We start from the raw sequence: 230,686 nt of genomic DNA, 5'->3' as shown, positions 1-230,686 counted from the left end.
TTGCGCGGCTACAACCTGCTCCTGGCGACCACCGACTACAGCAGCGAGCGCGAAAGCGTGGTAGTCGAGGAGTTGTTGCGCCAGCGAGTCGATGGCCTGGTGCTCACGGTCACCGACGCCGAGAGCAACCGCGTACTGCAAAGCCTGGACAGCGAGGACACGCCTTTTGTGCTGGCCTATCACCAGCCAGGCAATCCGGAATACAGCGCCGTGTCGGTGGACAACCGCGCCGGCATGGCCCTCGCCACCCGTTATCTGCTGGAAGCCGGGCATTGGCGCATTGGCATGGTTGCCGGCCCTGCCCTGCAGTCCGACCGTGCTCGCCAGCGCTACGCCGGTTATTGCGACGCCATGCGTGAGGCCGGTCTCGACAGCCTGCCGGTGATTGAAATGCCGGCCCATACCCAAGCCGACTTCGCCGCCATCGAGCCGCTGCTGCAAGGCCCACAGGGGCTCAGTGCGCTGGTTTGCTCCAACGATTTGCTCGCCATCAGCCTGATTGCCGAGTTGCGCCGCAACGGCTGGCACGTGCCTCAGCAACTCTCAGTCATCGGCTTCGACGGTATCGCCCTCGGCACCCAGATGCACCCGACGCTGTGCAGCGTCGTTCAGCCCATCGAGGCGCTGGCCTGCACCGTGATCGATCAACTGCTGGCGCAGATCGCCGGCGCCACCCCGGTTTCCCATTGCCTGCCCTGCCATATCCGGCCGGGCGAAAGTACTCAACCTTACGAGGAGACACTTGATGATCCGCTTGCGTAAAACCCTGGCGACGTTGCTGCTGTGCGGCGTTGCCAGCCTGGCCCAGGCCGCCGAAACGGCGATTTGCTACAACTGCCCGCCGGAATGGGCCGACTGGGGCACCCAGCTCAAGGCGATTGCCGACACCACCGGCGTGCAAGTCCCGCTGGATAACAAGAACTCCGGGCAGGCATTGGCGCAACTGGTGGCCGAACAGGCCGCTCCAGTGGCGGATGTGGTGTATTACGGCGTGACGTTCGGTTTGCAGGCGCAAAAAGCCGGGGTGGTTGGCACTTATAAACCCAAGGGCTGGGAGCAGATTCCGGCCGGCTTGAAGGACCCGCAAGGACACTGGTTTGCCATTCACTCCGGCACCCTGGGCTTGATGGTCAACGTCGATGCGCTGGGCGGCCTGCCCGTGCCGCAGAGCTGGAGCGACCTGCTCAAGCCAGAATACAAAGGCATGGTCGGCTACCTGGATCCGTCCAGCGCGTTCGTCGGCTACGTCTCTGCGGTTGCGATCAACCAGGCCATGGGCGGTAGCCTGGACAACTTCGCCCCGGCTATCGACTACTTCCAGAAACTGGCGAAGAACTCGCCCATCGTGCCCAAGCAAACGGCCTATGCACGGGTGCTGTCCGGCGAGTTGCCGATCCTGGTGGATTATGACTTCAACGCCTATCGCGCCCGTTACAAGGACAAGGCCAACGTAGCTTTTGTGATTCCCAAGGAAGGCAGCATCAGCGTGCCTTACGTGATGAGCATCGTTGACAACGCACCGCATCGGGCCAACGCCGAGAAGGTCCTGGATTTCGTTCTGTCCGAGCAAGGCCAGGCGCTTTGGGCCAAGGCCTACCTGCGCCCGGTACGGGCGATGAAGATGCCTGCCGAGATCGCTGCGCAGTTCCTGCCCGACAGCGATTACGCCCGGGCCGGGGTGGTCAACTACGAGCAAATGGCGGCGGCACAGGAAGCCTTTTCCGCACGTTATCTGCGTGAGGTCAAGTAAGTGACCGCCTCGGTAATAAAAGCCCGGACAGTCCGCTCGGGCCGGGCCACGCAGCCGCGTTTACGGCTGACCGCGGCCTGGGCCCTGGCGCCTGCCGCGGCAGTATTGTTCGCGTTCTGGCTGTTGCCCCTGGCGCACCTGATCGTGCTGGGTGGGCAAAGTCGCGAAAGTAGCGAAAGCGGTTACTGGCAAGTACTCAGCAGCGCGCAATACCTCGGCAGCCTGGCCCAGACCTGCCTGTTGGCCTTGGCAACGACCCTCGCGGCGCTGTTGGTGGGTGGCATCAGTGGGGTTTTCCTCAGTCGCCAACGCTTCTTCGGTCGTTCGCTGCTGGTGGCCTTGTTGACCTTCCCGCTGGCATTCCCCGGCGTGGTCGTCGGCTTCCTGGTGATTCTGCTGGCCGGCCGCCAGGGCTTGTTCGCCAGTCTCGGTCTTGAGCTGGCCAGTGAGCGCTGGATTTTTGCCTATTCGCTGATGGGGCTGTGCCTCGGTTACCTGTACTTCTCGATCCCGCGAGTGATCCTCACGGTGATGGCCGCTTGCGAGAGCCTGGATCGCAGCCTGGAAGAAGCCGCTCAATCATTGGGCGCCGGTCATTGGCGGGTGGTCTGTGATGTCATCGTCCCCGGCCTGGCACCGGCGCTGGTCTCCTGCGGGGCGATCTGCTTTGCGACGTCCATGGGCGCTTTCGGTACGGCGTTCACCTTGGGTACCCGGCTCAATGTGACCCCGGTGGCGATCTACAACGTGTTCACCAACTACGCCAATTTCGCCGTGGCCGCCGCGCTGTCGGTGGTGTTGGGGGCACTGACCTGGGCGGTGCTGCTCATAGCCAGGCGCCTGGCGCACAATTCGAGGACCGTCCTGTGAAACGCTCAACGCTGTTTGTCGGGCAACTGCTGTTCACCTTGCTGGTCTGCGCCTTCATGTTGGTGCCCGTGCTGATGTCGCTGCTGGCCGGGCTGACCCGCAATTACTTCCAGGGTGTCTCCAGCGGCCTGACGTTCGATTGGCTGGTGCAGGTCTGGCAGGCTTATTCACCGACGGTCTGGCTATCCCTGCAGTTGGCGCTGGCCTGTGCTTTGTGCGTTTGCGTGGTCGGGGTACCGGCGGCCTACGCGCTGGTAAGGATGAACAACCGCTTCAGCCGCGCGTTCGAGGAGTTGATGGTACTGCCGGTGGCAATGCCTGGCCTGGCCAGCGCCTTGGCGTTGCTGCTCACCTATGGCCAGTTCGGCGGATTTCGCGGCAGCTGGCTGTTCATTCTCGTCGGCCACGTGCTGTTTACCCTGCCGTTTCTGGTGCGTCCGGTGATGGCAGTGATGCAACGCCAGCACCTGCCGGTCCTGGAAGAAGCCGCCGCCAGCCTGGGTGCCGGGCCGCTGCGGCGGTTCTTCAGTGTGGTGGTGCCCAACTGCCGGGCGGGGATCCTCGCCGGGGTCTTGATGGTCGTCACGCTGTCGCTGGGCGAATTCAACCTGACCTGGATGCTGCACACCCCGATGACCAAGACATTGCCGGTGGGCCTGGCTGACAGCTATGCCTCGGCGAGGCTGGAAGTCGCCAGCGCCTACACCCTCATATTCCTGTTGATGATCGTGCCGCTGCTGATTGCGTTGCAGGCCATCAGCGCACGCCTTTCCCGTGGAGAAAAACGATGAGCGGAACCACCATTCGCCTGGCGGGTTGCCGCAAGGCGTTCGCGGACGGCACCGTGGCCGTGCATGACCTGGACCTGACCATCGACGCCGGAGAAACCCTGGCGATCCTCGGCCCGTCCGGTTGCGGTAAAACCACCACCTTGCGCTTGATTGCCGGGCTTGAACGTCCGGATGTGGGCCAGGTATTTTTTGGCGACACCGACGTCACCCGCCTGCCCATCGAACGTCGTGACGTGGGCATGGTGTTCCAGAACTATGCGCTGTTTCCCAACCTGGATGTGGCCGGCAACATCGTCTATGGCTTGAAGATTCGCGGCATGGCGCCCGCCGAACGCAACAAGCGTTGCGCGGAGTTGCTGGAACTGGTCGGTCTGCGGGATCACGGCAAGCGCGGCATTCATGAGTTGTCCGGCGGTCAACGCCAGAGGGTCGCCCTCGCCCGTGCCCTGGCGCCCAAGCCCCGGGTCCTGCTGCTCGATGAACCGTTGGCGGCACTGGACGCGCAGTTGCGTGAGCGCCTGCGTAGCGAGTTGGATCAGTTGCTCCGCCATCTGGGCATTACCGCGGTGTTCGTCACCCACGATCAGGGCGAAGCCATGGCCCTGGGCAATCGGATCCTGGTCATGGAACACGGCCGCGTCGCGCAGTTGGCCAGTCCACGGGACATCTACCAACAACCGGCCAACACTTTCGTCGCCAGTTTTGTCGGCAACCTCAACGCTTTCCCGGTACTTGAGCACATGCCCCTGGGCTTGAAAGTCAGTGGCGGAGAGTTGCCGTGGCGCGGTGGTGGGCTGCCTGCCACCGTCTACTGCCGGCCCGAGCATTTGCGGGTGATGGACAGCGAGGGGCATCTGTGCGGGCGCTTGGTGGGCCAGTTTTTCCAGGGCGCCCAAAGCCGCTTGCTGGTGGACGTCGGCGCCGCCCAACCATTGCTGGTGGACAGCACCGACGGCGTCATCCACAACCCCGGTGCCCTGATCGCCTTGGCCGTCGAGCCGCAGGCGCTGTTCACCCTGGCATCGTGATATTCGTGTTTTCAGAGGCCTTATTTTGAATCATCCGTTTCTTATTGCGCAGATCAGCGACCTGCATCTCAAGGCCGGGGAAAAACTGACCTATGGCGTCGTCGATACCCTCTCCGCGTTGCGTCGTGCCGTCGATCATTTGAATTACCAGGTGCCGCGTCCCGACATTGTGGTAGTCAGCGGCGATCTGGTGGACTTCGGTCGCCCTGACGAATATGCCGTGCTGCACCCCGAACTGGCGCGCCTGCACATGCCTTGCTACCTGGTGCCCGGTAACCATGACAACCGCGAACACTTGCGGGCGGCATTTGCTGATCACCACTACCTGCCAAGCTTGCCCGGCGCCCCCCTGGATTGGGTGGTCGAGGAGTATCCGCTGCGCCTGATCGGCCTGGACAGCACCATTCCAGGTGGCCATGGCGGTCAGTTGCTGGACAACCAATTGCGCTGGCTCGATGAACAGCTGGCCTGTCGTCCCGAGGCGTCAACGCTACTGATCCTGCACCATCCGCCGTTTATCAGCGGCATTGGCCACATGGACCGCGAGCCGTTCATCAACGCACTGGCACTGGAGCAGGTCATCGCCCGCCATCCGCAGGTGGAACGCTTGCTCTGCGGACATTTGCATCGGCCGATGCAGCGGCGCTTCGGCGGTAGCCTGAGCTGCGTGTGTCCCGGCACCTCACATCAAATCGTCCTGGACCTACAGCCAAGCGCTCCCGCGCATTTCAACCTGGAACCGCCGGGGTACCTGCTGCATCACTGGTATGGCCAGGCACTGGTGACCCATAACGGTGTGTTTGGCGAGTATCCCGGACCGTATCCGTTTTATGACGCTCATGGATTGATCGACTGATAACCCAGGGACTTTCACTCATGACATTCTTTGGAGATTCATCCTCTATCCCACTCTATGCATTGAAGTTTTTCTAACGAGTTACCTAACGCATCGGCCTTTCATGTGATTGGCCGAGAGCTTCCTGCTGCCTTTTCAACATGCCCGGAACAGCGATTCCGCGGTGGAGTGCGTCCTGATGAAAGCCCTATTGCAAGTAGTGAGTGTTTTAACCGGTGGAGTGAGTCTTGCCCTGAGTCCATTGGCGTCGGCTGATTTTATCAACGACAGCAAAGCCAACTTGAACTTGCGCAACTTCTACTTCAACAACGATAACCGTGACGGAGCCGCCGCGCCTTCGAAGACCGAAGAGTGGGGCCAGGCCTTCATGCTCAATTATCAATCCGGTTTCACCGACGGCACCGTCGGGTTCGGCCTGGACGCCATGGGCCTGCTGGGTTTGAAGCTCGACAGTGGCGCGGGCCGGCATGTCGGCGGCTCGATGTTCCCCAACGACGGTGACAAGGCGGCGGACCAATGGGCCCGCCTCGGTGCGACGGCGAAGATGCGCGTCTCCAAGACCGAACTGCGCTACGGCACCTTGCAACCGAAACTGCCGATCCTGGTTTCCAACGATGGCCGCCTGCTGCCGCAAACCTTCGAGGGTGGCCAGGTCACCAGCAATGAAATCGACAACCTGACCTTCACCGCCGGCCAACTGGAACACGCCACTGGCCGGGCTTCCAGCGACAGCGCCGGTCTGGCCGTGGCGGGCGGCAGCCAGGAAAGCAACAAATTCACCTTCGCCGGTGGCGATTACAAATTGACCAAGGATCTGACCGCCCAGTATTACTACGCCAATCTCGAAGACTATTACCAGCAGCACTTCGCCGGTTTGCTGCATGTCTTGCCACTGGGTGAATATGGCTCGTTGAAAACCGACTTGCGTTACTTCAAGACCACTTCCGACGGCAAGAACAGCAGCGCAGCCGGTCGCGCCAGTGGTTACAAACTTGGCGGCTATACCAAGGACGGTAGCGGTGAAATCGACAACGATACCTGGAGTGCGGCGTTCATCTACTCATTGGGCGGCCACGCCATTACTGCCGGTTATCAACGCGTGTCCGAAGACAGCAACTTTACGCAACTGAACCAAGGCGGCCTGGTGGGCAAAGGCGAAGGCGGCGCCAGTCTGTATCTCTACACCGACCGCACTATCCAGACATTCATCCAGGCCGGCGAACGCACGGCATTCGCCCAATATGCCTATGACTTCGCGGCGCTTGGCGTTCCGGGCTTGAAGGCCTCGGTGATGTACCTCAAGGGCGACAATATCCAGACCACCAGCGGCAATGATGCCAGTGAATGGGAACGTGACATCTCCCTGGATTATGTGATTCAGAGCGGCGCGTTGAAGAACGTCGGTTTCGGCTGGCGCAACGGCATGTCGCGAAGCGATATTGCCCGCGACCAGGATCAGAATCGGCTGATTGTGAGCTATAGCATTCCGTTGATGTAACCGTGCAGAAGGAAGGAGCCGGCAGTACGCCCACAGCGGCTCCTTTCCTTCTGCCCTTGCCGCGTTGAAATAACCGCGCGCACCTTCATGGGGCGTGGCGATCCGCATGATCAGGCAATAATCAGCCCGGATCGTGCAATCGCTCCCCAACATTGCTTTCTATAGTTAACCAGAGCCAAACCATCTGGAGCTGGTACCCCTATGAGCGCCCTCAATATCAACGGCCGTGAATACACGGTTGACGTAGACCCAAGCACCCCGATTCTTTGGACCCTGCGCGACACGCTGGGCATGACCGGCACCAAGTTCGGCTGCGGCGCGGCGCTGTGTGGTGCCTGCACCGTTCATCTGGATGGCCAGGCCATTCGCTCCTGCGTAACGCCCATCGCCGCCGCTCAAGGCAAGAAAATCACCACCATCGAAGCGGCAACCAATGGCAGCGACCCGGTCGGCACTGCCGTGCACGAGGCCTGGGTCAAGCACGACGTGGCGCAGTGCGGTTACTGCCAAAGCGGGCAGATCATGAGCGCGACGGCGTTCCTCAAGGCCCAGCCCAAGGGCAAGCAACCCACGGTCGCCGAGATCGACTCGGCCATGGCCGGCAACATCTGCCGCTGTGGCACCTACGCCCGTATCCGCGCCGCGGTGGCGGATGCCGCCAAAGCCCTTGCCTGACCGGAGCTCACCATGCTGAACGAAATTTTCCCCAATGAGCTGCCTCGCGCCCTGCAGCACAGCCTGGAGCGCGATCAGGCCGATGGCCCCGTCACCCTTCCCCGTCGCAGCTTCCTCAAGATTGTCGGCATCGGCGGCCTGGCCCTTGGCGCTTTTCCTCACCTGGCCCTGGCCCAGGAGGCCAACGGCGCAGCCGCAACGCCGCTGAAACCGACTCAGCAGCCCTCCGCATTCGTGCAGATCGCCCCTGACGGCGTGGTGACGGTGACCCTCAACCGCCTGGAGTTCGGCCAGGGCGTGCAGACTGCCCTGCCGATGATCCTCGCCGAAGAGCTCGATGCCGACTGGAGCCTGGTGCGCAGTCGCAACGGCAACAGCGACGCCGCCTACCTGGATCCGAATCTAGGCATTCACCTCACCGGCGGTTCCAGTTCGATCAAGAACAGCTATACCCAATACCGCGAACTGGGCGCCCGTGCTCGCGCCATGCTGCTGGCAGCGGCAGCCGCGCGTTGGAACGTGGACGTGGCAAGCCTGAGCACCCAAGCCGGCACGGTGTTCGGCCCGGGGGGCCGTAAAGCGAGCTACGGTGAACTGGCCGAAGCCGCGATGGCAATGCCGGTGCCGGAAAAGGTCACGCTCAAGGATCCCAAGGACTTCCGAATCATCGGCCAGGCCACCACGCGCATCGATGCCAAGGCCAAGAGCAGCGGCCAGCAGGATTTCGGCATCGACATGCATCTGCCGGGGCAACTCACCGCAGTGGTGGCGCGTCCGCCAGTGTTCGGCGCCAGGATTGCCTCTTTGGATGACAGCGCGGCGCGGGCAACCAAAGGGGTAAAAGCCGTGTTTCGGGTGCCGCTGGACCGAGGCGCCGAAGGCGTTGCGGTGGTGGCGGACGGTTATTGGCAAGCGAAGCTGGCGCGCGATGCACTGAAGCTGGAGTGGGACCTGGCCAACGTCGAGAAAGTGGACAGTGAAAAACAACTGACCCAATACCGCGAGCTGGCCGCTCAACCCGGGCCACGACAGTTCGACGCTGACATGACACCGCTTGCCAGCGCGCCGCATCAGTTGCAGGCCGAGTTTGTGTTCCCTTACCTCGCCCACGCGCCCATGGAGCCGTTGAACTGCACCGTGCAACTTGCCCAGGACCGCGCCCAGTTGTGGGTCGGCACGCAGTTTCCCGGCGGCGATGGCGCGGCGGCGGCACGGGTCCTGAATCTGCAACCCGAACAAGTCCAGGTCAATGTACAGACGGCGGGCGGCGGTTTCGGCCGGCGTGGCGTGCCCACCAACGATTTCGTCGTGCTGGCTTGCGAGGTGGCCAAGGCCGCGCACGCCGCCGGGCTTGATGTACCGATCCGCACGCTCTGGAGCCGTGAGGACGATATCAAGGGCGGCTACTATCGCCCCATGCACCTGCACCGCGCGCACATCGGTTTTGATGACAGCGGCAAGGTGCTGGCCTGGGACCATGCCCTGGTCGGGCAATCCATCGTCAGTGGCACTCCGTTCGAAGGAATGATCAAGAACGGCATCGATGCGACCGCAACAGAGGGCATGCGTAATCCTTATCCGCTGCCGATGCGCCTGACAGTCCATCACCCCAAACTCAATGTCCCCGTATTGTGGTGGCGCAGCGTGGGCTCCACTCATACGGCTTTTGTGATGGAAACGCTGATCGACGAGATCGCCCGCACCACCAAGCAGGATCCGGTGGCTTATCGGATGAAGCTGTTTGGCGACGAAAACCCGCGCCATCGTGCTGCGCTGCAACTGGCCGTGGACAAGAGCGAATACGGTAAACGTCAGCTAGCGGCGGGCCGCGCCTGGGGCGTGGCGGTCCACGAGTCGTTCAGTTCGGTGGTGGCCTACGTCGTCGAGGCCTCGGTACAGGACGGGCGTCCGGTGCTGCACAACGTGACTGCCGGCGTGCACTGCAATCTGGTCGTCAACCCACGCAGCATCGAGGCCCAGGTACAAGGCGCGGCGCTGATGGGCTTGTCGATGTGCCTGCCCGGTGGCGCCGTCACCTTGAAAGACGGTGTTGTGCAGCAGAGCAATTTCGCTGATTTCAGCGTGCCGCGCATCACCGACATGCCGGAGTTTGCCGTTCACATCGTGCCCAGCGCCGAACCACCCACGGGGATGGGTGAACCCGGCCTGCCGGCGCTGGCCCCGGCGTTTGCCAACGCCGTGGCGAGCCTGACCGGTAAGCCGCTGCGTGAATTGCCGTTCAAGTTGACGTAAGCGGTGCATGAGGCTGCCCGCCGCACTGCCCTTCCTGGCGATGCGGCGAGCAGTTGGCCCGGGTGTTACTTCGCCGTCGCAGCGGTTTCAATCAGCCTGGCAACCGGCTCAGGATTGGAAACCATCACCACATGGGAAGCGCCCTTGACCACTTTCACAGCCTTGGCCTCAGCACGCTTGGCCATGAAGGCCATGGCCTGGGGCGGAATGTTCTTGTCCTTGTCACCGTAGATGTACCAGGACGGAATGTGCTTCCAGGCCGGAGTCCCGGCCTGTTCGTTCAGCGCCGCCTCAGTGATCGGACGTTGTGTCGCCGCCATCAATGCCGCCTGCCCAGTGGGAACGTCAGCGGCGAACTGGTCGTGGAACTTGTCCTGTTGGATGTACAGATCCTTGCCGCCATCCGCCAGTGCGACCGGTGGAGCAAGGGTTGGCCCCAGGGTGCTGCCGGGGAATTTGCCGGCGAGCCCGGCGACGGTTTCGCCCGCCTCGGGGGCGAACGCGCTGACGTAGACCAGTGCCTTGACGTTGGCGTGGCCGTTGGCCGCTTCGCTGATGACGTTGCCGCCGTAGGAATGGCCGACCAGCACAACAGGAGACTTGATGCTGCCCAGCAAGGCGGAAACGGCAGTGCCATCGCTTTTCACGCTGCGCAACGGGTTGGCTGCGGCCACAACGGTATAGCCATCTTTTTCGAGAATCTTCGCCACGCCATTCCAGCTTGAAGCATCGGCAAAGGCGCCGTGCACCAAGACAACGGTGGGTTTTTCAGTTTGTGCGAGCGCGTTGGCTGCGATGAACAGGCTGGCGCTGCACGCCAGCGCAGTCATGACCTTTTTCATTGGGAACTCCTTGGGTAACAGGGCTATTGGGCGAATCGGGTGAAGACAAAGTCGTGGTTTTGCACGCGCGCCTGATGACAGGCGAAGCACGTCTGGTGCTGTGCCTCATCGGCGGGTTTGCCGTTGATGAAGCGACCAAAGCCCCAGCCGCCGGTGGCGGCATATTTGCTCGAATCCTTGACCATGACCTGCACGGTGGTCGCCGCGCCGGGGATCGAAGCCGACTCGAACTCCGGCGACTGGACGTGTTTCCAGGCCAGCTTGACCAGCACCGTGCCGTCCGGAAATGGCAATGTTGAATCCTGGTAAGCCTTGATCGCCAGGTCATTGCCAAGCACCGCTCTCAGCTCGTTCAGGGGTTCCGCCTCCTGGGCCGGGGCTATCAGCGCCCATTGGCGATACCCATCGGGAAGCTTTACGCCGTAGATCGGTGACGCCTCGCCGCTGCCGGCGTCGCCCAGGGCGATGCCGGTCGCGGTCAGTGCAGCCACCGCAATGGCAACGCAGACCGACTGTTGCTTGAGTTTCATCGTTGCTCTCCCGGCGGGCGTCATTGGAGGTGATCGGCGTCGATCACAGCCTGGGCGAAAGCCTGCGGGGCTTCTTGCGGCAGGTTGTGACCGATGCCGCCATCGATCAGACGATGCTCATATTTGCCGGTAAAGCGCTTGGCATAGGCCTCGGCCGGTGGGTGCGGCGCGCCGTTGGCGTCGCCCTCGAGGGTGATGGTCGGCACACTGATGGACGGAAAGGTCGCGAGTTTCTTCTCCAGCTTGTCGTACCTGGCCTCGCCCTTGACCAGGCCCAGGCGCCAGCGATAGTTGAAGATCGAGACGGCGACGTGATCGGGGTTCTGTAAAGCCGCGGCGCTGCGGTCATAAGTCTCGTCATCGAAATTCCACTTCGGCGACGCCAGTTTCCAGATCAGCTTGGCGAAGTCGTGGGTGTTTTTTTCGTAGCCCAGACGGCCACGCTCTGTCGCGAAGTAGAACTGGTACCACCACTGCAACTCGGCGGCCGGCGGCAGCGGCGCCTTGCCGGCTTCCTGGCTGCCGATCAGGTAACCACTGACCGCCACCAGGGCCTTGACCCGCTCCGGCCACAGGGCCGCGACGATGTCGGCGGTACGGGCGCCCCAGTCATAGCCGCCGAGCACGGCCTGCTTGATGTTCAGTGCGTCCATGAAGTCGATGAGATCGCTCGCCAGCGCAGAAGGTTGGCCGTTGCGCACGGTTTTGGCCGACAGGAAGCGTGTGTCGCCGTAGCCGCGGGCATAGGGGATCAGCACGCGATAGCCCTTCTCGGCCAAAGCCGGAGCGACATCGGCGTAGCTGTGAATGTCATAGGGCCAACCGTGCAGCAGGATGACCACCGGCCCATCGGCAGGACCGACCTCGGCATAGGAAACGTCCAGCAGGCCAGCCTTGACGTGTTTCAACGGGCCGAAAGATGTGTGGCTGCCCGGCGTGATGGTGCCGATGGTGCTGGCCGGTATGTCGGCAGCGCTGGCCTGTGACGAGGCAAGTCCCAAGGTACCCAATTGCATCATGGCGAGTACCAGGATGGAGGGCGCGAGCAGGCGGCGGCGTGGTGCAAAAGTGTGGTGCGTCAGAGTCGTGTCCATGGCGGATTTCCTTGCGAACGGCGGGTGAGCCCGTGAGACCGCTTGTGCTGTCTCGATGGGTTCATTTGACGCCGGCGAGGTATCCCGGATGTGTCACGGGCGGGCCTGAAAGAAACAGTCCGTATCGACGACGGGACTGGATACAAAGAGATACATTTGTGCGGGAAAGGCTCGGTCTGCCGGGCAGACCGAGTGGTGAGATGCGATCATGGTTCACATCAGTGTTGCCTCATCCACCGCTATCGCGAGCAGGCTCGCCCCCACAGGGCTTGGTGGTGACCGCTGGATTTTCGACTCGAGAACCAGGGTGAAATTCGAGTTCGGCTCAGGCCGCCCCGCCCTTCCTATGAAACGCCTGCCCCAACAGTGCCAACCGCTGCGCCATTGGTGTCAGGCTTTGGCTGCTTCGGGTCAGGACGCCAATGTTGTCGGCGTTGCGCTCAGCCACGGCCTGCACGCTTTGCAAGCGCTGATTGATGTCTATCGACGCCTTGGATTGTTCCTGGGTCGTACTGGCGATCAGGTCGTTGAAGTGGTTGATGACGGCAATGTCTTCTACAACGGCATGCAATAGCTGCGAGGCCAGTTGGCTGGCAGATACGCAGCGCTCTACCCCGTCGCGGCTGTCTTGCATCGCCACGGCGGCCTGGCGACTACCTTGTTGCAGCTTGGCAATGATCTGCTGGATTTCCGTTGTGGACGTCGAGGTCTTTTGGGACAGGGTGCGGACTTCGTCGGCCACCACGGCAAAACCGCGCCCTTGCTCGCCGGCCCGAGCGGCTTCGATGGCTGCGTTGAGGGCCAGCAGGTTGGTTTGTTCGGCGATGCCATTGATCACGTCCAGCACCTGGCCGATCTGTTGCGCCTGCTCGGCCAGGACTTGCACGGTTTCGTTGGTCAGGTTGATGCGCCCGGCCAGTTCGACGATCTCTTCCCGGGTCTGGTCAACCGTGCTGCGCCCGCGGTTGACCTGCTCGTTGGCCTGGCCGGCGCGTTGCAGCGTCTGGTCGACATGGCCGGCAATGTTCTCCATGGCCTGGACCAGATGGCTGATCGCGCCGCTCATCTGGGCGACTTCGTCCAACTGGTGGCGGGCGCCGTTTTCCAGGGTCTGGCCGACCTGGGACAAGTCCTGGCCGAGGTCCGAAAGGTTCCGGGTATCGCGCACCACGCCGTCCACCAGGTTGGTGACCTGTTCCAGGAAGTGATCGAAACGCTCCCCCGAGGAGACTTTGCCACCCTGGCTGCGCTGGGCATCGGCGTTGCTGCTCAACTTCGTCGCGGCAGCCAGCACCTTGTCGAGCACGTCCTGGTTGTCCGTCGCATCGGCCAGGCTCTGGTTCGCCAGGTAAATCAGGATCACGCTTTCCACCACCACGTAGAACGCGTGGAGGAAAATCATCGTCCAGCCGCCATGGGCATCCATGACGAACACGGGATAGCCCTGGTGCTGAAGCCAGTGGAAACCGAGGTGGTGGACGGCGATGGTGGCGGCGGCCACGACAATCGGCAGCCAGTCGCGGTAGAACGTCAGCACCGCCAGCAGCACGAAAATCCCGAAGTGGAACTCGATCACGCCATGAGTCTGGTTGATGTGCAATGCCGCCATGACCATCAGCGCCACGGCGATGATGCAACGCATGGCACGGCTGCCGCCCAGGCTCCGATAGAGCGCGGTGGTCAACACGCAAGTGGTCGCCCCCACCAACAGCGCTTGGGTGAACGTCGAATGCATGAACGCCAGGCACAGGGAATACGCCAGCGTGAGCCAGAGCAACCCCAGCATGATGCGATCGGCTTTGCGGTAATGATCGTTGAAGCGCACGGGCGAGTTCATGGGGGGCTGTCCTTTTCGGATACTTAGAGGGTCCATTACCAATGGCTGTTTCAGGCCTTATCGGCGTCTCGCAATGGAACTGTAACTGATTACCATCAATTAGTAGCACTACGCCAGTAGCCTTTTATCATCAGCCTTTGCTTTATGATGTCCGCCATCTCAACTCGCGAACTGATGGAACCCCCATGACTTTCGATTTCGACACGGTATTGGAGCGCCACGGCACCGGTAGCACCAAATGGAGCCGCTACCCGGCCGATGTGTTGCCGATGTGGGTGGCCGATATGGACTTCCCCGCCCCGCCCGTCATCATAGAAGCGCTGCACAAGCGCCTTGTTCACCCGATGCTGGGCTACAGCGTGGCCCAGGACAATCTGCGTGCGGCCATCGTGGCGGACCTGTGGAACAAGTACGCGTGGCGCGTCGAGCCCCAGCAAATTGTGTTCCTGCCGGGTGTCGAGCCGGGTTTCAACATGGCGCTGCATGCGCTGGTGGAACCGCAGCAGAATGTCGTGGTGCAGGTGCCCAATTATCCGCCATTGCGCAACGCCCCAGGTCACTGGCAACTGAACAAGGTGGAATTGCCGTTCAACCCGGTCAACGGCCAGTTTCACACGCCACTGGCCGCTCTGCGCGAGGCGTTGCAGGGCGGTGGCGCACTGTTGTTGAGCAACCCTCACAACCCGCTGGGCAAGGTGTTTGACCGCGAAGAGCTCAAGGCCGTGGCGGACATTTGTCTGGAGCAGGACGCCTGGATCATCTCCGACGAAATCCATGCCGAATTGTGCTTCGACGGTCGCGTGCACATACCCACCGCCTCCCTCAGCCCGCAGATTGCCGAGCGCACCATCACCCTGATGTCCGCCAGCAAGGCCTTCAACATCGCCGGGTTGAAGACCTCGTTCGCCATTATCCAGGACGCCAAGGTGCGCGAACGGGTCAACAGTGCCCGGGCCGGCATGGTCGACAGCGTCAATGCCCTGGGCCTCGAAGCGACCCGTGCGGCCTATAGCGAAGCCGGCCCATGGCTCGAAGCCTTGAAAACGTATCTGCAAGCCAACCGCGATTACCTGGTCGAGGCGGTGCACACTCGCCTGCCGGGCATCACCATGACCGTGCCCCAGGGCACTTACCTGGCCTGGCTGGATTGCTCCGGGTTGGGGCTGGATGACCCGCATGGATTCTTCCTCAAAGAAGCCAAGGTCGGGCTGAGCGCCGGGCTGGATTTTGGCGATGATGCCGGTCAGTTCGTGCGCTTGAACTTCGGCTGTCCGCGGGCGTTGCTGGAAGAAGGCATCGCGCGGATGGAGCGCAGCCTGAAAGCCAGGGGCTGATCCGCCCTGTGGCGAGGGGATTTATCCCCGCTGGGGTGCGAAGCGGCCCTAAAAACAGATCACTCGTTGTATCAGATTAACTTCGTGTGCTGTTTATTGGGGCTGCTTCGCAGCCCAACGGGGATAAATCCCCTCGCCACAATAGTCATCTGCCACGCTTTATTCATGCATATCCGGCGCATGGACAAAGCACAGCTTGTTCCCTTCCGGATCACGGCAATACGCCCCGAAATAGCCTTCGCAATACTGCGGCCTCGGGCCGGGTGGGCCTTCGTCGAAGCCGCCCATGGCAAGCGCCTGCTCCCACGCGGCGCGAACGGTTTGTGGGGAGTCGGCGGCGAAGCTCACTTGCATGCCATTGCCCCAGGTGGCAGGCAGCCCATTGAAAGGTAGCTGGACGAAAACCTGCGGCCAATGCTTGCCGGGCCGCCGCCAACCCTCCCCCGGCGGGCCCGAGTCGTTTTCGCCCTCGATGCGCTCCAGCCCAAGGCAGCCGAGGACCGCGTCGTAAAAAGCGACCATTTTCGGCAGGTCGCGCGCACCGATCTGGATGTGGCTGAACATTGTCCTGCTCCTTAGAAATCCGTACTGAGATTGGAGAATACAGATTCGTCCGATGTTCGCCGGTGTTCGCTGCTCACCGACGAAACGCCCGTCATCACGCTCATCGACTGGCAAGAAAATCCGACCGAACTCTGCCCGAAACCCCATAGTCCACCCTCCATTGCAACCAGCCTGGAGAATGACAATGGTCGACTACCCTTTCCCGCCTTTCCCGAAACAAAGCCAGCCGGTGCCCGGCACCCAGCGGAAAATGGAACCCTACCCGGACTGCGGCGAACAGAGCTACACCGGCTCCGGAAGACTGGCGAACAAAATCGCCCTGATCACTGGCGCCGACAGCGGCATCGGTCGCGCCGTGGCCATTGCCTTCGCCCGTGAAGGCGCGGACGTGGCGATTGCCTACCTGGACGAGCATGAAGACGCCAAGGAAACCGCGCGCTGGGTCGAGCAGGCCGGGCGTCAATGCCTATTGCTGTCGGGTGACCTGGCAAACAAAGACCAGTGCCGCAAAATCGTCGATGAAACCGTCGCCCGCTTCGGGCGTATCGACGTCCTGGTCAACAATGCCGCCTTTCAAATGACCCATGAAAGCCTCGAGGAAATATCCGACGAAGAATGGGTGCGCACCTTCGATATCAACATCACGGCGATGTTCAGGATCTGCCAGGCCGCTTTGCCACACATGAAGCCCGGCAGCTCGATCATCAACACCAGCTCGGTCAATTCCGACATGCCCAAGCCGACGCTGCTGGCCTATGCCACCACCAAGGGCGCCATTGCCAACTTCACCGGCGGCCTGGCGCAAATGCTCGGTCCCAAAGGCATTCGCGTGAACAGCGTGGCGCCAGGGCCGATCTGGACGCCATTGATCGTGGCGACCATGCCTGAGGAGGAAGTTCAGAATTTCGGTTCTCAAACGCCGCTTGGCCGCCCGGGCCAACCGGTTGAAGTGGCGCCGATCTATGTGCTGCTGGCCTCGGACGAAGCCAGCTACATTTCCGGAGCCCGCTATGGGATTACCGGGGGCAAGCCGATCCTTTGATCGAGGAAACCGAGGCAGATTTTGTGGCGAGGGGATAAATCCCCTCGCCGCAGTCAACTTCGCCTGCGGTCGGGGCTATTCCTTGGCAATCACCGAAATCTTCCCATTGCGCTCGATGATCGCAAACTTGATCTGCTCCAGCGTCTCGATGCCCTGGCTCGAACGTGCGGCTTCCATGATGTCCTCTTCCACTAATCGGTATGGCGCATGCGGCCCTGGAGGATCCGACCGTTCTCGACAATGATGGTCGGACCGCCGTCGATCAATCGTGAAACCCGTTTGGAACGCTGCTTGAGCAACGATAACCCGACGTCGATGGCAATCAAGGTGACGATCACCATCAGCGCGTTGGTCAACGAGAAATCGTCTCCCAGCAGCGCCTGTTGGGTGGCCTCGCCGATGATCATCAACAATACGAAGTCGAAAGTGGTGAGATCCGCCAGAGAGCGACGCCCGGCGATCTTGAACAAGACCAGCAACGCCATATATATCGCGGCGGCCCGCAGTACCGAGTCCATAGGTCACCTAAGGGAAAATGAATTGATCGAAACCGAGCGAGGCGCCACCGGGCATGGACAGGCGGCCGTGATAGAGCCCCAGACCCTGACCGAGCAATGAGAGATACAGGCTGGCCTGCCCTTGGGCATCCGCCTGGACCCAAAGCCGCATGCCTTGACCGGCACTTGCAGAGCGCATAGGCAGGGGTTGCAACGTTTGCACCTCAAAACCTTGCAGCCATGCGCCGCCCAATTCAACTTCCAGCACTGCGTTGGGTTGGCCCTTCATATGAATGATCATCGGATTGCTGGAACCGTTGCGGTGAAACATCTCGTACTCGACACCGAGACTGCCATCGCCGCTTCGTAGATCGCGCGAACTCAAGGGGCCGCGGGAGAACAAACCCAGTAGCGTCATGATCACCAGCGCCACCAGGACATACCAGCCCACTCGTTCGAAACGCCAAACCTTGAGCTGGTAATCCATATCCTCTCGCACTGGAAACACGCGGCTGTGAAAGTCCTCTGGTTCAATGTGCCGGGGCATGGTGACTCCTTACTTATCTGCGTTCACCGGCCAAAGCCCGTTGGTGGAAGTGCCGCAGTTGAAGAAGCGCGTGTTCAGCGGCCCATAACTGCACCTGGCCACGACTGCCAAAGAAGCGTTCCTGGCGACTGAACAGTGCGCGTTGGCCGTTCACATCGAACGCCCAGGCAAAGCACACCGTACCGGCGGGGATACCATCCATGTCGTCCGGCCCGAGAATGCCGGTGGTGGCCACTGCCGCGTTGGCGTTAGCGTCGTGCAAGGCGCCGAGGACCATCTCCTCGGCCACTTCGCGGCTGGTGAGATTGAACATCTCGATAGTCCGCGGGCTGACCCCAAGCAGCCGTTGCTTGGCCTCCGGGGAGTACACCACGTAGCCGCTCTCGATCAGCGAACCGCAGCCCGGCACCTCGGCCAGTAACGTGACGATCTGGCCAGCGGTGCAGGATTCGGCTGTGGTCAGCCGCAGTTCATGTTCACGCAGATACTCACAAATGAAGTGGGCAACGGTCATGGCAAGCAGTCCTTTCATGGTGCTGATGGGTTGACCCTTGTCGCTGTGATTCATTCCCTTTATCGCGCCGTGGACCGCATACGGCAAATAAATGAAACCGTGCCCAGATCCTGAACCTCAAATCCATAGGCGCCTCATGCAGAGGCTGTCTTGATCAGGAGGTCGTCATGTCTGCACCTTTCGTCAAACTGTTCACCCATCCAGAGTTCGCCTGGGCGGACATCCGCGAACAAGAGCAGGCTCATCCGCGCCACTATCTGGGCCATCTGCTGTTGCTGGCCTTGATTCCTGCGGTGTGCCTGTTCATCGGTACCACCTGGACTGGCTGGAGCCTGGCCGAGAACGAAACAGTACGGCTCAGCAACGCCAGCGCACTGCAATTGTGCGTGCTGCTGTACCTGACCATCGTCGCTGGCGTGGCCCTCATGGGGTTGTTCATTCGCTGGATGTCACGCACTTTCGACGCGCGTCCAACGATCAACCAGTGCATTGGTTTCGCGGCCTATACCGCCACGCCTTACTTTCTGGCCGGTATCTTCGGGCTCTATCCCAGCCGGTGGCTGGCGGTCGCCGCATTGGCGCTGGCCTCGGCGTATTCGACGTTCTTGCTGTTTGTCGGGCTGCCCAAGTTCATGAGCCTCAAGAAGGAACAAGGCCTGCTGTACTCAGCCAGCGTCTGGGGCGTCGGATTGTTGGTGCTGGTGACCATCCTGGTGGAAATGATCCTGTTGTGGTTCAACGTGTTGCAGCCGGAATACCTGCGTTTTCCGGCGAGTTGAGCGCCGACTTTTGGCGGGGTTCACTTGTTACTGGGCCTACTTCTCGGGCTTTTTCATGCCAAGCCGCCGGCGCATGTCGGCGGTGATGCTTTGGCGGGTTTTCTTGAGGTCGGCCCAAGGCTCATGACCAACCTCCGCCAGACGCTCATGCACGTTGTGCACATTCCACAGATTCGCCCCCTTGAGCTCGGCCACCTCCTCGCGAAAGATCGGCACAGACACCGGTAACCCTTCCCGGGTCCGCGCGGCGTAGGCGCAGATGGTGGTGGCGCCCAAACCATTACGCAGGTAATCGATGAAGATCCGCCCTACCCGGTTTTTCGGTCCGGACACCGCCGAAAACCGGTCCGGCAGCAACTTGGCCATGTGGCTGACAATCGCATGGCTGAAGTCCTTGACCTCGTCCCAGCCCAATTTACGCGTCAATGGCACCACCACATGGATGCCCTTGCCACCGCTGGTCTTGAGGAACGCCTTGAGCCCCAGCTCATCGAGCACCGATAGCGTGAGCTGCGTCGCTTCGACCATGCTTTTCCAAGGCAGCGCCGGGTCCGGGTCAAGGTCGAGGACGAAGCGATCGGGCTTGTCCAGGTCAACGGAAGTGGCATTCCAGGTGTGCAGTTCGACCGTGCTCATCTGCACCGCGCCGATCAGCGCCTCGGCGTTGTTGATGATCATCACCGGCTGCCCGGTCAGCGCCTTGTCCAGGCTGGTGATGCCGGGAATCGCCAGGCGCTCGGCGTTTTTCTGGAAGAACAGCTCACCGGCGATACCCTCTGGCGCCCTGACCAAGGCCACCGGGCGATCCGCCAGTTCCGGCAGGATGAACTCGGCAACGCTGGCGTAGTATTCGGCCAGTTGCAACTTGGTGGTGCCACTGCTGGCATCAATGATTCGTTCCGGATGAGTGATGCGGACCTTGCCGTCCATGGCCGGTGCCTTGGCTTTTGCCTTGGACCCGCCCGTGCTTTTGCTCGGTGCCACGTCAGGCTCATCCTTGGCACGGGTTTTCTTCGCTGCGGCGGTTTTTTTCACGGGTTTGGCAAGCTCCTGGGTGATGTCCTTGGCCGGCTTGTCGTTGCGCAAGCCATGGAAGACCGCATGGCGCACCGAGCCTTCCTTGGTCATTTCGGCAAAGGCCACCTCGGCCAATAGCCTCGGTTCGAGCCAGTGCACGCCCTTGGCTTCGTAACCGGTGGGCGGGTTCACCACGGCGGCCTTTTTCGTCTCCAGCGGCAGCAATTGCTGGTAGATGCTGTTAAGGGTGGTTTCGTTGAACCCGGTGCCGACCTTGCCGGCGTAGCGCAACTGGCCGCTGTCGGCGTCATGCAGCCCCAGCAACAAGGCACCGAACGCGCTGCGCGCGCCCTTGGGGTCGCTGAAGCCCACTACCACGAATTCCTGGCGATTCTTGCACTTGAGCTTGATCCAGTCGTTGCTGCGCCTGGACACATAGGCGCTGCCGACGCGCTTGCCGATCAGCCCTTCCATTTGCATCTGGCAAGCGCTGCTGAGCAGCGCCTCAGGGGTTTCTTCAAAGACGTCGGAAAATCGCAACAAGGGGCTTTTGCTGGACTCCAGCACGGCGGCCAATGCGGCCCGGCGTTCTTGCACCGGTACTTTGCGCAAATCCATACCGTTGAGGTAAGGCACGTCGAACAGGTAATAGGCGATCTTGCCGCTGCTGCCGACCTCGAAGGCGTTTTGCAAGGCCTGGAAGTCCGGAACGCCCTGGTCGTTGGCGACCACCATTTCACCGTCGAGCCAGGCCGATTCCAACCCCAACGCGGCCAAGGCCTCGGCCTGTTTTGGCAGTTTGTGAGTCCAATCATGGCCATTGCGGGTGAGCAGCCTGACGTCGCCGCTTTCGATCCGCGCCATGACCCGGTAACCGTCGAACTTGATTTCGTAGAGCCATTCGCCGTCGGGCGCACTTTCCACCAGCGTCGCCAGTTCCGGCTTGAGGGTTTCCGGCAGCGGCCCGGCGACCGCGCCACTGAGGGTGGTTTTCGAGGAGCGTTTCGGTGATTTCGGCTGAGCGGCCTTTTGCGGTTGTTTCACTGCTTTGGTTGCAGCAGCCTTGCCGCGGCGCTTGGGCACGAGGGTGCGATCGCTGAGCACACTGTCCGGCTCGGCCTGCACCACGTCATATTCGCTTTCAGGGCGAGCCGCATGGTCCTGATGCTTGATCAGGAACCACTGTTCCTGTTTACCGGGCATGTGCGTGCGCACCAGGTTCCACAGGCCGCTGAGTTTTTCGCCTTGCAACTCGAACTTGAGCCGGCCTTTTTCATAGGCCTCGTGAGGGTCGCCCTGGGGAATCCAGACGCCCCGGTCCCAGACGATGACGTCACCGGCGCCGTAGTGGCCTTCGGGGATGCTGCCCTCAAACGTCGCGTAATCCAGCGGATGGTCTTCGACATGCACCGCCAGGCGCTTGGCTTTCGGGTCCAGGGAAGGTCCCTTGGGCACCGCCCAACTCTTGAGCGCGCCGTCCAGCTCCAGGCGGAAGTCATAATGCAAGCGCGAGGCATCGTGCTTTTGAATGCAGAACTGCAACGCATGGGCGGTCTTCGCCGATTTTCGTGAGCGCTTCGCCGCCGGCTCCGGGGTGGCGGCGAAGTCACGCATGCGGTTGTAGTCATCCAGGGTCTTGCTGCTCATGGACCACCTGCCACCTGTTGCAACGCTGGAGAGGCGGCCGGCATGCCGGCGGTTTCCGCGAGCAGTTGATCAACCACGCGGTTCAAGGCCTGTTCGACAGAATCGCCCAGCAGCAGCCCCTGTTCGAAGACGACGATTTGCCGGTCGGCGCTGGTACCTTCCTGCACCATGCGCCGTGCCTGCTTGAACACCTCCTGGACGCCCAGCTCGGCCGCGGTCTCCCCGAAGGTCTGCTCCGCCAGGGTCAGCCATTCACCGATCAGCATTGGCTGTTCCTGCCCCTCGACGATAAATTCCGCGAGAATCCCGTGACGCTTGGCCCGCCAACGGTTTTGCTTGAGGATCCACTGGGACATCTGGCTGTAGCGAGCGCCGGGCCGGGGTTGTGCCACGGCGTGGGCCACCATCAGGCGAAACAACGAGACGAGGCAAAGGACGTCTTCGACCCGCGGGCAAGCATCGCAAATACGCATTTCCAGCGTGGGGTAACGTGAGGACGGTCGTATCACCCACCAGCAATCGCTGGGCTGGCGAATGGAACCGGTGCGCATGAGCATGTCGACGTAGCCGGCGAATGCCGACTCGTCTTCGAAGTATTCCGGCACGCCCATGCGTGGCCATTCATCGCAGGCCACTTGCCGGTAGCTGCTAAAACCACTGTAGCCACCGTTCCAGAACGGCGATGACGCGCTCAGGGCCAGGAACATCGGCAACCAGGGCAGGATCTCATTCATGACCCGCACCCGATCCTGCGTGGCCGGGACTTCCACATGGACATGCAAGCCCGACAGCACGCTGCGCCGCGCTACCCGCTGGTAATCATCGAACAGTTGCTGGAAATGCAGCTCGTCGGTGGGTTGCAGCACCTGGGCCGCCCTCGGGTGTGAACCGGCGCTGAGCAGGCCCAGGCCATACGGTGCCAGTCGCTGGTTCAGGCCCGTACGTACCTGGCTCAGGTAGTCGGCGGCCTCGGCCAGGCTGCGAAAGATGGGCGAGGCCATCTCGACCTGGCACTGGAACATTTCATGAGCGAAATGCTTGCCCAATTCGGCCTGGCACGCCGCAACCGCTTGCGCGGGTGGCTCGCCTGGCATGCAACGGGTTTGCAGATCGGTAATGAAATACTCCTCTTCAATGCCGAATTTCATGCGCCTGTTCATCGATAGTCCCTCCGATAACCCCGCCTATACCTGCTCCGATGCGGGTTACAACCAACGCCACCACGGCGATCCTTTCCACGTCCTGATAACCCGGCGTAAGCAATTCCTCACCGAACACGTCCGGGTCCAATTCCTTGTAGGTCCAGCCGAAGTCCGCCGAGTCACGCCATTGGCCCAACGCCTCCAGGAACGGGTCGCGTCCATCTATCATCGCCACACCGGTGTAGAGCACCAGCGAGCCACCAGGCGTGAGCCGGGGCAAGGCCTGCTCGACGATGCGCAACGACAGCCCGGCACCCAGTACGCCGCCGCCATGGCGATAGGCGCGCTCGGATGGATCGGCCATGTACGGCGGGTTGGCGACGATCAGGTCGAAGTTGCCTGGCACGTCCCGCAACACGTCGCTGCGGGCGACTTCGACATTGGCCACCTCGGCCAGCGCCGCATTCACGGCGCTCAGGCGCAGGGCTTGCGGATTGATGTCCACCGCCAGCACCTGAGCTTCACGCCGGGCGCGAGCGATCACGATCGCGCCAACGCCGGCGCCACAACCGATATCCACGGCACGATGCACCGCCGTGAAATTCTGTTGCAGATGAGTATGGATCAGTTGGGCGAAGCGGTAGCTGTCAGGGCCGAAAAACACCGCGTCGGTGGCCTGTGTCGGGAACTGCGAATGAGCGAACAGCAAGCCGTCCAGGCTCGACCAGCGCACCCGGCTACGCAGCAAGCCGTCACACTCTTCCAGCACCTGGGCGTCTTGCAGTTGCCGCTGTTCATCGGCGCTGATCAGCCCCGGCGCAAACGGTCGTGACCAACCGAACACGTCCCGCAAAGTCTTGGAACGCTCGTTGCCGGGACGCTGGTTGACCCGTTCGTGGGTCAACGGGGTCGGGGTGATAAAGCGGTAGCCGTCGGCTTGCAGGCGTCGGCCCAATTGCAGCAGCGCAAGGTCCTGTTCGGACAAGCGTTCTTCTTCATTCATGCAGGGCTCCCTAGCGAAGAGCGGATTTGAGTTCAATGAACCGGCGAGTCGCCAACAGCCCGGCCGGATGGCTATGACACCGGGCGCAGAGCCAGGGCATCAGAACCTGCATCTGCTCATCGGGAGCCCGGCCCTGCAGGGCTTGTTGCAGGCTTTGCACATCGGGATCATCGATCGACGTCGCCGGTTCGCAAGCCGCAACCGGACCGCGCCGGGCGCCTGACCTGGTGCTCTCGTCCAGCCAGTCACCGGCAATCCAGTCATGCAGCAGCTGTTTTTCGTAGGGGCTGAACACCCCGAACATGGCCGCCCCTGCCCCGTCGATCAGCGTCCAGAAGCGGCTGTTTTGCGGGTCTTCATGGCGCTTGATCCAGCCTTTGTTCTGCATGGCCGCCAGGAACCCTTCCAACTGGCCCGGCGCCGAGAGCCACTGGTTGACGGTCTTGCCTTCGAACTTGCAGTAATCGGAATGCATGTGCTGGCCGAACGGGCGTTTGCGTTCGAGCATGTCCAGCATTTCGCGGTCCAGGTCGAACGAACCGATGATGTCCCGGCTGCCCTGCCCCAGGTCATTGAGGCGATAACCCAAAGTGACCCGGTGCCAGAAAGCGTCGCGGTCGGCCTCCAATGGCAGCAGTTGCAGCAGCGCTTGCACGGCTTTATGGGCGTGGCCGGTGCTGGCGTTGTCGATGGTGACGTGAAGGGTGAAATAGTACGGATCGATGTCCAGCTCGCTCAGCTCATAGGCGCTGATCAACAGGTGCAGGGGCAATTGTTCGTAGCCCAGGTTGTAGCCGATGACCTCTGGCAGGTATTCATCGCCGGCATAACCCAGGGCCAGTTGCACGGCTCCTTGCAGATAAAGGTCGTCGTCGATGTCCGGAGCGTCCGACAGGTCGTATTCGGCAAGCAACTTGCGATAGATCACCACATGGTTTTGCGAGGGATGACCGTCCCCCAACTCTTCCAGGTAGGTGCACAGCAACCCTTCGAACCGATGGTCGTGCCAGTGCTTGAGCACGCCGTACAGCCAGGCGCCGTCGACCCGTTTAGTCGGTGCCACAGCCTGGAGGAAGTACAGGGCGTGGGCCTTGCCGCTGAAGAACTCCCGTGGGCCACCGCTTTTGCGTCGTTCCAGGTAGTCAGCGTATTGCCGGGCCACGCCGGCGCTGTGCCGCTCGACCCAGGCCTGCAGCGCCATGGGATCATCGGGCATTTCCTGGGGGAGCGCCGCAGCCTTTGCGATGCACTCCTTCAGGAATGCCTGGGCGACGGCTTGCTTGTCAGCGTCGTCGGGCCCTTGGAGCAGTTGTTCATAGCACTGGCGCACGTGCCCGTCAGGGGTGACAGGGTGCTCGGTTGCCGGCTGGGATTGAAGGGGTGTCAGCGCAGTCATAAGGGCCTCTTGGGTTCTCGGCGGACGCTGAGTCAGAACGTCTCTTCTCTTGCAGAGCGCCAGGAGCGGCGAAAAATTCCGTCGGATTGAAACGCAGGCAGATAAACGGGGCTGCGCAACTTTTGGCGGGAACCCTCGCTTCGCTCCGAGCCTCGAATGAGTGACAAGTGCGCCAATACCAGCAAGTGAACACTTTGTGGCAAGGGGATTTAGCGAAACGTCGCACCGCCCCGCCGGGTCGCGAAGCGGCCCCATGCAACTGGCACCTCGGTGTTGCAGATTGATCGAGGGCTGCCACGCAGGCCAACGGGGATAAATCCCCTCGCCACAAGGTTTGATGTGGGTCGCAATCCCTGCGTTGTGGCTGGCCTATCCGATACCCAAGGAGCAACGATGACGTTCACAGTATGGGTAGCGGTGCTTGGCGCCGTTTTGCTGACCCTGGCCCTGACCTCCTCTTACCTTCGCTGGATGCCGGTCACCACCTCGGCGATGTGCCTGGTGTTGGGCGTCGCCATCGGGCCGATGGGTTTGGATGTGCTGAAGCTGGACATCAGCGACTCGTCGGTCTGGATGGAGCACCTCACGGAAGTCGCGGTGGTGTTTTCGCTGTTCGTCAGCGGCCTCAAGTTGCGCTTGCCCCTCAAGGATCGAACCTGGCGCGTGGCCTATGGGCTGGCCGGGCCGGTGATGATCCTGTGCATCGCCGGCCTGTGCCTGGCATTGCATTATCTGTTCGGTCTCGGTTGGGGCGTATCGATGCTGATCGGCGCTATGCTGGCGCCCACCGATCCCGTATTGGCGGCGCTGGTGCAGGTCAATGATGCGCGGGACAACGACCGGGTACGCTTCGGACTGTCGGGCGAAGCGGGTCTGAACGACGGCACGGCGTTTCCTTTTGTGATCCTCGGCCTGTTGATGCTGCACGAGGACGGCAGCGGTTTTCTCGGTGAGTGGTTGTTGCGTAACGTCCTCTGGGCCGTGCCGGCCGGGCTGCTGGTCGGTTACTGGATGGGCCGCGGCATTGGCAAGCTGACCTTGTCGATGCGCATCAGGAATGCCGACAGTACGTTGTCACCCAATGATTACCTGGCCCTGGCGCTGATCGCCCTCGCTTACGTCGTGGCCGAGTGGATCCAAGGCTACGGCTTTCTCTCCGTGTTCGCCGCCGGCCTGGGGCTGCGTCAGGCCGAGGTCAAATCCACCGATGAAGCGGCACCGCCGGCAGAACACCTGGTGCAACCGGTGGTGGGCCACGAGACCGTCGATCCCCAACAGGCCGTCCTCGGCGATACCGAGTCGCTGGACGATAGCCAATTGGCCGCGGGGGTCATGATGAGCGACATGCTGGCGTTTGGCAGCTTGGTGGAGCGCTCGATGGAAGTGTTCCTGGTGACCTTGCTGGGGGTTGTCATGGCAACCCATTGGGATAGCCGTGCGCTGCTCATCAGCGCCCTGCTGTTCATCGTGATTCGCCCGTTGAGTGTGCTGATCGTGCCCTGGCGGCGATTGCTGGACACGCCGCAACGATTGCTGATCGGCTGGTTTGGCATTCGTGGGATCGGCAGCCTGTTTTATCTGTTCTTCGCCTTGAACCATGAGCTGCAACCAGAAGTGGCGCAACTGTGCATCAACCTCACCCTGTCGGTGGTGGCCTTGAGCATTCTGGTCCACGGCGTCACGACCCAGCCCACCCTGGCCTGGTACGAGCGTCATAAAAAATCGAGCTGAAGCGAGTGTGTCTCAACCTCCTGGATCGGTCAGTTGAATAAAGACCGAATACACCCCCAGCAGCACCCAGAACGTGGCGAAGATCCACGGTGTGCGCACCGAGAACAGCAACGACTTACGGTAGCCTTTGTGCGTCGATTCCCGCTCGTTGAACAGCGGCGATTCGTCGTAGGCCATGCCCATCAAGGGTTCGGCGCGCAATAACTCGCTCTGTTTGAAATGCCAGTGATCGATGATCTCGTAGGCCGCTCGAATACCCGGCCAGGCATTGAGTGAACTCAAGAACCCCAGCAGGGCCAACAATGGCGGCACGATCAACGTGAACAACTTGCCCCATTCCGGGTTCAGGTTGGCCATGCACGAGGCAAAGGCGATCACCAGGAAGGATTGGGCGGCCAGGTAGGCGTCGGTCCGATTGGCCAAGATGCTGGTTTCGTACTGGATCTCCCGGCGATAGAAATCCAGTCGCTCCTTGGGCGAGCCGAACAGTTTGGCGTTGTGTTCCGTCAGTTCTTCATCCGGAGTCTGGCTGGTGAGGATTCTGGGCATCGGATGGCTGTGTCTCAGTGTCGATTCGGACTCATTAGAAGAACCCGGTGCGCGGCAAGTTCAAGCCAATGGACCGCAGGTGTATCGAAGTCCGAGGAAACGCTCTCCCACCGTCAAGGTCTCTAGGGTGTCAGGACAAGAGGAGGGTTATGTGGATTATCTTGGATGGGTGCAATGGCCGGCGATGGTCGTCACGGTGCTGGCCGCCTGGTTGATCGGCTCACGCCAACCCCGACGCAGGGTGGCGGGATTCAGTTGTTTTATTGCGAGCAACATTCTGTGGGTGGTCTGGGGGCTGCATACGGATGCGTATGCATTGATCGTGTTGCAGTTTTGCCTGTGTGCGATGAATTTGCGTGGGTTCAGGAAGAACACCGAATAGGCATGATCCCTTTGTGGGCAGGCATACACCCCCTGTGGCGAGGGGATTTATCCCCGCTGGGGCGCGAAGCGGCCCCCATCGTACCGACGCCTCGGTGTATGAGGCGATCCAGGGGGCTGCTGCGCAGCCCAGCGGGGATAAATCCCCTCGCCAAAGGGGAGCCGCATTCAACCTGGGATCCGTATCTATTTCATCGTCTGCGCAATGATCTGCACCAGGTTAATTTGCTTGAATGGCTTGATCAACCGAGGCAAATGCGCGGCGAAACCTTCCAGGCGTTCGGCATAACCGGTGGCCAGGATGATGGGTAGGCTCGGTTGGCGATCGCGTAGCAGTTTCGCCAACTGCGCACCGTCCATCTGCGGCATGGCCATGTCGGTGATCACCAGGTCGATATCCGGATTGCGCTCATGCAGTTCCAGTGCCTGGGCGCCCGATGACGCGCAAAGGACCCGATGCCCGAGGTCTTCGATCAGCAAGCGTGTGCTGGTGAGCACCAGGCTGTCATCGTCGACCACCAGCACCCTCAATTCGTCGACGGGTTGCGGCGTTTCCTGGACCGATACTTTGTCCGGTGCCGGGTTGTCAGCCACTGGCAGCCACAACTGCGCGGTAGTGCCGACACCTTTCTGGCTCCTGAGAATCAGGCGGCCTCCCAACTGTTCCGCCAGGCCATGCACCATGGATAAGCCCAGGCCGGTTCCCTTGCCGACCCCTTTGGTGGTGAAGAACGGGTCCACGGCCGAGGCCAGCGTGGCCTCATCCATGCCCTCGCCCTCATCGGTCATCGTCAGGCAAATGTAGCGCCCCGGCGCCATTGGTTTGTCCGGGGCCGCATCAGAGCCTTGCCGCTCTTCGGCTGTAATCGTGATCTGGCCGCCATGGGGCATGGCGTCCCGGGCATTGGTCGCCAGGTTGAGAATCGCCAGCTCCAGTTGGTTGACATCGGCCAGCACCGGCGACAGCGCCTCGGCAAAACAGGTCTGGAGGTGTATCGACGGGCCCAGGGAGCTTTGCAGCAGGCCGCTGATGCCCTGCACCAGGGCGGACAACTCGACCGACTCGTAGGTCAATTTCTGCCGGCGGGCGAATGCCAGCATCCGCTGGGTCAGCGAAACACCGCGCAGCGCGCCCTGGGTCGCGTTGTCCAGCAATTGAGCGAGTTTCGGATCGCCAGGCATGCGCTTGCGCACGATTTCCAGGTTGCCGAGGATGACCGTCAACAGGTTATTGAAATCATGGGCGATGCCGCCACTGAGCTGCCCGATGGCTTGCAGTTTCTGCGATTGGAACAGCGCCTCGCGGGCCTGCTCGAGGGCTTTCTGGGCCTTGGTGACGTCGGTGATGTCGCGGGTGATCTTGGCGAATCCCAACAGCGCGCCGGTGTCGCTGCGAATCGCATCGATGACCACGTGGGCCATGAAGCGTGTGCCATCCTTGCGCACCCGCCAGCCCTTTTTCTCGAAACGCCCTTCGCTGGCGGCGATGCTCAGCGCGCGTTGTGGTTCACCGGCTTCACGATCCTCCGGGGTATAGAACATCGAGAAATGCTGGCCGATGGCTTCGATCGGCAGATACCCCTTGATCCGCTGCGCCCCCTGGTTCCAGTTGGTGACCTGGCCCTGCGGGTCGAGCATGTAGATGGCGTAATCGGTGACGCTTTGCACCAGCAGGCGGAACTGCTGCTCGCTTTGCTTGAGGGTTTCCTCGGCCATCTTGCGATCGGTCAGGTCGCGGGTGATCTTGGCGAAGCCGAGCAAGGTGCCGCTCTGGCTGTCGATGATCGGATCGATCACCACATGGGACCAGAACAACGTGCCGTCCTTGCGCACCCGCCAGCCCTCGCCTTCGAAGCGCCCCTCATGCACGGCCGTGTCCAGCGCCCGTTGCGGCAGGCCGGCGGCGCGGTCCTGGTCGGTGTAGAAACGGGAGAAGTGCTGGCCCAGGATTTCGGATTCCTCGTAACCCTTGAATCGCCTGGCGCCGGAGTTCCAGCTGGTGATGATACCCGAGGGGTCGGTCATGTAGATGGCGTAGTCGACCACAGCGTCGATGAGCAGGCGAAAGCGCTGCTCTTCGTTCATGAGTGAGGTCTTGGAGTCTTTCTCAAGCATCTGGCCGAGGCGTCCATGTGGATTTTTTGCGGAGTATGGAGCAAGTCGGGCGCCAGGAAAAATCGTCAAACCTGGTTCCCACCGGGAGATTTGTGCACCTCTTGAGTAACTGACCACCAACGCGGCAACAAGTGCTGCACCCTCGCCTCGCCAAACCGATCATCTATCAGCAGCACCACCCCGCTATCCTGCTGGGTACGGATGACGCGGCCAGCCGCCTGTACGACTTTTTGCAGGCCGGGGTACAGATAGGTGTAGTCGTAGCCGTCGCCGAAGATCGCCGCCATGCGTTGTTTCATCTGCTCATTGACCGGGTTGAACTGCGCCAGCCCCAAGGTGGCGATGAAGGCGCCGATCAGGCGTGAGCCCGGCAAATCGATGCCCTCGCCGAACGCGCCGCCCAACACGGCAAAGCCGATACCTTGGCTGTGCTCCATGAAACGCTCGATAAACGCCTGCCGAGGGGCTTCGCCCATGCCCCGCGATTGCATCCAGAGTTCAATCTGTGGGTACCGTTCGGCAAACAGCCCGGCCACTTGCTGCAAGTAATCGAAACTGCTGAAAAAGGCCAGGTAGTTGCCTGGCCGCTCGCTGAACTGGCGAGCCATCAACTCGACAATCGGCTCCAGGGACGCCTGGCGGTGAGCAAAACGGGTGGAGATGCGGCTGACAACCTGCACGTCCAGCTGTTCGGCCTTGAATGGTGATTCGACATCGATCCATACCGTGTCGCCCGGCGTCCCCAACAAGTCCGCATAGTAGTGTCGAGGGCTCAGGGTCGCGGAAAACAGCACCGTGCTACGGGCGGCCGTCAGCCTGGGGGCCAGGAATGCAGCCGGCACCACATTGCGCAGGCACAGAGTGGACAGGCTGCGCTGGCGACCGAGTTCGCGCTTGTGGATGTCGAACACAAAGTGCTCGTCGAAGGACTCCGCCACCCGGCCAAACTGCAAGGCATCGAAGTAAAACGCCTGCAAACCGCTGTCCAGGCCCTGGGGATGATCGTTGAGGTAATCGCCGATGGCCGTGGTACAGCTAGCCAGGGCCTGGAGCAGTTTTTCCGGCAGCTTTTCATAGGCCTGATAGGCCGCCACCTGGGGCGCATGCAAGGCGTTCCACTGGCGATTGACCCGTTCCAGGGATTTCTTCAGTGGTTCAGGGGCGTTTTTGCGCACGCTGGTCAGCGCGGCCTGGTCAAGGGTCGCGCTGTACATCTGTCGTCCGCGCTCCACCAGATTGTGGGCTTCATCCACCAGGGTCGCGACGGTCCAGCCGTTGGCCTGGGCCAGGCCGAAGAGCAAGGCGCTGAAATCGAAGTAATAGTTGTAGTCGGCTACCACCACGTCGGCCCAACGGGCCATTTCCTGGCTTAGGTAATACGGGCAGACCTCATGGGCCAGTGCAATTTCGCGCAACGCCGCCTGGTCGAGCAATGTGACCTGGCTCGCCGCCGCCCGGGCACCCGGCAAGCGGTCGTAGAAACCGCGGGCCAGTGGGCAGGATTCGCCATGGCAGGCCTTGTCCGGGTGTTCACAGGCCTTGTCCCGGGCGATCATTTCCAGCACCCGCAACGGCATCGACGGTGCGCTGTGGGTAAGCACGCGTGCCGCATCCAGGGCCAGCTTGCGCCCTGGGGTCTTCGCCGTGAGGAAGTACACCTTGTCCAGTTGCTGCGGCGCCAGGGCCTTGAGCAACGGAAACAAGGTGCCGACGGTCTTGCCAATGCCGGTGGGTGCCTGGGCCATCAGGCAGCGACCGGTGCTGACCGCCTTGAACACCGACTCGGCCAAGTGCCGTTGCCCGGGCCTGAAACCGGCATGCGGAAACACCAGCGACTGCGCGCCCAGGTTGCGCGCCTGTCGATGGGCCATTTCCTGTTCGGCCCAGGCCAAGAACAACGCGCATTGCGCTTCGAAGAAGGCTTGCAGCTCTATTGCCTCGAAGGGTTGCGTGATGCAGGTTTCCTTTTCGCTGACGATGTCGAAGTACACCAGGGCCACGTCGATGTGCGACAACTGCAGCTTCTGGCACATCAGCCAGCCATAGATTTTCGCCTGGGCCCAATGCAGCTGGCGATGATTGGCGGGCTGCTTGGCCAGGTCGCCCCGGTAGGTCTTCACTTCTTCAAGGCACTGGCGATCCGGGTCGTAGCCGTCGGCCCGGCCTTTGACTTTCAGTGTCTGGTAGTGACCTTCGAGAGCCACCTCAGGCTGATAGCCTTCGCTACGCCGCGAGGCTACGGTGCGATGGCCGGCGATACCTTCCAAGGCCGTGGGCGATGGTGTGAAGCGCAAGTCGAGGTCACCCACCTTGGCGGTGAACTCACAGAGGGCCCGCACGGCGATGCTGTAGCCTGGCAGCAGATTCATGTGTACCCATCGCGAGCAAGCTCGCTCCCACAGGGGACCGACTGCCCCAGATCACCTGTGGGAGCAAGCTCGCTCGCGATGGCTGACTCCGCCCACTGCACATAACAAACGGCGACGGGCATCTGGTGCTCGTGACAGAACTCCAGCCAGCGCAGTTGGTTGTCTTGCAGGCGATCGCCGGGGCCTTTGACTTCGATCATGCGGTAGGTCTTGTCCTGCGGCCAGAACTGGATCAGGTCCGGCATGCCGGCGCGGTTGGCCTTGATGTCCAGCAGCAGACGGTGGAACCAGTGCTTGAGATGCTCCGCTGGCAGGCAATCGAGGGCCTGTTCCAGCAAGGGCTCGGACAGCGCGCCCCAGAACACGAAAGGCGACTGCACACCCCACTTTTGCGCGTAGCGCCGGACGATGGTCTGCCGATAGCGGCCATCGTCCAACTCTGCCAGGCAAGCTGCGAACAGCTCGGCGCGACGGGCGTGGAAATCTTCGTTGAGCAGGTCGACCGGCCCGCGCTGGAACGGGTGGAAGAACGCTCCCGGCAGCGGCGCGAAGATCGCCGGCCAGCACAACAGGCCGAACAGCGAATTGATCAGGCTGTTCTCGACGTAATGCACCGGCGCGGCTTCGTCGTGCAGATGGGCCTGGACGTGGTACTCCACCGACAAGGCCGGATCGACGCGAGGCAGGTGCAGCTCCAGGCGCTCGACTTCCCGGGCCATGCCCCGTGGCACCGGTGGCCCACCCAACTTGCGCCGCAGACGTGGCAGGATCCGCAGCAAGGCCTGGGTTTCGGCGGCACTTTGCGGAGCCTGCGCCGCCGCTTCGCCCAGTTCAAGGGCCAGGGTGTACTCACCCACGCGCTCCAGCACCCGGACCATCCGCAGCCGCGCGCCGGGGTAGGTGCAATGGCGATAGATGCCCAAGGCCAAGGCGAAATCACCGATGCGTTCGCCGTGCTGGCCGATCTGGAACAACAACTTGCCCCGGCGTCGCTCCAGCCACGGATTGTCCAGGGACAGTTGGTTGACCTGCTCGACAATCTCCTCCAGGGGGTCGCCGGCTTCAAAGCGCTGCTGGCAGTCGTGCAGGAACACGCAGGCATCGACGTCTTCGCGACTGCGCAAGCCCCGTGACTCGGCGCTGAACTCGACGGTTTCGTAGGTGAAGATGCCCAGGTCCGCCAGGACGAATTCCGACCAATCCTGGTAAAGGTTGCCGAAAAACATCAACCGCAGCCGGTCGCACAGATGCATGATCGTCAGGCTGTACAGCCGGTCGTCGAGCTGCGGGCACCAGGCCCGGAACGGCTGGAGTTGGCTGAGGTGTTCGTCCAGGGCCTGGAGCCATTCGGTCTTTTTCGCCTTGGGGTGCTCGATCAGGTGGCCCAGGCACAGGAGGATTTCCGGCTTGAGCAGTACCTCGAACAGCTCGACGAGCCCGATGGGAGCCTGTTCCTCGACCCAACCTAGCGCCAGCAACGGCGCGACGGCTGCACCTATGTCGCCGATTTCCGGATAACTGAGCTTGCTATGGCGAAACCGCAGCCCCTTGCGCATCACCATCCGCACCAGCAAGCCCTGGGAGCCACGCGGCAGCGCTCCGAAGTGGTCGATGAAGCGTTGCTCTTGGGGACTGAGCACATCGGCATACCGCTGGGTCAACCACGCGAGCACTTGCTGGAAGTTGTTCAGGTAGTAAAACGGATCGTCGAGAGCGCGGGCTGCCACGGAAAAGAAACGCCAAGAGTTTTGGGGTACTGGTTATGCATACAGATAACAGCTGCAACCCACTCAGGCAACCGCAAAAGATGAACGGTCTCCTATATTTAAGGTGAAATCCTTCAGCCAGCGATGAACTTTCCTACGGCAAGCGAGACCAATGGCGGTTGACTAACGTGATGGCGCGGTCGAATCAGCTGATCCGTGTCCTTTTGATTGAGAGGTTATGGTTATGAACATCAGGTTTCTGGGCCTGCCCCTGGCCGTCGTGGCATTTCTGGCTCTGTCTGGCTGCGCCTCGCCAACCGTGGTGACTTTGCAGAACGGTACTCAGTATTTGACCAAGGACACTCCCAATACCCGCACCGCCGATGGTTTCTACGAGTTCGAGGATATTTCCGGCAAGAAAGTCCGGGTCCGCGCCGATGATGTGGCTACCATTCGCAAGGAAGACTGAGTTCGACAGCTACACCGTCATCGCGAGCAGGCTCGCTCCCACATTTGTGCTCGGTGTTCACAGAATCCTGTATTCACCATCATCCCTGTGGGAGCGGGCTTGCTCGCGAAAGCGGTGGGTCAGCTTGCACTGATGTTGAATGTCCAGGCCCCTTCGCGAGCAAGCCCGCTCCCACAGGGTGTGGTGGTGAACACCAATACTGCATCCACCCGAGATCCCCTGTGGGAGCGAGCCTGCTCGCGATAGCACTATCAGGCGAACACGATCCCGTCGCCGCCAACCTGACCGATACCAACGCCCACCAGGGTCACGGAACTGTCGCCGACCTTGAGCAGGGTGTCACTGCACACTTGTGACAGATACTGGCTGTAGTCATGCCCCGCCCCGGCGCCTGGTACGCCGAGGAACACCAGCTTGTCCCCGGCCTCATAACCGCTGATACGGTCCTGGCCGAATGCGCCGTTGAAAAAGAAGGTGTCGCTGCCGCCTCCCGCGTGCATCTGGTCATTGCCCGCACCGCCGACGAAGGTGTCGTTACCCACGCCACCCACCAGCACATCGTTGCCGTCGTGGCCGAACAGCCAGTCTCCCTTCGCCCCCGCCACCAGGGTGTCATTGGCCGCGCTGCCCTTGACCGAAGACGCATAGGCGGTCAGGTTGGCGCCAGCCACCAGCCCATTGGCGGTAACGCTGTGGCTCACCTCATCCTTGAGCAGCCCCCAGAACAAACCCGACTCCTTACTGACCAACGTGCCAATATCGCGAGTGATGCTGATCGCGCCATGGGCATCGCGCACATACAGCGTTCCGGCCCCGTCATGGGCGAAACTGAAGTCCTTTACCGATTGCTGCAGTTGCAGGGTATTGCTGCCCTGCCCGCCCAGTACCACGTTGTAGCCACCGCCATCGCGAAAGGTGTCGTTGCCGGCGCGGCCTTCCAGGTAGTCGTTGCCCTGGCCGCCCTGGATCAGGTCATCGCGCTCGCTGCCGATGATGAACGTGCTCCCGGTGTGGGTTTCCGCGTTGCGGTTGAGGTCCTGCACCCAGGTATCGGCCCGCGCGGGGTCCGACAGGTTGGCGACGATAATGGTGGAGTCTTTCTCGGTGAGGTCGTAGAACGCCGAAGTCATGATCCGCCCCATGCCATCGCCGTAGCCGGTGGGCAGGTGGGAAATCCAGGTGGGGATGTTGAGGATGGAAAACGGCAGTACATTCCAGGCCGCCGAAGCGTAGTGGTCGTTGAAGCTGACGATATTATTGGTGGCCGACTCCTGCTGGCCGTCGTGCACGCCCACCGACGCGAGGTTGAAGGTCGAACCGTCCAGGGCGCGAAACACCGGGTCGTTCTCGTAACCGATGTTCAAGACCTTGTCGGTACTGCTCTGGGTCGGCGAGGCGTAAGCAATGTAGTTGGCACCGGAATAGAACCCTGACCATTTGCTGGTGCTCAAGTCCGCCAGGCTGTTGACCGCCAGCCCACCCAGGCTATGGCCGCTGACCAGCACGTCCTCGCCTGTCAGGCCGTGGGCCTGGGCAAACTTCGCGACGTCCCCGAGCAGGTTGCCGAAGGCTTCGCCAACATAGTTTTTCGCATAGTCCTTGGGCCCCAGCGCGGCCATCAGGTCGTTGATCACGTCGCCAATGGAATCGCCAATCAGGTTCTCCCTAGGGCCGCTGGTGCCGCGAAACGACACGCCGATTTCCTGCAGGTGCCCCTCGGCGTCGTACTTGCCAAGGATCTCTACCTGCGCGGTGGTATAGCCGGCCTTTTCACCGAAAAACGTCCCGCGACCATCGACCTTGCCGGCATAACCCAGTTGCGTGGCGCTGATGGGCGTCCAGCCGGCCTTCTGTACCGCCTCCAGGGCGAGTTTTTCCGAGTCGGGGTTCCACGGCACGCCGGGAATCACCCCTTGGGAATCGGTACCCCCCAGCAACGCGGTGACCAGGGTCGCCGGCAGGCCGGCGCCGAAGCCGTTGTGCTGGTAACCGGCGGCAAAGCCGTTGTCGAGGTTGTGGTAGGAATACAGCATGATCGCCATTGCGTCGCTGACCAGTGCCTTGGATTCGGTGGTGCCGAGGTTCTTGTAGTCGTAGATACCCATGGTTGTTGCTCGCTTTTGTTGTTGGAATGCTGGAACCGGGTGGTGTGGTCAGAACTGCCAATCCAGCGTCAGGCCCACGCCATGGGTTTTATCCCGGGAGCCGAGCACGCCGTTGTAATCCAGGTTGACCCGCACATCCTTGGCGACCGCGAGTCCCGCGCGGGCGCCGATCACGGCGGCGTTGCGGTCCATGGACACGCTTTGCACCGCAAAGGTGTTGCTGCTGCCGGCAAATGCCAGGTCCTGTTCGGAATGGGTACTGCTGAGGTTGTGCTGCCAGCCGAGGGAGCCGGACAGTTGCAGTTGCTGTTGATCCGACAGCGCCAAGGTGTGGCTGGCCCGCACGCCCAGGGTCGAAAGCAGCGCATCGCGACGGTCGTCTCCACCGTGCAGGGCGGCGTTGTCGCCTTTCTCATGGAAGCTGTCGCTGTCCAGGTGTACATAGGCCAGGTTGGCGAACGGTTCCAGGGCCAGCGGTTGCAAGTCCAGGCGATACGCCGCTTCGGTGAAGAGCTGGGTGGTCCGGGCATCACGCTTGGTTTTCTCCCGGCCACTGACGTCTCCCCATTGCAGATCACGCTTGACGTCAATGCGATGCCAGCTGTGGGCACCGCCGACGGTCAGGCGCAGCGCATCGATTTCATGCCCCAGGTAGGCCCCCAGGTGATAGCTGTCGGCCTTGGCCGAGGAATGGGTGCCGTCGCCCATGCTCAGCGAACTGTCGCTGTAGCCGGTGACGAAACCCAGACGCGTCTGGTCGCTGACCAGGCCATCGACACCGGCCAGCAGCCCGCCGATGGAGCTGGTCGTACTGGCTTGGTCATGTCCACCATCGCTCTTGCCCCAAGCGCCCAGCACCTTGAACCAGACGTTGCTATTGGCATCGGTCGGCGTACCGGCATCGTACAGTGCGTCCTGGCGCAGGCGATCACCCACGGCGTCGCGCAATTGACGACTGTCGTTGATCAGCAGCGTGCCGATGGCCGGATGGATTTCCCCAGACAGTTGCTGGAATGCCTGTTGCGCCACGGCGGCGCTGGGTGACAGCAACAAGGACTCATACAGCCCGTCGCCGGCGCCCAATTGCTCGGCGGCACTGGCCACGGCACGTTGGTTAGGCGTCAGGCCGAGGCTGGCAAATGAAGCGTCGTTACGCTCGACCGCCAGTTGAATGCCACTGGCGCTGTACGCCAGGTAGCCCCCCAGAAACGCGTAGTTGGGCAACACTTCAGCGAAGCGCCCATCAATGCCCCCGGCGGCCTGCAGGATATTGAACTGCCTGCCGAGCAGGCTTTTCACTTCGCCGGCCGTGAGCAGCGTCGGGCTGTTTTCCAGGGATAACGACACTGTCGCCCCGTCAATGGACGCCTTGCCGTCGGCCACGATCAGGTCACTGGAGGTGGGCGAGACTTCCACCGCGTAGTTCGAACCGGGCTGGAAAGTCACATCGCCGGCCACTTGCAACGTGCCGATGGAATTACCTGGCGCCACACTGCCGCCGCGATTGGCGGTCAGGCTGGCGATGCGCCCGTTGCCGCCGAGGATGCCGCCATCGTTGACCGTAACGGCCGACGCCAGCGAGCCATTGATTGCCAATCGTCCTTGATTGACCAGGGTCGGCCCGCTGTAAGTGTTTTCGCCGGTGAGTACCAGGGTGCCGATGCCTTCCTTGGTCAGCCCGCCGTGACCGGCGATGTCGTTGCGCCAAACGTCCAGGCCACATTGGATGCCGCTGCACACTCGCTCCGTGGGTTTGCCGGCATCGATGATCGCGCCGATGCCCGGCAGGTCTGCCACGAACTGACCGGAGCCGTAGGCGCCATTGATGCGAAACTCCTCGGGAATGTCCTGCGCGGTCACCAGCATCGCTGGGCCGTCGATGGCCTTGCCCAGGTTGATCATGCCCCAGCCGTACAACGAATCGACGCCCGGCGCGCCCATGTCGGTGGCGGTGGTGCGCAGCACGCTGGCGACCTGGGCGCCGGTCATGTACGGAAAACGCTCCATCAACACCGCCACGCTGCCGGCGACATGGGGCGCGGCCATGGAGGTGCCACTCTTGTTGGCGTAGCCCACGGTCAGGTCGTCGGCACTGGTGCCGCCGATCACCGCGCTGTAGACCCGAGTGCCCGGTGCCGACACGCAGAAACTGGCGGTGTAGCCGCAGCGCGACGAGAAGGTACTGATGGTGTACGGATCGGGGCTGGCGGTGTTCGGGTTGACCTGCAGCGCCGCCACGGTGAGCCAGTTCGGCGCGATGTCCGGGACGAAATACGCCAGGCCCGCGATAGCATCGGGGTTATTGAGGTTGTAGTCGTTGCCGGCGGCGAAAATCGTGACGATACCGCTGCGGGCCGCGGCGATGGCGCCCTCGTAGGCCCCGCCAGGCTTGGTGCCCAGCAACGGCTTGATCTGGTCGAATTGCAGTTGCGCGTCCTGCACGGTGAAATGCGGGAACGCCGGGTCGCGACCGCCCTGGTCGAAGCGGTCAGTGATGCCGATGCCCCAGCTGTTGTTGATGATGCGTGCGCCGCTGGCGATCAACGCGTCCCAGCCCGCCTTGTACACCGCGCCATCGTTGCCCCGGATGATGCCATCCTCGGGGCCTGGGTCGCCGTTGTCGGCGCTGATGATCTGCGCACCGAACGCCACGCCGTGCATCGGGCTGCCGTCGCGGCTGCCGGCGGCGATCCCGCCGACATGGGTGCCATGGGAACCCAGCTTACCGTCCGAGCCGACGGTGGGTGAACCGTCGTAGCGGAACGGATCGCCGGCCTTCACCGGGATGTAGGGGGCGGTGTATTCACGAATGCCGCTGGTGACCAAGGTCACCACTTTGTCCGTGCCGGAGAACTCCGGATGCGCAGCATAGACCGGCTGGTCGAAGATCCCCAGCTTGACGCCCTTGCCGGTGTACCCGGCGGCGTAGGCCTGCTGGGCGTTGATTGCCCCAAGCCCCCATTCGGCGTTGAATTCGCTGCTGCGCCAACTGTCCGGGTCACCCGCCCTGCCGCTTTCGACATAAGGCGCCGCCTGGGCCGTGCCCAAGGTCGCCAGTGCGCAGAGCATGGCGTGGTTGAGGGTCTTGAGCGGAAACAGGCGACCTGTCGACCTGGGCTGTTTTTTGTTATCGATTTTCATCACGAACCATCCTTAGTAACGTTTTATGAATTGCTGCAAACACCTACCTGTGGCGAGGGGATTTATCCCCGCTGGGCTGCGAAGCAGCCCCAACCCAAACACTGTGCTCGTCCAGATTCACCTCGGGCAGTCAGGCGACTGCTTCGCAGTCGAACGGGGATAAATCCCCTCGCCACAAAGGAACCCTCGCTGTCCTTGAATATCCGCCCGGGACACAAAAGCCTCATCCACCTTCGCCAGGTCCTGCGGGCCGAGGGTGCCGGCGTAGTAATGCAGCTTGGTCCAGGCCATCAGGTAGTCGTAGCGGGCCTGGGCCAGGTCGCGGCGGGTGGTGTAGAGCTGTTGCTCGGCATTGAGCGCATCGAGGTTGACTCGCTCGCCGCCGAGAATGCTTTGCCGGGTGGATATCACCAGCGCTTCGGCGGAGCTGAGGGCCTTCTGGTAGGCGCGCAGCTTGTTCACCCCCGACACGCAGGCGCTGAATTGACGGCGCAGTTCGATCAGCGTCTCACGGGTCTTGGCATCCAGCTCGTACTCGGCCTGTTCCATGTTGCGGCTGGCCTGGCGGGTCGACGCCGAGACCCCGCCGCCGGCGTACAGCGGCACGCTGACTTCCAGGCCGATTGTGTTGGTGTCATAGCGCTGGTTGTAGGTGTTGCCACTTTCCGATTCGTTCTGGCGCATCGTCGCGTAGGCACTGACTTTGGGCAGGTGGCCGGCGCGGTTGCGCTCGACCTCGAAACGCGCCACGTCCACCGCTTGGCGCTGGGACGCCAGGTTGGGGTTATTGCTCACCGCCAATTCATGCCAGGTATCGAAGCTGGCCGGCTGCAAGGCAAAGGTCTGGAACGTGTCGTGCAAAGGGGCCAGGTCGCCGATATCCAGGGCCGGGACGCCAATCAGCGAGCCCAGCTCGCGCAAGGCGGCGTCTTGCTCATCGCGCGCCTCGATCTCTTCTGCGATTGCCAGTTCGTAGCGCGCCTGCGCCTCAAGGATGTCGGTACGCGTGCCTTCGCCCTGGCGAAACAAATGCTCGTTCTGATGGAATTGCTGCTCGAAGGCTTTTTTCTTGGCCTGGGCAATGTCGATCTGGTCCTGGGCGAACAGTGCCTGGGTGTAATGGCTCAGCACCCGCACCAGCAGTTCCTGGCTCTTGCCCCGAAAACTTTCGTCGGCGAACAACGCTTGGGCCACGCCCTTTCGGTAGGCGGCGTACGCCTCGTAGTCCAGCAGGGGTTGTTGCAGTGTCAGGCTGGAGCCGTAGCTGCTGTAGTTGCGATCGTCATGCTGGCTGGCGCCACGGTCGTTGAGATAAGTGACCTTGGATTGGTTACGGCCCTTGTTGTAGCTGTAGCCCAAGTGCGGCAACAGCCCGGCGCGGCCAATGGCGCGGTTCTCCAGGCCCGCATCGCGCTCCTTGATCGCGCCCAGGTAGACCGGGTCATTGCGCAGCGCCTGCTCATAGAACTCGAAGGGCCCCATGGCCCAGGCGGTGTTGCACGCACAAACGGCCAGCACGGCCACCCAATAGAAACGCTTCATACCGCCGGACATCCTTATTCTTCGGTCAACGCAGAGCCGGCTCGGTCGAGCAGCGGTTTGAACAGGTAGTTGAGCAACGAGCGCTCGCCCGTGCGCACGAACATCTCGGCCGGCATGCCGGGCTTGATCACCAGGCCGTTGAGCTTGTCCATCGCCACGTCGCTGACGCTGCTGCGCAGCACGTAATACGGCGCGCCGGTCTTCTCATCGAGCATCTGGTCGGCGGACACCAGGCTGACTTCCCCTGGCACCCTTGGCGTACGGTTCTGGTTGAAGGCGGTAAACAGAATGTCCACCGGCAAATGCGGGCCGACCTTGTCGATCAGGTGAACCGGCAGGTGCCCTTCCACCTCCAGCCGCGTGCCCTGGGGCACGATTTCCAGCAGGGTGTCGCCCTGGCGCACCACCGCGCCTTCGGTGTGCACCCCCAGGTTCACGGCAATGCCGTCGGCAGTGGCGAGGATTTCGCTGTGTTGCAACTCGAACCCGGCGGATTTGAGTTGCTGTTGCAGGGTTTCGCTCTTGAGCTGGGCGTCGGCCAACTGGCTGCGCACCTCTTTCTGGTATTCCTCGTTATGTTGCTGCAACTTCAGGCGCGACTCGACGATCCCCTGCTCCACACGCCCGCTTTCGCCGCTGTTCTGCGCCAGTTCCTGCTGTACTTGCGACAGTTGGCGTTGATAGTCCAGCAGCCGGTTGCGCGGGATGTAGCCGTTGTCCGCCAAGGGCTGCAGGTTGCCCAGTTGCAGGCGCAGGGATTCAGCCTGGGCGGTCAAGTCGCTGCGGGCCCGGCGCATGCCCGCCAACTGCGCCGTAGCCCCTTCGATGCTGGCGCGCAACGCTGCCTGCTCCCGAGCGAAGGCTTCGCGGCGGCTGCTGAACAGTTGTCGCTGGCCTTCGAGCACCAGGGCCAGGCCTGGATCGGGATCGCGGCTCAACTCAGCCGGGAAACTCACCTGCAGCAGGTTGTCCCGCTCGCTTTGCCAGCGTGCCAGGCTGGCCCAGGTCATCCGGTACTGCGCCTGCAGCGATTGCACATCGGCGGCAGCCTGGGTCTGGTCCAGGCGAAACAGCGGCTGGCCCTGCTTCACCGCCTCGCCTTCACGCACCAGGATCCGGCTGACCACGCCGCTGCTCATCGATTGCACTGCCTTGCGCTTGCCTGAAACCACTACGGTGCCTTGCACGGGGATGCCCTGGTCCAGCGGTGCCAGGCTGGCCCATGTGAAAAAACTACCCGCGCCAATCAGCGCCAAGGCCCAACCCAGGCGGGTAAAAAAACCGGCGTCGCGCTCCGGGCGCACGAAGTCGTGAGACTGTTCCAGATTCATGTCGCGATCCTTGCTCATACGCCACCGGGTTTACTGGCGGCCTGGTACTGACGGCTCATGCTCAGTCCGTTGGGGGCTGCCTGGGGTTTGTCCCGTTGGGATTCCGACTGCCCGGACAAAGCCCGCAATACTTCCTGGCTTGGCCCGAAGGCCTGGAGCCGGCCTTCGTTGAGCACCAGCAGCTTGTCAGCCTGGGCCAGTGCCGAGGAGCGATGGGTGACCAGCACGACGCTGGTGCCCTGGGCTTTCATCTGGGCGATGCCGCTGGCCAGCGCCGCTTCGCCGACCGTATCGAGGTTGGAGTTGGGCTCGTCGAGTACCACCAGGCTCGGCCGGTCATACATCGCCCGGGCCAGCGCAACCCGTTGTTTCTGCCCGCCCGACAAACCACCGCCGTCCTCCCCCAGCACCGTGTCGTAGCCCTGGGGCAGGCGCAGGATCAGTTCATGGACACCGGCCTGTTGCGCGGCGGCGACGATTTTTTGCGGGTCGGCTTGGCGAAACCGGGCGATGTTCTCGGCGATGCTGCCGCTGAACAGCTCGATGTCCTGGGGCAGATAGCCGATGTGCGGGCCGAGTTGGTCACGATTCCAGCGATGAATGTCGGCCCCGTCGAGGCGTACCGTACCCGCCAGGGTCGGCCACACACCCACCAGTACCCGGGCCAGGGTGGACTTGCCGGAACCGGACGCCCCCAGCACACCCAGCACTTCCCCCGCGGCCAGGCTGAAGCTGACCTGTTGCAGTGTCGCGTTGCGTTGTCCTGGCGGCCCGGCACTGACGTGTTCGAAACTCACCTGGCCCTTGGGCGATGGCAGCGTCATGCCATCGTCCTGGGGCGCAAACGCCTGCAACAGCGCGTCGAGACGACGGTAAGCCAGCTTGGCGCCGCTCCACTGCTTCCACACGGCGATCAACTGGTCGATGGGGCTCAGTACCCGCCCCATCAGGATCGATCCGGCAATCATCATTCCGGCGGTCATGTCACCCTTGATCACCAACAATGCGCCCAAGCCCAGTACCAGTGATTGCAGGCACAGGCGCAGGGTCTTGCTCAAGGAACTGATCACTGCGCCAGTGTCGCTGGCCTGGTTCTGCAGGCCGAGAAACCGTGAATGCACGGCGAACCAGCGACCGCGCAGCGCCCCGAGCATGCCCATGGCCTGGATCGTCTCGGCGTTATGCAAGTGGCTGGTCGCCAGTTGGCTGGACTGTTGCGAGTAGACACTGGCTTGCCCCAAGGCTTTTTTGGTCATGGCTTCGTTCAAGCAGGCCAGGCCGATCAGCAGCAGCGTGCCGACGGAGGCGAACACGCCGAGCCAGACGTTGAACAGATAGATCACCAGCAGATAGATGGGAAACCACGGCGCGTCGAAGAAAGCGAACAGCGCCGGCCCAGTGAGGAATTGACGAATATGCGTGAGGTCGCCCAGGGATTGCCCGGCGTTGCCTTCACCTTGGCGCAGATTGCGCTCGAACGCGGCCTTGTACACCTGGAGATTGAGGCGTCTCTCCAACTGACTGCCAATGCGGATGACCACGAAGCTGCGGACCATTTCCAGCAGCCCGATGAACACGAAGAAGCCCACTACCATCAATGACAACATGGCCAGCGTGGTCTCGTTCTGCGATGACAACCCGCGATCATACACTTGGAGCATATAAATCGAAGGCGCAAGCATCAGGACGTTAATCAGCGCGGTAAAACAACCGACACTGATCAGAATGTTTTTATAATCACCCAGCGCTTTAAACAGCGGCACCGCGGCAGCGCTCCTTGCCCTATTCATGATCTTCCTTGCTGTTGGCTTCGCCAGCGAACCGGCCATTAGTTCAACTTACCAATCTTCAATTATTGTTCTGGCCCACAGCCAAACGCGTATCGAGACACGCGTGCATTTAAACAAACGTGCTTCGATCACGGATCAACTGTACTCACTCGTTAATGAGCGCTCTGGGACTTATTCCGTTCAAGCCTGAGTATCAAACCGGACTTCAACGTCATTTGATAATGATCGCCCTGGCGCAGCCCCAGGTGAGTCCTGGAGTCTTGCCTGCCAATCAGGGAAAGACCGTCGGGTTCGGTGAACCAACGCACCGGTTCATCCCCCAACCAGTGGCCCAGGCAATCGGTTTGCCCACCCAAGGTCTGGTCCAACTTGAGTTCGACGAGGCAACTGTTGGACGGTTTGTCCTGCATCGCCTGGGTTTGCGCATTGTCCTGCGGGCTCGACAAAACGGCCTGCCACTGACCGGCCAACTGCGAGGGTTCAACTAACAACAGGCTGCGCGCCATGGCGTTTTCTCCACAAAACATCATCAGCGTAGCGAATAACCCGGCGATTGCCTGGACGCTACTGGGCATGAATTTTCTACGCATAGCTTTCATCCTGGCCGGGATCCCGCAGGAGCATCCGCCCCCACGGGACATGGACATCAGGCCACGATATCCGAGACCGCTGCCTGGCCCACGGTGCTGACCAGGAAATCCGCCACGCCTTGCCCGGAGAAATCCACCGACAGCAGGCTGTTGCCGCCCGATGTCGACAACACCGCATCGCCCGCCGCACCGGTGAACGCGCTCACAAAGTGCAGGCCTGCGCCCTTGGTGATACCGGTCAGGTCGATCTTGTCCAGGCCGCTGACGAAATCGAGGATCTGGTCCGTCGCCCCCGGCCGCGAATCGGAACTGGCGGCGAACACGAAGGTGTCCGAACCCGAACCGCCCCAGAGTTTGTCTGCACCACCGGCGCCCCAGAGGATATCGTTGCCAGCACCGCCCTTGAGCTCGTTGGCCACCGCGTTGCCGATCAGCAGATCGCTGCCCGAGCCGCCGATGGCGTTTTCGATGACTGCACCCTTGGCGATGGACACGTTGCCCACCATGCCGCCAACGTCGGAGAACGAGGCGTCATTGAGATTGATTTTCTGGTTCTGGGTGAAGCCGGAGAAATCCAGGGTGTCGCGGCCGCCGGCGTCCCATACCGAAAACACCACTTTGTCCGACGACGAAGACGCGCTGAGAAAATCGCGCCCGGTGTTGGAGTTGAAACCGTAGGTCGAATCGCCGGTACGGGTCGTGGTGTTGGCACCGTAGAGTTTCTGGATGGCCGCGATGTCATCCATCAGCGGACCGGAGGCATAGGCTTCGACGCCGCCCTTGCTGAAGTTCTGGCTGGTATTGCTTTCGCTCCAGTAGCTCATGACGCTGTAGCCACGGGTGTCCTGGCCATACGTGGCGTCATCGTAGGTCGGGCTGCCTTCGCCAGCGTTGTAGTCGCCTGGGTGGGCCAGGCCGAGGGTATGACCGATTTCGTGGGTCAGGGTCTGGCGGCCGTAGTTGTTCAAGTCCGGGGTTTTGTTCTGGGTGTAGCTGCTGTTGATCAGGTACCAGGAGGTCCCGTCATAGCCGGCACCAGTGCCCGGCAGATAAGCGAACGCCGCCGCGCCATCCTGGCCGCCGCTGTAGTTGCCGAAGGTCATGTGAGCGTCGCCACCGCTGGCTTTTTCGGTGAAGGTGACATTGGCCACGTCCGCCCAGGATTGCATGGCCAGGGCGGCCTGGCCTTTCTGCTGCGCGCTGAACTGGCTGAAGCCGCTGATCCCATGCTTGTTCATGGTGCTGGAAGAGGCGGAAGTCAGGAAGGTGTAGGTCAGCTCGATCTTGCCGCTGCCGTCCCGGTCCTGGTAAGCCGCGCCGTCTCGCAGCAATTGAGTGGCCGCCTCGTCGACGGAGTATGACGGTTTGCCGTTGACGGTCAGGTTACCACCGCGGTCGTATTGGTGGCTGAAACTATTGATCTGGTTGAAAGCATTACTGGGTGCCGCCAATGATTGCGGCGCCCAGAGGAGTTGTTCGGCAGAATCAATAGCACTGCTTTTGACTTTCGACATAAACACACTTCCTTGTTTGCTAATGGAACAGTTTTAGTCAGACAGACGATCTCTGGCGAGATCGTCCTATCACTCGCCCAATGAGGACGTAAGAAACCTGACACAATTGGAAATCAAACGTCTAGTCATTTTTTTCGTTCAATTTCACGCCCTGCCCCTTAACGCCAATAAACAATAGGTTTCTCCCTGCTTAGTGCGCATGCTCAACTGTCCGAGTTGCGGATTGTCAGACAAAATTCTATTTAAATATTAAATAACGATAACTAGCCAATTGCGGACGGCGTCGCACTTTCGCCAACTAAGTGCCAGCGAAATGCTATTAATTAATATCTACTAAACCTTAACGGTTTTACGCGCGCATACTTCCCGCAGGCAGCCCCGAAGCCAGCGATGCACAGGATCGGCGTCCATCCGCGGATGCCAGAGCATGGCGATCGTGAATTCAGGCACCGGAAACGGCAGCACAAAACTGTGCAGGCCGACCCGCAGGCTCGCGGTGTAGCGTTCAGGCACGCTGGCAATCAGCTCGCTTGAGCGGGCCAACCCCAGCGCCGAGGAAAAACCTGGCACGGTGGTGACGATTTCCCGAGACAGGTTCAACACCGCCAAGGCCTGGTCGATGAGGCCATGATCCAGGCCGCGCATGGAGACGCCCACATGCCCGCCCGCCGCATAACCCGCAGCGCTCACCGCCGCCTGGCTCAACGGGTGCCCCGCACGCACAACACCAATCAAGCGGTCGCTGAACAACGCCTGGGTCCGCAGTTCCGGGCTGGTGTCCTTGGTCACGACGGCGGTCTCCAAGTCCACGGTGCCTTCACGAAGCGCCGTGCTGTCCCGATCGGTCTTTTCCACGAAACGCAGCCGCACGCCGGGCGCTTGCTCGTGGATCCGGGTGATCAGGTCGATGGCAAAGTTTTCCACGAATCCTTCACGGGTTCGCAACGTGAAGGTACGGCTCAAGCGTCCAAGATCCGGGGTCGTCACTGGCCGCAACACGGCCTGGGCCTGTTGCACCAGGTCGCTGACCTGTTCGCGCAATTCCAACGCGCGGGGTGTCGGTACCAGCCCTCGCCCGGCCCGTACCAGCAGCGGGTCGCCGGTGGTTTCACGCAGCCGCGCCAGCGCCCGGCTCATGGCCGACGGGCTGAGGCGCAAGCGCCGGGCGGCACGGGCCACGCTGCCTTCCGAGAGCAATACATCGAGGGTGACGAGCAGATTGAGGTCGGGCGAGGACATAGCGGGATCTCGCAGATGGCGTTTGGTGCAGCTATAACATGCAAATGCTGCGTCTTCCGCCATGTTATGTCCAGGCGTAACGTTCTGACAGCTCCGTTTCGAGCGCCACCGATGCAGGTAACCCCATGAGACCTATCAATACGCAACAAAACCGGTCGGCACCCGCGCCCGCACACCGGCTCGTTTCGCCCCGCTGGGCCCTGGCCAGCCTCGCACTTTCGACGTTGCTCGCGTCCCTTGGCGCCAGTGTGGCCGCAGTGGCCCTGCCCACGCTGGCCCAGGCGCTCGATGCCTCTTTCCAGCAAGTGCAATGGGTAGTGCTGGCTTATCTGCTGGCAATCACCACGCTGATTGTCAGTGTCGGCCGCTTGGGAGACCTGATGGGCCGGCGCAAGCTGCTATTGGCCGGTATCATCCTGTTCACCCTGGCCTCGGCGGTGTGCGGCCTGGCGCCCTCGCTTTGGTGGCTGATCGCAGGTCGGGCGCTGCAGGGCCTTGGGGCGGCCATCATGATGACGCTGACCCTGGCCCTGGTCGGTGAAACGGTCGCCCAGGAAAAAACCGGTAGCGCCATGGGACTGCTGGCAACGCTGTCAGCGGTGGGTACAGCCCTTGGACCGTCCTTTGGCGGCATGTTGATCGGCGGGTTCGGCTGGCAGGCCTTGTTCCTGGTCAATCTCCCCCTCGGCCTGCTAACGCTGGGGGTGACGTGGTACTCGCTGCCGGTGCGACAAGGGCCACCGAAGACCGAAGGAAAACGCTTCGACGTAACCGGGACATTGCTGTTGGCGATAACGCTTGCCGCCTATGCCCTGGCCATGACCTCCGGGCGCGGGAGTTTTGGCGGGTTGAATGTCGCCCTGCTGCTGATCGCGCTCCTGGGCGGCGGATTGTTCATTCGGGCCCAGTCCCGGGCGGTGTCGCCGCTGGTTCCCTTGGCCGTCTTTCGCGACCGGCTGCTGGTCTCGGGCCTGGCGACCAGCGCCCTGGTCGCGACGGTCATGATGGCGACGCTGCTGGTCGGGCCATTTTACTTGTCCATCGCCCTCGAGCTGCCTGCGGCCCTTGTCGGGCTGGTGCTGGCGGCCGGGCCATCCGTCGCGGCGCTGGCGGGAGTCCCTGCCGGTCGCCTGGCGGATCGCTTCGGCGTAATGCCCATGCGACTCGCCGGCCTGGCGACCATGGTTGTCGGCTGCCTGATGCTGTCACTGGTTCCCCCTGCCCTTGGCATCGTTGGCTACGTCGCCGCCATTGTGGTGACGACCCTGGGCTACGTGTTCTTCCAGACGGCCAACAACACGGCAGTCATGGCCGATGTAGCGGCCCAGAGCCGAGGCGTCATCGCCGGGCTGCTGAACCTGTCGCGCAACCTGGGGTTCTTCACTGGAGCTTGCGTGCTTGGCGCCGTGTTTGCGACGGCGACGGCGACGAATGACATCTCCCGTGCCGGCGCCGAGGCAGTGACGAACGGTCTACACGCCACCTTCGCCGTCGCCCTGGCGATGGTAGCCCTGGCCCTGGGCATCGCCTGGAAATGCCGCGTACCAGAGCCATTACCCGAGCCCCGGGACAACCCCGGCCAAGCGTGATGGCATTCTGAACATTGCCGCTTAAGTCGTGATCCAGATCAAAAAAAATGAACCAATCGCAAAACGGACTGAAAAAATCCACATGGGGTTCATTTTCAGGTGCTATTTTTAGTTCTCACTGGTAGAGCCATGATGGCTCTTCCTTCCTGACCTGAGCAAAAGGAAGCGCTCGATTGAAGAAGGCGGGCAACACATGAATAAAGGTTCTTTCAGCAAGGTTACGTTCCCCAACGCTTGCCAGTTGATGCGCTGGCACTTCCATCCCATGGGCTTCGAGGCGAGCATGGATGCGCCTGGCAGTATGGTTGCCCGGCTGTTTGACCGTGCCAGCGGCGAGACCATGATCGCCATTGCGGGTATTCCCTGCGCGACCGTGATGAATGCGCCGGATGTGGAACGAATAATCGAGGCGGTGGAGGCCGAGCTGGAAGCCTTTGTACCACCGGTGGGGTTGCGGCGGTTTGCTTCCTGACAGGGAGTGGTGCTGATCATTCAAAAGCTAAAAGCGGCGTCTTCCTCTTTAGGGGAATACGTCGCTTTTTTTAGGTTCTGGATTGATCGGTGTGTATATCCATACCCGAGCACAGCCCCTTATCCTTTACGACGATGGTCAGCAAAAAAGGCCTTGTCCGCAGCAACACGATCCGAAGCCTTGGGCCCATTGGCCGCCTGGCCATCCTGCCCATCGACATACCAGTAGCAATGCTGCACCGCACGAGTGATCCCCACATACGCCAGACGCAGGATCTCGTCCTTTTGCGCCGTGTCGTAGGGTTCGGCATCTCCATCCTGGCCTAACCCAGCCATTCGGTAGATCTGGTTCTTGTAGGGTGAACTGCTCAGGTGCTGGCAGTCACCCAACAGGAACACCGCGTCGGCCTGCAGCCCCTTGGCACTGTGGTAAGTCATTTGCCTGAGTCGTCGTGCATCGTACGGCAAGCTAGAATCCACATTAACTATTGGCTGAATATGCTTTTCTATCAATAATTTATCGCTGCTTTTTCGATACAGCATCAAGATCGAATCGCCCTTGCGATAGTGCTCTTCCAGCCGCAGCGCCAGCCCTTCGTCGTCTCGATCCAGCACATTGACCGGACTCAGCGAGCGAGCCCTGCCGCTGGCCTTGGCTTTTTTGCCAGGAATAGCCGCGGCGGCGCGCACGATGTGTTCAGCCGCATCGATGATGTGCTGGTGGCTGCGATAGTTGTCGGTGAGCATGACCCGGGTCGTCGTCGGCGACGGGAATTGCTTGTTGAACGCCATGAAATAGCTCGGTGAACTGCCGCGCCAGCCATAGATCGATTGCCAATCGTCCCCGACACACAACAAGGAAGAACGCTGGGCGCCACGCCCCACGTGCATCGCTGGACCACGACGGCGGATTTCCCGAAGACTGGCTCGAAGCCAGGAGACGATCTGTGGTGACACGTCCTGGAACTCGTCGATCATCAGGTGCGAAAGCGGCCTGAGCAACGCATCCCCCAGCAACTTGAAATTTTCCGGCGAGTGCTCGCTGAACAGCGCGAACATACGGTTATAGGTCATGACCGGCGGGGATTGATCGAGCAGATGATCTTCGAACGCCCGCCAGTAGCGACTCAACGCCTCGAAGAAATACCGGTCGGGGTCGTCCTGGGCGAAGGACATCCGGCCCACCGCATCCGGGACGTCAAGGCCAAGGTTCTCGATAAAACCTGCCGCCGCGACAAAACAGTCCAGCAATGGCGCTGAACCCAGCTCACCCTTGACCTTGTAGTCGAACCCCGGCCCTGCGCTGGCATCGCCGGCCATCGAGGCTATTACACGCCTTGACGCCTCATAACTTTCAAGACATATCAATGGCTTACGACAGAAAGCTTGAAACAGGGTGCGCTTTACCGCCCATTCCGCACGGATGCTCAACTTGGCGCCTGGACGACTGAGTCGCGCGTCTTCCCGCGGATCGAACCCCAGTATCACCCAGGCATCCAGTGAGGGTGCGTAGCCATGGCAGTGGAACGTCGAACCATTGATCTCGAACGTCTGTCGCTTCGGCTCGATACCCTTGATCGGCCAGGCACCGGCGCGAAACCACAGGTCTTCGATGGCATCGCACAATTCTTCGTCGCGCTGGGCTGCCAGCTCGGTCACCGCGACCCGTTTCTGCACATCCGGGTGATCGCGCTCCAGCTCCTTGAGTTGCAGGGCGTGGCGGGACAACGGCTGGATCAGCTCACGAAAACGCGCGTCCCGTTGATAAAGGTTGTAGTAACAGGCGTTGAGCTGCTGGCGCTGGGCGTCGTTGATGCGTAAATCGAACGGATTGCCCTGGGCATCATCGTCACCCGCTTCGGCACGATGACTCAGGGTCTCGAAGGCCTGGAGCCGTTCGAACCCGGGCAGGCTGCGGACCATAGGCAAGATACGCGAATGGAACGTGCGCACCAGATCACGGGCTTCCTTGAGACTGATGGTTCGTCCCCACAGGCCAAACACTTCGATCAATTTCTGGATGAAATCCTTGCGCGATTCCCGGGTAAACGTCACCACGGTCATCGAGTCCAGTTCAAAACCCAGGTAATGGGACAACAGCACAATGCGCAGCACCAGGGTCGTGGACTTGCCCGCACCGGCCCCGGCGACCACCGAGGTCGACGGCGTGTCGCTGAAAATCATCTTCCATTGCGCGGCACTCGGTTGCGCGTGCGCCGGCAGCAATCGGGCGACATCCGACTTGATGCGCTTCTTCAGCTCGGCGGTCAGCGGCAGGCGCCAGTCGTCGAACAGTAAATCATCGACCTGCGGTGCCGGATGTTCTGTGCTGCGTGAATCACGGATCAACAGGACCTGACGACCCTCCTCAAGCCCTTCGGCCCGGCCCTCCTTGTAACCATAGTCAAAACCGGCGGTATGACCGCTGCGAAAGCCGTCGGCCTGGCCATGCAACCAGGACGCTCGATGCTGGGCGCGCAAGCGCGTCAGCCCATGACCAAAGAACCGGGCGGCCAGGCGCTTGAGCAGCGGCATCTGAGCCAGGGATAAAAGCTCGGGAGGAAGATCGGGAGTGTGTTGCGCCACGCTGGGGACTCCGGTGTTCATGAACCATGGCGGCTATGGTGTCTGTATTTGCCGCCAGGTGCCACCCAAAAGCTTTTAAGTCATGGGTTTAGGTGATGAAGTGAAAGTGAGCTCGCGATTTTACATCTAAATAAACGATGGTTTTGACGCGCTTTTTAAGCTTTTTATCGATGATTTCCTTGGCGAAAATAGCGCCATCAACCATCGTTTTCGCACTCAGCGGAAAAGGACACGAACATGCTCGAACTCAGGCCCTTCGCCACCTTGGGCGCCGCCAATCACGGCTGGCTGGATGCCCACCACCATTTTTCGTTCGCCGAGTACTACGACCCACAGCGCATGCATTGGGGCAACTTGCGGGTCTGGAACGATGATGTCATCGCCCCCGGCAGCGGTTTTCCTCGACACCCGCATCGGGACATGGAAATCATCACCTATGTGCGTGAAGGCGCGATCACCCACCAGGACAATCTGGGCAATCAGGGCCGTACAGAGGCAGGTGATGTGCAGGTCATGAGCGCGGGCACCGGGATTGCCCACAGCGAGTACAACCTGGAATCGACGGCTACGCGTATTTTCCAGATATGGATCATTCCTAATGAGGAAGGCCTGGCACCGTCCTGGGGCGCCAAGCCATTTCCCAAGGACTCGCGCGAAGGCTTCGTGACCTTGGCCAGTGGCAAGGCCGGCGATGACCAGAGCTTGCGCATTCGCGCCGACGCGCGATTGGTAGCGGCCAATCTCAAGGCGGGTGAAAGTGCCGAATATCGACTGGACGCCGCACGTCGCGCTTATCTTGTTCCGGCTACAGGATCGATAGAAATCAATGGGTTACGTGTACAAGCTCGAGACGGCGTTGCGATTGAAGACGAACAGATATTGCGGGTGACCGCCATCGAAGACAGCGAAATCGTTCTCGTAGACCTCGCCTGACTTGATCTTGTGGCAAGGGGATTAAATCCCCTCGCCACAAGTCGAGACAAGGCTTGCCTGCAAGGTCACTTGCTGGTGATAGCCCCATCCACCAACGTTTGTGCCTCATCCACCAATTGCTTGAGGTGCGCGTCGCCAATGAAGCTTTCGGCGTAGATCTTGTAGATATCCTCGGTCCCGGATGGACGTGCAGCGAACCAGCCGTTTTCGGTCATGACCTTCAAACCGCCAATAGCCTGGTCATTGCCCGGCGCATGACTGAGGATATTCTGGATCTTCTCCCCGGCCAGTTCGGTGGAGGCCACCTGATCGGGCGACAGTTTGCTCAACAGCGCCTTCTGCTGCGGGCTGGCCTTGGCATCGACGCGTACCGAGAACGGTTCGCCCAGCTCATCGGTCAGGGCACGGTAGGCCTGGCTCGGGTCGCGACCGGTGCGCGCGGTCATTTCAGCGGCCAGCAACGCCGGGATCAAGCCATCCTTGTCGGTACTCCAGACACCGCCATCCTTGCGCAAGAACGAAGCCCCGGCGCTTTCTTCACCACCGAAGCCCAGGGAGCCATCGAACAGACCGTCGGCAAACCACTTGAAGCCCACCGGCACTTCATAGAGGCGGCGACCCAGGCGCTTGGCCACACGATCGATCAGGCCACTGCTGACCACCGTCTTGCCCACGGCGGCATCGGCGCGCCATTGCGGGCGATTCTGGAATAGATAATCGATGGACACCGCCAGGTAATTGTTCGGCGCCAACAGGCCGCCGGACGGCGTCACGATGCCATGGCGATCATGGTCCGGGTCGCAGGCAAAGGCCACGTCGAAGCGCTCCTTCAGGCCAATCAACCCTTGCATCGCATGGCTGGAGGACGGGTCCATGCGGATCTGCCCGTCCCAGTCGACGGTCATGAAGCGGAAAGTGGAATCCACGTGGGTGTTCACCACTTCCAGGTCCAGGCGGTAGTGCTCGGCAATGGCCGGCCAATAGCGCACGCCTGCGCCACCCAACGGATCGACGCCCAGGTGCAGCCCGGCGGAGCGAATGGCATCGAAATCAATGACATTGATCAGGTCCGCCACGTAGGTGTTGACGTAGTCGTGACGGTGGGTGGTATCGGCCTTCAGGGCTTGCTCGTAGCTGACGCGCTTGACGCCGGCGAGCTGGTTGGCCAGCAGTTCGTTGGCCTTGGCTTCGATCCATTTGGTGATATGGGTGTCGGCCGGGCCGCCGTTGGTAGGGTTGTACTTGTAGCCGCCACTTTGCGGCGGGTTGTGGGACGGCGTGATGACGATACCGTCCGCCAGGCCCGAGGTGCGGCCACGGTTGTAGCAGAGAATGGCGTGGGAAACCGCCGGTGTCGGGGTGTATTCATCACCTTCGGCAATCATGACGGTCACACCGTTGGCCGCGAACACTTCCAGCGCGCTGGCACCGGCCGGGGTCGACAGCGCATGGGTGTCAATACCGACGAACAATGGCCCGTTGATGCCCTGGGCTTCGCGGTACAGGCAGATCGCTTGGCTGATTGCCAACACATGCCACTCGTTGAAGCCCAGGTCAAAGGAACTGCCACGGTGACCGGAGGTGCCAAAAGCCACACGCTGGGTTGCAACCGAAGCATCGGGTCGGCCGGTGTAATAGGCCGTCACCAGTCGCGGGATATCGATCAGCAACTCTGCCGGTGCCGGCTTGCCCGCAAATGGACTGACTGTCATGCAAAACCTCTGAGTGGAGTGGCTCGGGAAATGGGGTGCAGTTTACTGACAGTTCGACCATGGCGCGATGGGTTCGATCCATCGCCGCCGATTACGATTGTTCGAGCCTCAAGGCATCGGCCAGCGCGCAGAGCGCGGTGTCCATGTCCTGCGGCCCATTCAGGGCATGGGTCAGGCGCATATGTTGCCCATACAGACCCTGAAGGCTGAACAGCTCCCCCGGCGCGATGACGATGCGCTGGGCAAGCAGTCGATGGAAAACCCTGCGCAAGTCAACCCGTCGCGTCGACTGCATCCAGATTGTCGCGCCACCTTGGGGCTCTGCCCATTGCAGGCTGTCCCCCAGCCGCTCGCGCAGCAATTGCGTGGTCGAAGCCGCACTTTCGCGCAGCAGGCGCCGCAAGACCAGCAAGTGCTGGTCGATCCTACCGTTGCTGTACAGCCGGGCGATGGCTTTCTGGCGAATCGGCGACAAACGAAACGCACGCAGCAGGAAATGTCGCTGCAGGTGCAGGGTCAACTGGCGCGACAACACGTAGCCATACGGCGCCTCCGGACCGATGGTTTTCTCGAACGTCGAATAGACGATCAACCGATCCGGGTCGAGCAAGTCTCGAAAAGGTGTAACCCTTGGCTCGAACACCAGGTCTGTATGGCTATCGTTCTCCAGCACCCAAGTGCCATGCCGCTCCAACAAATGAGCGATAGTGCGGCGGTTTTCCTCAGGCACGAGCGTGCCCCTGGGCATGTTCAAGACTGACGACAGCACCACCAGACGTACCGTTTCGCTCATCAGCAGGTGTTCCAACTGCTCGACATTGATTTCCCCGCCGGCCAGTAGGGGCAACTCGACGACGTGGACCTCCGCCGCCTGCAGCAGGCGCAACACTGTCCAATCGCAGGGTGATTCGATCAGCACCACGGCGCCCCTGAGGGCCAGCACCGCGATCAGGATCTCCAGGACGCCCCGCAGGTCGGCGCCAATATAGACATCATCGGCATTCCAACAGCGGGCCGGCGAAGAGGTGTAGCGGGCAGCCAGCGCGTTGCGAAGCTCCAGCTCACCCCAGGGTTGCGAAGGCGCCTGCGGAGAGCGTGGGTACTGGCGCAGCAATTCGCGCTCGAGCAACAACAGCGGGCTATCCAATGGCTGCATCGACGCCGGTTCATCCGCACTGAGCACCTGCATGCCTGGCCGTCGGGCGTTGACGTACAGGGTCTCGAGTAAATCGTCACCGCCGTCCAGGGTGGTCATGCTGGGCGCGGGCAGCGCGTAGTAGCCGGACTTGGCGATCGAATAGACCCGCCCTTCCTTTTCCAGCAGCGAATACGCGTACTGGATGGTCGATATCGACACGTTCAGACGCTCGGACAGTTGCCGCAGCGACGGCAGACGAACCCGTGCATCCACCTCCAGCTCGTTGATCAGCGTGGTCAGGTATCGATAAACCGCCTGATAGGCGAAGTCTGTCTCTCGGCAGCCTTTCATCGGCTCAGGCCAGGAGCGCGGGTCGCGGCCAGCCCAGTCGCAACGCCGGGGGCAACGACTTGGAACGAGGTAGATGAGTCAGTCAAACCTCGTTCCTCAATGCCTTGCCGAGCGTTCGTGCCGCTCACCGACGGCCGGTTCGGCTTCTTCGACTTCGACGCTGTCAATGGCTTGCTGCAGATCGTCGACCGGGGCAATTTCCGGTTGCTCCGGCAGGGAGATACTTGCCCGGTACAGCTTGCCAAGGATGTCGATGGGCAGGCCGCTGACATCGACCATCCACTGCGCGATCTGATCGGCGACGGTCGCACCCTGCATGGCCTTGTGCAGGTCCGGCATCGCTACCAGCATGCCGGGGTGGCAGCAACGCAGAAAGTGTTCAAGGCCCGTGCCCTGCCCCACGAAAGGAGCGAACAGCATGCACACCAATTGCGTTTCGCTGAGCCCCAGGATCTTTTGTGCTTCGAGGGCAGCGTAGGCACGACGCTCGGGAATCGACGACGGAGAGCCGAACAGCGCTCGAGCCTGTTCACAGGCGTGCTCCGGCAGTTGCTTGCGATGCATGATCATGATCGCCCGTTGCACGTAGTCCCCGTAGCCCGTTTCATAGCTGCGGCCTTGCAGGTAGCAGGCCTGCAGACCATGCAAATGAGCCGACAGCAGCGGGCTGAGATACTCGTTTTCGGGCGCTGATGGGACAAGACCTTCGGTCTGTACCCGCAGGAACTCGTTGAAGAGCGGCCAGTTGGTTCCCTCCGAACGGTCGACGATCAGGTCGTCGATGCCGACGTGGCCCACTCGTCGGCAGGCCTCGAAATGGCCTTCGGGTCGCCATGCATCGAGGCGATCCGGGCCATAGAAATGCCGGTAGACATCACCGCCCAGGGAGTCGAGATGAGCAAAGAGGTTGTCGAAACCGCAGGGGTGGTCGGTCATCAGGCCGATCTTGCGGGTGGCGCGGCGCAGGCCCGATATGAATTGTTTTTGCTGGCGCGGCGTATCGCTGCTGACCAACGAATCCACGCCAGACTCCCAGCGAGCCATGTGCCGGTAGAACTCGGCCATCGCCAGGTAGCCGTCATCGCCAATCTCCAGGGGGCTGTCGGCCGCACGAAGGTGTCCCAGGACCAGCAGGTCCATGCGATTGGCTTCGTGCCCCGCCACCGACAAGGGCTGCCGGTGATTGAACGGCAACACCTCGCGGTTATCCGCCATCAGCAATTCGACCCGGGGGTCATCGTAGACAAACAGCGCGCTGTAGCAGCGGTGGATGTTTTCCAGCGTCGCCTGGGTGGTCTCGCTCAGGCGTGGCGTGGCAACGCGCAAGGCGAAGGTCACCGGATGGCGCCCGGCGATGCTCAACTGTGCGGCGCGCAAGGCGGTCAGCACATAAAAACTCTCCCGGCTCCCGTTCTGGACCGTCAACACCCGATAATCGCCAATCCGGTCTATGCCTCCGGCGGCGACAATTAAACGCTGGATCAAAAGCTGCAACGCGGTACGTTCTGCCCGGGAATAAAAACCCGACAGCCGTTGCAATATCTGTTGATACACGTGAGTCATTGCCTGCTCATGAATTGCACTCATAGCCATTTACCTGGAAATTCAACTATCGGCGTCGCACCCGCACCAACGTGACTGCGCGACGTGTTGGTCTAGATGGGTAGTTCTAGTACTCAAAGAGTATTAGCAATACGCTCAAGCATTGCTTGTCGTAATTATTTGATACATATGCTGAGGGTCGGCCTTCGCCCCTTCGAGCGATCGCCGAGGGCCTTTAAAACCGGGACCATCGCCGGCCGACCGGAGCGTCCTAGGAGAATTCCGACAACGTCCCACAGATAATGAGCACGAGAAATAAAGAACTTGCCGAACTTTAAATGATGCTCTACCCCACCCTGTTTTCCCCAGGATCGATAGATAGCCCCGCACCAATTAATGCTCGTTGCCTTTTGAACGGGCCTTGAAGGACGAAGACCTTCGAAAAAGTTATACCGCACCACGACTTCTTCCTTGATATGGAAATCAGTGTTCAATTATCAAGACTTAAACACTGATTAGAAGATACAGATTGAGGGCAAAAACCAGTTCAGATGTTGGCCGACAAACCGTCTCAGTCTTTGAGCGAGCCGGGGCAGGCAATTCGGGGTGCGAAATGGCGAGCTACGAACGTAGCCCAGCCAGGCAGGCAGGAACTGCCGTGAGAGAGGATGGGGATCAGGACGGCAGCGCAAGAGCCGAGGTGATGACTCTTGCGCAAGACAGGATTCAGGCCGGGTCGACGACCTGAAGGGCAACGCGTTCACGGCAAGGGCACTCGCCCATGTAGCGGTGAGCCTCGACAAACTCGGAGAACGGGAAGACCCGAGTCTTGAGTGGCAACAGCACGCGATCGGCGGTCAATTGATTGATATCCCGCAGTGCTCGTTGCAAGGCCACATGGTCCTGGAGGATGCCCAGTTCCGGCTTGCCGGTGAAATTGCCGATGCAGTGCACAAAGAACTGAATGTTCTTCTGGAACGCCGCGCAGGCTGGGAACGGCGTCTGGTTGCCGCCCTGCAAGCCATACAGCACCAGGCTGCCACGGGGCGCCAGTACGTCGCCGAGCAGCGACATCTGCGGCCCGCCGAGGCCGTCGAAGACCACATCGACGCCGCGGTTGTCAGTGAGCTTGTTGATTTGCATCAGCAAGTCCTGTTCTTCGGTGACGATGACCTTCTCGGCCCCCAGCGACAACAGGTACTCCCGCTCGTCAGCCGTCTTGGTGGCCGCGATCACCCGCACACCCAGGGCCTTGCCCAGTTGTACGAAGGAAGGACCGGCGCAATGACTGGCATCGGTCACCAGGGCGAATTGCCCGGGCTTGACCCGCGCCAGGTCCATATAGGCGAAGTACGCAATCAGCAGCGGCGTGTAATGCACGGCGGCTTCGATCGGGCTGAGCACGTCGGGATAACGGGTCAGGGCGGTGCGTGGCAGCACGATGACTTCACCGTACACCGGATAATCGTTCGGACTCTCGGCAGGGAAGCTGGCGACCTTGTCGCCCACGGCCAAATCATCGACACCATCGCCGACAGCCGTGACTACCCCGGCCATCTCGTGGCCCAGGCCCGAAGGCAGGCGCGCCTGGGAAGACGCCAGGTTCTGGCGCCACAAGGTGTCGTACCAACTGATGCCGATCGCTTCGACGCGGACCTGCACTTCTCCTGGCGCAGGAAGAGCCGCCGCATGCTCTTCGCATTTGAGCACCTCGGCACCACCAAACTTGTGAAAACGGATCGTGCGGGACATCGCAAACCTCGTCAAAGTAACCTCTAATGCCATGAACTCTATCCGGGCTTTGTACCCAAGACCATCAGTGGCTATTAATAGTCGACATGCCTGTCATTGATTCCGCAGCAAGAAAAACCAACCAATCCTGTAGGACTTAACCTAAGAAAACGCAATTAGCCGGTGCAGAGTACCAGCCTTTCCCCGTAAGATTCATGCCGGCCATTGTTCCCATATGGCCGCTCACGTCAAGCTTGCCGAATCTGCCAGGACCCCAGATGAATCGTAATGACCTGCGGCGTGTCGATCTGAACCTGTTGATCGTGTTCGAAACATTGATGCATGAACGCAGCGTGACCCGCGCCGCCGAGAAGCTGTTCTTGGGCCAACCGGCCATCAGCGCCGCGCTGTCGCGCCTGCGCAGCCTGTTCGATGACCCGTTGTTCGTGCGCACCGGCCGCAGCATGGAGCCTTCAGCCCGGGCAGTCGAGATCTTCGCCCTGCTCTCCCCAGCCCTGGATTCGATTTCCACGGCAGTCAGCCGCGCGGCGGAATTCGACCCGGCCACCAGCACCTCGGTGTTTCGCATCGGCCTGTCGGACGATGCCGAATTCGCCCTGCTGCCCATGCTGCTCAAGCGCCTGCGAGCCGAAGCGCCCGGCATTGTGCTGGTGGTGCGCCGGGTCAACTACATTCTGATGCCGAGCTTGCTGGCCTCCGGCGAAATTTCCATCGGCGTCAGCTACACCGATGACCTGCCGGCCAACGCCAAGCGCAAGGTCTTGCGCCGCAGCTTGCCCAAAGTATTGCGGGCCGACACCGCGCCGGGCCGACTGACCCTGGACGAGTTCTGCGCTCGCCCCCACGCCCTGGTCTCCTTCGCAGGGGACTTGAGCGGCTTCATCGATGAAGAACTGGCGAAACTCGACCGCAAGCGCCATGTGGTGTTGGCCGTACCGCAGTTCAACGGCCTGAGCACCCTGCTGTCGGGCACCGACATCGTCGCCACCGTGCCCGACTACACCGCCGACGCGCTGACCGCCGCCGGCGGCGTCCGCGCCGAAGACCCGCCCATACCGGTGCGCAGCTTCGAACTGCACATGGCTTGGCGCGGGTCCCAGGACAACGACCCGGGGGAACGCTGGTTGCGCTCGCGGATTCAGATGTTTTTTGGCGACCCTGAGAGTCTTTAAGGCTTTCGCGAATGCTTGTTAGCTGATCATTTCAGCCTTTTCCTAGCCTTGAAGAGCCATTTACTTCCAGCTAATTGCTACATTTGGGGCAAATTTGAGGGCATACTTTAACTGGTTTGAAAAGGATGCCCCCAACCGTCATCGTTGTCTTGTAGAGGCGGCTCGCAAACAGCCAAGCATCTGGGCAATATCCTGACCAGCACACCATCGCGATGACAGTCTGCATTCATCGCCGCAACGGAGAAAAGCAAGGCGCGCTAGCCTGCAAATTCGCCAACACCTTCTCATACTCCAAATCTCCCTCAGCCTCTCGTGCAGGGATCACCTCGCCATGTAACTGAGCACGTAGATCATCCCAACGCTCCAATAAAACCTGCCAGTTATGTTCATCGTAGGTCCCTCGGAAGATCACCGGATGCACATCAATGCGTGGTAGCTCCGCCGCTGGAATATCCCGCTCCAACGCTTCGTCCAGTTGGCGACTCCAGTGACTGCCCACCCGATCGACCCGGCCGATCTGCTGCTCGACCACACCGGGGTTCCATTCCGGGTGCATGAGGATCACGGTGCGGCAGGCTAGGTGCAGGTTGAGACCTTCGCGGCCGACGGCGGACTGGGCCACCAGCACCCGGGGAAAACTGTCGGGGCGATTGAAGGCCATCTGCAACAGGCGGCGGGTGGACTGCTCGGTGCCGCCATACATCAAACGGGCAAAACCACCCTCCTGATGGGCATATTCATCCTGCAGGCGGGCCAGGAGCGGCTTCCATTGCAAGGCCACTTCGTCCTGGGCGATGTCGCTGTCGTCCGCATACCGGTCGCTGGCAGCCTCCAGCAACTGGCGGAAGGCCGCGCAGACTTGCTCGGGGGTCGGTGATCCGGCCAGATCGCCGGTCAGGTCGAGGATCGCCCGGGTGAACAGCGCCACGGGATGTTTCTCGGCTGCATCAGCCAGGTCCTTGTTGAGCTCGGCGTCCCTGAGGCATCTGAACATGGCCCGGGGCACTTGCTCGTGTTCGCCCAGCCCCGCATCCAGCCACTCCAGCAGGCGTCGGCGCAATTGCTCGCGGCGCGCGCCCTGGCTGTTGTACTGGCGGGCCAGCAGGTCGGGGATCGCAGCAAGGTCCAGAGGGGACTGCAACTGGCAATGGGCAACCTGTACTGCGGCCCACTCGCAATGATCATCCGTGGCATCGGCGCGGATAACGCTCTGCGGCCAGTACACACCGGCGTCCAGTCTGCGCAGCATTTCCCGGGCGTTGAGCAGGCGCACCATGGCACGCATGGGCGCGGTGAAGCGACCGAACACCAGGACCTTCTCCTTGCGCTCATGCACTGCTTCGATAGCGCTGATCGTGGCCAGGATCGCCGGATGCTCGAACAGATGATGAGGTCGCTGGAACGCCTGTGCAGCGCTCTTCAACCACCATTGCACGCGCTGCTGGCGCTTTTCATCGAGCGGATTGAGTGGTTCGTCCGGCGTCGATGCGGACGGTTCCACGGGTTCGTTGATCTGCCCAAGCAGGTCGGCGATCCCGTGACCGTTGGCCAGGGTCAGGCGCAGGCGCTTGGCCGTGGCGTTTTCCTCCAGCCGCGACGCAACCGAGAGCGCCTCGGTCGCGCACACGGCCTGACGCCAGGGTAGCGCCAGGCGCTGAACATCCACGCTGACCGGCTCGCGGGTATTGCGATGGGTCTCCCCGCGGGTGCGCTCGGTGAAGCGCAGGACGTCGGCGTCTTCGCGCTTGTCCCGGCGCAGTAGATAGGGGCAGAGCATGGTCTGGAAGGCGCTGGCCGCCGCCTCATAACGATGCCGCGCGGTGTCGCTTGAGCGCCAGTGGATGCGCAGGTGACGGATGGCCTGGTCAAAGTCGTCGATCACCGGCTGAAGCCGGTCGCACACGCTTTCGTCCAGCCCCAGCCGCTGGAAGGTCTGCCGCCACTGCTGGACGTTCAATTCCACGGGGGTCGCAGTCAGGCACAGGCGTCGGCATTGCTCCGCGCTGGAGAGCATGCCGAGCAAGCGGCTGAGGCCGCCGTCGCTGCCGCGACCTTTATGGGCTTCGTCGATCACTACCAGGTCGAACGCACCCAGGCCAATCCCGACGGTCTGCTCTAGCCAGCTTCGATAGAGGCTGCCGTTGCCGTAGTCGGTATAGACGTCCGGGTGAGGCCAAGGGTGATGTGCAGTGACGTCGCTCAACCAGGTGCTGGCGGGTTGCCGCGGATTTTCCCGGAGTACATTGACGATGCTGACTGCGGCACTGGTGACCCACTCATCGTATTCGCCAGAGTGCAGATAACCGTTCGGATACCGGGCTGCGGTTGCCTTGCGCCACTGCGCAAAAACCTCGGGCACCAGCTCCCTGCGCCAGCGCCGGGTACCCTCCCCCAGGCGCCAATTGGCGAAGGCATGGGACAGCAGCACCGTCGGCACCTCGAACCACGGGGTCTGCTCACTGACCTCGGCGCCCCCCCAGGCTTCGAAATAACCCAGCAGCCCGCGAAGCATAACAGGCACGGCGACACCGCCGCGGTTCAACTCGTCCTGCCACTGATAGCCCAGCCCCGGCGGCGCGATGATCGCGGCGCGGCCTCCGGCCTCGTTGACCGCGCAAATCAGCTCGACGGCGATACGGGTCTTGCCCATGCCCACTTCGTCGGCCAGCACGACGCCGTGTTCGCCGATGCGCTCGGCCAGCGCCAGCACGCTGGCGCGCTGGCCCTTGTTCAAGTGCGCAGCCGCCTCACCCTTTTCGCCCGCCAGTTGCTCCTGCTCCGCCACCCGCCTGCGCAGGGCCGCCGAAACCTTCACCCAGCTGAAGTCCGTCCGTGTCATATCGCAACTCCCAAGGGAAATGCACTGCCGAGCTTCCAATGAGCTTCGATAGTGCTTAGTGCCGTCTCGTAGCGCTGGCCTTCCGGGCCATCCGCCGTTTCCGCGAAACCTGGCCTGAATGCCGGTTGGCGCAACGCGTGGAGAGGATTGAGCTCAAGGGCCAGGAACTGCTGCAACAGCTCGCAGCCGGCAGCCTGGCTGAGGGACTGCTCCAGGCGCGCACACCACAGCGGCCAGTCCCGAGGCTCTAGGGCGGTCTGTTTTTCGGCGATGCTTTCGATCAGTTCCATCATCTGCCGGATCGGGTAGCGCGCTGCCTCCCCCGCAGATGCTCGGCTGCCCTTCCGCTCAGGCGGGTCCTGGGAGGGATCAAACGCATTGGGCAACTCGTCTTCGCTGGGGGCGTATGGGAATCCGTCGAGCTGCAGCCAGGCGTCCTCCAGGCTGATGTCCGGCAAGCCAGTGGCGGCCAAACGGCCGAATCCGTCAAGCACCGGTACCACGGCGGTACGGGTCGCCCCGGCGTCCTGCCATGCCACCCGCACCTGCCGCGGTCGTGGCCCGGACCAGACGAAACCCTGCCCCTCGACCCAGGCGCACACCTGTTCCGACGTGTCCAGCAGCGAGCAGGCCGGCTGCGCAAGCGCGTCGGCGCTCAACCAGCCGTGCTCCGGCGTCTCTGCATCCCGCCAGACCAGATAGGCCACAGGTGCCGCGGCGAACAACTCGTCGCCCACCTCGAGTTCCTGGCCTTGGCGCAGGTTTTCAGGGGCACACTCCTGATCCCACTGGACCGGCAGTCGATAGCCGATCGCTTGCGGGTCGGCGACACCCGGCTTTGCCGGATACCAGTTCATCGGTTCAGGGACGAAGACCACCCCGGCCTCCAAGTTGCCTTTCGAGCGCCCCGGTCCCATCTGCAGGGTGAAACCCTGTCGCGTCAGGTTGCCCGAGCCCAGGTAAAGCCAGGGGCTGGCGGTTTTTCCCGAGTCACCGACCTCGCTGGCGCTGAAGATGAACTTGGCGTGCATGGTGCGCTGGGGCTGCTCAGCAAACCAGGCCGGCTGGACCGCAGGTTTTACGCTGATGCCTGCCGCCGTCAATAGTGGGACGGAATCAGCGATGCCCTGGCAGCTCGCCTCGTTGACGAACAGGTCCACGCAGCTGCTCGCCGTCAACAGACGGGGCTCGCCCTCTTCACCGCGCAGGCGCCGGACGATGCTCAGCGGGACCGATGACTGATCGTCGGCCAAGGACGATTCATAAAAACCCGAGCCCATGGCCAGGTAGTTCCGCGCGCTGCCACGGCCCGAGGCATGCAGCACCTTGGCTGGCAACTGGTCGAGCAGGGACTTCTTGCGGTTATGGAAGAAGCGCGGGGTCAATTCGGATGACCAGGGCTTGACCTGCTTGAGCAGATACTCGTCCAGTTGCGCCACGGCAGCGGTCGTCAGCGGATTGGCCTGCAGCGTACGCCGGTCGTAATGGGTGCGAAGCCAGTCCACCAGCCCCCAGGCGCTGCTGATGTCCGCGCACACCTGCCGGGTGGCGTCAGATGGCGACGACAGATCATCGCTGCGCAAGTCCAGGCACCAGACCAAATCGAGGCTCTGTTCCAGGGTCTGCCGCGTCCAGTTGCCGGTGGGCACCAGCAGGCGCAGGCACCAGGCGCCGCTGGTGTCCGTGCTGCGGAACGCCAGCAGCGCCACCTTGGCGTGCATCAGGTTGAATGGCAACTCGCCGTTGGCCCACGGCAGGTGCAGTAGGCCAGGCACCCCGATGGGGTCGATCTGGACCGCACGCGGATCCAGCATCAGCGCCAGAAGCGTCTGTCCGGCGTAGGCACGCTGATTGGCCTGCTGGTAGGTGAAGCGTTCAAGGGCCTCGTTGAGGAAGCCCTCGTCTGCGGAAAAGCCGCACAGCCAGCCGAACTGACCGGTGAAACCCTCCGGCGCCTCGAAGTGCCGAACGAGAGAAGCAGGCACCTGGCTCATGAATTCACCTCTTCGATGGCTGTGCTCGGGGTCGCTGAAGTACTGGCCTGCGCCAGGCCCTGGAGATCCTGGTCCAGACGCCGCAGGCGCTCAACACGGTGGGAGATCCAGGCGGGCAGCGCTGCATGGGCTGGCGCCTCGGTAACCTCGTCGGTCACCGGATCGCTGTCGATTGGTGCGCCCTGATGCATGAACGCAGCGCCGGGCACAACCTCCCGGCCGCGAAGACGCAACACCCGGTCGTCACGGCGGACCAGGTGGGTCAGCAGGCTCGCATCGTCGGGGTCCGCGCATTCGCGGCAGAAGGCCTCGGCCACACTGTTCGTCCGTTGCGCCAGCGGATTGTCAAGGAACAGGCGTGCCAGTTGACGCAGGTGATCGAGGCGCGTGGCGATACGCTCGGGCAGGATACTGCCCAACCTAAAGCGCAGGGTGCTCAGTACCGCCAGATGCTGCTCCAGTGCGTTGAGCACATCGTAGGCCGCATCCTGGACCTGGAAGAACAACGCGCCGTAGTGCAGGTCGTTCCAATGCTCGGGGTCAATGGCATCAGGTCGCAGGCGCCAGTCTAAGGCTCCCGCCGGCTCTGCGTGACGGGCGGCCAGCCAGCGACGGATGGCGACGCGGCGCTCCCCTCCGCCTTCGCCGCTGTAAATATGCCGTGACAGCAACGCACGAGCGATTGCGGGCAACCCGTGCAGCGGTGAAAGCAACTGCCGGACGCCGGGTTTCAGCTCGCCCACGGCACGGCCTTTCAGCGCCCACTGCACCAGGGCCTCCAGCAGCGCGCCGTCATCTTCGCAGCAGGCATTGATGAACTCCCGGCCAAAGTCCGTACAGACGAAGGCATTGAAGCGCTCGCCTTGGGCACGCACCAGCCCAAGGGCCAGCAAGGCCTGGCCGGAGCCCATGCGCATCGGCTGGCTGACATAGAAGCCGGGCTTGCACAGGGTCTTGAAGTCAAAGCCGGCCTTGCCGCGCAATTTCTCCGAACCGCGCACCCGACTATCACCCTGGCCGTTGTGGTGGGTGAGTGCGAAATAGCAGCCCAAGGCTTCGACGGCATTGGCCACGGCGATATTCGAATGCGTCATTCCGTGCCGGCGCAAGGCCTGGGCCAAGGCAACACCCAGGGTCGCCAGCAGCAATTGCTTGGCGTACCAGACAGCGCCCATGCCGGGTACGGCCCGCTCGTTGTACTCGCGCACCGCCGCGCCGATATCGAGTGTGCGGGTGCGTCGCTCGCTACCCACGTGATCCGGGCCACACAACCCCCAGGTCATGGTCATGACGCTATCCTCTTCATCCTTGGAAAGATCGGCATTAGAGCTGGCATAAGGCCACCAACGATAGCAAAATGCTGCATTCGCAACCAGGTCGGATCGTGTCCCGGGAAGTGGTGTAACTGAAACAGCCGATACGCTCGGATTGGACATGCCTGAATGCAGGCTAGACGCCACCTCGGCGACCCATATTAAGGATGAGATGACATGGACACGAAAGAGACCCTGGAACAGGGTGTTCTCTATGCGCAGGCTGGCTTCAACGAACTGCAGAACCAGTTGTTGACCGGTGCGTTGGATCAATACTCGGTGATGCTCAAGCAATCGATCACGAGAAAAGATGGTGAGTATGCAAACTGGGCCCTGGATAAACAGCAGGGTCGAATCGCAGAGGCTCACCACGCGGGCTCTTACAACATCGAAGCAGCTGGCAAGGGCGCCAACAACCACCGCGCCACGCTGGATGTAGGACGACACAACGATCCAGTCACCGACGTTCGCATCAACACCCCTGATGGCTCCAAGGACTACCAACTCAAGTTCTACAAAACTGCCGAGGACAGCACCAAAGCCATCAACCATGGTGACTATCAGGACGTAGGCAAGATCGTCCCGGAAGAGCAGCTCGCTGGCGCCCGAACCGTTGCCAAAAATGAAGCAACCAAAAACGCCCAGAAGCGTCCCGAGGTCAGCAAGAACTACAAGAAAACTGCTGAGACCCTGGATGACTCGATCCACTCGGACGATCGCCCTGACATCAAGAGCAAGCCACTCAAGCGTCGCGGCAAAGGCAGCTCGGAGGAGCTCGTCAAAGAAACAACCAAGGAAGATAAAGGCCCCGAGTATGCAGAAAAAGACCGCGTACGCGCTGAGTTCAATCGCATGCAATACGCGAATGCAGCCAAGGCAGGGGCAATCGGTGGTGCAACGCTAAGCGCCGCTTCCGAGCTACTTGGCATCATGCGCAGCGATGAGCCCCTCACGATGGAGCAGTGCTATGAGGCAGCCGAGCGCATTGTTCTGAGCTCGATAAAGGGGGCCGGCAATGCCGTTCTGGTCACTGGCATTCAGCACCTTGGCCAGAACCTGATCGACAGCGCCTCACACACCGTACTCAAAAACGCTGGCGGCCACCTGATCAAAGGCAACGTCGCTTCGGCAGTCGCAAACATCGCGGTAAGCCTTGGCCAGAACATCTACAAGTTCTCACGAGGCGAAATCGACAGTCTGGAGTTTGGCGGATCAATGATCAGCACCACGGTATCGGTCGTGGGTGGATCCTTGGCGTACAGCGCAGGCACCGCAACGGCGACCTTCCTGGGCCAGTGGGTGGCCTCCGAGATCGCCTCCACAGCACTGTTTGGCACCACGCTTGGCGCCCTTGGCCCCATTGCACTGGGCGCCGTGTTCTCGATTGGGTTCTCATTCGCTGTCTCGGCTTATGTCGGCCACTTCGCAGGCCAAGGTAGAAAGCTGGCGATGGAGGATATGCAGGCTGCGATGTCCCAGCTCACCAATGGCTCGATCAACCTTTCGCAGTACGCTGGGCTGGTCGGAACCATGTCCGAATTCAATTTCGAGTGGAAGGACATGCTGCCGTTTTCCGGCAGTATCTCGGTATTCTCGGAATACCGTGCTCGCAAAGGTCAGCTCATGGCCGTCCAGAAGCAGATCGAGAAGCAGATCGCCAGCCTGCCCTCCCAAGAGGCAGGGGCCCTCTATCAGCTTAAGGCCAGCTACCAGCAGAAGATTCTCCAGATCGAAGAAGATTACGAGCGTCAACGGCAAGAGATCACGCGACAGGCCGGTGAGCGCTATCAGATGTTGCGCAAAGACCTGAACGCTCACTTGGAGCTTCAGTTCCTCATGTTCACCCCTATCAAGAATACCCTTCTCGGCGACCGCAAAGCGCTCCAGGCTGCCAGTAACGAACAACAACTCGAACAGGCGCGCATGGACTCCTATCGCAAGGAGCTCAAAACATTGCAGCAGTCCCTTGAAGCGACTGCATTCGAGGGTGGTGACACCAACAAAATCGCCCGGACGATGCTGGCCACGATCGATGTTCGTCTCACAGACGTACTGCCTGAGCGGACGTCCTGGGATCAGGCATACGAATTTTTTGTGCGCCCGTAGTGCAAGGAGGCCTAAATGCTAAAGAAACTTGTCCATTACTTCACCAGTCGCAGCCTGGATAAACACCTGCAGAAAACGCAGTGCATGATCGATGAGTATGAACGCGAGGCCGCGGCTAGCCAGGCACGGGTTCAAGCTCAAGCCGACGCTTACAAGCTGCAAATCCAGCAGCTCGCCAAGCTGCGCGAAGACCAGCTCAAGCAGTATGTTGAGTTCCTCAACGATCACATCGAGAAGACCACAGACTACATCGACCATCTCAAAGATCTCCCGCAGGCCATGTTCCTGTGTGTCGAGGCTTGGCTACGTAGGAACATCAGCGAGCTGCGCTGGAATCTTGAGCGAGATAAAACCCAGGTCATCCGATCGACGATTTCGTATCTGGATGAACTCAATCAAGAGATGATCCGGCTTTCGCGCGCCCAGGAACGCCGCACCTGGCAAGCGCAAATTGCGAACCGTCCGCCTCGCGTCACAACCCCAGAGATCACCAAGCTCGTCAAACAATTTGCACGAGATGCCAAGTCCGATGCCAAGGACTATGAACGCGATCTGAGCCGCATCAAAAGCTATCAGAGCAAGCTGAGAAAGCAGCTAAGTGACCTCAGGATTTCCACCTCCGGACTCAAGGCCGAGAAGGAGCGAAACAGTGAGCAACATCAGCTCGTGAGGCAGCGTGTGAAGGCCCTTTACGAGCAGTGCGGTACCAAATTCAGAGCACTGCAGGACATCTTCGAGAACTACTACCAGTTCTCGGACAGCGATTCGCCCCTGGCAAACCTGTGGATTTCACAAATGCCCAATGGCGGTACGCTCAGGGAAATCAATCAGGTGCTCATCGATACGAGGCCCGATTGGGAAGACGCCAAGCGCAGAACATCAGACCTCAAACATCGTAGAACGATTATCCAAACGCGCATCAAATGGGCTCACGACTTTAAAGAGTTCTCCACACTCGACGCGGACAAGGAAGCGCGCTCAGAGATTGTCCATTCGCTGGCAGACGCCCGCGAACACCAGGACAACTTCTTCAAAGCCCGTCAGGTGTTCACATCTCGTCGCGATGAAATCAAGAAACTCATGGGCTGGATCAACGACCTGCACCCCTCAAAAACCATCGAGCAGGTATTCACCCTGCTCTCGCGCGACGACACAGACATCTACTGGCCAGCGATCGGCCTGGCAACCAAGTCAGTGCGTCACCCAGCAAGGAGGCAACAATGAGCACATCAAGCACAACACGCGTGAAGCTCAGCTTCCAATGGGCTGCCTGGCAATTCAGGGAGTGCTTCATCGCCATTTCTGAGGCCGTGCGACACGGCTACACCACCAACGATGAGTTAATCAACGTGCTGCCCCAATTTACGGTCAACCGTCTTGTCCTAGGCTTGGACAAATTGCTCGCAGCGGAAATGGCACACCTCAACATGGATACGCTCTCCATCGATGATGACATGCGCATCGTCGAGGCACTCGCGGCTGGCCAAGTGCTTGAACTGCCGCTGGGCATCGAGCAACTGGAGCGAAACGACCCACTGATGGGCAAGATTCTGATGGGCATTGGCGTACGAAACCCAGCGGGTGCACTGTCGCTCTTGAAACCAAAAGTTGAGGGGATCTGAGATGACATCTAAAGAGCACTTCAACCAGGGCGACCTGAGCACAACTCATTCCGCTGTCACGCCGAACCCAGACTTCATCGATCACATCGACGACTGGCTGGAGTACCTGGTAAAGCTTGTCGAGATCACAGCCGATCCGATCACCCGCGCAAAGTATGAAAGACAGATCAGGTATGTCCTGCGATTCCGCAGTGGTGCCAACTGCAACGTTGCTCACAACAACACCTTGGCCAAATATTACACCGAGGCGGCTGGATCCGTAGACGATGCATCGGACAGCAAACCGGGAGAGAACCCCCGCGCTACCGATCGCAAAACGAAGGTTGGTGCTGAACTTGCCAAACTGGGGTTGCACGACTCGATGGCCATCCACTCCACCGCACCGATACAGGAGTGCTATCTGGCTGATACCTATGCCTACTCCCAAATCCAGAAAGCCTTGGCTTGCGAAGACATATTCTTCCTCCAAGGGCCTCCCGGTACCGGTAAAACCACTGCAATCGTGGAGATCATCCTCCAGACCCTACGCAGTAAACCCGAAGCGCGAATCCTCATCAGCTCCGAAACACACGTCGCAGTCGACAACGCCCTTGATCGCCTGACCACGCACCTTTCAGCTTCCGACATGTCCATGGTGATGCGCTACCCACGCTTCATGGTCGCCACCTTGGAAAGCCCTGCCGCCATTGAAGTACAAGCATTCGATCGGGCTGATGCCGTATGGAGAGAGGCCTGGGAGAAAGCGCCGGAGCTCACAGAGCGTTTGTGGCAAAAGCTGGATCGCGGACGCACGAACAGCGACGGGAGCGTCGACCTTCCCCGGTGGCTAGTGCGCAACCTCGCCGACCGGCATCAGATCATCGGCGTGACGTGCAACCAGGTGGATCACTTCATCGACAAGGACAGCGACATGTTCGACCTGGCCATTGTCGATGAGTGCTCCAAAGCTACCCTGCCTGAGTGGCTCATGGCACTCACAGTGGCCCGCAAGTGCGTCCTGGTAGGCGACCACAAGCAGTTGCCACCGACCTTCTGCAAAGAAGAGTCTTCAGCACTCTCGGCACTCGACAACGCCCAGGAGAAGCTCATCAGAGGCGGCGTCATCGAGCGCATCTTTGAAAACTTTCCCAAGCACATGAAAGGCACGCTGCTGAAGCAGTACCGGATGCTGCCTGAGATTGGAAAATTCATCTCCAAGCACTTCTACAACAACAGCCTCGCCCACAGCCGCACGGGAGGTAATGGCCTGTTCGAGCATTTCGCCTGGCTGACCTACGATTCCAAGGGGTACTTCGTCCCCCCTGAACGCGGAGAAGAGGAAAAGACACTGATCAACCAGCGCGAGATTCAGATCATCGTCGATCGCCTGAAGACGATGTGTGAGCAAATCAGCGAAGCAAAGTCTGCCGTGATTGCTGAAGCCTCAGCCCGCGGTGATACCGTGGGCTCTGGTGATGTGATGATGGGTGCCAGCACCACCGTTCTTCAAAGCGAAGGGGCCAAGCCCTACTTCAGCGACGGCAAGCGGCTGAGCGTAGCCGTGATCACGCCGTACCGAGCACAGTGCAGGCAGCTCAAACTCGCTCTGGGTAAACTCGATTTACGCGAGCACCTGACGATCGAGGTGGATACCGTCGATGCGTTCCAAGGGCGTCAGGCTGACGTCGTCTTCTTCTCATTCGTACGCACCGTCGGGCCCGCCACGTTTTATGCAGATGACCGACGCATGAATGTCGCCATCTCCCGGGCCAGAGACTGTGTCTACCTGGTGGGAAGCATCGAATACATCCGCAGCAAGAGGCTGCCGGCACTGACAGCGCTCGTGGGAAGACCGGTGTTTACCCGGGTTGGATGATGCAGGCCGCGGAGAAAACGCTCTCAGCGGGAACCTACCCTGGTCAAGCGGCTTCAGGTGGATCGATAGATGTTCAGAGCGTGGATGGATAAGCTTCGAGCCCCAGATCTACTAGGCAGGGATAAGAGGCAACTGGAAATATCTAGTCAATATCTCGCCATACGTGTGGGGTATACACGGACTTTGGGGTCATCAGACAGACGAGTTTTTCGAGAGCATCAGCTCGTCTGGTTCTTCACAGTTAGCTTCCTGCATTGGTGCCTCGGTCGTCGACGAATGCATCCTCAGGGGCGTTGCTCCAGAGGAGATGGTCAAAGCCATGAATGGCCATACTCAAGGTCGAGTCGACCTGAGCATGGATAGTATTCCAAAGGTATCCGTTGTACATTCGATGTCACTCTGACATCGCCAGCTCAAGGATGACGCATGCAAATCCAACATTTGGAAGTTGCGAATTTCCGTAAGCTTCTCTCCGTTCGAATCGACCTTTCCGCCGAAACCACGCTGCTCGTAGGTGCGAACAACAGCGGTAAGTCATCAGCAATGCTCGCTCTTCGCAAGTTTTTCAGTGGTAAGGCTTCCGGCTTCAAGCTCCAAGATTTGACCTTGGCTCACTTCACCAAGATCGAAGAAATTGGTCAAGAATGGGAAGTCGACGGGAGCGATGACGCTCTGCCGAACGTCAATGATTGGGACGACTGGCTACCGCATCTGGATATTTGGATATCAGCTGAATCAGGTGAGCTTCACTTCATTCGAGACTTGATACCCAACTTCGAATGGCGCGGGGGATTGGTGGGCATGCGGTTCCGATTGGAACCAGATGACATGGCAGAACTCTATGCCGACTACAGAAAGCAGCGTGAACGTGTTGGGTTGCTCGAAGCCGCATTAGCTGCCGATCCGAAGGTGGCCAAGGCAATGCTCGACGCTGCTGATGAATCCGCCGACCAGGAAGACGATGTCGAAGAAGTGCCGGCGAAATTGTCACTTTGGCCTCAGGGGCTGACCGACTACTTGAGCCGCAGGATGGGACGCCTCTTCAAAATCCGAGCGTACCGCCTCGACCCCGCCAAGCTGCAAACCACTTGTACAAATACCCGCCGAGCCCTGCCCCAGCGACTCAACCCGACAGCTTTGCCCCTGGAGAAAAACCCGCTAGAGGGTCTAATCAAAATTCACGAAATCAATGCTCAGAGGGGGTTCGGTGACCACGGCGATGAAGGGTATGAAGAAACCGTAAAAGGTGGAAAAAAGCTTTCCGACCAACTCAGGGCTTACTATCAGAAGCATCTCGACCCGGGCGATACACCTCTGGTAGCTGACCTCAAGGCCTTGCGAGCAATTGAGGTAGCTCAATCTGCGTTCAACACCCGTTTAAGCGACAGCTTTGGGCCTGCGCTGAAGCAAGTGCAGATGCTCGGTTACCCGGGACGCAGCGATCCAATGATCACACTTCAGGCGAAGCTAGCCGCTACAGATGGATTGAATCACGAAGCAGCGGTGCTTTTCGAAGTTGACTCATTTGCACGCCAGGCAGGCACCCCTGTGCTAAAGCTGCCCGAAACCTCGAACGGTTTGGGTTATCAGAACTTGATCTGGATGATTTTCCGCCTGATGAGTTTCAGGGATGATTGGTTGAAACGGTCTCGGAACCCCGACGTCCAAACGGCTACAGGGATCGAGCCCATCCATCTCGTCTTGGTCGAGGAGCCAGAAGCGCACTTGCACGTCCAGGTGCAGCAGGTCTTCGTAAAGCATGCTTACGAAGTGTTGTGCCGGGATGAGTTGACCAAGCAGTACCCCAACCTCAATACACAGCTGGTTGTCAGTACTCATTCGAGTCACGTTGCTCATGAGGTCGAATACCAGCATTTACGCTACTTCAGGCGCCTGCCAGCCGGCATGGATGACATCCCGGTGCCCGTCTCCACCGTGTCCAACCTGTCCAATGTCTTCGGCGATAAAACCTACACTCAGGAATTCGTCACGCGTTACCTGCGAGCGCAACACGCAGACCTCTTTTTTGCAGACGCCGTGATCTTGGTGGAGGGTGCGGCAGAAAGGATGCTACTGCCGCATTTCTTGCGATCAAATTATGAGTTCCTTGATCAGTGTTACATCACCATTCTTGATATTGGTGGTAGTCATGCGCACCGCTTAAGGCCTTTGATTGATGCGTTGGGGATCCTGACACTCGTCATCACGGATCTTGATGCCGGCAAAAAGCGGAGCGCCCAGCCTGCCAAGCTAGGTGCCAGTCTCACCACAAACAATCCAACCTTGCGCCATTGGATCAGAATGAAGGGGGAGTCTGCCCAGGTTGATGACCTGATGCTCATGCCGCCTGAGGCTAAGTGGCAGGTGATTGATGATCTCTTTGCCATACGCATCGCTTACCAGACGCCGATAGCCGTCAGTCTGCCCGAGATCGGTGATGTGGAGGTGCTTGCGAACACCTTTGAAGACAGTTTGGTGTTGAGCAATACCGAGTACTTCACCAATCGCGCTGGCCGAGGCCTGCTAGGTACCTTCCATAAAGCACTTCGTTCAGCCAAAACGACTGATGCCCTGAGCAATGAACTATTTGAAGCCCTGCGCACCGGTGACAAAGCCCAATTTGCCTTGCAGGTGCTTGGGGATTCAGCGTTCAAGAGCTTGAAGCTTCCTGAATACATCAGTGAGGGGTTGGCTTGGCTTGAGTTGAACCTCATGAAGAAGCGATCTGAACTGCTGCTTGTGACGACTGCTGATGAGGAGGTGGCATCATGACAACGACCGCCCCCCTCAATCGTGGTGCTGATGAGGTGATTCAGGAGTGCCTCGACTTGGACAACCCCAAAAGCTTTTTCTTGTATGCCGGTGCAGGGTCAGGAAAAACCTACTCTTTGGTTGAAGCCGTCAGAAGTTGCAAGAGCAGATTCAACGAGAAACTATTCGTCGAGGGCAGGAAAATTGCCATCATCACCTACACCAATGCTGCAGCCGAGGAGGTTATCCGACGTCTTGAATATGACCCTTTGGTTGAGGTGTCTACGATCCATGCGTTTTCCTGGTTGATGATAAAAGGATTTAACGACGAAATCAGAGCCTGGCTACGGGTAAAGCTGGCCCAGGACATCCGCAGGCTGGAAGCCGATATTGCTAAAGCTCGCGGAGAGAACAAGACGTTAAGGCGCAACCGCGCAGAACTGCAGAGCAAGACGCGCCGACTTGAAAACATCGAGCTCGTTCCGGCTTTCACCTATAGCCCGACTGGAGACAATCGCGGCTACCAGGCCCTGAACCATTCCGAGGTCATCGGCATGGCAGCTGCATTTCTACAACGCCCTCCTCTGCTGGATGTCTTGGTCGACAAGTATCCCGTCCTGCTGATTGATGAAAGTCAGGACACGATGGAGGTACTTCTCGATGCATTCCTCGTGGCAGAAGCGCAGGCCTCAGATCGATTCTGCCTGGGGCTAATCGGTGACACCATGCAGAGCATCTACGGACATGGCAAACAGCGATTGGAGAGTGCCATTCCCGAACGCTGGGCCAAGCCAGCAAAGATCATCAATCGGAGGTGCCCAAAACGCGTCGTGACGTTGATCAACGACATTCGCGCTCAAGTAGACACTCATCGCCAGGATCCTATAGAAGGCGCGCCTGAGGGAGCAGTACGCATGTACTGCGTTTCTCATGATCAAGCAAAAGACTTTCAAGTCGAGAATGAGATCGCCACTCTCATGGCGGACTTAACGGGTGATGATGAATGGGCAAAGGGCCCTTCAAATCGAAAAACCTTGATCTTGGAACACAAGATGGCCAGCAGGAGAATGGGGTTCGAAGGCGTTTTTTCCCCTCTCTACGCCGTGGAGCACATCAGAACAGGTCTGTTGGACGGCACATTGTCGGTACTGAAGCTATTTGTTGAAGGGGTAATTCCTATTCTTAATGCTGCCGCTATCGACTCATTCAGGCTTATGGAGGCCGTAAGACTTCGCTCTCCGCTGCTTGATCGGGCGTATCTTGAATCGCTTACAGACCAGTGCGCAGCTGTCGAGCGTGTCGGCAGTGCTACTCAGGCGTTACTCGCTATTTTCAATGATGCAGATCCGCTGATTTGCGACGTAGTTGATGTATTGCTGGCTACCAATCTTCTGCCTGTTCCCGAGCGTCTTGAGGCAGCTTTCCGCCTGGGCATTACCTCTGAACCTACCCCCGAATCTGTTGATCGAGGCGTTCTAGAAACTCATGCGTACCGTCAGATGTTGGAAAGCCGCTTTTCTGAATTAAGGGCCTATGCGGACTACTGCAGCGAACTCTCTCCTTATGGAACCCATCAAGGCGTCAAAGGGCTTGAGTTCCCACGCGTGATGGTAATTCTCAGTGACAAGGAAGCCGCCGGGTTTCTCTGGAGCTATGACAAGGCCTTGGGCGTAACGCCTCCATCGGCAAGTGATCTGCAAAAGCAAGCTGATGGAGATGATAATCCACTGACTCGGACACGCAGGCTGTTGTATGTGACATGCAGTCGCGCACAGAAAAGCCTGGTAATCGTTTATTATTCAGCCGATCCTGAAGCAGCAAGAAAAAGCATTTTGAAGACAAATTGGTTGCAAGCGGGTGAAGTGAAAACTTTCGGCATATCCGATTCTCTACCAGCACCGGACGACCTATAGGTTCTGATTTTTTAACTTCTTATTGAATAAGGTGCATCATGGGTCGTGGAGTTAGCCGAAAAGCGTTCATTGAGTCGCATGGTGCAACCTGTCGAAGTTGGACGTGGAGCTGGTCATTTGTCAATCACGATGATCAATATGATTATATTGAGTGCGATCCATAAACCTCACCTACCACAAGATGGTGCCTCGGTTTACCGTGGCATTTCCGGCGAACAGTTCCACGGCAGCAGTGCTTCATAGGCTGCCACTGATGATGCTGATGAAGAATTCGTTGCGCCGACCAAGCGTCGCAGCAAGCGTAAACCTTTGTCGGCAGATCTGCCTCGTATTGAAGTCATCCATGATTTGCCCGAGCACGAACTGACCTGCGCCTGCGGTTGCCGCATGCACGTCATTGGCGAGGGAAACCAGCAAGCAACTCGACATCGTGCCGATGCAGATCCGCGTGCTCAAACACGTGCGCAAGGTATACGGCTGCCATGGCTGCGAAACCGCACCGTTCAACGCTGACAAACCGGCGCAGTTGATCGAAAATAGCCTTGCCAGCCCTAGTGTGCTGGCCAGGCTGCTGACCACCAAGTACGTCGGTGGTTTGCCACTGCACCGTTTCGAAACGGTGCTAAACCGGCACGGGATCGAAATCTCTCGGCAAACCCTGGCGCGTTGGGTGATCCAGTGCAGCGAACACTTTCAGCCGTTGCTGAACCTGATGCACGACCACCTGCTGGAAAGCCCAGTGATTCACTGCGATGAAACAAGGGTGCAGGTGCTCAAAGAACCGGATCGCGACCCAACCAGCCAGTCTTGGATGTGGGTTCAGGCCAGTGGACCACCTGATCGACAAGTTGTTCTGTTCAACTACATCACCAGCCGTGCGCAGGAAGTACCGTTGCGCTTGCTGGAAGGGTATCGCAGTTACGTGATGACCGATGATTACGCCGGTTACAGCGCGTTGGCGTTACAGCCCGGTGTCGAGCGGCTGGCGTGCATGGTTCACGTGCGACGCAAGTTTGTCGAGGCGCAGAAGGTGCAGCCCAAAGGTAAGACGGGGCGCGACGACATCGTGCTGGCGATGATCAACAAGTGGTATGGCATCGAGCGTGAACTCAAGGATGTCAGCGATGAACAGCGCTTCATTGGTCGCCATGAAAGAAGCCTGCCGATACTTGGTCAGTTGAAAAGCTGGCTGGATAAAACGCAGTCCCAAGTGCAGCCGCAATGCATATTGGGAGAGGCCGTGTACTACCTGGCCAACAACCGGAGCCGGCTGGAGCGCTTTGTTGAGGCCGGCCACTTGCCGATCGACAACAACTTGGCAGAGCGCGCGATCAAGCCGTTTGTCATCGGTCGCAAGGCGTGGCTGTTCAGTGACACGCCCAACGGCGCCACGGCCAGCGCGCAGATATGCAGAGAGGCGACCGCATGAGCGATATCGCCTGATGCTCGACGGCGTGCTCAGGGTGCTCTGCTCGGGCGCTGCGTGGGGAGATATGCTGGAGTGTTTCGGCCCTGGGTCAACGGTGTGTCAACAGTTTCGGCGTCGGAGAAACCAGTGCGTTTGCTGCCCTCCACGACCGCCAGCTTCGGACCCAGGCTTTGTCAAAACCGCGCTGCTTTTCGATGATCCCTCTTGAGTGTGAACTCTGAAAAGAGCCGGCCCTGACAACCAATTATTCCAATAACCTCCGAGCAAGCCGGGACTCACGTACACTAAAAGCCGCCGACGACCATCCTGATCCGTGTCAGAAATCGCCAATCACGATCGCGCACGTACCGGTTGGGCTGGGGGCAAAATTGGGGGCAAAGCTTAAAATTTCCATCCTGAAACTACCACCCTAGAGCCATGTCAAAATGTTCTTTGGCGACCCTGAGAGTCTTTAGGCGTCGTCGGGTGGGCTGTTCGGCTGATCATTTCTGCCTTTCCAGAAACCATGGAGCTCCATTCACTTCCAGTGGATTGCGCCATTGGGGGCACATCTGAGGGCATGCTTTAGATGGTTTGAAAAGGATGCCCCCAACCTAAGGTGTAACATTCCCCCGTGTCGAAAAAATCACAAGCCGCTGTTCCCAAACCGCCGTCAAGCGCTCTCCGATCCACTTCGATCAATGGCTGAATGTCCAACAAAGTCAAAACCCGGCGGATCAATTCGAAATACTCCTTTGCGATTTCCAGAATGTTCCGAAGCCCGAGAACCCCGGTCGATTTTTTCAATGGAATATGTATTGGCCGGACGGCTACATCTCTGCGACTGAAACTGCTTGAACGAAAATATCAATCGGCCCTATTTCTGAAAGGCGTACGCAGGGTTCGTGGACGTTCAACTCGAACCTACCAAGCTATCGAAGCTGCGAGTGTAGGTTCAGGTCTGACGTATATACCGGAAGAGCTAGCACGGCCTTACATCGAGAACGGTAACCTGCAAGTCGTGCTCAATGACTGGGCGCCGAGCGTTCCTGGGCTTCATATCTTCTACGCAAACCACCGCCAATCTTCGCCCGCACTGTCGCTGATCGTTGGGGCACTGCGCTTGCGGCGTTGAACAAACGTGCCGGTGCCTCGCGTTCCTGAGCGTAAAACTGATGTGCTCAGCGTCACTCTCTTACAGACCACACACTCATGAAGAATCGGTCATCGACCCCGCGAGTGCTGAGTTGAACTGGTTCGGTTTCGACTGAGACTCTGGACAGAATCGTCGACTGGATTGTCTTCATGTACTTCTGAAAATGTGCAGACGCCATACGGCTTCGATATGCCGCCTCATCTGCATAGATCTCGAAGAAGTGCAGCCAATTTGGGTGTTCTTTTTCCGCCACCGAGTAATAGCCCGCAGGTCCGGTTCCTGTCCACGCGGGGCCTTGGCCTGGATTACTGAGCGCTGCTCACGGATTCATTCTGAAAACGCCAGTTATCAGCTGCAACCTAGTGCCATAGGCTCCCACACTGAACACCGGCTTCAGCAACACCTACTGCGAATGGAGACGTTGATGAACACTAAAACCCCCACCGCAACGGGAGCTGGGATAGAACTCTCCCGACGACAAGTGCTGATAGGTACCGCAGGTACTGCGGTCACGGCCGTATTAGCGAAGGTCGATGATGCCCAAGCGACTGCCAACACGAAATCAGCAGCGCAGAGCCCACCAGGCAGTCATGTGACGTTTACCCTCAACGAGCGGCGAGTTGCCTTGGATGTCGACAACCGCAGCACGCTCCTGGACGTCCTTCGAGAAAGGCTGCATTTAACCGGCACCAAGAAGGGTTGTGACCACGGCCAGTGCGGTGCCTGTACGGTGATCGTAGAAGGTCGACGAATAAACGCGTGCCTCACGCTTGCGGTCATGCATGAAGGTGACAGCATCACCACCATTGAAGGGCTCGGTACGCCGGACAACCTGCACCCTCTGCAAGCGGCATTCATCAAGCACGACGGCTACCAATGCGGTTACTGCACGCCTGGGCAGATTTGCTCGGCAGTCGCGATGCTTGAAGAGATAAAGGCCGGCATACCCAGCCACGTCACCAGCGATTTGATCGCCAGTAGCACCGTCACAGCCACTGAAATTCGCGAGCGCATGAGTGGAAATATCTGCCGTTGCGGGGCGTACTCCAACATCGTCGATGCCATTCAAGAGATAGCCGGAGATGAGGCATGAAATCCTTTACTTACGAACGAGCCACCTCTTTGCAGCAAGCAGTTAATGCCGTTGCCAATAACCCGGGCGCCCGATTCATCGCCGGCGGTACTAATTTGCTCGACTTGATGAAACTGGAAATAGAAATCCCCCAGCACCTGATAGATGTAAACGGACTGGCGCTCGATGAAATCACCCCGACTGAGGACGGCGGGCTAAGGATCGGCGCCATGGTGCGTAACACTGACTTGGCTGCTGCGCCTCAGGTGCGTCGAGACTATGCCGTACTATCCAAGGCGCTGCTCGCGGGAGCGTCAGGGCAATTGCGCAACAAAGCCACAACGGCAGGCAATCTATTGCAACGCACCCGGTGCGCCTACTTTTACGATACCAATCAGCCTTGCAATAAGCGGCGTCCGGGTGCCGGCTGCTCTGCAATCGGTGGCGCCAGTCGGCAACAAGCGATCGTCGGGGTCAGCGATGCCTGCATTGCAAGCCATCCCAGTGACATGGCTGTGGCGATGCGAGCATTGGGCGCAAGGGTAGAAACACTCAACTCGGACGGCCAAGTTAGAACGATTGATCTCGCCGACCTTTACAGCGCACCGGGGACCACCCCACATATCGAGAACATCCTGAACAACGGCGAACTGATTACTGCCGTGACGCTGCCTAAACCTTTAGGGGGCGAGCATATCTACTACAAGGTTCGTGACCGCACCTCCTACGCGTTTGCGCTGGTTTCTGTCGCGGCGATCATACTGCCAGACCGGACGGGGCAACTCGCCCTGGGAGGCGTGGCGTACAAGCCTTGGCGAAGTGAAGAGGCCGAAGCTTATCTGCCTGATGGCGCGAAGGCCGTAGCCACACATTTGCTGGCTGCCGCTAATCCTACCGCGCAGAACGCCTTCAAGATCAAACTGGCGGAACGGACAATTGGCCTTGCGCTTTCCACCGCATCTTCCTAAGCGACATCACCGACATTGCACGGCTGCGGTCGATTGACCAGGAGTAAGCCTCATGAAGTTTGATACGCCTGCGAGCACCAATCCCATTGATCAAATGAAGGTGATTGGTCAACCCAAAGATCGAGTTGAAGGCAAACTGAAAACAACCGGCACGGCGACCTATGCTTACGAACAACAGGCCGCTGTCAGTCCCCCCGCCTACGGCTATGTCGTGGGTTCAGCAATCGGCAAAGGTCGAATTTCCTCAATTGATTCGAGCGAAGCACGCCAAGCCAGTGGCGTGATTACAATCGTCACCTATGAGAATGCGGGTCGACTGGACAAGGGCGAATTTTACGTTGACCGCGCACTTGCCGGCCCAAAGATCGATCACTATCACCAGGCCGTAGCCATTGTCGTCGCACAGACGTTTGAACAAGCCAGGGCTGCTTCGACTCTGCTTCGGGTCTACTACGTAAGAGAGCCTGGGGCCTACGACCTCGCCGCACAGAGAGCGTCAGCCAAGACACCCGCGCCGGGTGCGTTCGGCCCTCCTCCCCACACCGCGATCGGGGATTTCGAAGGCGCGTTCAAGCAGGCAGCCGTCACCCTCGACGGCCATTACACTACCCCGGATCATGCCCACGCGATGATGGAGCCTCATGCCACCATCGCTCAGTGGCAGGGAGACAAACTGACGCTATGGACATCCATTCAGCAGATGAACTGGGGTGTCAGAGACCTCGCTAAAACGCTAGGCATCTCCAAAGACAACATTCACCTGATCTCACCCTACATCGGCGGCGGCTTTGGTGGAAAAGGCACCATCCTGTGCGACGCCGTATTGGCGTCTCTTGCCGCTAGAGCGGCCGGGCGCCCGGTGAAAGTAGCACTCCCCCGCCCGCTCATGTTTAACAACCTGACCCATAGACCCGCGACGATTCAAAGAATCCGGCTCGGTGCAAATCCGGACGGCACACTCACTGCCGTCGGCCACGAGAGCTGGTCTGGCAATCTGCGCGGTGGTCGCACTGAAGCGGCCACCGCATCGACCCGAACGTTGTATGCGGGCGCAAACCGCATGACACGCTTGTATCTCGCCGAACTCGACCTTGCCGAAGGTAGCGCCATGCGCGCGCCCGGTGAAGCTCCAGGCATGATGGCACTGGAAATTGCCATGGACGAAATGGCTGAGAAACTGGGGATGGATCCTGTGAAGTTTCGCGTCATCAACGACACTCAGGTAGACCCGGAGCAGCCTGATCGCCGGTTCTCTCAGCGCCAGTTAGTCGAATGCCTGCATACGGGAGCCGATCATTTTGGCTGGGCTCGGCGTAGTACCCAACCGGCTAAAGAACTGCATGACGGTTGGTGGGTCGGGCTGGGGATGGCGTCGGCGATTCGAGGCGCACCCACGACAAAATCCGCTGCTCGCGTGCGACTTGATCGCAAAGGTATGGTCACCGTTGAAACCGACATGACTGATATTGGCACCGGCTCTTACACAATCATTGCTCAAACGGCTGCGGAAATGATGGGCGTGGACATGGGCAAGGTAAACGTCTACCTGGGCGACTCAAGATTTCCGGAATCATCGGGTTCAGGCGGCCAATGGGGCGCAGCCTCATCCACGGCGGGCGTCTATGCTGCTTGTGTGAAACTTAGAGAAGCCGTCGCAACCAAGTTGGGCCTCGATCCGACAAAAACCGAATTTATCGATGGCCACGTCCGTGAAGGGTCGAAAAACCTGCCATTGGCACAAGCGACAAAAGACGGCGACTTGCAGGCCGAAGACGTCATGGAGTTTGGCGACTTGGCTAAGCAGTATGCCCAACAAACCTTTGGCGCTCACTTCGTAGAGGTTGGTGTAAACGCGGCCACCGGAGAAATTCGCATTCGCCGCCAGCTGGCAGTGTGCGCAGCAGGCAGAATACTCAACCCCAAAACGGCACGCAGTCAGATCATCGGGGGAATGACTATGGGCGCAGGTGCAGCGCTGATGGAAGAAATGATTGTAGACCATCGTTTGGGCTATTTTGTTAATCACGATCTGGCTGGCTACGAAGTGCCGGTGCATGCCGACATCCCCCATCAGGAGGTTATTTTCCTGGATGAAGTTGACGCCTATGCGACTCCGCTGAAGGCTAAGGGTGTCGGCGAACTCGGTATTTCAGGAGCGGCAGCGGCGATTGCCAACGCTGTTTATAACGCCACCGGCATTAGGGTTCGTGATTACCCCATTACGCTCGACAAGTTGATTGACCACTTGCCCGCTGTGGGCTGACCTTACCGCTTTTTGCTTCGGAGTCATCAATGCAACTGAGCCGCACGAACCTGGCAGATATTGTTTATTTCCTCGCCATCGCTCGGCATCAAAGCTTCAGAAAGGCGGGTCTGGACGTGGGCATCAGCGCGTCTGCACTGAGCCATGCCATGAAAGGGCTGGAGACACGGCTTGGTGTTCGACTGCTCAATCGCACCACCCGAAGCGTGACACTCACAGCAGCTGGTGAGGAGCTGCAAAGCCTCATCAGCACCCCGGTCAATGATATCGGACAGGCGCTGGAGACCCTGAACCGGCTACGCGATGAGCCAGCCGGGCGTATCCGCCTGAACGTGTTGAGCGATGGCGCAAAACTGCTGCTCGGCCCCGTTCTTCCGGTTTTCATTGATCGCTATCCGGACATCGAGGTTGACCTCACCGTGACTAACCGAATGGTCGATATTATCGGCGACGGCCACGATGCAGGGATTCGTTTCGGCGGGACGGTGCCCGAAGACATGATCGCTCAACGACTCTCTCCCGATGTGGCATGGGCCGTCGTTGGCGCGCCTGATTACCTTGAGCGATTCGGCACCCCGCTACATCCGGAAGAGCTGTACCAACATCGTTGTTTACGCGTGCGTCTGGGGAATGCACGCATTTACCACTGGCAATTCTCGAAGGAGGATCAACAGATGGAGATAGACGCGCCGGGCGCCATCACTATCGATGAGACCCGCGTTGGTGTGGCGATGGCAATGCGCGGCGCCGGCTTGATGTATGTTCCTGCGAAGGTCGTCGAACGACAGATCACGGAAGGCTCCCTGCGGCGAGTCCTTGAGGACTGGGCTCACCATGACCCAGGCTTTCACATCTACTACTCAAGCTTCAGACAAGTTCCCGTAGGCATTCGCCTACTGATTGACCTCATCCGCGAACTCGAACCCATGGGGCCACTCCCCTAGCGACTCAGCTCGCCTGGCGCTTGGTGAACACATCGCTAAATACCGGCACGGCTGAGAAGGCGTTAGGCCATCCAGCATAGAACGCCAGATGTGAAAGCAATTCGCAAGCCTCGGTCTGCGTCAGGCCATTGTCCATCGCACGATTAAGGTGGTAACCGATCTGCGCAACCTGACCGTTTGCAACTAACGTCGTAACAGTAATCAGGCTACGGTCTCTGGGCGCAAGACCCGGACGCAGCCAGAGATCGTTGAATAACGCACTGGTGGTGAATTTCACTAACCCTGGCGAAACCGGGCCAACAGATTTGTCGACAGCTGCAACGCGTGCGTCTTCGGCAGCCTGATCGATAGGCAATAGCACGGGCGACACCGGCGCCAGTTGGTCAGAGGCTATGCCATGCTTGCTAAACACCTCTTTGGCAATCGGCGCTGCTCCAGCGGCGTTACCCCAACCCGAATAAAATGCGAGATGGTTGATAGTTTCGGACAACTCCAAAGGCGTCACCCCGTTCTTCAACGCCAGATCCAGGTATGCCGCCAGCTCAGTTGTCTGACCTCGCGCAATCAGCACGGCGACCGTTGCCAGGCTCCGGTCACGGGGAGACAACTCTGGGCGCTTCCAGACCTCACCGAGCAATAATGTGCCAGCGTTGTGAGCCATTACCGGTGATGCGGCGTGTATATCGGCTGAATTTGACATGTGCGAAATTTCCTTAGTCCGCGCCCCCTCGGGGGTGGCGCATGCAGACAAGCACAGCGCTAAGCCTGCTGCTGCAAATGTTCGAATAATCATAATGAAGCGCCGTACTGGGCTTCGGTAACTGGCTCAAGCCACTCGACATTTTTCCCGTCAAGCGTCTCTTGAATGGCCATGTGAGTCACGCCGGTCGTGCTCGTTGCGCCATGCCAATGCTTGACGCCAGGCGGCGTCCATATCACGTCTCCAGGCTTGATGACCTGTTTATCAGCGCCCTCTTGTTGAACCCATCCGGTACCCATTGTGACCACCAACATTTGTCCCAACGGGTGGGTATGCCACATCGATCGCGCACCCGGTTGAAAGGTCACATACCCTGCCGAGACTTTCGACGGTGCCCGTGGGGCGAAGAGAGGGTCAATTCGTGCATGCCCCACAAAATTAGCTGGCGGCCCGATTAGGGATGCCTGCTCACCATTTCTCACGATCGTCATGGATTGCTCGGAGGGGGCATCAGCAGCGCAGGCGTTAAATGCGATGGTGGCCAGCAGGGCGACTGCAGGCATGGCTGCTCTTGGGCGCATCGGTAGCTCCTTGCTCAATGAATAGAGTTGCGAACAACCTAATTGATGTCTCTACGTTCAACTACCGGCTGTTTGGTTTATGCACCGATGAGCAGCCCTCAACAATAGGCCGGTGTGCGCTCAGCGCTGGGGCTTGCGCAAACGTCGGCTGGCGCGAGTGATGGTCCGAGACCTCGCGGGATCGCCCGGGGACCGCTTCCATACTCCCACCATTGTCGTGAAGGCGGTGGCCGAGGCACTCAAGCGTTCCCGGCCCGCGTATTTTGCAGCCCGGTTGTTCGCTTCAAAGACGCAGCAGACGTTCGGCATTACCGTGAGCGATGAGTGCTTTCTCCGCATCGCTAATTGGGAGTGCGTCGATGAAGGCTCGCGCGCCATCCAGGCTTTGGTAGGGATAGTCGATGGAGTGCAGGATGCGCTCAGACCCCATCAACGAATGAACAAACTGAAAGTGCGGCAGCGTCAGCATGCCACTGGGGGTGACGTACACATGCTCACGATAAGTCTGCACGATGGGTCGTTTCAGGCCAGAGGCCTCCTGCGGAATGGAGTCTTCCAAACGCTGCAGGTAGAACGGCACCATTTCCCCCCAGTGTCCGCTGATGACCTGCAGATTTGGATAACGGTCAAACACACCTGCAAGCAATAAACGCACGACGTGAATACCGGCTTCGTTGTGCCAACCCCAAGCGAACATCGACAGGCGAGCGGTTAGTTCGCGATCAAATCCACCGTAGTAAGGGGCCTGCACCGCCGGCAGCGGCAGGCCGGGATGGACGAACAGCGGCACCTGCATTTCATCGAGCGCTGCCAGGATCGGTGCATGGCGCGGATCGTCCAGAAACGTTTCGCCAGGACGGCCGTTGATAAGTGCTCCTTTGAGGCCCAGCTCCTTTACTGCCCGCTCCAATTCCCGTGCAGCTGCTTCCGGCGCCTGCCACGGCAGGGTTGCAAAGCCGGCGAAACGTTCTGGATGGGCTTGGGCAGCCTCGGCCAGCCTGTCGTTGGCAGCTCGATTCAGTTCGACGGCTTCTTGCGCAGGCAACAACTGGGGGAACCCACCATAGGAAAGCACCTGCATGCCAATTCCCGCCGCGTCCATGTCCGCCAAACGTGCGGCGCCCATCTCCAGTGCCTTTCTTGCCGACTCGCTGGCCGCAACCACATGCGGACGACTGTCATCCGTGACATTGCAACCGTCGGTTACGCGACTACCCCAATCCGGAAGATAAGGAGCCTGCGCCAGTGCGCGCATTTGCGTAGCTTTACCAATGGCAGAATCGAGTACATGTTCTTCGACACAGATCAGTTTCATGATGACTTCCTGGGTTCCGAAAAGTGATCGCCCTTCACGAGCGCTCTCTGTCGCCTTCAAAGCGTGCCCGTTGCCAACGTCGGCAAATGGTTGTGAACGGCCAATCAAACCGATAAAGTTCTAGCCGTCGAAAGAGTGCTGGCCGGATGGTAGCCCGGTCGCTGTTCCACGGAACGGCAACTCCTCCCCATGGGGTATCCGCGACACCTAGCCCGGCTTGCCGGTTGCGAAGGTGTGCCCGCGGATACCTCATTAATCGTCGGCACACCTTCTCTATCAACACGGAAGGAAAGACGATGAAACTTACAGACAACACCATTCTCATTACTGGCGGCGCAACAGGCATCGGCTTGGCGCTGGCAAAACGCTTTTCCAGCGAAGGCAATAAGGTCATCATCTGCGGCCGTAGCGAGACCGCCTTGCGGCAGGCCAAGGACGCGGTGCCGGCCTTGGTTACGCACGTCTGCGACGTGGCCGACGCGGTCAGTCGCCGTGCATTGGTTCAGTGGTTGAAGACCCACCATCCGACCCTGAACGTCCTTATCAACAATGCCGGCATTCAGGCACATCGCGACTTCACCACCGATCCCGCAACGGACAGCTTGGATCAAGAAGTGGCGATCAATTTCACTGCGCCCATCCACTTGATTGCTGACTTGTTGCCTACGCTCAGGCTGCAAGCCCAAGCCTATGTGATTAACGTCAGTTCGGGCTTGGCCTTCTCGCCCATGGCTGACGTGCCGGTCTACTGCGCGACCAAGGCCGCGATTCACTCCTTCACGCTCAGTCTGCGGCATCAACTCAAGACGACCGGCATCCGAGTGATCGAGATCGCCCCGCCGATCGTCGATACCGGACTGGGTGGCGGCGCCCGCAGCGAAGGCACCGTCAATCACATGATGGTCACCCCCGACGACTTCGCCAAGGAGACGCTTGAGCAACTTGCCGAAGGCAAGGATGAAGTGTTGATCGGTGTTTCGGCCAAGACACGCGAGCTTGGAGAAGCCATGTTCGAAAGAATGAACAGCCTCGGCTGATTCGAACCCAAGCGGGCCCTGAATGATCGTGGCTGCATGCTGCCTCCATATCGGAGCCAGAATCGTGCCAGCCCCGATGACAAAATCGGCAGACGAACCACTTCCGTCCCTCCGTCAGGTCGTCGCCTTCAACTGGGCGACGACCGCTTTGCCCACGCCACGCGCTGAGGCTGGGTTTTGGCCGGTCACCAGGTGCCCATCGGTTACCACTTGCTCTGACCAGTTAGGGGCTGGCTGATGCAGTGCGCCGCGCGCCTTTAACGTGCTCGCCAGCAAATACGGCACAACCGTGGTGTACTGGACCTCGGCCTCTTCCTCATCCGTGAAGGATGCGAGCTTCTTGCCGGCGACGAGATAGCTGCCGTCCGACAATGTCGCATTCACCAGCGCGGCCGGGCCGTGGCAAACGGCCGAGACGATGCCGCCGGCCTCCCATATCTCGCGAATGACCTTCTGCACAGCCGCGCTGTCCGCAAAGTCCCACATCGTGCCATGGCCGCCGACGAAGAAGACCGCCGAGTAGCGCGAGGGGTCGAGATCGCTGAGCACCAGGGAATGAGCCAGTGCGTCTCGGAAGCCCTTGTCCTTCCAGTAGTGGTCGTTGGTTGAATCGGACAAGTCAAAGAAGTCGATCGGCGGATGACCTCCTCGGATGGAAGCGATCTCCACCGCAATCCCAGCTGCCTCGAAGACTTCCAGCGGATGGGTCAGCTCAACCATGGCGAAACCGGTGGGTTCGCCACTGTCGCCGCGGATCGGATGGCTGGTGACCACGCACAGGATGGGTTTGATCGTGCTTGTCATGTTTTTACTTCCTCAGGACTTTATCGTGGCCATATCGATGACGAAGCGGTACTTCACATCGCTTTTCAACATGCGCTCGTAGGCTTCGTTAATCTTCTGGATGGGAATGATCTCGACGTCCGAGACAATGCCGTGCTCTCCACAGAAATCCAGCATCTCCTGTCCGAATCCGGCCGCTCCACTTGCGCAGCGCGGTCGATCCCATCGGTGCCTCCTGTTGTTGGTCTCAGGCGTTGCCAGCAGCGAACAGCGCTTCCCAGTTGGTGAAGGGACCAAGCGGGATAACCTCCCAATCAATGAGGCCTGCCTTGGCGAGCGGGAACTCGGCCAATGCTGCCTTGGCGACTTCGACAGATTCGGCTTCGGCGATGATCGCGACACCGGGACGATCCTGCCGGAAATAGATATCCCGGATAATGTCGCCCTTGTACATCTGCCAGGTGTGGCGGACTTCGTCCGTCATATGTGGTGCATATTTTTCCATCGTGGCGCCGGGCTGCGGGACGTCGAGGCAAAGCAATTTCATGGTCTTGCTCCTGGATTGGATTTGAGGCGAAATGGCTTATACAGAATTGAATCGACGGGCAGTCTGGGCGACCCGTTTGCCTAGATAAGAGGCGGTATCGAGATCACTGCGAATCGGCGTGAGATCGGCGCCTTGGTCGTTGTTCGACTGCGTCATGGCGCCGAGCCAACTTCCATGACGATTGAGATCGTTTTCGCTACCGGTGCTACTGCTGTTACCCGGCATCATGTCCAGACCAAGCCAGATCATGCCGTGCTGAGCGGCGAACAGCGCCATGGAGACCAGCGAATTCAGCTTGTCGCCGTGCTGCGCGCCAGAATTGGTGAAACCGGCAGCGAGCTTGTCGCGCCACTTGAGTTCGATCCACGCGGCCTTCGTGGAGTCCTCAAAGAACTGCTTGAAGCGAGCGCTGATCATGCCGTTATAAGTCGGTGAGCCGAAGATAATCGCGTCGCTCTTCTCTAGCCGCTCCCAGTCGATCGGACCATCCGCCACGGCGATCAGCCGGACGTCGGCACCGTCGACCGATCTGGCGCCTTCAGCAACTGCCTCGGCCACACGTGCGGTATGACCATAACCACTGTCATACACAATTGAGATCAACTTCATATAACTCCCCCCTGTTCTTTGGCCATACGTGAGATCCATAGGCAGGTAGTTCTTTTGGTGTGAACCACAACGTTGCAAAAGCACAGAGAGACACCGTGTGCTGCTGTGCCACTTTAAAGTAGAATATTAATCAGCATTGGAGGTAATAGTTCTCGTCAGTGCGTCCTTTAATTCTACAATCCAAGGGAGCTAGCCGTGCGGGATAGATTCGATGGTGTGCAGCTGTTCGTGGAAGTCGTCGACGCCGGTGGTTTTGCGAAAGCCGGTGAACGGGTTTCCTTGACGCGCTCGGCGGTCGGCAAGGCGATTGCACGTCTAGAGGAGCGACTTGGCGTTCAGCTGTTTCAGCGGACCACGAGAACTCAGTGTCTGACCGAGGACGGCCAGCAGTACTATGAGCGCTGCCTACGTGCGATCGATGAGTTGCGCGCGGGTGAGACCATGCTGGAGAACGGCCGGCGGGAGGTCGTCGGCAAGTTGCGAGTCACGCTTCCTGTTTTGTTCGGGCGCTATCGTGTCGCGCCCATTTTGCGGTCATATGCGCGCCAACATCCCAACCTAGAGCTGGAGCTCAATTTCAGCGACCGCCAGGTTGACTTGATCGCCGAGGGTTTTGACCTCGCAGTGCGCAACGGTCGGCTAGGCAATGGCTCGACCCTGCGTGCGCGCCAGTTAGTCAGTCAACGAAAGGTGCTGTGCGCCTCGCAGGCTTATCTTGAACGACGGGGCGAGCCACACACGTTAGCCGATCTGACTGACCATGACCTACTTCCATACTGGCGCAACGATCACGGTTTGGCGTGGAAGCTTCCCGACGCAAAAGGTGCGCTGGTTGACGTTAATGTCACTTCACGCCTGCGCTTCGACGACTTGGAGGTGATTGCGGATGCCGCCGCCGAGGGCATGGGCCTGGCTTGGCTTCCTTACTGGCTGATCCGGGATCGGATGCAGCAGGGCTCGCTCGTAGAGATATGGGGAGATCGGCCTAGAGCAGCCATGGAGTGCTATGTGGTCTGGCCTGCTGCCCAATATCAGCCGCTTCGATCTCGACTTGCTATCGACGTGCTTGTATGCGAGTTGGAGAAATACCCGCAAGACTGAAAGCACCCTCGATGATTGAAAGGTAAGTCATGCGCCGCTGCATCAGACCCCATTGACCCAAGGAGATATCACATGACAAAAAACAGAAACCGACTCCTGTCGGCGCTATTTTGCGCTGGTGTGGCATTTAGCCTCGGAGCAGGTACGGTGCAGGCACAAGAGACACCCGCGACCGTCGTACGCATTGCCGAATTGGTGATCGATCCGGCACAGCTTGAAGCCTACAAGGTGGCCGTCAGGGAAGAAATGGAAGAATCCATCCGCGTTGAACCTGGCGTGCTCGCCATCTATTCAGTCGCGGAAAAGGGAAAGCCCAACAGTCTTCGTTTTTTCGAGATATACGCTAGCGAGGAAGCCTATCGAGCACACATCGAATCCCCGCACTTCAAGAAATATGTAGCGATCACACAGCCCATGATCTTGTCGCGCAAGCTGATTGAAACACAACCCGTCCAACTCAGCGCCAAAGCGCCACAGCCTGACTGACGACCAACGCCACCTCAATCTTGCGAAGGAGCATGACCAATGAAGCTGAATAACACCGCATTTTATATGGCCGTCGCGACTGTAATCTTGACCCTTGGCGCGCCCATTGCCCAAGCTCAGACACCGCCTCCCCAGGCACAGCAGGCTAAAGGAAGCGCCCCTGCCTACTACATTGCCGAATTCGAACTGACCGACCCGGAGGGAATCAAGCCATACCGGGATCAGGTGGATGCCACGTTTGAGCGCTACAGCGGACGATACATAGTGCGTGCCCCCGGAGTCAGCCCGCTCGAAGGCAGTCCACCGAGTCATCGGTTGATCATCATCGAGTTCGATAGCCTTGAGCAGGCTCGTGCCTGGTACAACTCACCTGAGTACGCCAAAGTCCGGCCCTTCCGGCAGCGATCAGGCCATACCAATGCCTATATCGTCGAAGGCGAGCCGAAGTAGAAAGGGTTAACCATGAGCGTGTGGATCAGAGGGGCTTGGAAGACCTGCCATGATCATGTTGATAGCGATCCGTTGGAGCAAATAAACCATGGCCATCGAAAATGATGTTCCAATCCTGCGAATCTTCGAGTTCGTGCTCGATCCACACGACATACCACCGTTTCTCGAAGCAGGCAGGATAAATATTGAGACGTCGTTACGGAGCGAGCCGGGTGTTTTCTCAATGTATTGCGCCGTTGATACAGACGACCCGACCAGGCTCTATGTGGTGGAGGTTTATCGGGATCAGGCGGCTTATCAGGCACACGTGGAATCTGCACATTTCAAGACGTTCCTTCGAGCAAGCGAGGGCAAGGTCATTTCGCGACAGATCATACAAACCTCTCCAGCGGTTCTAGGGGCCAAGAGCTTCGATTGGTGTGTCCAGTAAAATAGATCAGGTATCGAGCCCAATAATGGCTCAAGACCTTACAGATATCTATCACCATCAGTGGGCCGCCCTCTGCCATGGAAGCTCCACGTTTCCATAGGGGGCCGCGTCAACGACCTTCGCGGTCAAGCCCCCTCCTACACAGGCGCTTTCCGATGACACATCACCGCATCGGTCAGTTGGATCAGTTGCTGCATCAAATACACCGAGCCGCATTCGATGATATCGGGCGGGCTGGGCAGTGCCAGGTCCTGCAACGCCAAGTGAAAGCTGATACGCGCCGGGCGGGGTTGCGGCTGCAGAATCCACGGCCAGTCACGTACCGGTTCCGCCAGCGATCGCGCCGGCCTGCTCGACCCCGACTCCCCCCGTGCTTGCGTAAATGAGCGTGATACACCGGTAACTTGCTGCGCTGGTGATGTCGGGTTAATTGGCGCTTGGCTTTCGAGGATCTTGGGAAGCTCAAAGTGCGAGCACGTCGTTTGCCAGCCTTGGCAAAACCATCGGCTTCAACTACCTCAACGAACAATTGCACACCATCGAAATCGGCGACAGCTCAGCACAGGCGAACTAAGTAGAAAGCTGATCGAATGGTGACAAAAACTGACCGCCTTGCTCTGTAGATTCCACTCGGTGACTACCCCAGTCGTATGCCGGAGTTTGGAGACGAATCATGAAACGCATTCAGTACAGCAGATATGGCGGGCCAGAGGTTATGCAGGTTCAAGACTTTGAGCTTCCTACCCCAGGCGAAGGTGAGGTCGGTGTCAGTGTCAAGTTTTCAGCGATCAATCCAATTGACTGGAAGCTGCGGACTGGGCAAATGAAGATCGTTACCGGTCGGAAATTCCCTCGCACGATGGGAATGGATTTCTCTGGCAGGGTTATATCGATCGGCGCCGGCGTCACGCGATTCAAGGTCGGGGACCCGGTGTTTGGACTTGCTCGATTTAAAGAAAGCGGAGCGTTTGGCCATGCTGTTATCACAAAAGAGGCGTTTTTAGCCCATAAGCCGGATGATGTGTCATTCGAGCACGCCGCCTGCCTGGGCACCCCAGGTATAACTGCCTGGAACGGGCTTATAGACAAGGCCAAGCTGCGAGCCGGCCAGCATGTCTTCGTCAATGGATGTGCCGGAGCCGTAGGCGAAGCCGCTGTACAAATAGCTCTGATTCATGGGGCCGTCGTCTCGGGCAGTTGCAGTGACAGGGACATGCAGCGAGCAAAGTCGCTGGGTGTGCAGACTGTTTATGATTATCGGAACATGCAGCTATCGAGTATTGCCACTCGATTCGACGTGGTTTACGACACCGCGGCAACGCTGCCGATATCTAAAGGCGTTGCGACGCTAAAATCGGGAGGCGTGTTTCTTGATCTAAACCCCGGCCTAGGTAAGTTTGTCCGCGCTTTTTTTGATCGCAGACTCAAAATGATCATAGGCTCACCGCGCGCCGAGATATTGGATAAGCTTGCCAAGGCTGCCAGTGAGAGGCGCTACAACGTCCGAGTTGCGGAAACCGTTTCGATGTCCGAGTCGATTCGGCTTATCACTGAGCTTGAGAAAGGCCGTAAGCTCGGCGGTAAAGGTGTCATCGCGATGGAGTAGACATGGCCAGGAGTCACCGTTTGTTTGAGCTAATGCAAGTGCTGCGCCGACATCGTAGAACGGTGTCGGGCCAGACACTTGCGCGGGAGTTGGGCGTTTCATTACGCACCATACGTCGCGATGTGGTGACCTTGCAGGGGATGGGCGCCGACATCGAGGGCGAGCCTGGCTTAGGTTATATTTTGAAACCTGGTTTTCTGTTACCCCCGCTTGCATTTACAGAAGAAGAAATACAGGCGCTTGTAGTCGGTGCCCAGTGGGTCAGTCGTCAGACAGACGATAAATTTGCCCTCGCAGTAAAGAATGCGTTGGCCAAAATCAATGCCGTGTTGCCTCTGGATATGCGTCACACCTTTGACGACGAAACGTTCTACGTGGGCGCCCACTCCAACCTTTCCACTTCAATCGACCTGAGTGAAGTCCGATTCGCATTGCGTGATCAGCGCAAACTGCTTATCACCTTGTCGATATCCCACGCACCTGCAGATAAACAAATTATCTGGCCGATCATGCTGGGCTTCATAGACGCAAAGCGCTTCCTGTCGGCGTGGTGTGAAGCGGACAATCGGTTCCGCGTGATTGCTATGGATGACATTGCAAAACTGGAAGTGCTTGCCGAGCGCTACAGTCGTAACCGGCGCCAGCTTATTAAGGAATGGCGGGCTCATGAGGTCTTGCCTTGTAACGGCTCTGGCGAGGTGTGCTGATCGGAGGAATAAAAAACGTCGGATGTTGCCAGGCATTTTTGCGCTGGGTTAGGTTCGGATAGGGCACCGATACGCCACAAAGGTCGCACAGAGCGCAGTTTCCGGATGAGTCAGTAAGCGGCCAGTAAGATGAAGCAGCGGAGGATAGCGGAGTTTGCAGCTTGGCGATTCGTAAGTCTCCATTCACTGTAGCCAACTGCCCATTTGATCATTGTTTCGCATTGAGTAACGTTAAGATGTCTAGCCTGTGCGCTCTATTGAAAAGCCTGCCCGTTCCGGACCGTTCTGCGAAAATCAATTCGCGGGTCGGCTATATGTGCCTGTTCCTATGAGTCGTATTCTTTTGGTCGAAGACCACGAGCGCTTGGCACATCTTATTTGCAAAGGCTTAACGACCTCTGGAATTGCCGTTGATGTCATTAGCCGCGTCGATAATGCGTGGGCGGCCCTCCAGCAGGTTCCTTATCAGGCGCTGGTACTTGATCGAGGTTTGCCGGACGGGGATGGGCTGATTTTGCTGCGGCGCTTGCGTGACGCGGGAATGGGGCTTCCCTGCCTTGTCCTGACGGCAAGAGATGCGCTGCACGACCGGGTTGAGGGGCTGGACGCTGGCGCCGATGATTATCTACCCAAGCCATTCGCGATGGACGAAATGGTGGCTCGAGTGCGGGCACTTCTGCGTCGACCTGCCGAACACCGCCCCTTAGCGCCTTCCCATGGCGAACTCAGTGTGCAACCTGATACCGGCATGATGTGCAATGCCGATGCAAGCATCGCCCTGGCGCCTGCGGAAATGCAGATCATGTTGCTGTTACTTCGCAAGCCGGGAGAGCTCGTCCGTCGTAATGCAATTGAGGCTGCCGCATGGGGGCTAGGTGACGCAGTGACACCGAATGCTCTGGATGTGGCGCTCCATCGAATTCGCCGCAAACTAATATCCATCGGCTGCCCTCAACGAATTGTTAATTTGCGAGGTTTTGGATATGCGTTACGCCAATGCGATGTGGCGCCATAGTATTAGCTTTAAAATGCTGCTTGCCTACGTCGCTGGGGTGCTGCTGAGTATCCTCCTGATCGCGTCAGCGGCACTCGCTCTAATCGTTTCAGAAAGCGATGTTTTTCTGACCGCGGATGTGGCCGAGCGTAGCCATGAGTTGGCGAACAAACTTCAGTTTGATAGTGCTGGCACGCCTATCGGATTCGATAGCAGCCAGGATAATCGAATCTGGAGCTATAAAAGCCTGGGCCAGGAAATCGGCTATCGAGTGCTGGATTCCGCTGCGAATGTCAGATTGACGTCCACTGAGGATAAATTCTGGCCTTCTAACATAGCAATTACCCGATCAGAGAGCGGAGCATTCAACTTCGAGCGTGAAGGCCTGTTGATGTACGCTGCAACGTCCTCTGTCGAGCATGACGGCAGAACCTGGTACTTGCAGTTTGCGGCCAGTAAGAGGTTGATGGAGCTGCTCCATGTCGGGTTCGCCTGGCCGTTCATGGGGGCTGGCATTGTCCTCTTCAGCCTGGTATTGCTTTTTGTATTCGGCGGCTGCGCATACGTTACGCTGGGCTACACGCTTAAACCTTTACGTGAGGTATCGGAGTCTGCGGCCGCAATTTCCCCTCGGTCTCTGCATTCCAGATTAGCGGTAAAAACTGTGCCATCCGAAATTGCACCGCTGGTGGCCAGCTTTAACCATACGCTTGAGCGCTTAGAGCATGGGTACCGTGTACAACAGGATTTTCTGGCAACAGCTGCACACGAACTGAAAACGCCGCTGGCACTGATACGCGCACAAATCGAATTGATGGAGCAGAGCGAAGGTCGCAGTTCACTACTCAGCGATGTCGCCCACATGACGCGGCAGGTTCAACAACTGTTGCTTTTGGCCGAAGCCAGTGAGGTACAAAATTACAGCCTTGCAGCCGTTAATACCCTGGACGTTGCAAACGAAGCCATCTTTTATCTGCGACGAATGGCCGACGCAGCGGGCGTCCGCCTCATTCTGGTAAACAGTACTGCTGCGCTGTGCTTATGGCAGGCCGACCGCAGCGCCCTTTTTACGCTACTGAAAAACCTGCTTGAGAATGCCATCCAGCATGCCCCGCGGGGCACTGAAGTCCATGTAACGCTTGATGAAAACTCCCTGACTGTACGTGATTGGGGCGCTGGTGTGGGGCCAGAGCAGCTATCGCAGGTATTTGCTCGTTTCTGGCGCGGCTCTCATCGACGCGACCATGGCGCCGGATTAGGCCTGACTATTTGCCAAGAGATCGCGCGGGCGCACCGATGGACACTTTCTGCCCGAAGAGCGGAGCCTGGCCTGATCTTTTGCTTGTGTCGATCGGAAAGCTGATCAGCTAGATCGAAGGAGGCCGGATCAGCTTTCCGGGAACCTCAGCGATTCAGTTGCCTCTGCGTGATACTGTAGATCGTAGTACTTTCCAGAATAACTTAGAGTCTTTTGCGGTTTTCCATACTCACTGCGTAATGCGAGAACAGTCTCAATTCCCGAAATATCTAATTTAGCACGTGGATCAAGTCCGTCTTGCTGGACCAACAGCATTTCATAAGTTTGGCCGACCATGGTTCCTGATAAGTTCGGCATATTTTTACTTAGGATCGCTATTGCTTCAGCCTTGTTTGTTGGGTTACGGAGCCACTCGATAGCCTGCATATACGCACGAATGTAGCCGACTAACTCAACGTGATTGTGTTTCGCCCAATCGCGGCGCGCGGCACCGACCGATGCTTGATAGTGACCCAGTACATCTTCCACATTGGCAAGAACATTGAAGCCCTTTTGTTGAGCGGCCGCATGTAATGGCGAGATAAGAAGCGTGCCAGCATATTTATTCTCAACTAACGTTTGGTAACGCTGACGCAACCCACCCACGCTGACAAACTCGACATCCGCCGCCCCTAGACCGCCCTCCTTCAGTAACTCACGGAGCACGAATGAGTAGCCTGTGGTTTGAGCATCCACTGAGAGTTGTTTACCTTTGAGGTCGGCGTATTTTTTTATCTCCGGCGAGGTCACTAGCCGGAGGAAGCCTTTGTTGCTGGCGCCCATGAAGGCGAATAAATCCGGGTTCCGCTGCGTACGGGCTTCACCTTGCCCTTCTGTATAGGCAATAACATTGTCGATGCCAGTCATCGCGATGTCGAAATCTCCTTCAATGAGTCCGGCAAGCTGAAATTTCGAATCCGGGGTTGGGGTCAGTGAAACGGTTATTCCGCTGCGGCTAAAATAGCCGAGTTCTTGGGCTACCCAAATAGGCCAATCATGAGGAGATGGAAACGACACAACGGATATTGGGGTCATTTTTCGATCTCCTGCAGGTAGCGCATTTTTGGTTAAATCAGAGACCTGAGGGCATCTCTTTGCCCGTTGCTCCTCAACCAGCAGAGCTACCCTTTTATCAGCCTCATTCTCTACACTTGCTGCGTTGAAGTAACGCACGCCAATAGCGATGGGAATGATGACCTTCCAAGAACCGCGCTTCGCTTGAACTGCATTCTCACGTGTAGCGCGTGCCTGATCTAATTGATTGACGATTGCAGGACAATCCAGCGAAGAAAACACAGACTCCGACATTTCGCTTCTTGGGATGTTCGCGCAACCCGTTACAACTAGCGCAAGTGAAAACAACAAGAGTAGTTTGGACATTAGCCTTCCTTTTTAAGCCGAAGCGTGTCACTTCCGACCGGAGAGGTGAGGAGTGAGCTGAATTTCATCAACTTGACGAGGTACTCGCGGTGACCTCGGTTGGGATGAGATGCAACTTTAGGACGAGGCGCCTTACCAGATACTTACGGAGCATGTGCTCTAGACAACTCTCATTGAGAGTTCTTTATCAAAAGCCAAAAGTGTCGAGCGTTCCAGCTACAGGCTTCGATACAATCATCAGCCTGCGCGGGAATTTAAAGAGCGCCCTCAGCGCGACTCGGAGGGGCGTATATGAATGTGGTTCGACTCAGCCTAGCCGATTTGTCGCGGGATCATTGTCGGACGTGCATTTCGAGATAAAGGTTCTTCGCAGGCTGGATGTGAGCTTTGGACAAGCTAACGAGCGAATCCCGATCTTGTCTTTCCAATGCGTCGATCATTGCTTCGTGCTGGGGTAGTCACCCTACCCTGACTTCCGATAAGCCTCAGCTTAGACAGCGAAGCTGAATGCGTCGCTTAAGAACATGCCTCACACACCGTTCACTTTACGGCAAAGGTATCCAGTCGCGGTGGCTGGATCACTGCCGGGGGGCAGGCACGTAATTGCTCGGGCATCGCATATGGCTGGGGGCAAATGTGGGGGCATCGCGAGATTTTTTCGAGCTGACAACACCACTCTAGAGCCAAGTCAAAATGTTTTTTGGGGATCCTGAGAGTCTGTGATGGTGGCCGCCCTTCGGACGGCCATCGCCTTAAAACACAAAGCTATGCCCCAACTCCCCTTCCATCCAACCCAAGAATCGCCTGACCCTGGGGAAGCTGGAATGAGCCTTCGGGAACACCAAGTGGTGGGCGGCGACCGGAGAACTCAAGGCCTCGGGGGCGACCTCAACCAGCGAACCACTGGCTAGGTATTTTTGTGCCAGGAGTGTGCTTTCCAGGGCGAATCCCAAGCCGTGGCTCGCCGCTTCCAGGCTCATGTAGGATCGGTCAAAACTCAAGGCGTAGGGTTTCGCGCTCAGGCGTGCCCAGCGAGCTTCACGTCTACCCGGGTGTCCCGCATATAGCACTGGGCCTGTCCGACGTGCTCCGAGGATCGGTCTCTGAGCAGTTTGTCCAAAAAACGGGGCTGTTAGAGCTTGTGGCTGCCCAATACCAGGTACCGCTGTGGCGATGCCTTGCGCAGCCGCGCCGCCAGGAACACACCCGCCAGCAGGGCCGCGGGAATGATCGCGCAGAGTCCGTATGACAGGGCCTTGCTCGCACCCGTCAGCACATCGAAATGCACCACCGCGATAACCAGGACCGCCAATAACGCAACGCAAGAGAACCCAGGGAAAATCCGCCCACGCCAGATCCCCAGCTTGAGCTCGGGGTTGCGCTGGGCGAAGACCCATACCGCCGCGGACGTGAGCGCCATCAGCAAGATCACGCAAAGCGTCGCCAGGTTGGACAGCCAGGCGAACAATTGCAGGATCGGATCGGCGTCCATCGCCGCGAAAATCAGCACGACCACGGCGGAGATCAAGCTCTGCAACGCCGAGCCCATGTGCGGGCTCTGGTGCACACGATGGGTGGTTCCCAGCCGGCTGTGCAGCAGACCGTCACGGCCGATGGCATAGAAGTAACGGGCCGCGGCGTTGTGAAAGGCCAGCAGCCCGGCGTAGATGCTGACCATGAACAGCACGCGGATGACCTGGGTCAGCTGCGGGCCGACAAAGTGGTCGGACATGCCATAGATAAAGGTCGTCGGATCCTGCAACGCCTGGAGCGTGGCGACGATTTTGTCCGCCCCTACGCCGATCACCATCGACCAGACCGACAGCGCGTAGAAACCACCGATCAACAGCACCGAACAGTAGGTCGCAATCGGGATCGTACGTTGCGGGTTCTTGGCTTCTTCGCCGTAGATGGTAGTGGCCTCGAAGCCGATGAACGCGGCGAAGCAGAACAACAAGCCGATTGACGGGGTGCCGCTGAGTACGTGGCTGCGGTCAAATGCGTCGAGATTGATGCCACTGTCACCGCCCGTCCTGAGAATGGCGAAGTCCAGGAGCAGGATCGCCAGGTATTCGGCGATCACGATGACCGACAACACCCGGGCCGACAGGTCGATCTTGCGATAGCCAAGGATCGCAATGCTGGCCATCGCCATCAGCGAATACGTCCACCAGGGCAACACCAGGCCGAACACACTCTCCATCGTGCCGCTGACCACGCCACCGAACATGCCATACAGGCCCACCTGAAGGATGTTGTAGGCGAACATCGCCAACACCCCTGCCGCCCCGCCAGCCAAACCACCCAGGCCGCGAGCAGTGAATGCATAGAAACCACCGGCGTTGGTGACATGCCGGGACATGGTGGTGTAGCCCACCGAGAAGGCCAGCAACACCAGCAGGGCCAGGATCAGCAATGCCGGTGTACCGGCGCCGTTGCCCAGCATGATGCCGATGGGGAAGCCGCCAGCGATGACACTCAAGGGACTCGCCGCCGAAACCACGAAGAAGATGATGAAGCCGACACCCAGGGCCCCACGCTTGAGCTCCGTGGAGTTGTTGACCGGGAGAGATACACTCATGTTTTCTTGACCTTCTTGTATGAGGCAGTCGCTGTGGGATCGATGCAGTCAACCGCTCACCGCCACCGAATAGCGTTGTTGTTCTTGTTGCACGCTGGATTCGATCCTATGCCTCTCCCTGAACGCTCCACTATCCCAAATCGGTAACCAGAGTTCGCTCGTCAAAAAAACCGAAGGGGCTGTCATCCGTCCCCCGCTATCACCTCATTGCAAAGCGATGCGCGCCGTCAGTTCCGCCGCTGCGCCGGTCACCAGGTCGCACAGGTAGCCCGGTTGAAACGCACGGAACCGCTCACTGCGTCCAACCAGGGTCATGCTGCCAAGGACGCGCTGCTTTTCGTCGAAGATCGGCGCCGCGACGCCACTGCGTCCCGGGTGCAGCTCGCTTTCGCTGATACAGTAACCCTGCTTGCGAATGGCGAGCAGGCTCTTGCTGAACGGTTTCCACGCCAAGCCCTGCTGCTGCGGTTCGGTTGGGTGCGCGTGAACGTCATAGATGCGGCGGATCTGGCGTGGCAGCAGATACGCCAATACGACCCGCGAAGTCGCGCTGTGGAGCAGATCGATCGGTCGTCCCCGGTCGCCACCGACCGGGCCGGCATCGGAACCCCGCTGGATCAGCACGTTGACCACTGAATCACCGTGCCATTCGCTGACCAGCGCATCCAGGCCGGTATCGTCGACCAATTTATCGACCAGGTCCCGACTGCACGCCAGCAACGGATCGTAGTTCGTCATCTGATGCTCCAGCGTGACGATTCGCGGGCCGAGTGCGTAGCCGCGCGGTAATCGCTTCAGGAAGCCCGCATCGCCGAGCTCGCGCAGATAACGATAGGCGGTCGCGGGCGTGAAGCCGAGCTCCTGGCAAATGGTCTCCACGTCAATGACCGGCTGATCAGGGCGAAACAAGTCGAAGACCATGAGCAGGCGGCGGAGGCTATTCATCTTTGCTACATCCTTGTGCAGTCGACACCATGCCCGGTAGATGCTCAGGCGCGCGCGCAATCGGCGATGGCCGCGCGAGTGGTATGGGAGGGCAATTCTGCGAACAGTTCCTGGTACTCCGCCGCAAAATGGCTGAGGTGATAGAAGCCCCATTGGGCCGCGACATCACCGATCGAGAGGTGCGCCGCCTGGGTGGACATCAAGGTCCGACGTACACCGTTGAGCCGCACGGAGCGCAAGTAATTGATGGGGGTCGTCTCGGCAACCGAGCGGAAGCTGTTCTGCACGGTACGTCGACTCACCTGGAGTCGCTGGCACAACTCGTCCACGCTGGGCACGTTGTTCAATTCAGCGGTTGCCAGGCGATGGCACTTCTCGACAATGAAGCTGCGTGTGGAACTTGGAAGACGCTGCTGCTTGTCGCAGGCCGGGTCGGTCATCAGTTGCAGCAACTCGCCGAGCATGGCCTGTTCCAGTTCCAGCTCCCGATCTTGCGTATTGCCAAGATCTTCGTTCGAGAGCGCCTGGGAGAATACGGCCAGCATTCGACGTCGAGCGTCTGCATAGCGCTGCGTGGAGACCCGGATCACCGGCTGACGCAGCAACTGGCTGATTTCCTTGGCCGACGCCGTTTGCGCCAATGCCTGCTCGAACAGTTCGCGTTCGAAGGTAATGGCCAGCAGTTCCATGCCCATCGGCATGTGAAACATGAACTCCTCGCCACCGTGAAGAAAGAACAGGCTGCTGTCGTCCACTTCCCGTCCCTGCATCCGAATCGAACCCGGGACGGTGATGGGCACGGCAAAGCACATCTTGCCCCGGGGCGCCACGCCATGCTGCACCACGCGTTGGTTGATCTGCTCACGGAATATGTGGCAACGCGCCGTCGTCAACTGTATGAGCGAACTCTCGATCGAGCCAGCGGTTAACTGGCTGTAGTCCTGATTCCACTCCTGGACGGTAGCGGCGTGGACATGGATGTCACGAAAGTGGCTGATGTTCTGAATTTTCATGATGACGAAAGCCTCGGCCAATATTCTTCTTTTTAGGTTGCCTTCTTGTGCGATATTCTCACATTAAGAGAATTATGCAAATTTCTTTACGCAAGGAGCCGCTCATCGAAATCAGCGTTCGAGGCGCCCCTCCCAATGTGCCGATTCGGGCTACCGGCCAGGCGGAAGCGACGGGGATGATCGAGACACTGAAACCGACATCCTGAGAGACCGTCATGAGTGAAACCAAGCTTGAATCCCTCCATTTCGCGGATGCCCCGCGGATCATTTCCACCATTCCCGGTCCCAAGACCACCGAGGCCCTGGCGTTGTCGGCGCGTACCGAGTCGATGGCCCGCGGCGGCGGACGCATGCCCGTGGCCATGGACCGGGCGTTCGGCGCAACCTTCAAGGACGCTGATGGCAACACCTATATCGATTTGTCCGCAGGCGTGGGCGTCAGCAGCGTCGGTCGCTGCCACCCGAAAGTGGTGCAGGCCATCCGCGAACAGTCCGAAGTGCTGATGCACGCCCTGGAAGTCAACAGCACCCGGCGCACCGAACTGGCCGCCAAACTCTCCGAGATCGCACCCGACGGCTTGCGCGGCGATTGCATTACATTCTTCACGCAAAGCGGTAGCGATGCGCTGGAAGCCGCGATCAAGTTCGCCAAACGCGTCACCGGACGGCACCAGATCATCGCCTTCCATGGCGGCTACCACGGCGTGTGGAACGCCTCCGGTGCGCTGACCACCGGTACGGCCTACCGCAAGGGCTACGGTGCCCAGATGGGCGGCGTCATTCACGCCCCCTACCCTTATGCCTACCGCTTCCCCTTCGACACCACGCACAAAAGCGCCGAACAGATCGCCGGCGACTACGTGGATTACCTGCTGAATACCCCTTACACCGCCGCCGATGACGTGGCCGCCGTGATCGTGGAGCCGGTACAGGGTGAAGGCGGCTACGTGCCTCCCTCGCCAGAGTTCCTGCAGCTGTTGCGCAAGGCCTGCGACCTCAGCGGCGCGCTGTTGATCGTCGATGAAGTGCAATCCGGCGCGGGGCGTACCGGCAAGATGTGGGCGGTCGAGCATTCCGGCGTGAAACCCGACATGCTCACCTTCGGCAAGGGCATTGGCAGCGACCTGCCGATGGCGGGCCTGATCATGCGTTCGGACCTGGCAGCCGCGATCCCCGACGGATCGATGCCCAATACCTTCGCCGCCAACTCGCTGTCCGCGGCAGTGGCGTTGACCAACATCAGCATCCTCCAGGACCCGGAGCTCGATCTGCTCAACCGCGCGCACACGCTGGGCCTGGAGGCACAGGAACGTATCCGTGGCTTCAAGAGCCCCTTCGTCGGCGAGGTTCGCGGTCGTGGCCTGATGATTGGTATCGAGCTGGTCGAAGACCCGGTCACCAAGGCACCGCTGGAGGGCGCCAAGATCGGTCAACTCATGGGTTACCTGCTGAACCACGGTGTGCTGATGATTCCCTGCGGTCGCTACAGCAACGTGATGCGCGTCATGCCTTCGCTGACGATCACACGTTCGCTGTTTTTCAAGGCGCTGGACATCTTTGGCGACGCCCTGGCCTCCCTCGAAGCATGAGGCGCGCGCCCCCGAACACTCACATTACGCAGGACCCCTAACATGACTCAGCACCTGAATCACTTCATCCAAGGAGCGTCCTTCGAAGCCTCCGACGGTGGACGCATGCCCCTCATCAACCCCGTGACAGAGCAGGTGTACGGTAGCTCCGCACGCGGCACGAGCGCGGATGTGGACCGCGCCGTGGAGGCAGCGCGCAGCCAACTCGAGGGTGGCGCCTGGAGCCAGCTCGACGGCGCCCAGCGCGGTCGGCTGCTGTCGAAGCTGGCTGACCTGGTGGAACGCGACACCGACTTGCTGGCCGATCTGGATGCCAACGCCATCGGTCGCTCCCCGGTCGAGCCGCGCCGGATGGACCTGCCCAACGCGGTCGCCAACCTGCGCGCCGCCGCCGGCTGGGCCAACCAGCTGGAGGGGCGCACCATCCCCACCGGCGGCTATTTCGGCAGCAAGACCCTCTCGTACACGGTGCGCGAGCCGGTGGGCGTGGTCGGTGCCATCGTGCCCTGGAATTCGCCGCTGATGATCACGGTCTGGAAGCTCGCCGCTTTGCTGGCGGCAGGCTGTACCGTGGTCATCAAGCCTTCGGAAGAGACGCCGCAATCGGCCCTGCACCTGGCCGCGCTGGCTCAGGAAGCAGGCTTCCCTGACGGTGTGATCAACGTGGTTACCGGCTACGGTGCACAGGTAGGTCGCGCCTTGTGCGAACACCCGCACGTGGCCAAGATCAGTTTCACCGGCAGCCCCGAGGCCGGACGCGAGATCCAGCGCACCGCCGGCGTGCTGTTCAAGCGTGTGGCACTGGAGCTGGGCGGCAAAAGCCCACAGATTGTCTTTGATGACGCGTCCTTCGACGACGCGTTGCGCGGCTGCGCGCTCGGCTTGTTCGTCAACCAGGGCCAGGTCTGTGCCGCCGGCTCGCGTATCCTCGTACAGCGCAGCATCGCCGATCGCTTCGCCGCAGCGCTTGCCGATGCTGCTCGAGCAGTCAAGGTGGGCGATCCTCGACAGCCCGACGTGCAGATGGGGCCAGTGGCCAAGAAAGCACAGTTCGAACGAGTCAACCGTTACATCCAGCTGGGCATCGAACAAGGCGCCTCCCTGCTGGCCGGCGGCGTATCGAACCCTGAGCAGGGCTGGTTTGTGCAGCCGACCATCTTCGCCAACGCCCGCAATGACATGGCGATCGCCCGAGACGAGATCTTCGGCCCCGTTGGCACGGTGATCACGTTCGACAGCGAAGATGAGGCGATCGCAATGGCCAACGATTCCACCTACGGCCTGGCGGCCACGATCTGGACCAGCGACCTGGTGCGAGCGCACCGCGTCGCCGCGGCGGTAAAGGCCGGTGCCGTGGGCATCAACTGCTGGAGCCCGCTGGACGCCAACCTGCCCTGGGGCGGCGTCAAGTCCAGTGGCATTGGCCGTGAAGGCGGGTTCAGCGGCGCGTTGGCCTATACCGAAGAAAAGGTCATCACCGTGCTGCTGCCTAACTGAGAACAAAAAAACCGCACTGACCGGACCACCCTCCAAGCCCTGTGTCGTAGAGGGTGGCCGTTCAAATGTGCATTCCGATGCCTTGATGATCGATGGAGAGACTGCGATGAATCCGGTAAATCAAACAACAATTGATCGGTATCCGACGTCCCTGCGTATGTTGCACTGGGTGCGCGCCGTGCTCATCGCCGGCCTCCTCTGGGCTGGCTGGCACATGACCGGGATGAATGATGAAGTGGCAAGCAAATACGAGCTCTATTACCCGTGGCACAAATCCTTTGGGGTGTTGATGCTGTTGGTGGTCCTGGTCCAGATCACCCTGCGCTGGCGCACCCCCAAGCTTCCACAACCGCTGGAAACACTGGCTGGACATGAGCGGTTTTTGTCACAGCTGGTGCAGCGTGCCATGTACGTGCTTATCGTGATCGTGCCGTTGATGGGTTACTCGATGTCGAGCACCTACACGATGAGTGACGGGGTATTCTTTTTTGGGGTGAACCTGCCGGAGCTGCTACCGAAAAATGACGACTGGTTCGTCGTCTTCCAATGGCTGCACAAAGTACTCGCCTATACCCTGCTCGGCCTGATCGTGCTGCATGTCGCTGGCGCCCTCAAGCACCGCTTCTTCGACCCGGACCCTCGCAACGACGTCCTGCGCCGCATGCTGTGACCGTCCCGTCTTAATCACCTTTCCCGCCGGAAAGCGCCACCGCTGGTGGCGCCTGCGCATCAAACTCCCTGCAACAGATGCCGCCAGCGGCGACTCAGATCAGAACGTCACCCACACAATGAACTGCAAGTAAGTGTTGGTTGATGCGCTCCCGCTCTGCAAACCACCGTCCTCGAGCCACTTCTTTGGTTTGTAGAAACCCACCAGCGGCGACAACGTGATGTTGTCCGTCACCATCCAGTCCAGGTACAGGTCGACCTCACGGGCACTGAAGTCTTGAGCATCCCGGTCGGAGAGTTGGTGATAGTGGAAGTACATCGCGTTGAGTGTCAGTTTGTCGGTCGGCTGCACCGAGAACAGCACATCGTTGATTTGCATGTTCGAGGTCACTGAACCGGCATAGTTCGCGGCGACTTCACCCTGGTACCGCTTGCGGAAACCGCCCTGGAACAGGAAGTCCCAGCCTTCGGAATAACGCGAATAGCGGTAACTCACCGCCGGTTGCCATTTGACGTCGGCAAAGGTGTAGCCCGCGTCGAAGAACATCGCCCGCTGCGACCCCGAACGTTTTTCCTCGCGCGCCACCTCGAATGCAAAATCAGCGTTCTCGATGCCGGCATTGCCCTGGCCGCGGATGCTGTAGATATCCATGCCCTTGCGCTCACTTCGATCGGCGAAGGTGTATCGCTCGTTGACGTCCAGTCCGTGCACATAGGTCGAGCCGATCGAGCCGATGGGCGTCGTGTAGTCGATGGTGGCGGCCGCCACTTCGGTCTCCGACTGTCCTGGATTGTCCGACTTCAACCACATCAGGCTGCCGTGAAGCCCTTCCGTACCGCCCAGTTTCAAGACCGCCGTATTGCCGAAGGCCAACCGCGGCCCCAGGTAAAAGGCGCCGCCGCGATTGAACCGACCGTCCGCCACACCAGGGATGGGGCTGAAGGCCTTGCCGGGCGCGAACCCGTCGTCGGTGATCAGGAAACCGTCCACCGTCACGAGCTGCCGGCCAAAGGAGAAATCAACGCCGTCCGTACCCAGGGCGGGAATCAGGTCGCCTGACTTCCAGCCCAGATAGGCGTCTTCTACCGCCGTTCTTCTTTCATTCCCGGCGGTGATCGCTCCTGCGTCCCCATCGCCCCATGAACCCGTGCTGATCAGGCTGAACCCGCCGTAGATCGAGCCGGGACCGATCTTGTCCGTCGTGCCGTTTAGACCGTACTTGGCGAAGCCTTCCTGCCATCGCATCCTGCCGGGCTCCTCCTGCGGGTTGGCGAGGTAATTCTTTTCACTGCCGAACCAACCAAACCCCGCCCAGAGGTCGGCATTCAGGACGGTAGCACCATCGTCTTCGTTGTAGAGCTCGTAGGCCTGTGCCTGCGGCCCCAATGTACAGAGTGCAACCAGAGAAATTAATGGAGCGTAGTGGGGGGTGCGCATGACGTCTCTCCTGTTTTTATATTTATGAGGCGAGTCATGAGTGTTCCGATTCGGGCTGCCCATGTGGTAGCCCAAATCAGCATGTACACAGGGCGGCGCCCCTATTCCCTTGGTCCCATCGCTGCCCACTGGAAAAACTGTCCGGGATTTGAATGGTTGCCGTTTTGGGCTACGGCCTGCGCAGGTGTCCCCCCTATGCTGGGGCCATAAGAACGCATAAGAACGAGGCATCCGTCATGACCCCATCCCCGCTGTTTCGTCAGGGGCTTTGCCTGCTGACCATCGTCGCTTGCAGTGCCCTACCGTCCCTGGCCACCGCTCACCACTCATTCGCGCTTTTCGACCAGACCAAGATGGTCACGGTCCAGGGCGTGGTCGAGCGCTTTGCCTGGACCAATCCGCACATCACGATTTACCTCGATACGCCCGGCCCGCCCCCCCAGCGCTTCAAGATCGAGACGGGCAGCGTCAACGCCTTGCAACGCGCGGGCTGGAACGCTGATTCGATCAAGGCCGGCGAAAGCGCCGAGGTGTCCTTCAGGCCGCTGAAGAACGGTGACCCGGGAGGACTGCTCGTGGAGATCAAGATCGGTGACGTCGTGCTCACGGGCGGCGGTTAGGCGAAGTCCTCCCCCGCTTCATGATCACCGAACTCAACCGAACCAGACAGGCCAGCAGCGTGGAGACGTTTCAATGAAACCGACACGAACCTTGAGCGCAGCAACGATCTTCCTCGGCGTCGTCCTCGTGACCGTCGCCGGGATGTGCAACGCGGCAGCGTCGAAGACCCAGCACGACAAGCGCCCGGACATCAGCGGCACCTGGGAAAGGACTCCGGACGATTGGTTCGGTGAAAACCCGGACGAGCCGGTGCACCCGGGCGGACCAATGGACCTGAAGGAACCCTATGCCAGCCAATACGCGGAGCTGAAGAAAAAACAGGCCGCCGCGAACGAAGCCGGGACGCCGCTGGCCACGACGAGTTCCAAGTGCCTGCCCGAGGGCATGCCGACGTTGATGGCGGCACTCTTCCCGATCCAGATCATTCACGACGACAAGCAAGTGGTCGTCCTTGGCGAATATCTCCAGCAGGTACGCCGGATTCTCTTGAACGAGGCAATGCCGCCCAAAGAGAAGCTCGACCCCAAGTACCAGGGCCATTCGCGCGGCCACTGGGAAGGCGACACGCTCGTCGTGGAGACACAACGTGTGCGAACGGACGTGACCTTCTATGACGTTCCCCATGGTGCGGACATGAAGATCACCGAACGCATCAGGCTGCGGGGACCGGACCACTTGGAGGACCAAGTCTTGATTGAAGATCCACAGGTGCTCAACACCCCGTATCGCTTCACTTTCGACTACAAGCGCTCCGACTACGCCATTCAAGAATATGTCTGCGAGAACAACCAGATCGTGATCGACAGCGAGGGCAAGGCGTCCCTCAGCCGTGAGTGAAGCCCTATCAATGACCCCTTGGAGGTGAGCGGATGGAACGATCGATGACCATCAGCATCCTGCGACCAACGCTGCACGGCGTCCTGCTGTCGCTGATGCTGACCTCGAACACCTTCGCCGAAGTGCCCCGCATGCCCACAGTCGTTGCCGTGCCGCCCTCCAGTGTGCCACCGCTGTCGTCGGCGAAACGTCCGGGTACCGAACACAGCGACCTCGACATGTACGACTACGTCGAAGAGGAGTTTTACCTGCAAGGCGTCGCCCCGGCCATCACCGCCGCGGGCAAAACCCTCCTTGAGGCGCCCTATACCACGCGCATTCTGGTGCGCAAGCCGGCAGACCCTGCGCACTTCAACGGCACGGTGGTGATCGAGCCGTTCAGCTGGTTTGGCGAGCGCGCCGCAGGGTGGATCCTGACCCGTGATTACTTGCTACGGCGTGGCTACGCGTACGTCGGCTACACGCTGAACATGAACAAGCCGGCCGTCGACCCCAAGTTCATCTCGGACACCCCGGCCGCCGAGGCCGAGCAGGTCGCCCAATACGGACGGATCGTGAATTTCGAGTTCATGCGCCGCTTCGACTACGCACGCTATGCGCCGTTGGGCACCTATTACGATCCGGAGCGTTTCACTCGCGGTGCAGGTCCCGATCCGTTCGTTCCACAGTCCCAGGGCATTGCCGCACAACTGGCGCTGCTGCTCAAGACCAATGCGGCGCAAGGCCCGTTGGCAGGTCTCAATGTGCAACGCGTCTATGTCAATAGCTGGGCCGTGACCGCGCAAGTCTGGATGGACTACCTCGATCAGGGCCGGCACCAGCAATGGCGTATGCCTGACGCAAGGCCACTGATCGATGCCTACATGACAGGCCGCATGGCCTATGGCGAGGTGGGCGGCGACGTCATTCGACTACCACGGCAGATGCCCGAAGGCGTGCCATTCGTGACCGTCTACAGCCAGTCCGAACTGATGCACGACGTGATCGAAGGCATCGACCTGCCGCCGGATACCGACAGCCCGCAGCTTCGCTACTACGAAGTGACCGGCATACCGCATCTGCGGCTGGCCGACCTCGGTACGGAGCATACCGAACTGTTAGCTGCCGACGTCGGCAAGGGCGACGACCCACGGTGCCGGACGCTGTACGACGAACCGGCAGAGCTGGTCGTCTCGGCGCTGCTCGATGGCATGGACCAATGGGTGCGTGAGGGCAAAGCCATGCCGAAGGCGCCGCGAGTCCTGCGCGAAGGCAAGACCGTCGCACGCGACCCCGCCACCGGCAACCTGCAAGGGGGCGTGCGCCCGCCGTGGATCCAGGTGCCCAGCGCGACCTACCTCACGGACCAGGAGACCGGTTGCGGCCTGATCTACGACACCAAGGTGCCCTATTCCAAGGAAGCGCTTGGCCAACGTTACGGCGGTTTCAGCCACTACGAACAGGCATTCGAAGAGGCCAAAAAGCTCTCGATCAAGCAGGGCTATCTCCTCCCGGAGGATGCAAAGGGCCTGCGTCCGATCGCAAAACCCCAAGACTTCTAACCCCACGCGGAAGCAAAGCAAATGTCACCAGAACTCATCATCGCCTGGATCTACGCGACACCGTTGAGCACCGCCATCAGGGACCTGTCCTGGGTCGTGCCCACCATCCAGAGCGTTCATATCATTGCCATCGCGGTGATCTTCGGCGCCGCCGTGATCTCTGACCTGCGGCTGGCCGGCGTGCTCGCCACGGACGAACCCTTGCGCGGCGTCATTCGCCGTTACTACCCGTGGATGCGCGCCGCACTCATCGTTCTGCTCCTCACCGGGTTGGTGATGATCATCGGCGAGCCTGACCGCGTACTGGTCAACACGACGTTCTGGCTGAAGATGTTCATGGTCGTTGCCGTGTTCACCCTGGCCTGGTCAATCCGACGTCCATTGTTGCGTCCCGCCGCTCAAGTGCCAGGCGTTGACGAGAAGCCTCCCATCAAGGCGCTGGCCTGGCTGTCGATCGCCCTGTGGTGCGGCGTGATCTTCTGCGGTCGCTGGATCGCCTACTGATCCCAGCGTTTTCAACGAACGTTTTCTCAGGTATTCGCCATGGACATTCAATCGATACTGCAAGCCCTCGAGGGCACCCCGATCGCAGCCTATATCAGAGAGTCGGGTTCCATTTTTCCAAACCTGGAGTCGGTGCATGTGATTGGCATCGCCCTCGTGTTCGGGACCATCGCCGTCGTCGACTTGCGCCTGCTCGGCGTCGCCTCCCATCGCCGAAGCGCGCTACGACTGATCCGGGAACTGCTGCCATTTACCTGGGTTGCCTTCGCAGCCTGCGTGATCACCGGCCTGCTCATGTTCGCCTCCAATGCCACCACCTATGCGCAAAACAGCATTTTCTGGTGGAAGATGGGGCTGTTGGCGCTGGCCGGCCTCAACATGGGGATATTCCACTTGGGCGCCTATCGCCGGATCGACGAGTGGGACACCATCCTGCCGCCTCCCAGCCAGGCCCGTATCGCCGGTTTCAGCTCGCTGGCGCTGTGGATGGGCGTGATCTGCCTTGGCCGCTGGATCGGGTTTGTCTGATGACCAACCTGTCGCGAACCAGCCCCGGCGATGACGTAAACGGCGCGGTCCATGTCGTGCGCCCGGCGTCCAGCCGCTGGGAATCGCTGGCCCTGCTGTTTGCAGCCCTGGCAATCATCGCCAGCGTGACAGGTTATGTGCTGCTGCGCCCACAGCACGCCGGCCCACCGACACCCTTGAGCTGGCAGGTGCGCTCCTTCGATGGCCTAGGTGCAGTCGACCAGGCCATCCACAGCGCCCTGCTGCCCGCCGGTGAAGAAATCATCTGGAACAATAACGACACCGGCGGTTGGATCACCCTGGAGCAAGCCCAGAAGATCTTGTTGCCGCCGTTCTACCGAGACGCCTTCTGGAAGACCAATGGCGAGGTGCACTGGCAGTTGATTTTGCCGGGCACCCACCTGCCTCATGCCGGTTCCGTCGATGATCACGACGACGCCGACGCCCCGACGCCCCCGCCCCCCAGCGACGTCTCGAAAGCCACCCTGGGCCAGGGCGCCACGGTCTACTACGGCTCCGCCGGTCGCGCGCCCGGCCAGAGCGCCTACCTGCTCGTCATTGGGCACGCCCATGCCGGGGTCATGTGGGCCAACCAGGCGACGATCTGGATCCACCGCGACCCGAACGCACCTTACCCAGGCATCGTCAAGCCCGAATCGCTGGTCGGCCAAGGTTGGCGCCAGGTCATTCCATATGACGGTGCCAGCGAAGTCGAACGTGTAAAAGGAAACCAGCCATGACCGTTTCTACCAGACACCGCGCACTGTGGCGCAGTTGCCTTGCGCTGCTGGTGCTGATACCTGCCCTTGCATTCGCCGACCCGACTGCCCCTTTGGGCAAGAAGCTCAAGATCGGCGTCACCCTGCACCCCTACTACAGCTTCGTGGCGAACATCGTCGGCGATCGGGCCGAGGTCATTGCGCTCATTCCGGCGCAAGCGAACCCGCATAACTATCAGCCGCAGCCCGACGACATCACCCGCGCGATGACCCTCGATGTCCTGGTCGTCAACGGCATCGGCCACGATGAATGGGCCTTCCAGATCGTCAAGGCCGCCGGTCGCGGGGCAACGCTGCCGATCATCCAGGCCAATGCCTCGGTGGCCCTCATTCCCATCGGCGGCGACCAGGACGGTGCCAAGGTGGTCAATCCGCATACCTTCGTTTCCACCACGGCAGCGATACAGCAGGTCTTCGAGATCACTCGCAGGCTGGGGGAGCTGGACCCGCCCAACGCGGCTGTGTATCGACAGAACGCCCTGGCCTATGCCGCACGCATTCGCGCGCTACGGGCCGGTTTCATGACCCGCTTCGCCGCGTTGGATCTGTCCTCCTTCCGCTGCGCGACCACGCATGCCGGCTACGACTACATGATGCAGGAGTTCGGCCTGTTCGTGAGCGCCGTGATCGAGCCCCGTCACGGCGTCGCGCCGACCGCGCGGCAACTGGCCAACACCATCGACGCAATCAAGAAGGCCAATGTGAAGGTGTTGTTCGCCGAGAAAAACTTCTCCCTCGATCTCGCCAAGCCTATCGAGGCCGCCACCGGCGTGAAGGTCTTCTCGCTGTCTCACATCACCGGCGATACCTACAGCGCGGACGAATTCGAGGTGGCGATGCGCGAAAACCTCGAGACCTTGGCCGAAGCCGTCGAGTTCATGCAGCGATGAAGGAGAAACAAGCGATGCGCGGTCCCGCCATAGTGTTCGACAACGTCTCCCTGCGACTGGGGGGCACGCAAGTGCTTGAAGACGTCAGCTTTCGGGTGGAAGCCGGGGCGCTGCACTGCCTGGTCGGCCCGAACGGTGGCGGCAAGACTTCACTGGTGCGTGCGCTGCTGGGCCAGATGCCGCATTCGGGAGCGGTACGCTTCGAGGGCGAGATCACGGCCCCCGTGGGCTATGTCCCGCAATTGCCGGACTTCGACCGCAACGTGCCGATGACGGTCAACGATCTCATGGCCCTTCTCGGTCAACGCCGGCCGGCCTTCCTGGGTGCCAACCGATCCGTCAAGTCGGCCAATGCCGAGGCACTGTCTCGTACCGGCATGGCCGCAATGGGCACCAAACCCTTTGGCAGCCTGTCCGGTGGCCAGCGCCAGCGAGTATTGCTGGCCCAGGCGATCAGCCCGGCGCCCTGGTTGCTGATCCTCGACGAACCGACTGCCGGCATCGACGAATCGGGGGTGCGGCTGGTGGAGGCGCTGGTGGCCGAGCTGCACGACCGTGGCGTCACCATCCTGTGGATCAACCATGACCTCGAACAAGTCAGGCGCATCGCCCAATCGGTGACGGTTATCAACCGCAGGGTGCTGTTCCACGGCGCCCCCGACCAAGTCGCTTACTCGCTGGAGGGGGCCCAATGAGCGCCCTGTACGACTTCATTCGCAACTACCTGCAGGCGCTCGCCGCCAGTGGCATCCTGCCGCAGCCGTTCGAGTATGAGTTCGTGATCAATGCCCTGCTCTGCTCAGTGCTCATCGGCCCCCTGCTGGGCGTGCTGGGTACGATGGTAATGATCAAGCGCATGGCTTTTTTCAGTCAGTCCGTCGGCAATGCGGCGATGACCGGCGTCGCGATCGGCGTGCTGATCGGCGAATCCTATACGTCTCCCTACTTCTCGATGTTCGGCTTCTGCTTGCTGTTCGCGCTTACGCTCAAGTACACGCAGCATCGCACCACGTTGGCCAATGACACGCTGATCGGTGTGTTCCTGTCCATCTCGCTGGCGGTCGGTGCCTCGCTGTTGCTGTTCGTGTCGGCAAAGATCAACACCCACGTGATGGAAAGCGTGCTGTTCGGCTCCATCCTGGCGGTGGACCACACCGACATGAACGTGCTGCTCGGCGTAACGGCGCTGTGTGCCTTGCTCGGACTGCCGCTGTACAACGGCATGTTGTTGGCCAGCCTCAATCCGAGCCTGGCCCATGCTCGCGGTGTGCGGGTGCGAAGCGTCGAGTACCTGTTTGTGGTGCTGGTCACCCTGGTGACGGTCGCTTGCCTGAAGATCATTGGCGCGGTGCTCGTCGAAGCCCTCCTGCTCATACCGGCGGCGGCAGCACGCAATATCAGCCGTTCGCTGCCGGGGCTGGTCGTGCGCGCCATCCTGATTGCGACTTTTTCCTGCGTAGTGGGAATCCTGGCGCCGATGCAATTCCACATCCCCGTACCAACGGGTGGGGCAATCGTGATAGTCGCCGCCCTGGTGTTCGTCGTCACCACCGTCATGCGCGCTACCGCATCCCGGTTCAGGGGGGCCAGCGTATGAATAGGAAAGGGTTCTACAGATCCTGGCTGACGATGCTGGCACTGTTGCTGGGCCTGCCGTTTTCGGCCTTTGCCGATAGCGCAAGGCAGCAGGTGCTTGTCGCCCTGCCTGCCGTTTATGTACTCACCTCGGCACTCAGCGACGGCACGGCCCTTGAGGTCGTCCGTCTTCCAGCAGAAGCTGCGGTGCCCATGGAAAGCCAGGCCAACGCGCTGTCACGCCTGGATGCCAAGGTGTTCCAGCAAGCCGAAGCCGTGGTCACCCTCAGCAGTCTATGGCGCGCCGACCCGCTGTATGCGGCGGCGCGCCACCACAATCTGCGGATCATCGAGATCGATGCCTCGCACTCATGGGACACGGTCAAACCCAGCGTGGCGGTGACCCGCGTACCGTCGAGCGACGTTCCCTGGGCTGCGGCGAGCGATGTCGATGAGGGCCCGTCGCCGTACGTCTGGCTCAGTCCCGTCAACGCCATGCGCATGTCGGCACTGATCGCCGCCGACCTGGAACGCCTGGCCCCCGCCGATGCACCGCGAATAAAGCGCAACCTCGCCGCACTTGAAGACCGCTTGCGCCGGCTCAAGGCCGACTACGGTGCCCGGCTGACGGCGGTACCGGATCTGCGCGTACTGTCGCTGGCCAATGAGTTCACCTACCTGTTCGGCGAATTCGGCGTCTTTGTCGACGGCTGGTTCGTCCGGCAGGACATCGACTGGAGCGACGCTGACTACGCCGCGCTGACCCACTACCTGCGCGAGCGCGACATTCGCGTGGTGGTCCACAAGTGGGCACCGGACGCCAAGATCGTCAAAGCCATCGAGGACGGGGGCGCGCGGTTGTTGGTACTCGATACGGGCAACCCGGGAATACTCGCCGACACGGCCAACGGATACGAAGCACTCCTGGGCTCGAACCTGGAAGCCTTGCTGGCGGCCTTCGCCGCGACTGGCAACGACAACACGAAAGGCGACGGCCAGTCGCCACCCCAATGACCGACCTTGACGGCGAGACGTTATGAAACTCATAGGTTCAGTAGCACGGATAGCGATGGCAGGCACCCTGGTGTTCTGCCAGGCGACCTTCGCCCATGGCCCCGTCTTCGATTGCTACATCGAGGGCGATAACCAGGTGAAGTGCGAGGCGGGCTTCACCGATGGCAGCTCGGCCACTGGCAGAAAAATCCATGTCCAGGACCCAAGCAACAAGGTGTTGCTCGAGGGCGAAGTCGGCAAGGACAACACCTACACATTCCAGCCCCCCACCGGAAACTACTCCGTGGTGTTCCTCGGTGGCACCGGCCATGAGCTCACGATTCAGTCTTCCGACATTTCAAGGTGAAAGCGACCATGACGTTCAAACGAAAACTGCTCCAAGCCCTTGCCGCTACGACATTCACTGGCTTGGCCGGCGCTGCGCACGCCCATTTCCAGATGCTCTACGTGGAAGAAACGGCGCTGCAGCGTGCGGAAAACCTCGAGTTCGCGCTGGTGTTCACCCACCCCTTTTCCGGCGGCCCCACCATGGCCATGGGTACACCTCGCACCTTCAACCACAGCAGTTCTCACGGCGAAGAGAAAATCGACCTGCGCAAGTACTTGCGCCCCGTCGAGTGGCAGAGTCGCGACAACCGGACGACGGCCTATCGTGCCTCGATTCCACGGGAATTGGTGCGTTCACTGGGTGACCATATCTTCGTACTCGAACCCGAGCCATATCTGGAAACCGAGGAAGATGTCTACATCCAACAGTTCACCAAGTTGATCGTGAACGTGGGTGGAGTTCCCGGAAACTGGTCAGAGCCACAAGGGTTGCCGGTGGAGATCCAGCCACTGAACAAGCCTTATGCAAACTGGACCGGCGGCGTGTTCCGCGCCGTGGTGCTGGCCGACGGCAAGCCTGTTCCGTTCGCCGAAATCGAAATCGAATACGTCAACCATTCCATCGATCTCGAAAAAAACGCCTTCGGCCAGCAAGACTATGTGACGGCACCTCAAGCTTCATTCAAAGCCCTGAGCACCTACGCAGACGCCCAAGGCATCGTGACCATTGGCCTGCCCCGGGCCGGCTGGTGGGGCATTGCGGCGCTCGACATCGGTGCGACGAAAACCCACAAGGGCAAACCGCTTTCGCAAGACGCCGTGCTGTGGGTGCAGGCCAGGGACATGAAGTAACCAGCCACGGCGGATCCCATGCGATTAAGCCCCAGGCGCCCAACGGCGCAGCAGCACACTGGCATTGACCCCGCCGAATCCGAAGCCATTGGAGAGCGCGTGGGTGATCGGCATCTTCCTGGCCTGTAGACCGACCAGATCAAGCCCGGCGGCGGCCTCGTCGGGATGATTCAGGTTCAGGGTGGGCGGAACGATCTGGTCACGAAGCGCCAGCACCGTAAAAATGGCTTCAATACCGCCAGCCGCTCCCAGAAGATGCCCGGTGGCCGACTTGGTGGAGGTGATCGCCACACCGCAATCGCGCCCGAACACCGAGCGGATCGCCGCCAGTTCGCCATTGTCGCCAACCTGGGTGGACGTCGCATGGGCGTTGATATGTTGCACGTCCAAGGGGCTGACAGAGGCCTGGCGCAACGCCTGCTCCATCGCGCGCCGGGCACCATTGCCGTCTTCCGGGCCTGCCGTCAGGTGATAGGCGTCGGCACTGGTGCCATAACCCACCAGCTCCGCCAGGGGCTTGGCGCCACGTGCGAGGGCGTGTTCCAGTGACTCGATCACCAGCAAGCCGGCCCCCTCGGCCATGACAAAACCGTCGCGATCACGATCGAAGGGCCGCGAGGCCTCCTGCGGACGCTCGGCAAAACCTGTGGACAGCGCGCGGGCGGCGGCAAAACACCCCAAGGTCACGCGGTCTATCGCCGCTTCCGTCCCGCCGCATATGGCGATATCCGCTTCACCGCTCCTGATCAGCCTGGCCGCGTCGCCAATGGCCTGCACCCCCGCCGCACAGGCTGTTACCGGTGCTCCCAGAGGGCCTTTGAAACCATGCCGGATGGAAACGTGCCCGGCCGCCATGTTGGCGAGGAAGGCAGGTGCGGTGAACGGGGACAATTTGCGCGGGCCGCGGGCATCGGTGGTGCGTACGGCACCGGCAATCGCGCCAAAGCCGCCCACGCCCGAGGCGATGATGGTTGCCGTCCGCTCCTGGTCGGCGGCATCGGTCGGTTGCCAGCCAGCCTGCTGCAACGCTTCTTCGGCAGCCACCAGCGCGAACTCGATGAAGCGATCCATCTTCTTGCGGTCCTTGGCCGGGATGATGCGCTCCGGGTCGTAACCGGCGACGGCGTCCTCTTCCAGCGACGGCACCTGGCCGCCTACGGCCACGCCCGTTCCCTCGGTGATCTCGCCAGACAGGGTGCGAATGCCCGAGCGCCCCGCCTGCAACCGCTGCCAGACTTCTTCTACGCCACAGCCCAGCGGGCCGACAATGCCCACGCCGGTGACGACGATGCGTTTTTGTCCTTGGGAAGTCATCATTGGAACCTCTTCATATCTCAGTCAATGCCCACAAAAGAACCAACACACGGGTTTAAACCCGCGGTGCTGTTTGCATGTGTGCTGAATGGTCAGGACGGATCTTGAACCAGATGGAATACATCGCCGGCAAAAACACCAGCGTCATGATGGTGCCGACGAACGTGCCGCCGATCAGCGTATAGGCCAGCGTGCCCCAGAACACCGAATGCGTCAGGGGGATGAAAGCCAGGATGGCTGCCAGGGCCGTCAGCAAGACCGGCCGGGCCCGTTGCACCGTGGCCTCGATGACCGCGTGGAACGGGTCCAGCCCTTCTTGCGCGTTATGATGGATCTGCCCGATCAGGATCAGCGTGTTGCGCATCAGGATGCCCGAGAGTGCGATCAGGCCGACCAGGGCGTTGATCCCGAACGGCTGCTGGAAGATCAGCAGGGTCGGCACTACGCCAATCAGGCCCAACGGGGCGGTGAGGAATACCATGATCATGGCCGAGATCGAACGCACCTGCACGATGATGATCAACAGCGTCAGGGCCACCATGATCGGCACCAGGGGCACGATCGCCTTGCCGGCCTTGCCCGACTCCTCGATGGCGCCGGCCTGCTCGATCCGGTAGCCGCTCGGCAGGGTGTCGATGACCGGCTGCAGCGCCTTCAGGATTGCATTCGAGACGTCCGGTGGTTGCAAACCTTCGGCAATGTCGCCGCGTACGGTGATGGTCGGGGTGCGATCACGACGCCGAAGAATCGGATCCTCCATGCGCACATCGACCTCTCCCACCTGGGACAGCGGAATGCGCTGGCCCGCCGCGCCCACCAGGGTAAACCCTTCTATCCTGGCCGGATCGAGGCGGATATCACCGGCGGCACGGCCGACCACCTGTACCGAACGGATGTCCTCGCGGACCGCCGTGATCGGTACCCCTGCGAGCAGGAACTGCAATTGCTGGGCGACAGCATTAGACGTCAGCCCTACTGCCTGCAAACGATCCTGGTCCAGGGTGAAATGCAACGTCGGCGTCAGCGGCCCCCAGTCGGTATTGACGGTCCGCATCAGCGGGCTCGCCTGCATGACATCCCGGACCTGGCCGGCGATCTCACGCAATTTCGCCGGATCGGGGCCCATCACCCGGTAGGCCACCGGAAATGGCGAATACGGACCGAACACCAGTTGCGTCACCCGGATACGCGCCTCTGGGGCAAGCCCCTCGGCAGCCGCCTCGCGCAGACGAAACTTGAGGGCCTCGCGCGCCTCCTGGCTTTCGGTCAACACCACGATCTTGGCGAACGAAGGATCGGGTAGCTCCGGTGCCATCGCCAGGTAGAAGCGTGGCGCGCCCTGGCCGATGTAGGCCGTGACGATTTTTGCCTCATCCTGTTTCTGCAACCAGGCTTCGACCTTGGCGGTGGTGGCACTGGTCTGCTCGATGGAGGTCCCATAGGGCATTTGCACTTCGATCAGCACCTCCGGGCGGTCGGAGGTCGGGAAGAACTGTTTCTTGACCAGGCTCATACCGAGAATCGCCACGACGAACGTCACGATCACGCTGCCGGCCACCCACCATTTGCGGGCGATGATGCGGGTCAGGACCCGGCGAAAACGATTGTAGTGACGGGTGTTGTAGATGGCCGCGTGGCCGCCTTCGACCTGTTTGATATCCGGCAACAGCTTCACCCCCAGGTAAGGGGTGAACGCCACGGCCACCACCCAGGAAGCGATCAGGGCAATGCCGACGATCCAGAACATGTTGCTGGTGTACTCACCGGCGGTCGACTGGGCGAAGCCGTTAGGCATGAATCCGATAGCCGTCACCAGCGTACCGGACAGCATCGGTGCGGCTGTATGGCTCCAGGCATACGCGGAGGCCTTGATCCGGTCGTAGCCCTCCTCCATTTTTACCACCATCATTTCAATCGCGATGATAGCGTCGTCCACCAACAACCCGAGCGCCAGGATCAGCGACCCGAGGGTGATGCGGTCAAAGTTCTTCCCAGTGGCCGCCATGACCACGAACACCACGGCCAGCGTCAGCGGCACGGCCGCCGCGACCACGACTCCGACACGCCAACCCATGCTGAGAAAGCAGACGATCATCACCACCAGCAGCGCGACGAAGAACTTGACCATGAATTCGCCGACGGCCGAGTCGATGTTCACGGACTGGTCGGTGACCTTGGTGAGCGTCATGCCCAAGGGCATGGCGTCATTGATCCTGGCCGTCTCCGCGTCCAGGGCCTTGCCCAGGTCCAGGCCGTTCCAGCCTTCGCGCATCACGACGCCCAACAACAGCGCTTCTTCGCCGTTATTGCGCACCAGGAAGGTGGCCGGATCTTCATATCCGCGCTCGACGGTCGCGACGTCCGAGAGCTTGAGCGTGCGGCCTTGAATCGCCAGGGGGGTGTCACGGATTTTCGCCAGTTTATCGAAGGCGCCGTCTACCCGGAGGAACACCTGTGGCCCATTGGTTTCGATGGAGCCAGCAGGCGTGAGCACGTTCTGGCTGTTCAGCGCGGCGAAGATGTCCTGGGGCGAGACGCCCAAGGTAGCCAGCCGGTCATGGGAGAAGGAAATAAAGATGCGCTCGGCCTGCTCGCCGATGATGTTGACCTTTTTCACTCCCGCCACATGCAACAGGCGCTGGCGCAGCGCTTCGGCATCGCGCACCAACAGCCGCTGTGGCTCGCCTTTGGCTTTCAGGGCGAACAGCGCGAACGTCACATCGGAAAACTCATCATTGACCATTGGCCCGATAACGCCCGCCGGCAACTTGAGCGCTTCGTCCTGGAGCTTTTTGCGCGCCTGATAGAACTCCTCCTGCACTTGCGAAGGTGGCGTGCGATCGACCAGTGACACCATGGTGAAAGCCAGGCCGGGACGGGTGTAGGTTTCCGTGCGGTCGTACCACTTCAGCTCTTGCAGGCGCTTTTCAAGCGGCTCGGCGACCTGGTCCTGCATCTCCTGGGCGGTCGCGCCCGGCCATGCAGTGATGACGGTCAACTGCTTGACCGTGAACGGCGGGTCCTCGGCACGCCCCAACTGAAAGAACGCCAAGGTTCCCGCGACGGCAATCAGGAAGATCAGGAACACGGTAATAGAGCGCTCGCGAACGGCGAGTGCGGACAGGTTGAGGCTCATGGACGGCCCCCGGCAACCTTCAGGTCACCCGGTTGAGCCAGGCGCACTTCCTCACCTTCATGCAGCAGATGGGCACCGAGCCCGACAATCCGCTCGCCAACGTTGAGCTGGCCGGCGACGCGCGCGGCGTCATCGCTCAAACCCAGGACTTGCACAGGTCGCCAGGTGACTTTTGCCGGTTCGCCGCTTATGACCCACACGCCAGTGCCTTTGCCCGAGTCGAAAACCGCAGCGATCGGCACTTGCAGCGCCTGCCGTTGCGCACTGTCATCGGAGATGCGCAGCGTGACCGTCGACCCAAGCGGCGCATTGGCCAGCGGCCCTTCCAACACATACCGCGCCTCGAAAGTGCGCGTCACGCGGTCAGCCGAATCGGAGAGCAGTCTCAGCCTCGCGGTGACCGCTCCCGTGGTGACGCCATAAAGGGTCGCCTGAGCCGTGGCGCCTACGGCAGGTCGCAAGGTCTCGGGCAATTGCACAACGGCTTCGCGCTGCCCTGCCCGCGCCAGTCGGACCACGGTTTGTCCGGGGCTGACGACTTGCCCGGGCTCGGCAAGCGTTTCCATCACAACGCCATCGGCATCCGCGAGCAGCACGGCATAACCAGAGGCGTTATGGGCGACATCCGCCTGGGCTTGCGCGGCGCTCAGTTGTGCCTTGGCGGTATCGGCAGCGGCCTTTATCTGGTCGTAGCCCGATGCGGAAATAGCGCCTGCGGCGACCAGATCGCGGTAGCGCGCCTCGTCGTCGGCGGTCTGCTTGGCCCGGGCTCGTGCGGCAGCGACCGCCTCTTGCTGGGCGCGTGCCTGCAACCCGAGATCGATGGGGTCCAGGCGCATCAACGGCTGTCCCCGCTTGACGGCTTGCCCGCTATCGACCATGCGCTCAAGCACCTTGCCCGAGACCCGAAAGCCCAGGTCACTCTGGACCCTGGCCGCAACGATACCGGTAAAAGATCGCGAGAGATCGGACGAACCCTGGACTTCAGAGACCCGCACCAAGGGGGCAAGCGTGCGTGGATCTTTAGCGGTGGATGAGTCGCCACACGCCGTCAGGACGAGAGGCAACAAGCAGACGGCAAAGGTGACAGGTCGAAGCCGGAGCATAGGTTCCCTTACTTGAGCAATGAGGACAGGAGCCACATTCTCAATCTCGTGACCAATACTGTCAATGGTCACATATCGCTGACTGCTTAGCCGCTAAAAACCCTCCCTGGCGTTCTTTCCCAGCCAAGAACTATGTGGCTGAGCCGCAATTGACAGGAAGTGACCATAATATAATATGGTCACAAATCACCCTTCTCCAGGTATCCCATGTCGCCTCTCCTCCCCCTTACCCTTTTGGTGAGCGCCAGCTTGATGGCAGGCTGCGCGGTCGGTCCGGACTACCATCGTCCGGACGCTGCGCTTTCGCACCGTTTCCTGGGTCAGTCGTCTGTCGAACAGAGACCCAGCGCAACGCGAACCAACCTTGTAGCCTGGTGGGAAGGCTTTGGTGATCCGGTATTGACCGAGTTCATCGCCAAGGCACTTGAACAGAACCTGGACCTGGCTCAGGCGGCGGCGCGAGTCGCGCAAGCACGGGCGGGCCTGGGGGCAGCCAATGCCGCGTTGTTGCCCTCGGCAACCGTCAACGGTCAAGCGGCGCGCGCCTATCAGTCAGTGCAAACCCCACTCGGCCAGGTGTTGAACTCGACGCCTGGGTATGATCGGTATGGAAGTTCCTACGAGGTCAACCTCAACGCCAACTGGGAGGTGGACCTCTTTGGCGGTCTGCGCCGCGGGCGCGAGGCGGCACTGGCCGAGTACCAGGCTAGCGAGGCAGGCGCCGCCGCCACACGACTGGCTGTCGCCGCACAGACCGCTGATATCTACATCACTCTTCGCGGGCTGCAGACCCGGCTGGACATCGCCAACCGACAAGTCAAAACCCAACAAGACCTGTTGGAAAAAGTCCGATTGCTTTACAGCAAGGGCCTCGCCGCCAGCTATCAGGTGCACCAGACCGAGGGCGCGCTGGCGCAAGTCCAGGCAACAGTGCCAGTGCTGCAAACCGGTCTGGATGCCGCGATGAACGCATTGGATGTCATGCTCGGCACACCGCCAGGCACCCATCGCCAGCAACTGGCAACTGTCGGGAACATCCCTGCGGCACCACAGATAACCGCCATGGGCACGCCGGCCGATCTGCTACGCCGCCGGCCAGACCTCATCGTGGCAGAGCGCCGCCTCGCAGCCTCCAACGCGCGCATCGGCGAAGCCATCGCCGAGTACTACCCAAAATTCTCTCTCAGCGCCTTGCTTGGCAGCGCCACGGCGGTTTCCGCCGGCAACCTGTTCAGCGGCGACGCCAGTCAGGCAGCCGGCGTATTGGGATTGCGTTGGAGGCTGTTCGACTTTGGCCGCATCAACGCTCAGATCGATCAAACCAAGGGGCAGGAAGCCGAAGCACTCGCCGCTTACCGCCAGTCCGCGCTGCGCGCCACCGAGGACGTCGAGAACGCGTTTTCCGCGCTGGTCAATCGAGAAGCCCAGGCCACCACCCTCACCCAGGGCGAAGCTTCGTTGACCCAAGCTCGGCAATCGTCGTTCATTGCCTATCAGAAAGGTACGGCCAGCCTGATCGATGTCTTGAATGCCGACGAGACACTGCTGCAAGCGTCCGATTCCCGAGCGCAAGCACGGACCGAATCAGCACGGGCAGCGGTCGCGGCGTTCCGGGCGCTCGGTGGTGGCTGGCAGCCACCTGACGCCCAGCCGGTGGCTGCCAGATGACTGACACCCCTTTTCTTTCAACTCAACAACCCGAGATCAGCGAGATGAAACCGAACGATAACGCCTGGGTGCTCATCACAGGTGCTTCAAGCGGATTTGGCGAGGAGTTTGCCCGGCAATACGCCACCCAAGGGAAATCTCTCGTCCTGGTAGCACGCAGGCTGGAAAAGCTCGAATCGCTATCGGCGCAATTGCGCGAACGTTTCGGCGTTGATGTCATTGTCGAGCAAGTAGACCTTTCCTCGATCCCGGCAGTCATCGAACTGCACCAGCGGCTGCGCGAGCGCGATATCGTGATCGATGTGCTCATTAACAATGCGGGGCATGGCTTGCAGGGGCCTTTCCTGGATCAGCCCCTGGACCAGGCCCTGGCCATGATTGATTTGGATATCGCCAGTCTGACAGCCCTTACACGACTCTTCGCGATAGACATGCGGGCCCGCAAACGTGGACACATCCTGATGGTCGCGAGCCTGCTGTCCTTTCAGGGTGTGAAGAGTTTCGCTGTTTACTCGGCAGCGAAGGCCTATGTACTTCGTTTCTCGGATGCGCTTCATCGTGAACTCAAAAACGACGGCGTCGTCGTGACCGCGCTTTGCCCTGGGATGTCGGACACCGGTTTTGCAGAAAGCGCCAGGCAAACGCTCACGCCAGCCTTGAAAATGGTCATGATGCAGCCTCAGCCCGTTGTGGCAGCAGGAATCCGCGCACTGCAAGCCGGACGCATGAGCGTCGTACCAGGCTTTGGCAACAAGGCTATTACCGTCCTGACCTGGGCCACGCCTCGTTGGCTCCACCAGGGGCTTATGGCACGCATCATGGGTGTCTGATAGCAGGTCACGCAGCGGCCCTTGCAACACGCTACGCAATCACCATCATCAATATCTTCGTCGCAGTCGACTCGCCCACACCAAACGCCGGGTAGCATGCGCTCCCGGCTTTTAGAGCAGCACTCAATCAGAAGCGATAGCTGACTGAAGTGCCAAACCCGCTCGCACTGTTTTTGTACTTGGAGCTGTAGGCGCCGCGAGTCGCCGACGCATCGTTGACCGATACGCTCTCCTCCCAGAGATAGGAATAAGCGACGTCGATCGTGACATCTTCCACTGGCGTCCAGCCGGCTCCAAAGCTGAGCACCTTCCGGTCGCCGGTAGGAATACGTGGTCCGCGGTTGGTATTGTTGGCAGGCGATTGGTCAACCGAAAAGCCTGCACGCAGCACCCACTGACTATTCAACCGATACGCCGTACCGACAGCGTGGGCCCACGTGTCATGCCAATTCTGCTCTTCACTGATGATGCTCAACTGGCCGCTCAATAACGGCGGCAACCCTGAGTTTTCGATGGTCAGCTCCTTGAAGCGACTCCAACGCGTCCAGGTGCTGCCCAGGTAAAGTGTCCAGTCCGTGTTGAGCTGGTGAGTCACCGAGAAGTCCACCGCCTCCGGGGTATCCACATCCAGCGAAGCGTCATAACTGCGCCCACTAACCCCTACCAGGCTGAAGATGCCGTCGCTGACTTTGGTCTTGGCATCCAAGTGATAGCTGACCTTGGAATGGTACGTCAGCCCCAAGCGGGTTCGATCTGTAGCCTGCACCAGGACGCCAGCGTTGAAACCCAGGGCTGTGTCGTCGCCGGTGCTTTTAAGCTTTCCGTCATTGCGGCCAGGGCTGAGTGGATTGGGCACCATGCCTGATATCTCACCACTGATACGGTTGATCGTAGGGCCGAACCCAATCGACACGGTGTCGTTGAAGGCATAGCTGATCGTGGGCTGGAGCGTGAGTGTCTTGACCTCACTTTTATTTGCGTAGTAACGCCCGGCAAAATCACTGCCGTAATCGGTAATCAAACCGAACGGCACATAAAAACCAACACCGAACGCCCAGTGCTCATCAACGGGCTTGACGTAGTAACCCATCGGCACCGTGGTCGTTGGCACCATGTCATCGCCGTCCTGACCGCCGAAGGTGCTGCGGGTCTGGCTTATGTCGGACTTCGCAAACAGCGTCGCCGCTCCCAGGCTGAACTGCTCCTTCTTCAAGCGAGACATCCCCGCCGGATTACCGAAGACCGTGCTCGCATCTTCGGCGGAAGAAGAACGACCGGCAAATCCCGAGCCCATCCCACTGATACTTTGCTCATTGAGCGCGAAGCCGCTGGCGAATACATCGGAAGTTGCGAACACAAAGCAGAGACCCACCGGGGCCTTGAGCGATATTTTTTTCATTATCAGGACTCTGGAAACGTAGCGCGGGTAATGGGGAGCAATGGTTTTGTATTACGTGAAGATCGCCACGGTCTGGCGTGCCCAAAGCACACGCCGGCCGCTTTCGTCCCAGATTTCCATGTCCTGGAGCGAATAACCTTCCAGCGCTTGCTGGCTAAAGGAATTGATCAGGAACCACTCACTGGCGACGGCCGGCTGCGGCAGGTCAATCATCCAGGACGCAGAACTGATGGCAGCGGGCTCGGTGAAGCAGGTCATGGCCGCTGGCGGCAAGCTGTCAGCCAATGCAATCAAGGCGACCGCCGGATCTACGCCCCGAGCATCCAGATGGCGTACCCACATCAGTAATTCCGGATTATCAGCGCCGGATACCGGCAGAGAACCGCCCGCAGGGCGCATCTCAAAGTTATAGGCGCAGGCCGGTGCGATCTTTCTGTCCAGCTTCAATGGCGCGTACCGGGACGGCCCCTCTACAAGCGGACGGCCCCAGGCATCATGGGCAATACCGCTCGCCCGCGGCTGTGCGAACAGTAGGGTCGTGCGCAACGCCAGGTCGTCGCCCGACAAGCAGTCGACCGATACGGAGGTGACGGATCGCCCTTGACGCAACACGCTGACATCGAATGTCTGAGCCTGCGTGACCGGACCTATGAACGACACCTGGGCGGACTTGAATGGAGGAAAACCCGTCGGACGCTCAAGCAAAACCGCTTGCAGAGACAGCGCAGCGGACAGCCCGCCAAAGATCGTACGGCCCTGCCGCCAGTTAGGTGGAGACACAAATGGCGCATCCGGATCGAATTGCTGCAGCAATTGGGCGAAGCTCGTCATGTCAACGTTCTCAGGACTAAGAGCAATACGCCACATCTTATTCTTGTGACCATTTGTGTCAATAGTCACAATCAAGATAAACAATTACCTTTATCAGCCAATCATGACGGAGCATTGAAATCGATTGGAATGCGTTGCTTGGAATCGTCAGCCCAAGGTCACGGCATGAGGCTACGCAAGATGAGGTTGGCGGTGAGCGTGGGAGCCTCTTCGATGACGTCGAGGCTGTACTGCAGCAGCAAAGGGTTGACGAAAGGCCGCAGCGCCAAGTGGATCGCGTCTACTGTCTCGTCCAGTGGCGTCTTGCGTTCAAACTCACCGAGTTCTCGCCCCTCGCGTACGACTTGCAATACGAAGCCTTTGATCCGGGCATCGTAACCCCGTGAACTGGGCCAGTGCTCCGAGGCGGAGAACGCAGCAATGTCGTAGAGCTTGCGATCATTGAAGAACAGGTTCACGCCCGTGGTAACCAGGGTTTTGACCAGGCGTCGAAAACGCTCCGTCGACGAGAGTCCTTCTTCGTTGATGGCCTGCTCCACAGCGGCAACGATTTCGGCCAGGCAGCGGGTACAAATAGCCTCGCCAATCGCCTGCTTGGAGTCGAAAAACTTATAGATGTACGCCTTGGAAAACCCGATGGCCTTGGCCAAGTCAGAGACTGTGGTCTTGCCGTAGCCGTATTGACTGAAATGCTCATTGGCCGCCGCGACGATCTGGTCTCGAATGTCGTGATCGGCCGGGCCTCGGGTGCTGGGCGAAGGTGGGGATGACTGGTTCATTGGGGCAGCTTACGCATCCTGGAGTCGGTTGACAACTTGTGACCATGTAGATATTTAGTCACAATCTGCCCATTTCCCAGAAATTGCCACCCCTGCCGGCTATTTGGCAAAAAGCTGGCTCATATCCTTGAACGCCTTGAACTCCAGTGCATTACCGCAAGGATCGAACAGAAACATCGTGGCCTGCTCCCCCACCTGCCCCTTGAAACGTATGTAGGGCTCGATCACGAACTCGGTGCCAAAGGACTTCAGTCGCTCGGCCAGCGCTTCCCACTCCTGCCATCCCAAAATGATGCCGAAGTGAGGGACCGGCACGTCATGCCCATCTACCGGGTTGCTGTGGACGCTCTCTTGGGAAGCGGTCTTTGGCTGTTCATGAATCACCAACTGGTGGCCATAGAAGTTGAAGTCGACCCAATGGGCACTGGAGCGCCCCTCTTGTAGCCCAAACACTTCGCCATAAAAGGCCCGAGCGCCTGGAAGGTCGTAGACAGGGATTGCGAGGTGGAAGGGAGAAAGGCTCATCACGGCTCCTGTTGCTTTTATAAGGTCCGGGCATCGTAAGGGCGGAATCCAACCAAGAAAAACAATATATTTCTCTCAATAACACAATTAATATTTGTGAATGATAAAAGAACTCAAGACCCTTATTGCCGTAGCGCGGGAAGGTACTTTCGCTGCCGCAGGCAATAAAATCGGCCTCACCCAGGCCGCGGTCAGCGCGCAGATCCAGCGCCTGGAGGCCGAACTCGGCTTCGAGATCTTCGACCGCAAGGGCCGCTCGGCCCATCTCAACCGGATGGGCCATCAAGTACTTCTGCAAGCGCAAGAGTTGCTGCGTCTCTACGACAATCTTGGCGCAAGCCCAGCCGGGCTTGCACCTAGCGTCTTGGTGAACATTGGTGCTATCGCTTCAGTGCAGCGCTCCTACCTGCCAGACGCGCTCGCCAGGTTTCACCAGCAATGCCCGCAGTGCCGTACGCGGGTGCTTCCTGGCCTGTCGATGGAGTTGATCAACCTGGTGGATGCCGGCGAAATCGACATGGCAGCCATCATTCGCCCGCCTTTCTCGCTGCAAAGCGATCTGCGCTGGATGACTCTGGCGCTGGAGCCCTATCGACTGATCGTTCCAAGCGCGCTACCTGGAGAGGACTGGGCGCAACTGCTTGGCAGCCACCCCTTCATTCGTTACGACCGAGCATCGTTCGGTGGCCGGCAGGTAGATCGTTTCCTGCGCAAGATGCACTTCACTTTGCGTGAAGTCTGCGAGCTGGATGAGTTGGAGGCGATTATCAAGCTGGTTGGAAACGGCGTTGGCGTGGCCCTGGTGCCGCAAACCGCGACTCACCGCAAATGGCCGCAGGGTGTACGCGCCCTCGCAGAGCACACCTTCCACCGTGAGATCGGCCTCGTCCACCGGGCTCGACAAAGTCTCAACGAACCGGCAGGAAGACTGGTGCAACTGATCGCGGAGCAAGCCCAGGCCAACCCGGTATGAATCCCCCTGCATCGGCCCAGACAAAAACCAATGCGCGGGGCTCAAGGTTTTTGTCGAGCGGATGATCTATACCTTCAAGTACACGCAGTCAGGCCAAGACAACATACTCGCGTGTCCTGATTAAACGATCGTGGCGACCCGCTCCAGGTACGCTGCGTCGCATAAGACGTCGGCCTGCAAGACGCTGTTTGCGCGCCAGGCATCCTTTGAATGGCGCACTCCTTTCCAATGCCTGAAGTACCGATCATGAGCCTGAGCAAACGCGCTTTGAATGCCCCCACCAGAACACTATCCAGGCTTTGTCTATTGCTGCCGCTGTTGGTTGCGCACAACGCGCGCGGTGAACCCCTGGAGATAGAACTGCATATCCTCGACGCGCCGCCGCTGACGTTCGTCAATGACCCCAGGGGGCACGGAATCGTTGGTGATGTCGCCGTCGCGGCCATGACCAAGGCCGGGTACACCGTAAAAATCCATGTACTTCCCTGGGCCAGGGCTCAAAAACATGTCAGTGAAGAACATGATCACTTGATCACGCCCCTCTCGCGCATCCCTACTCGTGAGGATCGTTTCACCTGGATCGCCCCGATCATGCCCATGGAGCGAGCTTTTTTCAGCCTCGAGCGACGGGTGAGCAGTTTCGCCCAGGCGAAAGAAACCTACCGCAAGATTGGCGTCGGCCTGGGCAGTGCACAGGAAGATATCCTGCGCACCGAAGGGTTCAGCGACGAGCAGATCTATCCACTGGCCATCGGCGAAAACCCCGCCCAGCTGCTCTTGATGGGGCGCATCGATGCGTGGTTCAACGGCGTGCCCGAGAGTCGATACATCTGGCCGAAGGTGTCTAAACGCAAACTGCTCATGAGTCGGGTCGGCAGCAGCGCCGATCTTTACCTGGCCTGCTCGAAACAATGCGCGCCCAAAATGGTCGAGGATTTACGCGAAGCGGTCGAAGCGCTTCGGGCGGATGGGACGCTCAAGCAAATCCATGACCTCTATTTGCCGCAATAGGCCGCGACCCATCAATACATTTGATAGCAAAGAACCCAAGCCCGCCCTGAAACGGTGCAGTGCATTCAAGGTTTGCGTGAGTCATTGCGGCAAGGGAGCTTGCTCCCGATTGGGCGCCAGGTGCTCATAAACAGGGGCTGCCAGGCAGCCCGACGGGAGCAAGCGTCCTCGCCACGGTTCCTCGGCTTCCAAATAGTGGCACACATCGCCGGACTAGAGGCCTTGTCGATGGCTTATATCATTCTGAATGATAGTTACCTTTGCTTCATTCGATTCGTGCCTCTGCCTGGCTCCACGCATCATCCGCCCATTCTCAATACATTGGCGGATGCTATCCATGGAACATTCACTTTCAAAACTGCGTTTTCCTCTCGCGCTGCTGGCGGTACTGGTGATGAGCGCCTGCGGCAAGACTCCCGACACGGTAGCTTCCATGCCGCCAGCCAAAGTCAGTGTGGCCAAGGTACTGGAACAACCGGTCAACGAATGGGATGAATTCACCGGACGCCTTGAAGCGCCGGAAACCGTCGAAATCCGTCCGAGGGTATCCGGACAAATCGACGAAGTGGCCTTCACCGAAGGCGCACTGGTCAAGAAAGGCGACCTGCTGTTCCAGATCGACCCACGCCCCTTCCAGGCTGAAGTACGTCGTCTCGAAGCCCAATTGGCCCAAGCCCGTGCCACCGCCACCCGCAGCGAGAACGAAGCCCAGCGCGGCGAACGCCTGCGCCTGAGCAATGCCATTTCCGCCGAACTGGCCGACTCGCGCACCAGCGCCGCCCAGGAAGCCCGCGCCGCCGTCGCGGCGATCCAGGCGCAACTGGACCTGGCCAAGCTGAACCTGAGCTTCACCCGCGTCACCTCGCCCATCAGCGGTCGTGTCAGCCGCGCGCAGATCACCGCCGGCAACCTGGTGACCGCCGATGTCACGCCGCTGACCAGCGTCGTATCCACCGACAAGGTCTACGCCTACTTCGACGCCGACGAACGTGTCTTCCTCAAGTACACCCAACTCGCCCGCCAAGGCCAGCGCGGCCAGGCCACGCCGGTCTACATGGGCCTGTCCAACGAGGACGGCAATCCACACCTGGGCCAGATGAATTTCGTCGACAACCAGGTCAACCCGCAGACCGGCACGATCCGTGGCCGGGCCGTGTTCGACAACAAGGACGGCACCTACACCCCTGGCCTGTATGCCCGACTGAAGCTGGTGGGCAGCGGCACTTATTCCGCCGTGCTGATCAACGACGAAGCCGTGGGCACCGACCTGGGCAAGAAATTCGTGCTGGTGATGGACGCCGAAAACAAACCGGCCTACCGCGCCGTCGAGCTGGGGCCGAAGATCGAAGGCCTGCGTATCGTGCGTAACGGCCTGAGCAAGGACGACACCATCATCGTCAAGGGCCTGCAGCGGGCTCGTCCAGGTTCGCCGGTCACGCCTGAAACCGTGCCGATGGCCAGCGACGAAACCATTGCCGCCCTGGCACAACAACGTAAAGCGCTAGAAGCCAGCAACCTGCCCCAAGTCGCGCCATCCAAGGACGCGTCAGGGGCGGCAGGCAAACTGGCCGCTGCGACCCCACGCGGTTAAGGGACTGAATCCAAGATGAAATTTTCCCAGTTCTTCATTTCGCGGCCGATCTTCGCAGCGGTGCTTTCGCTGCTGATCCTGATCGCCGGCGCCATCTCGCTGTTCCAATTGCCGATCAGTGAATACCCGGAAGTCGTGCCGCCGACCGTGGTCGTGCGCGCCAACTTCCCCGGTGCCAACCCCAAGGTCATCGGCGAGACCGTGGCCGCTCCACTGGAGCAGGCCATCACTGGCGTCGAGAACATGTTGTACATGTCCTCGCAGTCCACCGCTGATGGCAAGATCACCCTGACCATCACCTTCGCCCTGGGCACCGACTTGGACAATGCCCAGGTGCAGGTGCAGAACCGCGTCACCCGGACCGAGCCCAAGCTGCCGGAAGAAGTGACCCGGATCGGCATCACGGTGGACAAGGCCTCGCCCGACCTGACCATGGTCGTGCACTTGACCTCGCCGGACAAACGCTACGACATGCTCTATCTGTCCAACTATGCCCTGCTCAACATCAAGGATGAGCTGGCGCGCCTGGGCGGCGTGGGTGATGTGCAACTGTTCGGCATGGGCGACTACTCCCTGCGCGTCTGGCTGGATCCGAACAAGACCGCATCGCGCAACCTGACCGCCACCGACGTGGTCACCGCGATCCGCGAACAGAACCGCCAGGTGGCTGCCGGTGCCCTGGGTGCGCCGCCAGCGCCCAATGCCCAGGCTTTCCAGCTGTCGATCAATACCCAAGGGCGCCTGGTGAATGAGGAGGAGTTCGAAAACATCATCATTCGTTCCGGCGCCAACGGTGAGATCACTCGCCTGAAAGACATCGCCCGGGTCGAACTGGGCTCCAGCCAATACGCCCTGCGTTCGCTGCTGGACAACCAGCCGGCGGTGGCGATCCCGATCTTCCAGCGTCCAGGCTCCAACGCCATCCAGATCTCCAACGACGTTCGCGAGAAAATGGAAGAGCTGAAGAAGGGCTTCCCGGCCGGGATGGACTACAGCATCGTCTATGACCCGACGATCTTCGTCCGTGGCTCCATCGAAGCGGTGGTGCACACCCTGTTCGAAGCGCTGATCCTCGTGGTGCTGGTGGTGATCCTGTTCCTGCAGACCTGGCGCGCCTCGATCATCCCGCTGGTGGCTGTACCGGTATCGCTGATCGGTACGTTCGCGGTGATGCACCTGTTTGGCTTCTCGCTGAACGCCCTCTCGCTATTCGGCCTGGTACTGGCGATCGGTATCGTGGTGGACGATGCCATCGTGGTGGTGGAAAACGTCGAGCGAAACATCGAACTGGGGCTCACCCCGGTGGAGGCGACCAAGCGCGCCATGGGCGAAGTGACCGGCCCGATCATCGCCACCGCCCTGGTGCTGTGCGCGGTCTTCGTTCCAGCGGCGTTCATCAGTGGCTTGACCGGGCAGTTCTATAAGCAGTTCGCCCTGACCATTGCGATCTCGACAGTGATTTCGGCGGTCAACTCCCTGACCCTGTCTCCAGCCTTGGCTGCCGTGTTGCTCAAAGGCCATGACGCGCCCAAGGACCGTTTCTCGAAGTTTTTGGACAAGGTCTTCGGCGGCTGGTTGTTCCGTCCGTTCAACCGTTTCTTCGAACGTGCCAGCCACGGCTACGTGGGCACCGTCGCTCGAGTGATTCGTAGCAGCGGCATCGCCCTGCTGCTCTATGCGGGCCTGATGGTATTGACCTTCTTTGGCTTCTCCACCACCCCGACCGGGTTCGTGCCCGGCCAGGACAAGCAATACCTGGTGGCCTTCGCCCAATTGCCGGATGCCGCGAGCCTGGACCGCACCGAAGACGTGATCAAGCGCATGTCGGACCTGGCGCTCAAGCAACCGGGGGTTGAAAGCGCCGTAGCCTTCCCGGGCCTGTCGATCAACGGTTTCACCAACAGCCCGAACGCCGGCATCGTGTTCGTGACCCTCAAGCCTTTCGAGGAGCGCAAGGACCCGAGCATGTCGGCCGGTGCCATCGCCGGGGCCTTGAACGGCCAGTACGCCGGGATCCAGGAAGCCTACATGGCGATCTTCCCACCGCCGCCGGTACAGGGCCTGGGCACGATCGGTGGTTTCCGCCTGCAAATCGAAGATCGGGGCAACCTGGGCTACGACGAGCTGTACAAAGAAACCATGAACATCATCACCAAGAGCCGCAGCGTGCCGGAACTGGCCGGGTTGTTCACCAGCTACACCGTGAACGTGCCCCAGGTCGATGCCGCCATCGACCGTGAAAAAGCCAAGACCCACGGCGTGGCCGTCAGCGACATCTTCGACACCCTGCAGATCTACCTGGGTTCGCTGTATGCCAACGACTTCAACCGCTTCGGCCGCACCTACCAGGTCAACGTCCAGGCCGAGCAGCAGTTCCGTCTCGAGTCGGACCAGATCGGCCAGCTCAAGGTGCGCAACAACCGTGGCGAGATGATCCCGCTGGCGACCTTCATCAAGGTCAGCGACACCTCGGGGCCGGACCGCGTGATGCACTACAACGGCTTCATCACCGCTGAAATCAACGGTGCCGCAGCCCCGGGCTACAGCTCCGGCCAGGCGGAAAAAGCCATCGAGAAACTGCTCAAGGACGAATTGCCCAACGGCATGACGTACGAGTGGACCGACCTCACGTACCAGCAGATTCTCTCGGGCAACACCGCACTGTTCGTGTTCCCGCTCTGCGTACTGCTGGCGTTCCTGGTGCTCGCGGCACAGTACGAAAGCTGGAGCCTGCCACTGGCAGTGATCCTGATCGTACCGATGACCCTGCTGTCGGCCATTACCGGCGTGATCCTCTCCGGTGGCGACAACAACATCTTTACCCAGATCGGCTTGATCGTACTGGTGGGGCTTGCCTGTAAGAACGCGATCCTGATCGTCGAGTTCGCCAAGGATAAACAGCTCGAAGGCATGAACCCGCTAGCGGCGGTCCTGGAAGCTTGCCGCCTGCGTCTGCGGCCGATCCTGATGACCTCCTTCGCCTTCATCATGGGTGTGGTGCCCCTGGTGTTCTCCAGCGGCGCCGGTGCGGAAATGCGCCATGCCATGGGTGTGGCGGTGTTCTCCGGGATGCTCGGCGTGACCTTCTTCGGCCTGCTGCTCACCCCCGTGTTTTATGTACTGATCCGCAACTTCGTCGAGCGCAGCGAGGCCCGCAAGGCGGCCCGGGCTTTGAAACTGGAGGCGCAACAATGAGTTTGAAAGTGTTCGTGCCGAGCCTGCTGGTGTTGGCACTGAGTGCCTGCGCCGTAGGCCCGGACTACAAGGCCCCGCAAACGGAGGCGGCGAATATCACCGCCGCCACCGACGGCGCCGCCGGGCAGAAGAATTTCGATCGCGCCCGTTTCGAAGGCATCTGGTGGCAGCAATTCGACGACCCGACGCTCAATGCGTTGGTGACTCGCTCCCTGGAAGGTAACCGCGAGTTGCGCGTAGCCTTCGCCCGTCTGCGGGCCGCCCGGGCGATTCGCGATGACGCCAGCAATGACGCCATGCCCACCATCACCAGCCGCGCCAGCAGCAACCTGGGCAAAGGCCAGGTCCCGGGGCAGACCACCGACCGGGTCAACACCGAACGTTACGACCTGGGCCTGGACATGGCCTGGGAGCTGGACCTGTTCGGGCGCATCCAGCGCAACCTGGAAGCCACCGATGCCGATCAGCAGGCGGCCGAAGCCGATCTCTATCAGTTGCAGGTGACGATGATCGCCGAGCTGGTGGACGCCTACGGTCAACTGCGCGGCGCCCAGTTGAGGGAAAAGATCGCCCTGGCGAACCTGAAGAACCAGCAGGACTCACGCAAGATCACCGAAAGCCTGCGTGATGCCGGCGTCGGCGACCAGCTCGACGTGGTCCGTGCCGATGCCCGCCTGGCCTCGGTGGAAGCCAGCGTGCCGCAGTTGCAGGCCGAACAGGTGCGCCAACGCAATCGCATCGCCACATTGCTGGGTGAGCGTCCGGATAAACTGAGCGTGGACCTGAGCCCGAAACAGTTGCCGGCCATCGCCAAGGCGCTGCCCATCGGCGACCCGGGTGAACTGCTGCAACGGCGCCCGGACATTCTCAGTGCCGAACGCCAACTGGCGGCCGCTACGGCGCGCATCGGCGTGGCCAAGGCCGACCTGTTCCCACGGGTCAGCCTGAGCGGTTTCCTGGGCTTTACCGCCGGACGCGGCTCGCAGATCGGCTCCTCGGCAGCTAACGCCTGGGCGCTGGGCCCGAGTATTACCTGGGCCGCCTTCGACCTGGGCAGTGTACGGGCTCGCTTGCGCGGTGCCAGCGCCGAGGCGGACGGTGCCCTGGCGACCTACGAACAGCAAGTATTGCTGGCCCTGGAAGAGTCGGAAAATGCCTTCAGCGACTACGGCAAGCGCCAACAGCGGCTGATTTCGCTGATCCGTCAGAGCGAATCGAGTCGCGCCGCCGCCGACCTGGCCGAGATTCGCTACCGCGAAGGCACCGTGGACTTCCTCGTACTGCTCGACGCCCAACGTGAACGCCTGGCCGCCGAAGACACCCAGGCCCAGGCGGAAGTGGACCTGTACCGTGGCATCGTCGCGATCTACAAGGCCCTGGGTGGCGGCTGGAAACCGGAGACCGTTGCCAGCAACTGACCTTTCTCAACCGAGCTCCTTTGGTTGGCCGCAACCAGCCAAATTTTTGCCCCGCGTTTCATTCGGACGCGGGGCTTTTTTTGTCTGGTTGAGGGTGTGCACCGCTTTTGCACGGGGCTTGCGATATTGCCATAGGGATCGATCTATGCACGCTTGGCAAGGTAAACGTCGAAAGAACCAACCATGCGCGGAATCCCCACCCTGTGACACGTGACGTCAAACTCTCCGGTCGCGCGCAATGCTCCGTTATCCCACTCGCATCTGATAGTCCCCTCTTCCGGCTCCCAGGTCTCGCCATAGCGCACCAGACAAATAACGCCCGGTGACGGCAAAGTTATCTTTTTATTGAACGCATCATCAAACACCTGCAATATGATGAATGGAGTAGCGGGCACGTCGTCATATAACATGAAATACATGAATATGCTTCCCTCATTAACCATCCCCCTAATATCAGCGAACGCCAAAGCAGCACGCCCCGTGGCCTTGGTCGCTCCCATTTCGGTGATTAACTTTTCCGCTGAATGTTTCATGAGTAATCTCTCGACCAACAAACATTGAATATCATGACTGTGCATGGTTAGAAGTGACTGCCCGATCAGTACATAAACTATTACTCGGCAGCAGATCATCAGTCTCAGAGATTCATTCAAACAGGCAATAGCGTGACCAAACTACTGTCAGGTCTGACAGTAATATATATTTATTCGAAATATTGAGTCGTCAATTAATAAGCGCCGAAGCACCGCGGTCAAAGCAACTCCCGTTGAGCCGCATGGCTCCCAGAAAAGTCTGTCAGGGCACTCGTGACAGTGGTGGGTCAATCAATATCAACCTTACTGATCCTACGCCATCGCGAGCAAGCTCGCTCCTACAGGGCGATCACCGCTGTTACAAGGTTTGACTCAGGCCGCCACGTGACCGAAGCTTGCGACATTTCACGCTTCTGGTAATGGATTTCCTGCATGCCCTCGCCTCGCCGCCGCTATCTGCTCCTCAGCCTCTGTATCCTGTTGGTGATCGGTCTTGTCGCAGTGTGGCTACGCAGCACCACCCCGCAAATCCCCGAAGCGATCAAGCGTGGCTACAGTGAAGCCTTGGAAAACGCCCGCAATGGGCAGCCAGGTGCGGCGCGGATGCTTTACCAGCAACTGGGGCGTCCGGATCTCTCGCCCAAGCGCCGCGTGTGGCTGCACGCCGAACTGCCCAACTACCCCAGCCCGCAAGCCCTGAAACTCGCGGATGCGGACCTGCACAGTGAATCGCCAGACGTGCGCAAGGCAGCCATCGGCAGCATCGTCGGGCTGGTGCCGACGGGCCAGCGCAGCCTGTTGCTCGGCCCGCTCCTGGATGATGACGACCAGAGCGTCCGGTTCGCCGCCGTGAACGCGCTACTGGGCCTGTCACCGGATGATCTGGGTTTGTACTTCGGTGCAATGCAGATCGCCATCGATACCTGGGAACAGGTACTCGAGGACGGCCCAAAAACCGCCGAGACCCACTACCAGCTCGCCCGGCTGCACCTGCACAACGCCGAATTGAAGAAAGCCCAACTGGCCCTTGAGCAGGCCCTGCGCCTGCAACCGGACAACCTGCCGGCGCTGGTCATGCAGATCGAAGTGCTGGACAAACAGGGCCAGGGCGAAGCCGCGCGACAATTGCTCGCCCGACAGTTGCAAACCCAGCCAGCGTCGGCTTATCTGCAACATGCGCTGGGCATGTGGCTGCTGCAACACGGCCAGAGCGAGTATGCGGTGCTCGGCCTGGCGAAAGCCGTGGAACTGGAGCCCGAGAACCGCCATTACCGCTATGACCTGGCAACCACCCTGCATGCCGAGCAGGAAGTGGAAGCCGCGCAGAAACAGCTACAGGAAATCGTCCAGCGCTACCCCGCCGACCGCAAGGCCCGGGTGTTGCTGATCAACTATTGGAAGGAAACCGGTCAATTGCAGAACGTTCAAATTCTGTTGGCGCAACTTGAACAGCTGAACCCCGATGACCCGGCGTTGCAACAGGGTCTGTAGGCCCTGGTTGCACGCTGAAAGTTGTGCAGTACACCGCGTTTTGTAGATGTAAGCGGAACCGCCATCACCGCCAAAGGTCAAGTGTTCAGGCAGTTAATTTCAGGCGCTACCCCGCCTACTGCCCACTTCCCTAGTCATGAGAGGGCTATTTTTGTCTACATCTAACGAGTTGATCAGTGCAAAAGCCGCCACCGGCATCGAAGGACTGGACGATGTCCTTTCCGGTGGTTTGTCCCGCGGCCACGTGTTCCTGCTTGAGGGAGAACCGGGGACTGGTAAGACCACGGTCGCGCTGCATTTTCTGTTGGCCGGCGCCAAGGCTGGCGAGCGCTCGTTGTACATCACGCTATCGGAAACCGAGCGTGAACTGCGTCAGGGCGCAGCCTCCCACGGGTGGACGCTGGACGACAACATCCATATTTTCGAGCTGACCCCGCCCGAAAGCCTGCTCAATGCCGAACACCAGCAGAGTTTGCTGTATTCCTCGGACCTGGAGCTGGGCGAAGCGACCCGACAGATCTTCGAAGTGGTCGAACGGGTCAAGCCAACCCGGGTCGTGCTCGACAGCCTGTCGGAGATCCGCCTGCTGGCGCAAAGCTCTCTGCGTTATCGTCGCCAGATCCTGGCGATCAAGCACTACTTCGTGCGCTACGACGCCACGGTCCTGCTGCTCGACGACCTGACCACCGAGTCCCTCGACAAAACCGTGCACAGCGTCGCCCACGGCGTGATTCGCCTGGAAGAACTGACCCCCAACTATGGCGCCGAGCGTCGGCGGATCCGGGTGGTCAAGTATCGCGGGCAGAAATATCGCGGCGGCTACCATGACTTCACCATCATGGGCGATGGCGTGCACGTCTTTCCACGCCTGGTGGCCGCCGAACACCGCGGCCGGTACCTGCGCCAACAACTCTCCAGCAGCATCGGCGAAATGGATGCGCTGCTCGGCGGCGGTATCGAGACCGGCTCCAGCACCTTGATCCTGGGCCCGGCAGGGACCGGCAAGTCGCTGATTGCGCTGATTTTTGCCGCAGCCGCCGTGCATCGCGGCGAGAAAGCGGCGCTGTTCATCTTCGATGAAGAACTGGGCTTGCTGTTCGAGCGCATGAAAAACATCGGCATCGATCTGCAGGCCCTGCAAGAGACTGGCAACCTGTTGATCGAACAGGTGGACGCCGCCGAGCTGTCCCCTGGCGAGTTCTCCCACCGCGTGCGCCGTTGCGTCGACGAGGGTGACATCAAGACCGTGGTCATCGACAGCATCAACGGCTACCAGGCGGCCATGCCGGAAGAGAACGCCCTGGTGCTGCACATGCATGAATTGTTGCTCTATCTCAACCGCAAGGGTGCGGCAACCTTCATGACGGTTGCCCAGCACGGTCTTGTCGGCGACATGCAAGCGCCCGTGGACATTACTTATCTGGCCGACACGGTGATTCTGTTGCGATATTTCGAAGCACTGGGCAAGGTTCGCCGGGCGATTTCCATCATCAAGAAGCGCACCGGCAGCCACGAGTCCACCATCCGCGAATACCGCATCAGCGGCCAGGGCATGACCATCGGTGAACCACTGGAAGCATTCCAGGGGGTATTGCGTGGCGTACCGACCTACATGGGAGCGGATCAGCCGTTGCTCAAGGATGATCTCCAGTGATCTTGGCGGAGCCCCTGTCGGAGCGGGCATTGATCCTCGCGCCACTGGGACGAGACAGCCAGATCGCCTTGATGATCCTCAACGAGGCTGGTTTTGCCGGCCTCATCTGCCGTCATCTGGGGCATTTGTGCCAGGAACTGGAAGACGGTGCCGGCCTGCTGGTGATTTCCTCGGAAGCCCTGGTCGGGCCCGACCTGGAAACGCTGTCCCTGCACATCGAGCAACAGCCGGCCTGGTCCGACCTGCCCATTGTCTTGCTGACCCATCATGGCGGCCCGGAACAGAACCCGGCGGCACGTATCGGTGCGCAATTGGGCAACGTCACCTTCCTCGAGCGCCCTTTCCACCCGGTGACCCTGATCAGCCTGGTGACCACCGCCCTGCGAGGCCGCCGAAGGCAGTACGAAGCCCGCGACCGCTTGATCGACCTGAGTAACAGTGAGCTGCGGCTGCAAAACACCCTCGAAACCCTCGAGCAGCAGGTGGAAGAGCGCACCGCCCAACTGCGCCACAACGAAGAAGCCCTGCGCCAGTCGCAGAAAATGGAGGCCGTCGGCCAACTTACCGGCGGTATCGCCCACGACTTCAATAATATGCTCACCGGGATCATCGGCAGCCTCGAACTGCTGCGTCGACGCCTGGCCCGGGGCCGCACCGAGGACCTGGACAGCCTGATCGACCTGGGCGTGACCTCGGCCAACCGCGCTGCCGGCCTGACCCATCGCCTGCTGGCGTTTTCCCGACGACAATCGCTGGACTCCAAAGCCGTCCAGATGAACACGCTGGTGCTGTCCATGGGCGAGCTGCTGCAACGCAGCCTCAACGAAAGCATCCACCTGGACATGCAGTTGGACGAACAACTCTGGATCGCCGAAGCCGACCCCAACCAACTGGAAAGTGCCCTGCTCAACCTGGTCCTCAACGCCCGGGATGCCATGCCCAACGGCGGGAACCTGGTGGTGCGGACCTCTAACCGACACCTGGACGCCGACTTCACTGACGCCTACACCAACCTGGAACCCGGCGACTATGTGGTGCTGAGCGTACAGGACAGCGGCTGCGGCATGCCCGAAGCCGTCATCAGCCGCGCTTTCGACCCGTTCTTCACCACCAAGCCAATCGGCCAGGGCACCGGGCTGGGCCTGTCGATGATCTATGGCTTCAGCAAGCAATCGCGCGGCCATGTGACCATAGACAGCGAAGTCGACAAAGGCACCACCGTAAATCTTTACCTGCCGCGTTTTCGTGGCGAAGAAATACATGAGCCCCAAGTCACCACCCAGCACGCGCCGCATGCACAAGACGGTGAGACCGTGCTGATCGTCGAGGATGATCCTGCGGTACGGGTGCTGGTCAGCGCGGTGTTGAGTGAACTGGGCTATGCCTTTGTGGAAGCGGCCGACGCCAACGGCGCGGTACCGATCCTCCAGTCAGGCCAACGCATCGACCTGCTGATCAGCGACGTGGGCCTGCCCGGCATGAATGGTCGGCAACTGGCGGAAATCGGCCGGCAGATCCGCCCGGACCTGCGGGTGCTGTTCATCACCGGTTATGCCGAACATGCAGCGGTACGCGGCGGTTTCCTTGACCCGGGAATGCAGATGATCACCAAGCCGTTCACGTTTGATTTGTTGACGGCCAAGGTGCGGGAGATGATCCAGGTTTGAAGCGGGGCTAATCGCGATCAGATACAAGGCAGGTGAACCCTGTGGCGAGGGGATTTAGCGAAATGTCGCACCGCCCCGTTGGGCTGCGAAGCAGCCCCAATGGCAGGCAACTCCATGTTCCCGACATAACGAGTTGCTATTAAGGGGGGCTGCTTCGCAGCCCTGCGGGGATAAATCCCCTCGCCACACAAACCATGCCCCGGTCCAAATAAACCTACGACAACATCAACTGCATGATGCTCTGCAGCTCATCCAGGTCGAACGGCTTGTCCAGAATCGGCGCCTTGCGGGTAATGGGGCTATCGGTGTCGCGCACTTCCTGCGCGTAGCCACTGATAAAAATAACCTTCAGTTCGGGGCGCAACTTGACCGCCGGCTCGGCGATCTGCACCCCGGAGATACCGCCCGGCAGGCGGAAGTCGGTAATCATCATGTCCAGGTGGGGCTTGCTCGCCAGGATCTCGAACGCCTGGGCACCGTTTTCGGCCTGCAACACCCGATACCCTTCGCCCGACAAATAGGCCGACAACACCATCAGGATCGACGGGTCATCCTCGACGATCAATACAACGTCTTGCGCATCTTCACTCATGAGAAGCCTTTGTTCGATCAATAGCTGCTGATACGACCTTGGGGTCTCTCAGAGGTTGCGTCTGTTGGGCGGTTTTGTCCAAGACAGTTTTCTGCAAGGGCAGGCAAACCCGAAACAATGCGCCTTCATTGAGCCGACTGTTGACCGTGATTGTCCCGCCATGGGCCGTGACGATCTGCTCGGAAATGAACAGCCCCAGCCCCAAGCCTGCGGCCGCCGCCTTGGACGATACGCGCTCGAACTGCTGGAAGATACGCTTCTGGTTTTCCTCGCTGATGCCGATGCCGTGGTCCTGGACCTCGATGCAGGCATGCTCCGGCGTCTTGTACACACGCACTTCGATCGGGCTCTTGCCGCCGTAGCGCAGCGCATTGGTCAACAGGTTCGAGACCACCTGCTCGATGCGAAACTCATCCCAGAGCCCCTCCACCGACGGTTCGGCCATGCAGGTCAACGAGCACTCGGCGATGGCGATCTGCGGCTGGAAATTGCGCAACAGATTTTCCACCAGCGCCGTCAAGTTGAAGCGAGTCGGACGGATCGACAGCTTGCCGGTGCGAATCCGCGACACGTCCAGCATGTCCTCGATCAGCCGGATCAGGCTCTTGATCTGCCGCTCGTCGCGTTCGACCATCGCCCGCACCTTGTCCAGGCTAAAGGCCGCGGCGTTGTCCCGGGCCAGGTGCATCTTGCGCAACTGTGTCTCGAGAATGAGCCCGTTGAGAGGCGTGCGCACCTCGTGGGCGACGATGGACATGAAGTCGTCACGCATGCGCACCGCCTGTTCCAGTTCGCCGCGAGTAGCCTCCAGTTGCTGTAACAGGATCTCCTGCTCGCGGCGACTCTGCTCAAGGGCCACGACCTGCTCCTTCATGGCCTTTCGTTGGCGATACAGCTCGACGAACACGTTGACCTTGCTCTTGACCGCCTGGGTGTCCAGTGGCTTGTGCAGGAAGTCCACCGCACCGTTTTCATAACCGGTAAAGGCATAGTTGCGTTCACGGCCGGCGGCACTGACGAAGATGATGGGGATGCTGCGGGTCTTCTCCGTGCCGCGCATCAGCTCGGCCAGTTCGAAACCGTTCATCTCCGGCATCTGCACATCGATGATGGCCAGGGCAAAGTCGTGTTGCAGCAACAGGGACAGTGCTTCGTCCGCCGACAGGGCCTTGAAGACCTCGCGGTCGCCTCCCCTGATCAACGCTTCCAGGGCCAACAGATTCTCAGACAGATCGTCGACGATCAGCAGTTTGGCTTGAATATCTCTTGGCATGTGGTTCATTCCAGCCCGGCCAGCAATTGGCCGATGCCCTGTAAAGTAAGGATATGGTCGGGCTGGTGCAGGGCCAGCGCCGCTTCGGGCATGGTCGAGACCTGGGCTTCGCCGGGGTCCTGGACCACCGTGATCCCGCCCAGCGCCTTGACTCTCGCCAAGCCCAGGGCACCATCGTTATTGGCGCCGGTCAGCACCACGGCGAGCAGTTTCTGGCCGTAGACATCGGCGGCCGACTCGAACAGCACATCGATGGACGGCCGCGAATGGTGTACCGGCTCCTCCAGGCTCAACGACAGACTACGGTCGGCCTCGACCGACAAGTGATAGCCGGGCGTGGCGACGTACAAGGTTCCCGGCACGATGTCCTGCTTGTCCCGGGCTTCCTCCACTGGCACCGCCAGACGATGACCGAACACATGGGCCAGTTGACTGTTGCGCTCATCCGGCAAGTGCAATACCACCAGGATCGGCAGGCCAAAGCCTTTGCGCAGGTGTCCGAACACCCTGAGCAACGCTTCGACGCCACCGGCCGACGCACCGACGACAATGGCCTCGATGGACGAGTTGGATCTGTCCTTCGTCTGGTTCATAACTTGCGATAGATCCGTTCCTGTTTGACCAACGGCTCGAATCGAGGACCGTAAGCCGAGAAATCCAACGTTTCCTTACTGCCCAATACCAGGAAACCACGGTGACAAAGGGACTCATGGAACAATCCAAACGCACGATCTTGCAGTTTCTTATTGAAATATATCAATACGTTACGACAGGAAATTAACTGAGTTTCTGAAAATACACTGTCGGTCGCCAGGCTGTGGTCGGCAAAGGTCACGTTCTCGCACAGGGTTTTGTCGAACATCGCATAATCGTAGGCGGCGGTGTAGTAATCGGCAAACGAGCGCCGTCCGCCGGCATTCTGGTAGTTCTGGGTATAGGTGCGCACGTTTTCCAGGGAGAAAATCCCCTGCTTGGCTTTTTCCAGCGAACGCGGATTGATATCGGTGGCATAGATGAACGTGCGGTCCAGCAGGCCTTCTTCGCGCAGCAGGATCGCCATGGAGTAGACCTCCTCCCCCGTGCTGCAACCGGCGATCCAGATCTTGATCGAAGGATAGGTCCTGAGCAATGGCACGACTTCCTCGCGAATGGCCAGGAAATGCGAAGGGTCGCGAAACATCTCGCTGACGGGGATCGTCAGCAGTTGCAGCAACTGCATGAACGCTCCCGGATCGTGCAGCACGCGCTCCTGCAATGCCGAAATGGTCTTGCACTCGAATTGGCTGAGCGCATGGTGGACCCGGCGCTTGACCGAGGCACCGGAATAATCGCGAAAATCGTAGCTGTACTTGAGGTAGATCGCTTCGATCAACAAACGCAGTTCAATGTCAGAGTCACGTTCCACTAAATTCTTTCCATATTCGGCAACCACACGCGAATCAGCGAAAACAGACGATCCAGATCGATCGGTTTGGCCAGGTAGTCGTTGGAACCCGCCGCCAGGCAGCGTTCCTGGTCATCCTTCATGGCCTTGGCCGTCACGGCAATAATGGGCAGCTTGCGCCAGCGCGGGTCCTTGCGGATCAGCGCAGTGGCCTCGAAACCGTCCATCTCCGGCATCATTACATCCATCAGCACCAGGTCGATGTCGTCGAACTCGTTCAGCCGATCGATCGCCTCGAAGCCGTTACGGCCGATGACAACGATCGCCCCCTTCGCCTCCAGGGCGCTGGTCAGGGCAAAGATGTTGCGCACATCGTCATCCACCAGCAGCACTTTGCGGCCTTCAAACACCTTGTCGCGGCTGCGGGCAGTCTTGAGCATCCGCTGCCGTTCATGGGACAACCGGGATTCGACTTTGTGCAAAAAGAGTGTCACCTCGTCCAGCAGGCGCTCTGGCGAACGGGCGCCCTTGATGATGATCGAGCGCGAATACTTGCGCAGTTCGGCTTCTTCGTCGCGGGTCAGGTTGCGCCCGGTGTAGACGATCACCGGTGGGAAGGAACAGATGTCTTCGCTGGACATGCGCTTGAGCAGGTCATTACCGAGCATGTCCGGCAACTTGAGGTCGATGATCATGCAGTCGTAGACATTGCTGCGCAGCAGGTCCAGGGCTTGCTGGGCCAGGCCCACGGCAGTGATCTCGATATCGTCGTCGCCGATCAGGCGGGTAATACTGTCGCGTTGCAGGTCATCGTCCTCCACCAGCAGCACGCGCTTGACCTTCTGGGTCAGCTTGGCTTCCAGGCGAGCGAATACATCCTTGAGTTCTTCGCGAGTGGTCGGCTTGACGGCATAGCCGATGGCCCCCATGTGCATGGCCGCTTCGACGCGGTCTTCGACGGAAATCACGTGCACCGGGATGTGCCGGGTTTCGGCCTGCTCCTTGAGCCGCTGCAATACCGTCAGCCCGGAATGGTCCGGCAGGCGCATGTCCAGCAGGATCGCGTCGGGGGCCAGTTGCAAAGCCAGGTCAAAACCTTCATCGGCGCCGTGGGCCACCAAGCATTGATAACCGAGTTCGTGGGCCAGGTCGAACAGGATCCGGGCGAAGCCGGGCTCGTCTTCGATCACCAGGATGCAACGGGTGTCGAACGGTGCCTTGTCGCGGTCGTCGGCAAATCGGGCAATCGGCGTATCCACTTCCGCGATCAGCGGTGCCGATGCGGCTGTTGGCGCAGTCGGTGCTGGCGCGGCAGCCGTCGGGGTGAACGTCATCGGCTCTATCGGTGTGTCCCCGGGCTCGACATAACGTTCAGGCATTACCAACGTAAACACGCTGCCCTGCCCCGGTTCGCTGGAAACGGAGATCGAGCCGCCCAGCAACGTGGCCAAGTCCCTGGAAATGGACAAGCCCAGGCCGGTGCCGCCGTAACGACGGTTGGTCGTGCCATCGGCCTGGCGGAACGCTTCGAAGATGCTCTGTTGCTGATCGGCGGCGATGCCGATCCCCGAGTCACGCACCATGAACGCGATACCCGAGCCCGGCTGCCCGGCCACGGACAGGCAGACAGAGCCTTGCTCGGTGAATTTCACGGCATTGGACAGCAGGTTCTTGATCACCTGCTCCAGGCGCTGGCGGTCGGTGTAGAGCATCGTCGGCGCATCGGGCAACAACTGGACCTCGAACCTCAGGCCCTTATCCGCCGCCAGTGGCTCGAACATATCCCGCAGCCCATCCACCAGACGCTGCACGCTGGTGTTTTCCGGGCGCACTTCCAGCTTGCCGGCCTCGACCTTGGAGATGTCGAGAATATCGTTGATCAGGTTCAGCAGGTCGTTGCCAGCGGAGTAGATCGACTCGGCAAACTTGACCTGCTCCTCGCTGAGGTTCTTCTGCGGGTTTTCCGCCAGCAGCTTGGACAGGATCAGCGAGCTGTTGAGCGGCGTGCGCAGCTCGTGGGACATGTTGGCCAGGAACTCGGACTTGTACTTGCTCGAACGCTGCAGCTCTTCGGCGCGCTCCTGCAACTGGATCTGGGCCAGGTTCAGTTCGCTGTTCTTCTGGTCCATGGCGTCGCGCTGCTCGGCCAATTGCTCGTTGGTCTGCTCCAGCTCCTGCTGCTGGGTTTCCAGGTGGGCCTGGGATTCCTTGAGGATGCGCGACTGTTCTTCCAGTTCCTCGTTGGCGGTCTTGAGCTCTTCCTGCTGGACCTGCAGCTCTTCGTTCAACTGCTGGGTTTCGGCCAGCACTTCCTGCAAGCGCTGGCGATAACGGGCCGCTTCGATGGAGGTGCCGATATTGCCGGAAATCAGCTCCAGCAGCTCGACGTCGCGCTCGGTCAATGGCCGCAGGAAGCCCAGCTCGATGACACCGTTGATCCGGTCATCGTCACTGGTAGGCACCACCAGCACACTGTTGGGCAAGCCTTGCCCCAACCCGGAGCTGACTTTCAGATAGTCATTCGGTACGTCATCCAGGCGGATCAGGCGCCCCTGCTGCACGGCCTGGCCGGCGATGCCTTCACCGTCGATGATCACCTGCTGCTGTTCGTCATCCTCCCGAGACAGACCGTAGGTGGCGACGCGCTTGAGGACTCCATTTTCTTCTCGCGCATAAAGCGCAGCGACCGCGACGTCCAGGTACTTCGCGCAGAACTGCAGGATGTTGCGGCCCAACAGGTTCAGGGACAACTGCCCCAGGACCTGCTCGGCCAGCAGCGTCTGACCATTGCGCAACCAGGCCTGCTTCTCCAGGTGCAAGGCGCTGCGCTGCTGGACTTTCAGGCTGGCACTGTAGCTATTGGACAGGCTCAGCAGATCCCGGCGACCGACGTAGGCCAGCAACCCGCTGACCGCGGCGACGAACAGCAGGTACAGGACAATGCTCCAGACCGTGGTGGTGCGTACATCCTGGTTACGCGCCGCGCGCAGTTGCTGCTCGGTCTCGACGATGTCTTCGAAAGACTTGCGAATTTCATCGGTCAGGCGCTTGCCGCGCCCGGCCTTTACCGCACCCCGGTAATCGCCGCTGCTGCGTTGCAGGTCGATCATGCTCTGGGCGTAATTGGCCCACTCCGTCTGGAGGGCTTGTACCTTGTGCAGGCGGTCGGTCTGGACGGGGTTGTCGGCTGTCAATTCCAACAGAGTGTCCAGCGCGACAGCGATCCGGGGCTTGGCCACTTCGTAGGGGTCGAGGAAATGCTCGTCACCGCTCAGGAGGTAGCCACGCATGCCGGTTTCCAGGTCCACGCTCAGTTTGAGCGCTTCGTTGGCATTATTGATCACCCTGTCGGTATGCCCGACCCATTGGATCACCGACAGCAGGTACGTGATCAGGATGATGAAAAACACCGCGCTGAGGGCGCCCATGGCCAATGGCAGGCTGATATTGCGGCTCAGGAGTTTGCGAAAACTTTTCTCGTCGACCGAAGACGAAGGAGTCATGGAATGGGCCTTGGTGGACAGTTGAAAACCGTGGAGTTTGCCCGAAAAACGGCGGTTGGATCCACACTTTCTGACGAGTCAAAGGCGCAAGTCCCGCGACGATCTGCCTTAGTAGCAAGGAAGCGACTATCCTAGTCAGCTCTTGTACTATAGATCCTTTCTTGTACAACCCAGGGAACTTGTGCTGCCTTGGCACTTACTCATGAATGAGGCCGTTTTTTTGCCTCTCCTCCCGTCCCTATCTTCGAGAGTGTCAACTATGTCCACCCCTCCTCCTGCCATCCCATCCACCATCCTGGTAGTCGAAGACGACGACATTGTGCGGATGCTGATCGTCGACGTACTGGAGGAACTGGAATATCAGGTGCTGGAGGCGGACGGTTGTGAACAGGCGCTGGCGTTTTTGCGCGACGAGGAGCAGGCCATCGCCCTGATGATGACCGATGTCGGCCTGCCGGTGATGGACGGACGGGAGCTGGCCAAGCAGGCTCGGTCCGTGCGCCCGGACCTGCCGGTGCTGTTTGCCAGCGGGTATGCCGAAAGCATCGACGTGCCTGAAGGCATGTCGGTGATCGGCAAGCCCTTCTCCATCGATCAGTTGCGTGACAAGGTCAAGCGCATTCTTTCTTGAGCCGGATCGCATTCTTGGTCACTATCGGCGCCCCGCGCGCCGATGGCGCCTGATCCGCTTCGAGGAATCCCCTGCCCATGCTGCCCCCCACCGCCACCAAGGTCCTGGTTATCGGCTATGTCTGGCCCGAGCCGCGTTCATCGGCTGCCAGTGGGCACGTCATGCAGATCCTCGACACTTTTCTCGGGCAAGGCTGGGACATCACGTTCAGCAGCCCGGCAAACCCCGGCGAAAACCGCGCAGACCTGCTCGCACTGGGCATCCGCGAAGTGCCCATCGAACTCAACAGCAGCAGCTTCGACGCGTTCATCCGTGAACTGGCGCCAGACATCGTGCTGTTCGACCAGTTCATGATGGAAGAACAGTTCGGCTGGCGGGTCGAGAAGCATTGCCCGGACGCCCTGCGGCTGCTGGAGACCTCCGATCTGCAAAGCCTGCGCCATGCCCGGCATCAGCGGCTGAAGGATCGTTTGAAGCGCGACGAGGCCAGCGAGGATTTCAGCGACCTCTTCGCCCCGGCCCTGGGCGAGGAATTCCAGCTTATGGCCGACACCGATCTGGCCAAGCGGGAAATCGCCGCCCTGTACCGTTGCGACCTCAATCTGATGGTGTCCGAGGTGGAAATCGAACTGTTGGTGGAACATTTCAAGTTGCCCCGCAGCCTGCTGCACTGGTGCCCGTTGATGCTGGATCCACCCGGCCAACAGGCGGTGCCATTCGAGGAGCGAGCGCATTTCCTCAGCATCGGCAACTTCCGCCATGCGCCGAACTGGGACGCCGTGCTCTGGATGAAAAACGCCATCTGGCCACTGATCCGCCAACAATTGCCCGGCGCGCAATTGCACCTGTATGGCGCCTACACACCGCCCAAGGCTGCCGCGCTGCATAACCCGGCCCAGGGCTTTCATATCATGAACTGGGCCGAGGACGCCTTGCAGGTCATGTCGGCGGCGCGCATCTGCCTGGCGCCGTTGCGTTTTGGCGCCGGCATCAAGGGCAAGCTGATCGACGCCATGCTCTGTGGCACACCCAACGTCACCACCCCCGTGGGGGCCGAAGCCATGCACGGCGGCATGCCCTGGCCCGGCGCGATTGCCCAGAGTGCCGAAGGTATCGCCAGCGCGGCAGTGCAGTTGTATCGCGACCAGGCGCGCTGGACCCAGGCCCAGGCTGCCGGCCTCGCCCTGCTGGCGAACCGCTACCGGCAACAGGTGCACGGCCCGGCGTTGATCGCAAGCATCCATGCTTGCCGGGCGGACCTGGCACAGCGCCGCCGGGACAACTTCACCGGCAGCATGCTGCGTCACCACCAGCACAAAAGCACCCAGTACATGTCCCAGTGGATCGAAGAAAAAAACCGCAACACTTAGAAGTCAGAGTGGCACCCGTCTGGCGAAGGGGGCATTATCCAACGGCGATAACAATAAAAGCGCCAGGCCATGACCCGACCAGCCAGAGTTACCGATCCTTCCTACGAGTTGATGGACGACCATAACGGGCTGTCCATCATCTACCGCCAGCACGGTTTCCCCTGCCCGCTGGTGCGCTGGCATTTCCACAAGGAATACGAGCTGCACCTGATCGTGGCCAGTTCCGGCAAAGTGTTCATTGGCGATTACATCGGCAACTTCTATCCGCAGTCGCTGTTTCTGACCGGCCCCAACCTGCCCCACAACTGGATCAGCCAGGTGGCCGAGGACGAAGTGGTGCCCAAGCGGGACATGCTGGTGAACTTCACCGACGAGTTGTTCGAAAGCGGCCATCAGGTATTCGCCGAACTCAAGACCATCGCACCGCTGCTTGAACGCGCCCAGTACGGTATCGAGTTTCGCTGCAAGCGCACCATCCGCCAGGCCATGATCCTGATGCAGCGCATCGCCGATTCCCAGGGCATGAGCCGCCTGGGGTATTTTTTCATCCTGATGGAACTGCTGGCCGCCACGGACGACTATCAACTGCTTTCCGGCGCCACGGCCCCGCAAACAGCGGACGAACACAGCATCGACCGCACCAACCGCGCGGTGGACTACATCTTTGCCCACTACGCCCGGGAACTGTCCCTGGAAGAAGTGGCCGAGCATTTGGGCATGAAACCCACCTATTTCAGCCGGGTGTTCAAACAGGCCACAGGCCGCTGCTTCATCGAATTCGTCAATCGCCTGCGCATCAGCAAATCCTGCGAGTTACTGGCCGATGGCGACAAACCGGTGACCGACGTGTGCTTCGAATCGGGTTTCAACAACATCTCCAACTTCAACCGGCGTTTCCAGCAGCTCAAGGGCATGACCCCGTCCCACTACCGGCGACTGGCGGTGCAGCGGTTGACCGAGCAGAATCAGGGCTGAGCCCTTGCACGATCCTTTGTGGAGAGGGGATTTATCCCCGCTGGGCTGCGAAGCAGACCCAAAAATGTATCTATCATGGAGGCGAATCAGAAAACTCCAGGGGGACCGCTTCGCGCCCCAGCGGAGATAAATCCCCTCGCCACAGATGAATTCCCCGCCAGAAACTTTCTTCAGTGCAAAAAAGTATCAGCACAAGTGCGACGGATGATTTGTCATGCCGTCCATTGAGGGCTGTAATCAGCGCACATTCTTCCCTTCATCCGGAAGACACAAAAACAATAACTGTCCTTCTGCAGCCTTTGGGCGCGGAAAAGGAGTGCGCGATGAAACCTTCGGTAAAAGCTCTGCTTGTCTCCACCTGCATGACCCTCAGCAGCGTCAGTTTCGGCGCACAGACCCTCACCATTGCCACCGTCAACAACAGCGACATGATCCGCATGCAAAAGCTCTCGAAAACCTTCGAGGCCGAGCACCCGGACATCAAGCTGAACTGGGTGGTGCTCGAAGAAAACGTCCTGCGCCAGCGCCTGACCACCGACATCGCCACCCAGGGTGGGCAGTTCGACGTGCTGACCATCGGCATGTACGAAGCTGCACTCTGGGGCGCCAAGGGTTGGCTGGAGCCGATGAAGGACTTGCCGGCCGCCTACGACCTGGACGACGTCTTCCCTTCCGTGCGCGATGGCTTGTCGGTCAAAGGCTCGCTGTACGCCCTGCCGTTCTATGCCGAAAGCTCGATCACCTACTACCGCACCGACCTGTTCAAGGACGCCGGGCTGACCATGCCCGAGCACCCTACCTGGACCCAGATCGGTGAGTTCGCCGAAAAACTCACCGACAAATCCAAGGAGCAATATGGCCTGTGTCTGCGAGGCAAGGCCGGTTGGGGCGAAAACATGGCGCTGATCACGACCCTGGCCAACGGTTTTGGCGCGCGCTGGTTCGATGAGAAGTGGCAGCCGCAGTTCAATGGCCCCGAGTGGAAGAATGCCCTGAACTTCTACGTCGACAACATGAAGAAATCCGGCCCGCCGGGCGCTTCCAGCAACGGTTTCAACGAAAACCTGGCGCTGTTCAACAGCGGCAAGTGCGCGGTCTGGGTCGATGCCAGCGTCGCCGGTTCGTTCGTCACCGACAAGACCCAGAGCAAGGTGGCCGATCACGTCGGATTCACCTTCGCTCCCCATGAAACGACCGACAAAGGCACCTCGTGGATGTACTCCTGGTCGCTGGCCATCCCCACCAGTTCCAAGGCGAAGGACGCGGCCAAGGTCTTTACCACCTGGGCGACCTCCAAGGAATACAGCCAACTGGTCGCCAAGACCGATGGCATTGCCAACGTACCGCCAGGCACGCGCACCTCGACCTACAGCGACGACTACATGAAGGCCGCGCCGTTTGCCAAGGTGACCCTGGAGTCGTTGAAAGTCGCCGACCCGAAAGCTCCCACGCTCAAGCCAGTGCCCTATATCGGCATCCAGTTGGTGACTATTCCTGAGTTCCAGGCCATTGGTACCCAGGTGGGCAAGTTCTTTTCGGGCGCGTTGACCGGCCAGCAGACCGTGGACCAGGCGTTGACCGCAGCGCAGTCCACCACGGAACGCGAGATGAAACGCGCAGGCTACCCCAAGTAATCCGCGTCGCCGCTCTGCCTTTTGTGGGAGCGGACTTGTTCGCGAAAGCGGTCTGTCAGTCACATTTGATGTTGGATGTGCCGCCCTATTCGCGAGCAAGCCCGCTCCCACAGGGGATTTTCGTAGGCCCGCAAAAATCGGTTCAATGCCATGAATAGCTCAACGACAACTGCCAAAGCGCCCATCGAGATTGCTCCATCGGCGCGCAAGATCCGCCTGGCCAACCCCGGCTGGTTCCTGGTCAGCCCTTCGGTCGCCTTATTGCTGCTGTGGATGATCGTGCCGCTGGGCATGACCGTCTACTTCTCGATGATCCGCTACAACCTGCTCTATCCCGGCGAAAACGAATTCGTCGGACTGGAGAACTTCACCTATTTCCTGACCGACTCGGGCTTCATGCCTGGCGCGACCAATACTCTGTTGCTGGTGGGCAGCGTGCTGCTGATCAGTATCGTGCTGGGGGTGTTGATCAGCGCGTTGCTGGAAGCCAGTGAGTTTTTCGGGCGCGGCATCGTCCGTGTGCTACTGATTTCGCCGTTCTTCATCATGCCCACCGTCGGTGCGCTGATCTGGAAGAACCTGATCTTCCACCCGGTCTCGGGCATCCTCGCCTCGGTGTGGAAACTGTTCGGTGCCCAACCGGTGGACTGGCTGGCTCACTATCCGTTGCTGTCGATCATCATCATCGTGAGCTGGCAGTGGTTGCCCTTCGCGATCCTGATCCTGATGACCGCCATGCAGTCCCTCGACCAGGAACAGAAAGAAGCCGCGCGCCTGGACGGTGCCGGCCCCATCGCGATTTTCTGGCACCTGACCCTGCCGCACCTGGCCCGCCCGATTGCCGTGGTGCTGATGATCGAGACGATTTTCCTGCTGTCGGTGTTCGCCGAGATTTTCACCACCACCAACGGTGGCCCTGGCTACGCCTCGACCAACCTTGCCTACCTGATCTACAACCAGGCGCTGGTGCAGTTCGACGTTGGCATGGCTTCGGCCGGTGGTCTGATTGCCGTGGTCATCGCCAACATCGCCGCCATCATCCTGGTCCGGATGATCGGCAAAAACCTCACCGACAAGCATTGAGGCCGTCGCCATGACTCTTCAACAAACCCGTCGCCTGCAAAGCCTGCTGCTGGGCACGTTGGCCTGGGCCATCGCGATCCTGATCTTTTTCCCGATCTTCTGGATGGTGCTGACCAGCTTCAAGACCGAAATCGACGCATTCGCCACGCCGCCGCAATTCATCTTCGCGCCGACGCTGGAGAACTACCTGCACATCAACGAGCGCAGCAACTACTTCAGTTTCGCCTGGAACTCGGTGGTGATTTCCTTCAGCGCCACCGCCCTCTGCCTGCTGATCGCGGTGCCGGCGGCCTACTCCATGGCGTTCTACGAAACCCAGCGCACCAAAGGCACGTTGCTGTGGATGCTCTCCACCAAGATGTTGCCGCCGGTGGGCGTGCTGATGCCGATCTACCTGCTGGCCAAGCAATTTGGTCTGCTGGATACGCGGATCGCGTTGATCATCATCTACACCTTGATCAACCTGCCCATCGTGGTCTGGATGATTTACACCTACTTCAAGGACATTCCTCGCGACATCCTCGAGGCTGCGCGTCTGGACGGCGCCACGCTGTGGCAGGAAATGGTCCGCGTGCTGCTACCGATTGCCAAGGGCGGCTTGGCGTCCACCGTATTGCTGTCGCTGATCCTGTGCTGGAACGAGGCCTTCTGGTCGCTGAACCTCACCTCGTCCAAGGCCGCGCCACTGACGGCGTTGATCGCCTCTTACTCCAGCCCGGAAGGTCTGTTCTGGGCCAAATTGTCGGCCGTCTCGACCCTGGCCTGCGCGCCGATCCTGATTTTTGGCTGGATCAGCCAGAAACAGCTGGTGCGCGGTTTGTCCTTCGGCGCCGTGAAGTAACGCGCCCTACACAATAATCAGAAGTGGAGGCCCATCATCATGGCCAACCTGAAAATCAAGAATCTGCAAAAAGGCTTCGAAGGTTTCTCCATCATCAAGGGCATCGACCTTGAGGTGAACGACCGCGAGTTCGTGGTCTTCGTCGGGCCATCGGGCTGCGGCAAGTCCACGCTGCTGCGGCTGATCGCCGGCCTGGAAGAAGTCAGCGACGGCACCATCGAGCTGGACGGCCGGGACATTACCGAAGTCAGCCCGGCCAAACGCGACCTGGCGATGGTGTTCCAGACCTATGCCCTCTACCCGCACATGAGCGTGCGCAAGAACATGTCCTTCGCCCTGGACCTGGCTGGCGTACCGAAAGCCGAGGTCGAGAAGAAGGTCAACGAAGCGGCGCGCATTCTCGAACTGGGGCCAATGCTTGAACGCAAGCCCAAGCAACTGTCTGGCGGCCAGCGCCAGCGTGTGGCGATCGGCCGGGCCATCGTACGCAACCCGAAAATCTTCCTGTTCGACGAACCCTTGTCCAACCTCGACGCCGCCCTGCGGGTGCAGATGCGCCTGGAACTGGCCCGGCTGCACAAAGAGCTGCAGGCGACCATGATCTACGTGACCCACGACCAGGTCGAAGCCATGACCCTGGCCGACAAGGTGGTGGTGCTCAATGGCGGGCGCATCGAACAGGTCGGCTCGCCGCTGGAGCTGTATCACCACCCCGCCAATCTGTTTGTCGCCGGGTTCCTCGGCACACCGAAAATGGGCTTTCTCAAAGGCAAGGTCACGAGTCTGGACAGCCAGGGTTGCGAAGTCCTGCTGGACGCCGGAACCCGTATCAGCCTGCCATTGAGCGGTGCCAACCTGAGCGTTGGCGGTGCGGTGACCCTGGGGATTCGTCCGGAACACCTGAACCTGGCGCAGCCGGGCGATTGCACGCTGCAAGTCACCGCCGATGTCAGCGAACGCCTGGGCAGCGACACGTTCTGCCATGTCGTGACCGCGTCTGGCGAAGCCTTGACCATGCGCGTCCGTGGTGACTTGGCGAGCCGCTTCGGCGAGCAACTGAGCCTGCACCTGGACGCCGAACACTGCCATTTATTCGATGCCGAAGGCGTAGCGGTCACCCGTGCACTGCGCGCTGCCGCCTGATTGCCGAGACTTGTGATGAAACTCAACCGACAAAACCTGCACAACCTGACCCCTGATGTAGCCCTGCCCGCCTACCCTTTGGGCGACATCCGCCAAGGCATCGCCCACATCGGCGTCGGCGGTTTCCACCGGGCTCACCAGGCCTATTACACCGATGCGCTGATGAACACCGGCGCCGACCTGGACTGGGCCATCTGCGGCGTAGGCCTGCGGGCCGAGGATCGCCGAGCGCGGGATGACCTGGCCAGCCAGGATTACCTGTTCACCCTGTATGAACTGGGCGACACCGATGACACCGAAGTCCGGGTGATTGGCGCGATCAATGACATGCTGCTGGCTGAAGATGGCGCCCAGGCATTGATCGACAAGCTGGCCGATCCGCAGATCCGCATCGTCTCGCTGACCATCACCGAAGGCGGCTATTGCATCGACGACAGCAACGGCGAGTTCATGGCCCACTTGCCGCAGATCCAGCACGACCTGGCCCACCCTGACGATCCAAAAACCGTCTTCGGCTTCCTCTGCGCCGCCTTGGCCAAGCGCCGCGCGGCCGGCACCGCGGCGTTCACCCTGATGTCCTGCGATAACCTGCCCCACAACGGCGCCGTGACCCGCAAGGCCTTGTTGGCCTTCGCTGCGCTGCGCGATGCCGAGTTGGGCCAATGGATCGACCGCAGCGTCAGTTTCCCCAACGCCATGGTCGATCGCATCACGCCGATGACCAGCGTGGCCCATCGCCTGCAACTGCATGACGAACATGGCATCGACGACGCCTGGCCGGTGGTCTGCGAACCGTTCGTGCAATGGGTACTGGAAGACAAGTTCGTCAACGGTCGCCCGGCCTGGGAAAAAGTCGGCGTACAGTTCACCAATGACGTTTCGCCCTATGAAGAGATGAAAATCAAGCTGCTCAACGGCAGTCACCTGGCGCTGACCTACCTGGGCTTCCTCAAGGGTTATCGCTTCGTCCATGAGACCATGAACGATCCGCTGTTCGTGCGTTACATGCGGGCCTACATGGACCTGGACGTGACGCCGCAACTGGCGCCAGTGCCGGGGATCGACCTGACCGACTACAAGAACACCCTGGTGGAGCGTTTTTCCAACCAGGCGATTGCCGACCAGTTGGAACGTGTCTGTTCGGATGGTTCATCGAAGTTTCCGAAATTCACCGTGCCGACCATCAACCGCTTGATCGCCGACGGCGGCGAAACCCGCCGCGCGGCGCTGGTCGTGGCGGCCTGGGCCGTGTACTTGAAGGGTGTGGACGAGAACGGCGTGACGTATTCGATCCCGGACCCACGGGCGGCGTTCTGCCAGGCCCTGGTGGCCGACGATGCGCTGGTGACCCAGCGGATGCTGGAGGTGGAAGAAATTTTCGGCACCTCGATTCCCCGTTCGCCGGAGTTCGTGGCAGCATTCGAATGGTGCTGCAACAGCTTGCGCGAGCATGGGGTTACGCGGACGCTCGAACGGGTGTTGGCTGACGCGGACTGAGGCTCGACCGAGAACCGCTTTTTGTGGCGTGGGGATTTATCCCCTCGCCACAGGTAGTTCCCTAGCCACAGGTTCTGTGTTTTGTTCTTTGATCCGAGGATTTTTATGGCAAACCAACAACTGTTCCTGGGCATCGACTGCGGTACCCAAGGCACCAAGGCGCTGATCCTGGATGCGCTCAGCGGCCAGGTACTCGGCCAGGGTGCCGCAGCCCACAGCATGATCAGCGGTGCCAACGGTCGCCGTGAACAAGATACCCAGCAATGGCTCGATGCATTTGCCCAGGCGACCCATCAAGCCTTGGCCGCCGCCGGGGTCGATGGCCAGGCCATCCTCGGCATCGGCGTCTCCGGCCAGCAGCACGGCCTGGTCTTGCTCGATGACCGAGGCGAGGTCTTGCGCCCGGCCAAGCTGTGGTGCGACACCGAGACGACGCCGGAAAACGATCGGCTCCTGGCGCACCTGGGCGGTGAAAATGGCAGCCTGGAACGCCTCGGCGTGGTGATCGCGCCGGGCTACACGGTTTCCAAACTGCTCTGGACCCTGGAGCAGCATCCCCAGGTTTTCGAACGCATCGCCAGCGTCCTGCTGCCCCACGACTTCCTCAACTACTGGCTCACCGGACGCCATTGCAGCGAATACGGCGACGCCTCGGGAACCGGTTATTTCAACGTACGCACCCGCCAATGGGACGTGCAACTGTTGCAACACATCGACCCCAGCGGCCGGTTGCAAGCGGCGCTGCCGGAACTGATCGAGGCCCATCAACCGGTCGGACGGATCCTGCCGGCCATTGCGGCGCACCTGGGCATCAACCCCGACGCCGTCGTGTCCAGCGGTGGTGGGGACAACATGATGGGCGCCATCGGCACCGGGAATATCCAGCCTGGCGTGATCACCATGAGCCTCGGCTCCTCCGGCACGGTCTACGCCTATGCCGCCGAACCTGCGGTCAGTCCACAACCGTCGGTGGCGACGTTCTGCTCCTCCAGCGGTGGCTGGCTGCCGCTGATCTGCACCATGAACCTGACCAACGCTACCGGGGCGATCCGCGAGTTGCTGGCGCTGGACATCGACACGTTCAACACCCTGGTCACCCAGGCTCCAATTGGCGCCGAGGGTGTGTGCATGCTGCCGTTCCTCAACGGCGAGCGCGTACCCGCCCTGCCCCATGCCACCGGCAGCGTGCTGGGCCTGACCACCACCAACCTGACACGGGCCAATCTGTGCCGGGCCGTGGTCGAAGGCACGACCTTCGGTTTGCGCTATGGTTTGGACCTGCTGCGGGCCAACGGGCTCCAGGCCCAGAGCATTCGCCTGATTGGCGGCGGCTCGAAGAGCCCGGTGTGGCGGCAGATCGTCGCCGACATCATGGACACCACGGTCATTTGCACCGAACAAAGCGAAGCGGCCGCCTTGGGTGCGGCGATCCAGGCGGCATGGTGCCACTCGGGCTCGCAGGCAGGCCTGGCTGAACTGTGCGAACGCTGCGTCAAGCTCGACCCGGCCAGTGAAACCCGGCCCATCACCGCGCATGTCGCGGCGTCCCAGCAGGCTTATGAAGTTTATCGGCAACACGTCGCAACCCTTTGAGAGCGGGCAACTATGTATTTGGTGTGTGGTGAAGCGTTATTCGATTTTTTCAGTGAGACCGATGCCGATGGTCCTGCTTCGCAGGTGAACTACAAGGCAATTGCCGGCGGTTCACCGTTCAACGTGGCCGTGGGGTTGCGCCGCCTGGGCGTCGAATCGGCGCTATTTACCGGCCTGTCCACCGACTATCTTGGCCGCCGCTTGCAACAGGTGTTGCTCAATGAAGGCGTCAGCGCCCGATACCTGCTGGACTTCGACGCACCGACCACCCTGGCGATGGTAGCCGTAGGCGCCAACGGTTCACCCCACTACAGTTTTCGCGGCGAAGGCTGTGCGGACCGGCAATTGAGCCTGGCGCATCTACCTGACCTGGGCCCTGAGGTGCGCGGCTTGCATTTCGGCTCATTTTCGCTGGTGGTCCAGCCCGTGGCCGACACGCTCCTGGCCCTGGTGCAACGCGAAAGCGGCCGGCGCCTGATCAGCCTCGACCCAAACGTGCGGCTCAACCCGCAACCGGATATCGAGCTGTGGCGCTCAAGGATCGCGACACTGGTGCAATATGCCGACCTGATCAAGGTCAGTGACGAGGACCTGGGCCTGCTCTACCCAGGGGTGGAACCGAAGGCCATCATCGAAGGTTGGCTGGGGAACCGTTGCCAGTTGGTCTTCCTGACCCGAGGTGGCCAAGGGGCTACGGTGTTCAGTCGCACACACGGCTCTTGGTCGCTGCCGTCCTGCCCGGTCAAGATCGCCGATACCGTGGGTGCGGGCGATACCTTCCAGGCCGCGCTGATTGCATGGCTGACGGAACAACAATTGGATTCGGTCGAAGGCTTGCGCACACTGACCCGCGAACAGATCAACGCAATGCTTGAATTCGCCATTCGCGCCTCAGCCCTGACTTGCGGAAAAACCGGGCCGGACCTGCCTTACAGACAACAATTGAACTGAGCGGCACTGCAAAAAACTGGACGCCGGGTTCGGACATGACCGGACCCGAGCGTCAGGCTTACAAGGACAGGCCGTGATCAGCGCCCGGTCATCCGATGATGTTGCTGATGAAAGTGATTGCCGGCGGCAGGGTTGTGATCGAGCTCGGTACGCAGCTCGGCGATCAGGTCGTTGATGGCGCGGCAACCTGTGAGTTTATTGGCATCGATATCGGATTTGATCAAGGCCACGCGATCGGTTTCGTGATCGTCGTAAATCTTTACCGTCATCCTCAACTCAGGTGACAACGTGCATTGCGAGCGCTTGGGCAGCAAGCTGCTTTCAATGATGTTTCGCATTTCTAGGGCAGATAAAAACATGGCGACTCTCTCCTGTTGAGGCGGCCAATTTATGTTCACAATGGCGGTATTTTCGTCCGTTTTCTTCCCTGCGGACTGGGACTACGAATACCTTGCCATTCGTTCGTTCTTTTTGGCGTTTTCAGTCAATGAGTTCGTCAAGCGAACTCTTGAATCATCCCGCAAAAAATATGCCTGTATTGACGACCTTCCGAATTGATATGAATCAAGCGCTTAGCTTCGTCCTGCGCCAGAGAGCCCGTGCAAAATGCAAGGAAACGGTGTTTTTTCCATGCAAACTGCAATCGCTTTGGTCCCGTTCGCAAACTAGAGTAGTCCCGAATGCGTCGACAAAGGTGGGCATCCGTCGCCTGGTTCGAAAAAAGTGTGACGCAGGGTAAAAAAACTCAAATCGCGCCCGCCGCCGCACGCTCGGCCACGTGGCGCAAACTGTCGAAATTGATATTGGCGCCGGAGTCGATCGCCACCAGGGTCTGGCCTCGCGCGCCCGTACACGCCACATATTGCTTGATGCCTGCCACCGCCAGTGCACCTGAAGGTTCGGTGATGGAACGGGTATCGTCATAGATGTCCTTGATCGCGGCACACAGTTGGTCGTTGCTCACGGTCATCACCTCATCGACACAGAAACGGCAGATATCCAGGCCATGGGCGCCGATCTGCGCCACAGCCACGCCGTCGGCAAAGGTTCCCACCTCTGGCAAGGTCACCCGTTCACCCGCTGCCAGTGCCGCCTGGAGACAGGCCGAGTGCTGCGACTCGACACCAATGATGCGTACCTCCGGGCGCAGGTATTTGACGTAGGCCGCGATCCCGGCGATCAGTCCTCCGCCGCCGACCGGGACAAAAATCGCGTCCAGTTGGCCGGGATGCTGGCGCAGGATTTCCATGGCGACGGTGCCTTGCCCGGCGATCACGTCCGGGTCGTCGAAAGGCGAGACGAACTCCCGTCCGCTCTGCTCGGCCAGGTCCAGCGCATATGCCAGGGCAAACGGGAAGCTTTGTCCGTGCAGCAGCGCTTCGGCGCCCCGGTTGCGTACGCCCAGCACCTTCAATTGCGGGGTGGTCTCAGGCATGACGATGCAGGCTGAAATTCCCAATTCCCGTGCCGCCAGTGCAACGCCCTGGGCGTGATTGCCCGCAGACGCGGTGATGACACCACGGGCGCGTTGCTCCGGGGTCAGTTGCACGAGTTTGTTGTAGGCACCACGGATCTTGAAAGAGAAGGTCGGTTGCAGGTCTTCGCGCTTGAGCAGGATCCGGTTTCCCAAGGCCTCGGACAGTGCCGGAGCCGCTTGCAGCGGCGTGCGCACGGCCAGTTCATAGACCGGCGCGGCAAGAATCTTCTTCACATAGTGCTCAAGCAGGGCTTGCTCGGTGCGGCTAACGGTCATGGCGATCTCCTGGTTCGGGCGGAGCCCAGGAGACAGAAAGAAAAAACCCGCCTCCAGGGCGGGTTGGGTGCAGCCGTGAGCTAACCCGCCAAATAAGGAATGGCGGTAATAATGCTTGGCTGGCGGCGCAGTACGGTTGAAGTCATGGTTGGAAATTAGCGGGGCGTTGCTGGCAAGTCAATGGCAAATATCACAAGCTCGCTCCCGCATTTTCTCCAATTACTTGAGCCCGACTTTGTACAACGCCCCGTCGTCCTCATCCGTCAGTACATACAGGTAACCGTCCGGCCCTTGGCGAACATCCCGGACTCGCGCCTTGAGTCCACTCAGCAAACGCTCTTCGTGGACGACCTTGCCCCCCTGCAATTGCAGGCGAATCAGTTCCCCTGGCACCAAGGCTCCGATAAACACATTGCGTTGCCAGGCCTTGAAACGATCATGGTCGTAGAACGCCATGCCGCTGAGCCCCGGGGACACTTGCCAGACATGGTGTGGAGCGAGGGTGCCGTCGACGGTCTTGCCCTGGGCTTCGGGAATCGGGGCACCGGAGTAGTTGATGCCGTGGGTCGCCAGTGGCCAGCCGTAGTTCTTGCCCCGCTCGATGATATTCAACTCGTCACCACCCTTGGGCCCGTGTTCGTTTTCCCACAACGTACCATTCCAAGGGTTGAGGGCCGCGCCCTGGGGGTTACGCATGCCGTAGGACCAGATCTCGGGACGGACGTTTTTCTGGCCGACAAAGGGGTTGTCGTCTGGCACCTTGCCGTCGGGGTAGATGCGCACGACTTTGCCTTGCAGCTTGTCCAGGTCCTGGGCGGTGGGTCGGTCGTTGTTTTCCCCCAAGGTAATGAACAGAAAGCCATCGCGGTCGAAGACCAGTCGCGAGCCAAAGTGGTTGCCCGTGGACAGCTTGGGTTGCTGGCGGAAGATCACATCGAAATTCTTCAGGCTCTTGAGGTCTTCGGACAGTTGCCCACGCCCCACGGCGGTGCCAGCCTTGCCGTCTGCGCCCGCCTCGGCATAAGAAAGGTAAACGGTGCGATCCTGCTTGAAGTCGGGCGACAGCACCACGTCCAGCAGGCCGCCCTGGCCCTGGGCCCACACTTCAGGCACGCCGCTCAAGGGGGCGGACAATTGACCGTCAGGGCTGACCACGCGCAGGTTGCCCGGGCGCTCCGTCACCAGCATGCCCTGCTGGCCGGGCAAGAATGCGACGGACCAAGGGTGCTCCAGCCCCTTGACCACGGTGGTCACTTCCAGGGTGCCCTCCTCGCTCTTGAATGACTGGGTCGGCGCGGCAACAGCCGGCGTGGCGAGGGTCAGTACAGCGCTGGCGCAACAGGCGGCCAGGAGTGTTTTACACAACATGCACAATTCCTTCTGTGGAGTGAAAAGAGAACGACGGCCTCCAGCGCCTAGCGGTTGCCATTCTGGGTCCCCCTGGGTGGCGTAGGAGATTCGATCGTGGGTCGCGGCGAACCCGACGGCCGCCCGGAACGGGGGTAACCATTGCCGATGCCACCGTTTTCCAGGGTCGGTGGACGTGGTACAGGCACTGTCCGATTGTCATGGATCATCGGTACGTTGGGCCGGGTGCCCTGCATGCTGTTGGGGTTGGCTCGCCGCGTCGGGCTGTTATAGGGATTGTTGTTGCCCGGCAGATTCTGGGCCAGGACCATGGGGCCTGCGCCGGGCGCGCTGGCCTGGGCGGCAGCGGTCAGGGTCAGTAGTAGCGTCATGCTGGCGAACATTAGCCTGCTCATTCGGGCACCTCTTGGGGGTTCAGGCATATCGAAAGCACGCTACGCCGCAGGTTCGCCATTGTTAAGCGAAATCTCCCCGTGAAGATGTAACCAGGCATCTCCAAGTAAATGGGGAACGGTGCGTTAGAAGACCAGGCGTTCATCGCAGATACCCGGACGGCGCGTGATGGAAACTTTTCCCAAGGCACGAAGGTCACCAGAGAGACATCCATCGGCAAGGAAAACACCCCCATGGCTCGGGCAATCTGGAAAGGCGCAATCAGTTTCGGGCTGGTCCATATTCCTGTAGCGCTGGTGTCGGCCACCTCCTCCCAGGGGGTGGATTTTGACTGGCTGGACAAGCGCAGCATGGACCCGGTTGGCTACAAGCGGGTCAACAAGGTCACGGGCAAGGAGGTGACCAAGGAGGACATCGTCAAGGGTGTCCAGTACCAGAAAGGCCAATACGTGCTGCTCAGCGAAGAGGAAATCCGCTCCGCCCACCCCAAGTCGACCCAGACCATCGATATTTTTTCCTTTGTCGACAGCGAGAAGATTCCCCTGCAAAACATCGATACGCCCTACTTTCTCGCCCCCGACAAACGTGGCGGCAAAGTCTATGCCCTGCTGCGCGAAACCCTGGTCAAGACCAACAAGGTCGCCCTGGCCCACGTCGTGCTGCATACCCGCCAGCACCTGGCGGCCCTCATGCCCCTTGAATCGGCGCTGGTGCTGGTGATGCTGCGCTGGCCCGCGGAAGTGCGTGACCTCGATGTCCTGGAACTGGGCGACGAGGTCACGAACCCGACCCTGGCCAAGGGCGAGCTGGAAATGGCCAAGCGCCTCGTGGAGGACATGAGCGCCGATTGGACACCGCAAGAATATCGGGACAGTTTCGAAGACAAGATCATGGAACTGGTGGAGAAAAAAGCCAACGAAGGCCGCCTCGAAGCGGTGGAGACCGACCCAGGCGAGGAACAGCGCAAGAGCGCCGATGTCATCGACCTTACCGAACTGCTCAAGCGCAGCCTGGGCAGCAAGGGCAAGGCACCTGACAAATCCGCCGGAAAGTCCTCTGCCAAACCTGCGAAAACCGGCAAATCCGCTCCTGCTAAAAAAGCCACCAAGGCCTCCCGGGGGTAAACCCTGGCGTGTGCAATACAAAGGAATCTGTCATGGCCAACGCCGAGAGTGAATATGCCCGTTCGTCCAGTCCCGACTCGGATGCAACGACGCCCCGCAACCCTGGCCAACCGGGCAACGCCGCCCCCGGAAACCGCCTGCCCGAACGCCTGGCCCCGCAACTGGCCACGCCCGTGGAAGAACCACCCACCGGCGACTGGCGCTATGAGGTCCAATTCCACGGTTATCGCCTGCTGACGCGCATCGAAGACGGCGAAGTCCGGCTGTACAACCGCAATCATCAGGACTGGACCGAGCGGCTCAAGCTGCATGCCGACGCCCTGGCCGGGTTGAACCTGGAGGACAGTTGGCTCGACGGCGAACTGGTCCTGCTCGACGATACCGGCCACAGCGATTTCGCGGCCCTGCGTCAGGCGTTCGAAATCGGCCGCACCGTCGACATGGTGTATTTCCTGTTCGATGCGCCGTTCCTCAACGGTGTCGACCTGCGCCAGGCGCCGGTGGAAGAGCGCCGTGCAGCACTGAAAAAAGCCCTTGGCAACAACGCCAGCAAGCGCCTGCGCTTTTCCGAGTCGTTTTCCGCCAGCCAGCACGAGATGTTCGAAAGCGCCATCGCCCTGTCACTGGACAGCGTGGTCGGCAAGCGCCTGGGCAGCCCCTATATGTCCCGACGTAGCGCTGATTGGGTAAAACTCAAGTGTCGGTTGCGCCAGTCCTTCGTCATCGTCGGGTTCACCCGGCCCCAAGGCAAGCGCGCCGGTTTCGGCGCGCTGCTGTTGGCAGTCAACGGGCCGGAGGGGCTGGTGTATGCCGGTCGGGTCGGCACCGGGTTCAGCCAGGCACAAATCAAACAATTACACGCACAACTGAGCGCGCAACAGCGCGAGACTTCACCATTGGCCTTGCCACTCGCCGGTGCGCAAGGACGCGGCGTGCAATGGGTCGAACCGGGCCTGACCTGCGAGGTCGAGTTCGTTGAATGGACTGCCGACAGCCAGGTGCGGCAGGCGATTTTCCTGGATTTGTCGAACAATACGCCGGCCAACAAGATCGTTCGCGAGCAACCCCTGCCGATAAAACCTGCGACAGCAAAACCCCAGCGTCGCAGCAAAGCCCGCGCGGCCAAAGTCGACGGCGTGATGATCACCCACCCCGACCGGGTCATCGACAGTGTCAGCGGCGTCCAAAAGGCCGAGCTGGCGCAGTATTACCTGGACATCGCCCCTTGGATCCTGCCGCACCTCAAGCAGCGGCCGGTCGCGCTACTGCGGGCGCCGGACGGTATCGGCGAAGAACAGTTCTTTCAAAAACACGCCGATCGCCTGGAGATTCCCCATATCAAGCAGTTGGACCCGCAACTGGACCCAGGCCATGCACCGCTGATGGAAATCGATGACATCCACGCATTGGTCAGCGCGGCGCAGATGGGTACGGTGGAATTGCACACCTGGACCGCGACCCACGACCGGATCGAGACGCCTGACCTGTTTGTCCTGGACCTGGATCCGGATCCTTCGCTGCCCTGGAGCGCCATGATCGAGGCGACCGGCATGACCTTGGCGCTGCTCGACGAGTTGGGTTTACAGGCCTTCCTCAAGACCAGCGGTGGCAAAGGCATGCACGTGATCGTGCCCTTGGCGAGAAGCGAGGGCTGGGACACTACCAAGGCGTTCGCCAAGGCTATCTCCCAGTTCCTGGCCCGGCAGATGCCAGATCGCCTGACCGCCACCATGGGGCCGAAGAACCGCGTCGGGAAAATATTCGTCGACTACCTGCGCAACGCCCGTGGGGCCAGTACAGTGGCCGCCTACTCGGTGCGTGCCAGGCCAGGCCTGCCGGTTTCGGTGCCGATTGCCCGGGCCGAATTGCAGACCCTGCGCAATGCCCAGCAATGGGACATTTATACCGCTCTGGAACGGGCTAAAGGCCTGCGGGCCGATCCTTGGGAAGGCTACAACCACCGCCAGCGGATCACCACCAGAATGTGGGCGCAGCTGGATGCGCAAAAACCCGAGGCGTGAGGACCAATCCTGCGTTCAAATCCAGACGAAGATCGCCAGCAAAGCGCCGAAAAAGGCCCATTTCTGCAGGTAATACAGCGTGCGGTTGCGCTTCTTCAGGGCCTTGCCCTGCAAACGGATCTTGTACAGCCTGGAGAACGCCCGGTTCAGGCCGCCCGTCCTGTCGCCCGCGTCGTTGGGCGCACCGGCCGCCGCCATCACGGTGCGGCTAAACCAGCGGTTGAACGCGGTGGCCCAGCGAAACTTCATGGGTCGCTCCACGTCGCAGAACAGGATGATGCGGTTATGGTCGGTGGTGTTCTCGGCGTAATGAATGAAGGTTTCGTCGAAAATCACCGCCTCGCCATCGCGCCAATGATAAGACTCACCATCGACGTTGATGTAGCAACCGGCATCGTTGGGCGTTTCCAGGCCCAGGTGATACCGATAGGACCCGGCATACGGATCACGATGCCGGACCAGCTTCGACCCTGGCGGCAGCTCGGCAAACATCGCCGCCTTGATCGAACCGATGCTTTGCACCAGTTCGGTGGTGCGTGGGCACAGCTTCATGGCCGAGGGATGGCTGTCGCCATACCACTTCAGGTAGAAACGCTTCCAACCGGTCTTGAAGAAAGAGTTGAAACCGACGTCGTCATACTGATTGGAACGCTTGATCTCCCCCGCGTGCAGCAGGCTCTGGCCTTCGGCCCGGATCTCTTCCCAGTGAGCCTGCAACGGGCTCAGGTCCGGAAACTGCACCGGGCTCAGGAACGGCTTGTTGGGCAGTTTCGAACACAGGTAGAGCAGGCAATTGATCGGGGCGAGAAAAGACGAGTGATCGCTCAACTGGCGCCCGAACTTATGCCGCACGCGCCCGCGCAGGTGGACGTAGCCAATGGATAGGATGTAGATCGCGGCAATGATGAGCTTCACGGAATCCATCACAATGCAGGAGTGAACAGGCTGCTTCTCCAGGCCAGCCAAGCGGCAAGGGAGATCGCATCGGGTGAGATGGCATTTTAGCCACAGTTTGTAACCGAAAGTTATCCTGTAAATGTGAAAAACTGTCTTGTCCGGGCAATACCCTATCGTTTATGCGGCCAGATCAGTACAATCGCCGCCAACTATCACGCGCCCCCTTTCTGGCCGAAACCGTAAACCCGGCTTCGGCGCACGTCTATCGGGCCAGGCGCTCCGTATGCTGCTGTCCTCTTATGCCGGATGGACCCTTGCGCTTGCGACCGCGACGCCTTTGCGCGGTCGGGACGTGCGCAAACAGGTACTGAACAGGTACTGCCGCACCCTTAGCTACTCTGAATGTTCCGCAGGATAAACCTTTGATCTCTACAGCTAACATCACGATGCAGTTCGGCGCCAAGCCACTGTTCGAAAACGTCTCGGTCAAATTCGGCGCGGGTAACCGCTACGGTCTGATCGGCGCCAACGGTTGCGGCAAGTCGACCTTCATGAAAATCCTCGGCGGCGACCTCGAGCCGTCCGGCGGCCAGGTCATGCTCGAGCCGAACGTGCGCCTGGGTAAACTGCGCCAGGACCAGTTCGCCTACGAAGAATTCACCGTGATCGACACGGTGATCATGGGTCACGAAGAGCTGTGGAAGGTCAAGGCCGAGCGCGACCGCATCTATTCCCTGCCGGAAATGACCGAAGAAGACGGCATGGCCGTGGCCGAGCTGGAAACCGAATTCGCCGAGATGGACGGCTACACCGCCGAATCCCGCGCCGGTGAACTGCTGTTGGGCCTGGGGATTGGCATCGAGCAGCATTTCGGCCCGATGAGCGAAGTGTCGCCAGGCTGGAAACTGCGTGTGCTGCTGGCCCAGGCGCTGTTCTCCGACCCGGAAGTGCTGCTGCTGGACGAGCCGACCAACCACCTGGATATCAACACCATCCGCTGGCTGGAAAACGTGCTGACCCAACGTTCGAGCCTGATGATCATCATCTCCCACGACCGTCACTTCCTGAACAGTGTCTGCACCCACATGGCGGACCTGGACTACGGCGAACTGCGCCTGTTCCCGGGCAACTATGACGAATACATGACCGTGGCGACCCAGTCCCGCGAGCAGTTGCTGTCGGACAATGCCAAGAAGAAAGCGCAGATTTCCGAACTGCAGTCGTTCGTCAGCCGTTTCTCGGCCAACGCCTCGAAAGCCAAGCAAGCCACCTCCCGCGCCAAGCAGATCGACAAGATCCAACTGGCCGAGGTCAAGCCATCGAGCCGGGTCAGCCCGTTCATTCGCTTCGAGCAGACCAAGAAACTGCACCGCCAGGCGGTCATTGTCGAGCGCATGGCTAAAGGCTTTGACGGCAAGCCGCTGTTCAAGGACTTCAGCTTCACCGTCGAAGCCGGCGAGCGCGTGGCGATCATTGGCCCGAACGGTATCGGCAAGACCACCTTGCTGCGCACCCTGGTCAATGAACTGGAACCGGATGCCGGCACCGTGAAATGGACCGACGCCGCGGAACTGGGCTACTACGCCCAGGACCACGCCCATGACTTCGAAGACGACGTCAACCTGTTCGACTGGATGGGCCAGTGGACCCAGGGCGGCGAACAACTGGTGCGTGGCACCTTGGGCCGCATGCTGTTTTCCAACGACGAGATCCTCAAGTCGGTCAAGGTCATTTCCGGGGGTGAACAGGGCCGTATGCTGTTCGGCAAACTGATCCTGCAAAAGCCCAACGTGCTGGTCATGGACGAACCGACCAACCACTTGGACATGGAATCCATCGAAGCGCTGAACCTGGCGCTGGAAAACTACCCGGGCACGCTGATCTTCGTCAGCCACGACCGTGAGTTCGTCTCGTCCCTGGCCACCCGCATCATCGAGCTGAGCGCGGACGGCGTGGTCGACTTCAGCGGCACCTATGATGATTACCTGCGCAGCCAGGGTGTGGTGTTCTAACCAACAGCCCTGAGTTGCAAGCCTCAAGCTACAAGTGAAAAGCCCTGTCCGTTGTGACAGGGTTTTTCATATCCCAAGATCGCAACTGGGGCCTGCTGGATTTGTGGCGGCCTCAGATTGAAATCCGCTTGTGCCAACACATTTAGTTAGCCTGCTTTCTTTTATCCCCACCTCACGCCATGATGGGACTCTCTTACCGCCGCCCGCGAACGAGCCCCATGCCCACGCCCTCACCTGCCCCCAGTTCCCTGTCGATCACCCTGCAGATCGTCTCCATCGTTTTCTACACCTTCATCGCCTTTCTCTGCATCGGCCTGCCCATTGCCGTACTGCCGGGGTATGTCCACGAACAGTTGGGTTTCAGCGCAGTGGTGGCCGGGCTGACCATCGGTTCACAGTATCTGGCTACCCTGCTCAGTCGTCCCATGGCCGGGCGGTTGTCGGACAGCATCGGTACCAAGCGAGCAATCGTCTACGGGCTGTCGGGGATTGTGCTCAGCGGCGTGCTGACGCTGTTCTCGACCTTGTTGCAAGGTTTTCCCCTGCCCAGCCTGCTGATTCTGATTGCCGGCCGCTTGCTGCTCGGCGTGGCCCAAGGGCTGATCGGCGTGGGCACCATCAGTTGGTGCATGGGCCAGGTGGGTGTGGAGCACACGGCCCGCTCGATTTCCTGGAACGGCATCGCCTCGTACGGGGCCATTGCCATCGGTGCTCCGCTGGGAGTGGTGATGGTCGGTGGACTGGGGTTCGCCAGCCTGGGCATTGCGTTGTCGTTGCTGGCGGGCGCTGCGCTGTTGATGATTCGCAATAAACCGTCGGTGCCGGTCATTCGTGGCGAGCGTTTGCCATTCTGGGCGGTGTTTGGGCGCATTGCGCCGTATGGGGCGGGCCTGAGCCTGGCGTCGATCGGCTACGGTACGCTCACGACGTTCATCACACTGTTTTATATCAGTCGCGGCTGGACCGGCGCGGCCTGGTGCCTGACGGTCTTTGGTGTCTGCTTCATCCTGGCGCGGTTATTGTTCATTTCCAGCATCGCTCGCTTCGGTGGCTTCAACTCGGCCATTGCCTGCATGAGCATCGAAACCCTGGGGCTGGTATTGCTGTGGCTGGCGCCGTCCACCGCGTTCGCCCTGGTCGGTGCCGGGCTGGCTGGCTTCGGGCTGTCGCTGGTGTATCCGGCGCTCGGGGTGGAGGCCATCAAACAGGTGCCGAACACCAGTCGTGGCGCGGGCTTGAGCGCCTACGCGGTGTTCTTTGACCTGGCGCTGGCGATTGCCGGTCCGCTGATGGGCGCGGTGGCATTGAACCTGGGTTATTCGTCGATCTTCTTCTGCGCCGCGTTGCTGTCGGTCAGCGGCCTGGGGCTGACCTTGCTGCTGCGTCGCCGAGCGACAAACGCCCATTATTGATCGGCCGTCCTCATCCCCGCCCGGGTCGGCTTGCCCAAGGCCTCGCCGAAGAAGCGGCTGGCCTCGGAAATCATGGTGCGGTGGATGTCCTTGCGGTCGACACCGTCAGCGTCGGTGCACAACGCCGGCATCGCAGCGATCTGTTCGTCGGTACACGGGGCCAGGAAGACAAAATGCCCCGCTCCGGCCAAGGTCTTAAAATCCGGTGCGGTGGGCAGCTTGCGGGCCAAGGCGGCGGCGTTTTTATCGAAAGCCACCAGCTTGTCGCCGTCGCCGCTGTACAACAGCACCGGCACATGGACATCGGCCAGGGTGTGACGGCCGAACTTCAGGCTCAACGGCGCCATGAGCAACAATGCCCGGACCCTGGGGTCGGCCACCGGGTACAGGTCGTCGCGATCGGCAATCAACTCGCCCTGGGTGTTACAGGCGTCACGGTCATCCGGTCGCTCCTGGCAGTAGCGACGCAGGCGATTGAGATCCGGCGTCGCGCCGGACAGGATCAGCGCCGTCTCGCCACCGGCCGAATAGCCGATCACCCCGACCTGCCCGGCGTTGACGAACGGCGAGAGCATCGGGTCGTTCAACGTTGCGGTAATGGCTTCGGAAATCTGGATCGGCCGGCCATACAGGTTGCTCAGGGTCCCGAGCCGGCTGTGGTCCTGGGCGTTGTCGCCGGGATGAATCACCGCCACCACCACGAACCCCTGGCGCGCCAGGGAAGTGGCCAGGTCATGCAGGGCCAACGGCGTACCGGTATTGCCATGGGACAGCATCAGCAGCGGAAAGCGGCCGATGGCGATCTGGGCATCTGGCGCGGCATCGATCTGGTAGCCACCCAGCAGACTGGACTGTTCCCGGTCGGTGGACGGATAAAAGGCGAAGGCGTGCATCGGCTGTTGATCCAGCGGATCGAGAAAGCTCAGCTCATGGAAGCCGGCGCTCCAATGCGGATGCGGTCCCGGTGCGGCCTGCACTGAACCGAGACTGGCTAACAAGCAAAGCAGCAGCGCTGCACCAAAACGTGTCATCGAATCTTCCACCTTCACCAGCGCACGGGAAGGCCCCGTCGCTCGCAATCCTGGCCGTGCATAACCTGCGCCATGAAGCCCTGCGCCGAATGCAGAAAAACCCTGCATCCCGACCATCCAATGACGACGAGAATACAGGGTTTTACCAAGGTTGCCCGAAGAGCTTGCTGCTTTTACGCAGGTTTTACGCAGCGGCGAACTGTTCACCGATCTGCGCCTGGGCTTCGCTCATGCCCTTATTGCGCATCTCGTCGCCCTTGGCCAGCCCTTCTGCACGAACGAATTCGATGTCGGTGATGCCAAGGAAACCGAACATCACTTTCAGGTAATCTTCGTGGCCTGCGCCACTTGGCTGGCCAGCGTGCAAGCCGCCAGCGGTGGAAACAATCACCAGCTTCTTGCCACCGCACAGGCCTTCGAAGCCGGCCTCGGTGTAGCGGAACGTCTGGCCGGCCACGGCAATGCGGTCGATCCAGGCCTTGAGCTGGGTCGGAATGCTGAAGTTGTACATGGGCGCGGCGATGACCAGCGCATCCGCCGCCTGGAATTCTGCCATCGTCTCGGCGCTAAGGTCGGCTTCGTACTTGAGTGCGGCGTCGCGCAATTCGGCACTGGTGCCGGCAGCGACCAGCGTTTGGGCGGAAAAATGGCTAATGGCGTCGGCGGCCAGGTCACGGTAGGTGACGGTGATGCCTGGCTCGGCAGCTTTCCAGGCTTCAACCACTTCACGGCTCAATTGGCGGGAAGCAGAGTTGTCGCCCAGAATGCTCGAATCGATGTGCAGCAGTTTCATGTGAGTGCTCTCCAAGTGAGGACCGCAACCAGGCGATCAATTGGAGACAATCCTATAGATCAAGCCAATGTTCGATAAGTCAGCATAAATGCGATAGTTTGTCCTACTGACAGGACAATCGAGCTAGACATGCAAGACCTCAATGACTTGTATTACTTCGCCAAAGTCGTCGAAGCCGGCGGTTTCGCAGCGGCCGGACGACTGCTGGGCATTCCCAAGTCGCGATTGTCGCGGCGTATCGCCGAGCTGGAAGAGCGTCTGGGCGCGCGGTTGCTGCAACGCACCACCCGCCAGTTGAAGTTGACCGCGGTCGGCGAACGTTATCTGCGCCATTGCCAGGCCATGATGCTGGAGGCCGAGATGGCCGACGAAGCGGTGGCGAGCATGTCCAGCGAACCCCGTGGCCGCTTGCGAGTATCGAGTCCGGTAGGACTGGCCCACCAGTTTCTGCCGGTGGTGATCGAAACCTTCCTGACGAAATACCCCTTGGTACAACTGGATATGACCCTGCTCAACCGACGGGTGGACCTGGTCAGCGAAGGCATCGACGTGGCATTGCGCGTGCGTGACCTGGGAGACGAAGACCCGCTGCTGATGACCCGGCGTCTGCGCCAGGCGCGGCTGATGCTGGTTGCCAGCCCGGCCTTTGTCGAAGGGCGGCGGATCGAATCGCCGGATGATCTCAAACAGTTGCCGGTACTGGGGGCATTGGAAGCCGATCGCCAGGTGCACCTGCGCCTGGTCAGCGCCGATGGGCAGCGTGTGGAGCTGAGCCTGGAGGCGCGCCTGGGCATTGACGACTTCATTGTGCGTCGCGCCTGCACCCTCGCCGGCCTGGGCTTCACGTTATTGCCGAGCATGTATTGCGAGCAGGAATTGCTTGACGGCACACTGGTGCAATTGCTGCCTGGATGGTCGTTGCCCGATGGCTGGCTCCAGGCGGTCTACCCGCATCGACGCGGCATGCTGCCAGCGGTGCGTGCATGGATCGACCATTTGGTGGAAGCCTTCGAGGGCTGTGGAGATAGAACGCTATGAGTTTGAGCGAAGAGGATGTCGCGCAGTTTTGCCTGGGCCTGCCCGGCGCCCGGGAGGACTACAAATGGGGCGGCGTGCGGGTGTTTTCCATTGCCGGGAACAAAATGTTCGCCCTGCAGGGGCTGCGGGGCGACTCGTTGGCGTTCAAGGTCGACAAGGATCTGTTCCTGGGTCATTGCGACCGGCCGGGCATTCACCCCGCGCCTTACCTGGCGCGGGCCCAGTGGGTCATCATGCAAGTGCCCTACCCGCTGGGTGCCAAAGAGCTGCGTGGCTTGCTGCAACGCTCACACCAATTGGTGGTGAGTAAATTGCCCAAGCGCACGCAGGCAGGTCTGTTGCTCTAGCCATTCAGAACAGATAGCTGCCCAGGAACAACTGGTCGATCCAGAACACCTGGTGCAACAGCACGATGAACCAGAACACCACCTGGAACGACACCTTGCGGGTCTTGTGGCGAAACAGCTGCTGGGCCAGCAAGGCTCCAGGCCAACCGCCAGCCAGTTCCACTGCATGCAACACATTCTCTGGCGTGCGCCAGGCGTCGGCGCGCGCCTTGCGCTTATCGCTCCAGTACAGCAGGAACGCCACCACGCTGACGACGCCATAGGCTGCCATTGGCACCCACGACACCGCCCGCAGCCCGAACAGCAGCGAACCGAACAGCGGCAAGGCACAGAGCAGCGCAAACACCATCAGTTTGAGCCGCAGGTGCTGCACGGCGCCGTCGGCATTGCGCCCGGTACGTTTGCGGCCGCCTGAGTCATTCATGGCTTGGCAGCGCTCCAATCCACCCAGCCGAACTGCCAGGTGGCCAGGATCAACAGGCCGAAGGCGATTCGATACCAGGCGAACACGGCGTAGCTGTGACTGGCGATGAACCGCAGCAGGCCCTTGACCGCAATCATGGCGAAAATGAACGCCGTGACGAACCCAATCGCGAACACTGGAAAATCCGCCGGAACGAACAGCTCGCGGTATTTGTAGCCCGAGTAGACCGCCGCGCCGACCATGGTCGGCATCGCCAGGAAAAACGAAAACTCGGTAGCGGTCTTACGCGACAGCCCGAACAGCAGGCCACCGATGATGGTCGCTCCGGAACGGGAAGTGCCCGGGATCATTGCAATGCATTGGGCCAGGCCGACCTTCAGTGCGTCCTTCCAGGAAATCTCGTCCACTGTTTCGGCGTGCACCTGGTGCTGGCGCTTCTCGGCCCAGAGCATCACCAGACCGCCCACGACCAGCGCCGCAGCTACTGTGATCGGGTTGAACAGGTAGTGGTGGATCCAGTCGGCGAGCAGCACACCCAGGACCACGGCGGGCAGGAAGGCGATCAGCAGGTTGGCGGTGAACCGGCGGGCACTGGGTTGCGTCGGCAGGCCCAGTACCACGTCGAAGATCTTGCGTCGGAATTCCCAGACCACCGCCAGGATCGCGCCGAGCTGGATGATAATGTTGAACGCCATCGAACGTTCGCCACCGAACTCAAGCAAGTCGGCGACAATGATCTGGTGTCCCGTGCTGGAAATCGGCAGAAATTCCGTCAAACCCTCTACTACGCCAAGAATCAGTGCCGAAAAGGCGGTCCACAAATCCATTCATCCCCCAAAAAAGACGCTGTTCATGCAGGTCTTATCAATATTCAAGTGTCAAGCGAGTGCTCGCAGCGGGTGCACGATAACTGTGACCTTTCAAAAAAAACCAATGAAAAATCAGAACAGGCTCAGGTTTTGCGCTGCGGGGCCGAAATCCTATCAGACAAGCCCTGATAACGCTGCCGCGTTATGACCCAGGTCAATTACGTATAGCCGCCGGGCGCTAAAGTGCCGGCCGTCGTTAATGACAAGAATAAGAAACCGGAGTGACAGCGTATGAATAGCTTGCGCAGTGTGTCGATCAGCCGACGCTTGTGGCTCATCCTGGTAGTGGCCATCGTGATGTTGTTCACGCTGGGCGCCTTGATGCTTAAACAGATCCACACCGACCTCTACCAAGCCAAAGTGCAGAAAACCCAGCACGTGGTACAGACCGCCAGTGGCGTGCTGAGCTACTACCATGGCCTGGAAACCGCTGGCACCCTGACTCGCGATGCCGCGCAAAAGCAGGCCCTCAGCGCCGTGCGTGGCCTGCGCTATAACCAGAGTGATTATTTCTGGATCAACGACCTGACACCGGTCATGGTCATGCACCCGACCAACCCGAAGCTCGAAGGCCAGAACCTCTCGGCCATTCGCGACCCGAACGGTTATGCGCTGTTCAACGAGATGGTCGCCATCGCCAAGTCCAAGGGCGCCGGCATGATCAATTACCTCTGGCCGAAGCCGGGCGCCGAGGCCCCGGTGGGCAAGACTTCCTACGTCCAATTGTTCGAGCCCTGGGGGTGGGTCATCGGTTCGGGCGTGTACATCGATGACGTCCAGGCCGAGTTCCAGTCCCAGGTGATCAAGGCCTCTGTGGTCGGCCTGGTCATCACCCTGCTCATGGGCCTGCTGCTGACCCTGATCGTGCGCAGCATCGTCGGCCCGCTGCAGGAAACGGTCAACGCCATGGCCAACATCGCCAGTGGCGAGAGCGACCTGACCCGCACCCTCGACACTCACGGCCAGGACGAAGTCACCCAACTGGCGCGGCATTTCAACGCCTTTACCGCCAAGTTGCGGCAAGTGGTGACCCAACTGCAAGCCTCGGCCAGTGCGCTGGGGCAATCCTCCAACGAGTTGGGCAACGACGCCGCCCAGGCCCAGGAACGCAGCCAGCAGCAGTCGCAACAAATGGAACTGGTGGCTACCGCGATCAATGAAGTGACCTATGGCGTGCAGGACGTGGCGAAGAACGCCGAGCACGCGGCCAGTGAAATGCGTGACGCCGAATCCCAGGCCCAGCAAGGCCAGGTCAACATCGATGGCAGCTTGCAGCAGATCGATCGCCTGTCCCAGACCATCGACCAGGCGGTGGAAGTGATTCGCACCCTGGCGAGCGAAAGCACCCAGATTGGCAGCGTGCTGGAGGTGATCCGCTCCATCGCCGAGCAGACCAACCTGTTGGCCCTCAACGCCGCCATCGAAGCTGCCCGCGCCGGCGAACAAGGCCGGGGCTTTGCGGTGGTCGCCGATGAAGTGCGGCTGCTGGCCCAGCGTACGCAGAAGTCCACCGCAGAGATCCAGGCGATGATCGAGCGCCTGCAAACCCATTCCGAAGCCGCGGTGAAAGTCATCAGCGACAGCAGCCGTGCCTCGCAACTGACTATCGAACAGGCCGGCCTGGCCGGGGCCAGCCTCAACGCCATCGGCCAGGCCTTGCGCAACCTCAACAGCCTGAACGCCTCCATCGCCAGCGCCACCCTGCAACAGGCCCATGTGGTGGAAGACATCAACCAGAACGTCACCCAGGCCGCCGGACTGTCCCACAGCACGGCTATGGCAGCTGAACAGTCGAGCCTGGCGAGTACGCGCCTCAAGGCGCTGAGTGAACAGTTGAACGGGTTGCTCACACAGTTCCGTGTCTAGGGCTTGATGAATAACCCTGTGTGGCGGGCTTGCTCGCGAAGACGTTGGCACATCCAACATTGAGCAAGCTGACCCACCGCTTTCGCGAGCAAACCCGCTCCCACATTGGTTTTGTGTCGGTCCCAGGCTGGGTGTCCACCGCAAATACCTTTGTGAGAGCGAGCCTACTCGCGATGCGGCGGCACATCCCGCATTGATATTGGAGCTGCCCACGCCATAACGTTTACAATCCCCGCCCTCTCCCATTTCCCCAAGGAACCGCCATGTCCGGGCTTGAACTGTTTGCCGCAGCCCTCGGCGTGATCGCTGTCTGGTTGACCGTCAAGCAGAACCCCTGGTGCTGGCCGATCGGCCTGGTCATGGTGTTGCTGTACAGCTGGATTTTCTTCGAGGTGAAGTTGTACTCGGACATGCTGCTGCAGGTTGTCTACGCGGTGCTGCAACTCTACGGTTGGTGGCAATGGACTCGTGCCGGGCACAATCATGATGGACGCCAGGTCACCCGCCTCGGTGGGCCGTCGGTATTGCGCGGCCTGGCTATCGGCGCGGCAGGCAGCCTGTTGTTGGGGGCCGCCATGGCTCATTGGACCGATGCCGCCCAGCCCTGGCTCGATGCCGCGCTCACCGGTTTCAGCCTCGTGGCCCAATGGTGGATGGCGCAAAAACGCGTGCAATGCTGGCCATTGTGGATCGCCCTGGATGTGATTTTCGTCGGCCTGTTCATCTACAAGGGCTTGCACCTGACCGCCGCCCTCTACGCCCTGTTCACCCTGCTGGCCGTGCAAGGCTGGCGGGAATGGCGCGCCGACCCGGCCTTGCGCGCATGAAGGTGGTGGTGCTGACCGGCCCGGAATCCAGCGGCAAGAGCTGGCTGGCGGCGCAATTGCAGGAACACTTTGGTGGCCTGCGGGTGGATGAATACGTGCGCCACTTCATGGAACAGACCCAGCGCGATACGTGCCTGGCTGACATCACCGACATCGCCGCCGGCCAACTGGCCTGGGAAGATGAAGCTCGTGCCCATCGGCCGGCGCTGTTGATCCTCGATACTCACCTGTTGAGCAACATCCTCTGGAGCCAGACCCTGTTCGGCGACTGTCCGGACTGGCTCGAGCCGGCCCTGCTGGCCCGCCATTACGACTTGCACCTGCTGCTCCACCCCGAACAGGTGGAATGGACCGGCGACGGTTTACGTTGCCAACCCGAGCTGGAAGAACGGCGGGCGTTTTTTGAAGCGATCGAAGCCTGGCTGAGCCGACATCGGCAACCTTTGCAGGTCATTCACGGCGATTGGGGGCAACGCCAACAGCAAGTGTTCGCAGCCGTTGCCCACCTGCTTGAAGCCTGATCACGGGGTGATCTGTTCCATTCCTGAAACAACGGCGTCGCACCAAACCCGGATCCAAAGCCGTTTCACGCGATTGTCATCAAGACTGTCAAGCTTTTGAAACACCCGCCCAAAAGCCTGGATCCAGAGCCCTGGGACAGTAAGTGACCGACTGGTCACCATGTACCTTGTCTCAGCGCTGAAACAGGCTCCCTCCCTGGCATCTCGGTCACAAATACAAGTCATTGAATTCAAAGGTATTCAAAAAACCGGCACAACACCTGCTCTCCCCACTTCGCAACGCTGGACCAGGGCCAGCCCACCGAAGAAGGAACCGATGCCGTGGGGACTTTCGAAAGAAGTTTGACCTGTCTGTTGTTGATCGGCTGCGCCGCCAGCGCAACGCTCAGCCTGCCAGCGCAGGCCGAAGGCAATGGCGTCATTGTGCTCACCCGTGACGTGCAGCCCATCGCAATCGGTCGCAATGGTGGCAAAGACCCCTACCCGATCACCGTCAATGCCAACCCCTCCGAACGAATCAACCAGGCCACCGCCAGCACCGAATTGAGCGATGGCGAGTTCGCCAGCGTTGCCAGCGGCTCGTCGATCCGCAACATCGTCACCCCGAGCACCGGTGTGCAAGGCCTGAATGTCGTGACCAACCCCAACGGCATGCCGGGCATGAGTGCCGGTCACGGTGGCGGCAGCGGCGGCGCGATCTCCGGCACCATCAACCGCTCGCTCAGTTCCGGCCTGGCCCCGTTGGGGCGGCTGGCGGGAGGCCAGTGACATGAAGCCCGCCCTGTTTCTTCTCGCCCTGCTCATGCTTTCCCTGCTCAGCTCTTTCACTGTATTTGCCGATTCGGGTGTTGCGGTGATCAGTAGCGCCAACCTGCAGGATTCCGGCAGCCATTACAGCGGCAACTTCAACGTCAACCAGGCGGCCGGCGACCAGACCCAGCAGACCAACACCCGAGCCATCGCCATCGGCAGCCACGCCCAGGCCAGCACCCACGTGCAACAACGCGTCGACACGCCGGCCAACCCTTCCATGAACGCCACCGCCAGCATCGGCGGCCATTCCTTTACCAACGGCAACGGTGTGCTGGGCGTCAACCAGTCCGCCGGGGCCAACAACCAAATGGCCAATGTCATGCGAGTGGGCATCAGTGCCCATCCGCAGAGCATTGACGACAGCGCCCTGTCTCAACAGAACGTGGCGTTGCTACCGAACTCAGGAGCAACTGGCGCCCCAACCGGCAGTCGCCAGGTCGTTACCAGCGACCAGGCCTTCACCGGCAGCCGAGGGGTCATCCAGGTGAACCAGAGTGCCGGGGTGGGAAACCGCATGGCCAACACCCTGAGCATCCGGGTCGCTGATTGACCCGGAGGCTACATAAGAAAGTACCGACACTTAACCAACGACAAGCAAGGAGAAACACCATGAAACCGACAATGGCACTCAAACCATTGGTTTTCGCTCTCGCCGCTGTCATGGCAATGGCCGCACAGGCTGGAGGAAACGATAACGGGCACGGCAATGGTCATGGCCACCATGGTCCCAAAGGCCCAACGTGGGAAGAACAGCTTTCCATCAACGCCGGCGCAACGGCTACCGTGATGGATGAGCAGAACAGCGACGGCAACCAGGTGCTCAACCAGGGTACTAAAAACACCGCCGAAGCCACCGACTCCCTCAATGGCAGCAACGGCAACATGGGGGCGAACATCGCCGCCGGCGACGGTAACCAACAAGACAACGCCGCAGCGCTGGCTACCGCTGACGAAAGCTTCATCTTCGGCTCGGCTGTCGCCGCCTCGAGCGCCACGCAAACCAATACCAACAACTATGTAAAAAACAACTCGACCCACAACAACGCCTCACTCACCAATGCGGGCAACAACGGCTCCGGCAACATCGGCATCAACGTGACCGCCGGTAACTTCAACCAACAGAAAAACAACCTGGCCATCGCCGTATCGGGTGGCCGTGTCGCACAGGCCTCTGCCGAGGCCAATCAGTCCTCCACTGGCCTGGTGGTCGACAACAAAGGCGTGCGGACCTACAAAACCGACACCCTCACCAGCACTTCCAGCGCTTCCGGCACCTTCAAGGCCAAAGGCACCGGCACCGTCGAAGATGACGGCCATGGCGGCTGGGGCAACAAAGGTGGCTATGGTGGCGGTCACGATGACGACAAGTTCAAGTTCTCCGCCGTGGGTACTTTCGAACTGTCCGGTACCAACACTCAGCAAGTGCTGACCCGCGATGGCTGGAAAAACCCTGTGATCAACAACGCCACCATGACCAACTCCATGAACGGCTTCTCCGGTAACGGCGGCGCCAACGTGTCGTCGGGCGTGGGCAACCAGCAGAGCAACTCGCTCTCCATCTCTGCCGGCTGCAGGGCTTGCATGTAAAAAAGTACCACTGCGGGAGTAGTGGCCCTGTGGGAGCAAGCTTTGCTCCCACAGGGGCTTTTTTCCAGGGGTTCCCTCCAGGCGTATCGATCATGCGTGTCACTGCCGTTTCCCTGCTGCTCTGCATGGCCTGCGTGGCCGAAGCTGCGCAGATACCAGTCGCCGCCCTGCCTGGCGGCATGCTGGTCTACAAACCGGTGCAAAGCGTACGCGAGCGTAAGTTCAGCGACATTGTCGAGCAGAAAACCGATTTCAGTTGCGGTGCCGCCGCGCTGGCCACGGTGCTGCGCCAAGCCTACTGGCTGGATGTCGATGAAGAGCACGTCATCAAAGGCATGCTGGTCAATGCCGACCAGGACCTGGTCCGTACCCAAGGGTTTTCCATGCTGGACATGAAGCGCTACGTGGAAGCCATCGGCATGCGTGCCCGAGGTTACCGAATACCGCCAGAGAAACTCGAAGCGGTGACGATCCCGGTGGTGGTCCTGATGGAAATACGCGGCTACAAGCACTTCGTGGTGTTGCAGCGGGCCGACAAGCAATGGGTCTACATCGGCGACCCGGTACTGGGCCACAAGCGCTACGCCCATGATGATTTTGTCAAAGGTTGGAACGGCATCGTCTTCGCGATCGTCGGCCCGGGCTATGACAAGGCCAATGCACTGCGCAACCCTCCACAACCATTGACGGCACGTAACAAACTGGACGGGTTCAACCCGGTCAGGGATGCAGAACTGATGGATTTCGGCTTCATACAGAGCGACTTCTTTTAATCGCCGACCAACTGCCAACATAAGTACAAAAAGGAGCAGGACGCTCCGGGAGCAGCACATGAGAACTTCACACTGGCTGTCGCTGGCCTGCCTGGCCGCGGCTGCCTCGGGCTATGCCCATGCCGGCTTCAAACCCATCGAAGTCAAGGACCAGGAGCTTGCCGAGCTGCGCGGTCGTTATGTCATGCCCGGCCGAGTCATCAGCTTCGGCATCGTCATGAGCAGTACCTGGCGCAACGCCAGCGGCGACTTGATCGGTGCCACCAGCACCATGCAAATCCAGTCAGCCACCGTCAAACCCGAGTTTTATGTCTCCACCATCAAGCAGACCGGCAACGGCAGCGTTCCAGAACAAGGTAGCGGCAATATTACCGGTGGCGCCGGCCTTGGCACGAGCCAGGGCGTGACCCAGAGTGTACGCGCCGCTGGCGACGGCAATACCGCCTACAACAACGTCAACATCAATGTGAAAGAGAGCAACCAGGCGCCGGCGCTCGTGCCTTCCCAGGGTCAACTGCTGACCAAGGGCCAGACCATCAGCGGCAGCAACGCCGCCGGCAGTGTCGCGGTCACCGCCACCGGCAATGGCGTGCAAATGGCGATCCAGGCCAGCCATAACCAGGGCAGTACCCTGCAACAAGTGGCCCAAGGTGGTTTGCTGCAGAACACCCGCCTGCTGGGCAGCAGCAACCTGGTCAACAACATGACGCAACTCAACGTGGTGCTGAACAATAACGGCGCCAGCGCCGGCGCACTGGACTGCAATCTGACCCAACTGCGCGGCCTCCGTAACCTCGGTTATTGAACTACGCTGGTTTCCGATCATTGGGCAATTAGGGACGGCATATTTCATGTATCGATCCGTATCGTTGCGCGCTGTGATGTGTTTAAGCACGTTGTTCCCGGCGACCGTGTTGCACGCGGCCCCGGATGCCGAAATAGAGGCCCTGAAACAGGAGCTTCTCGAGCTCAAGCAACGCTACGAGGTCCAACAGAAGGCCCTGGCGGTGCTCGAGCAGCGGGTTCGCCAAGTGGAAGATCAACCCGCCGCTCCACCGCCCAAGCGCCTGGCCAAGTCCCCCTCCGACATGAAAGGCAACCAGACCGTGGCCGGCGGTGGCGCGACAACGACCGGCGGCAGCGGCTACGGACAATCCCTGGCCGATGATTCCCAGCCGGCCCAGAGCGTCTCCAACCTCTATGATGAGGCCAGCGGCTTCTTCGGTGGCGGTAGATTCAGTTTCGAGACCGGCGTGACCTATTCGCGCTACGACACGCGGCAATTGATCCTCAATGGTTTCCTGGCCCTGGACTCGATTTTCCTGGGCAACATCAACCTCGACCGGATCAAGGCCGACACCTGGACGCTGGACCTTACCGGTCGCTACAACTTTGACAACCGCTGGCAGTTCGACCTCAACGTCCCGGTGGTCTACCGCGAATCCACGTACCAGTCAGGCGGCGCGAACAACGGCGCGGCCGGCGTCACCAGCGAAGAAACCGTGACCCGCGACCCCACCATCGGTGACGTCAACTTCGGCATCGCCTACAAGTTCATGGATGAGTCGATCAACTACCCGGACGCGGTGGTCACCCTGCGGGTCAAGGCTCCCACCGGCAAGGACCCGTTCGGCATCAAGCTGCGTCAATCCCAGGCCAACACCAACCTGTTCGTGCCTGACGACCTGCCCACCGGCAATGGCGTGTGGTCGATCACCCCCGGCCTTTCGCTGGTCAAGACCTTCGACCCGGCCGTGCTATTCGGCACCCTTTCCTACACCCATAACTTCGAAGAATCGTTCGACGACATCAGTTCCACGGTCAACCAGAAGGTACCGGGCAAGGTGCGGATTGGCGACAGCTTCCAACTCGGCGCGGGCATTGCCTTTGCCTTGAACGAGAAGATGAGCATGTCGTTCTCGGTCTCCGACCTGATCCAGAAGAAAAGCAAGCTCAAACAGGACGGCGGCGACTGGGAATCGGTGGTCTCCAGCGACGCCAACGCGGGCTACTTCAACATCGGCATGACCGTCGCTGCGTCCGACAACCTGACCATAGTGCCCAACCTGTCCATCGGGCTGACCGACGATGCGCCGGATTTCAGCTTCAGCCTGAAATTCCCGTATTACTTCTAGCGCAGGATGACGGTCTTGACACCGTACCCTGTGGGAGCGAGCCTGCTCGCGATAGCGGTAGATCAGTCATTTTAACTGTGACTGACACACCGCTATCGCGAGCAGGCTCGCTCCCACAAGGAATCGTGCAGGGCTTGGGTCAGCGGATCTGATGTTTGTGCAGTAACCGATAGAATGTCGGCCGGGACACGCCCAGCACCCTGGCGGCCACGCTCAGGTTGTCGCTATGGCGATTGAGCACATCGCTCAAGGCTTGGCGCTCGGCGCGGGTCTTGTAGTCCTCCAGTGTGCCCATCGGCGCCGCCACGCCTTGGTGACTGGCCAGGCCGAGGTCCCGGGCCTCGATTTGCCGCCCCTCGGCCAGCACCAAACCGCGACGGACGCGGTTGGCCAGTTCCCGCACATTACCGGGCCAGTCATGCATGCCCATCGCCACCAATGCGTCCTCGCTGAAGCTGCGGGGGCGGCGGCCGGTTTCCCGGCTGTAGAAATGGGAAAAGTGGCTGGCGAGCATCCCCAGGTCGCCATGACGTTCGCGCAGCGGCGCCATCACCACTTGCAACACGTTCAAGCGGTAATACAGATCCTCGCGAAATCGCTTGTTCTCGATGGCCGCCTCAAGGTCCACATGGGTAGCCGCCAAGACTCGCACATCGACCGCAACCGGCTGGCTGCCACCGACTCGCTCAATGTGTTTTTCCTGTAGGAAGCGCAGCAGGTTGGCCTGCAACTCCAACGGCAAGTCGCCAATTTCATCGAGAAACAACGTGCCGCCGTGGGCCGCCTCGATCCGTCCGATCTTGCGTTGGTGAGCGCCAGTGAACGCGCCCTTCTCATGCCCGAACAACTCGGACTGGATCAGGTGCTCCGGGATGGCTCCGCAGTTGATGGCGATGAACGGCCTGTTACGCCGGTGAGACTGACAATGCAGGGTGCGCGCCACCAGTTCCTTGCCGGTACCGCTTTCACCCCGGATCAACACCGGCGACTCGGCCGGTGCCAGCTTGCTCAACAATTTACGCAGCTCGCGAATCGGCTTGCTATCGCCCAGCAGTTCATGTTCGGGCTGATCAATGTGGATCGAGCCTTGCCCCCGCAGGCGCGCCATGCCAAACGCCCGGCCCAGTGTCACCTGGACCCTGGACACGTCGAACGGCAAGGTATGGAAGTCGAAAAACCATTCGCAGACAAAATCACCGACGTTTTGCAGGCGCAACACTTCCTGGTTGAGCACGGCGATCCATTCGGTACCGCTACGGCTGATCAACTCCTTGACCGCTTCCGGGCGCTCCAGATGAAAGGGCTGCAACCGCAGAAGACCGACGTCACAGGTCCGATCGCCAGCGTGTTCGAGGGAGCAACTGTCCACATCCCAGCCAATGGTGCGCAAACCTGGCAACAAGCGATGGCAATCGTCGCAGGGATCAACCACGAGCAGACGACGTGACGTACTGGCTTCGATCATGACTGATCCTTGGCGCCAAAATAAGGAAATATGATTAGAAACAGTCGTTTGGCAAACCTGCATGTAACAGTAGCAAGAAGTTGACGCCCCCTTGTATCAATTGATTATCGAGATCGCATCAAACTGGTTATAAGCGAGCGTTTCGTTAGTTGTCGCGGGCCTGTTTCTTTCATGGCGCTTTCAAACAAAAGCCCAAAAGCCTGGTCTGAAAGAAAATCGAAATTTATTCAAATAATGTGTGACCCGCGTGCGGGTTCGGAACATCAGTACAAGTAACCAGCCGCACGGTACGCCCAACCGACGGCACATCATTTGTTTGGGCACACTTAAGAGAAAACGCCATGAACGCCCCGCTCCGTATCAACGAAGCTCTTTTGATTGCCGACCGCGCATTCCGTCCTTTCCAATGCGTGGCCTGGGCTCCACAAGACGGCAACGGTGAACTTAGCCTGACCGTCATCGACCGTACCAACACCCATATTGGCCGCACCCAGATTCCAAGCAGTGCCTATACCGACCCGGTCCAACTGGCCGACCTGTTGCAACAGGCCCGTGCCGAACTGAGCCAGGAAGGCTACAAATTGCAATCCTGGTCGATGCCTGAATAACAGCTGGAAAAGCCTGTTATCGATTGCAGGCTTGGCTCTGGTTTGTAAAGCCATTGTTATGGCACGAATCGCCCCTGTATCTGTGGAACATGCCAGTTGTGCATTGTCACATTCAGGGATTGAATGTTGCCCTCATGCAGTCATCGCCCTTTCGGGCCGGTCGACACGCAAGGAGAGGCAGGCATGCTCGATCAGTTCGCGTTTGTGCTCCCCGGGGCCATGGCCCACGCCGGGCAACTTGACTCAGGCTTTGCCGCCAACGGCAAAGCCTGGATTCATTTCGAAGACAGCACCTCGAGCCTGACCACCGGGCTGACCCTCGACCACGCCGGACGAATTCTGGTGGCAGCCAGGATCGAGACAGCCCACGGCAGTCGATTCGGGTTGGCGCGACTCAATCCTGACGGTTTGACCGACCCGGACTTCGGTAACCACGGCTGCGTGATCGGCGCATTTGAAAACGGCTTCGAAGCAACCGCAGGCCAAGTGATCGAGTTGCCCGACGGGCAGATCCTGCTGTCCGGCCTGCATTACGAAAACAACGACCATACCCTTCCCGCCCTGGCGCTGTTCGACCAGCAAGGTCGTGCCGTTCAAAGCTTCGGCAACGGCGGCCGGCACATCATCCGGCTTTGCGGCAATCTCTCCCAAGGCCTGCGCGATCCCTGGCTGCCGCCCGGTGTGCCGGGGCTCGAGGCCTGCGACATGCAAGTGCAGGCCGATGGCCGGATCCTTGTGCTCGCCAACCACCACTTCCAGTTGTCCGATCATGTCGGCGTACTGATCCGCCTCTTGCCGGACGGAACATTGGATACCTCGTTCAACGGTCGCGGTTTCGTGATGGTCCGACGCTTATTGAAAAATACCTGGCTCGGCTGCCTGATGCTCCAGGCTGACGGTCATATTGTCGTCGGCGGTGCCATCGACTTGCCCCAGCATGGTTTGATTGCCCGCTATGACAGCAGTGGCAAACTCGATGACAGCTTCGGCGAGAACGGCTTCATGACAATCCTGGCGCAAGGTCACAGCGTAATGGTCAGCCAGATCGTTCAAGATGCGAACGGTGATCTGCAAGTATTCGGCAGCAGCCGCGATCCGATGCATAGCCTGGCCCTGAAAGTGCGCCCGGAAGGCAAGCCAGACCGTCACTGCAACCAGGGCCAGTGCCGGCTCATGGCGATCGGACGCAATGCCAGTCAGTGGACCGCCGCTCAACTTCAGCCGGACGGAAAACTGGTGACCGCAGGTGCCACCATCGGCGGTATCGAGGCCGATTTCATACTTGCCCGGCACTTGCCGGATGCCAGCCTCGATCCGGATTTCGGCCAGGGCAAAGGCTGGGTTCGTACGCGACTCGGCTACAGCCTGGACACCGCCACCGCCCTGGCGGTGCAGGCTGACGGCAGAATCCTGGTGGGCGGCTATTCGCTCCACGGTCATTATCGAGCGGTGGTTGCGCGATATTGGGCCTGAACCGAATTATCGCGGGGGGAGCAGTATTTATTCCTACGCTTGATATTCCCCATCTCTTACGGCAAGTTGCGCGCTTCTAATTAAAAGGAGCAGCCGATGTCCGGTCCAATGGCTCAGGCTTTCGCGCACAACTTTCTGGGGCACTCCCCACGCTGGTATAAGGCGTGCATCATCACTTTCCTGATCCTCAATGCCGTGGTGCTGTGGACCCTGGGTCCGGTCGTTGCCGGTTGGATGCTGGTGGTGGAGTTTATCTTCACCCTCGCCATGGCCCTTAAATGCTACCCGCTGATGCCTGGCGGCCTGTTGCTGGTCGAAGCCCTGGTGCTGGGCATGACCACCCCCAAGGCGCTGTACGACGAGTTGCTGCATAATTTCCCGGTCATCCTGCTGCTGATGTTCATGGTGGCCGGAATCTACTTCATGAAGGATCTGCTGCTGTTCCTGTTTTCACGCCTGCTTTTGGGCGTGCGTTCCAAGGCGCTGCTGGCCTTGATGTTCTGTTTTCTCTCGGCGTTCCTGTCAGCCTTCCTCGATGCCCTGACCGTCACGGCGGTGATCATCAGTGCGGCCGTGGGCTTCTATGCGGTGTATCACCGTGTGGCCTCGGGCAATGATCCACGCCTGGACAGCAACGTGGATGAAGACCACGAACTGCCGTCGCGCCATCATGAAGATCTCAATCAGTTTCGAGCGTTCCTGCGCAGCCTGCTGATGCATGGCGCCGTAGGCACCGCCCTGGGCGGCGTATGCACCCTGGTGGGCGAACCGCAGAACCTGCTGATCGGCCATGAGATGGGCTGGCATTTTGCAGATTTCTTCCTGAAAGTCGCGCCGGTGTCATTGCCAGTGCTGGTGACAGGGCTGGCGACCTGCGTGGCGCTGGAAAAGCTGCGCTGGTTCGGCTACGGCACGCTGCTGCCGGAAAATGTGCGTACCGTACTGGCCGACTACGCCGAGCAGGACAATCGTGAACGCACTGCGCGCCAGCGGGCGGCGTTGATCGTCCAAGGTATCGCCGCCCTGATTCTGATCGTCGGCCTGGCGTTGCACATCGCCGAAGTCGGCCTGATCGGCTTGATGGTCATCGTGCTGATTACCGCCTTCACGGGGATCACCGACGAGCACCGACTCGGCAATGCGTTCAAGGACGCCATGCCGTTCACAGCGTTGCTGGTGGTGTTCTTTGCGGTGGTGGCGGTCATTCACGACCAGCAATTGTTCACCCCGCTGATTCAATGGGTGCTCGCCCTGCCCGCCGATCAACAACCGGGCATGCTGTTCATTGCCAACGGCCTGCTGTCGGCCATCAGCGACAACGTGTTCGTGGCGACCATCTACATTACCGAAGTGAAGCAGGCCTTCGTCTCCGGCCACATGAGCCGTGAACAGTTCGAGACACTGGCGGTAGCCATCAACACCGGCACCAACCTGCCCAGCGTCGCCACGCCTAACGGCCAGGCCGCCTTCCTGTTCCTGCTGACCTCGGCGATCGCACCACTGATTCGCCTGTCCTATGGACGGATGGTCTGGATGGCCCTGCCCTACACCGTGGTGATGGGTGGCCTGGGCTGGTATGCGGTGACTTATTGGTTGTAACCAAAACCAATGTGGGAGCGAGCCTGCTCGCGATGACGGTGGCATATTCAGCATGGATGCCGCTGGACCACCGCTATCGCGAGCAGGCTCGCTCCCACAAGGGAAATGCGTGAATCATCGAGGCAGGATGTACCGCTCGATCGCCAGCGCCGCACCGTCATCGACAACGGCGGCGGTCACGACATCCGCCTGACGCTTGATCGCCTCCTCCGCCTGCCCCATGGCAATCGACAAACCGGCACGATGAAACATCGCCGGGTCGTTGCCGCCATCCCCCATGGCCGCCGTCTGCTCCAGCGGCACATCCAGGAACGCCGCCAGGGTCGCCAGCGCTTCGCCCTTGTTGGCCTGCATCGCTGTCACATCCAGGTAGATCGGTTGTGAACGTGAGACCTGGGCCTGGTCCTTGAGCAGCGGATGCAGCCTAGCCTCCAGTTCCACCAGCAGGTCCGTGTTGGCGCTGGTGGCGACGATCTTGTCGATACGCTCCAGGTAGGGTTCGAAACTGTCGACCTGCACCGGCGGATAACCCAGCCCACGGGTTTCCACCGGCACCATCGGTCCGTTGGCGTCACGCACCAGCCATTCGCCATCGGCAAATACCCAGACCTCGATGCCAGGCTGATCGGCGTACAGCGCCAAGGTGGTCAGCGCCGCCTCGGCAGGCAAGTAATGCACGGCGAGGAAACTGCCGTCGGGATGAACCAGCGTGCCACCGTTGAACGCTGCGGTGGGCAAGTCGACGCCCAATGCCTCGATCTGCTGCAACATCGCCCGGGGCGGTCGCCCGGTGGCGAGGCTGAACAGCACGCCGGCCTCACGCAATGAACGAACGGCTTCGATGGTGCGTTGGTTAAGACTGTGGTCAGGCAGCAGCAGCGTACCGTCCATGTCACTGAGCAAAAAGCGGATGGGGTGTTTCAGTTGATCACTCATCCGAGGCCGTGCCAGACGCGACCGTCGCGTATCAGCAGATCATCGGCGGCCGACGGCCCATCTTCACCGGCCTTGTAAGGCTGGACCGTTGCGTCCTGCTGCCAGGCATCGAGGAACGGCTGCACGGCGCGCCAGCCGTTTTCGATGTTGTCGGCGCGCTGGAACAGGGTCTGGTCACCGGTCAGGCAATCGTAGATCAGGGTTTCGTAGCCCGTGGAGGGTTGCATTTCGAAGAAATCCTTGTAGGCGAAGCCCAATTCGATATTGGCCATGTCGAGTGCCGGCCCCGGCCGCTTGGCCAGCAGGTCGAACCACATGCCTTCATTGGGCTGAATCTGGATTCTCAGGTAGGTAGGTTGCAGTTCGTCGACTTCGGTGTCGCGAAACTGCGCGTAAGGCGCCGGCTTGAAGCAGATGACGATTTCCGTGTCGCGCACGCTCATGCGTTTGCCGGTGCGCAGGTAAAACGGTACACCGACCCAACGCCAGTTATCGATCATGACCTTGAGGGCGACGTAAGTCTCGGTGCTGCTGTCGGCGGCCACATTCGTTTCCTCGCGATAGCCCTTGACCGCCTTGCCAGCGACTTCACCGGCCGTGTACTGGCCCCGGATGGAGTTGGCACGCGCCTGCTCCACCGACCAGGGCCGGATCGCCCCGACGACCTTGGCCTTTTCTCCACGCACGGCGTCGGCACCAAAGGCCGCTGGCGGCTCCATGGCCACCATCGCCAGCAGTTGGAAAAGATGATTGGGCACCATGTCCCGCAAGGCGCCGGTGTGTTCATAAAAGCTGCCACGGGTTTCCACGCCGACGGTTTCGGCGGCGGTGATTTGTACGTGGTCGATGTAGTGGTTGTTCCAGAACGCTTCGAACAGGCTGTTGGAGAAACGGCTGACCAGAATGTTCTGCACCGTTTCCTTGCCCAGGTAATGGTCGATGCGATAGATCTGTTTCTCGCTCATGACCTTGAGCAGACAGGCGTTCAGCGCTTCGGCGGTGTGCAGGTCGGAGCCGAACGGCTTTTCGATCACCACCCGCCGGAAGGCATCGTCCTGTTCCTGAAGCAGCCCGGCCGCACCGAGGCGGCTGACCACTTCACTGAAGAAGCGCGGCGCGGTCGCCAGGTAGAAAACCGCGTTGCCAGTGCCGCTGGCGGCGATTTTCGCCGCCAGCGCCTGGTAGGTACTGTCATCGAGGAAATCGCCTTGGACGTAGCTGATGCCCCGGGCCAACTTGGCCCACAGCACCGGATCGAGCGCTCGGTCGGCATCGCCGCCCTTGCTCGCCGCTTCGTTACGGATGAAGTCCTCGAGTTTCTTGGCAAAGTCCACATCGCTGATAGCGTTGTGGTCGACGCCAATGATCCGCAGCCCATCGCCCAGCAGACCGTCACGACTGAGGTGGTAAAGCGCCGGCATCAGCAGGCGCTTGACCAGGTCACCATGGGCGCCGAACAGGAACAACGTGGTCGGCGGCGCGGGTTCTGCCTTGGATTTGCTGCCGATCGAGGTCATTTTTTCGGCGTCTCCACGTGGCCGCCAAAGCCGAAGCGCATGGCCGAGAGCATTTTGTCGCCGTAGGTGCTTTGCTGGCGGGAACGGAAACGGGCGAACAACGAGCTGGACAGCACCGGGACCGGCACCGCTTGCTCGATGGCAGCTTCGATGGTCCAGCGCCCTTCACCACTGTCGGCGACTTCGCCGGAAAAACCGTCCAATTTCGGATCGCTGGCCAGCGCATCGGCGGTCAAATCCAGCAACCAGGACGAAACCACGCTGCCGCGACGCCAGACTTCGGCGATATCGGCCAGGTTCAGGTCGAAACGCTGCTCCGGTGGCAGGCTTTCGCTGGATTTGGTCTTGAGGATGTCAAAGCCCTCGGCGAACGCCTGCATCATTCCGTATTCGATGCCGTTGTGGATCATCTTCACGAAATGCCCGGCGCCAGCCGGACCTGCGTGGATATAGCCGCGTTCGGCGCGGTCATCGTCGGATTTACGGTCACGGGTGCGCGGAATGTCGCCCATGCCCGGCGCCAGGCTGGCGAACAACGGATCCAGGCGTTGCACCACTTCGGCATCACCGCCAATCATCATGCAGTAACCACGCTCCAAGCCCCAGACACCGCCGGAGGTGCCGACATCGATGTAGCTCAGGCCTTTTTCCGACAGGGCCTGGGCGCGACGGATGTCGTCCTTGTAGTACGTGTTACCGCCATCAATGATCACATCCCCCGGCTCGAGCAGTTCGCTGAGGACGTTGATGGTGTCTTCGGTGGGTGCGCCGGCTGGCAGCATGACCCAGACCGCCCGTGGCTTATCCAGGCCAGCGACCAGTGCCGGCAGGTCCGCGACGCCTGTGGCGCCTTCCTGGCGCAGGTTTTCGACAAAAGCGGCATTGCGGTCATAAACGACGGTGGTGTGCCCATTGAGCATCAGGCGCCGCGCAATATTGCCGCCCATGCGGCCCAGTCCAATAATCCCGAGTTGCATGTGCTGATGCTCCCTACTACAAATAAAGGTGTGTCAAAAATGAAACGCTATCGACTAGTGGAGGTTAGTCCAGAGCATTGCCGCATAGTTTCCGGGTAATTCGAGCGATCACAAGGGATAACGCTCACGATCCGGCCAAAGACACAGCGACCATGAAAAATAAAAAAGTTCCAATCACAAGCAAAAGAAATCAGAATCGGCGCCGATAGTAGAGGTGTCGACCAAATACTGGCGACATCTCTATAGTTGATGTACGCCATTTGCGAGGTGAGCAATGGGCCCTGTCGTTACCGCACGTCCTCCCCAAACCCTTTATGTGACCATTCGTCGCGATGAATTGCGCCTACTCAAGGAAGAACGCGATCTGCTGCTCGATGAAGTGACGCAACTGCGCATGCAGCTGCAGCACGCACAACTGCCCCACCAAAGCCAGTCCCTGGCGCGGTAAGCGCCCCAGAAGCACAGCGCCAGCAAGTGACACTGGGCATTCCGGTGTCACTCGCCTGTAGGCCCGCCATGCGCACTTGTGGCGAGGGCTCTATCCGCGGCAGCAAAGCTTGCCCGCGATAGCCGCCCGGCGGTCGAAAGGCTGAACTTGCGGCATCGTTCATCGCGGGCCAGCCTTGCTCCCACAGGTCTTGCTCTCAGGTGAATACACGTCACAAATACCTCCCTCGCCTGGGTGCATTCGCGCCAAGTTACCGATTTGTATCCGAAAAACTCACGAACTTTTCACAACCGCCTCGCAATACTCCCCACCCTATAGGTTGTTCGGCGTAATGCCTGCGGTCGCCAATCCGGTGCCGGCAGCTTCGTCGATAAGGGCTGGAGCGCTTGATGAGCTTGTTTAAACGCAGCAAAACGACTGCGAAAGGTTTCGACTGGGCCGGACTCGGCTGGCTGTTTCTGTTCTTCTGGTACTTTTCGGGCATCACCCAACTGCTCATTCTGCTGAGCGACACCTCCGGCTTCACCGGCTTTCGCCAAGCGTTCGTGATGAGCGCGGTATGGCTGGCGCCTATGCTGCTCTTCCCCGCCCGCACACGCTTGCTCGCCGCATTGATCGGCGTGGTGCTGTGGGCCTGCTCCATGGCCAGCCTGGGCTACTTCTTCATCTATCAGCAAGAATTTTCCCAGAGCGTCATCTTCATCATGTTCGAATCGAACGTGTCTGAAGCCGGTGAGTACCTGACCCAGTATTTTGCCTGGTGGATGGTGGCGGCGTTCCTGGCCCACACCGCCGTCGGCTATTGGCTCTGGACCCGCTTGCGCCCGGTGTACCTGCCCCGGGGCCAGGCCCTGGTCGCCGCGGTCGCCATTGTCTTGGCCGTGGTCGGCTATCCGTTGATCAAGCAGACCCAGCGTACCGGCAGCTTCGCCAGTGGCCTGGAGAAGTTCGAAGATCGCATCGAGCCGGCGGTGCCGTGGCAGATGCTGGTGGCCTACCGTCGCTACGGTGAGCAGTTGGAGAACATGCAAGGCATGTTGCACAGTGCCAGCAAGATCGCGCCACTGAGCAATCTCAAGGATGCCATGGCCGGCCAGCCGGCGACCCTGGTATTGGTGATCGGTGAATCCACCAACCGTCAGCGCATGAGCCTCTACGGTTACCCGAGGGAAACCACGCCGGAACTGGACAAGCTCAAGGACCAGCTTTCGGTGTTCGACAACGTCATCACCCCGCGCCCCTATACCATCGAAGCGTTGCAGCAGGTGCTGACGTTCGCCGACGAACAGAACCCGGACCTGTACCTGAGCACGCCATCGCTGGTGAGCATGATGAAGCAGGCCGGCTACAAGACGTTCTGGATCACCAACCAGCAGACCATGACCAAGCGCAACACCATGCTCACGACCTTTTCCCAACAGGCCGACGAGCAGGTGTACCTGAACAACAACCGTAACCAGAATGCCGCGCAATACGATGGCGATGTGATCGAACCGTTCAACAAGGCCTTGGCCGACAGCGCTCCGCGCAAGCTGATCGTGGTGCACCTGCTCGGGACCCACATGAGCTATCAGTACCGCTACCCGCCGACATTCAACAAGTTCACCGACCGCCAGGGCGTACCGGCGGGCCTGCGTGATGATCAGGTCCCGACCTACAACAGCTACGATAACGCGGTGCTGTACAACGACTTCGTCGTGTCCAGCCTGATCAAGGATTACGCCAAGACCGACCCCAACGGTTTCCTGTTGTACCTGTCGGACCATGGTGAAGACGTATTCGACTCGCCAGGCCACGGCACGCTGGGCCGTAACGAAGGCAAGCCGACCGCGCCGATGTACACCATCCCCTTCATGGCCTGGGCCTCGCCCAAGTGGCGCGAAAGCCATGACTGGAACTTTGCCGGCGACCTGTCACGGCCCTATAGCAGTTCGCACCTGATTCACACCTGGGCCGACCTGGCGGGCTTGAGTTTTGATGAGCTGGACCACAGCAAGAGCCTGGTCAGCGATGAATTCAAGGCCCGTCCACTGCTGATTGGCGACCCCTATCAAGCTCCGCGCAAGGCCCTGATCGACTTCAGCCTGATGCAGCCCAAGGCGCCGTTGGCTGAAGTCGTGCAGAAATAACCGAAACCGACCGGATGCCCGCTTTTACAGGGGCTTGATCCAGAACTGCATAGTGCCGTGGGCCGGGTCGAACATGCCGGCGGCAAAACCGAACTTGGCATAGCTGCCTTGCGCCACGCTATTACCCTCAAGCACTTCCAGGGTGATCTTGCAGCAGCCACGCTGACGGGCGATGTCCTCGACCTTCTGCAGCATCTTCTGGCTCAGGCCCAGGCCGCGAAAATCCTTCATGACCGCCACGTCGTGGATATTCACCAGCGGCCGGCAAGCGAAGGTTGAAAAACCTTCGAAACAATTGACCACCCCCGCCGGTTCGCCATTGACGAAAGCCAGCACGCTGAAGGCATGGGGGCGCTTGGCCAGCTCTTCAGGAAGGTGCAGCAGCACCTCGGGAGGCAGCGAATGACCGCCGCCCATCGGGTCCTCGGCATAGCCATTGAGCACATGACAGATCGCTTCGGCGTGGACCGGGTTGGTGTAGCTGGCTTGCAGAACAAGAATGTCCTTGGCTTCTTCCATGACCTTCCATCTCACTTCGGTAGTACCGGCGACTCGACGCCGCCGGCAGGATACAGTCAGCCTTGCTGACCAAAACGTTGCATTTGCATTTCCTGGAGGCGACTGAGGGTACGGCGAAACGGGAATTGCAGATAGCCCTGGGTGTACAACTCATCCATCGGCACCGCGGCCGACAGGTACAACGGCACCTTGCGGTCATAACATTCGTCGACCAGGGCGATGAACCGCCGGACACCGTCGTCGTGGATCGACAGCTGCGGCAACTCGCGGTCACCCGCCTCGACCCGCGCTACGCCGTCTTCCGTGCCCCGGGCGATGCGCCCTTCACGCTGTTCGGCACTCAGGCAAGGCACGTCACTGAGCAAGATAACGTTGAAGCGGTCACACAGGGCCATGAAATCCACGGCCGATAAAGGCTGCTCGCAGAGATCCGGATAACGGCTCCAAAGCACCGTGCCGCTGGCCCCGACCGGCTGGAGCTGGCGATGCCCCACTTCGATCGGCCCGCTGACCAGCGCCTGGCCGACGGTCAACTGACCGAAGACCTCGCCCAACGGATCCGGCTGCCCGGGTTCACGCAACCAATAACGCTGCTGCAATCGGCCCGGATGCTGGCGATGATCCTGCCATCCGTTCACCGGCACGACCTGCATGTGCTGCTTGATCGCCGTGATGGTCGACAGGAATCGCTCACGGTTGTGGCCATTGGCGTAGAGCTCTTCCGGCGGCAGGTTGGACGTGCTCACCACCACCATGCCCTGCTCGAACATCACCTGGAACAGGCGCCCGAGGATCATGGCGTCGCCAATGTCGGTGACAAACAACTCATCAAAGCACAGCACCCGCACTTCCTGGCTCAACTCCCGGGCCAGGGCTTGCAAAGGATCCGGCGTGCCGGTGAGCTGGAACGAACGCTGATGCACCCACGCCATGAAATGATGGAAGTGTTGACGACGGGCCGGCACCTTGAGGCTTTCATAGAAACGGTCCATAAGCCAGGTCTTGCCACGTCCCACCGGGCCCCAGAGATAAACGCCCTTGATTGACTTGCGCCCCTCGTGCAACGCCTTGTGGCATTGCTCCAGCGTCATGATGGCCAATTCCTGGGCCTCGTCCTGGACGAAGCCGTGGTGTTCGATGGCATGCTGCCAGGCACTCAAGGGGGAGTCGAAAGTCATACGGCCCGGGTCCGGAAAACGAAGGTGGGGAGTATGCCATGGCGGGCGACAGACGAAACACTGCGCAGAGCTGTCTGGACCGGGGAGATGGTGCCCCCCTCTGTGGCGAGGGGATTTATCCCCGCTCGGCTGCGCAGCAGTCGCAAACCAACCGGCGCGGTCTACCTGATGCACCGCAGTGCCTTTTGGGGTTGCCGCGCAACCCAGCGGGGATAAATCCCCTCGCCACAACAGGGTTCACATTACAGGACGTGCAACGCTAAACCGAGATATCCAGCCGGCTGATCTTGCCCTGCTCATCGAGCCGAAAGGTATAACGCAACTCCAGCGGGCTGCCGGGGAACGTCCCGGAGATCAGGTTCTGCACCAGCACCTTGCCAGTGCGTTGCTGCACATTGAGGACTTCCACCCGTGGCTGCAAACGCCGGCCGGTGTCTTCCATCCATTGGGCGATGGCCTGGGCGCCCACACGGTGCTGACCTTCATCGAACACGTTGGCATCCTCGGCGAAAAAACGCGTCACTGCCGAACTGTCACGGGCATTGGCGGCCGCAATGTAGCCGGCGATGGCCGGGGCCAGGGAAGAGACGGGATTGGACATGGCATGGCTCCTTGTTTTATCGATCTGGCCCCATGCTAGAACAGCACTGTGTCAGTTTTTGTCAGGAGTGAAACGCCCGGTTTCGTCCAGCTTCATCAGCGTAAACCAGTCGCGCAGCAAATCGCTGCGCCGCCCCGGATAGCGCTCGCCCTGCTCGGTGGCAGCGGCAATCCGATCGGTGCGGAAGGTCCGATAGGCGCCGCGCAATTCACACCAGGCCACCACGACCCGCGCCTCATTGAAAAAGCCCAGGGCCAGGGGCCAGATCAAGCGTTGGCTCGGGGTCTTGTTCACGTCGGCGTAATCGATGTGCAGCTTGGCCTGGGCGCGAATGGCCTGGCGGTAGACATTCAGCTCCACGGTGTTCTGCGGGTAGCCATAACCCGGCGGGCCGGGCAGTACCGTGGGGTTGCGCAAGGCGTCCCGTACATCGGGGGCCAGCACCGCGGCGACCTTCGCCAGGGCGTCGGCGGCGGCCTTGCCCAGCACCTCGTCGGCGCGCTGATCGACGTAGCGCAAGCCCAGCACAATGGCCTCGATTTCATCGGCGGTGAACATCAGCGGTGGCAGGAACAGGCCACTGCGCAACACATAACCGACGCCCGCCTCGCCCTGGATCGGCGCGCCGAGGGCCGTGAGTTCGGCGATGTCGCGGTACAAGGTGCGCTCGGAAACGTTCAGTTCGCCCGCCAATGTCGCAGCTGTGACTGGGCAACGCTTGCCCCGCAAGACTTGCAGCAAAGTGAGCAGCCGAGTGGTACGCGACACGATGGACAATCCGTAAGGAAAAAGTTGACGCAGATTAGCAGAGGCTGGTGTCAGAAACTGTCAGGAGCCTTGGTTCACGGTCACCCCAGCAACATACTGGCTTTGTGGCGAGGGGATTTATCCCCGCTGGAGCGCGAAGCGGCCCCAAAATGGATGATCTAGCCCGACTCGACTGGTTGGATTCAGATTTTTGGGACTGCTGCGCAGTCCAACGGGGACAAATCCCCTCGCCACAAGGGTTCGTTTTTTCATTCCTTGAGAGTCTATCCATGCGCAGAATCCTCGGCTTTTCCCTTCTCCTGATGCTGCTCAGCCTGAGCGCCTGCGCCCTCTTTCCTCATCGCGACCCGTTGAACATCAACGTGGTCGGCATCGAGCCGTTGCCCAACCAGGGCCTGGAGGTGCGTTTCGCCGTGAAACTGCGCGTGCAGAACCCCAACGAAACCGCGATCGACTACAACGGCGTGGCGCTGGACCTGGAGGTCAACGACCGCACGCTGGCGACAGGAGTCAGTGACCAGTCCGGTTCCATCCCACGCTTTTCCGAGGCGATCCTGAGCGTCCCGGTGAGCATTTCGGCATTTTCCGTGCTGCGCCAGACCCTTGGCCTGAGCCAGACCCAAAGCCTGGACAACCTGCCCTACGTGCTCAAGGGCAAGCTCGCCGGTGGCGTATTCGGTACCCTGCGCTTCGTCGACCGCGGTACCCTCGACCTGCCGGGTTCCGCGGCCAACTGGTGAATCAAGCGATGAAACGCACGCCGGGCTTGGGGCGCTCGTCCACCACCAGTTCGAACACATCCGGCCTGGCGTAGTGCCCCACCACGTCATAGTCGTAGCGCGCCCGTACCAGCTCATCGGTGTCGATTTCGGCGGTCAGCAACCCGGCGGTGTCTTTCAGCGGCCCGGCCAACACATCGCCCATGGGGCCGACGATCACACTGCCGCCAGCGATCAATGCGCGCTCGGCCGGCCAGTTCGCAACCTCGATGCCTAATGCCTGCGGCGAGGCCTGGACCTGACAGGCGCTGACCACGAAGCAACGTCCTTCGTGGGCAATATGGCGCATGGTCACCTGCCACATGTCCCGCTCGTCCACCGTCGGCGCACACCAGACTTCCACGCCCTTGGCGTACATCGCGGTGCGTAGCAGCGGCATCATGTTTTCCCAGCACACCGCCGCGCCAACCCGGCCGACCTGGCTGTCGATCACCGGCAAGGTCGAACCATCGCCCTTGCCCCAGATCAGCCGCTCGGTGCCAGTGGGCATCAGCTTGCGGTGCCTGGCCACCAGGCCCGCATCGGGCTCGAAATACAGCGCGGTGCAGTACAGGGTGCTGCCGGCCCGCTCGATGACGCCCAGCACCAGGCTCGCCCCGGTGCGCGCCGACAGCCCGGCCAGCGCCTCGGTTTCAACGCCGGGCACGTCGATGGCGTTGGCAAAATAACGGGCAAACGCCTCGCGCCCTTCCGGCAGGCGGTAACCCAATTGAGTGCCGAAGCCTTCGCCCTTGGGATAGCCACCGAGCAAGGCTTCGGGCATCACCACCAAGCGGGCGCCGGCCTCGCGGATGGCTTTTTCGTAGGACAGGATCTGCGCCAGGGTCGCGTCCTTGCCACCCGGCAACGAACCGATCTGCAGGGCAGCCACAATGGATTTGGGCATGGTCTTTCAACTCCTTGATCATCAGGTGTTGCCGATTCTCAAGGAGCGGTCGATCATGAATAAAGCCCCGAATGCTGCTAAATGATATGAGCCTCATGAATATCGCCGACATCGACCTCAATCTGCTCAAGACCTTCGAAGCCCTGCATGACGAATCCAGCGCCAGCCGCGCCGCCCTGCGCCTGGGCGTGACCCAGTCGGCCATCAGCGCGGCCCTGCGCAGGCTTCGCGGTTTGTATGACGATCAATTATTCGTGCGCACGGGCCGGGGCCTGGCGCCGACGCTGCGGGCCAATCAACTGAAACCGGTGATCAGCGAAGCCCTGGACAAATGTCGCCAGAGCCTGGCGATGGTCGATCCGGGTGCCAGCCATTATGAAGGCCGCTCGGTCATCGTCGGCCTGTCGGACGATTTCGAGATTGCCCATGGGCGCCGCCTGATCGACGAAGTGGCCCGACGTGCGCCGGGGTTGCGCTTGATTTTCCGTCAGACCCACAGCCAGATCGTCGGCCGAGCCCTGATGGAGCGCAGCCTCGACCTGGCGATCACCGCGGGTGGTTTCGCGCAGCGCTTGCTCAGCCGCCAGGTATTGGGCGAAGGCGATTACGCCTGCCTCCTGGACCCGGCGAGCCTGGCGCAGGGCCAACAAACCCTCAGCCTGGAAGCGTTCGTGGCCCGTGAGCATTTGCTGGTGTCTTCGGGGGGATTCATCGGCATCACCGATGAAGGGCTGGCCGGGCTTGGCCTGAGCCGGCGGGTCTGCGCCTCGACCACTCACTTTGCTGCGTTGCCGTTCCTGCTCAAGGGCAGCCAGGCCGTGGCGACCATCCCGACCCATGCCGCCCGGGCCATCGCGGGCCTCAGCGGCCTGGCCTTGCTGCCCTGCCCCTTGGCCCTGCCCCGCTACCCCATCGAGCTGGGATGGCGAACCCACACACAAATGGACCCGGCAGTGCTCAAGGTTCGCGAGGCCATTGCGGCAACATTTGCCTAAGGCTTATTTGTTGGCAGCCATCAGTCGGTTGACTTCACTGCGCACCATGTTGGCGTATTCCGGCGGCGACATACCGTCCAGTTCGGCACGCACCCACTCGGCCCACTTGCCCTTGCGCTTGGAGCGCTCGCCGAACAGGCGGGCGGCATCGCCCTTGGCCTTGCCCAGGTTGTTTTGCCACAGTTCAAAGAGTCGGGATTTTTCGTCTTCCAGCGCGGCGCGCTCGGCCAGGGGCTTGTCAGCCAGATTGAAGCTCATGGGAATTACCTGTTGCGTAAATAGCCGCCATCTTACACCTTGCAGGGAAACGTCTTAACCACGATTTGTGTTGGGCTGCGCTGCCAAGGCCGAACGTGCAACTTTTGTACAAGCGCAGCACTCCATTGTTCAACGCCATCTCAGCAAGGAGTACTTCAATGGCCCGTAAAAACACCGTGCAAGCGAATGGAGAGCAAATCAAGGATCAAGCTTTCAGCGAACTGAAGGCGTTGATCGAAGAATCGGAGAAGCTGCTCAAAACCAGTGCCTCGCTGGTAGGCGAAGAAGCCGAGGACCTGCGGGGCCAGATCTCCCAGAAACTGCAGCAAGCGCTTGATTCGGTCGCCAGCGCGCGGGAACGCACCCGTCCGATGGTCGATGCCACCGAGGTCTATATCGGTGGCCACCCATGGCAGACCGTGGCGATTTCCGCCGGTTTCGGGCTGGTGGTGGGCTTGCTGCTGGGACGGCGTTGAGCAACAGCCCTCAGAACGCCCAAGAGATTTTCTGAGTGGTTAGTCCTGTGGGAGCGAGCCTGCTCGCGATAGCGGTAGTTCAGCAGCACTAATGTCGCCTGACATATCGCCATCGCGAGCAGGCTCGCTCCCACAGGGGGGGTGAGTGGGCATGCGATGTGTGCACGCTCACAAGGCCTTGCCTCAGGCAGCAGGGTCCGCCCGCAGGATCGACGCATCCTCCCCTCGATACAACGCCTCGACTTTCTCCGCTCGCCACTGCAATACCGCCCGCTGATTGATCGAACCCTTGTCGGTGATTTCCCCCCGATCAATGGATGCTGGTTCATCAAGCAAGGCAATCCACTCCATCCGACTGGCATTGCCGCTGGCTGCGCGGTTCAGACGTTGCAACCAGTCGGCGAACCATTGGCGTACCGGCTCGCTGGCGAGGACCTCGGCGTCGCTGGCGTCCGCGCCCAGGCCTGAAAGACGTCGGCACTCAGCAAGCCGTGGAAACACCAGCGCGCCCAGGCACTCGCGATCCGGTGCAGTGATCACCAGGTCCTGGACGTAGGGCGTACCCTCCAGCACCGCCCGGTTGCGCAGCGGCCCGACACTGACGAACACACCGGAAGACAATTTGAAGTCCTCGGCGATCCGCCCATCGAACATCAGTCCCAGTTGCGGATTGCCGGGATCGGCTAGCTTGATCGCATCCCCCGAGCAATAGAAACCGTCCTCGTCGAACACCTCAAGGGTCTGCTGCGGCGAACGCCAGTAGCCAGGCATGATATGCGGCCCGCGAAAGCGCCCTTCGAACTTGCCGTCCACCGGCACCAGGCGCACTTCGCAACCGGGGGCCGGAAGACCAATGTAGCCGGCCATGGACAATGGCCCGGTGGTGAAGGTGCAGGACGGCGACGCCTCGGTCATGCCCAGGCCCGCCATCATGCGGATCCGTTCGCCGCAATGCTGCTCGGCGACCTTGTCGAGCCGGTCCCAGGTGCTTTGGGACAGACCTGCCGCCGCAAAGAAAAACAGGCTGATGCGCTTGAAAAAGCGCTCGCGCAACTCACCGTCCTGCTCCAGGGCGCTGACCAGTTCCTCCCAGCCCTTGGGCACGGTCAGGTAGGCAGTGGGCGAAATCTCCTTGAGGTTGCGCAGGGTTTCGGCGAAGCCTTGGGCAGTGGGTTTGCCGTTGTCCAGGTAGAACGTGCCGCCGTTGTACAGCACGATGCCGACGTTGTGACTACCGCCGAACGTGTGGTTCCACGGCAACCAGTCCACCAGCACCGGCGGCTCTTCGCCGAACACCGGGAAGGTTTGCAGAAGCATCTGCTGGTTGGCGCAAAGCATACGCTGGGTGGTGATCACCGCCTTGGGCAATTTGGTGGAGCCCGAGGTAAACAGGAACTTGGCGATGCTGTCCGGGCCAGTGGCGGCGAACGCCTGCTCGGCCTCGACACCGCCGGGTTGCGCCAGCAGGCTGGCGAAGCTTGTCCTGGACCGGCCGGCCATCTCGCCACGCACCGTGATCAAGGGAATGTCCGCCGGCAATACAGCAGTGATCGCACGTTCGAACGGTGCGGCTTCGCTGACAAACACCAACCCCGGCTGCAACAGATCGCAGACGTGGCGCAGCTTGGCGAAATCCTGGGACAGCAATGAATAAGCCGGCGATACCGGGCAATAGGGAATACCGGCGTACATCGCGCCGAGGGCCACTTGCAGGTGTTCGATGTCATTGCCCGAGAGCAACGCCAAGGGCTTTTCCGCCGACAAACCGTAACCGAGCAGGCTTTGGGCGATGGCCCGGACACTGTCGAGCATCTGCGCGTAGCTGACCCGGCGCCAGTCGCCGTTGGCCTCACGGGCCGCGATGAATGTCTGCTGCGGGCGCACCTCGGCCCAGTGCACCAGACGTTCGAGCAAACGCGCCGGCAGCGGGGCCAAGGGCTCCAGGGAACGCATGTGCAAGATGCCACGCTCTTCCCGGACTTCGACGGCAGGATGACCAATCGACACCTGGCGATAGCGCCCGGCCTCGGGTCGGGAGGACGATCTGGACTCGGAACTCACGTACATTTCCTCCACCAAGGCACGCTCGGGTCGCAACGCGAGCGGAGCGTGGCAGCACGAGGCTGCGGCCTTGTCATTGTTATTCTGGCCTGCATGGGGCGACTGCTTTCGCGGCTCGGCCGCCCGCAATGCGGCGGATTTCAGATCGGGTAATGCCGGGGGCCGTTCTGCAAGGTCACCCAACGCAACTGGGTGAAATGCTCGATGGACGCCTTGCCGCCAAAGCTGCCGTAACCACTGGACTTGACCCCACCGAAGGGCATCTGCGCCTCGTCGTGCACAGTCGGCCCATTGATGTGGCAGATGCCCGACTCGACCCGCTGGGCCAAGGCCAGCGCACGGCTCGTGTCGCGACTGAAGATGGCAGCCGACAGGCCGAACTCGGAATCGTTGGCCAGGCGCAGCAGCTCCTCATCGCCGTCACCACGCAGTAGCACCGCCACCGGCCCGAAGGACTCTTCGCGGTACAGGCGCATCTGCGCAGTGACGCCGTCGAGCAAAGTCGGTTGCAGGATGCTGCCTTCCAACTGCCCCCCCTTGACCAGCCTTGCACCTTTGGCGAGGGCATCGTCGATCAGCTCCTTGATGCGCTGGCCGGCACCGGCATCGACCAACGAGCCCAGCACCGAATCACTGGCCGCCGGATCACCGGCGCGCAGGGTGGCGATCTTGGCGGTCAGCCGGGCGATGAACTCATCCGCCACGCGGGCATCGACGATCAATCGCTCGGTGGACATGCAGATCTGGCCCTGGTTGAAGTAAGCCCCGAAGGCCGCCGCTTGCACGGCTGCGTCCAGGTCGGCGTCATCCAGCACCAACAGCGGCGCCTTGCCGCCCAGTTCCAGCAAGGCAGGTTTGAGATGGCGCGCCGACAGTTCGCCGACGATGCGCCCGACGTGGGTCGAGCCGGTGAAATTGACCCGGCGTACCGCCGGGTTGGCGATCAATCGTTCGACAATGGCCGGCGCGTCCGCGGGTGCGTTGCAGATCACGTTGACCACACCGTCACCCAGCCCTGCGTCTTGCAGTACCTGGCCGATCAGCCGGTGCACCGCCGGGCTTATCTCGGAAGCCTTGAGCACCACGGTGTTGCCGCAGGCCAGGGGCATGGCGATAGCACGGGTGGCGAGAATCACCGGGGCGTTCCAGGGGGCGATGCCCAGCACCACGCCACAGGGCTGACGCAGGGCCATGGCGAAACTGCCAGGCACGTCGGAAGGAATGATTTCGCCATTGATCTGGGTAGTCATCGACGCGGCTTCGCGGAGCATATTCGCCGCCAGGTGCACGTTGAAACCGTACCAGTTGGCCATGGCGCCGGTCTCACCGGCCGCGGCGATAAACTCACCGCTACGGGCCTGCAACTGCTCGGCCGCCCGCAACAAACGCGTGCGGCGCTCGTTGGGCGCCAGGGCGGCCCAGGTGGGAAACGCGGCTTGGGCCGCAGCCACGGCGGCGTCGGCATCCTCCAGGGTGGCGGCGGCCACGCGCGAGACCACTTCACCGGTCACCGGGTTGCAGCGCTCGAAAGTCCGGCCGTCACGGGCGGGGCACGACTGACCGCCGATCAACAGGGGCACGTCCAGCATGGTGATTCCTCTTTATTGTCTTTATCGGGAATGCATCGCAGCGGTGTAACAGTAGCGTCAGGGTGACGCGGCGAACAGCGGGATGCGGCCCGCTATTGGCCGGTCGACTCAGCGCTTATAGGTCTGCAAGCCAGGCTTGATGCTCTTGTCGTCGAGGAACTGCTTCATCCCCTGCTCGCGACCGCCTTCGGTGTCGAGCAGACGCGACTGGTCGAGCTTGGCGTACAGGTAGTCCTCGTTCTGCTCCCAGGTCAGTTCGCGGCAGCGTTTGAAGCCATGCTTGGCGGCGCGCAGCACCACCGGGTTCTTTTCCAGCAGGTTGCGCGCCAGCTCCACGGTGACTTCCCGCAGTTGCGCCAGGGGCACGCTTTCGTTGACCAGGCCCATCTCGGCGGCTTTCTGCCCACCGAAGGTCTTGCCGGTCATGATGTAGTACAGCGACTGGCGATGGCCCACGGTGTCGGCCATGGCCTTGCTGACCAGGTTGCCGGGCGGGATGCCCCAGTTGATTTCCGAGAGACCGAAGGTCGCCTCATCGGCGCAGATCGCCAGGTCGCACGCCACCAACGGGCTGAAACCGCCACCGAAGCACCAGCCATTGACCATGGCGATGGTCGGCTTGGCGTACATGCGCAACAGCTTCCATTGCCACTGTGAGGCTTCGCGACGGATTTTTTCTTGGAGGATTTCCGGCCCGGCATCCACTTCGCGGAAATATTCCTTGAGGTCCATGCCGGCGGTCCAGGCATCACCGGCCCCGGTCAGCACCAATACGCCAGCGGCCGGATCCTGTTCCAGGGTCTCGAGCACATCGATCATCTCGCGGTTGAGGGTCGGGCTCATGGCGTTGCGTTTTTCCGGGCGATTGAGGGTGACCCAGGCAATGCCCTCCTCGATATCGACCTTGACCGTTTTCCAGCGACCTTCGTAATTGCTCATGATGCGTGCTCTCTTGTTCTGGGCTGAAGATGATCAAAAACTAAACCGGAAAAATAGTTATGTCAATTAACTATTAATCGATTTACCTGTATTTTTCAGGAGCGGGATCGAGGGTCAGCAATCACCAAAATGCGCGAACCCGTAGCCAGCGCGTCGCAACCCCGGCAAACTGGATAGCCTTGTTAATCACTTACCCTGAGGAAGTTCACTTCGATGGCCAAGTCTTCCAAGCTTGCCGAACCTACCGAGGCCCTGGTGGACGGTACCGACGTGCAGGCGTCGCTGGACTCCGCCCTGGATGACCTGATCGGTTACGCCCTGCGCCGCGCCCAGTTGAAACTGTTCCAGAACCTGATCGGCCGGCTTGCCGTCCACGATTTGCGGCCCGCCCAATTCTCGGCCCTGGCGATCATCGACCAGAACCCCGGCCTGATGCAGGCCGACCTGGCCAAAGCCCTGACGATCGAACCACCGCAAGTGGTGCCACTGCTGAACAAACTGGAAAGCCGGGCCCTGGCCGTGCGTGTGCGGTGCAAGCCGGATAAGCGCTCCTACGGGATTTTCCTGAGCAAGACCGGCGAAACCCTGCTCAAGGAACTCAAGCAGATCGCCGCCCAGAGCGACCTAGACTCCACCGCCAGTCTCTCGGCGGCTGAGCGCGAGGAATTGCTGCGGTTGTTGAAGAAGGTTTACCAGTAGCAAATCCGGCGCGGGTCCTTGTGGCGAGGGGATTTATCACCTCGCCACAGGAGATCCTCAGCGCATCACCAGATCGGCACGCTGTATGTCACCAGGAACCGAGTCTGGTTTTCATCGCGAAACGCCGCCGTACCCGGGAAATTGTTGCGATAGATCGATTTACGCGCCAGCAGCCCGACGTTTTTCAGCGGTCCGGACTGGATCACATACCCCAGCTCCATCTGGAACTCGCGTTCCTTGCGATCCTCGGCATTGAGAGCCGCCAGCTCGATGTGATCGCCACGCACATAACGCAAGCGAGTCCTCAGGCCTGGTACGCCCACGGCGGCAAAGTCGTAGTCATGGATCGCCTGCCAGGTGCGTTCCTTGGCATTGAGAAAGTCCGAGCTCATGGTCATCTCGCTCAAGCCCATCAACTCGGTGCCGGACACATAAGGCGTGGCCGTATCACCACTGGAATGCATGTAGCCCAGGCTCACGCGATGTCCACCCAAGCGATAGCCGACCAGCGCCGAGACATTGCGGTTATCCACCTTGCCGGCCTTGGCGGCGCCGTCTTCGTCACTGAAAAAACTGCGCAGATCGGTGGTCAACACACCATCGCCCAAGGGCAGGTTGTGCAGCAATGCCAGGGTGTCCTGCTGGTACAGGTCCGCCACTTCGGCGTGGTAGGCCCGCAGGCTGAGGTCTTTATTGACCTGGTAGTCGCCCCCTACATACGCCATATGCGAAGAGGTCGCAGCCCCATTGAATCGGCGGTTCGGCGAGGCGATGCTCATCGGCTGATAGTCGGTGGAGTCGCGCCGGTTGATGCGGTCGATATACCCCGTGTTCAGGGTCAATCCGTCGATGTCCTTGGAGCTGAGTGTCGTGCCGCGAAAGGTCTGCGGCAACAATCGCGACGGGCTGGCAAAGGCAAACGGCAGGAAGATCGACACGTCACCGGTCTTTAGCGTGGTCTGGCCCAAGCGCAGCTTGCCGGTCAATGCCAGGCGCGAATATTCATCGGCTGCACGCTTATCGCTGCTGGACACCGGCAGCAACTCGGTACCGCTGCGATCAGGCGACGAATCCAGCTTGATCCCCATCAACCCTCGGGCGTCCAGGCCAAACCCGACCGTGCCCGGAGTAAACCCCGACTCCACGTTCAGAATCACCCCCTGGGCCCATTCCCGGGCCGCGGTCTTGGCGCCATCGTCCTTGTAGTCGCGGTCCATGTAGTAATTGCGCAGGGTCAGGGTACCGTGGCTGTCCTCGATGAATCCTTCTGCCAATAAAGTGCTCGAACCCAGGCTCAGCCCGAGACAGGTCAGCAGTTGAACGAGAGGTGAAACGGGGAGCACCGCAAGGGCGTGCCGGGCAAGGTTTGGCATGTTCGATGTCCAGTTATTGTTGTTGTTTTTGATCGATCTCAACGCCTGGGGGCATTGGGCTCTGCGGCCAGAGAATGAGAAGGAGCCAAGGTCTTCGTCAATCCAGCATGACCGATAATCGAACATTAATATCATTAACTAATTTACCAATTAGACCACACTCCCCCCTCAAGCGATTGATTTACATCGCGATATTGGCGTTCGTCGCTTACCGTGCACTGCGATTCATTTTTTAGTTAGGTTTGTTAATCTTAAATCCACCTGTCGGATTTCCCGAGCTGGTGACCCCTGACAAGAACAATAAGAGGATTTGCCATGAACCATCCGGCGCGGCGTGCGACGCTGACCATCGCCCTGTGTTTTATCGTTGCGCTGATCGAGGGTTTCGACCTGCAATCGGCCGGCACTGCCGCCGCCGGCCTGCGGCAGACGTTTGCCCTGGACCCGAAGATGATGGGTTGGGTATTCAGTGCCGGGATCATCGGGCTGCTACCGGGTGCATTCTTCGGGGGCTGGATCGCTGATCGGATCGGCCGCAAGAAAATCCTCATCGCCGCCGTCCTGCTGTTCGGCGTGTTCTCCCTCAGCACCGCCTATGTCGAACACTTCTCCAGCCTGCTGCTGGTGCGCTTCATGACCGGCCTGGGCCTCGGCGCCGCCCTGCCCAACCTCATTGCCCTGTGCGCCGAAGCCGTGGGTGAGCAACGCCGCGGCACGGCCATCAGCGTGATGTACGCGGGCGTCCCGCTGGGCGGCGCACTGGCGGCGGTGGTTGCCATGCTGTTCGGCGAGCATTGGCAAATGACCTTTTTCATTGGCGGGCTGGCACCGTTGCTGGTGGTGCCGCTTATGTTGCTCTGGCTCCCTGAGTCCAGCGCCTTTCGCCAGGCGCGACATGATAGCGCCGAGGCTCGCAGCTCTACCGGCCAGGCGTTGTTCGGCGATGGTCGGGGGCGTATCACCCTGGCACTTTGGCTGAGCTATTTCTTCACCCTGACGGTGATGTACATGCTGCTCAACTGGCTGCCGTCGTTGCTGCTCGAACAAGGCTTCAGCAAACCCCAGGCCGGGCTGGTGCAGATGCTGTTCAATATCGGCGGCACCCTCGGTTCATTGCTTGGCGGCCTGTTACTGGACCGCTGCAATGGCATCAAGGTGGTACTGTTCGTCTATGCCGGATTGCTCAGCGCCCTGGCCGGGGTCGGGCTGTCGGTCGGTATCGTGCCGATGGGCATCGCCGGGTTCGCTGCCGGGTTGTTCGTCATGGCCGCGCAACTGGTGCTCTACGCCTTGGCCCCGCCCTCCTATCCCACGACTGTGCGTGCGACAGGGGTCGGTGCAGCCGTGGCCATCGGGCGCCTGGGTTCGGTCGCCGGGCCATTGGCCGCCGGCCAGATCCTGGCGGCCGGCGCGGGAACCACCGGCGTACTGTTGGCGACATCGCCCGGGCTGCTGATTGCGGCTGTGGCGGCGATCAGTGTAATAGCCCGTGCGGTGGTGGTGGGTGAAGCGCAAGTGGTGCGCTAACGCTCTGCAATCCAATCCTTGTGGCGAGCAAGCAAGCCTCCTCGCCACAAGGATGCCCACCAGGGGCCGCTAGAATTTATGCAACCAGTTCAACACCAACTTATCTCCTTCGGTACGGTTCTCGGCGTCCTGCTCGAAGTAGGCATTGACCGACAGCACGTCCTCCTTGCGAAAGACATAATTGAACCCTGGCCCAATCGCCCAGACTTTCTCTCGGCGCCCGCTGACGTCGTGGCCATCGACCTGAGTGTCGGTGAACTGCTTGAGCCAATAGCCGTTGAGCCCGACACTGAGTCGATCGGTCAGGGCATACTGCAATGTCAGGTTGGCATGCAGGGCCTGGCCGGCCTGGGTATCGGAGACATCACCGAAACTGGCCGAAGGGTCGTCGTTCTTGCCGTTCCACAAATACATGAAGCGTCCGCTTGCCGACCATTTGGGCGTGAACCAGTAGGTGGCGGCATAATACGGATTGAACGCCCAGAAGTTGCTGCCCGGATTGATCGAGCGATTGCGGTTGTAGGCGCCGACCGGCATCGATACGTCCACTTCGACGCGTTGGGTCAGTAAAGGGCTGCCATCGGCGCGGGTCAGTGTCGGCAATTGCAGGAAGGCACCGACGACCAGGTCGCCAAAACCCTCTCGTGAACTCAAGGCCGCGTTGTTCAGCCCATCGTCCACATCCACGTGGACCAGGGAGGTGTTGATCAATGTGAACCCTGGCATGGCGCCGTTGGCGCGGGGTTGGCCGACGTAGATGATCTGGGTGGTCGGCGCGAAGACCTCCACGGTTTGCTTGGGCAACGGCAGTTTATTGCCGTGGGCATCATTGAAACGATTGGCCTTGGAGTACGTCAGGTACTCCTCCAGATACCAACCGGGGCCGGCCGGCGCGGGGGAACCATCGTAGAAACTGGTACTGCCCAGATTGAGACCAGGCAGGTCATACGCATGAACGAGCGGCGACAGCGCCACCAGAATCGGGGCAGCAGCCATCCGCAAGATAGGCTTGAGCATCTTGTGAGTCCTGTATTTTTGTTGTTATTGGAGACCCGGCACCGCACCCACAGCACCGGGTTACATCACCGCGACGACGCTATATGTAGGTCGCCGCCAGCCCGCCATCCACCGGCAGGTTGACCCCGTTGACCCAGCGCGCGGCGTCAGAACAGAGAAAGGCGATCACCGCCGCCACCTCATCGGCCAGGGCCGGACGCTTCATGCGATGACTGTCCCGGGCCACGCGTTCCTCGCCGAGCATGCTGACGAAATCCCCGAGAATCGGCGTGAACACCGGCCCCGGCGCCACACAGTTGACCCGCACCGAATGTTCGGCAAACCACTGTTGTGCCTTCTGGTAAGTCCAGACGATCAACGCTTCCTTGAAGTATTGGTAACAGGTTGCCTGCTCCACCGGGTTAGCCGCGAGCCACTGCTGCCCTGCCGCGTAACTCTCGGTGGCAGCCAAAGCCTTGTGCAGGGCCAGCCGTTCCGGCCACTGTCCCCCCAGGATCGAGGCAACGTTGACGATGCTGCCCCCCGGTGCGATTCGCGGCAGCAAGGCTTCGGTGAGGTGACGCAGGCCCAGGTAATTGACCTTGGCCACGGCTTGTACCGGCGCAGTCCCTGGCACGCCGGCGATGTTGCACAGCCCGTCGATCTGCTGCGGCAAGCGCGCCATCAGGGCATCGATGTTTTCAGGATCGCCCAGGTCGGCCTGGAAAAAACCGTCCACGGTCAGTTGCGGCTCATGACGATCGACTCCGATCACCCGGGCACCCTGGAAACGCGCCAGGCGCGCCAGTTCCGCGCCGATGCCGGACGCCACTCCTGTCACCACCAGGGTTTTGTTAAGCAGGTTCATGTTCAAGCCCTCTTATTGTTGTATAGGCATATCGATGGAACAGCGTCAGAACGGATAAATCGGCGCAGTGTCTTTCACCGTCACCCATTGCCACTGCGTGTATTCATCCCAGTCCGCCGGGCCGCCGACGCTGCCGCCGTTACCCGAGGCACCGCGCCCACCGAAAGGGTTGACGCACTCATCGGCAACGGTCTGGTCATTGATGTGCAGCATGCCGCACTGGAGTTTTTCACCGATGGCCATGGCCCGGCCCACCGACGGTGAAATGATCGCCGCCGCCAGACCGTACTCGGTGCGATTGGCCAACTCGATGGCTTCGTCATCGGTGGCAAAGCTGACCACCGTCGCCACGGGCCCGAAGACCTCCTCGTCGAAGGCGCGCATGCCTGGCTTCACACCACTGAGCACCGTGGCCTGGTAGAACAGCCGATCGTGGTCGCCGCCCACCTCGAGCCGGGCGCCGGCGCGTACGGTGTCGCTGACGATGTCGTGGACCCGTTGCAACTGGCGCTGATTGATCAGCGGCCCCAACGCGGCTTCGCCCTGGGCGGCGTTGCCGACGGTCAGGGCCCGGGCTTTTTCCACCAGCTTGCGGGTCAGTTCTGCGGCGATGGATTCATGGGCGAGGATCAACCCGGTAGCCATGCAAATCTGCCCTTGATGCAGCCAGGCGCCCCAGGCCGCGTTCCGGGCCGCGAGGTCGAGGTCGGCGTCTTCAAGAATGATCAGCGGATTCTTGCCGCCCAGCTCCAGGGCGACCTTCTTCAGGTTGCGCCCGGCCACTTCAGCGACCTTGCGACCAGCGCCAGTGGAACCGGTAAAGGCGATCATCCGCACGTTAGGGTCGCGGCACAGCGCTTCACCGACATCCGCCGCGCCGGGCAACACTTGCAACAAGCCCTTGGGCAGGCCTGCCGCCTCGAACAACCGAGCGATGAGGAAACCGCCACTGACCGGGGTCTGCGGATCCGGCTTGAGCACCACCGCGTTGCCCGCCGCCAGGGCTGGCGCGACGGAACGCATGGACAGCACCAGGGGAAAGTTGAAGGGCGAAATCACCCCGACCACGCCATGGGGCTGGCGACGCGCATAGGACAGGCGCCCCGCTTCACTGGGCAGGACCACCCCATGAGCCTGGGATAACAGGCCGGCGGCCTGATGCAACAGCACGATGGCTTCGCGCACCTCGTGCTGCCCCTTGAACAGCGCGGCGCCGGTTTCCCGGGCCACGTACAGCGCCAGCTCTTCGAAGACCTGCTCGGCCACGTCAGCGGCCTTGCGAAAGATCGCCGCGCGTTGCCGCGGCCCCAGCGCCGCCCAGGCCGGCTGCGCCAGGGCGGCGTCGCGACTGGCCTTGGCGATGTCGGCGGCGTCAGCCGTGGCACTGCGCATCATCACCTCGCCGGTGGCCGGTTCAATGATCGATTGCAGCGGGCCCGAGGCAGGCACCCAGTCACCGTTGAAGACACATTCCGACCCGATCACCTGGGATAACAGGTGGCTTTTGGATGCAGACATTTAACACTCCCGGCTCTTTGTTGTTGTCATCGTTTGCCGCACCTGGAAGGTATCGACGCAAACGCCGTGCAAGTGCTTGAGCAAGCGCTGTGCCGGTTTTGCCCGCAGACGTTGATAACCCTGGCGCAGGGCTCTGGATCAACGTTCTGCGCCGCAAGCAAGGGGCCTGGTGCATCTGCCAGCCTGGCCGTTGGCCAGCTCCCGCTTGTTCATTTGATAAAGTTATGCTTAATAACTATCTCGCCAGATGATCATTTCGATCACCCGCCATCAGGGGCATAACAATGAATAATCCCCACTGCCAGTTGCCGGATCACCGGATCGCCACCGAGCATTTCCATCCACGAGGCGACAGCGACGAACTGACCGACAGCAGTTCACCGACGTCGGCAGAACTGACCGATTGCCTGTTCTTTTCCCCTGACGATGGCCGTATCTGGCTCAACGACCAGCGCATGTTGCTGCTGCACAGTTCATCCTTCGGCGCGTTACGCCGGGAAATCATCGAACGCCAGGGCCTGGAACAGGCCCGTGGCATGCTCACCCGCACCGGCTACACCTCCGGCGCCCGGGATGCCCGGCTGATCCGCGAACGCTGGCCCCACGCCGATGCCGCTGCGGTTTTTCGCGCCGGCACGCATCTGCACACCCTGGAAGGCATGACCAAGGTCGAGCCGCTGCATTTCAAGTTCGATGCCGACTCAGGGTTCTATGAAGGCGAGTTTCTCTGGCACCACTCCTGTGAAGCCGACGAGCATGTCGCCGCTTATGGCACCGGGCAGGACCCGGTGTGCTGGACCGAGCTGGGCTACGCCATCGGCTTCGTCAGCGGGCTGTTCGGGCAACTGGTGATTTTCCGCGAAGTGGAATGCCGAGGCATGGGCCATGAACGCTGCCGAGTCGTCGGCAAGACCGCCGAGCAATGGGGTGATGTCGAGCAAGACCTGAATTACCTCAACGCCTCACAACCGTCAGTCGTCACCCGCGACGCCCCCCATTCCGACAACGTTGCCGGAGCCATCCCGCTACCTGACAGCGAGCAGCCGCTGATCGGTGCCAGCGCCGCCTTCAACGCCGCGACCCAGGCCTTGCAGCGGGTGGCCTTGACCCCCGCCACGGTGCTTATCAGCGGCGAATCCGGCGTCGGCAAGGAGATGTTCGCCCGCCAGTTGCATCAACTGAGTCGCCGACACGAAGGCCCATTCATCGCCCTCAACTGTGCGGCCATCCCCGACAACCTGATCGAGGCCGAACTGTTTGGTGTCGAGCGCGGAGCCTACACCGGGGCCACCCATTCACGCCCCGGTCGTTTCGAGCGAGCCCATGGCGGCACGCTGTTCCTCGACGAGATCACCTGCCTGAGCCTGGCCGGGCAAGGCAAGTTGCTGCGCGCCTTGCAGGAACGGGAAATCGAGCGGATCGGTGGCGGCCACGGCATCAAGGTCGATGTGCGGGTCGTGGCGGCCACCAACATCGACCTGCGCAAGGCCGTGGCCGACGGCGCGTTCCGTGAAGACCTGTTCTACCGCCTCAACGTCTACCCCATCGCCCTGCCACCCTTGCGCGAGCGTCGGGATGACATACCGTTGCTGATCAATGCCTTTCTCAAGCGCTTTTGCCAGGAATATGGCCGTACCCCCATGGGCCTGACCATGCGCGCCCTGAAGGTCCTGCTGCGCTATGACTTTCCAGGCAACGTGCGGGAATTGCAGAACCTCATCGAGCGCGGCCTGATTGCCAGCGAGGAAGGCCAGGCGATTGACCTGGTCCACTTGTTTCGCAATGAGCAAATGCCGGTAGCGGCTTATTCCGTGGACCACCACGGCGGTCTCTCGCCAGTGGGCCTGGCCGCCAACGATGCCGCGCAAAAACCGGCGCTGCTCCAGTCCCTCAGCCAATTGGACTCGGACTTCTCCATTGACGGCCTGGAATCACGGCTGATCAACGAAGCCCTGCAACTGAGCAGCGGCAACCTGGCAGCGGCCGCACGCTCATTGGGACTGAGCCGGGCGCAGTTTGCCTATCGACTGAAGAAGCACCAGAAGGCTATCCCAGACTGAATGTCGGACCTGTGGAAGCGAACAGGCTCGCTCCCACATTGGTGGGTTTCTGGGTGGCTACAAGGTCTGTGTCCACCCACAAACCGCTCAATCGGTGGTGCTCGCCGCCAGTACAGCGAGCGTGCCGCGCTTGGGGTTCCAGATGCTCAGGCACCAGACGCCCCACCACTCCAGGCCATCGTCGAAATAATCCTGTCCCATCCGCTGGCGCAGGGATGCGCTGGCCTGCTGTTCAACGACGCTCAACATGACAGTCTCCAGAAGCGCCCCGCCTGTACTCGCTGGGGGTCTGGTTCATCTCGATACGGAAATGCCGGTTGAAGTTGGACAGGTTGTTGTAGCCCACTTCAAAACAGATATCGGTCACTGGCATTTCACTCTGCAACAGCAAGCGACAGGCCCGCTGGACCCGCAGCTTGCGCATCAAGTCGATGAAGCCGTGTCCGGTGATGCGCTTGAAGAACCGCGAGAAGCCAGGCTCGCTCATGTCCAACTGACGGGCGATCACCGACAGGCGCAGGTCGCCGGTGAGTTCGGCTTGCAGATACTCAAAGGCTTTATGGATGCGCTCGGAACTGCGCGCATCGAGGATTGGCGCGTAGCAAGGGCTCGCCAGGCTCAGGACCTCGTCGCCAGAGGCCTGGTTGAGGATCTGCAGCAGTTCCAGGAACAGCGTCAACCGCGCCAGCCCCTGGGCCGGGCCGATGGCTTGCAGCAGGTGCGCGGCTTGCAACGCCGTATCGCCGCCAAAGGCCAGGCCACGGCGGGCGCGTTCGAACAATCCGTGCAGGTCCCCCAATTCGGGCAGGGTTCGGCGCAAGGCCAGCAGCGCCGCGCCATCGAACTGCAACACCACGTCGCGCCCAGGCAGGTGCTCGCCCGGCGCCAGGTCCCCCATCCAGTCGTGGGGCAAGTGCGGGCCAATCATCGCCACATGGCCAGGGCCAAAGGGGCCAATGTAGTCGCCCGCCAACAGTCTGCCGCTCCCCTGGCGGATCAGGTGGATTTCAAATTCAGGATGATGGTTCCAGCGCGCCATCGGGTACGGATAGTCGTGCTCGTACCAGCGAAAACTGTGTTCGGGCTCGGGCAGGATGACTTCCAGTTCGGCGGGTCGCTGCTCGAACAGGGGCGTTCGGTGATCAGGCATGTCGCGCCTCTTTTAGCGTTATAGCAGGCACCTTACGCCGAGTGCGCAGCCGTTCGCCAGTCTTGGCCTGACCGCCCGCCGATACTTTTTTAACCTGCGCCGGCCGCCCTCAAGGGCGTTAAAAAAGTATCAGCGCGCGATCCTCCCCGCGTTTGTCGGCCTCCACGGGCGCTGCTGTAATCGGCTTGCCACAGATCACGCTCGACCAGGCACTGGCCTCGGTGCAATCGAGTACCGAGCAGGAGATGGAGCGGGCTGGGTGTCCCAAGAAGTAACCATTGGCACCCGTTCTGTAGCGAGGGGATTTATCCCCACTGGGCAGCGCGGCAGCCCTCAAAAAAGCGCGACTTGATCAACCCGACACACCAATTGCCTGGTCCGGGGCTGCTTCGCAGCCCAGCGAGGATAAATCCCCTCGCCACAAAAGATATCAGCGCTCTCCCGTTATTGATTTCACTCCAAGAGGCCCCACCCATGAAACGACTGGAAGGAAAAAGTGCCCTGGTAACCGGTGCCGCCCGTGGCATCGGCAGGACGTTCGCCCAGGCTTATATCAACGAAGGCGCCACGGTAGCGATTGCCGATATCGACCTCGAGCGGGCCCGGGCCACTGCCGCCGAACTGGGCAACAGCGCCTATGCGGTCAAAATGGACGTGACGGACCAGGCCTCGATCGACCAGGCCATCGAGGCGGTGGTGGCCCGGGCAGGCAAGCTGGATATCCTGATCAACAACGCCGCGCTGTTCGACCTGGCGCCCATCGTGGAGATCACGCGCCAGAGCTACGAGCGGCTGTTTTCCATCAACGTCGCCGGCACGCTGTTCACCCTGCAGGCGGCGGCGCGGCAGATGATCCACCAGGGCCATGGCGGCCGGATCATCAACATGGCCAGCCAGGCCGGCCGGCGTGGCGAAGCCTTGGTGGCGGTCTATTGCGCCACCAAGGCGGCGGTGATCAGCCTGACCCAGTCCGCCGGTTTGGACTTGATCAAGCATCGGATCAATGTCAACGCCATCGCCCCCGGCGTGGTGGATGGCGAGCATTGGGATGGCGTGGACGCACTGTTCGCCCGCCACGAGAACCTGCCGCTGGGGGAAAAGAAGCGTCAGGTCGGGCAGCAAGTGCCGTATGGCCGGATGGGGACCGCGCAGGACCTCACCGGAATGGCGATTTTCCTGGCCTCGGCGGAGAGCGAATACGTAGTGGCGCAGACCTACAACGTCGACGGCGGTAACTGGATGAGCTGATAATCCGCGTTTTTATGGCCTTGAAAGGACGGAAATGGACTTATTCGCCGGAAAATAGATCCCACTACTTGAGGATCATCCCGAACGCTACCCAACGGTGCCGTTCCAAGGGATTTCAAGAGAGCGTGAATACCGTTGCCCCAGCGGGGCAAAAATTGCGCATCATAGGCGCCGTCCGCTCAAGGGAGATTTACATGCGTGCCATTTCATCCGTCATGGGTCTTGTCGTGCTGTCGCTGGGCCTGGTGTTCACCACCAGTGCCACGGCCACCGAAGAGACGCAACTGGTCGAGTCCATCAACCTCTACCGCAGCCAGTCCCAAAGCTGTGCCGGCCAGGCCTCGCTGGAGTTGCCACCGCTGGCGATGGATTCGCGGCTGATCCTGTCGGCCAATGGCATCGGCGACTTGCAGCAGGCGCTGGCGCGGGCGGCCTATCCAATGGTCAACGTGCAGGCCATCAGCCTGTCCGGGCCGCGCGATGCGCAATCGGCCATGAAAGCCGTCCAGGAAAGCTTCTGCCAGGTGGTGCTCGACCCGCAGTTCATCGACATCGGCGTCAGCCGCCTGGATCGCGAATGGCGCATCGTGCTGGCACGCCCACTGCTGTCGGCGCGCCTCGGTGACTGGCAAGCCGAGGGCCAGAAACTGCTGAAGCTGATCAACAGCGCCCGCGCCCAGCCGCGTCGCTGCGGCACCGAAACCTTCGCCGCCACCACACCGCTGGCCTGGAACGCCACCCTGGCCCTGGCCGCCGTGAATCACACCCGGGCCATGGCCAACAACAATTTCTTCGATCACAAGGACCGCGACAACCGCATGCCGGGCGACCGCGCCGAACTGGCGGGCTATCTCGGCCAGTTGATCGGCGAAAACATCGCCGCCGGGCAGGACACGGCCCTGAAAGTGGTGGACGGCTGGCTGGCCAGTCCCGGGCATTGCGCCAACCTGATGAACCCGCAATTCCGCGAATTGGGCGCCGGGTATGCGACCGATCCGAAGAGTGACGCAGGGATTTATTGGACGGCGATGTTTGGCACCCAATAGCGCGATGGCAGGGCCACCGCCATCGCGAGCAGGCTCGCTCCCACAAGTTTTTTGGTGTTCATGGGAACGATGCGGTACGCCATCGACCTCAATGCCGGCTACTGGCGCCGTCCTGCCGCAGCGTCAGCCGCAAATGCCGCATGAACTGGCTCAACGACGGTGACTGGGCCACGGGTTTGCGTTGCAACAGGCCGATCGAACGCTTGCCGGGCTGGTCGATGGCGATCACCGCGCATTGCTCACCGATAAAGAGGTATTGATTCTACCTGCTTCCCCGGCTACTGGTGCTGCACCTGCACCATCGAGCTCACCTGCACCCGCGCCTGCATCTGCTCCGCGCCACCGCCGCGGCGCATGCCACGTACCGGGCAGGCGTCGAGGTAGTCCAGGCCGACCGCCAGTTTCAGGTGGCGATCGGGAACAGTCAGGCGGTTGGTCACGTCGAAGCTGTACCAGCCGTCATCCAGCCAGGCTTCGGCCCAGGCGTGGCTTGCCAGATGGCTTTCATCGTCGGTGCACAAATAGCCGGAAACATAGCGCGCGGGAATGCCCAGGCTGCGGGCGCAGGCCAGGAACGCGTGAGTATGGTCCTGGCAGACCCCCGCCCCGCCGGCGAACGCCTCGGCGGCGGTACTGTTGACCGCTGTCGTGCCGGGGCTGTAAGGCATCCGCGCCGCCAGCCCGTTCATCAGATCGGTCAAGGCCGAACGATCGCGCCGCCCTGCGCATTGCTCGATGGCGAAGGCGCTGAGGGTCTCATCTGCCTGGGTGAGGCGGCTGGTGCGCAAAAACGGCAGTGGCGACTGGTGGTCAGGCTCCATCGCTATCGACTGATGGATTTCCACCTCGCCATAGGCCGTCAATACCAAAGCCCCATGGGGCTCGTCCATGGTCATCACGTGCAGGATGTTGCCGTAAGGGTCGATCTGGCTGCGCACCAGCCGCGGCAGTTCCAAGTGCCATTCAAGGATGCGCTGGCGCTGGCTGTCCTTGGGGGTCAGGCGCAGGAACTGGATACTGGTACACACTTCATCGGCATAGCTGTAGGTGGTGTCGTGGCGTATGGACAGTTTCATACGACCTCCAGATAAGACTCATGAACGGTCTGGCCCAAGTGACGGATCTGGCCAATGAGGTCGGTCAACCATTGATGCAGGCCCGAGGCAAGGATCTCGTCGATCCCGGAATAGCGCAGGCGCGCATTCAGCTCGGCGGCCAGGCGTTGCGCCGGCCGACCGTTGTTGCCCGGCAGGCTGGCGAGGATATGGTCCAGTTCCTCGATACAGGCATGCAGCGAGCGCGGCACATCGGCGCGCAACAGCAACATCTCCGAGACCTGTTCGGCGTTGGGCGCGTTGCGGTAGATCTCGTTGAACGCCTCGAACGAAGACAGCGCGCGCAACAAGGCACTCCACTGGTAATAACCGCGGGCCGAGTTGTCGCTGACCTCCTCCGATTCCTCGCCAAACATTTCATAACGCGCATCCAGCAGGCGCAGGGTGTTGTCCGCCCGCTCGATAAAGGTCCCCAGGCGAATGAAACAATAAGCGTCATTGCGCATGATCGTGCCTGACGTCGCACCACGGAACAGGTGCGAACGTTCCTTGACCCACTCGCAGAAATGGCTGATGCCGTAGCGGCCCAGGCCATTGCTGGCGATGTTGCGCATTTCCAGCCAGGTGGCGTTGATGTTCTCCCACATGTCGGCGGTGATGCGTCCGCGCACCGCGTGGGCATTGGTCCGCGCCGCCCGCAGGCAGCTGTAGATACTGCCGGGATTGGTTTCATCCAGTGCGAAGAAATGCAGCATGCGCTCGGTGTTGAGCGCGTCGTAACGGGCGTTGTAGTCGTCCAGCGTACCGGCCGCCAGCAGCGACATCGCCAGCTCGGCATGGCCGTCACTGCGCCCGGCCTGGGGCATCAGCGACAGCGAATAGCTGACTTCAAGCATGCGCGCCAGGTTCTCGGCGCGCTCCAGGTAGCGGGACATCCAATAGAGGTCCGAAGCAGTTCTTGAAAGCATGTCTTAGTCCTCCACGACCCAAGTGTCTTTGGTGCCACCGCCCTGGGACGAGTTCACCACCAGCGAGCCCTCGCGCAGCGCCACGCGGGTCAGGCCGCCAGGCACCAGGCGGGTTTCCTGGCCCGACAGCACGAACGGACGCAGGTCGATGTGGCGCGGCGCAATGCCGCTCTCGACAAAGGTCGGGCACGTGGACAGGCTCAAGGTCGGCTGGGCGATATAGGCTTCCGGACGGGCCTTGAGGCGTGCGCGGAAATCTTCGATCTCCGCCGCGCTGGCGGCCGGCCCGACCAGCATGCCGTAGCCGCCGGAGCCCTGGGTTTCCTTGACCACCAGATCAGGCAGGTTGGCCAGTACATGGGACAGGTCCTGGGGCTTGCGACACTGCCAGGTGGGTACGTTCTTCAGGATCGGTTCTTCGGTGAGGTAGAAGCGGATCATCTCGTCGACGTAGGGGTAGATCGACTTGTCATCGGCCACGCCGGTGCCGACCGCGTTCGCCAGTACCACATTGCCCGCGCGGTACACGGCGATCAGCCCCGGCACGCCCAACATCGAATCGGGGTTGAACGACAGCGGGTCGAGGTAGGCATCGTCAAGGCGACGATAAATCACGTCCACCTGCCGGGGGCCGGCGGTGGTGCGCATATACACGTGGTCGTCACGTACGAACAGATCGGCACCTTCCACCAGCTCCACACCCATTTCGCGGGCCAGGAACGCGTGCTCGAAATAGGCACTGTTGAAGCGCCCCGGGGTCAGCACCACGGCGGTGGGATTTTCGAGGGGGCTCGAGCTCTTGAGGGTATCGAGCAGCAGGTTCGGGTAATGGTCGATGGGGGCCACGCGCTGGGCGGCGAAGAGTTCGGGGAACAGGCGCATCATCATCTTGCGGTCTTCGAGCATGTAGCTCACGCCGCTGGGTGTGCGCAGGTTGTCCTCCAGCACGTAGTAGCTGCCGTCACCGTCGCGAACCAGGTCGACACCGGCGATATGAGCGTAAATGCCCCGGTGCAGGTTCAGGCCCTGCATCGCGATCTGATAGCCCTCGTTGGCCAGTACCTGCTCGGGCGGAATGATGCCTTCCTTGAGGATGTGTTGCCCGTGGTAGATGTCGGCCAGGAACATGTTCAAGGCCTGGACCCGCTGAATGCAGCCTCGCTCGACCATCTGCCATTCACTGGCCTTGATGCTGCGAGGAATGATGTCGAACGGAATCAACCGTTCAGTGCCCTGCTCGTCTCCGTAGAGAGTGAAGGTGATACCGGCTCGGTGGAACAGCAGGTCGGCCTCACGGCGGCGTTGCTCAAGCAGTTCAAGCGGCGTGTCCGCCAACCAGCGTGAGAAGGCTTGGTAATGCGGGCGGCAGTCACCCTTCGCGTCATACATTTCATTAAAAAAAGCGTGGGGCATAGCCAACTCCCAGCCGCGTTCTACACGGCATTTCTTATCACTTCGTCATTCCAATGATCCGGCCTTGCTTTGTTTTAATGAGCCCTGTTTCTCTGAGCACCTCGATAGGCATGGGTCTCTGGTCTGGCCTTTGCGTCTGGATGACGTGTGCCCCCTGGTTAAATCCGCGTGATACATGACTCCTTTAGGTTGGGTTTCCTTCAAGCGGTAGCAAAGGCTGTGCCTAAGCGCAGCGAATCGGATCCGGATTGGAAAAAGCGCCTTGAAAGTGCGCCATGGCGAAATTTGTTTTCATTTCTGCGACAAAAGCTTCTTTAAAGGCTGAAACGTTTATTTCGGCTTCTTCCTACATGTCCCGGAACGGGTCGAATCGGTGCAATAAGGTAGGGAGCAGCCGCCGGACGCCCTGAAATGGGGAAATTTATACTCACTGGCCGACAACCCCCTCAAAAGCGAACACCTCATCTGTGGGAGCAAGGCTTGCCCGCGATGACGATGACACATTCAGCATCTCGGTAACAGGCACATCGCTTTCGCGAGTAAGCCCGCGAGCGAGCTTGCTCGCGATGGCCATCGAACTGAAACAAGCATGTCAAATGTGACAATTTCCCCCACTACCCCGCCGCCGTCCCGCTCCCCCCTATTAACGGCTGACAAAGCCACTTAACTTACCGCGCAAACGGATCAACTCTGATTAAGGATGATGCGCGTGGGGGTTTATCGGTTGCTGTTGGCCCTGCTGGTGGCGGTTTCGCATATGGGCGTGACGTTCATGGGTCTTAACCCCGGCGTCGTTGCCGTGGTGTCCTTCCTGATCATCAGCGGTTTTGTGATGACCTCGTTGATCGAGAGGAACTACAACAGCCCGGGCCAAATCGGCCTGTTCTACATGGATCGACTGCTGAGGCTGTACCCGCAGTTTTTGGTGTACTTCGTCCTGTCCTGCGCGGTGATCCATTTCCTGCTGCCGGGAACACCCCAGGCAGCGGCACTGACCTTCGAAAACATCGCCACCAGCCTGCCGATCCTGCCGTTGGGCTTCTACATGTTCGGCATCACCGTGCCCGAGATCCTGCCACCCGGCTGGTCCCTGGGCCTGGAAATGTGCTTTTACCTGCTCATTCCGTTCCTGATCCTCTACAAGATGCGGGGTATCGCTTTTGCGGCGTCCGTGACGGTGTTCATGCTCGCCTCGCTGGGCTATCTCAACACTGACATCTACGGCTACCGCCTGCTACCCGGTGTATTGTTCATTTTCCTTTGCGGCAGTTACCTGTATCGGGCCCAGGCCAAGGGACTGTGGGTCGTGTCCCTCACCCTGCTCGTTGCGGCGTTGATGTTCCTGAGCATTGTCGTGGGGATCATTCCCCGTCGGCCTTTCAACGCCGAGGTGACCCTGGGCATCGCCCTGGGTCTGCCGGCGGTGTTTTTGCTCAGCAAGCTGAAGCATCACCGCCTGGACGAGTTCCTGGGCAATATCAGCTACGGCGTGTTCCTCAACCACTTTGTGGTGATGTACGTGTTGCGAGCATTCTGGCCGGTCGAATACAGCGCCCTGATCATCACCGCGGTGCTGGTGCTGTCGTTCGCGTTGAGTGGCGTGTCGTACTACGGGGTCGAGCGGCCGGCACTTAAGCTTCGCCACGCGCTGAGGGCGGGCGCTAAATACCGTGGGGCGCAAGGTCCCATCGGCGGCACAGTGGCCTAGTCGCTGACAGCGGTTCAAAAAATGCCCGGGATTCAGGTCCCGGGCATTTTGCATTTCAACGCCACGAAGTCAGAACGTCACACTGGCGCTCAACTTGGCGGTACGCGGCTCGCCGACGTTGACCTGCAACTGACTGCCGGTGGAGGACGGGTAGTACTGCTTGTCGAACAGGTTGTCGACGTTCAGTTGCAACGAAGTCTTGTGCCCCAATACCGGCGACTCCCAACGCAGGAAAGCGTCGGCGACGGTGTAGCTGCTGAGCCAGAAATCGTTGGCGTTGTTGGCGGCGCGTTCGCCAACATAACGCGCACCGGCACCGGCGTGCCAGGCGCCGAATTCGGCAGGTACGTTCAAGTGGTGGCTCAAGTACAGGCTGGCGGTGTGCTTGGGTGCGTCAGCGAGGCGATGGCCTTCATCATCCGGATCGTCGAGGATTTCCGTGTGGGTGTAGGCGTAGGTGCCAATCAGGTCCCAACGCTCGGACAGGCGACCGGTGATGTCCAGTTCCAGGCCTTGGGAACCGACTTTGCCGGCGGCTTCCGACAGGGTCACGCCATTGACCGTAGAGGACGTCACGACGTTTTTCTTGACGATGTCGAACAACGCGAGGTTGATGTTCAAGCCTGGGAGCGGATCGTACTTGGCACCGACCTCATAGCTGCGGCCCTCCTCCGGGTCGAAGGTCTTGCCGGCGTCGTCCACGGTGTCATTGGGCTTGAACGAACGGCTGTAGTTACCGTACAGCGACAAAGTGTCGGTGGCTTTGTAAACCAGGCCGAGGAACGGCACGAAGGCGTCACCGTTGTCATCGCGATTGACGTCATAATCCTTGCCTAAACCTTGATCGCTGTACTGGTCGTAGTGTTGATAACGACCTCCGAACACCAGAATCCAACGGTCATCCAGATGCCAGTTATCCTTCAAATAGATCGAACTGGAATTCAACTGGTTGCGCAGATCACTGTCGGTAGAGCTGACCAGGCTTGGCTCTGGTAGATTGCCGTAGACCGGCGAAGTGATATCGAAACCAGGCTGAACTTTCCCACGGTAAGTCTTGCCCCGGAACTGATCGGACACCTGATTATCAATGCCAACCAACAGGTCATGACGCTGGCCGAACAAGTCCTGCTTACCCATGAAATCCCAGCTGGCGTAACGGGTCTCATCATCGTAATGAGCGCCATTGGCCCGTCGGCTCAACATATTTCCAGTCAGGGTCCCAGGCTGCGCAATCGAAAGACTGTACCGATCATTGTTCCAACCATAGGTCACCCGGGTCTTCCACGCCTCGCTCAACTCATACTCGAACCGCGCCGTCGCCGTTTCGCGAATCCCCACGCTCTTGGCCCACGGCTCATCGAGACGCTTGTCGTAGTCGATGTCCACCGGATGCCCATTCCTGAACACCGTGCCCCGGTCAAACGGATTGGAATATTCGTTGTATTCATAACTCAGGTTCAACGAAGCCCGCTCCCCTGTCCAGGCCAAGGACGGCGCCACCAGCGTGCTCTCGTTGACGCCGTAGTTGCGCCAGTAATCCTCATGCCCGCGTTCGGCAATCAGGCGATACGCCAGGCCGGTATCGCCCAACGGTCCGGTGGTATCCAGGGCCATGGTGCCGCCACCTTCGCTGTAGGCCGAGCCGCTCAAGGTGGTGCTCTGGGTGTACTCCGGCTTCTTGCTGATGATGTTGACCAAGCCACCGGGTTCCAGCGCGCCGTACAGCATCGAGGCCGGGCCCTTGAGCACTTCGACCCGCTCGGTGGTGGCACTGAAGTTGTGCCCCAGGTTCGAACGCACGCCGTCGCGCAGGATCGAGCCATCGTCGTTGGTGCCGAAACCACGCTTGACCAGCGAGTCCCGCGAGCCGCCCAGGGTATTGCCCTGGCTGACGCCGCTGACGAACTTCATCGCATCGTTCAGCGAGCGCACCTGGTAGTCCGCCAAGGTCTGCTGGGTCACCACGTTGATCGATTGCGCCTCTTCCTTGATCGGTACATCGCTCTTGCTCGCCGTACTGGCTTGCGACGTCGTATAGCCCTCGTCCTGAGTGACGCGACTGCCCTGGATGTCCGTGGCGGGCAGCTCGAGAGAGTCCTGCGCCCACAATGGGCTTGCAATGAAGCAGCAAGACAAGGTTGGCAATACACACTTGATGAAGACATTGCGATTTGCGAGGGAGGTGGAACGATTCAAGACGCGCACTCATGGAAGGGACGTTAATGAGAGCAAATATACTTTGAGAATCATTCCCAGTAAATCTTTTGTATCAAATGATGATCATCTCAAACCTCGTGTGAGCGGGCTTGTTCCCACAGAGTGATATCAAATAGCCCCATCATCCTAAAGCTTTTGCGCACGCGGTCGAATGTATTCCATTGAGAGATTTTTTCGCCCAGGAGCGGTGGCATGCAGACGTTGAAGGCCTTGTACGAGTCTATCGAGATGCAATTTTTCGATACGCTCACCAAAAAGCTGTCGAGCCTTTTCCTACTGGTGCTGGTCAGCGGCTTGCTGTACTGGGTGGCCCTCAGCGCTCGTGCCGAGATTCTGCTGCAACTACGCAACGCGCAGCTGGATGGCGCCTTGCTGGGGCAGATCGAAGGCCGGCTCGACAGCCTCACCCATGCCCTGCTCTTCGGCGCGTTCCTGACACTGGCCATGATCAGCTTCATGGTCTGGTATTTCCGCCACCTGATCGTGCGTCCCGTCACCGCCATGACCAAGGCCCTGGAAGAGATCGCCAACGGCGAAGGCGACTTGTCCAAGGACCTGCCGCTGGTGACTCACGACGAGATCCGCGTGCTGGCCGGCACCTGCAACCGTTTCCTGGCCAAGCAGCGAGAAATCATCAGCAACGTCCAGGCACTGACCGTGCACATCGCCGTCGAGTCGGCCCGCTCGTTGAAGAACATCAGCGACTCCAGCGACAGTGCCACCCACCAGGCCCGCTTCGCCAAGGAAGTGATGGACCAGAGCAACACCGCCGTGGGCCGTATCGAAGAAGTCTCGCGCCAGACCCAGGGCATCTCCAGCACCACCGCCCAGAACCTGAGCATGGCCCGCGACTCCTACGCCGAACTGCTGGAAGTGACCGGCAACATCAGCGAAATTTCCAACAGCCTCGGAGAATTCGCCACGCTGGTGAGTGCCTTGAACCAGCGCTCCTCAAGCATCAAGTCGATTGTCGGGTTGATCCAGCAGATCTCTGCCCAGACCAACCTGCTGGCCCTCAATGCCGCCATCGAAGCCGCCCGGGCCGGCGAAAGCGGCCGTGGTTTCGCGGTGGTGGCCGATGAGGTGCGGACCCTGGCACAAAACGTCAGCCGGGCCACCGATGATATCTCGCGCAACATCGACGCCATGCTCGACGAAGTCAGCTCCACCCACGAGCAAACCACCCAGATCAGCCACAGCGCCCGGGAAACCCAGAAAGTGGTGGAGCGCGCCTCCGGTCATTTTGAAAGCATGATTGGCGATTTCGAGTCCACCAACGGCAAGTTGGCGGACATCGCCACCCATATCCAGCAGTTCGCCGACAGCAACACAGGAATCAACGAACGGGTCACCCAGATCCACGCCGACAGCCAGTTGATCGACCAGCGCATGCAGCATTCGGCGACGGCCACCCGCGACCTGTCCGGCGTGGCCGAAAAGGTCCAGGCGCTGCTGGGTCGCTTTGTGCTCGGCCACGGCAAGCTGGACGCCGCCATCACCCGCGCCAGCGAGTGCCGCGACACCCTCCAGGTCCACCTGGAGGCGCTGCAACGCGAAGGCCTGAACCTGTTCGATCAGAATTACCAACTGATTCCCGGCACCGATCCCAAGCAGTACATGGCCAGCTATACCGAACGCTTTGCCCAGGTCTGCCAGGAAGAATGCGACAAACTCACCCGCGGCACGCCGGGCGGCAAGGTTTCGTTCATTGTCGACAGCAAGGGTTATTGCCCGGTGAACAACAGCTGGGTCTCGAAGCCGCCGACCGGCGACCGGGCGGTGGATTTGCCGGTGTGCCGCAACAAGCGGATCTTCAACGACCCGATCGGTTTGCGCGCGGCGGGCAACGTCCAGCGCTTCCTGCTGCAGACCTACCTGCGCGATACCGGGGAAATCATGACCGAGATCGACGTCCCATTCTTCTTCGGCGGCCGCCATTGGGGCAACCTGCGGGTGGGGTTCGATGCGGCGGTGTTGCTGGCGGAGTGATGGTGCGGTAACACGACTCCTGAGCCCGCTCCCACAAGGAATCTGTGCTGTATGCAAACCCTGAGCCCCCCCAAAACAACTGTGGGAGCGGGCTTGCTCGCGAAAGCGGTGGATCAGCCACATGATCTGCTAACTGACACTACGCCTTCGCGAGCAAGCCCGCTCCCACAAGGGGATTACCTCAACCCAAGCGGTGCTTCAACAGCACTTGGGCCCACCCTTGCCACCGTAACGGGCCTCCTGGCGTTCGCGGAAGAACGCCTCGTAGTCCATCAACGGTTTGTCCGGGTGTTTGGTCTGCATA

General features: G+C 60.4%; 192 protein-coding genes and 7 pseudogenes (1 of these 199 cut by a window edge). 106 read left to right on the top strand and 93 right to left on the bottom strand.

What is annotated here, in order from left to right:
• The 9 genes from AC30D9_RS00995 to AC30D9_RS00955 form a co-directional block, all read left to right on the top strand.
• Positions 1-762: the 3' portion of a LacI family DNA-binding transcriptional regulator gene (locus tag AC30D9_RS00995; RefSeq protein ID WP_490143211.1), read on the top strand. The gene continues 258 nt to the left of window position 1, outside the view; only the last 762 of its 1,020 coding nucleotides appear in the window; its start codon lies off the left edge, out of view; the stop codon is at positions 760-762.
• Entirely contained in the window at positions 746-1,750 is a 1,005-nt protein-coding gene (locus AC30D9_RS00990; protein ID WP_109754082.1) for an ABC transporter substrate-binding protein, read from the top strand. The genes AC30D9_RS00995 and AC30D9_RS00990 overlap by 17 nt, the downstream gene beginning before the upstream one ends.
• Before the next feature lie 15 nt (positions 1,751-1,765).
• Positions 1,766-2,620: an ABC transporter permease gene (locus AC30D9_RS00985; protein WP_490143721.1), complete on the top strand. Its 855-nt coding sequence runs from the start codon at positions 1,766-1,768 to the stop codon at positions 2,618-2,620.
• Positions 2,617-3,411 carry an ABC transporter permease gene (locus AC30D9_RS00980; RefSeq protein WP_134924353.1) on the top strand — a complete coding sequence of 265 codons (795 nt, stop codon included), beginning with the start codon at positions 2,617-2,619 and terminating at the stop codon, positions 3,409-3,411. Before AC30D9_RS00985 ends, AC30D9_RS00980 begins: the two co-directional genes overlap by 4 nt.
• The gene (locus tag AC30D9_RS00975; protein ID WP_490143210.1) at positions 3,408-4,439 is read left to right on the top strand and encodes an ABC transporter ATP-binding protein; all 1,032 of its coding nucleotides are present in this window, start codon (positions 3,408-3,410) and stop codon (positions 4,437-4,439) included. The genes AC30D9_RS00980 and AC30D9_RS00975 overlap by 4 nt, the downstream gene beginning before the upstream one ends.
• A gap of 25 nt (positions 4,440-4,464) precedes the next feature.
• On the top strand, positions 4,465-5,295 hold the full coding sequence (locus AC30D9_RS00970) for a phosphodiesterase (protein WP_490143209.1): 831 nt from the start codon (positions 4,465-4,467) through the stop codon (positions 5,293-5,295).
• Positions 5,296-5,473: 178 nt separating this feature from the next.
• Complete coding sequence (locus AC30D9_RS00965; protein ID WP_490143208.1) at positions 5,474-6,793, top strand: OprD family porin; 1,320 nt, start codon at positions 5,474-5,476, stop codon at positions 6,791-6,793.
• A gap of 201 nt (positions 6,794-6,994) precedes the next feature.
• The gene (locus AC30D9_RS00960) at positions 6,995-7,468 is read left to right on the top strand and encodes a (2Fe-2S)-binding protein (RefSeq protein ID WP_109754076.1); all 474 of its coding nucleotides are present in this window, start codon (positions 6,995-6,997) and stop codon (positions 7,466-7,468) included.
• Between the two features lie 12 nt (positions 7,469-7,480).
• Positions 7,481-9,721, top strand: coding sequence for a xanthine dehydrogenase family protein molybdopterin-binding subunit (locus AC30D9_RS00955; RefSeq protein WP_490143207.1), 2,241 nt, complete (start codon positions 7,481-7,483; stop codon positions 9,719-9,721).
• 65 nt (positions 9,722-9,786) lie between these two features.
• Here AC30D9_RS00955 and AC30D9_RS00950 read toward each other — a convergent pair whose 3' ends face one another.
• The 4 genes from AC30D9_RS00950 to AC30D9_RS00935 all read right to left on the bottom strand — a co-directional run bounded on the left by AC30D9_RS00950 (position 9,787) and on the right by AC30D9_RS00935 (position 13,220).
• Complete coding sequence (locus AC30D9_RS00950; protein ID WP_490143206.1) at positions 9,787-10,563, bottom strand: alpha/beta fold hydrolase; 777 nt, start codon at positions 10,561-10,563, stop codon at positions 9,787-9,789.
• Positions 10,564-10,586: 23 nt separating this feature from the next.
• Entirely contained in the window at positions 10,587-11,093 is a 507-nt protein-coding gene (locus AC30D9_RS00945) for a cytochrome P460 family protein (protein ID WP_490143205.1), read from the bottom strand.
• Between the two features lie 20 nt (positions 11,094-11,113).
• Positions 11,114-12,187, bottom strand: coding sequence for an alpha/beta fold hydrolase (locus AC30D9_RS00940; protein ID WP_490143204.1), 1,074 nt, complete (start codon positions 12,185-12,187; stop codon positions 11,114-11,116).
• Positions 12,188-12,512: 325 nt separating this feature from the next.
• Positions 12,513-13,220 carry a methyl-accepting chemotaxis protein gene (locus AC30D9_RS00935; protein ID WP_490143720.1) on the bottom strand — a complete coding sequence of 236 codons (708 nt, stop codon included), beginning with the start codon at positions 13,218-13,220 and terminating at the stop codon, positions 12,513-12,515.
• A gap of 989 nt (positions 13,221-14,209) precedes the next feature.
• Here AC30D9_RS00935 and AC30D9_RS00930 point away from each other — a divergent pair.
• On the top strand, positions 14,210-15,358 hold the full coding sequence (locus AC30D9_RS00930; RefSeq protein WP_307572315.1) for a MalY/PatB family protein: 1,149 nt from the start codon (positions 14,210-14,212) through the stop codon (positions 15,356-15,358).
• A gap of 159 nt (positions 15,359-15,517) precedes the next feature.
• On the opposite strand, the gene AC30D9_RS00925 is transcribed toward AC30D9_RS00930, so the two are convergent.
• Positions 15,518-15,922 (bottom strand): VOC family protein, encoded by a 405-nt coding sequence (locus AC30D9_RS00925; protein ID WP_116832418.1) that lies wholly within the window; start codon positions 15,920-15,922, stop codon positions 15,518-15,520.
• A gap of 184 nt (positions 15,923-16,106) precedes the next feature.
• Between AC30D9_RS00925 and AC30D9_RS00920 the strand changes: the two genes are divergently transcribed.
• Entirely contained in the window at positions 16,107-16,964 is an 858-nt protein-coding gene (locus AC30D9_RS00920; protein WP_490143203.1) for an SDR family oxidoreductase, read from the top strand.
• Between the two features lie 75 nt (positions 16,965-17,039).
• Here AC30D9_RS00920 and AC30D9_RS00915 read toward each other — a convergent pair.
• The 3 genes and pseudogenes from AC30D9_RS00915 to AC30D9_RS00905 all read right to left on the bottom strand — a co-directional run bounded on the left by AC30D9_RS00915 (position 17,040) and on the right by AC30D9_RS00905 (position 18,522).
• Positions 17,040-17,482 (bottom strand): annotated as a pseudogene (locus AC30D9_RS00915) (DUF421 domain-containing protein).
• Between the two features lie 7 nt (positions 17,483-17,489).
• Positions 17,490-17,948 (bottom strand): hypothetical protein, encoded by a 459-nt coding sequence (locus AC30D9_RS00910; RefSeq protein WP_307572317.1) that lies wholly within the window; start codon positions 17,946-17,948, stop codon positions 17,490-17,492.
• A 73-nt stretch (positions 17,949-18,021) separates the two neighbouring features.
• The gene (locus AC30D9_RS00905) at positions 18,022-18,522 is read right to left on the bottom strand and encodes a CinA family protein (RefSeq protein WP_116834224.1); all 501 of its coding nucleotides are present in this window, start codon (positions 18,520-18,522) and stop codon (positions 18,022-18,024) included.
• Between the two features lie 167 nt (positions 18,523-18,689).
• On the opposite strand from AC30D9_RS00905, the gene AC30D9_RS00900 reads away from it, so the two are divergent.
• Positions 18,690-19,301, top strand: coding sequence for a Yip1 family protein (locus AC30D9_RS00900; RefSeq protein WP_490143202.1), 612 nt, complete (start codon positions 18,690-18,692; stop codon positions 19,299-19,301).
• Between the two features lie 36 nt (positions 19,302-19,337).
• Here the strand turns inward: AC30D9_RS00900 and ligD (AC30D9_RS00895) are convergent, their stop codons facing one another.
• From ligD (AC30D9_RS00895) to AC30D9_RS00880, 4 genes are read right to left on the bottom strand one after another with little or no spacing between them, the layout of a single operon-like run.
• On the bottom strand, positions 19,338-21,965 hold the full coding sequence (gene ligD / locus AC30D9_RS00895; RefSeq protein ID WP_490143201.1) for a DNA ligase D: 2,628 nt from the start codon (positions 21,963-21,965) through the stop codon (positions 19,338-19,340).
• Positions 21,962-23,125 carry a carboxylate-amine ligase gene (locus tag AC30D9_RS00890; protein ID WP_134924340.1) on the bottom strand — a complete coding sequence of 388 codons (1,164 nt, stop codon included), beginning with the start codon at positions 23,123-23,125 and terminating at the stop codon, positions 21,962-21,964. Before AC30D9_RS00890 ends, ligD (AC30D9_RS00895) begins: the two co-directional genes overlap by 4 nt.
• Entirely contained in the window at positions 23,097-24,110 is a 1,014-nt protein-coding gene (locus tag AC30D9_RS00885; protein WP_134924339.1) for a methyltransferase, read from the bottom strand. The genes AC30D9_RS00890 and AC30D9_RS00885 overlap by 29 nt, the downstream gene beginning before the upstream one ends.
• Positions 24,111-24,120: 10 nt before the next feature.
• A complete protein-coding gene (locus AC30D9_RS00880) occupies positions 24,121-25,506 on the bottom strand; it encodes an iron-containing redox enzyme family protein (protein WP_490143200.1) in 1,386 nt (461 codons plus the stop codon).
• A 393-nt stretch (positions 25,507-25,899) separates the two neighbouring features.
• Between AC30D9_RS00880 and AC30D9_RS00875 the strand changes: the two genes are divergently transcribed.
• Positions 25,900-27,237 (top strand): cation:proton antiporter, encoded by a 1,338-nt coding sequence (locus tag AC30D9_RS00875; RefSeq protein WP_134924336.1) that lies wholly within the window; start codon positions 25,900-25,902, stop codon positions 27,235-27,237.
• A 12-nt stretch (positions 27,238-27,249) separates the two neighbouring features.
• Here the strand turns inward: AC30D9_RS00875 and AC30D9_RS00870 are convergent, their stop codons facing one another.
• Entirely contained in the window at positions 27,250-27,786 is a 537-nt protein-coding gene (locus AC30D9_RS00870) for a hypothetical protein (protein ID WP_134924334.1), read from the bottom strand.
• 151 nt (positions 27,787-27,937) lie between these two features.
• Here AC30D9_RS00870 and AC30D9_RS00865 point away from each other — a divergent pair, with 151 nt between their 5' ends.
• Positions 27,938-28,168, top strand: coding sequence for a hypothetical protein (locus tag AC30D9_RS00865; RefSeq protein ID WP_109754057.1), 231 nt, complete (start codon positions 27,938-27,940; stop codon positions 28,166-28,168).
• 185 nt (positions 28,169-28,353) lie between these two features.
• On the opposite strand, the gene AC30D9_RS00860 is transcribed toward AC30D9_RS00865, so the two are convergent.
• From AC30D9_RS00860 to AC30D9_RS00850, 3 genes are all read right to left on the bottom strand, one after another.
• The gene (locus AC30D9_RS00860) at positions 28,354-30,282 is read right to left on the bottom strand and encodes a hybrid sensor histidine kinase/response regulator (RefSeq protein WP_490143199.1); all 1,929 of its coding nucleotides are present in this window, start codon (positions 30,280-30,282) and stop codon (positions 28,354-28,356) included.
• A 65-nt stretch (positions 30,283-30,347) separates the two neighbouring features.
• A complete protein-coding gene (locus tag AC30D9_RS00855; protein WP_490143198.1) occupies positions 30,348-32,651 on the bottom strand; it encodes an ATP-dependent DNA helicase in 2,304 nt (767 codons plus the stop codon).
• Positions 32,648-34,378 carry a VRR-NUC domain-containing protein gene (locus AC30D9_RS00850; RefSeq protein WP_490143197.1) on the bottom strand — a complete coding sequence of 577 codons (1,731 nt, stop codon included), beginning with the start codon at positions 34,376-34,378 and terminating at the stop codon, positions 32,648-32,650. The genes AC30D9_RS00855 and AC30D9_RS00850 overlap by 4 nt, the downstream gene beginning before the upstream one ends.
• A gap of 223 nt (positions 34,379-34,601) precedes the next feature.
• Between AC30D9_RS00850 and AC30D9_RS00845 the strand changes: the two genes are divergently transcribed.
• Complete coding sequence (locus AC30D9_RS00845; protein WP_134924328.1) at positions 34,602-34,826, top strand: YgdI/YgdR family lipoprotein; 225 nt, start codon at positions 34,602-34,604, stop codon at positions 34,824-34,826.
• A gap of 251 nt (positions 34,827-35,077) precedes the next feature.
• Here AC30D9_RS00845 and AC30D9_RS00840 read toward each other — a convergent pair whose 3' ends face one another.
• The 8 genes and pseudogenes from AC30D9_RS00840 to AC30D9_RS00805 all read right to left on the bottom strand — a co-directional run bounded on the left by AC30D9_RS00840 (position 35,078) and on the right by AC30D9_RS00805 (position 48,078).
• On the bottom strand, positions 35,078-36,931 hold the full coding sequence (locus AC30D9_RS00840; RefSeq protein ID WP_490143196.1) for a polyurethane esterase: 1,854 nt from the start codon (positions 36,929-36,931) through the stop codon (positions 35,078-35,080).
• Positions 36,932-36,979: 48 nt separating this feature from the next.
• Positions 36,980-40,000, bottom strand: coding sequence for an autotransporter domain-containing protein (locus tag AC30D9_RS00835; RefSeq protein ID WP_490143719.1), 3,021 nt, complete (start codon positions 39,998-40,000; stop codon positions 36,980-36,982).
• 279 nt (positions 40,001-40,279) lie between these two features.
• Positions 40,280-41,614, bottom strand: a pseudogene (locus AC30D9_RS00830) (TolC family outer membrane protein); the annotation flags it as partial.
• A 14-nt stretch (positions 41,615-41,628) separates the two neighbouring features.
• A complete protein-coding gene (locus AC30D9_RS00825) occupies positions 41,629-42,963 on the bottom strand; it encodes an HlyD family type I secretion periplasmic adaptor subunit (protein WP_109754050.1) in 1,335 nt (444 codons plus the stop codon).
• Complete coding sequence (locus AC30D9_RS00820; RefSeq protein WP_109754049.1) at positions 42,960-44,735, bottom strand: type I secretion system permease/ATPase; 1,776 nt, start codon at positions 44,733-44,735, stop codon at positions 42,960-42,962. The genes AC30D9_RS00825 and AC30D9_RS00820 overlap by 4 nt, the downstream gene beginning before the upstream one ends.
• 152 nt (positions 44,736-44,887) lie before the next feature.
• On the bottom strand, positions 44,888-45,310 hold the full coding sequence (locus AC30D9_RS00815) for an AprI/Inh family metalloprotease inhibitor (RefSeq protein ID WP_109754271.1): 423 nt from the start codon (positions 45,308-45,310) through the stop codon (positions 44,888-44,890).
• Positions 45,311-45,381: 71 nt separating this feature from the next.
• The gene (locus AC30D9_RS00810) at positions 45,382-46,839 is read right to left on the bottom strand and encodes a serralysin family metalloprotease (protein WP_109754048.1); all 1,458 of its coding nucleotides are present in this window, start codon (positions 46,837-46,839) and stop codon (positions 45,382-45,384) included.
• 333 nt (positions 46,840-47,172) lie between these two features.
• Positions 47,173-48,078, bottom strand: coding sequence for a LysR family transcriptional regulator (locus AC30D9_RS00805; RefSeq protein WP_490143195.1), 906 nt, complete (start codon positions 48,076-48,078; stop codon positions 47,173-47,175).
• A 125-nt stretch (positions 48,079-48,203) separates the two neighbouring features.
• Between AC30D9_RS00805 and AC30D9_RS00800 the strand changes: the two genes are divergently transcribed.
• A complete protein-coding gene (locus AC30D9_RS00800; RefSeq protein WP_134924314.1) occupies positions 48,204-49,667 on the top strand; it encodes an MFS transporter in 1,464 nt (487 codons plus the stop codon).
• Positions 49,668-49,860: 193 nt separating this feature from the next.
• Complete coding sequence (locus AC30D9_RS00795; protein WP_003201764.1) at positions 49,861-50,139, top strand: DUF1652 domain-containing protein; 279 nt, start codon at positions 49,861-49,863, stop codon at positions 50,137-50,139.
• Between the two features lie 119 nt (positions 50,140-50,258).
• On the opposite strand, the gene AC30D9_RS00790 is transcribed toward AC30D9_RS00795, so the two are convergent.
• On the bottom strand, positions 50,259-52,724 hold the full coding sequence (locus tag AC30D9_RS00790) for a UvrD-helicase domain-containing protein (RefSeq protein WP_490143194.1): 2,466 nt from the start codon (positions 52,722-52,724) through the stop codon (positions 50,259-50,261).
• Between the two features lie 237 nt (positions 52,725-52,961).
• Between AC30D9_RS00790 and AC30D9_RS00785 the strand changes: the two genes are divergently transcribed.
• On the top strand, positions 52,962-53,657 hold the full coding sequence (locus tag AC30D9_RS00785) for a pirin family protein (protein ID WP_490143193.1): 696 nt from the start codon (positions 52,962-52,964) through the stop codon (positions 53,655-53,657).
• A gap of 65 nt (positions 53,658-53,722) precedes the next feature.
• On the opposite strand, the gene pgm is transcribed toward AC30D9_RS00785, so the two are convergent.
• The 4 genes from pgm to AC30D9_RS00765 all read right to left on the bottom strand — a co-directional run bounded on the left by pgm (position 53,723) and on the right by AC30D9_RS00765 (position 60,152).
• Positions 53,723-55,369: a phosphoglucomutase (alpha-D-glucose-1,6-bisphosphate-dependent) gene (gene pgm, locus AC30D9_RS00780; protein ID WP_490143192.1), complete on the bottom strand. Its 1,647-nt coding sequence runs from the start codon at positions 55,367-55,369 to the stop codon at positions 53,723-53,725.
• A 91-nt stretch (positions 55,370-55,460) separates the two neighbouring features.
• Positions 55,461-56,858 (bottom strand): aminotransferase-like domain-containing protein, encoded by a 1,398-nt coding sequence (locus AC30D9_RS00775; RefSeq protein ID WP_490143191.1) that lies wholly within the window; start codon positions 56,856-56,858, stop codon positions 55,461-55,463.
• Between the two features lie 96 nt (positions 56,859-56,954).
• Complete coding sequence (locus tag AC30D9_RS00770) at positions 56,955-58,445, bottom strand: hypothetical protein (RefSeq protein ID WP_490143190.1); 1,491 nt, start codon at positions 58,443-58,445, stop codon at positions 56,955-56,957.
• A gap of 681 nt (positions 58,446-59,126) precedes the next feature.
• Entirely contained in the window at positions 59,127-60,152 is a 1,026-nt protein-coding gene (locus AC30D9_RS00765; RefSeq protein WP_109754040.1) for a zinc-dependent alcohol dehydrogenase family protein, read from the bottom strand.
• Positions 60,153-60,409: 257 nt separating this feature from the next.
• On the opposite strand from AC30D9_RS00765, the gene AC30D9_RS00760 reads away from it, so the two are divergent.
• Positions 60,410-61,324, top strand: a complete 915-nt coding sequence (locus tag AC30D9_RS00760) for a LysR family transcriptional regulator (protein ID WP_109754039.1) — start codon at positions 60,410-60,412, stop codon at positions 61,322-61,324.
• Positions 61,325-61,550: 226 nt separating this feature from the next.
• On the opposite strand, the gene AC30D9_RS00755 is transcribed toward AC30D9_RS00760, so the two are convergent.
• From AC30D9_RS00755 to AC30D9_RS00745, 3 genes are read right to left on the bottom strand one after another with little or no spacing between them, the layout of a single operon-like run.
• Entirely contained in the window at positions 61,551-64,163 is a 2,613-nt protein-coding gene (locus AC30D9_RS00755; protein ID WP_490143189.1) for a DEAD/DEAH box helicase, read from the bottom strand.
• On the bottom strand, positions 64,160-66,157 hold the full coding sequence (locus AC30D9_RS00750; protein ID WP_490143188.1) for a hypothetical protein: 1,998 nt from the start codon (positions 66,155-66,157) through the stop codon (positions 64,160-64,162). The genes AC30D9_RS00755 and AC30D9_RS00750 overlap by 4 nt, the downstream gene beginning before the upstream one ends.
• Positions 66,154-67,446 carry a hypothetical protein gene (locus AC30D9_RS00745; RefSeq protein WP_490143187.1) on the bottom strand — a complete coding sequence of 431 codons (1,293 nt, stop codon included), beginning with the start codon at positions 67,444-67,446 and terminating at the stop codon, positions 66,154-66,156. Before AC30D9_RS00745 ends, AC30D9_RS00750 begins: the two co-directional genes overlap by 4 nt.
• Positions 67,447-67,647: 201 nt before the next feature.
• Between AC30D9_RS00745 and AC30D9_RS00740 the strand changes: the two genes are divergently transcribed.
• The 13 genes and pseudogenes from AC30D9_RS00740 (at position 67,648) to AC30D9_RS00680 (ending at position 85,528) form a co-directional block, all read left to right on the top strand.
• Positions 67,648-69,576: a hypothetical protein gene (locus AC30D9_RS00740; protein WP_490143186.1), complete on the top strand. Its 1,929-nt coding sequence runs from the start codon at positions 67,648-67,650 to the stop codon at positions 69,574-69,576.
• Positions 69,577-69,591: 15 nt separating this feature from the next.
• On the top strand, positions 69,592-70,800 hold the full coding sequence (locus tag AC30D9_RS00735; RefSeq protein ID WP_490143185.1) for a hypothetical protein: 1,209 nt from the start codon (positions 69,592-69,594) through the stop codon (positions 70,798-70,800).
• Positions 70,797-71,198: a hypothetical protein gene (locus tag AC30D9_RS00730; RefSeq protein ID WP_490143184.1), complete on the top strand. Its 402-nt coding sequence runs from the start codon at positions 70,797-70,799 to the stop codon at positions 71,196-71,198. Before AC30D9_RS00735 ends, AC30D9_RS00730 begins: the two co-directional genes overlap by 4 nt.
• A gap of 1 nt (position 71,199) precedes the next feature.
• Entirely contained in the window at positions 71,200-73,053 is a 1,854-nt protein-coding gene (locus AC30D9_RS00725; RefSeq protein ID WP_490143183.1) for a DEAD/DEAH box helicase, read from the top strand.
• Positions 73,054-73,479: 426 nt separating this feature from the next.
• Entirely contained in the window at positions 73,480-75,825 is a 2,346-nt protein-coding gene (locus tag AC30D9_RS00720) for an AAA family ATPase (RefSeq protein ID WP_490143182.1), read from the top strand.
• Positions 75,822-77,717 carry a UvrD-helicase domain-containing protein gene (locus tag AC30D9_RS00715; RefSeq protein WP_490143181.1) on the top strand — a complete coding sequence of 632 codons (1,896 nt, stop codon included), beginning with the start codon at positions 75,822-75,824 and terminating at the stop codon, positions 77,715-77,717. Before AC30D9_RS00720 ends, AC30D9_RS00715 begins: the two co-directional genes overlap by 4 nt.
• 255 nt (positions 77,718-77,972) lie before the next feature.
• Positions 77,973-79,125: pseudogene (gene tnpC, locus AC30D9_RS00710) on the top strand (IS66 family transposase); the annotation flags it as partial.
• 10 nt (positions 79,126-79,135) lie between these two features.
• Positions 79,136-79,273, top strand: a pseudogene (locus AC30D9_RS00705) (transposase); the annotation flags it as partial.
• 561 nt (positions 79,274-79,834) lie between these two features.
• Positions 79,835-80,260 (top strand): LysR substrate-binding domain-containing protein, encoded by a 426-nt coding sequence (locus AC30D9_RS00700; protein WP_109754038.1) that lies wholly within the window; start codon positions 79,835-79,837, stop codon positions 80,258-80,260.
• 445 nt (positions 80,261-80,705) lie between these two features.
• The gene (paoA, locus tag AC30D9_RS00695) at positions 80,706-81,374 is read left to right on the top strand and encodes an aldehyde dehydrogenase iron-sulfur subunit PaoA (protein ID WP_109754037.1); all 669 of its coding nucleotides are present in this window, start codon (positions 80,706-80,708) and stop codon (positions 81,372-81,374) included.
• A complete protein-coding gene (locus tag AC30D9_RS00690; protein ID WP_109754036.1) occupies positions 81,371-82,321 on the top strand; it encodes an FAD binding domain-containing protein in 951 nt (316 codons plus the stop codon). Before paoA ends, AC30D9_RS00690 begins: the two co-directional genes overlap by 4 nt.
• Positions 82,322-82,373: 52 nt before the next feature.
• The gene (gene paoC, locus AC30D9_RS00685; RefSeq protein WP_490143180.1) at positions 82,374-84,584 is read left to right on the top strand and encodes an aldehyde oxidoreductase molybdenum-binding subunit PaoC; all 2,211 of its coding nucleotides are present in this window, start codon (positions 82,374-82,376) and stop codon (positions 84,582-84,584) included.
• 29 nt (positions 84,585-84,613) lie between these two features.
• Positions 84,614-85,528 carry a LysR family transcriptional regulator gene (locus tag AC30D9_RS00680; RefSeq protein WP_109754034.1) on the top strand — a complete coding sequence of 305 codons (915 nt, stop codon included), beginning with the start codon at positions 84,614-84,616 and terminating at the stop codon, positions 85,526-85,528.
• A 4-nt stretch (positions 85,529-85,532) separates the two neighbouring features.
• Here the strand turns inward: AC30D9_RS00680 and AC30D9_RS00675 are convergent, their stop codons facing one another.
• From AC30D9_RS00675 to AC30D9_RS00665, 3 genes are all read right to left on the bottom strand, one after another.
• Positions 85,533-86,321 (bottom strand): carboxymuconolactone decarboxylase family protein, encoded by a 789-nt coding sequence (locus AC30D9_RS00675; RefSeq protein WP_109754033.1) that lies wholly within the window; start codon positions 86,319-86,321, stop codon positions 85,533-85,535.
• Positions 86,318-86,809, bottom strand: coding sequence for a (R)-mandelonitrile lyase (locus AC30D9_RS00670; protein WP_490143179.1), 492 nt, complete (start codon positions 86,807-86,809; stop codon positions 86,318-86,320). Before AC30D9_RS00670 ends, AC30D9_RS00675 begins: the two co-directional genes overlap by 4 nt.
• Before the next feature lie 283 nt (positions 86,810-87,092).
• On the bottom strand, positions 87,093-88,124 hold the full coding sequence (locus AC30D9_RS00665; RefSeq protein ID WP_490143178.1) for an amidohydrolase family protein: 1,032 nt from the start codon (positions 88,122-88,124) through the stop codon (positions 87,093-87,095).
• Positions 88,125-88,420: 296 nt separating this feature from the next.
• Here AC30D9_RS00665 and AC30D9_RS00660 point away from each other — a divergent pair, with 296 nt between their 5' ends.
• Entirely contained in the window at positions 88,421-89,161 is a 741-nt protein-coding gene (locus AC30D9_RS00660; protein WP_109754031.1) for an SDR family oxidoreductase, read from the top strand.
• 114 nt (positions 89,162-89,275) lie between these two features.
• Here the strand turns inward: AC30D9_RS00660 and AC30D9_RS00655 are convergent, their stop codons facing one another.
• The 4 genes and pseudogenes from AC30D9_RS00655 to AC30D9_RS00640 form a co-directional block, all read right to left on the bottom strand.
• Positions 89,276-89,965: a type 1 glutamine amidotransferase domain-containing protein gene (locus AC30D9_RS00655; RefSeq protein WP_109754030.1), complete on the bottom strand. Its 690-nt coding sequence runs from the start codon at positions 89,963-89,965 to the stop codon at positions 89,276-89,278.
• A gap of 12 nt (positions 89,966-89,977) precedes the next feature.
• Positions 89,978-90,127, bottom strand: a pseudogene (locus AC30D9_RS00650) (NAD(P)-dependent alcohol dehydrogenase); the annotation flags it as partial.
• Between the two features lie 64 nt (positions 90,128-90,191).
• A complete protein-coding gene (locus AC30D9_RS00645; protein WP_490143177.1) occupies positions 90,192-90,491 on the bottom strand; it encodes a superoxide dismutase in 300 nt (99 codons plus the stop codon).
• A gap of 36 nt (positions 90,492-90,527) precedes the next feature.
• Entirely contained in the window at positions 90,528-91,100 is a 573-nt protein-coding gene (locus AC30D9_RS00640) for a flavodoxin family protein (RefSeq protein ID WP_109754028.1), read from the bottom strand.
• 195 nt (positions 91,101-91,295) lie between these two features.
• Between AC30D9_RS00640 and AC30D9_RS00635 the strand changes: the two genes are divergently transcribed.
• The 4 genes from AC30D9_RS00635 to AC30D9_RS00620 all read left to right on the top strand — a co-directional run bounded on the left by AC30D9_RS00635 (position 91,296) and on the right by AC30D9_RS00620 (position 93,567).
• On the top strand, positions 91,296-92,201 hold the full coding sequence (locus AC30D9_RS00635; RefSeq protein ID WP_109754027.1) for a LysR family transcriptional regulator: 906 nt from the start codon (positions 91,296-91,298) through the stop codon (positions 92,199-92,201).
• Between the two features lie 72 nt (positions 92,202-92,273).
• Entirely contained in the window at positions 92,274-92,687 is a 414-nt protein-coding gene (locus tag AC30D9_RS00630; protein WP_109754026.1) for a putative quinol monooxygenase, read from the top strand.
• A 39-nt stretch (positions 92,688-92,726) separates the two neighbouring features.
• Positions 92,727-93,137, top strand: a complete 411-nt coding sequence (locus AC30D9_RS00625; RefSeq protein WP_490143176.1) for a DUF1330 domain-containing protein — start codon at positions 92,727-92,729, stop codon at positions 93,135-93,137.
• Between the two features lie 88 nt (positions 93,138-93,225).
• The gene (locus tag AC30D9_RS00620) at positions 93,226-93,567 is read left to right on the top strand and encodes a putative quinol monooxygenase (RefSeq protein ID WP_212802453.1); all 342 of its coding nucleotides are present in this window, start codon (positions 93,226-93,228) and stop codon (positions 93,565-93,567) included.
• Between the two features lie 161 nt (positions 93,568-93,728).
• On the opposite strand, the pseudogene AC30D9_RS00615 reads toward AC30D9_RS00620, so the two are convergent.
• Positions 93,729-93,902, bottom strand: a pseudogene (locus AC30D9_RS00615) (LysR family transcriptional regulator); the annotation flags it as partial.
• 338 nt (positions 93,903-94,240) lie between these two features.
• Between AC30D9_RS00615 and AC30D9_RS00610 the strand changes: the two are divergent.
• From AC30D9_RS00610 to AC30D9_RS00595, 4 genes are all read left to right on the top strand, one after another.
• Positions 94,241-95,173 carry an NAD(P)-dependent alcohol dehydrogenase gene (locus AC30D9_RS00610; RefSeq protein ID WP_109754024.1) on the top strand — a complete coding sequence of 311 codons (933 nt, stop codon included), beginning with the start codon at positions 94,241-94,243 and terminating at the stop codon, positions 95,171-95,173.
• Between the two features lie 2 nt (positions 95,174-95,175).
• Positions 95,176-95,880 (top strand): helix-turn-helix transcriptional regulator, encoded by a 705-nt coding sequence (locus AC30D9_RS00605; RefSeq protein ID WP_109754023.1) that lies wholly within the window; start codon positions 95,176-95,178, stop codon positions 95,878-95,880.
• 328 nt (positions 95,881-96,208) lie between these two features.
• Positions 96,209-96,895 (top strand): response regulator transcription factor, encoded by a 687-nt coding sequence (locus AC30D9_RS00600; protein WP_109754022.1) that lies wholly within the window; start codon positions 96,209-96,211, stop codon positions 96,893-96,895.
• Complete coding sequence (locus AC30D9_RS00595; protein WP_490143175.1) at positions 96,864-98,237, top strand: sensor histidine kinase; 1,374 nt, start codon at positions 96,864-96,866, stop codon at positions 98,235-98,237. The genes AC30D9_RS00600 and AC30D9_RS00595 overlap by 32 nt, the downstream gene beginning before the upstream one ends.
• A 24-nt stretch (positions 98,238-98,261) precedes the next feature.
• On the opposite strand, the gene AC30D9_RS00590 is transcribed toward AC30D9_RS00595, so the two are convergent.
• The 5 genes and pseudogenes from AC30D9_RS00590 to AC30D9_RS00570 form a co-directional block, all read right to left on the bottom strand.
• Complete coding sequence (locus tag AC30D9_RS00590; protein ID WP_490143174.1) at positions 98,262-99,551, bottom strand: ABC transporter substrate-binding protein; 1,290 nt, start codon at positions 99,549-99,551, stop codon at positions 98,262-98,264.
• A gap of 752 nt (positions 99,552-100,303) precedes the next feature.
• Positions 100,304-100,564: pseudogene (locus AC30D9_RS00585) on the bottom strand (LysR substrate-binding domain-containing protein); the annotation flags it as partial.
• A 119-nt stretch (positions 100,565-100,683) separates the two neighbouring features.
• Positions 100,684-102,132: an APC family permease gene (locus tag AC30D9_RS00580; RefSeq protein ID WP_307572334.1), complete on the bottom strand. Its 1,449-nt coding sequence runs from the start codon at positions 102,130-102,132 to the stop codon at positions 100,684-100,686.
• 204 nt (positions 102,133-102,336) lie between these two features.
• Complete coding sequence (locus AC30D9_RS00575) at positions 102,337-103,077, bottom strand: IclR family transcriptional regulator (RefSeq protein WP_134924292.1); 741 nt, start codon at positions 103,075-103,077, stop codon at positions 102,337-102,339.
• Between the two features lie 44 nt (positions 103,078-103,121).
• A complete protein-coding gene (locus AC30D9_RS00570) occupies positions 103,122-104,090 on the bottom strand; it encodes a helix-turn-helix domain-containing protein (RefSeq protein ID WP_490143173.1) in 969 nt (322 codons plus the stop codon).
• Positions 104,091-104,305: 215 nt separating this feature from the next.
• Here AC30D9_RS00570 and AC30D9_RS00565 point away from each other — a divergent pair, with 215 nt between their 5' ends.
• The 3 genes from AC30D9_RS00565 (at position 104,306) to AC30D9_RS00555 (ending at position 107,846) form a co-directional block, all read left to right on the top strand.
• On the top strand, positions 104,306-105,679 hold the full coding sequence (locus AC30D9_RS00565; RefSeq protein WP_109755429.1) for an aspartate aminotransferase family protein: 1,374 nt from the start codon (positions 104,306-104,308) through the stop codon (positions 105,677-105,679).
• A gap of 42 nt (positions 105,680-105,721) precedes the next feature.
• Positions 105,722-107,176: an aldehyde dehydrogenase family protein gene (locus tag AC30D9_RS00560; protein WP_490143172.1), complete on the top strand. Its 1,455-nt coding sequence runs from the start codon at positions 105,722-105,724 to the stop codon at positions 107,174-107,176.
• Between the two features lie 106 nt (positions 107,177-107,282).
• Complete coding sequence (locus tag AC30D9_RS00555) at positions 107,283-107,846, top strand: cytochrome b (protein ID WP_109755427.1); 564 nt, start codon at positions 107,283-107,285, stop codon at positions 107,844-107,846.
• Between the two features lie 99 nt (positions 107,847-107,945).
• On the opposite strand, the gene AC30D9_RS00550 is transcribed toward AC30D9_RS00555, so the two are convergent.
• Positions 107,946-109,283: an alginate export family protein gene (locus tag AC30D9_RS00550; RefSeq protein WP_134924284.1), complete on the bottom strand. Its 1,338-nt coding sequence runs from the start codon at positions 109,281-109,283 to the stop codon at positions 107,946-107,948.
• 236 nt (positions 109,284-109,519) lie between these two features.
• On the opposite strand from AC30D9_RS00550, the gene AC30D9_RS00545 reads away from it, so the two are divergent.
• From AC30D9_RS00545 to AC30D9_RS00490, 12 genes are all read left to right on the top strand, one after another.
• On the top strand, positions 109,520-109,903 hold the full coding sequence (locus AC30D9_RS00545; protein ID WP_134924283.1) for a DUF6152 family protein: 384 nt from the start codon (positions 109,520-109,522) through the stop codon (positions 109,901-109,903).
• A 73-nt stretch (positions 109,904-109,976) separates the two neighbouring features.
• Positions 109,977-110,741 (top strand): hypothetical protein, encoded by a 765-nt coding sequence (locus tag AC30D9_RS00540; RefSeq protein ID WP_134924281.1) that lies wholly within the window; start codon positions 109,977-109,979, stop codon positions 110,739-110,741.
• 44 nt (positions 110,742-110,785) lie between these two features.
• On the top strand, positions 110,786-112,282 hold the full coding sequence (locus tag AC30D9_RS00535) for an alpha/beta hydrolase domain-containing protein (protein ID WP_307572338.1): 1,497 nt from the start codon (positions 110,786-110,788) through the stop codon (positions 112,280-112,282).
• Positions 112,283-112,303: 21 nt separating this feature from the next.
• Positions 112,304-112,786: a DUF6644 family protein gene (locus AC30D9_RS00530; protein ID WP_490143171.1), complete on the top strand. Its 483-nt coding sequence runs from the start codon at positions 112,304-112,306 to the stop codon at positions 112,784-112,786.
• Between the two features lie 39 nt (positions 112,787-112,825).
• Positions 112,826-113,314 (top strand): DUF6644 family protein, encoded by a 489-nt coding sequence (locus AC30D9_RS00525; RefSeq protein ID WP_307572339.1) that lies wholly within the window; start codon positions 112,826-112,828, stop codon positions 113,312-113,314.
• The gene (locus AC30D9_RS00520; protein ID WP_490143170.1) at positions 113,314-114,054 is read left to right on the top strand and encodes a DUF6162 family protein; all 741 of its coding nucleotides are present in this window, start codon (positions 113,314-113,316) and stop codon (positions 114,052-114,054) included. Before AC30D9_RS00525 ends, AC30D9_RS00520 begins: the two co-directional genes overlap by 1 nt.
• Positions 114,051-114,983: a metal ABC transporter solute-binding protein, Zn/Mn family gene (locus AC30D9_RS00515; protein ID WP_307572341.1), complete on the top strand. Its 933-nt coding sequence runs from the start codon at positions 114,051-114,053 to the stop codon at positions 114,981-114,983. Before AC30D9_RS00520 ends, AC30D9_RS00515 begins: the two co-directional genes overlap by 4 nt.
• Positions 114,984-114,997: 14 nt before the next feature.
• The gene (locus tag AC30D9_RS00510) at positions 114,998-115,678 is read left to right on the top strand and encodes a metal ABC transporter ATP-binding protein (RefSeq protein ID WP_490143169.1); all 681 of its coding nucleotides are present in this window, start codon (positions 114,998-115,000) and stop codon (positions 115,676-115,678) included.
• On the top strand, positions 115,675-116,580 hold the full coding sequence (locus AC30D9_RS00505; protein ID WP_134924267.1) for a metal ABC transporter permease: 906 nt from the start codon (positions 115,675-115,677) through the stop codon (positions 116,578-116,580). Before AC30D9_RS00510 ends, AC30D9_RS00505 begins: the two co-directional genes overlap by 4 nt.
• Positions 116,577-117,572 carry a metal ABC transporter solute-binding protein, Zn/Mn family gene (locus tag AC30D9_RS00500; protein WP_490143168.1) on the top strand — a complete coding sequence of 332 codons (996 nt, stop codon included), beginning with the start codon at positions 116,577-116,579 and terminating at the stop codon, positions 117,570-117,572. Before AC30D9_RS00505 ends, AC30D9_RS00500 begins: the two co-directional genes overlap by 4 nt.
• A 55-nt stretch (positions 117,573-117,627) precedes the next feature.
• On the top strand, positions 117,628-117,918 hold the full coding sequence (locus AC30D9_RS00495) for a hypothetical protein (protein ID WP_307572345.1): 291 nt from the start codon (positions 117,628-117,630) through the stop codon (positions 117,916-117,918).
• An 8-nt stretch (positions 117,919-117,926) separates the two neighbouring features.
• Complete coding sequence (locus AC30D9_RS00490; protein WP_134924263.1) at positions 117,927-118,751, top strand: DUF4198 domain-containing protein; 825 nt, start codon at positions 117,927-117,929, stop codon at positions 118,749-118,751.
• A gap of 24 nt (positions 118,752-118,775) precedes the next feature.
• Here AC30D9_RS00490 and fabF read toward each other — a convergent pair whose 3' ends face one another.
• Genes fabF through AC30D9_RS00475 form a run of 3 tightly spaced genes read right to left on the bottom strand, consistent with a single transcriptional unit; the run spans position 118,776 to position 124,307 of the window.
• Positions 118,776-120,068 carry a beta-ketoacyl-ACP synthase II gene (fabF, locus tag AC30D9_RS00485; protein ID WP_490143167.1) on the bottom strand — a complete coding sequence of 431 codons (1,293 nt, stop codon included), beginning with the start codon at positions 120,066-120,068 and terminating at the stop codon, positions 118,776-118,778.
• A 52-nt stretch (positions 120,069-120,120) separates the two neighbouring features.
• Positions 120,121-123,201, bottom strand: a complete 3,081-nt coding sequence (locus AC30D9_RS00480) for an efflux RND transporter permease subunit (protein ID WP_490143166.1) — start codon at positions 123,199-123,201, stop codon at positions 120,121-120,123.
• Positions 123,198-124,307 (bottom strand): efflux RND transporter periplasmic adaptor subunit, encoded by a 1,110-nt coding sequence (locus AC30D9_RS00475; RefSeq protein WP_490143165.1) that lies wholly within the window; start codon positions 124,305-124,307, stop codon positions 123,198-123,200. Before AC30D9_RS00475 ends, AC30D9_RS00480 begins: the two co-directional genes overlap by 4 nt.
• A 207-nt stretch (positions 124,308-124,514) precedes the next feature.
• Between AC30D9_RS00475 and AC30D9_RS00470 the strand changes: the two genes are divergently transcribed.
• Positions 124,515-125,975 carry an efflux transporter outer membrane subunit gene (locus AC30D9_RS00470; RefSeq protein WP_490143164.1) on the top strand — a complete coding sequence of 487 codons (1,461 nt, stop codon included), beginning with the start codon at positions 124,515-124,517 and terminating at the stop codon, positions 125,973-125,975.
• A 44-nt stretch (positions 125,976-126,019) separates the two neighbouring features.
• Positions 126,020-126,805: an SDR family NAD(P)-dependent oxidoreductase gene (locus AC30D9_RS00465; RefSeq protein WP_490143718.1), complete on the top strand. Its 786-nt coding sequence runs from the start codon at positions 126,020-126,022 to the stop codon at positions 126,803-126,805.
• A gap of 127 nt (positions 126,806-126,932) precedes the next feature.
• On the opposite strand, the gene AC30D9_RS00460 is transcribed toward AC30D9_RS00465, so the two are convergent.
• The 4 genes from AC30D9_RS00460 to AC30D9_RS00445 all read right to left on the bottom strand — a co-directional run bounded on the left by AC30D9_RS00460 (position 126,933) and on the right by AC30D9_RS00445 (position 130,339).
• The gene (locus tag AC30D9_RS00460) at positions 126,933-128,204 is read right to left on the bottom strand and encodes an OmpP1/FadL family transporter (RefSeq protein WP_490143163.1); all 1,272 of its coding nucleotides are present in this window, start codon (positions 128,202-128,204) and stop codon (positions 126,933-126,935) included.
• A gap of 51 nt (positions 128,205-128,255) precedes the next feature.
• Complete coding sequence (locus AC30D9_RS00455; RefSeq protein ID WP_490143162.1) at positions 128,256-129,035, bottom strand: thioesterase family protein; 780 nt, start codon at positions 129,033-129,035, stop codon at positions 128,256-128,258.
• A 158-nt stretch (positions 129,036-129,193) separates the two neighbouring features.
• The gene (locus tag AC30D9_RS00450; RefSeq protein ID WP_307572351.1) at positions 129,194-129,814 is read right to left on the bottom strand and encodes a TetR/AcrR family transcriptional regulator; all 621 of its coding nucleotides are present in this window, start codon (positions 129,812-129,814) and stop codon (positions 129,194-129,196) included.
• A 99-nt stretch (positions 129,815-129,913) separates the two neighbouring features.
• Positions 129,914-130,339 (bottom strand): VOC family protein, encoded by a 426-nt coding sequence (locus AC30D9_RS00445; RefSeq protein ID WP_018601473.1) that lies wholly within the window; start codon positions 130,337-130,339, stop codon positions 129,914-129,916.
• A 100-nt stretch (positions 130,340-130,439) separates the two neighbouring features.
• On the opposite strand from AC30D9_RS00445, the gene AC30D9_RS00440 reads away from it, so the two are divergent.
• The 5 genes from AC30D9_RS00440 (at position 130,440) to AC30D9_RS00420 (ending at position 138,527) form a co-directional block, all read left to right on the top strand.
• Positions 130,440-131,312, top strand: coding sequence for a LysR family transcriptional regulator (locus AC30D9_RS00440; protein ID WP_490143161.1), 873 nt, complete (start codon positions 130,440-130,442; stop codon positions 131,310-131,312).
• 246 nt (positions 131,313-131,558) lie between these two features.
• Positions 131,559-132,323 (top strand): substrate-binding periplasmic protein, encoded by a 765-nt coding sequence (locus AC30D9_RS00435; RefSeq protein ID WP_490143717.1) that lies wholly within the window; start codon positions 131,559-131,561, stop codon positions 132,321-132,323.
• A gap of 337 nt (positions 132,324-132,660) precedes the next feature.
• Positions 132,661-133,914 (top strand): multidrug efflux RND transporter periplasmic adaptor subunit MexE, encoded by a 1,254-nt coding sequence (mexE, locus tag AC30D9_RS00430; protein WP_490143160.1) that lies wholly within the window; start codon positions 132,661-132,663, stop codon positions 133,912-133,914.
• Positions 133,915-133,929: 15 nt separating this feature from the next.
• Positions 133,930-137,109 (top strand): efflux RND transporter permease subunit, encoded by a 3,180-nt coding sequence (locus AC30D9_RS00425; protein WP_307572353.1) that lies wholly within the window; start codon positions 133,930-133,932, stop codon positions 137,107-137,109.
• Positions 137,106-138,527: an efflux transporter outer membrane subunit gene (locus AC30D9_RS00420; RefSeq protein ID WP_490143159.1), complete on the top strand. Its 1,422-nt coding sequence runs from the start codon at positions 137,106-137,108 to the stop codon at positions 138,525-138,527. Before AC30D9_RS00425 ends, AC30D9_RS00420 begins: the two co-directional genes overlap by 4 nt.
• A 143-nt stretch (positions 138,528-138,670) precedes the next feature.
• On the opposite strand, the gene AC30D9_RS00415 is transcribed toward AC30D9_RS00420, so the two are convergent.
• Positions 138,671-139,060, bottom strand: coding sequence for a hypothetical protein (locus AC30D9_RS00415; RefSeq protein ID WP_307572355.1), 390 nt, complete (start codon positions 139,058-139,060; stop codon positions 138,671-138,673).
• A gap of 432 nt (positions 139,061-139,492) precedes the next feature.
• On the opposite strand from AC30D9_RS00415, the gene AC30D9_RS00410 reads away from it, so the two are divergent.
• From AC30D9_RS00410 to AC30D9_RS00400, 3 genes are all read left to right on the top strand, one after another.
• Positions 139,493-140,551, top strand: coding sequence for a tetratricopeptide repeat protein (locus AC30D9_RS00410; RefSeq protein WP_134924245.1), 1,059 nt, complete (start codon positions 139,493-139,495; stop codon positions 140,549-140,551).
• Positions 140,552-140,702: 151 nt separating this feature from the next.
• Positions 140,703-142,205, top strand: a complete 1,503-nt coding sequence (locus AC30D9_RS00405) for an ATPase domain-containing protein (protein ID WP_307572356.1) — start codon at positions 140,703-140,705, stop codon at positions 142,203-142,205.
• Positions 142,202-143,872, top strand: a complete 1,671-nt coding sequence (locus AC30D9_RS00400) for an ATP-binding protein (RefSeq protein WP_490143158.1) — start codon at positions 142,202-142,204, stop codon at positions 143,870-143,872. Before AC30D9_RS00405 ends, AC30D9_RS00400 begins: the two co-directional genes overlap by 4 nt.
• Positions 143,873-144,086: 214 nt before the next feature.
• Here the strand turns inward: AC30D9_RS00400 and AC30D9_RS00395 are convergent, their stop codons facing one another.
• Genes AC30D9_RS00395 through AC30D9_RS00375 form a run of 5 tightly spaced genes read right to left on the bottom strand, consistent with a single transcriptional unit; the run spans position 144,087 to position 150,624 of the window.
• A complete protein-coding gene (locus tag AC30D9_RS00395) occupies positions 144,087-144,464 on the bottom strand; it encodes a response regulator (protein ID WP_431494721.1) in 378 nt (125 codons plus the stop codon).
• Positions 144,457-145,737: a hybrid sensor histidine kinase/response regulator gene (locus AC30D9_RS00390; RefSeq protein ID WP_134924240.1), complete on the bottom strand. Its 1,281-nt coding sequence runs from the start codon at positions 145,735-145,737 to the stop codon at positions 144,457-144,459. Before AC30D9_RS00390 ends, AC30D9_RS00395 begins: the two co-directional genes overlap by 8 nt.
• Positions 145,738-145,742: 5 nt before the next feature.
• Entirely contained in the window at positions 145,743-146,330 is a 588-nt protein-coding gene (locus AC30D9_RS00385; RefSeq protein ID WP_307572360.1) for a chemotaxis protein CheB, read from the bottom strand.
• Complete coding sequence (locus AC30D9_RS00380) at positions 146,327-147,142, bottom strand: CheR family methyltransferase (protein ID WP_134924236.1); 816 nt, start codon at positions 147,140-147,142, stop codon at positions 146,327-146,329. Before AC30D9_RS00380 ends, AC30D9_RS00385 begins: the two co-directional genes overlap by 4 nt.
• A complete protein-coding gene (locus AC30D9_RS00375; protein ID WP_490143157.1) occupies positions 147,142-150,624 on the bottom strand; it encodes a response regulator in 3,483 nt (1,160 codons plus the stop codon). The genes AC30D9_RS00380 and AC30D9_RS00375 overlap by 1 nt, the downstream gene beginning before the upstream one ends.
• Positions 150,625-150,883: 259 nt before the next feature.
• Here AC30D9_RS00375 and AC30D9_RS00370 point away from each other — a divergent pair, with 259 nt between their 5' ends.
• From AC30D9_RS00370 to AC30D9_RS00325, 10 genes are all read left to right on the top strand, one after another.
• A complete protein-coding gene (locus AC30D9_RS00370) occupies positions 150,884-151,255 on the top strand; it encodes a response regulator (RefSeq protein WP_134924233.1) in 372 nt (123 codons plus the stop codon).
• 77 nt (positions 151,256-151,332) lie between these two features.
• A complete protein-coding gene (locus AC30D9_RS00365) occupies positions 151,333-152,625 on the top strand; it encodes a glycosyltransferase (RefSeq protein WP_490143156.1) in 1,293 nt (430 codons plus the stop codon).
• A 69-nt stretch (positions 152,626-152,694) separates the two neighbouring features.
• Positions 152,695-153,600: an AraC family transcriptional regulator gene (locus tag AC30D9_RS00360; RefSeq protein ID WP_307572362.1), complete on the top strand. Its 906-nt coding sequence runs from the start codon at positions 152,695-152,697 to the stop codon at positions 153,598-153,600.
• Positions 153,601-153,923: 323 nt separating this feature from the next.
• Positions 153,924-155,234, top strand: coding sequence for an ABC transporter substrate-binding protein (locus AC30D9_RS00355; RefSeq protein WP_134924228.1), 1,311 nt, complete (start codon positions 153,924-153,926; stop codon positions 155,232-155,234).
• A gap of 150 nt (positions 155,235-155,384) precedes the next feature.
• Complete coding sequence (locus AC30D9_RS00350) at positions 155,385-156,317, top strand: carbohydrate ABC transporter permease (protein ID WP_134924226.1); 933 nt, start codon at positions 155,385-155,387, stop codon at positions 156,315-156,317.
• Positions 156,318-156,327: 10 nt separating this feature from the next.
• Positions 156,328-157,158, top strand: coding sequence for a carbohydrate ABC transporter permease (locus AC30D9_RS00345; protein ID WP_109755385.1), 831 nt, complete (start codon positions 156,328-156,330; stop codon positions 157,156-157,158).
• Positions 157,159-157,197: 39 nt separating this feature from the next.
• Positions 157,198-158,301, top strand: a complete 1,104-nt coding sequence (locus AC30D9_RS00340) for an ABC transporter ATP-binding protein (RefSeq protein ID WP_490143155.1) — start codon at positions 157,198-157,200, stop codon at positions 158,299-158,301.
• Between the two features lie 15 nt (positions 158,302-158,316).
• Positions 158,317-159,798: a mannitol dehydrogenase family protein gene (locus AC30D9_RS00335; protein ID WP_134924223.1), complete on the top strand. Its 1,482-nt coding sequence runs from the start codon at positions 158,317-158,319 to the stop codon at positions 159,796-159,798.
• A gap of 105 nt (positions 159,799-159,903) precedes the next feature.
• Complete coding sequence (xylB, locus tag AC30D9_RS00330) at positions 159,904-161,391, top strand: xylulokinase (protein WP_490143154.1); 1,488 nt, start codon at positions 159,904-159,906, stop codon at positions 161,389-161,391.
• 12 nt (positions 161,392-161,403) lie between these two features.
• Complete coding sequence (locus AC30D9_RS00325; RefSeq protein ID WP_134924220.1) at positions 161,404-162,342, top strand: carbohydrate kinase family protein; 939 nt, start codon at positions 161,404-161,406, stop codon at positions 162,340-162,342.
• Positions 162,343-162,419: 77 nt separating this feature from the next.
• Here the strand turns inward: AC30D9_RS00325 and AC30D9_RS00320 are convergent, their stop codons facing one another.
• From AC30D9_RS00320 to AC30D9_RS00305, 4 genes are all read right to left on the bottom strand, one after another.
• Positions 162,420-162,701 carry a DUF1652 domain-containing protein gene (locus AC30D9_RS00320; protein WP_134924218.1) on the bottom strand — a complete coding sequence of 94 codons (282 nt, stop codon included), beginning with the start codon at positions 162,699-162,701 and terminating at the stop codon, positions 162,420-162,422.
• A 386-nt stretch (positions 162,702-163,087) separates the two neighbouring features.
• The gene (gene ilvA / locus AC30D9_RS00315) at positions 163,088-164,095 is read right to left on the bottom strand and encodes a threonine ammonia-lyase, biosynthetic (protein WP_490143153.1); all 1,008 of its coding nucleotides are present in this window, start codon (positions 164,093-164,095) and stop codon (positions 163,088-163,090) included.
• Between the two features lie 219 nt (positions 164,096-164,314).
• Entirely contained in the window at positions 164,315-165,463 is a 1,149-nt protein-coding gene (locus AC30D9_RS00310; protein WP_490143152.1) for a PQQ-dependent sugar dehydrogenase, read from the bottom strand.
• A gap of 47 nt (positions 165,464-165,510) precedes the next feature.
• The gene (locus AC30D9_RS00305; RefSeq protein ID WP_134924214.1) at positions 165,511-165,858 is read right to left on the bottom strand and encodes a hypothetical protein; all 348 of its coding nucleotides are present in this window, start codon (positions 165,856-165,858) and stop codon (positions 165,511-165,513) included.
• Positions 165,859-166,089: 231 nt separating this feature from the next.
• Here AC30D9_RS00305 and ku point away from each other — a divergent pair, with 231 nt between their 5' ends.
• Both ku and ligD (AC30D9_RS00295) read left to right on the top strand, forming a co-directional pair.
• On the top strand, positions 166,090-166,980 hold the full coding sequence (gene ku, locus AC30D9_RS00300) for a non-homologous end joining protein Ku (protein WP_307572370.1): 891 nt from the start codon (positions 166,090-166,092) through the stop codon (positions 166,978-166,980).
• Positions 166,981-167,012: 32 nt separating this feature from the next.
• Positions 167,013-169,001 (top strand): DNA ligase D, encoded by a 1,989-nt coding sequence (ligD, locus tag AC30D9_RS00295; RefSeq protein WP_490143151.1) that lies wholly within the window; start codon positions 167,013-167,015, stop codon positions 168,999-169,001.
• 15 nt (positions 169,002-169,016) lie between these two features.
• Here ligD (AC30D9_RS00295) and lpxO read toward each other — a convergent pair whose 3' ends face one another.
• Entirely contained in the window at positions 169,017-169,916 is a 900-nt protein-coding gene (lpxO, locus tag AC30D9_RS00290) for a lipid A hydroxylase LpxO (protein ID WP_134924209.1), read from the bottom strand.
• Between the two features lie 404 nt (positions 169,917-170,320).
• Here lpxO and AC30D9_RS00285 point away from each other — a divergent pair, with 404 nt between their 5' ends.
• The gene (locus tag AC30D9_RS00285) at positions 170,321-171,910 is read left to right on the top strand and encodes an ABC-F family ATPase (RefSeq protein ID WP_003181279.1); all 1,590 of its coding nucleotides are present in this window, start codon (positions 170,321-170,323) and stop codon (positions 171,908-171,910) included.
• 218 nt (positions 171,911-172,128) lie between these two features.
• On the top strand, positions 172,129-173,322 hold the full coding sequence (locus AC30D9_RS00280; protein ID WP_490143150.1) for an MFS transporter: 1,194 nt from the start codon (positions 172,129-172,131) through the stop codon (positions 173,320-173,322).
• Here AC30D9_RS00280 and AC30D9_RS00275 read toward each other — a convergent pair.
• Positions 173,316-174,353, bottom strand: a complete 1,038-nt coding sequence (locus tag AC30D9_RS00275; protein ID WP_134924206.1) for an alpha/beta hydrolase family protein — start codon at positions 174,351-174,353, stop codon at positions 173,316-173,318. The genes AC30D9_RS00280 and AC30D9_RS00275 overlap by 7 nt on opposite strands.
• A gap of 184 nt (positions 174,354-174,537) precedes the next feature.
• Complete coding sequence (locus AC30D9_RS00270; protein ID WP_134924205.1) at positions 174,538-175,146, bottom strand: FMN-dependent NADH-azoreductase; 609 nt, start codon at positions 175,144-175,146, stop codon at positions 174,538-174,540.
• 129 nt (positions 175,147-175,275) lie between these two features.
• Between AC30D9_RS00270 and AC30D9_RS00265 the strand changes: the two genes are divergently transcribed.
• Both AC30D9_RS00265 and AC30D9_RS00260 read left to right on the top strand, forming a co-directional pair.
• The gene (locus tag AC30D9_RS00265) at positions 175,276-176,184 is read left to right on the top strand and encodes a LysR substrate-binding domain-containing protein (protein WP_307572373.1); all 909 of its coding nucleotides are present in this window, start codon (positions 175,276-175,278) and stop codon (positions 176,182-176,184) included.
• On the top strand, positions 176,181-176,531 hold the full coding sequence (locus AC30D9_RS00260; protein WP_307572374.1) for an MmcQ/YjbR family DNA-binding protein: 351 nt from the start codon (positions 176,181-176,183) through the stop codon (positions 176,529-176,531). The genes AC30D9_RS00265 and AC30D9_RS00260 overlap by 4 nt, the downstream gene beginning before the upstream one ends.
• A 4-nt stretch (positions 176,532-176,535) precedes the next feature.
• Here the strand turns inward: AC30D9_RS00260 and AC30D9_RS00255 are convergent, their stop codons facing one another.
• Both AC30D9_RS00255 and AC30D9_RS00250 read right to left on the bottom strand, forming a co-directional pair.
• Positions 176,536-176,955 (bottom strand): DUF1294 domain-containing protein, encoded by a 420-nt coding sequence (locus AC30D9_RS00255; RefSeq protein ID WP_307572375.1) that lies wholly within the window; start codon positions 176,953-176,955, stop codon positions 176,536-176,538.
• Positions 176,952-177,782, bottom strand: coding sequence for an undecaprenyl-diphosphate phosphatase (locus AC30D9_RS00250; RefSeq protein WP_307572376.1), 831 nt, complete (start codon positions 177,780-177,782; stop codon positions 176,952-176,954). The genes AC30D9_RS00255 and AC30D9_RS00250 overlap by 4 nt, the downstream gene beginning before the upstream one ends.
• Before the next feature lie 273 nt (positions 177,783-178,055).
• Here AC30D9_RS00250 and AC30D9_RS00245 point away from each other — a divergent pair, with 273 nt between their 5' ends.
• The 9 genes from AC30D9_RS00245 to fapF all read left to right on the top strand — a co-directional run bounded on the left by AC30D9_RS00245 (position 178,056) and on the right by fapF (position 186,346).
• Positions 178,056-179,690 (top strand): methyl-accepting chemotaxis protein, encoded by a 1,635-nt coding sequence (locus AC30D9_RS00245; RefSeq protein ID WP_307572377.1) that lies wholly within the window; start codon positions 178,056-178,058, stop codon positions 179,688-179,690.
• 263 nt (positions 179,691-179,953) lie between these two features.
• A complete protein-coding gene (pnuC, locus tag AC30D9_RS00240) occupies positions 179,954-180,517 on the top strand; it encodes a nicotinamide riboside transporter PnuC (protein WP_134924200.1) in 564 nt (187 codons plus the stop codon).
• On the top strand, positions 180,514-181,038 hold the full coding sequence (locus AC30D9_RS00235; RefSeq protein WP_490143716.1) for an AAA family ATPase: 525 nt from the start codon (positions 180,514-180,516) through the stop codon (positions 181,036-181,038). The genes pnuC and AC30D9_RS00235 overlap by 4 nt, the downstream gene beginning before the upstream one ends.
• A 321-nt stretch (positions 181,039-181,359) precedes the next feature.
• Positions 181,360-181,806: a functional amyloid chaperone FapA gene (fapA, locus tag AC30D9_RS00230; RefSeq protein WP_134924199.1), complete on the top strand. Its 447-nt coding sequence runs from the start codon at positions 181,360-181,362 to the stop codon at positions 181,804-181,806.
• Position 181,807: 1 nt separating this feature from the next.
• Positions 181,808-182,401 (top strand): fibril amyloid subunit FapB, encoded by a 594-nt coding sequence (gene fapB / locus AC30D9_RS00225; protein ID WP_307572379.1) that lies wholly within the window; start codon positions 181,808-181,810, stop codon positions 182,399-182,401.
• A gap of 59 nt (positions 182,402-182,460) precedes the next feature.
• Positions 182,461-183,438, top strand: a complete 978-nt coding sequence (gene fapC, locus AC30D9_RS00220; RefSeq protein WP_307572380.1) for an amyloid-like fimbrin subunit FapC — start codon at positions 182,461-182,463, stop codon at positions 183,436-183,438.
• Positions 183,439-183,530: 92 nt separating this feature from the next.
• Positions 183,531-184,211, top strand: a complete 681-nt coding sequence (fapD, locus tag AC30D9_RS00215; RefSeq protein WP_134924196.1) for a fibril amyloid maturation endopeptidase FapD — start codon at positions 183,531-183,533, stop codon at positions 184,209-184,211.
• 58 nt (positions 184,212-184,269) lie between these two features.
• Entirely contained in the window at positions 184,270-185,016 is a 747-nt protein-coding gene (fapE, locus tag AC30D9_RS00210) for a fibril amyloid subunit FapE (RefSeq protein ID WP_490143149.1), read from the top strand.
• Between the two features lie 46 nt (positions 185,017-185,062).
• Positions 185,063-186,346: a fibril amyloid transporter FapF gene (gene fapF / locus AC30D9_RS00205; protein WP_490143148.1), complete on the top strand. Its 1,284-nt coding sequence runs from the start codon at positions 185,063-185,065 to the stop codon at positions 186,344-186,346.
• Between the two features lie 139 nt (positions 186,347-186,485).
• On the opposite strand, the gene AC30D9_RS00200 is transcribed toward fapF, so the two are convergent.
• Complete coding sequence (locus AC30D9_RS00200; RefSeq protein WP_134924193.1) at positions 186,486-187,811, bottom strand: sigma-54 dependent transcriptional regulator; 1,326 nt, start codon at positions 187,809-187,811, stop codon at positions 186,486-186,488.
• A 341-nt stretch (positions 187,812-188,152) separates the two neighbouring features.
• Here AC30D9_RS00200 and AC30D9_RS00195 point away from each other — a divergent pair, with 341 nt between their 5' ends.
• The 3 genes from AC30D9_RS00195 to nhaB all read left to right on the top strand — a co-directional run bounded on the left by AC30D9_RS00195 (position 188,153) and on the right by nhaB (position 191,491).
• Complete coding sequence (locus AC30D9_RS00195) at positions 188,153-188,419, top strand: hypothetical protein (protein ID WP_134924192.1); 267 nt, start codon at positions 188,153-188,155, stop codon at positions 188,417-188,419.
• Between the two features lie 183 nt (positions 188,420-188,602).
• Positions 188,603-189,892: a hypothetical protein gene (locus AC30D9_RS00190; RefSeq protein ID WP_134924191.1), complete on the top strand. Its 1,290-nt coding sequence runs from the start codon at positions 188,603-188,605 to the stop codon at positions 189,890-189,892.
• Between the two features lie 96 nt (positions 189,893-189,988).
• The gene (gene nhaB, locus AC30D9_RS00185) at positions 189,989-191,491 is read left to right on the top strand and encodes a sodium/proton antiporter NhaB (RefSeq protein ID WP_134924190.1); all 1,503 of its coding nucleotides are present in this window, start codon (positions 189,989-189,991) and stop codon (positions 191,489-191,491) included.
• 114 nt (positions 191,492-191,605) lie between these two features.
• Here the strand turns inward: nhaB and AC30D9_RS00180 are convergent, their stop codons facing one another.
• From AC30D9_RS00180 to gnd, 3 genes are read right to left on the bottom strand one after another with little or no spacing between them, the layout of a single operon-like run.
• A complete protein-coding gene (locus AC30D9_RS00180; RefSeq protein WP_307572385.1) occupies positions 191,606-192,427 on the bottom strand; it encodes an HAD family hydrolase in 822 nt (273 codons plus the stop codon).
• Positions 192,424-193,944 carry a glucose-6-phosphate dehydrogenase gene (zwf, locus tag AC30D9_RS00175; protein ID WP_307572386.1) on the bottom strand — a complete coding sequence of 507 codons (1,521 nt, stop codon included), beginning with the start codon at positions 193,942-193,944 and terminating at the stop codon, positions 192,424-192,426. The genes AC30D9_RS00180 and zwf overlap by 4 nt, the downstream gene beginning before the upstream one ends.
• Positions 193,941-194,945: a phosphogluconate dehydrogenase (NAD(+)-dependent, decarboxylating) gene (gnd, locus tag AC30D9_RS00170; RefSeq protein WP_280633899.1), complete on the bottom strand. Its 1,005-nt coding sequence runs from the start codon at positions 194,943-194,945 to the stop codon at positions 193,941-193,943. Before gnd ends, zwf begins: the two co-directional genes overlap by 4 nt.
• A gap of 250 nt (positions 194,946-195,195) precedes the next feature.
• On the opposite strand from gnd, the gene AC30D9_RS00165 reads away from it, so the two are divergent.
• Together AC30D9_RS00165 and AC30D9_RS00160 are read left to right on the top strand one after the other, a co-directional pair.
• Entirely contained in the window at positions 195,196-195,369 is a 174-nt protein-coding gene (locus tag AC30D9_RS00165) for a DUF6026 family protein (RefSeq protein WP_164488483.1), read from the top strand.
• A 389-nt stretch (positions 195,370-195,758) separates the two neighbouring features.
• Positions 195,759-197,498 carry a phosphoethanolamine transferase CptA gene (locus tag AC30D9_RS00160; RefSeq protein ID WP_490143147.1) on the top strand — a complete coding sequence of 580 codons (1,740 nt, stop codon included), beginning with the start codon at positions 195,759-195,761 and terminating at the stop codon, positions 197,496-197,498.
• 24 nt (positions 197,499-197,522) lie between these two features.
• Here AC30D9_RS00160 and AC30D9_RS00155 read toward each other — a convergent pair whose 3' ends face one another.
• The 4 genes from AC30D9_RS00155 to AC30D9_RS00140 form a co-directional block, all read right to left on the bottom strand.
• Positions 197,523-198,017, bottom strand: a complete 495-nt coding sequence (locus AC30D9_RS00155; RefSeq protein ID WP_307572388.1) for a GNAT family N-acetyltransferase — start codon at positions 198,015-198,017, stop codon at positions 197,523-197,525.
• Positions 198,018-198,073: 56 nt separating this feature from the next.
• Entirely contained in the window at positions 198,074-199,195 is a 1,122-nt protein-coding gene (gene zapE, locus AC30D9_RS00150) for a cell division protein ZapE (protein ID WP_307572389.1), read from the bottom strand.
• 259 nt (positions 199,196-199,454) lie between these two features.
• Positions 199,455-199,796: a nuclear transport factor 2 family protein gene (locus AC30D9_RS00145; protein ID WP_490143146.1), complete on the bottom strand. Its 342-nt coding sequence runs from the start codon at positions 199,794-199,796 to the stop codon at positions 199,455-199,457.
• Positions 199,797-199,847: 51 nt separating this feature from the next.
• Positions 199,848-200,564: a helix-turn-helix transcriptional regulator gene (locus tag AC30D9_RS00140; RefSeq protein WP_307572390.1), complete on the bottom strand. Its 717-nt coding sequence runs from the start codon at positions 200,562-200,564 to the stop codon at positions 199,848-199,850.
• 269 nt (positions 200,565-200,833) lie between these two features.
• Between AC30D9_RS00140 and AC30D9_RS00135 the strand changes: the two genes are divergently transcribed.
• The gene (locus tag AC30D9_RS00135) at positions 200,834-201,304 is read left to right on the top strand and encodes an LEA/WHy family protein (protein WP_134924181.1); all 471 of its coding nucleotides are present in this window, start codon (positions 200,834-200,836) and stop codon (positions 201,302-201,304) included.
• 1 nt (position 201,305) lies between these two features.
• Here the strand turns inward: AC30D9_RS00135 and AC30D9_RS00130 are convergent, their stop codons facing one another.
• Entirely contained in the window at positions 201,306-202,229 is a 924-nt protein-coding gene (locus tag AC30D9_RS00130; RefSeq protein WP_307572391.1) for a carbon-nitrogen hydrolase family protein, read from the bottom strand.
• Positions 202,230-202,315: 86 nt separating this feature from the next.
• Between AC30D9_RS00130 and AC30D9_RS00125 the strand changes: the two genes are divergently transcribed.
• The gene (locus AC30D9_RS00125; protein ID WP_116832342.1) at positions 202,316-203,224 is read left to right on the top strand and encodes a LysR family transcriptional regulator; all 909 of its coding nucleotides are present in this window, start codon (positions 202,316-202,318) and stop codon (positions 203,222-203,224) included.
• Positions 203,225-203,227: 3 nt separating this feature from the next.
• Here the strand turns inward: AC30D9_RS00125 and AC30D9_RS00120 are convergent, their stop codons facing one another.
• A complete protein-coding gene (locus AC30D9_RS00120) occupies positions 203,228-203,482 on the bottom strand; it encodes a hypothetical protein (RefSeq protein ID WP_003181187.1) in 255 nt (84 codons plus the stop codon).
• A gap of 158 nt (positions 203,483-203,640) precedes the next feature.
• Between AC30D9_RS00120 and AC30D9_RS00115 the strand changes: the two genes are divergently transcribed.
• Complete coding sequence (locus AC30D9_RS00115) at positions 203,641-203,958, top strand: ElaB/YgaM/YqjD family protein (protein WP_490143145.1); 318 nt, start codon at positions 203,641-203,643, stop codon at positions 203,956-203,958.
• A 183-nt stretch (positions 203,959-204,141) separates the two neighbouring features.
• On the opposite strand, the gene AC30D9_RS00110 is transcribed toward AC30D9_RS00115, so the two are convergent.
• The 3 genes from AC30D9_RS00110 to AC30D9_RS00100 all read right to left on the bottom strand — a co-directional run bounded on the left by AC30D9_RS00110 (position 204,142) and on the right by AC30D9_RS00100 (position 208,547).
• The gene (locus tag AC30D9_RS00110) at positions 204,142-206,019 is read right to left on the bottom strand and encodes a feruloyl-CoA synthase (RefSeq protein ID WP_490143144.1); all 1,878 of its coding nucleotides are present in this window, start codon (positions 206,017-206,019) and stop codon (positions 204,142-204,144) included.
• Positions 206,020-206,159: 140 nt separating this feature from the next.
• A complete protein-coding gene (locus AC30D9_RS00105; RefSeq protein ID WP_490143143.1) occupies positions 206,160-207,608 on the bottom strand; it encodes an aldehyde dehydrogenase in 1,449 nt (482 codons plus the stop codon).
• Between the two features lie 108 nt (positions 207,609-207,716).
• Positions 207,717-208,547 (bottom strand): p-hydroxycinnamoyl CoA hydratase/lyase, encoded by an 831-nt coding sequence (locus tag AC30D9_RS00100; protein WP_003202420.1) that lies wholly within the window; start codon positions 208,545-208,547, stop codon positions 207,717-207,719.
• 213 nt (positions 208,548-208,760) lie between these two features.
• Here AC30D9_RS00100 and AC30D9_RS00095 point away from each other — a divergent pair, with 213 nt between their 5' ends.
• Positions 208,761-209,246: a MarR family winged helix-turn-helix transcriptional regulator gene (locus tag AC30D9_RS00095; RefSeq protein WP_490143142.1), complete on the top strand. Its 486-nt coding sequence runs from the start codon at positions 208,761-208,763 to the stop codon at positions 209,244-209,246.
• A 65-nt stretch (positions 209,247-209,311) separates the two neighbouring features.
• Here the strand turns inward: AC30D9_RS00095 and AC30D9_RS00090 are convergent, their stop codons facing one another.
• Positions 209,312-210,619: an OprD family porin gene (locus AC30D9_RS00090; protein ID WP_134924175.1), complete on the bottom strand. Its 1,308-nt coding sequence runs from the start codon at positions 210,617-210,619 to the stop codon at positions 209,312-209,314.
• A gap of 315 nt (positions 210,620-210,934) precedes the next feature.
• Here AC30D9_RS00090 and mhpT point away from each other — a divergent pair, with 315 nt between their 5' ends.
• Positions 210,935-212,146 (top strand): 3-(3-hydroxy-phenyl)propionate transporter MhpT, encoded by a 1,212-nt coding sequence (mhpT, locus tag AC30D9_RS00085; protein ID WP_134924174.1) that lies wholly within the window; start codon positions 210,935-210,937, stop codon positions 212,144-212,146.
• Positions 212,147-212,215: 69 nt separating this feature from the next.
• On the opposite strand, the gene AC30D9_RS00080 is transcribed toward mhpT, so the two are convergent.
• The 3 genes from AC30D9_RS00080 to AC30D9_RS00070 all read right to left on the bottom strand — a co-directional run bounded on the left by AC30D9_RS00080 (position 212,216) and on the right by AC30D9_RS00070 (position 215,528).
• Positions 212,216-213,163, bottom strand: a complete 948-nt coding sequence (locus AC30D9_RS00080) for a SphA family protein (RefSeq protein WP_134924173.1) — start codon at positions 213,161-213,163, stop codon at positions 212,216-212,218.
• A gap of 79 nt (positions 213,164-213,242) precedes the next feature.
• Positions 213,243-214,010 carry a coniferyl-alcohol dehydrogenase gene (locus AC30D9_RS00075; RefSeq protein ID WP_490143141.1) on the bottom strand — a complete coding sequence of 256 codons (768 nt, stop codon included), beginning with the start codon at positions 214,008-214,010 and terminating at the stop codon, positions 213,243-213,245.
• Between the two features lie 45 nt (positions 214,011-214,055).
• Complete coding sequence (locus tag AC30D9_RS00070; protein WP_490143140.1) at positions 214,056-215,528, bottom strand: benzaldehyde dehydrogenase; 1,473 nt, start codon at positions 215,526-215,528, stop codon at positions 214,056-214,058.
• Between the two features lie 284 nt (positions 215,529-215,812).
• On the opposite strand from AC30D9_RS00070, the gene AC30D9_RS00065 reads away from it, so the two are divergent.
• The gene (locus AC30D9_RS00065) at positions 215,813-217,588 is read left to right on the top strand and encodes a sigma-54-dependent Fis family transcriptional regulator (RefSeq protein ID WP_134924170.1); all 1,776 of its coding nucleotides are present in this window, start codon (positions 215,813-215,815) and stop codon (positions 217,586-217,588) included.
• 87 nt (positions 217,589-217,675) lie between these two features.
• On the opposite strand, the gene AC30D9_RS00060 is transcribed toward AC30D9_RS00065, so the two are convergent.
• Both AC30D9_RS00060 and AC30D9_RS00055 read right to left on the bottom strand, forming a co-directional pair.
• On the bottom strand, positions 217,676-217,837 hold the full coding sequence (locus tag AC30D9_RS00060) for a hypothetical protein (protein WP_490143139.1): 162 nt from the start codon (positions 217,835-217,837) through the stop codon (positions 217,676-217,678).
• The gene (locus AC30D9_RS00055) at positions 217,821-218,738 is read right to left on the bottom strand and encodes an AraC family transcriptional regulator (RefSeq protein WP_490143138.1); all 918 of its coding nucleotides are present in this window, start codon (positions 218,736-218,738) and stop codon (positions 217,821-217,823) included. Before AC30D9_RS00055 ends, AC30D9_RS00060 begins: the two co-directional genes overlap by 17 nt.
• A gap of 474 nt (positions 218,739-219,212) precedes the next feature.
• Here AC30D9_RS00055 and AC30D9_RS00050 point away from each other — a divergent pair, with 474 nt between their 5' ends.
• Positions 219,213-219,986: an L-iditol 2-dehydrogenase gene (locus AC30D9_RS00050; protein WP_307572402.1), complete on the top strand. Its 774-nt coding sequence runs from the start codon at positions 219,213-219,215 to the stop codon at positions 219,984-219,986.
• Positions 219,987-220,180: 194 nt separating this feature from the next.
• Positions 220,181-221,032 carry a CAP domain-containing protein gene (locus AC30D9_RS00045; protein WP_490143137.1) on the top strand — a complete coding sequence of 284 codons (852 nt, stop codon included), beginning with the start codon at positions 220,181-220,183 and terminating at the stop codon, positions 221,030-221,032.
• A gap of 88 nt (positions 221,033-221,120) precedes the next feature.
• Here the strand turns inward: AC30D9_RS00045 and AC30D9_RS00040 are convergent, their stop codons facing one another.
• Genes AC30D9_RS00040 through AC30D9_RS00025 form a run of 4 tightly spaced genes read right to left on the bottom strand, consistent with a single transcriptional unit; the run spans position 221,121 to position 224,468 of the window.
• Positions 221,121-221,261, bottom strand: a complete 141-nt coding sequence (locus AC30D9_RS00040) for a hypothetical protein (protein ID WP_307572404.1) — start codon at positions 221,259-221,261, stop codon at positions 221,121-221,123.
• A gap of 49 nt (positions 221,262-221,310) precedes the next feature.
• The gene (locus tag AC30D9_RS00035) at positions 221,311-222,108 is read right to left on the bottom strand and encodes a transglutaminase family protein (protein ID WP_134924166.1); all 798 of its coding nucleotides are present in this window, start codon (positions 222,106-222,108) and stop codon (positions 221,311-221,313) included.
• On the bottom strand, positions 222,105-223,055 hold the full coding sequence (locus AC30D9_RS00030) for an alpha-E domain-containing protein (protein WP_003201699.1): 951 nt from the start codon (positions 223,053-223,055) through the stop codon (positions 222,105-222,107). Before AC30D9_RS00030 ends, AC30D9_RS00035 begins: the two co-directional genes overlap by 4 nt.
• Positions 223,056-223,058: 3 nt before the next feature.
• Positions 223,059-224,468 carry a circularly permuted type 2 ATP-grasp protein gene (locus AC30D9_RS00025; RefSeq protein ID WP_307572405.1) on the bottom strand — a complete coding sequence of 470 codons (1,410 nt, stop codon included), beginning with the start codon at positions 224,466-224,468 and terminating at the stop codon, positions 223,059-223,061.
• Between the two features lie 709 nt (positions 224,469-225,177).
• On the opposite strand from AC30D9_RS00025, the gene AC30D9_RS00020 reads away from it, so the two are divergent.
• A complete protein-coding gene (locus AC30D9_RS00020; protein WP_134924164.1) occupies positions 225,178-226,176 on the top strand; it encodes an acyltransferase family protein in 999 nt (332 codons plus the stop codon).
• A 69-nt stretch (positions 226,177-226,245) separates the two neighbouring features.
• Here AC30D9_RS00020 and AC30D9_RS00015 read toward each other — a convergent pair whose 3' ends face one another.
• Positions 226,246-228,372, bottom strand: coding sequence for a TonB-dependent siderophore receptor (locus AC30D9_RS00015; protein WP_490143136.1), 2,127 nt, complete (start codon positions 228,370-228,372; stop codon positions 226,246-226,248).
• A 213-nt stretch (positions 228,373-228,585) separates the two neighbouring features.
• On the opposite strand from AC30D9_RS00015, the gene AC30D9_RS00010 reads away from it, so the two are divergent.
• Positions 228,586-230,382 (top strand): methyl-accepting chemotaxis protein, encoded by a 1,797-nt coding sequence (locus tag AC30D9_RS00010; protein WP_490143135.1) that lies wholly within the window; start codon positions 228,586-228,588, stop codon positions 230,380-230,382.
• Between the two features lie 198 nt (positions 230,383-230,580).
• Here AC30D9_RS00010 and AC30D9_RS00005 read toward each other — a convergent pair.
• The coding region (locus tag AC30D9_RS00005) for a CstA-like transporter-associated (seleno)protein (protein WP_490143715.1) at positions 230,581-230,686 on the bottom strand (106 nt) is incomplete at its 5' end.

The sequence above is a fragment of the Pseudomonas sp. DF11 genome, from assembly GCF_058148565.1.
This window is presented reverse-complemented; position numbering and strand designations above follow the sequence as displayed.

Coding starts and splice junctions, on each gene's coding strand:
- AC30D9_RS00990 (WP_109754082.1), top strand. CDS start 746: ATGATCCGCTTGCGTAAAACCCTGGCGACGTTGCTGCTGTGCGGCGTT.
- AC30D9_RS00975 (WP_490143210.1), top strand. CDS start 3,408: ATGAGCGGAACCACCATTCGCCTGGCGGGTTGCCGCAAGGCGTTCGCG.
- AC30D9_RS00965 (WP_490143208.1), top strand. CDS start 5,474: ATGAAAGCCCTATTGCAAGTAGTGAGTGTTTTAACCGGTGGAGTGAGT.
- AC30D9_RS00960 (WP_109754076.1), top strand. CDS start 6,995: ATGAGCGCCCTCAATATCAACGGCCGTGAATACACGGTTGACGTAGAC.
- AC30D9_RS00955 (WP_490143207.1), top strand. CDS start 7,481: ATGCTGAACGAAATTTTCCCCAATGAGCTGCCTCGCGCCCTGCAGCAC.
- AC30D9_RS00950 (WP_490143206.1), bottom strand. CDS start 10,563: ATGAAAAAGGTCATGACTGCGCTGGCGTGCAGCGCCAGCCTGTTCATC.
- AC30D9_RS00945 (WP_490143205.1), bottom strand. CDS start 11,093: ATGAAACTCAAGCAACAGTCGGTCTGCGTTGCCATTGCGGTGGCTGCA.
- AC30D9_RS00940 (WP_490143204.1), bottom strand. CDS start 12,187: ATGGACACGACTCTGACGCACCACACTTTTGCACCACGCCGCCGCCTG.
- AC30D9_RS00935 (WP_490143720.1), bottom strand. CDS start 13,220: ATGGAGAACATTGCCGGCCATGTCGACCAGACGCTGCAACGCGCCGGC.
- AC30D9_RS00930 (WP_307572315.1), top strand. CDS start 14,210: ATGACTTTCGATTTCGACACGGTATTGGAGCGCCACGGCACCGGTAGC.
- AC30D9_RS00925 (WP_116832418.1), bottom strand. CDS start 15,922: ATGTTCAGCCACATCCAGATCGGTGCGCGCGACCTGCCGAAAATGGTC.
- AC30D9_RS00920 (WP_490143203.1), top strand. CDS start 16,107: ATGGTCGACTACCCTTTCCCGCCTTTCCCGAAACAAAGCCAGCCGGTG.
- AC30D9_RS00910 (WP_307572317.1), bottom strand. CDS start 17,948: ATGGATTACCAGCTCAAGGTTTGGCGTTTCGAACGAGTGGGCTGGTAT.
- AC30D9_RS00905 (WP_116834224.1), bottom strand. CDS start 18,522: ATGACCGTTGCCCACTTCATTTGTGAGTATCTGCGTGAACATGAACTG.
- AC30D9_RS00900 (WP_490143202.1), top strand. CDS start 18,690: ATGTCTGCACCTTTCGTCAAACTGTTCACCCATCCAGAGTTCGCCTGG.
- ligD (WP_490143201.1), bottom strand. CDS start 21,965: ATGAGCAGCAAGACCCTGGATGACTACAACCGCATGCGTGACTTCGCC.
- AC30D9_RS00890 (WP_134924340.1), bottom strand. CDS start 23,125: ATGAACAGGCGCATGAAATTCGGCATTGAAGAGGAGTATTTCATTACC.
- AC30D9_RS00885 (WP_134924339.1), bottom strand. CDS start 24,110: ATGAATGAAGAAGAACGCTTGTCCGAACAGGACCTTGCGCTGCTGCAA.
- AC30D9_RS00880 (WP_490143200.1), bottom strand. CDS start 25,506: ATGACTGCGCTGACACCCCTTCAATCCCAGCCGGCAACCGAGCACCCT.
- AC30D9_RS00875 (WP_134924336.1), top strand. CDS start 25,900: ATGACGTTCACAGTATGGGTAGCGGTGCTTGGCGCCGTTTTGCTGACC.
- AC30D9_RS00870 (WP_134924334.1), bottom strand. CDS start 27,786: ATGCCCAGAATCCTCACCAGCCAGACTCCGGATGAAGAACTGACGGAA.
- AC30D9_RS00860 (WP_490143199.1), bottom strand. CDS start 30,282: ATGCTTGAGAAAGACTCCAAGACCTCACTCATGAACGAAGAGCAGCGC.
- AC30D9_RS00855 (WP_490143198.1), bottom strand. CDS start 32,651: ATGAATCTGCTGCCAGGCTACAGCATCGCCGTGCGGGCCCTCTGTGAG.
- AC30D9_RS00845 (WP_134924328.1), top strand. CDS start 34,602: ATGAACATCAGGTTTCTGGGCCTGCCCCTGGCCGTCGTGGCATTTCTG.
- AC30D9_RS00840 (WP_490143196.1), bottom strand. CDS start 36,931: ATGGGTATCTACGACTACAAGAACCTCGGCACCACCGAATCCAAGGCA.
- AC30D9_RS00835 (WP_490143719.1), bottom strand. CDS start 40,000: ATGCTCTGCGCACTGGCGACCTTGGGCACGGCCCAGGCGGCGCCTTAT.
- AC30D9_RS00825 (WP_109754050.1), bottom strand. CDS start 42,963: ATGAGCAAGGATCGCGACATGAATCTGGAACAGTCTCACGACTTCGTG.
- AC30D9_RS00820 (WP_109754049.1), bottom strand. CDS start 44,735: ATGAATAGGGCAAGGAGCGCTGCCGCGGTGCCGCTGTTTAAAGCGCTG.
- AC30D9_RS00815 (WP_109754271.1), bottom strand. CDS start 45,310: ATGCCCAGTAGCGTCCAGGCAATCGCCGGGTTATTCGCTACGCTGATG.
- AC30D9_RS00810 (WP_109754048.1), bottom strand. CDS start 46,839: ATGTCGAAAGTCAAAAGCAGTGCTATTGATTCTGCCGAACAACTCCTC.
- AC30D9_RS00805 (WP_490143195.1), bottom strand. CDS start 48,078: ATGTCCTCGCCCGACCTCAATCTGCTCGTCACCCTCGATGTATTGCTC.
- AC30D9_RS00800 (WP_134924314.1), top strand. CDS start 48,204: ATGAGACCTATCAATACGCAACAAAACCGGTCGGCACCCGCGCCCGCA.
- AC30D9_RS00795 (WP_003201764.1), top strand. CDS start 49,861: ATGAATAAAGGTTCTTTCAGCAAGGTTACGTTCCCCAACGCTTGCCAG.
- AC30D9_RS00785 (WP_490143193.1), top strand. CDS start 52,962: ATGCTCGAACTCAGGCCCTTCGCCACCTTGGGCGCCGCCAATCACGGC.
- pgm (WP_490143192.1), bottom strand. CDS start 55,369: ATGACAGTCAGTCCATTTGCGGGCAAGCCGGCACCGGCAGAGTTGCTG.
- AC30D9_RS00775 (WP_490143191.1), bottom strand. CDS start 56,858: ATGAAAGGCTGCCGAGAGACAGACTTCGCCTATCAGGCGGTTTATCGA.
- AC30D9_RS00770 (WP_490143190.1), bottom strand. CDS start 58,445: ATGAGTGCAATTCATGAGCAGGCAATGACTCACGTGTATCAACAGATA.
- AC30D9_RS00765 (WP_109754040.1), bottom strand. CDS start 60,152: ATGTCCCGCACGATCCGTTTTCACAAGTTTGGTGGTGCCGAGGTGCTC.
- AC30D9_RS00760 (WP_109754039.1), top strand. CDS start 60,410: ATGAATCGTAATGACCTGCGGCGTGTCGATCTGAACCTGTTGATCGTG.
- AC30D9_RS00755 (WP_490143189.1), bottom strand. CDS start 64,163: ATGACACGGACGGACTTCAGCTGGGTGAAGGTTTCGGCGGCCCTGCGC.
- AC30D9_RS00750 (WP_490143188.1), bottom strand. CDS start 66,157: ATGAGCCAGGTGCCTGCTTCTCTCGTTCGGCACTTCGAGGCGCCGGAG.
- AC30D9_RS00745 (WP_490143187.1), bottom strand. CDS start 67,446: ATGACCATGACCTGGGGGTTGTGTGGCCCGGATCACGTGGGTAGCGAG.
- AC30D9_RS00740 (WP_490143186.1), top strand. CDS start 67,648: ATGGACACGAAAGAGACCCTGGAACAGGGTGTTCTCTATGCGCAGGCT.
- AC30D9_RS00735 (WP_490143185.1), top strand. CDS start 69,592: ATGCTAAAGAAACTTGTCCATTACTTCACCAGTCGCAGCCTGGATAAA.
- AC30D9_RS00730 (WP_490143184.1), top strand. CDS start 70,797: ATGAGCACATCAAGCACAACACGCGTGAAGCTCAGCTTCCAATGGGCT.
- AC30D9_RS00725 (WP_490143183.1), top strand. CDS start 71,200: ATGACATCTAAAGAGCACTTCAACCAGGGCGACCTGAGCACAACTCAT.
- AC30D9_RS00720 (WP_490143182.1), top strand. CDS start 73,480: ATGCAAATCCAACATTTGGAAGTTGCGAATTTCCGTAAGCTTCTCTCC.
- AC30D9_RS00715 (WP_490143181.1), top strand. CDS start 75,822: ATGACAACGACCGCCCCCCTCAATCGTGGTGCTGATGAGGTGATTCAG.
- AC30D9_RS00700 (WP_109754038.1), top strand. CDS start 79,835: ATGTCCAACAAAGTCAAAACCCGGCGGATCAATTCGAAATACTCCTTT.
- paoA (WP_109754037.1), top strand. CDS start 80,706: ATGAACACTAAAACCCCCACCGCAACGGGAGCTGGGATAGAACTCTCC.
- AC30D9_RS00690 (WP_109754036.1), top strand. CDS start 81,371: ATGAAATCCTTTACTTACGAACGAGCCACCTCTTTGCAGCAAGCAGTT.
- paoC (WP_490143180.1), top strand. CDS start 82,374: ATGAAGTTTGATACGCCTGCGAGCACCAATCCCATTGATCAAATGAAG.
- AC30D9_RS00680 (WP_109754034.1), top strand. CDS start 84,614: ATGCAACTGAGCCGCACGAACCTGGCAGATATTGTTTATTTCCTCGCC.
- AC30D9_RS00675 (WP_109754033.1), bottom strand. CDS start 86,321: ATGATTATTCGAACATTTGCAGCAGCAGGCTTAGCGCTGTGCTTGTCT.
- AC30D9_RS00670 (WP_490143179.1), bottom strand. CDS start 86,809: ATGCGCCCAAGAGCAGCCATGCCTGCAGTCGCCCTGCTGGCCACCATC.
- AC30D9_RS00665 (WP_490143178.1), bottom strand. CDS start 88,124: ATGAAACTGATCTGTGTCGAAGAACATGTACTCGATTCTGCCATTGGT.
- AC30D9_RS00660 (WP_109754031.1), top strand. CDS start 88,421: ATGAAACTTACAGACAACACCATTCTCATTACTGGCGGCGCAACAGGC.
- AC30D9_RS00655 (WP_109754030.1), bottom strand. CDS start 89,965: ATGACAAGCACGATCAAACCCATCCTGTGCGTGGTCACCAGCCATCCG.
- AC30D9_RS00645 (WP_490143177.1), bottom strand. CDS start 90,491: ATGAAATTGCTTTGCCTCGACGTCCCGCAGCCCGGCGCCACGATGGAA.
- AC30D9_RS00640 (WP_109754028.1), bottom strand. CDS start 91,100: ATGAAGTTGATCTCAATTGTGTATGACAGTGGTTATGGTCATACCGCA.
- AC30D9_RS00630 (WP_109754026.1), top strand. CDS start 92,274: ATGACAAAAAACAGAAACCGACTCCTGTCGGCGCTATTTTGCGCTGGT.
- AC30D9_RS00625 (WP_490143176.1), top strand. CDS start 92,727: ATGAAGCTGAATAACACCGCATTTTATATGGCCGTCGCGACTGTAATC.
- AC30D9_RS00620 (WP_212802453.1), top strand. CDS start 93,226: ATGGCCATCGAAAATGATGTTCCAATCCTGCGAATCTTCGAGTTCGTG.
- AC30D9_RS00610 (WP_109754024.1), top strand. CDS start 94,241: ATGAAACGCATTCAGTACAGCAGATATGGCGGGCCAGAGGTTATGCAG.
- AC30D9_RS00605 (WP_109754023.1), top strand. CDS start 95,176: ATGGCCAGGAGTCACCGTTTGTTTGAGCTAATGCAAGTGCTGCGCCGA.
- AC30D9_RS00600 (WP_109754022.1), top strand. CDS start 96,209: ATGAGTCGTATTCTTTTGGTCGAAGACCACGAGCGCTTGGCACATCTT.
- AC30D9_RS00595 (WP_490143175.1), top strand. CDS start 96,864: ATGCGTTACGCCAATGCGATGTGGCGCCATAGTATTAGCTTTAAAATG.
- AC30D9_RS00590 (WP_490143174.1), bottom strand. CDS start 99,551: ATGTCCAAACTACTCTTGTTGTTTTCACTTGCGCTAGTTGTAACGGGT.
- AC30D9_RS00580 (WP_307572334.1), bottom strand. CDS start 102,132: ATGAGTGTATCTCTCCCGGTCAACAACTCCACGGAGCTCAAGCGTGGG.
- AC30D9_RS00575 (WP_134924292.1), bottom strand. CDS start 103,077: ATGAATAGCCTCCGCCGCCTGCTCATGGTCTTCGACTTGTTTCGCCCT.
- AC30D9_RS00570 (WP_490143173.1), bottom strand. CDS start 104,090: ATGAAAATTCAGAACATCAGCCACTTTCGTGACATCCATGTCCACGCC.
- AC30D9_RS00565 (WP_109755429.1), top strand. CDS start 104,306: ATGAGTGAAACCAAGCTTGAATCCCTCCATTTCGCGGATGCCCCGCGG.
- AC30D9_RS00560 (WP_490143172.1), top strand. CDS start 105,722: ATGACTCAGCACCTGAATCACTTCATCCAAGGAGCGTCCTTCGAAGCC.
- AC30D9_RS00555 (WP_109755427.1), top strand. CDS start 107,283: ATGAATCCGGTAAATCAAACAACAATTGATCGGTATCCGACGTCCCTG.
- AC30D9_RS00550 (WP_134924284.1), bottom strand. CDS start 109,283: ATGCGCACCCCCCACTACGCTCCATTAATTTCTCTGGTTGCACTCTGT.
- AC30D9_RS00545 (WP_134924283.1), top strand. CDS start 109,520: ATGACCCCATCCCCGCTGTTTCGTCAGGGGCTTTGCCTGCTGACCATC.
- AC30D9_RS00540 (WP_134924281.1), top strand. CDS start 109,977: ATGAAACCGACACGAACCTTGAGCGCAGCAACGATCTTCCTCGGCGTC.
- AC30D9_RS00535 (WP_307572338.1), top strand. CDS start 110,786: ATGACCATCAGCATCCTGCGACCAACGCTGCACGGCGTCCTGCTGTCG.
- AC30D9_RS00530 (WP_490143171.1), top strand. CDS start 112,304: ATGTCACCAGAACTCATCATCGCCTGGATCTACGCGACACCGTTGAGC.
- AC30D9_RS00525 (WP_307572339.1), top strand. CDS start 112,826: ATGGACATTCAATCGATACTGCAAGCCCTCGAGGGCACCCCGATCGCA.
- AC30D9_RS00520 (WP_490143170.1), top strand. CDS start 113,314: ATGACCAACCTGTCGCGAACCAGCCCCGGCGATGACGTAAACGGCGCG.
- AC30D9_RS00515 (WP_307572341.1), top strand. CDS start 114,051: ATGACCGTTTCTACCAGACACCGCGCACTGTGGCGCAGTTGCCTTGCG.
- AC30D9_RS00510 (WP_490143169.1), top strand. CDS start 114,998: ATGCGCGGTCCCGCCATAGTGTTCGACAACGTCTCCCTGCGACTGGGG.
- AC30D9_RS00505 (WP_134924267.1), top strand. CDS start 115,675: ATGAGCGCCCTGTACGACTTCATTCGCAACTACCTGCAGGCGCTCGCC.
- AC30D9_RS00500 (WP_490143168.1), top strand. CDS start 116,577: ATGAATAGGAAAGGGTTCTACAGATCCTGGCTGACGATGCTGGCACTG.
- AC30D9_RS00495 (WP_307572345.1), top strand. CDS start 117,628: ATGGCAGGCACCCTGGTGTTCTGCCAGGCGACCTTCGCCCATGGCCCC.
- AC30D9_RS00490 (WP_134924263.1), top strand. CDS start 117,927: ATGACGTTCAAACGAAAACTGCTCCAAGCCCTTGCCGCTACGACATTC.
- fabF (WP_490143167.1), bottom strand. CDS start 120,068: ATGATGACTTCCCAAGGACAAAAACGCATCGTCGTCACCGGCGTGGGC.
- AC30D9_RS00480 (WP_490143166.1), bottom strand. CDS start 123,201: ATGAGCCTCAACCTGTCCGCACTCGCCGTTCGCGAGCGCTCTATTACC.
- AC30D9_RS00475 (WP_490143165.1), bottom strand. CDS start 124,307: ATGCTCCGGCTTCGACCTGTCACCTTTGCCGTCTGCTTGTTGCCTCTC.
- AC30D9_RS00470 (WP_490143164.1), top strand. CDS start 124,515: ATGTCGCCTCTCCTCCCCCTTACCCTTTTGGTGAGCGCCAGCTTGATG.
- AC30D9_RS00465 (WP_490143718.1), top strand. CDS start 126,020: ATGAAACCGAACGATAACGCCTGGGTGCTCATCACAGGTGCTTCAAGC.
- AC30D9_RS00460 (WP_490143163.1), bottom strand. CDS start 128,204: ATGAAAAAAATATCGCTCAAGGCCCCGGTGGGTCTCTGCTTTGTGTTC.
- AC30D9_RS00455 (WP_490143162.1), bottom strand. CDS start 129,035: ATGACGAGCTTCGCCCAATTGCTGCAGCAATTCGATCCGGATGCGCCA.
- AC30D9_RS00450 (WP_307572351.1), bottom strand. CDS start 129,814: ATGAACCAGTCATCCCCACCTTCGCCCAGCACCCGAGGCCCGGCCGAT.
- AC30D9_RS00445 (WP_018601473.1), bottom strand. CDS start 130,339: ATGAGCCTTTCTCCCTTCCACCTCGCAATCCCTGTCTACGACCTTCCA.
- AC30D9_RS00440 (WP_490143161.1), top strand. CDS start 130,440: ATGATAAAAGAACTCAAGACCCTTATTGCCGTAGCGCGGGAAGGTACT.
- AC30D9_RS00435 (WP_490143717.1), top strand. CDS start 131,559: ATGAGCCTGAGCAAACGCGCTTTGAATGCCCCCACCAGAACACTATCC.
- mexE (WP_490143160.1), top strand. CDS start 132,661: ATGGAACATTCACTTTCAAAACTGCGTTTTCCTCTCGCGCTGCTGGCG.
- AC30D9_RS00425 (WP_307572353.1), top strand. CDS start 133,930: ATGAAATTTTCCCAGTTCTTCATTTCGCGGCCGATCTTCGCAGCGGTG.
- AC30D9_RS00420 (WP_490143159.1), top strand. CDS start 137,106: ATGAGTTTGAAAGTGTTCGTGCCGAGCCTGCTGGTGTTGGCACTGAGT.
- AC30D9_RS00415 (WP_307572355.1), bottom strand. CDS start 139,060: ATGAAACATTCAGCGGAAAAGTTAATCACCGAAATGGGAGCGACCAAG.
- AC30D9_RS00410 (WP_134924245.1), top strand. CDS start 139,493: ATGCCCTCGCCTCGCCGCCGCTATCTGCTCCTCAGCCTCTGTATCCTG.
- AC30D9_RS00395 (WP_431494721.1), bottom strand. CDS start 144,464: ATGAGTGAAGATGCGCAAGACGTTGTATTGATCGTCGAGGATGACCCG.
- AC30D9_RS00390 (WP_134924240.1), bottom strand. CDS start 145,737: ATGCCAAGAGATATTCAAGCCAAACTGCTGATCGTCGACGATCTGTCT.
- AC30D9_RS00385 (WP_307572360.1), bottom strand. CDS start 146,330: ATGAACCAGACGAAGGACAGATCCAACTCGTCCATCGAGGCCATTGTC.
- AC30D9_RS00375 (WP_490143157.1), bottom strand. CDS start 150,624: ATGACTCCTTCGTCTTCGGTCGACGAGAAAAGTTTTCGCAAACTCCTG.
- AC30D9_RS00370 (WP_134924233.1), top strand. CDS start 150,884: ATGTCCACCCCTCCTCCTGCCATCCCATCCACCATCCTGGTAGTCGAA.
- AC30D9_RS00365 (WP_490143156.1), top strand. CDS start 151,333: ATGCTGCCCCCCACCGCCACCAAGGTCCTGGTTATCGGCTATGTCTGG.
- AC30D9_RS00360 (WP_307572362.1), top strand. CDS start 152,695: ATGACCCGACCAGCCAGAGTTACCGATCCTTCCTACGAGTTGATGGAC.
- AC30D9_RS00355 (WP_134924228.1), top strand. CDS start 153,924: ATGAAACCTTCGGTAAAAGCTCTGCTTGTCTCCACCTGCATGACCCTC.
- AC30D9_RS00350 (WP_134924226.1), top strand. CDS start 155,385: ATGAATAGCTCAACGACAACTGCCAAAGCGCCCATCGAGATTGCTCCA.
- AC30D9_RS00345 (WP_109755385.1), top strand. CDS start 156,328: ATGACTCTTCAACAAACCCGTCGCCTGCAAAGCCTGCTGCTGGGCACG.
- AC30D9_RS00340 (WP_490143155.1), top strand. CDS start 157,198: ATGGCCAACCTGAAAATCAAGAATCTGCAAAAAGGCTTCGAAGGTTTC.
- AC30D9_RS00335 (WP_134924223.1), top strand. CDS start 158,317: ATGAAACTCAACCGACAAAACCTGCACAACCTGACCCCTGATGTAGCC.
- xylB (WP_490143154.1), top strand. CDS start 159,904: ATGGCAAACCAACAACTGTTCCTGGGCATCGACTGCGGTACCCAAGGC.
- AC30D9_RS00325 (WP_134924220.1), top strand. CDS start 161,404: ATGTATTTGGTGTGTGGTGAAGCGTTATTCGATTTTTTCAGTGAGACC.
- AC30D9_RS00320 (WP_134924218.1), bottom strand. CDS start 162,701: ATGTTTTTATCTGCCCTAGAAATGCGAAACATCATTGAAAGCAGCTTG.
- ilvA (WP_490143153.1), bottom strand. CDS start 164,095: ATGACCGTTAGCCGCACCGAGCAAGCCCTGCTTGAGCACTATGTGAAG.
- AC30D9_RS00310 (WP_490143152.1), bottom strand. CDS start 165,463: ATGTTGTGTAAAACACTCCTGGCCGCCTGTTGCGCCAGCGCTGTACTG.
- AC30D9_RS00305 (WP_134924214.1), bottom strand. CDS start 165,858: ATGAGCAGGCTAATGTTCGCCAGCATGACGCTACTACTGACCCTGACC.
- ku (WP_307572370.1), top strand. CDS start 166,090: ATGGCTCGGGCAATCTGGAAAGGCGCAATCAGTTTCGGGCTGGTCCAT.
- ligD (WP_490143151.1), top strand. CDS start 167,013: ATGGCCAACGCCGAGAGTGAATATGCCCGTTCGTCCAGTCCCGACTCG.
- AC30D9_RS00280 (WP_490143150.1), top strand. CDS start 172,129: ATGCCCACGCCCTCACCTGCCCCCAGTTCCCTGTCGATCACCCTGCAG.
- AC30D9_RS00275 (WP_134924206.1), bottom strand. CDS start 174,353: ATGACACGTTTTGGTGCAGCGCTGCTGCTTTGCTTGTTAGCCAGTCTC.
- AC30D9_RS00270 (WP_134924205.1), bottom strand. CDS start 175,146: ATGAAACTGCTGCACATCGATTCGAGCATTCTGGGCGACAACTCTGCT.
- AC30D9_RS00265 (WP_307572373.1), top strand. CDS start 175,276: ATGCAAGACCTCAATGACTTGTATTACTTCGCCAAAGTCGTCGAAGCC.
- AC30D9_RS00260 (WP_307572374.1), top strand. CDS start 176,181: ATGAGTTTGAGCGAAGAGGATGTCGCGCAGTTTTGCCTGGGCCTGCCC.
- AC30D9_RS00255 (WP_307572375.1), bottom strand. CDS start 176,955: ATGAATGACTCAGGCGGCCGCAAACGTACCGGGCGCAATGCCGACGGC.
- AC30D9_RS00250 (WP_307572376.1), bottom strand. CDS start 177,782: ATGGATTTGTGGACCGCCTTTTCGGCACTGATTCTTGGCGTAGTAGAG.
- AC30D9_RS00245 (WP_307572377.1), top strand. CDS start 178,056: ATGAATAGCTTGCGCAGTGTGTCGATCAGCCGACGCTTGTGGCTCATC.
- pnuC (WP_134924200.1), top strand. CDS start 179,954: ATGTCCGGGCTTGAACTGTTTGCCGCAGCCCTCGGCGTGATCGCTGTC.
- AC30D9_RS00235 (WP_490143716.1), top strand. CDS start 180,514: ATGAAGGTGGTGGTGCTGACCGGCCCGGAATCCAGCGGCAAGAGCTGG.
- fapB (WP_307572379.1), top strand. CDS start 181,808: ATGAAGCCCGCCCTGTTTCTTCTCGCCCTGCTCATGCTTTCCCTGCTC.
- fapC (WP_307572380.1), top strand. CDS start 182,461: ATGAAACCGACAATGGCACTCAAACCATTGGTTTTCGCTCTCGCCGCT.
- fapD (WP_134924196.1), top strand. CDS start 183,531: ATGCGTGTCACTGCCGTTTCCCTGCTGCTCTGCATGGCCTGCGTGGCC.
- fapE (WP_490143149.1), top strand. CDS start 184,270: ATGAGAACTTCACACTGGCTGTCGCTGGCCTGCCTGGCCGCGGCTGCC.
- fapF (WP_490143148.1), top strand. CDS start 185,063: ATGTATCGATCCGTATCGTTGCGCGCTGTGATGTGTTTAAGCACGTTG.
- AC30D9_RS00200 (WP_134924193.1), bottom strand. CDS start 187,811: ATGATCGAAGCCAGTACGTCACGTCGTCTGCTCGTGGTTGATCCCTGC.
- AC30D9_RS00195 (WP_134924192.1), top strand. CDS start 188,153: ATGAACGCCCCGCTCCGTATCAACGAAGCTCTTTTGATTGCCGACCGC.
- AC30D9_RS00190 (WP_134924191.1), top strand. CDS start 188,603: ATGCTCGATCAGTTCGCGTTTGTGCTCCCCGGGGCCATGGCCCACGCC.
- nhaB (WP_134924190.1), top strand. CDS start 189,989: ATGTCCGGTCCAATGGCTCAGGCTTTCGCGCACAACTTTCTGGGGCAC.
- AC30D9_RS00180 (WP_307572385.1), bottom strand. CDS start 192,427: ATGAGTGATCAACTGAAACACCCCATCCGCTTTTTGCTCAGTGACATG.
- zwf (WP_307572386.1), bottom strand. CDS start 193,944: ATGACCTCGATCGGCAGCAAATCCAAGGCAGAACCCGCGCCGCCGACC.
- AC30D9_RS00165 (WP_164488483.1), top strand. CDS start 195,196: ATGGGCCCTGTCGTTACCGCACGTCCTCCCCAAACCCTTTATGTGACC.
- AC30D9_RS00160 (WP_490143147.1), top strand. CDS start 195,759: ATGAGCTTGTTTAAACGCAGCAAAACGACTGCGAAAGGTTTCGACTGG.
- AC30D9_RS00155 (WP_307572388.1), bottom strand. CDS start 198,017: ATGGAAGAAGCCAAGGACATTCTTGTTCTGCAAGCCAGCTACACCAAC.
- zapE (WP_307572389.1), bottom strand. CDS start 199,195: ATGACTTTCGACTCCCCCTTGAGTGCCTGGCAGCATGCCATCGAACAC.
- AC30D9_RS00145 (WP_490143146.1), bottom strand. CDS start 199,796: ATGTCCAATCCCGTCTCTTCCCTGGCCCCGGCCATCGCCGGCTACATT.
- AC30D9_RS00135 (WP_134924181.1), top strand. CDS start 200,834: ATGCGCAGAATCCTCGGCTTTTCCCTTCTCCTGATGCTGCTCAGCCTG.
- AC30D9_RS00130 (WP_307572391.1), bottom strand. CDS start 202,229: ATGCCCAAATCCATTGTGGCTGCCCTGCAGATCGGTTCGTTGCCGGGT.
- AC30D9_RS00125 (WP_116832342.1), top strand. CDS start 202,316: ATGAGCCTCATGAATATCGCCGACATCGACCTCAATCTGCTCAAGACC.
- AC30D9_RS00120 (WP_003181187.1), bottom strand. CDS start 203,482: ATGAGCTTCAATCTGGCTGACAAGCCCCTGGCCGAGCGCGCCGCGCTG.
- AC30D9_RS00115 (WP_490143145.1), top strand. CDS start 203,641: ATGGCCCGTAAAAACACCGTGCAAGCGAATGGAGAGCAAATCAAGGAT.
- AC30D9_RS00105 (WP_490143143.1), bottom strand. CDS start 207,608: ATGCTGGACGTGCCCCTGTTGATCGGCGGTCAGTCGTGCCCCGCCCGT.
- AC30D9_RS00100 (WP_003202420.1), bottom strand. CDS start 208,547: ATGAGCAATTACGAAGGTCGCTGGAAAACGGTCAAGGTCGATATCGAG.
- AC30D9_RS00095 (WP_490143142.1), top strand. CDS start 208,761: ATGGCCAAGTCTTCCAAGCTTGCCGAACCTACCGAGGCCCTGGTGGAC.
- AC30D9_RS00090 (WP_134924175.1), bottom strand. CDS start 210,619: ATGCCAAACCTTGCCCGGCACGCCCTTGCGGTGCTCCCCGTTTCACCT.
- mhpT (WP_134924174.1), top strand. CDS start 210,935: ATGAACCATCCGGCGCGGCGTGCGACGCTGACCATCGCCCTGTGTTTT.
- AC30D9_RS00080 (WP_134924173.1), bottom strand. CDS start 213,163: ATGCTCAAGCCTATCTTGCGGATGGCTGCTGCCCCGATTCTGGTGGCG.
- AC30D9_RS00075 (WP_490143141.1), bottom strand. CDS start 214,010: ATGAACCTGCTTAACAAAACCCTGGTGGTGACAGGAGTGGCGTCCGGC.
- AC30D9_RS00070 (WP_490143140.1), bottom strand. CDS start 215,528: ATGTCTGCATCCAAAAGCCACCTGTTATCCCAGGTGATCGGGTCGGAA.
- AC30D9_RS00065 (WP_134924170.1), top strand. CDS start 215,813: ATGAATAATCCCCACTGCCAGTTGCCGGATCACCGGATCGCCACCGAG.
- AC30D9_RS00060 (WP_490143139.1), bottom strand. CDS start 217,837: ATGTTGAGCGTCGTTGAACAGCAGGCCAGCGCATCCCTGCGCCAGCGG.
- AC30D9_RS00055 (WP_490143138.1), bottom strand. CDS start 218,738: ATGCCTGATCACCGAACGCCCCTGTTCGAGCAGCGACCCGCCGAACTG.
- AC30D9_RS00050 (WP_307572402.1), top strand. CDS start 219,213: ATGAAACGACTGGAAGGAAAAAGTGCCCTGGTAACCGGTGCCGCCCGT.
- AC30D9_RS00045 (WP_490143137.1), top strand. CDS start 220,181: ATGCGTGCCATTTCATCCGTCATGGGTCTTGTCGTGCTGTCGCTGGGC.
- AC30D9_RS00035 (WP_134924166.1), bottom strand. CDS start 222,108: ATGAAACTGTCCATACGCCACGACACCACCTACAGCTATGCCGATGAA.
- AC30D9_RS00030 (WP_003201699.1), bottom strand. CDS start 223,055: ATGCTTTCAAGAACTGCTTCGGACCTCTATTGGATGTCCCGCTACCTG.
- AC30D9_RS00025 (WP_307572405.1), bottom strand. CDS start 224,468: ATGCCCCACGCTTTTTTTAATGAAATGTATGACGCGAAGGGTGACTGC.
- AC30D9_RS00010 (WP_490143135.1), top strand. CDS start 228,586: ATGCAGACGTTGAAGGCCTTGTACGAGTCTATCGAGATGCAATTTTTC.